This is a genomic window from Enterovibrio makurazakiensis, from assembly GCF_050336585.1.
GTDB lineage: Bacteria > Pseudomonadota > Gammaproteobacteria > Enterobacterales > Vibrionaceae > Enterovibrio > Enterovibrio gelatinilyticus.
Genome location: NZ_JAKJSE010000013.1, coordinates 1 through 178060 on the forward strand (window position 1 = coordinate 1; position 178060 = coordinate 178060).

Consider the following 178060-nt stretch of genomic DNA (forward strand, 5'->3'; position numbering starts at 1 on the left):
GGAGTCGTGATAGGAGTCGTGATAGGAGGAGGAACTGTCAATATTGGTTAATGTAGGCGATAGAATTTAACGCATGGCCGACTAAATATTTCTCTTTATTCTTCATATCACCTTTCGTATTTATAGTGGTGATATCAACCCTAATTATTCAACCTTGTCATTAATGATTGCTTACATCATCCATTTTGATGAAGAAAGTATTAAGCGACCTACCTACCCACCCATAATTTTAAGTCATCATCAGTTAAGTTTTATTAACAACTTTTTAGTTGAATGATTTGTTTTGGAGATTTTAGTCGCATTGCCGAAATAAGCGTCAATGATGTATTTTGGTGTGGATATTAAAGTCAAAAGCATCCGTTTTTTTTGATTCGAAAACTTTTCATTTAAATATGAGGCTTATGCGTTAGTTATCACTTCTTGATCCGAATGACATGAGGTTGTGTCATATGTCTTATATGGTGAAATAATCAATGTGAGTTGCTTGGTCTATTCGGTTTTAAATCTGATTTTGGTTTATTTTTATTTGGATTCATATATATGAGAAAGGCTTAAGTGTCATTTTAGTGAAATAGACCCTAAATTGAGAATTTAGAAAATTGACTAATATTTAGCATTCCTTTGCTTAAGTAGGTAGACAATACTTTCGGAACAAACAAAGAAAATAATCATAGACATTGACGTTGGTAGATTAGGGTGTGAGATATGAATGATTACATAGTGATAAATTGCGCTATAAAATCAGATCTATATAGAAAGATAATTCTTGCGGTCTGTTTAGCTAACCTATCACCAATTGCTCACGCAGTTTCAGTGGAATATGAGATTGATTCCTTAGGGCAGATAAAAAAACAATCAGTCGATGGTTATTTCTCGACCACTTATACATTCGATGCTTTAGGCAATCGAACGACAGAAAAATCAATAATCTTCGCTTCTGACTCTGATCTAGACCTAATTTTGGATCGGTTTGACAACTGTCTAACGCTTTCAAATCCACAGCAAAATGACTTTGATAGAGACGGTGCTGGCGACCTTTGTGATACCGATGACGATAATGATGGCGTTCTTGATACTGAAGACGCATTTCCTTTTGATGCTAGTGAGAGCGTTGATACTGATGGTGATGGTGTGGGTAACAACACTGATACCGATGATGATGGGGATGGTGTGTCGGATAATAGTGACCTATTCCCTCTAGATAGTTCCGAGGCCTCCGATAATGATGGTGATGGTATCGGTGATGCCGCAGACACTGATGATGATAATGATGGTATAAACGACACTATCGATAATTGCCCATCAGTGGCTAATCCAGAACAAATTGATTCAGATGAAAATAACCAAGGCGATATGTGCAGCTCTGATGTAGAAGAGTGCGAGGATTGTAATAATTCCGTAAGCGGATGGCGTTCGTATATACCGTTGATTGGGAAGTAATGTAAATAGGAGCTGGTTTTAAAATGAAGCTTATTTCGAAGATCGTAACCATCATAATACTGTGTGTCTTTAGCATGATTTCTTCTGCCACAGAAGCTGAGTTAGATTCTAAAGTGATCTCGCTGATGACAACTCATAACGATAAGTTTGGGGGTTGTATGGCTCGACTATATGACAATATTCAGACATTACTGCCTGAATGTGGGAGTAACTGGGTGACGTTCAGTTGCAATGGGCAATTTGCCGATGAGCAACGAGGGACTAGGATGTTTGACCAAGCTCAGCTTTCTTTGACTGCAAATAAAAGTATAAAGGTTACCGTTGATGATCAATACAAGATCGAAGGGTACTGTTTTGTGAAAAGAATTGATATCAAAAACTAATTTCATGAGGAGGCATCATGAGGGTTTACACGTATATAGTACTTCCAATTTTTTTGGTTCTAGGTTCTTTCTCTATTGCAAATGCAGCGGTTCATACAATATTCACAACTGTAGAAGCAGTCAGCGTTACAAGCGATAATTCATTTGGTGGCTGTATGGCGAAGTTATCGGAAAGCCCTTCTGAAAACCTACCAAGTTGCGGTGAAGACTGGGTAACGTTTAGTTGCACTGGGGAGTTCACGGATATGGCACGTGGATATAAAATGCTTGATCAAGCTCAACTTGCATTCATATCACAGAAGTCCGTTATCTTAAGGGTTAGAGATGATCTTTCGCATGATGGCTATTGCTTTTCAGAGAGAATAAATGTCTCTAATTAAGTGCTAGATTATAAATTTCCCATATTAATATCGCAATTTATAGAGTTGCGATGAAAGGCCTTCATGTGTTCAATAAGATTCGTAATGGAGTAGAGCATGCATTGTAAAGCTAATGATTTTTGTTGTCACTTGAAGAGAATAATATCCGCAATTATATTAAGTGTTCTTTCATTTTCTGGTTTTGCTTCAGAGCAAACTGCAACATACAAAAAAGGTTATCAGTCTTTTGATCTTACACCCGTAGTTGGGGAGGAAGCTTTACTAGCTACACTGAACAAAAACTTCGAAGAAGTATCAGATTATCAGCCCAATACTCAAATAACGGCGAGATCTTCGAATTCTACAATCACGCCCGTTGCCCCATCTTCCGTGAAGGAGATGGCGAGAGCACTGAAATATGATTTGGACTTGATACGTGAATATGTGTACTTACATGTCGACACGTATCCAGTGTGGGGGATACAAAAAGGTGCGTTGGGAGCGTTAATAGAATCAAAAGGAACACCTGCTGATTTAGCAATGTTAACGAAAGCCCTGTTAGATGAGTCTGATATTGAAGCTTACTATACAATTGGTTTCGTGAAATTATCGGGAGATTTTCTAGCAAGATGGTTCGGATTAGATGCAAACAGTGCTTGTGGTATAACCCAAGTTCTTGTTAATTCTCAGATTCCATATAAAGATGCCGTATTCGAGGAAGAGGTAGACTGTAATGGTCAAGCAAATTTAACCAAGCTCACATCGATTGCGGTAGGTCATGTCTGGATTGAAGCAATCGTCGATGGCCGGTTAATTGCACTTGATACCAGTTTAAAAGACAACGCATATAGTTATGGACTAAACAAAAACAATATTTACCAGATTGTAGGGTATAGCCGCAATGATCTGATGTCTACCGCAGTTGAAGGGGCAACTTTTACCTCAACTAGCGTGACGAATCTTAATCGCGATGGTGTTCGTCAGAAGATGGATGAATACACGACCAAGCTTATTGAGCATTTTAGAAAAGAATACCCGACAGGAAGTTTGACTGATGTTATTGGTGGGTATGAACGACGTGGCCTGTTCCCATTTAATTACAATGCCTACGAGAGACAACTGAATTTAAATCAACTTCCAAACTCTCTGAGGGTATTGCTTACAATTCAATATGAAGGCATAGATTTTTCGCTATATTCAGATGAAATGGCGGGCAAGAGAATTACCATAACCTATAGCGAGGATCATCGACCGATTCTTAATATCGATGGTGTTGAGCAAGCTAGGGGAAACATTCTACCTTCAGGTCATCGATCTGAAATATTACTGAAAGTCGAACATCGGGCTTACAGTATTGATTCTGTAAACCTGACCACACGTCACGCAGCAACTGAAGGGGGTATCTATTTAGTTGCCGCGAACTTCGGGAATGTCGGGCACACCATCATCGACCACCAACAGGCAAAATCATCGCTCGCGCAGTTATCTGGCGTGGATCCTGATAGCGAAGAGACTAAAGGGAATAACTTAGGGCTGTTGGCTGCTAATTGGTTCGTTCAATTGCAACGCTCCTCCGATATTGAATCGAGCCTTTTGGATACCAAAATGCTGTATCACCATTTGGTGGGCATTGCTGGATATAATGGAAGTCCATATATAGATGTGGCGGCCGCCACATCATCGGTGCATGCCGTTGATGATGTAGCGCAAAAGAAACGTTTCATTATGGGCCATGCTGGGCATGGAAGCATTTTGGAATCGACCTCGGTGGAGCAAAATAGTGGGGCTCCAGCAGCGTCGGCTGCCAGTGTTTTAGATTTTAATGCAAAGAATGGCGGAACTTTCTATCAAATGACGGCAGCCAACTTTGATCAAGTCTACCCAAACTTAATTAACTGCAGTGCCTACAGAAATACATTGCAGGGTTTTGTTAATGAGGGATCTGTCATTCAAATCCCTAAAAACTGCGCCATCCAAATCAATGAATGGAGCGGCGTAGGCTACTACACCATCAACAATACAGATTCTAGCCTCGCTGTTGGCGCCTTGGTTCATGCAGGGCAAAGTAATTTTGACGGAGGATATTCAACACTTTATACGCGACCTATTACTTGGTATACACGATCATATAGTATGGCGTCATCTCAAAGACTTCGACAGAACACACGTCGTTTCTTTGGTGATCCTATAGATATGACGAAGGGGAACTATATATTTGAGAAGTCAGATATATCTACTGGTTTTGGCGAGTTTCCAAATAAGCTGACCTATACAAGACAATATAGCTCTGGTCTTAACACAACAGACTCTACAATGGGATATGGCTGGAAAAATAACCTAACTTACTCTGTTAGAAAGGCATCGAATGGACTTCAAGCCTTTGGGCTGGACAGCGCGCTTGATGCAACGGCTGTTATTGTTGAACACGCGATAACACAAGATTTGTTGTTCCCAGACAATCCCAATCTTCCCGCTTCAATGACGGCAGCTATATTGAATGGTTGGTTATCGGAACAACTCATGGACAATACCGTCATTGTAGAAAAAGGCTTGAACGGAGACACATTCGTAGAGTTAGCAGATGGAACGTATAACTCACCTCCGGCAAGTGCTGCATTGCTGAGCAAAAGTGACAACGACCTATACAGCTATACCGCTCAAAATAACGAAAAGCTTGAGTTTTCTGAAGATGGAAAGCTTGATCGGCTGATTCGTCCTGATGGATTCCAAGTGAAATTCTCTTATTTGGATGGACTGATTTCAGAGATAAAAAACAGCGTTGGAAGGCAGTTGAGTTTTCAATACAACGCTGAAGGGAAGTTATCCAAGGTAACTGCTGGAACACGCAGTGTTAACTATACTTACGACACTGATGGAAACCTATCGACATCGACAAATGCGAGAGGAGACGTAACACGGTACACATACGATGATGCGCATAGAATGTATCAATATTTCATGCCTAGCAAACCAAATGTTGCTGTTGTAACCAATCAATATGATACGGAAGGAAGAATACGCACTCAAAATAATCAACACGGTCAACAGTTTGAGTATTTCTTCTCTGGTACGCGGTCTGAAGAAGTCGGCCCTTATGGTAAGAGCAAGATTAGCTATGTTAATTATTGGGGTAAAACGTTAAAAGAGATATCTGCGGAAGGCTATGTTAAGACGAAAGAGTATGACAACTTAAACCGCAAGGTTAAAGAAGTTTTCCCAGAAGGAAACTATGTGAAATATTCTTACGATGATGCGTCTTGTATTAATCAGAAGAGATGCAATCATAAAGTTTCACTTGAAACACATTTCCCTAAACCAGAGTCAGGAAATGGAAGGTTAAGATATAAACGTATTACCTATCATCCGGTATTTAACGAAGTTACCACGATCACTGACTTTAGAGGGAATCGGACATATAACTACTACAATGAAAAAGGGCAACTAACAGCCACCCTGAAGTATATTGACCAAGAAGAGGTAAATACGAAGTATGAGTATTCCGACTTTTCAACAGAATTTGGTCCGATTTCCTTAGTTACAGAGAAAACAGAAGACGTTAATCTGTTTTCACAGCGAAAAACCACATATACCTATAATGTAGCGGGCCATTTGGAACCCTATGAAGAAATCGTCGACAGTCGTTCTGGTGGACTGAATTTAACCACCACAAGGGGATATAACTCATCAGGAGACCTTATTTCTCTTGATGGCCCAAGAACGGATGTTAATGATGTCGTTATCTATAGTTATGATGTTGATAGAAATAAGGTTTCCACATTGCACCCCGATGGGGCTATATCAAAGTCGGCTTATGATGGCGATAACAATCTAATAAGAAGTGCTAATAAATTAGGTAATAAATGGATGGTTACCTGCGTTACCTATACAGACAGCCAAAAAGAAGCGATGAAAGTAGGTCCATATCTGACCTCATCAGAAGCGACCTGTCCTTCGATGACGTCGGTTCATAGCCCAGTAACGGTAAAGAACTATGATGCGTTGGATAGGGTAAGTGATAGCACTGAATTACTGCTAGATGCTGATGGCGGGTCAAGGAAAACAGCATATACATACTATTTGGATGATAAAAAGAAAACCATTTCTCAAGCTGTGGGCTCAGATTCTCAAAGAACCTATCTCTCTCTCACGTACACTCCAAACGGAAAGCTGCAAACAGAGACGGATGCTGGAGGAGCTGTCACTAAATATGATTACGATGGCTTTGATAGAATGGTCAAAAAGACATTCCCTGACAAAAACATTGCAGGCCAGCTTTCCAATTTCTCTGAGGAGTTTGAACATGATAAAAATGGAAATGTGACAGCAGAGAAACGTAGGTCAGGTGCATGGGTTTACAAATTCTATGATGAAGTAAATAAACTACGCCGCATTGACTACCCTGGAACCAATGATGATATCTATTTTGGCTATGACTATGTGGGGAACAAAACAGTTTCTCGATACATAAACAACCGGAATGTCATAATATATGAGTATGATATTGCTGGTAGGTTGGTAGCTAAAACATCTGATAACAAGACTATAAATTATCAGTATGACAATGCGGGTAACCGCATAAGAATGGAGTGGCCAGAGTTTGAGAATGATGAGTTCTTTATTTCTATGGAGTATGACTCCAGAAATCGAATGGAACGGGTTTTAGAAAAAGATAGTTTTGTTCTCGCATCGTATACATACGATGACTTGTCACGCCGAATCTCAGTGATGAATGGAAATAATACATCTGTAAATTATACTTTTAATGATGCAGGCAGAATCTTAAGGCTGTCGAACGATCTTGTAGGTAATGAGCAGGACATTGAATGGAACTATCAAACTAATCGTGTCGGGGAGATAACAAAGGTCGATTTTGACAACGAACGATTTATTTGGAGGTCAGCAGAAAGTAACGACTTATCATTTACGGCAAACTTGCTTAATCAATATACGAATATAAATGGTAGTTCAATTGTTTTCGACGCAAGAGGTAACTTGATTTCAGATAAGGATGGCACTAGGTACCGATATGATCTGGATAATAAGCTGACATCTGTCATTAAAAATGGCCGTTTGACCTCATTATATTATGACGCAGAGGGCGATTTAAGTTATGTAGTATCACCAGGCTCTAAGACCCGACTATATTACAGTGGGAAAAATCTCATCGGTGAATATGAGCCGAATAGAAAACTGAGAAAAAGATACGTGTTTGGCCCGGACGTGGATGAACCTTTAGTGAGCTACACTGGCGATGGTTTTAGTGATGCAGAGTGGTTATACAAAGACCATCTTGGCAGCATAGTCGGTAAGGCCGGGTTGAGTGGAGCCATGTCAGACATATATGCATATGGGCTATTTGGAGAGCAATCAATATATCCAAACAGTCGCGACGAGAGGTTTGGATTTACAGGGCAACAACATTTTGACGATTTGGGTCTTGTATATTTTAAAGCTCGTTTTTACTCACCGAGTATCGGTCGATTTATGCAAGTAGACCCGATTGGATACAAAGATAACCGTAATCTTTATCTGTATGCCAAAAATAACCCAATGATAAATAAGGATCCCACGGGAAAATTTTATGTTCAGGCTATTGGTGCTGGTGTGTCATTCGCTGCGAACTTCCTTTATCAGACTCAAACACGAGGGTTTGGAAACTATGACTACGTACAGTTAGGAACTTCAGCAGCTATTGGAGCGGTAAATGCACATCTTGGGGTTCGATATGGTATTGGCTCGACGGTAGCTGGTACATTTGCTGTAGGGGCTGGGAGTAACGTTGCTCAGATGGGGATTAGTGATTATCGTAGAGGTAGATTATCACCAACAACTAACTACATTTACTCTGGTTTTTCAGGTGGTTTGTCGAACTTAATTGGCGGTCGGGTAAGTTCCTTTAGTTATCGCCCCTCGAGTTACTTCAGTAGAAGTTCAATCGGACGCTCCGCTATATCTAGCTACGTAGGTAATGCTAAATAATAATTTCACCACTCTATTCTCAAGTGCAGAATTAGATGGATAGGGTGGTGAAAATAGTGATTGAGGCTTAAGTGGAGTTACTTTTCTTCGTGCTTTTCTTGTATTTCATTAGAACCCCTACCTACGCAGGGTTGTTTGGGTTCAAAGAGCGGTATGGTATTCTCCAGCACACACCATTTACTAAAACAATAGCGGTTTTGTCTGTAGTCGGTGCAATCGTTATCCTTAGTGTTTATTTTCTAAATATGTTTGATAGGTCTCAATATTATGAATTCTTGATGCTACTGGCGTTTGTTTTGTTATTGGCTGCCATTTTATCTTTAGAGAGTTTTTTTTCAAAAGGAAATTATAACGACAAGTCAATTACCTACTCTACAATTTGGAGTGGAGAGAAGAGGCAGGATTGGAACGATCTATCTGAAGTGAAATTTAAAGGAGACCAAATAAAATTGTTGTTTGCTGATGGGTCATCAATAAGAGTGTTTGTAATTATGGGTGGCTACAATTATATGTTGGATCTACTGGAAGAGAAAGATTTCAAGTAGCATCATGTTGTCCACTTCCCCTATGCCGAGAAAGTTTAAACTTGGGTTTTGCCACAGATAAAGCAGTAGAGCACCATGAGGAAGTCACGGTTCACTGAATCACAGATTGTCACGATCCTCAAAGAAGCCGACGCTGGTATGAAAGTTGACGATATTTAACGTCAACACGGCATCAGTAGCGCAACTTATTACAATTGGAAGGCCAAGTATGGTGGGCTTCGTGCATCTGAACTGAAGCGTATTAAGGAGCTAGAGGCAGAAGATACCAAGCTCAATATAATGTTTGCGACATCAGTTTGGAAAACCATGCCATGAAGGCGCAGTTCGCAAAAAAAGGATTGGTAGTGTGTGAGAAGCGAGGTTGTACACGCACGTTAGCCGCCGGAGGCCTGAGTGTTTTTCGTGCATGCCGGCTGAGGGTACAGGGACGCGCGAGTTACTATCGAGAGCCCAAGGATTGGTGTATTTGCGATGCTGAGGTTATTGGTACCATTAATGCGGTACTTAAAAAGTCCCCAATGATGGATTCTGGAAGAGTTTCTGGCGAATAAATCAAAATATTAACGTTTCAATCTTAAGCGGTTATACCGTGTTTACTGCCGTATGGGATTAAACCTATAACGGCGTCAAAAACGCACACTACCGCCACGAATTGCTATGCCGCTGGATGTGGTGGATACACCTTATCCACCCATTGGCACTCGACTTTGTCCATAACTCCCTGTATTGAGGTAAACGCATTCGGACGCTCAATATTCTCGATGAAGCAACACGCGAATGTTTAGCAATAGAAGTCGATACCAGCTTACCAGCGGGACCTGTAGTACGTGCCCTTGAACAATTGGAACAAGAACGCGGCCTACCAAAACAGCTTCGTATGGATAACGGGCCCGAGCTTATCTCTTAACCGACTGGTGTAAAGCACACGATATTGACCTTGTGTATATTTAGCCTGGAAAGCCTCTGCAGAACGGTTTTGTTGAACGTTTTAATGGTTCATTCGGATGCATATGTGTTTGGTTCACTCGTTCAGGTTCGAGATATGGCATGGGTGTGTGATTATAATCAAGAGCGAACCCACGAAAGTTTAGGAAATATCCCTACAGCGGTATACCTGAGAAAACTGGAAACGTCTTATTATGAGTTGTCTCATTAAATGGGAAGTGGACACTATCATTCTGCCGTCAATCGAGCAATTTGTTGCTTGATGAGCAAGTTTTCATCAGTTYATAGGCAATATATTGCTCGATCATTGCTTGGAGGTTAGCTAACTACTTGAAAATACGTGTGTAGCTGTTGGCKTRTTAATTGCTTYATGGATGAGTATCGAACAACCGCCATTACTGTTGCCCAGTAGAGGCGGTCTCATTGAACAAGGATGATATTTTATGGGAAATGCTGTTGTGCTAGGTAACATTGGAACAGATCATGATGGATTTCATCCTTCTCCGGTTATCTCAGCATCCCCAGATGTCAAAGTCGATGGCATCCCTCTTGCCCGTCAAGGTGATGCATTGGCGCCTCATGACAAACCCAAAAAYCCACCTCATGGAAGAAGCATTGCTGCAGGCTCAGGGACTGTTTTCGCGAACGGAAAAGCGGTGGCGCGGACAGGCGATGCGGTTGGTTGCGGYGGAGTCGTGATAGGAGGAGGAACTGTCAATATTGGCTAAATGATGCAATAGAAAAAATTAAAATGGCCGAGTTTTTATTCAATATATTTTGGTGTTTTAATAAGTATAACCTTATAGCGATAACCATAGTGATGTCAGTTCCAATTAATGCACCTTGTCATTAATGTCTGCTTACATTATCCATTGTGATGATAAAAGTACTAGGTAATTAGCCTGCCCCAATTAAATATCCTTTTTGTCAGTAGTGACTTTCTTATGTCGTCAGATTTTAACTGTGTATCATCTCAATTATGAGATGATTGTTCTACTGATGAATATTATAGATGTAGATCTTATTTCTATATTTTTCTATGCAAAATTTCACTTCTTTTTCTTGTGGTCTGTCGGGGTCATGTTTCATGATGTGCACAGACAAAGAATAAAAAAGTTAGTATTGGTTTTGGCAATAACTAGCTACATAAATATAACTAAAATTAGAATGTGCTTAATTACTGTTGGGATAGAGATTTCCTTACCTGTAGTTAATGGCGCAAATTACAAAATTTAAACGTTGGTTGGCAAAGTTCTACGGTGGCACTCTTAAACATTGATGGCGATCAAAGGCATCAGTTTCCTTGATTTTTTTGAACTTGTTCTGTGGTTCAAGGTTAGCTGTTGTTTTAACTCATCTTTTTCTGTTTTCCCTCCTGTTGTTCTCTGCTTTTATTGATAATTATGTTCGCTAGAAGTTGCTTTCTTGGTGTTGCCATGTAAGTGGGTTCCTGCTTCGCATTTTATCTAACTCAATCGCATAGTTTCTATTTTGAGACGAGTGCTTATGTTTCTAAATTATTTAAATTGACTGATTTATTTGTGTTGAAATTGGTGAATTAAAATSTAGCAACGATTCCGTTGTACGACATCTCTAAAACGTAAAGGAGAGCAAGATAATGGCGAAAGAGGGCAGTGTTGCACCAAAAGAACGTATTAACATTAAGTATGTTCCTGCAACAGGTGACGCGCAGGCAGAAATCGAACTTCCGCTAAAAATGGTGGTTTTGGGCGACTTTAAAGGACACCCAGAAGATACATCAATTGAGGAAAGGGAAGCTGTTTCTGTAGACAAGAATAATTTCACATCAGTGATGAGAGAGAGTGGTCTTGCTATTAAAGCCTCTGTTCCAAATGTTATGACTGAGGAAGATGGACAAGAACTTCCTGTGGAATTGTCTTTTAAATCTTTGGCTGACTTTTCACCAGATGCGATTGCGAAACAAGTACCAGAACTTAATAAACTTGTGGAACTTCGTGAGGCATTGGTCGCATTGAAAGGCCCTCTTGGAAATATTCCTGCTTTTCGTGGACGCCTCCAAGAGTTGCTTGCATCAGAAGATTCCCGAGAGAAATTATTGGCTGAATTAGACCTAGTAGGTGCTGACGATAAACCAGCTCCTGACGCTWAACTCACGCAGAAGAGAAAAGGATTTTGTTAATGTCCGTACAAGAAAAAACGCTTGAGAGCTCTGTTAGCGAAACTGGCAGTCTGCTCGACGAAATCATGGCGCAAACCCGTCTTGCTCCGAGTGAAGAAGGTTATGACATTGCCAAGAAAGGCGTGGCTGCTTTTGTTGAGAACCTAATTGGTTCCGACAAAGAGCAAGAGCCAGTCAATAAGGCGCTGGTCGACCAAATGTTGGTAGAGCTCGACAAAAAAATCAGTGCTCAAATGGATGAAGTACTTCACAGCGAACCTGTGCAAGAAATGGAATCTGCTTGGCGTGGTTTGAAGCTGTTGGTCGACCGTACTGACTTTCGCGAGAACATCAAAATCGAAGTGTTGCATGCAACCAAGCAAGAGCTTCTAGATGATTTTGAATTCGCGCCAGAAACCACGCAGTCTGGTTTGTATAAACACGTTTATTCAGCAGGCTATGGGCAGTTTGGTGGTGAGCCAGTGGCGGCGCTTGTGGGTAACTATGCGTTTACTCCGTCAACGCCTGACATGAAACTTCTACAGTATGTCGGTTCAGTGGGTGCGATGGCACACGCGCCATTCTTATCATCCGTTGCTCCAGAGTTCTTTGGCATTGACTCGTTTGAAGAGTTGCCAAACCTGAAAGACGTGGCGGCAACATTCGAAAGCCCTCGTTACACCAAATGGCGTTCGTTGCGTGAATCTGAAGATGCACGTTATATCGGTTTAACAGCACCGCGCTTCTTGCTTCGTGTGCCGTATGACCCAGTAGAGAACCCAATCACTTCGTTTAATTACCGTGAAAATGTGAGTGAATCTCATGAAAGCTACCTGTGGGGTAACACTGCATTTGCTTTGGCATCACGCTTAACGGAGAGCTTCGCCAAGTACCGCTGGTGCCCGAACATTATCGGTCCGCAAAGTGGTGGTGCAGTGGAAGACTTGCCGGTGCATTTGTTTGAATCTCTGGGTGCATTGCAAGCCAAGATCCCAACCGAAGTGCTCGTTACTGACCGTAAAGAATTTGAACTGGCGGAAGAAGGCTTCATTTCTCTGACCATGCGTAAAGGCAGTGATAACGCAGCATTTTTCTCGGCTAACTCCATCCAGAAGCCGAAAGTCTTCCCTAACACCAAAGAAGGCAAAGAGGCCGAAACCAACTACAAGTTGGGCACTCAACTGCCGTACATGATGATCATCAACCGTTTGGCGCATTACATTAAAGTGCTACAGCGTGAGCAGATCGGTTCATGGAAAGAGCGTCAAGATCTAGAGCGTGAGCTTAATACTTGGGTTCGTCAGTATGTGGCAGATCAGGAAAACCCACCAGCAGAGGTTCGTAGCCGTCGTCCACTTCGTGCAGCGAAAGTCGAAGTATTGGACGTAGAAGGTAATCCAGGTTGGTATCAAGTGTCTTTGTCTGTGCGTCCGCACTTCAAATACATGGGTGCAAACTTTGAATTGTCACTTGTTGGTCGTTTGGATCAGGCGTAATCGATGGCAATCCCTGATGCAGATGACATCGCGTACGGCGTCAGTTTCTTTCAACGGTTAGAAACTGATGCGCCGCAACGCTCTGTGACACAAGGTCCAGATCCGGCCGACGTGCTCGACTCATTGAAAGTCAATGTTTCGAATCTGCTTAACGCGCGCATTGGGGAATCCCTCAGTGCGCCCGATTTAGGACTGATTGATTTTAACGATGCTGCACTGAGTTCACACGATCTGGCATTGCAAATTCGCCGTGCGATTCGCCGATGTATTGAGACGTATGAACCGCGTATCAAGAGCATGGATATAAATGTGCTACCTGATAACGGATCGCCGCTCAATTTACGATTTCAGATTTCAGCGTCGGTCAACCTCGGTGCTATGCACCGCAAAGTACAAATTGACCTTCTTTTAGACAGTAATCGCAAATACAGGGTAGTTTAGGTGTCAAGGAATCGATATTTCAGGGATGAACTTGCTTTCTTAAGAGAGCAGGGACTCGAGTTTACGGAAGTTTATCCGCAGCTTGCCCGTTTTCTAAATAGCCGTCACACCGACCCAGATGTTGAGCGTTTGCTTGAAGGTTTCGCGTTTCTGACAGGGAGACTTCGCCAGAAAGTCGAAGATGAATTTCCTGAGTTAACGCATTCCATTATTAACATGCTTTGGCCGAACTACCTTCGCCCAGTGCCAAGCATTAGCATTGTACAATTCTCACCAGATGAAAAGGCGCTGACTTACGCTCAAACTATTGAAAAGGGCACACAGTTGGATGCCAATCCTGTGTTTAGCACGGTTTGTCATTTTAGAACTTGTCGAGATGTCAGCATCTACCCTTTACGTCGTAATAGTGTCAGCACTGTTCATACCCGTGAAGCCTCTTTAGTTGATGTGGAACTAGGGATCTTGGGCGACCAAAGTGTCGGTCAAATTGGCCTTAAGTCCCTGAGATTCTTCTTAAGTGGCGAAACTTACAGCGCTGAAATGCTGTACCTATGGCTCAGCCACTACCTTGAAAAAGTGGAAGTGGTTGTGGGTGATAAAATCGTCACCTTACCAAAGAATTGCTTCAGAGCGGTTGGCTTTGAAGGGGATGATGCGATTCTCCCGTACCCTAAAAATGTCTACGAAGGATATAGGATTTTACAAGAGTACTTGTCGTTTCCAGAGGCATTCCTCTTCTTCGATGTGGCAGATTTAGGGCGTTATGTCCCTGCGGATGTGACGGGGAAATTCACATTGCGCTTTAGCTTTTCGAAGACCTTGCCGCCAGATGTCAGAGTCAAAGATGAAACGTTTGAGCTCAACTGTACTCCCGTGATTAATCTGTTTGAGCATGACGCCGATCCAATTGATCTCAATGGCAAAAGTGCAGAATACAAAATCACGCCATCGAGCCGCTACGCTGCGCATTATGAAATTTTCAGTGTGGATACTGTTCAGGGATGGCAAGAAAATAACGTTGGGCGTATACGCGGTCAAATTCGAACCTATACCCCGTTTGAAAGCTTCCAACACGAAATTGAACGTGCGCGAGATCGTAAAGCGCTTTACTACCGAGTTCGTGTCAAAGACAGTATTCACAACGATGGTTTTGACCATCATATTTCGTTTGTCCGCAGCGACGAAACGGAATGCACAGGGTTTAGTGAAGCTATTTCACTGTCGTTAACCTGTACTAACAGACAATTGCCCGTTGAGTTGGGTAAGGGTGACATTTGCGTACCGACAGATTCGTCGCCAGCTTATGCCAGTTTTAGCAATTTGACGGAACCCACTGCGCCAATGCGTCCCATGTTGGACGGTACGTTGTTATGGACGCTTATCTCGAACTTATCTCTTAATTATTTATCTTTGCTTTCAAAAGATGCGCTGTCTTCAGTGTTGCGTGCTTACGACTTTCGCGCCTTGGTTGACAGGCAAGCCGAGCGTGTATCACGCCACCGACTAGATGGCATTGTTGAGATCAATTCCTCTCCAATTGAAAAGCTTATTCGTGGCTTACCTGTTAGGGGCTTAAGGTCAGAAATTACGTTGTCTCAAGCCTCTTTTGGCTCAGAAGGTGAACTCTATATTTTCGGCACAGTGCTAAGCCGCTTTTTCTCGCTCTACGCCAGCATTAATTCGTTTCACGAACTTGTCGTGATAAACGCAGACAACCAGGAAAGGTATACATGGGGTCTACAAAACGGACAACAGCCACTGATTTAGAGGCTTCCGTCGCTCCAGGTATATCTGACGATATGGGGAGCGATAATGTCGATAGTTTGCTGCCCAAAAATGTGCGTGGCTACAACTTCTATCAATTGGTGGAATTGCTGCACAACATTGGCGACCTCGATCCAGAAGACGAGGTTTCGACATCGAGCAAAATTTTGTTTGGAGCCAATCCAGGGTTGGGGTTTGCAGCCAGTGATGTTTCTGCTCTGGATGCGGTAGAAGGCGACCGTTTGCGTCTTGAAACCACGTTCTTTGGTATGAGTGGTGCTCAGTCACCACTACCGGGTTTTTTCATTGAAGACATCCTGACAGAAAGCGAAGAAACGGGGCTGAGAAAACCGTTTTTGGATTTTTTCAATCACCGTCTTTTGACCTTGGTTTATCAAGTTTGGCGCAAGTACCGCTACTACATTCGTTTTCGTGAAGGCGCGACTGATGCCTTTTCCGCGCAGCTTTTCGCATTGGTGGGTTTGGCTGATGAAAACCTACGGGGTGAGACCCCCATTAACTGGTGCAAGATGCTTTCTTACGCTGGTGTATTGGCCGGAAGAAGCCGTTCACCACAGGTAGTGGCAGGCATCATCGCTCATTGCTTCGATCTCGACGATGTGTCTATTCGGCAGTGGGAATTGCGTCATGTTGATATTCCAGAAGAACAAAAAATGCGCTTGGGCATGGCCAATGCCGCCATTGGCATGGATTCAGTGATCGGCAGCAAAGTGGGTGACAGGAGTGGAAAGTTTGTCATTTGTATCAATGGTCTTACTCAAGCTCGTTTTCGTGATTTCTTGCCATCAGGCAAGGAATATCTGCCGCTTATCACGCTCGTAGAATTTGTGTTGCGAGAGCAGATGGCATTCGATTTAGAGCTTGGTATTAAGCATGACGAAGCTCCACCCATGCAACTAAGCCAAAGCAAGCCTGCATCATTGGGGTGGTCATCATTCACGGGTGTGACTGATAAGCCTCGTATCGTGCGTATCCAAATCAGGCAATAGAGGGAACTATGTCACAACACTATTCGGGCACGGAAAGTGAACGTCAAGAAGCACGTTTGCAAGCGACGTTTGTTGTTACGAACACTCAGCACCTTGAGGCGGGTTTGTCGGCCTCTCACACGTTTTCACAGAGTGGTGGAACTCTGGGCGCTAGCCCTTCAGATGATTGGCACCTTCGTGACCGTGAAGGTCGCGTGTTTTCTCATCATGCCGAGATTGTTGAAGTGGATGGTCAATTGTGTCTCTTGGATGCCCGTGGTGCGAGCTATATGAATGGGGCAACCATGCCAGTTGGTGCACGAAGAACAGTGCGTCTGAACGATAACGACATGGTCCTTATTGGCCCTTACGAAATCCGGATTCACTTAACTGAAGAAGGTATGGCCGTCGGGCAACATGGCTTGGAAAATGTGTTCTTACATCAGCATCGAGCAGAAGACATTGGTTCTGATATAGAAAACGATGACGATGAGATACAAGAAGATGATGCCATTGACGACCCTCTTGCTGCACTAGACGCCATACAAGCATCTAACACGTCCACGATCGACCCTTTGAGCGATCAAACGGAATCACCAACCCCACACCAAGAACGCGAAGACTATTTGCTCGCTCGTGACAAAGAATGGCATGGAAGTGAAAGGACTGTTCACGCCGACAGCGAATATGAAATGAGTTCTGCCATCACTTTGAAAAAGACTTTAACCAACGAGGATTCCCTTATGGATGACAAAACACTTGAGCGCCTTGAACGAGCAGTCGGGCAAGACTATGCAAAGCAGGACGCCGCGGAACAGGGTCATGGTGAGCAAGCGTTTACTGGTTACTCAGGTAGTGATTACAGTGCAAACGTATCCGCTGATGACACTAACCACTTAGTGGTTGGGCCTATGTTAAGGGGGTTGGGTGCGCAAGCTGGAAACACCAACAACATGGCTGAAATGCAAGCACTATCAGAAGAGTTAGGAGCGTCACTTCAAGCTGCGGTTCGAGGTTTGTTGGAGTTGCATGGTCAAGTGCAAGAAAGCCGCTACGGGGTGATGAATAAAAACCTTCAACCGATTGAAGACAACCCACTTCGTCTTGGTCTGCCATATCAAGAAACGGTTGAGACGATGTTCGACCGTGATCGTAGTGCCGTACATTTGTCTGCCCCCTCGGCGATTAGTGAGAGCCTGACTAACGTGCGTCATCATAACGAGGCCGTTCAAATCGCGACAATCGAAGCACTCGGTCAGATCCTTCGTGCCTTCTCACCCGATGTGTTGATGCGTCGATTCAGTGCATATCGCCGCCCTGGACAAGTGACTCCAGAGTCCGCTGATGCATGGGCGTGGAACATGTATAAAAGCTATTACAACGAATTGACGTCAGATAGGCAGAAAGGGTTCGAGAAACTGTTTTGGGAAGTGTTCGATCAAGCCTATGACCGCAAGCTTCGTGAGAAGCAGTTGGAGGTCTAACGTGATGTTACGTCTGATTGCCTTACTGGTCTTGCTACAGCTCGCGGGTTGTGCGGGGTCAGATCTCCCGCAAGATCAGCCGACTACGGTGACATTTAGCATCGTGGCGACAGGGAACGTAAACCCAAACATTAGTGGTGACGCGACGCCAGTTGAAGTGCAGGTCTTTGAGCTAGAAGACGACTCCATGTTCTTGTCGTCAGATTTTGAGCAATTGGCGGAAGACGCTGAGGGCGCACTGAAAAGCAATTACGTCGACCATCGTGATTATTCAATGGTTCCGGGCCAGTTCAAATTCGTCGATGAATTTGAGATTGAAGATGACACCCGCTACATCGCCACCATGGTGCGGTATTCCGACCCTGATGTGAGTGAATGGAAGAAAGTCGTCAAGATCCTCCCAATCGGCAGGAAGTATCACCTGCTTTTCTTCATCGACACGAACGAAGTCATACTCGATAAAGTGGAATAAAGATGTCAGCGAGAAACCGTGTTGTATGGAACGAGGGGCTGTTCGTTAAGCCACAGCATTTTCAACAGCAACAACGCAATATGGAATATGTGTTAGACGAAAGGATTTCGGCGGTTAGTCGTTACCTCTATGGTATTTCTGAAATGACGTTGAATGCGGAATACCTAAGCTTTGGCCGCATCGCGTTGGACAGTGCGACAGGCATTATGCCCGACGGCACCGTATTTCGAATTCCTCAGGAAGACATTCAACCTGAAGCGTTAGAAGTGGCAGATAGCTCACTCGCAAATCAGATTGTTTATCTGGCAATCCCACTGCGAAGCGATTCGATCACCGAAGTCAGTTGGCCAGAAGGCGCGGGCTCTGGCCGTTATGTGTCGACGAGCCAAGAAGTACGAGACATTCACACCTACCAAGGCGACATGGCTCCAATTGATGTCAGCCCTGTTAGCTTGCGTTTGATGCTGGAAAAAGAAGATCGCAGTGCGTATGCGTCAATTGCGATCGCTCGTATTCTTGAGAAACGTCCTGATGGCAGTGTGCTGCTGGATGAAAGCTTTCTTCCTTGTCACATCAATGTGAGTGCCGTGTCTGCTTTACACCGCTTTATCGGTGAAATGGCAGGGCTAATGCGTGAGCGAGCCAAAAACATCTCACAGCGTATTGGTGCGCCAAGCCAAGGCGGGGTTGCCGATGTATCAGACTTCATGTTGTTGCAATCACTTAACCGTATGCAACCTCAACTTCAGCACCTTTCACGTTTGCGAAGCCTTCACCCAGAGCGTCTCTATGAAGCCTTGTCGTCTATGTGTGGTGAATTAGCGACCTTCACGGATGAAAGCCGAATGGCTCCGGAGTTTGGTAGCTATCAGCATGACTTGCCCGTTGGTTCATTCCGACCTGTGATGACACGTCTTCGTCAATCGTTGAGCATCGTGCTTGAGCCTAGAGCGGTATCGATTCAACTGCATCAACGCAAATACGGCCTCATGGTTGCGCCGCTTCAAGATCCATCAATGGTTCGCGATGCTGACTTTATATTGGCTGTACGTGCACGCATGCCAATGGAAGAATTGCGCAAGTTGTTTGTTCAACAAACCAAAGTCGCTTCGGTTGAGAAAATCCGCGAGCTGATTTCGCTTCAATTACCTGGGATTCCCATCTCGCCATTGCCAGTTGCACCGCGACAATTGCCTTATCACGCGGGGTACACCTATTACCAATTGGACAAAACCAGTGCTGCGTGGGGCATGTTAGCCAACGCCAGTGGTTTCGCCTTCCACGTCGCAGGGAACTTCCCAGACATCGATCTGCAGTTCTGGGCAATAAGGAGTTAAGTCATGGCTGAAATGTATATCGATACCCCCGATCGCGAACGCCATTACGACCATCTTTTATTCGATGAAGCCGCAAACATCGACGCTGATCAGGATTACTGGTTCAAGTTACGTGGCGATAACATCAACCCATTGATTGATGCTGCGACACCGTTACTTGGTATGGCACTGCGAGTGAGAAAGTTATCCGAGTGCCACAACGTGGACGCTATTTACAAACAAGCCGTTGAAGAAGTGAAAGCCATTGAAGTTGAACTGACGGAAAAGAACTACGACCACGCGGTGATACTTGCATACCGCTATGTCCTTTGTTCGTTTGTGGATGAAGCGATCATGAGCACACCTTGGGGCGCAGACAGTGTATGGGCTGAACACTCATTGTTAACGCGTTTTCACAACGAGACGTGGGGCGGTGAGAAAGTGTTCACGATCTTGTCGCGTTTGGAAAGTGAACCAGAACGGTACAAGCCCCTTCTTGAGTTCATTTTCTTGTGCCTAACACTGGGTTTTGAAGGCCGCTACAAAGTGATGGAAAAGGGCAGAGAAGAGTACGAAAAGGTCATCACCAAACTTCATCAATTGTTACGTCAGTTGGAAGACAACGAACCATCGTCACTCACCAGCGCTGCCGACAATGTGGTTTCGACCAAATATCGTCTAAGTAAGCAAATGCCGGTTTGGACGATCTTTGCAGGCTTTGCGACCTTATTAGTGGTGGTGTTCATTGGTTATTCACTGGCACTAAATAGCAAAACATCTGGCGTACTCGCACAACTTAGTCAACTTCTTCAATAACAGGTGAATCCGTGATTCGAATCGAACTTCACACGCTAATTGGCAAACTTAACCCGCAAACCAAGCTGGCATTAGAGCAAGCGGGCGCATTGAGCATTGAACGTCAGAACCCTGAAGTAACGACGGAGCACTTACTGTTTGCTCTACTTGAAAATCCTCTGTGTGATGTGCGCATGTTGCTCAATAGCGCCGAGATCGATCACAGCCATATTCGCCAATTGACCGGCGATTCCATGAGCCGAGAAATTGCCCACGAAAGCACGCCTTCGTTTTCACCGCTTTTGGTGGAATTGCTTCAAGATGCATGGCTTTTGGGTTCAACAGAGATGGGTCATGTCGAGATTCGTTCGGGCATCATTTTTCTGGCGGCACTGATGCGCCCAGATCGTTATTTACCGTTTAACGTGATTCGACAGTTAGAATCGGTGAATCGTGAGACAGTGAAAAAGCACTTTGACCGTATTACTGAAACATCTTCTGAAACCGCGGTTAAATCCTCATCAAAATCCGGTAACACCCCGATTGCAGCCGAAGCTGAGACCGCGATAGCGCGTTTTTGTACCAATTTTTCTGCTATGGCGAGGCAAGGGGAGCTTGATCCTGTGCTTTGCCGAGACGATGAAATAAACCTGATGATCGATATTCTCTGCCGTCGTCGTAAGAACAACCCGATTGTGGTTGGCGATGCGGGCGTGGGTAAAAGTGCGGTCGTGGAAGGTTTAGCTCAGCGCATTGTGGATGGGAATGTCCCGGAATCTCTGCTAGGCATAGACCTTATGTCTCTCGACTTGGGTTTATTACAAGCAGGTGCATCGGTGAAAGGCGAGTTTGAAAAGCGCCTCAAAGCCATTATTGACGAAGTGAAAACGTCCCCAACACCGATCATTCTATTTATTGATGAAGCCCACACTTTGATTGGCGCAGGTGCGCAAGAGGGCGGTGGTGATGCGGCTAATTTACTTAAACCCGCACTTGCCCGCGGCGAACTGAGAACAGTGGCAGCCACAACGTGGAAAGAATACAAAAAGTACTTTGAAAAAGATCCTGCACTGAGTCGTCGCTTTCAATTGGTGAAGTTAGATGAACCGAGCAGTGCGCAAGCTGTAGATATTATGCGTGGTCTTCACGGCGTTTATGAGAAAGCACACAAAGTACTTATCAGCGATGATGCTTTGGTTGCGGCCGCCGAGCTTTCTGAGCGTTATGTGTCAGGACGACAATTGCCGGATAAAGCCATTGATGTGCTAGATACCGCCTGCGCCCGAATCGCGATAAATCTCACTTCTCCGCCGCGTCGTCTAGCGGAGCTTGAAACCAAAACTGTTCAGCGTCAGCGTCAAATAGATATGTTAAGTCGCCAAGCGCAGCTCGGCTATGACGTAGATAACGAACTATTGGCGTCGCTGGAAGCTGACGAAGCAAATGACCTGCAAGAGCAAGCGTCATTACGTGAAGCGTGGCAAGATCAAAAAGCCTTAGTACATGACATCGTCGAGAAACGCCAACAGATCCTTGCCGTGCCAGCCGACGATGAAGAGCCGCTGACCGAAGAGCAACGCGACGATATTCGCTCGTCATTGCAAACCCTTTACCGAGAACTCGATGCGATTCCACACAACCATCGCTTGGTTCATCCTCACGTTGATGCACAGCAAGTTGCCGAGGTGATTGGTGATTGGACCGGTGTTCCTGTTGATCAAATGAATACTGATGAACTAAGCCGAATTACGCATCTACCTGATCTGCTTGGCGCTCAAATTAAAGGGCAAGATGTTGCGCTCAAATGTATTCATCGTCACTTGCTGACAGCTCGCGCTGATCTGCGTCGTCCTGGTCGCCCGAAAGGTGCGTTCTTACTGGTGGGGCCAAGTGGTGTTGGTAAAACTGAAACCGTGGTGCAACTCGCTGAGTTGTTGTACGGAGGAAAGCAGTTTTTGACCACCATCAATATGTCGGAATACCAAGAGAAACACACGGTCTCGCGTTTGATTGGGTCGCCGCCAGGATATGTCGGGTATGGAGAGGGCGGTATTTTAACCGAAGCAATTCGTAAAATGCCTTACTCGATTGTACTGCTAGATGAAGTCGAAAAAGCGCACCCTGAGGTGTTGAACCTGTTCTATCAAGCATTCGATAAGGGCGAATTAGCCGATGGCGAAGGGCGTGTTATTGATTGCCAAAATGTTGTCTTTTTCCTCACGTCTAACCTGGGCTACCAAACTATTGTGGATTTTGCCGAGCAGCCCGATGAACTCGAAGAGCAACTGTATCCAGAGTTGGCAGCGTTCTTTAAGCCTGCACTTCTTGCTCGTATGGAAATCGTTCCTTATCTGCCACTGAATGGCGATACGTTAAACGCCATTATCAAAGGCAAGCTTCAGCGTTTGGTTAAGGTATTCGAGCAACGATACAAAGCGGAAACAGATATTGATGATGCATTGATTGGCGAAATTCAGCGTCGAGCGACCCGCGCAGAAAATGGGGCGCGTATGCTTGAAGCCATTATTGAAGGCCAATTGCTGCCACCTGTGTCTTTGGCATTGCTCAATAAATTGGCGGCGCGTGAACCTGTTCAATGTGTTCGCTTGACAGCGGAAGACGGCGAATTCGTTAGCGAGGTCATTTAAACAATGGTTGATTGGCTTTCCATTGCAGCGTCTATCACCCACTCGCGGGATAAAGGCCAGTTAACGGCCGCATTCTCGCGACAGGTGGAAGCGGCGCTTGGCGTTTCACATGTTTGGGTGATGTTTCCCTGCGAGCAGGGAAGAAAGCTCTGTGCGCAAGGCAATGAAAGCCGCTATCAGTGGGAAGTAGACGATTTCACACATCCATTTGCCCATGTGTTTCAATCGGCTTCTGCCATGCTACTTGACCCCGCGAAGCTAAATTATTGGTTAGAAAACCCCGCGTTTATAGATCTGATGTCTTTGCGTTCGAAAGGGGAGAGTGTGTTGATCATGCCTCTACCCCCTGGTGTGAAGCGCATTAATGCACTCATGGTGATGACAGGGCCTGCATCCGTATTAAGCAGTTTATTGGCTGATCATCAGTGGGCGCGTACCTGTGAAATATTTACAAACCAATGCCAGATGATTACCGATCTTGGTGAGGAGTATCGTCAGATTTCGGTGCTGAGTACCTCAATCGCTGAAATTCGTCGAGATGAAAAGGACAGAGAGAAAGCGTTTGAACTAAAAAGCGTCTTGATTGGTGAAAGTGCACAGATGCAGGAAATGCGGAACAAGGTGGTGACGGCTGCGCAGTCGTCTCTCAATGTGTTGATTTGTGGCGAAACAGGAACTGGAAAAGAGTTGGTTGCGCGTGCTGTTCATGAACTGTCTGACCGTAAGGGCAACGCATTTGTGGCGATCAACTGTGCGGCAATCCCTGAAAACCTTCTGGAAAGTGAACTTTTTGGTCACCAGAAAGGGGCATTTTCTGGTGCCGACCGCAATAAGTCCGGCCTTATCGCTGACGCCGATGGCGGGACCTTATTCCTCGATGAAATTGGAGATATGCCGCTCGCATTGCAATCCAAACTACTGCGTGTTTTAGAGACACGTAGTTATCGTCCTGTGGGTGGGTCTAAAGAAATTCGTGTTGATTTTCGTCTTGTGGCAGCGACCCACGTCGCAATGCAAGAGAAGACGGAGAGCAATGAATTTCGTCGTGACCTTTTCTATAGACTCAATCAGTTTCCGATTTTTGTGCCTGCTTTGGTTGCTCGCAAAGCGGATATACCAGAGCTATGTCGCCACTTCATCAATACCTATAACCAAGCTGCTGGTGTGGGTATCACTGGTATTCGTTATGCCGCTATCGACTTGCTAAATCGTCACGACTTTCCTGGCAATGTTCGTGAACTTCGTAACCTTATTGAATACGCCTGCGCCATGACACCTAACGGAGAAGAAATTTCCGCTGAGAGCTTTGGTGAGCATGTTTTTGAACAACGCACCACGTCGTTACCCAATGTTGATCAAGTGGAAAATGAGAGTTTTATCGGCGTTGATCTCACCAATATCAAGGACCTAAGAGCCGCGGTTCAACACTTCGAAATCAGTGTTATTCGATCGCGCCTAACTAGCTTTGATGGCGACCGTACAAAAGCCGCGGAGAGCTTGGGTTTACCTAAGCGCACATTGGCACATAAGTGTTTGAAAATGGAGATAAGTTAATCATGCGTCTGGCCAAAACGATGGTAGTGGGTTCATTTGTATTCGCGTGCTGGCTTTCCCCCATAACGGTGTCTGCAAAAGAGGATTCTGACGGCAAAATGGCTGCGAGTGAGGTGTTGGTTCAAGCCAAGGTGTGTGCGGATATTTTTGGACGCTTAGAAAGACTCGCTTGCTTTGACAACCTATTCAATACGCCAGTGAAGAAAGCCACGGAAACCACATTTGTGGCACTTAAGCCAGAAGCATGGCAGCGCGCCACTCGCAGTGAGCGTGACAGAGAGGAAGATGGCGGGTTTGTTTTACGTTATGTCGATATGAAAGAACCCAAATCAGGGATGTGGATGACAGCGACAGCTCTGCCTGATCGAAACCAACAACGGTCTGAAATGCCCATTTTGATGTTTAGCTGTATCGATAATATCAGCCGAGTGGAGTTGGTGTTACCGACTGCAACCTCGGCAGGAAAGGCCGCGGTAACCACATCGGCAAGTTCCAGTGTGACGCAACGATGGCTGAGCGATGACACTGGTAACATCATGAGGGCAGGACGTGGCTTGCCCGCGATTGAAGTGATGAGCGCTTTGATGTCAGGACCACGCGCCGTTGTTCGTTCTGATTTGGATGCGATTGGGAATTTGACCTTCGATACATCGACGCTCAAAAAAACGATAGCCCCAATGCGCCAAGTCTGTCGCTGGTAGGAAATGCTTATGGATATGCAAACGTACCGTCAACGTATTACCAAGCCTATAGCCGGTGACAATCCCGTGGGAGAGCGCCTACTTGAGGATGTGCTTTTAGATTTTGTTGAAGGGCAAATGATGAAGGTCGGCTCGTTATCCCACACGGAAGTGCAGTGGGGAGAAGCCGAGCAAAGTGCATTGAAGCTGATGGAAAATAGTACAAAAGACCTCAAACTGCTTACGCACTTGTTGCAATGCCTCCAGTATCAAGCGTCACCTGAGCGATTTACGCTGTCACTGTTTGTACTGGCAGATTTTATCCAGCATTACTGGGAAAACTGCCATCCAGCACCGGGTCCTCGGGGTGTTTTACCTCGTAGGAAATTCTTCTCGCAGATTATCCAGCGAACAGAAAAAGCGGCGGAGAAAATTGATGCATCGATGTTCGATGCAGAACAAAAAGAACAACTCAACACGGCACTGGGTGAGTTGGAAAGCGCTGCCAGTGCGCATGATCTGCCTATCGAAGGGGTAGAGGATGTTGCGGCGCTCATGAAGCGTCGGCTCACGCAAAACGAACGCGTCGTGCAAGCTACGACCAGTGCGGAATCCTCGCCGACATCGAATGCACCTTCACCGGCCGCAAACGTTGGAAAACTTGAAATTGATGGAAGCTCAGATCGCGCCGTGAAGCAAACGCTTCTTAAAGTGTCTGAGTTTGTGTCTGAGCTAGACGGCGGCGGCATTGCGCTGTCGCTGCGATTACGTCGCTTTTCGGTATGGTTTTCTATCACCTCCGTACCCGAAGCGGAAGCCAATGGCGAAACCCAATTAATGCCAGTATCGCTTGATCGTATCTCAGAATATGAAGAGCAGCTAAATCGCGGTGCTGATCATGCTCTTTGGCGCAAAGTCGAACAGAGTCTCACTGTCGCCCCGTATTGGATTGACGGTCATTTTCTCAGTTATCGCATCGCGCTCAAACTGGGTAATGCTGAATGGGCAGACACCATTGCCAGCGAAACCCGTGCTTTTGTAAAACGCCTTCCTTTGGTCGCAGAGCTCAAGTTCAAGGGTGGGGCACCGTTTGTAAATGATGAAACGCGTCGTTGGTTAAATGAGGGAGAGACCTCGAGCACAGGCTCGTCTGGGATTTCTGATTGGGATGTAAAGCGAAAAGAAGCCTTTACCTTGGCGGACGAGGGCGGTCTGTCTGTGGCACTCGCCATGCTTAACGATGGGTTATCAGCATCAACAGAACCACGAGATCAATTTTACTGGCGCATGCTATCTGCTGATGTCATGCGTCGTCATCAACTGTCTGCCATGGCAGAGCAGCAATATCAGATTTTGTTAGAACAGACGACCAGAACGTCGTTGGTTGACTGGGAGCCATTGCTGATTCAGCGGCTCGAAAATATAGCGAAAGCACAATAAAAATCAGGGATCGAAACATTATGTTCAGCAAGTTCAAATCGCTTCTACAGAAAATGCTGCCAGCTATGAAAGCGGGGCTACCAATCTTATTGGTGGCTATTTTTGTGTTGCTCAATGTCGCTATTTGGTGGGCCGGCCCTTGGCTGACCATTAACGACAGTCAACCACTCGCGTCGATCACTGCGCGTGCTATTACCAGTGTTATATTTTCCCTTGCTTGGCTAGCGCTCTGGGGCTTTTTGCAGTGGCGAAAACTCAAAGGCTACCATGCTGACCAAGCGCGAGAGCGTCAGCTTCAAGAAGATCCCATTCAGCGATTTGAAGAACGTCAAGAGTCAGAACTAAACCAAGTGATGACGGCGCTGCATAAGAGCCTAAACAAGCGTAATTATTTGTATGCATTGCCTTGGTACTTAGTGTTGGGTCCAGAAAATGCAGGCAAGACAAGCCTAATTAATCGCTCCGGTCAGAATTTTGTTTTCTCATCGGTCATGCGTGCCTCAGGTAAGAAAAGCGAAAACCCTTTCTCCTTCGATTGGTGGATTGGTGACGATTCTGTTTTGATCGACCCAGATGGTGAACTGCTGACACAACGTGCTACCAGTAACGATGGGGAAGGTGAGCTTGAGCGTCGTTTATGGCTCCACTTTATCAAGTGGCTAGAGAAAACGCGTAGTCGTCGTCCGTTGAATGGTGTGGTGATCGCTCTGGACGTAGCAAACTTGGCGACATCCACAACCAGCGAGCGTCGCGCGTATGCCAATTTGCTGAGGGCACGTTTACGTGAACTCATGGAAACACTTTCGACACGTTTGCCAGTATATGTCTCGCTCACTAAGCTCGATCTTTTGCATGGCTTTGAACCCTTCTTCCGTCATTGCAGCAAAGCAGAACGTGAAGAAGTGCTGGGCTTCACGTTCACCCTAGACTCGGTTGATGATCTCGACAGTTGGCTGAATGAATTTGATAAAGATTTTGGTGGGTTTGTAGAACGCGTTAACGCGATGTTGCCTTCCATTCTGATGCAAACATATGACAGCGAAGATCGTACCGCGATTTATAGCTTCAGTCGTCAAATGGCGGGTCTTCATGATGTCATGAAGCAGTTCCTGCAAGATGCATTTGGCAGTGATCAATTCTCCACGTCTGCGCTCGTGCGGGGCGTGTATTTTACCTCTGTGTATCAGCAGGGCGTGCCGACCAATGCATTTATTGATTCCGCATCGCGTCGTTACGGTATTTCTCATGCCGTAAACAGTGCGCAAAACGCGAATAATTCGACAACCTACTTCACGCAAAAACTGTTCAGCAAAGTGATTTATCCCGAAGCAGGCTTGGCGTCAGATAATTTTCGTGTGGCAAAAACAAAGCGCCGAGTCATGTTGCTTTCTGTGGTTGCGTGCTCGATAGCCTCAGTATTGCTGATTGGTTCATGGCATCAATATTATTTGAAGAACGTCAACCAAGCTGATGCGGTGTTAACCAAGGTGAATGAATACGAAACCAACTACACCTCTGATGTCGTGATTGATGATGGTGCCGATATTCTTGCACCTCTGGATACCATTCGACAGGCAACGCTGGAATTTGGTTTCTTTCGAGATAAGCCAGAGCATCTCTCCGACTTGGGTTTGTATCAAGGTCATGTTATTGGTCCAGAAGTGGAGCGCACATACTTAAGCTTGCTCGAAAATCGCTATTTGCCAGCATTATTGAAAACGGCAGCAGCAGAAATCGCAGACGCGCAGGACGATGAACAGAGGCTGACTGCATTGCGCGTGTTCCGAATGATGACCAATGATGAGGGTCGTTATCAAAACATGGTGCAAAACTTCTTCGCGGCAGAGTGGCAAGAGCAATATCCTGGCGATCGTCAAACTCAAGAGCGCTTGATGCAGCACCTTGATTACGCGATGCAGCACACGGATCTAGAGGGTGATCGCTTAGATGGGCAAGATGACGCTGAAGCTATTCTTGCTCCGTATGATGGATTGATTGCATCGACACAACGCCAACTTAGTCGAATGCCAATAGAACAGCGGGTTTATCGTAACCTCAAACAGGCGTCTACATCAGTGCTTGGTGCGCCAGTCAATTTGGCAACTGCTATTGGCCCAGTGTTTGACGTGGTGTTTACGCAGCGAACAGAAGAGAGTAAAGACCTCGAAATTCCACGCATTTTGACCAAGAAAGGTTTCACCAGTTTTTTCATTCCTGAATCAGATTCCGTTTCAGAGTTAGCGCTGGTGGACAGCTGGGTACTTGGCCAGACTGAATCAATCGATTTTTCAGACGAAGATAAGCGTGTGCTTCGCGAGAAAATTCGCAGCCAGTACATTGCTGATTACTCCGACAGCTGGCGTCGCGCAATGAATGACGTAGACATCAAATACTTCCCAGACATCCACAACGCGGTATTGGTGCTAGAGAGCATTACGGGTAATAACCAACCATTGCACCGTTTACTCGAAGAAGTGACTGACAACACGGATTTATTTCCGCCATTGCCTGACAACGATGCCGCGCGCGATGAGCTTGTTAAATCGCCGCGATACCGTGTTGCCGCATTGGTTGATAATCAATTTTCAGAGCTAAACGGCTTGGCGACGACGGAGCCGGGTAAGCCTATTTATCTTGATGAAGTCGTGGATGCGGTGTCTCAACTTACCGCTTACATGAAGTCAATCAATGATTCTCCTGATGTGGGTAAAGCAGCGCTTGAAGCAACAAAGGCGAGACTGACGTTAAACAGCGCCGACCCTATCTATGTGTTGGAGCGCATCGCGACAGGTATGCCACAACCTTATGATTCGATGCTGAAAAAGCTAGCGGATGAGAGTTGGTATGTGATTCGTCAAGAAGCGATTCGATACCTTGAAGTGCGTTGGACTAATGATGTGTATAACGAATTCCGCACCAAGTTGGCATCTCGTTACCCGTTCAACCCAGCATCATCGAAAGACGTTGCGCTGGAAGACTTTGAGTCCTTCTTTGCGCCGAATGGCATATTGACCAAGTTTTATGAGAACAATTTGAAGATGTTCCTTGAAGATGCGGGCGATTTTGATACAGCCGAAGGTGAGAAAACATTGATCCGTGCTGATGTTCTCAATCAGTTAGATTCAGCCCGTCAGATTCAACAAGCCTTCTTCAATCGAAAAGGTGTACTGGATGTAGAGTTCACTCTGGAACCTGTTGAACTCAGTGCCAATAAACGCCGATCAGTCATAAATATAGATGGTCAGTATGTTGAATATAGCCATGGGCCGCGTAAAAACGTCGGTTTGATTTGGCCAAATACGCTACGTGAATCTGCGGTCAGCAAACTGACCTTGGTGCCTGTAGCGGCTAATTCTTCACCCCGAAGTATCAGTATTCGTGGCCCGTGGGCATTCTTCCGTTTGCTTGAAGAAGCGGAAGTGGTGGGTTCAACATCCACCAGTGTCGATTATCGCTTCAATGTTGACCGAGGTAACGTGATGTACAGATTGCATTCGGAAGCCGATAGCAATCCGTTCACGGCATCCATTTTCAGAGGCTTTAAGCTCTCTCGTACGCTCTACTAACGTCATGACTAAGGAAGTATAAACATGGCGCAATGGATGTTGACTGACATCGACGGCATAAAGTTAGCGGCAGATGACTCTCGTTTGAAGGACTCTGCCGACTATCAAGCCATCCGCAGTGAAATTAATCGTCGTTTTAATCCGCTGGGTGGGTCTGTTGATTGGGACAAAGTACGTACTCTGTGTGAAAAGGTCGCTACCTCTGATGGTGCTGATTTGCTAGTGGCTATCTACTACACGGTTGCATCACTGAAAACTCAAGGTCTTTCAGGCTTTGCCAATGGTCTTGAATTGCAAGTGGCGGTGCTTCGCGACAAACACGTAGACCAAAACATGCCACAGGCAAAACGGGTTGAATTGTACCGTTGGATGTTGGGGCGCATGGGTGAAGAGTTGAGGGCAATGCACCCGCAATTGAGCCAGCTACGAGATTTGTATCGCTCTGAAAGGGCATTACAGGCGATTGACCGTAATCTTTCACTGCGCGGAAGTGAAAAGGTGGCAGACCTCGATGTGCTCGGCTTTACCGTTTTTGAACATATTGATCGCTTGGAGAACAGTTCACGAACGGGCGTAGTCGCGCCGCCACCTGTTGAAGTGAAAGTTAAAAAACAGAATGCCAGCGCATTGGTATTTGTTCTAGGCGTTTTATTAGGTGGTGCGTCTCTTTATGGTTTGCAGTATGTGCAAGGCAGTAGACCGTCCCCCGCGTCAGAGTTAACAGTCGCGCTCACCGAGCCAAAAATTATCTCGGTCGATGAGGCGCAGCAAATTCGCGAGGAATTTGGCGCTCAGGGATTGAAGCACTATCAGTCGCAGTTGTTTACTCGATATAGCGAAAAATTATCTATGCTGTCTGAGGAAGATGTCGCGGATTCTTTTCGTTCTAGTATGGAATTGGCAGATAGTTTCCAGTATCTATTTCCGGACTCTAAAGAAGCATTGGAACTGAGCGAGTCTGTTCAGCGTTGGCAGTCAAGTGTTGTGGCGGACTTCGATGAGTTAAATGAGCGTTTCGTTACGGCAAGAACTCGCGCAGCAAATGTGAGCCTTATGGTAAGAACGGGAAGACTTGAACAATTACAAACGTTGGCTGTTGGGCTTGAGAACTATGCGATAAGTCTTTCACCTGTCATTGCCCGAATTACCTATGCAGAAAGGCTGATTCAAGAAGGAAATGTCCAACAAGCCGAAGAGGAGCTTCATATCGTCGACAAGAACCTCAAATCTATTGTTATGAAGAATATGCTGCTTCAACGAACGCTACGAAAAAGCGATGAACCCGACTAGCACGAACTTTTTTGCATGAATCTATTCGGTATCATTATTTAAACCCTTCAAACATACGACATAACTGGCTAACAATAGCCAGTTATGCTCTTAAAAATACTACCATCAAATATTTATCATCTGTTTTTAATTACGCACCCTGCTACAAATAAAGACAGTTAATTTTTGCAATGGTTGCTCGGTGAGACTATTTAATGGTGAATGGATTTCCACAGTAAATAGGTTCTCTTCATAAAATAATGAATGGGTGATTCTATTGCTCTCTCTGTGAGATGGTATTTATTGGCTATTATGAATGTCACGTTTAAGTCAGAATTCTTGCAATAAAATTACATTCCTTATTGAAAGTTTAGATCTTTATCCAGATAATGCGCGTCAATGCTTGGTTGTCTTGACTCATTAAAATAAATGCCTTTAGAGACTCTCTCTAAATGAGAGCTAATTGTCATGGTTCGAGATTCACCTTGGATTACTAAAGCGACGATGACTGATTTCGTCTATCTATTAACCTCTGAGTGGTTTCTTATAAAAATGATTAAAAAAATCTACGCAGCATTGTTGCCGTTAGTATTGGTTGGCTGCCAATCAACGACACCACCAGATTGGTATAACGTCGAGACGGTGAATGACCCTAACTATATTTATTCGGTTGGAGAAGGCCGTAGCTTGAATTTGGCTAAGAAATCCGCGCTAGGTCAAATCAATGAACAGCTATGGACTCAAGTGGACTCTTCTTTTACAAAAAATGATAGTTTCCGAAAAATTAATGATGGTGCGCTAAGCTACGAAAATGTGAAAAGCACCGTCAATGCGAAGTCCGCACAATTGACACTTATTGGCACTGAATATCTGCGCAGTGAGCAAAATGATGTTGCCTATTATGTCCAAGCTCGAGTGAAGCGAGACAACGTTAAAGCTCAAATTTTGACTGAGATAGATCAAATTGAAAGCAATGCCGAAGTTGAACTTAAGAACTTGTCACATCAAGACAGACTGACGTGGTGGTTGGAAAATAACAACCTCGAAGACGAGTTAGCAGACCTCTATGTTCGCATAGGTATCCTGTCAACGATGAACGAAAAAAGAGCAGTTGATATTACTTATCTTCCTAGGCTAGTTGCAGAGGTAGACCAAGTTAAGTCCAGTATTCTTGTTTATATTAAGCCCGATGTGAACGATAAAAAAAGTGCTGCATTTATAGCGGAAAAGTTCGGCGCTGTAGGTATTAATACAACCACTCGAAAGTCGCGTTCGATTTCACATGTTTTAATAATGAATTCTGACTATCGTAAAAACATGGTTGGTGATGCATTTATCACCACAAAAGTCACTGAGTTGTCTCTTAGAAATATAAAAGGACAAACATTGTCCACGAGCGAGGTTATCTCGACCGGCAATTCAGTATCAAACTTCAAACTTTCCCATGAAGGTGCTGAACGTCATTTCTCTTCACAAATAGAAGAGAAAGGTATTTGGACTGCATTGGGACTACAACTCTAAAAATAATATTACACTGGAGTATCAAAAGTGTTTAAGAAAGCGTTAGTGGCAGTGGCTCTTACTGCAGCAATTTCTGGTTGTCAGTTGACTCAAATTGACACGGTTTGTATGCCAACAGGCCAAGTTGATATTGAAAAGTCTCCAGTTGCAGGGAAAAAAGCAGAAGATATTAAAGTGATCGTATTGCCTGTTGATATGGCATTTGATGACTCGGCAAAAGGCCGTCTTCAAACTGTTTACCGTAACGATCTTGAAGCAACTATTGAAAAAACCGGCAGTAAACTGGTTGATCGTAAACTTGCGAACAAATTGAAAGGTGAGATTAAGCTTGCTGAGCAAAGCGGTCGCTACAATCAATCAGGCGTGCCAATCGCAGATTTAGCAATTATCACTGAAGTGACGGCAAGCGATCTTACTTACAACTTCACTGAACGTCGTGAAAAAACCAACGACGAGGGCGAAACCAAGGTTTACCCTGCTCACTGTGATTTCCGCACTGAAGTGAAAGCGGTCGCTAAAGTGGTGTCTCTACCTGATATGAATCTGGTTCAGCGCATCGAGCTTGGAAGTTATGACACATTCACTTCTGAAACCCGCAATTCTAAGTGTCCTATCTCTAAAGCACAGTACACCTCAATGGCCAGCGAAGCGGCGATGAAATCTGTGAAGTACAACTTTGAACTTCAAAAACTGCTAGCGCCTTCTGCACCTGTTATGGAGATGCGTCAATGTGAAGCTGGCACCATGGTGAAAGTGGCAATGGGTTCTAACAAACGCATTCAACCTGGTGCGGACATCTCGTTCTCTCAAACCTTTAAATCAGACGAAGGCGATCTAGAAACGTACACCGTGGGTGTGGGTTACGTTGTCAATCATGAGAACGATGCGGTTAAACCAACGTTTTCTTGGGTTGCTATCGACGAGGAGATGTCTCTGAAGTTGCGGAAAGGTGATACCGCTAAATTGGTTCCTGAAGAGTGTGCGATTTGGGATGTAGCATGTATGACCAACAGTTGGGGCAACTAATGATTAAAAAATCCCTTGTTGCTGTTTCTCTAGCATTAGTTCTTTCAGCGTGTTCTAACAACGCAACGGTTGAGCAAAGCCAGAACTTTGCTGCTTGTACTTTCCCTGATTCTCCAAAGGATGAAGCGCCAGGTTGGGTATGTGATGTGATGCCATCAGACATTGGTATTGCTGCGACAGGTTATGCGAAGAAAAGCGCAGCGGGCATGAGCGTGATGCGTAAAGTTGCTGCTAACGAAGCACGTGTCGCTTTGGCGTCTCAGTTTCAGATTGACGTGAATAACATGTTCAAGCAGGCAGTAGAAGCATCTGTTACCACAAATACGACTGAAGGCGTGAATGAGTCTGTGATGGAAACGTTTGAAAACGTTACCAAAACAGTCGTGTCTCGCTCACTAACAGACAGTCGCGTGCTGGTTAGCCAAGTAAGTCCAACAGGTGGATTGTATGTGCTTGTTGGTATGGACCAAGAAGCCTACAAAGCCAACCGAAACAGTGTGATTGACGCTGCGGGCGAAGATGCAACGTTGTGGAATCAATTCAACAACGAGCAAGCGGCTGACGATCTGGCGAAGACTCTTGAGTCTCTGAAACAGCTTTAAGCGCAATACGTAATAAATGAACCCTTCTTATGAGGTTATCGCGAGATAACCTCTTTTTTATGGTGCTAGGTACCGGAAATGGCGACGAATAAAATAAAAGCGTTGGCAGTGTGTATCGCTGTCGTATTGAATGTTGTCCCTGCATTGGCGACAGCAGATTCTTTTGCTGAGCTAGATCGTGAAGCAAAACGAGTGAATCAACCTCAAAAAGAAAAATTCGCTGAATTTTACCAATGGCTCGATAACTATCTCTCTGAGTACGAAGCGTGGCGAGATGAGTACACCTCGAATTTGGATAAAGAGCGTGAATTGCTGATTGATCAATGGGGCAGTGGTGAAGTGTCTGATTCTACCAAATCGGTTGAATATTCAGACAGTAACACAGTGAAGAAAGTTGTTGATTACGAGGGTAATACGGCGACTATCTCGGTGTTGGTCGATATGGATTCTGATTCGGCATCCGCGTTAAATGGGTTGTCTGAACTGGAAGTCGACGGTCAGATACTATCTCTGGAAAACGCTAACGAAGCCATCGCTTATGTTGATTACTCTCCAGAACAAGAAAAAACAGAAAAACAATTCATCATTGATCAAATTCAGATGCAAATGCGTGAGCTTGACGTTCAAGCCGAACGTTTAATTCGTTCAAATACAGGGATTCCAGAATCCTTTATTTATGAACGTGCGCACAAGAAAAAAATTGCTCTCCTCCAAACTGCGGCTCCGCGCATAGCGTCAATCAGCGAACAGTTCAAAGCGAAGCGCAAAGAATTGGATATTCCTGAGCCAGTAAAAACGGAACATAAAAAGGCCGACGACGAGAAAGTCGGAGGAACCGCTGTCATTGCAAACAAAGCCGATGTCGAATCTACGGCGAAAGTCGAGCAGGTGGTGAGCGTTGAATCGGATGAAACCAAAACTAATGTGATGGCGGATGCGAGTACGATAACTAAAGCTAACGCGAACGTTGAAGCGAAGTCGCCTGGCGTAGTAGCACCAAAAGAGAGCGCAACCCAAACAGAAGTGACGGATACCCGTAAACCTTCACTCTCCGTGGAAGAAACACCGAAACAGCAAGCGGCAACGGAGTTAGCTGAGCAGTCACCAAAACCACAGTCGAAACCGCAGCTAACAACGCAGCCAACACCCACAGTCGTGAGCGACGTGGAACCCGCCAAAACCGTTACAGTGCAAGCTTCTAAACCAAGTAACAATGCCGCTAAAAAAGTGGTGAGCTACAAAGTGAAGCTACCTGAAAACGCGTTAAAGACACGTGCTTCTACTTATCAGCCGCTTGTAGAAAAAGAAAGTGAGCGTTGGGAAATTGATGCTGCGCTTGTTATGGCAATTATGCATAGCGAATCCTCTTTCCGCCCAGATGCGAAATCACATGTTCCTGCTTTTGGTTTGATGCAAGTTGTACCAAACAGTGCAGGTCATGACGTGAACAAATTGTTCCGTAAGATCGATTCGCCAATGTCACCAACAGACCTATACGTTCCGCCTATTAACGTGGAAACAGGTACGGCTTATCTCAATATCTTGGACAAGCGCTACCTTAAGTTCGTGACCAATGATGAAGCGCGTCTTTACTGTGTGATTGCCGCTTACAACACAGGTGCAGGCAACGTAGCTAAAGCGTTCAATAAAGACAGGTCGACCAATATTCGTAAAGCCGCTGTGGTGATTAACAGCATGACGCCGGATGAGGTGTATAACCACCTGCTTGAAAATCTTCCTTACGATGAGACCAAGAATTACCTACGAAAGGTAAAAGGTCGGATTTCGATGTATCAATAACACTGGAGAATCAGGATGTTTAGGCTTTTTGTCTTTGGCCTTATAGGCTTTGGCGTTTTTATTGGTGTGAGATTTTCCGACGACATTAAGCAGTATGTGAGTCAAGACGAGATCGAGGCGATCAGTGAGCACGTTATTGAAACAGCGATTGAAAAACTAGAAGATTTGAAGGGGTAAGGCATGTCGGTGGTTGAAGTCAATGAGCAAAATGAAGCTCTGGCGCTTGAAACAGCACAACAACGAAATTTGAAAGATCGTGTTCGAGAAAAGTGGGCAAAAACCATTGCGTTTGTCTCTATTATCGCGATTGCTCTTGGTGGATTGAATGACACCATGGATGCGATTGATAAGGTATATAACCTTACGTTGTCGCAGTTTACTGATATTCCGTCACACAATAATCTGGAGCGGATCTATATTCGTGCTTCTGAAGATGTGTTGGAAGAGACATTTGGTGCGCCGGTTTACATCAAAAAATCGATGGCGGGTGACGTCATTAAATATTATGACGACAGACGTTTCGTACTATCAGCGGTAACTCGTGACGGTGCAATATCAGCATTTCTTGTTTTCCCGAAAACAGATTATAAGCCAAACACTATTGAACATGCGGGTGGGGATAGCTTGTTAGAAACTGTCTTTTCAACCAATGAAAGTGTGAGCGATATTCGCGTCAATTTCTCGCGTTCAGTGAGCTACTTCATTGAAGAGAACACGACAGGAACCTTCAGCAATCTCTATAGCTCTGTTGCGGGCTATAGCGAATTTATCGAACCATTGGATGACCAAAAACAGCGCCTGCTGTCGGAGTTATCAGATGGATTGATGCTAGGTGATGACATTACAGACTTGGTAGTGAATTTGAGAGATGCGGTGACGCCGAATTTCTATGGTTATACGACCCAAGGCTTAGATGTTCTTGAAAGTGCAATCCTGACACTGACAGAGTATCGGCTTATTACAAAGCAATAAACATAGCCGTAAGATAGAAATCAAAAGGGAGCCAATTGGCTCCCTTTTCTATTTTTTCACTACTGTTATAGTCGCGAGTGTATATTGTTTCCTCGCGACTGCTTATTCGTGGTTATTGTGCTGGAACACCGACAGTAACCGAATCAATGTTCAGCGGGTTACGGACTGGAAGCGGTAGATTCAGCGCTTTCGCTGCTGCTCGTCCTGCATCGCTAATACCACCGCCATACTGAGGCTGGCTTTGACCCGGTAATATGCTTGCCACGACGCCAGGGTTCCATGCGTCAAAGAACGCCGTCAAGTCTGTTTGTGCAGCGTAAGATGCACAAAGTAGCAAAGCGTCACTCTTACCTAAGTTTGATTGGTAACATTGGTTCTCACCGACTAAACGCATCCCATTTTCAGATTGGTTACGTGTGAGGCGATGCATTAATTTGTAAAGGTTAAAGCCATTCATGCCAAGTTCTTGATTGTAGAAATCTGGCAGTTCGCCTTCGTACCATTGGGTGATGTCCAGCTCTGTGTCAGCCCACTCTTTTAGTTGTGCAAACATCAGCAAACGTTCACCTGCGCCGCCAGCGCCCCATGCGTGACCGTTCTCCGCATTCACGAACTGTGGAGCAATGCGAATATCGCGTTCCACACGAGGCATTTTCCCTAGGTATTTTTGCTGCATGTAAAGGCCAAGCACGTTGTTAGCAACTTCAGTAGCACCTTCAACAGTGAGTGGGGCTTCAGCAGCGTTGTGACCCACTTCGTGCCAAATTAGCCAATCGTTGAGTGGCGTGGTCGGCATGTGTTTGCTGTCTACATCAAAACTGCTGTTCATTACTGGATACCCAGAGTGCGCAGCGCCAATACTGATGGCGACATCATTCACAAACGCATGGCGGTTGTTTGGCGTGTCGGCGTGAGTAACAGCACGGTTGTTTTGACCGTTGATGCCTTCGTCTCTCGCATAGAACTCATTTATATCCTGGGCAAAAGTATCTAAGTCTGATGCAAACTGTGCCATACCGCCGTCGAAGTTTTTCGCTGCCATATTGGTTTTTGGAGCGGTATAGATGAAGCTATTTGACACCACATCCCCAATTGGCGCTGGCGAGTGTTGCGGGTTCACCCATTCATCGGTAGACGCATTGTAGAGCGGAGCTGCTAAGCTGCCACTGAACGTGATATTGACGGATTCGCTGTTGCCACCTTGCACGTAAATCAAACCACCGTACGGCACGGTAAATTCACCGCTGCTTTGAATAGAGTAACTTTTTTGCATGCGCGGTGGGCGTTTTAGACCAAGTTCGTGCTTCTCACGACCAGTGAGATCGTCATGCAAGCCAATTGTGAAGGTAACAGGGGTACTGTTTCCTGACACATTAATTGTCACGGGTTGATGAGCAACCGCCCATTGACCGGTCGCCTGACGGTTGCCCGCATAGTACGCAACTGGATTATTGCTCATGTCGAATGTCAGTTCTTTGCCCGTAGCAAATCCATCTGGCTCTCCGGGGAATTGGCGAATATCGACAATGACATCATAATCCCAGAACGAGCGGCCTAACATTAAACGTGTCAGCGGTTTTTCCATGTAATTGAGCGGATAGCTCGGGTTCATCTGGCCCGCATATTGACCATCGCTTGCGCCATAAACCATCTTCATTTCGGTGAGTTGGTTGCCGAGTTCTTGCGGACACTTTGTGCCTTCTGCGCCAGTGTTACTGGTGTAACAGTTCAAGAATTCGGTGAACTTTTCGAAACCAAGCTCATCGTCTTTTCCTGATTCATAGCGATAATCTAAATCGTTCCAAAGCCACACAGACATGTTGGAGTAGAGTCGGTTCAGATCGATGCTGCTTAAGCGTTCACCCTGTTTACCGTTAGTACGGAAATAGCGCTCATGCTGATACAGGCGCTCAATGTTGGTGCCGAGATCCGCTGCCTTGATCATGGCGCGAGCTTCTTTCTCTCCCAAATCGAGTTTGGTGTAGATAGGGCGAGACATACCGCCAGTTAGCGGAATACCATTGCCCGGACGATACTCGAGGCAGTTGATTTCATAGTGGTAGTTGTAATCAGTACACTGTTCATAGGTGCGCTGACCATTGACCTCGAACTTTTCGAGCAAATCGTCAATGGCTTTGCGCAGTGATTTAGTATCAACGACGGGCTCGCCATTAGATACATCGATATGACCCTTGTCGTTGCGTACAAAATGGTCTTCCTCGCGAATGAATGCCTTGCGAGTGATTTCCTCTCCGTTTTCCAATTTATCGAAGTAGTACGCGGTTTCTAGCTTCGGCGCTTTGTCTGGCTTACCTGCAATGATGTGATCCCACGTCACCTCACCTGTGATTTTATCAATGTTATACGGCGGTTTTGGCTGTTCGCCATTCTCACCGTCGATAGGTGCATAACGTTCGATAATGTAGAGACCATACTCGCGGTTTGAACGTACGCGATCGGCGTAGCCATCATTGGGACCATTCCCTGTCGGTACGACAGACTCGCCCATGCCAAATGCGATGCCCGCTGCATCCAACAAACGACCTAGCTCACCAGCATTGTTTGTTGCACGCAAGGTTTCCATCACCAAGATACTGCCACCGTCAGAAACGTACTGAATGAGTGCAGTGACATCGTCTTGGGTGAGTTTAGGGCTGTCAGTATTGGCGGTATGAGGTGGCAAATAAACGTCACCCGTTGGGCCGTTATAGTCAAATCCATTAAGGATCAGCAGGGGCATGTCTGCAGGGGAGATATTTGAAAACGATGAGATTTGCTCTGTTGTGACATTGAAGTCATCAGCAATCACATACGCTTCTTTGTGGCCCAGCGTGATGCCGGCACGAGTAAAGTAGACGTGAGGTATATTGGTGCCAACATTGATGGATGCATTCTCGGCGCGGTTGGTGAGATAGCGAATAACATTGTTGAAGAAATTCTTCATGTCATCGCCGTCTGTCCCATTTTCACACTGACTATTGCCACCCCAAGAATATCCGGTCGGGCATACCAAGACAGAGTTATAACGGGCGTTGCCCATCACCATGATCTTGCCGCTACCCAACTCGCCAATGCTGACAAAAGGCAAACCATAGGTGGCCGTGTTTCCGCCTGCTAAATCGGGTGTGATGACTGGGGATTCAGTAATGTATGCCAAGCCACGTTCGTCATAGGCTTTGGGTTTATCGAACTCAATCCAGTAGTTATTGTCGTTACGTGCCATCATCACAGGGAATGCGCGGTTCGAAATGTTAACGGCCGCTTGTCCACGAGCCGTTCCTACGCTTCCATAAAACCACGTTGCATCCGCAAAGACATGGAATTTATCGACGGGTTTCCAGCCTTGAGATTCGGCGTCATTGATGCCCCATAGCTTATTGATGTCGGCCTGAATGTTGCTCATCTCATCGGTTGCGACACGCACGTCCGGTTGGATATCAAATTGAGAAGCTGATTGATTGCAGTTTTCACCACAAATGGCTTTATCGATTTGTTGCGCGATGCCTGATGTAAATTGAGTCTCGAATTCTGCTTTAACGGTTTGTATTTGACCCGCTCCAACGTCGAGAGGAATGTCCTTGTCGTTGAGCGATAACGAAATGGCTTCGTTGATGACGTTAGGGTACTGAGAAAATACCTTTTCAACGTCAGTATTGATGGAGAGATTGCCAGCGTTTTTCGTGGCGTAGCGTTTCACCAACGCCTCCGCATTTCTACCGCGTTGTTCTACGCCCAAGTCGCGAAGCGTAAATTGGGTTTGGTTTCCGCGTAGTCCACCAAGTTCAAATGTCTCGATACCAAATGAAATGGTTTCGCCCCAAACAAATTCAAACTCGCCGAGCTCGTTGGTTTTTCCACGAGACGATCGGCTGAAGTAAGACAAGCCTTGCACAGCTTTACCGTTCGAATCAGTGATAACGGCTTTCGAAAGAATGCTTGTTTCTGGCTTGTACTGATAAGCCTCTTCAGCGTTGGCGGAAACAAACGGCGCGTTTAAGTCAGCGACTGCGCCTTCTGTGACTTCCGGCTCAATATCAGGAACGTGTGTACTCGGCAGTTTATCGACAAGGCTTTCTTCTGTGGGTGCTTCTTCTTCCAATAGCTTATCGAAGTCTGCTTGTGGCAAGTCTAAGTCGTTATTGTACATGGCAGAGAAGGCCAACGTGTCACTCGTGGACAGAGTTGGGAAATCGATTTGGTTGTCGTGACTTGGCGCAACAGCAGTGATCAAGGTGCGAGCATTTCGCAGTTTCTCTGGGGAGTCGACAAACTCGGATGCGTTTTCAAGTGTTAATCTCAGCCGAGTAGGTGTGTCAACTGAGCGCTGTTCTTTCTCTGCAAAGATGTCGCTGAATGTCGCTAATACCGTGCCGTCGAACTCACAGACAACGGCATCATTTTGCGAGAATTCAAACGCATTGGCTGCTTCACCATTACAGGTTACTGAAGGGCCAAACACCAATGAACCATCGAGGGAAAATTCTCCCGCGATAATAGGGTCTGGCACACCTATATCTGGAGAGCCATCCGTTCCTTCTTCTGGAAGAACGGGCGCAGGTGTTTCTGTGTCTATATCTGGTTGAATAATGGACGTGTCTTCGTCGTTGCAGCCAGCAAGTGCCGCAAGAACTAGAATGGAGAGGATTGTTTTCTTATACATTATTATTCTCAATAGCCGATACTCGGCAAAACGTTAATTGCTTCTTATACCCAAACAACCTGAAGGCCTCTGAAATCGAGCATCTTCAGGTTGATTGGGTATAACTTGTAACTAAAAGAAAAAGCGGCACGTTTTACTGAAAAATTAAGGGCGAAATGAGAATAAAATGCGGAAATCTGAACGAATGCATCATTTACGTGCAGTTTGTACAGATAATGGCCGTATCTCTCTGTCTGGATTATGTTTTTTCTAAAAATTTTTCAGGTTATATCTCGAAATTCAGTGGTGAAGCGAAAGAAGACTATTGACGATAGAAAGGCGTGAGAGAGAGGCGCGAGAGAGAGGGGAAACTGTAAGTTGTCGGCTTCCATTGACCATCCTCTAAACGAAAAAAGCCAGACACTGTCTGGCTTTTACAAATCACTTTATCTTAGTTGGCGCTAGGGGTCGCTTTCGCTGTGTTGCCCGAAGGGCGACGGCGTTGTTGGCCACCTGGTTTTCTGTTTTGGCTTCCTGCTGGCTTCTGAGCGCCATTGCCTTGTGGCTTATTGCGTGATGGCGCTTGACCTGATGCATTCGCACCACGATTACCCGTATTGCTGTTGCCATTGCGGTTACCGTTACGACTATTAGCGTTGCCGTTGCGAGCAGAACCTTCACGACGTGCTTGGCCTTCACCGTTGCCTTCAGCTTTCTGAGCTTGCTGACCACCACCTTGACGAGATTGACGATTTTCGAAGACCGCTTTGTCACCGTTGCCTCTGTAGCTAGAAGAACGACGACCACCTGTTGGAGCGCTTGGTCTTTTTGGTTTCTTCGCTTTCATGGGACGAGTGTCTAGTGCACGTTCAGGGACAGCGATGCTTGGCTTGAAACCTTTTAGTTCTATGCGTGGCAGTACTTGCTCAATTAAACGTTCGATACCGAATAGATCATCCGCTTCGTCAGCACAAACCAACGAGATCGCTTTACCTGTTTCACCAGCGCGGCCAGTACGGCCAATACGGTGAACATAATCTTCAGCAACGTTTGGCAAATCAAAGTTAACCACTTGTGGAAGCTGAGGGATATCAATACCACGAGCAGCAATATCGGTTGCTACCAGTACACGTACTTCACCTGATTTGAAATCAGCCAGTGCTTTGGTGCGAGCACCTTGGCTCTTGTTACCGTGAATCGGTGCCGCAGTAATGCCTTCTTCATTAAGGAAATGAGAAAGCTTGTTTGCGCCGTGCTTAGTGCGACTAAATACCAACACCTGACGCCAGTTACCTTCTTTAATCAAGGTAGAAAGAATGGCTGGTTTCTTTTTCTTGTCAGCAGGGTAAATGCATTGTTCAACGGTACGTGCGGTTGAGTTTGCAGGCGTGACTGAAATCTCAACAGGATTGTTAACCAAGCCTTTCGCTAGTTGACGAATCTCGTCAGAAAACGTTGCAGAGAACAGCAAGTTCTGGCGATTCTTCGGCAAAATATCGAGGATTCGTTTGATGTCACGGAAGAAACCCATGTCTAGCATGCGGTCAGCTTCGTCCAAAACCAACACTTCAAGCTGTGAAAACTTCACTGCATTCTGGCTGTAAAGATCAAGTAAACGACCCGGTGTAGCGACCAAAACGTCGGTACCTTTGCGCAGTGCCATAAGTTGTGGGTTGATTTTAACGCCACCAAAAACAACGGTAGAACGCAGGCGCGTGTGCTTGCTGTAAGCCTCCGCATTTTCGAGGATCTGAGCGGCTAGTTCACGAGTTGGGGTCAAGATCAAAGCGCGAACGTGGTTTGGACGAGCGCGATCGCCATGGCTCAGTTTTTCTAGGATTGGCAGAACAAAGCCAGCGGTTTTACCTGTACCGGTTTGTGCTGCAGCCATGACATCCTTGCCTTCAAGTACAGCAGGGATAGCCTGCGCCTGAATCGGAGAAGGCGTATCGTAACCCTTCTCTTGTACCGCTTTAAGGATTGGTGCAGAAAGACCTAACGAGGTAAAACCCATATGTATAATTCTCAATAAGATTACGCCCTAAAATGGACGGCTGGTGGCAAGTGCGCCAACTCAGTAGGGAAAGGGGCGCTATTCTGAGGCTTTTGGTGTTTATCATCAACGACTATCGTTATTTAATTTGTAATACTTAACCGCCATAATTGAGGGTTAGCATAAATCAGTTAGTTGAAAGGAATGAAGGTATAACAATGACACATCCAACATGGGAACTGCCTGTTGAAGCGGGTGCGTTAATTTTAACACCATGCCCAGGTACCAAAGGCACGTCGTTAAAAGAGAGCTTAGATCAACTTAAAGCACAAGGCGTGACCATGATTGTCACCGCGCTGAGCCAAGAAGAAATGGCTGAAAAAGGCGTTGCTGAACTTGGTGAACTCGCCCAAGCTGCCGGAATCACATGGTTCCAAACCCAGATTGAAGACGATGAAGCGCCAAACGCCGCGTTTATTCAGAGCTGGCAACAATGCCAATCACGCCTGCATGATGCGATTGCAAAAGGCGAGAAGGTCGCTCTTCATTGCATGGGGGGATCAGGCCGCACTGGTTTGATGGCTGCGCATTTGCTATTAGAACGTGGCTGGGAATTGGAAGATATTATTCGTGAAGTCCAAGCTTTGCGTCCGGGGGCATTTACAAAGCAACCCCAAATTGACTACATCCACGAGTTTGTCAGTCAATCATAAAACTGGGTGTATTACCGGTTTTTGCTAGCCGCTGATGAGCTGTCGGCGGCTAGATACGACCGACAACGAATAACTGCCCCGCAGACACTTTCTATTTTTGCTATTCGTCTTCTATTTATTCTGTTTCTACCTATTCAGCTTCTACCTATATATGTCTACTTGATGGGCTGTCTTCACTCTGTCTTGGTTTTTTCGTTTTTCTTTTTTCTTTTTTCTTTTTCATTGTCATTAATGAACAATCAAACATTCACGTCAATCTGCTCTCACTCGTCAGCAAGCAAAAGACCGAAAATTCACTGATATGCATCGGGGGTATTATGGTTGGAATGAGCTGTCTCGCCTGATCAATTAGGCTGTCTGTCTATTTCGTTGGTCTTTTCGGGTTTTCTCAATATTAATTCGTATAAAAATAAGGGTGTTTAGTAAGAACGATTACATTGTGCTTAACATGCTGAAAAATCGTTAATAAAACGAACGTACTTTTTTAAGCATAACACCCTCTTAATGTGTATCGTCTTGTGGTTGCGACAAGCAGATGGTTGAAAGTTGACCATCCTCATTACTGTGTATTGTGACATCAATACTGTACTCACCCTTCGATGTTGTCGAATTTTCCAGTCGACGGCATCGCAATACATTGACGCCAGTTTTAATGGATCCATCGTCTTGCTTGAGGAGGTCACCCATGCCAGTCGCACTGACATATCCCGGCGTTTATATTCAAGAAATTCCTAGTGGTAGTCGCTCATTGAGTGGCGTTGCTACGTCAATCGCCGCCATTGTGGGGCGCTTTTCTCGCGGTCCACTTAATACGCCAGTGCGAATGTTTCACATTGGTGATTTTGATACTCACTTTGGTGGCGTGCACACTGATAGCGAAGCGAGCTACGCAGTGTCTCAGTTTTACCTTAATGGAGGAGGCCAAGCCGTCGGTATTCGCGTAGGCGGAGGAACGAATGGCAGCATGACAGCAGAAAGCTGGAGCGGTGCAACCACATTGAGGTTTGATGCTGGACGTCAATTTCAGAACAATCCAGTCGAAGATCCCGGTAATTGGAATAACCATATACGCGCTGATGTTGACTATCTCACCTCTGATCCCACGTCTTTGTTTAACCTGACGATTACCGAGATCCGTCATGTTGATGGCTTAGAGTTGCCAGTGCGTAACGAAATTTATCGTAACGTGTCGATGGTAGAGACACACCCTCGTTATGTCGTCGATGTTGTTAACGATGATTCAATGCTTGTTCAGTTGTCGTTGGGCGGTGCGGGTACAGCGATGCCTGCAGCGACGGGTTTTTACTCTGATGTGCAAGACACGACGCAGTATGCTGGGGTCGCGGATGATAATTCGTTGCTCGTGGATCTAGGGACGGGGGCTCACGATGTATTTATCGATGCGAGCATCAAACCCACCACAATTGCAGAAGCGGCGCTCATGCTGCAAAACGCAATCCGAGATACTCGAGCGGCAGATCCACTTTGGGCGCAATGCCAAGTGGTTGTTCGTGGCTCACGTATGGCGATTTTCAGTGGAAGAAACAGTGCCGAATATCGTGCAGGACAAGTCATCACCATCGCTGAATCGCTTGTGCCCCAGGGAGACTTTGGCGAATTCATGAGACTGATTAATAGCGCGACGGTGCAGGTACAGGCAAATGTTCAGCAATATGCCATGAATACGGTTGCTCCAGCGGGACATCAAACGCTCGCCACCGCAGGGGCTGATGAGGATATAACGCTGTTAACCGACGCTGAGCGTGCGGCACCATTGAGAGGAAATCGCTCACTTCGAACTGGGCTTTATGCACTGGAGGATGTTGATTTGTTCAACATCTTACTGATCCCAGAAGCAGCAGATCTTGGATCTGCGGATACCTTTAGTGTCATGAGTCCGGCGCTGACATATTGCGAAGAACAACGCGCATTTTTATTAATTGATCCGCCCGCTAACGTGAATAGCGTTGAAGAGGCACATGATTGGCTTGATGAGGTAGCAGGAGCCGGTCTTCGTCACCGTAATACTGCTGCTTACTATCCTCGGGTTCAGGTTCCTGACCCGAACAATGAAAATCGTCTACGAACCATCGCGCCCAGTGGCACCATCGCGGGACTCTATGCGCGCAAAGATACCGAATCAGGTATCTGGACTGCGGCGGCTGGCATCACGGCAAATCTTCGTAATGTCATGGGCTTCAATCAATCCTTAACCAATAACGAAATAGGCCTGCTAAATCCTGTGGGCTTGAATTGCCTTCGCAATGGTGGCATTAGCGGCAATATCGCTTGGGGCGCTCGAACTCTTCGCGGTGCGAATGAGTTGGCGTCGGAATGGACTTACATACCTGTTCGTCGTACCGCATTGTTCATTGAAGAGTCTTTGTTTAGAGGTTTGCAATGGGCAGTGTTCCAACCTAACGATGAACCGCTTTGGTCAGAAATTCGCATTGCAGTTGGTGACTTCATGCAAGGGTTATTTCGCCAAGGTGCCTTTCAAGGCAGTTCGCCTGAGCAGGCTTATCGCGTGAAGTGCGACGCCGAGACAACCACACAAGCTGATATTGATGCGGGGGTGGTGAATTTACTGGTGGGCTTTGCGGGGCTAAAACCTGCGGAATTTGTCGTTGTTAGCTTGCAGTTGATGAATAACAGCAACGGTTAGATGTCCTCTCTGTCAGCTTTTGCTGGCAGAGGCTCTCTGCATTCGTTTTTGTTTTTGCTTATTTTTGATGGTTAGCGAGGGGGACGAGATGTCTCAGCTTAACGTGAATGGTCAACGTATTGTGCCTTATCCCGGCTACAAATTTATTGTCAAAGAAGCGGGTGGTGACGTACTAGCAGCAGTACAAAAGGTGTCGGGACTCAGCCGCACCGTAGAAGTGATGGAATACCGAGAGGGGGCAGACCCTTCACACACCCGCAAATCGCCGGGGCAAGCTAAATTTGAAGCCATTACGCTCGAACGTGGGGTGACTGAAAATCTTCAATTTGAGCAGTGGGCCAACAAAGTGTGGCGTATTGGCACGGGTTTAGGCGGTGAAGTCTCGCTGGCAGATTTTCGCAAGACATTGATTCTTGAAGTTCTCAATGAAGCTGGGCAAAAAGTATTGAGCTACACCCTCTATAACTGTTGGGTCTCGGAATACAAAGCGATACCTGCGCTCGATGCGTCTAGCTCCGCATTCATGATCCAGTCAATCAAACTAGAGAACGAGGGGTGGGAACGCAACGACATCACGGTGCCAAAAGAACCTAGTTTTGTGCATCCAGAACAGTGAGTGAATGCCAATGCGTGTTGCGATATCGGCATTGACCAACAATGAACGTGTTGAGCTTTGGGAAAGAGCCGCTGACATGTTGCCACCTCAACGTGCGGTTGCCTTGGTGTCTGCATACCTTTTAAGTCAATACGAAGGAGACGTTGTTGATTGGACGTTAGCTGGGCGAGATCATTTCTTGCTACTGGCTTACCGTGCTGAGTTTGGTGAGTCTATTGCAGTGGTTTGCGCTTGCTCTGAATGTACAGCCAAAACCCAATTGTCGTTTACTGTTTCACAGGTGTTAGCGAGTGGCTCGGAGCGCTTGAAGAGCAACACAGAAGCTACCGAGATCAACACAGAAGCGTACTTACATTATTACGAAACACTAGACACGGAACTGGGCATGGCGGCGTTTAGTGGTCGTTTCCGGTTGCCGATTGTCCGTGATCTGTTTGTGCTCGCATCGTCAAACTCTCCGCTGTCAAAGCCTCATACGCAGTCTGAATTTGCGCAATGCGTACTTGACCCCGCGAGCTATCGGGACGTGTTGAGTTGCATTGATAAAAGTGAAGATGCGGCTTCTGCATGGCGAGCCTTCTATCTGGCGCTTGAAGCGAGAATGCTTGAAATCGAACCGTTGACCATCGTTTCTTTGAATTCTGCATGCACGGAATGTGGGGCTGAAACAGCGCACCAATTCGATATTGCCAATCAGTTTTGGTCTTTGCTGACATCAGATGTTGAGCGTCAACTGTGGGATGTTCACCTTCTTGCGTCAGCTTACGGCTGGTCAAGCCACGACATTCTCGCCATGAGTCCCGCACGCCGTCGCCAGCACATCGCCATGGTGATCGACTCATGAATATTTGCCAGAGTGTCATAAGGGAGCATTTATGAATCGTTTGTTAGGGGATTACATTCGCCGGAACATTGATGGAATGCAGACGCTAAAACCTGTTGCGTCGTCATATTATGCAGGGGCGACCCGAGTGACGCAGGAGCCAGGCTATTCCAGTGGGATAAATAGAGTTAATCAGTTTGACGCTGATACATTGACTATCGATGCATGGCATAACGTTCCTTCGAATGCCCCTTCATTCGAAAACAGCAGCCATACAAGTGACAGTGTCACTTATGATGAGGGTGATCGTACTGGGTCTGAGTCGTCAGGAAAAGAATCAAAAGATGCGTTCTCAAACAAAATGGGCAGCACTGAAAGAAATGTGAGTGATTCAGGGGCTGATTTACTGTCCAGCGATCACGCCCAATCTGTATCTCCGATTGATGGTCGAATGGGGGAGTCATCGGCAAACACACATTCCCAGCAACTCAACGCACAAAAGCGCTCGGCGGAGATAGTTAACGAAGCCAATCGAGAACGTGATAATCCACGAAGTGCGAGTTGGCAAAACGCTGATCCAAATATCGAACGGGTGCACAATGAGCATGTTGCAGCGAGTCAGCATCAAGCTCATTCTGACTCACAGTTGCACGAAGTGACTGAGGATGCCGCAAATAAAGCCGCCAAAATCGAGCCCAAAGTGGGGAGCCGGAGGCAAGACTTCACCCAGCAAGTGGCGGCGTCCATATTGGGTCAATCTCAAAATCAATCTCAAACTCACACTCAAACGTCAACACACACCTCATCGTTTGCCAGTTCTCTATTGAGAAGCAAGGATAATGAGCCATCGAGTGCGCCTAGCTCGTTTCGTCGTCAAAAGGCGCGGTCAGAAGGTTCAGTGTCAGTGAATGTGACAATAGATTCAGTCACGATTGTGTCCAAGCAAGCCCCCATTCAGAATCCACCTCAGGCAGAGCGCATGGTGAAGTCGACATGGAAACCAGATCTTTCCTTGGCTGACTATCTACTCCAACGTCAGGAGGGAGAGCGATGAGTTCCGCACTGGCACTGGCTGGCGTCACGCAACTGTTGCGCGACCTGCTCAACGATGGATTTGTCGACCATGATGTCGCGGCAATCGTTAATACAAATGTGCCTGTTCACGCGTTACCTCCTGATCAAATGCTGGCACAAGAGGACAATACCGCCCCTGCACTGAACGTGTTCCTTTATCACACAGAAATCAATGGATCGTGGGCCAATCAATGCGTGCCGACTCGTAACACCGATGGAGACAGAATCAACAATACGCCGCTGCCATTGGATTTGTACTACTTGGTGTGTGCCCATGGTACGGCGGATTTACATAGTGACGTTCTATTAGGTTATGCCATGCAAATCCTGCATGAGCATCCAGGTTTTACGCGCACGGAAATTCAAACGGCGTTGACACCTTCTCCTGCTATTGCAGCGGGCTTACCGCCATTGCTGCAAGCACTGTCCGATACAGGGCTTGCAGATCAAGCGGAAGCGCTGCGAATTGCCCCTCACACCATGCCAATTTCGGAGAAGACGGGGCTGTGGAGTGCATTGCAAACTCAGTATCGCCCGTCGATGGCCTACCGCGTTTCAACGGTATTAATGGAAGCAGAATATGGCACATTGAACGCGTTGCCAGTGTTAACCATTGGCACTGACAACAGTGGGCCAGATGTTTTCCCTCAGCTCATTCCTTCATTGCCTCAGTTGTTGCGAGTGATCCCTCCTGCGCGACAGGCGAGCGCAAGGTTGGGGGATGCCTTAGATGTAGAAGGGCGTTTTTTAGAAGGGGGAAATCCGCGGTTCTCCTTCTCGCATATTTCACAGGATCTTGAACAAACGGTCAGTGTTGATGCGGGCGGTTCCGCACTTGGTCATGCGGTGACCTTGCCAAATGCCCCTGCCAATTGGGCTGCGGGCCATTATGCATTGCGGTATTCTGCGGAAATTGATGGCGACACACGACAATCTAACCAAGTCATGGTGCAAGTGTCGCCTGTGATGACATTGCCGCCTGCTAGCGTGGTACGAAATGGGCAAACAGTCACTGTGACGTTGAACGTGACACCCAATGTGCATGCAGGGCAGCAAGCCAGCCTTTGGCTTGGTAGCGATGGAGCGCAAGCAGAGTCAGTGACCGTGACAACCAACACGCTTGTATTTGTTTTCGGTCCTTTACCTGCTGGTGTTTATCCTGCGCGATTACGCATTGATGGTGCAGACAGTTGGTTTATCGAAAAAGACCGACCGCCGATTGCACCTGACTTTACGCCGCGCGCGCCAATTTACGATCCAACACAAATAGTGGTGGTGCCCGTATGACAGAAATCGTAGGTGTGAACAATTCAGCACAGCTTTCGTCAGACCCAGCGTTGGATGATGATCATGATGCGATGATATCAAAGCAGCGCGAGTCGACGGCAATACATCAAGCCACGGTAGGGATGAAGGGAAGTCAGCAATCCCTTGATGCGTTTGCGCATTGGCAAGCAACCAATCAAGCGCATATTTCACGATTGATTGATTGGGTTCTTCAGTCGTTGGATGCAGTGCGGAACGATCAAACGGGTCAAGCTCTATTGGCTGACATTAATCGCGGATTTGTCAGCGATCCGCCAACTGCATTTAACGTGATGTGCAATCAGTTTGAATTGACCGAAGGCGATCAAGCGGTATTGGCTTTATTGATGGCGGTGTCATTAGATGAACGCGTTGCTAGAAAGTGTGCCGATGTGATGGGTAGCGAAACATTTACGCACCCCACAGCTTCATTGGCGATGTCTGTCTCTCACTCCTGTGGTTGGGGATGTTTTTCGCCTCATAGTCCACTTCGATATTGGTTGTTGCTGGATTGGCATCCTCTTGGTGGAGGGGATGCGACGCTGACGCTTGATGAGCGGATTTTGAGCTTCTTGCGGGGCGTCAATTACCTTGATGAGCGCTTGAGCGTCATGTTTGAACCGTCGCCGAGTTTAATCAAGCGTGACGAACCATCGCTTTCAGCGTCTCAGGTGGCTCGGTTGAAAGCGACGTTGAACTATGTGCATCAAGCAAGAGAGCGACAAATCGTCATCGAGCTTCACGGTGAAGATAAGACGAGCAAAACGCTGATGGCAACAGCGTTGGCCAATGAAATGTGTGCGAACTTACATGTGTTGCATGGGACGAGTTTACCCTCATACCCCAATGATTTAGATGCATTGGCAAGGTTGTGGCAGCGTGAAGCGGGACTGATGCCGATCATGCTGCTCATTGAAAATGGGGATGATCCGGCAAACTTCAGAGTACTACAGCAATTCACCGGACGCATTGGGGGCTTGGTACTGGTGGATGCAGGGGCGATGCCCATCGGGCTTACTGCCAACAGTTTTCCGTTGCTGGTGGAGCGTCCTACTGTTCATGAACAGGCGAGCTATTGGCATAGCATCTTGAATGGCGTTGATGACGGCCTCCCTGCGCGGTTGTCTGAACAGTTTTCATTGAGTTTGCCTGACATCGTACAAACCACGCTTGTCGCGCAATCAAGTGATAGCGATTGGCTGGAATATGCAGACCCTAGATTCGAAAAAGCGCTGTGGCGAGCTTGTCAGCGTCGCGCATCCAGTGAATTAAGTAAATTAACGCAACACATCGAGTGCAAAGCCAGTTGGGATACATTGGTGTTGCCGCCGGCACAAACCAACATGCTAGAACAGTTGACGGCGCAAGTTAAGTTGAGAAGCCGCGTGTATCAACAGTGGGGGTTCCGTGATCGTATGAGCCGTGGAATGGGGATCAGTGCCCTGTTTTGTGGTGATAGCGGAACAGGAAAAACCATGGCCGCTGAGGCTATCGCTAATGAGTTAGGGCTGGATCTTCATCGCATCGATCTTTCGGCAATCATCAGCAAATACATTGGTGAAACCGAAAAGCACATGCGTCAGCTTTTCCTTGCGGCTGAACGCTGCGGAGCCATCCTGTTTTTTGACGAAGCGGATGCATTGTTCGGTAAGCGGGGCGATGTCAAAAGCAGCAATGACCGGTTCTCCAACATCGGGATTGATGATCTATTACAACGCATCGAAGCCTATCGTGGCTTGGCGATACTCTCCACCAATCTCAAAACATCCATTGATAAAGCGTTTTTCCGTCGTTTTCGTTTTGTCGTCGATTTTCCGTTTCCAGGCCCGCTTGAGCGAGAACGCATTTGGCGCAGCGCATTTCCGTCTAAAACACCGCTGGCGGCAAATATCGATCCGGTACGACTAGCAAAGCTCAATCTTACGGGCGGCAGTATTCACAATGTCGCTTTAAATGGCACATTTCTCGCTGCACAGCACGATGAAGAGGTCTCCATGCGCTGGCTGATGGAGGCCGCAGCGGCGGAATTGCAAAAGCTCGATCGTCCGATTAAGGCGGGAGATTTAGATTATGGCTAAAGACACCACGACAGAAGTTGCTCTTCATATTCGCCAGATAGAAATCGACAGCGACGCGAGATATGTGGATGTGTATCGCGCCATGTCGGCGGCGGTCTCTCAGAACTGGCCTGTTTTGCATTCAGTGAGTGAAAGGCAGCAAGGTATCGCGAAAGAAAAGGCCATTGTGGATGCGACTAACGCATTGATGAAGCAACTTGGTGGCAATGGACAGTATCGTCGCCAAATCCAAAGCCAAAGCCAAACGCACAGGTACATGGAGAGGAGGCGCTAAATGTTATCGAGCCAACCGAATTACCTCAAAGCGGGCATTGTGTTGTTAGACCAACAAAGTGGTGAGCCGATTAGCGCTATTCCTTTGCTTATCAACCCGTCGACGCTCAACACCCAATTTGAAGTGAAATCGCAAGAGGGCTCTCAAACGCGTACCGAAACGATGAGGCTAAACGGCCCACCGACAGAATCCATCAGTTTTGAAGCAACTCTCGATGCGACCGATGCGTTAGAGCGAGGGGACGAAGATGCCGTCAAGTATGGGATTGGTCATTACATCGCAGCGTTACGCAGCCTGATTTCGCCCACGAAACGCCAGTTGTTGGATAACGATGCTCGCGCCAGACAAGGCAAATTGACCATTATTCCAATGACACAGCCATTACCGGTTTTCAGTTGGGGAATGAATCGCCGTGTCCCTGTAAAAATGAAGAGTTTGTCTCTAGCCGAAGAGTTGTTTGGGGCGCATTTGAATCCATTGCACGCCAAAGCGAGCATTACGTTACAGGTATTAACCGTTGATGATCTTGGCTTTGACCACCCTGCATCGTCGCTGTTTTTGCATTATTTATCTGGACTCGAGCGGCAGGCAGACAAAGTGATTAAGCCTGCAACGGGTTTTTAATACCTCATTTTCTTTGTACGGGTAAAACGCGAAAGCGAATACGTGAAGCGAGTACATAAAAGCGATAAGGAATGTTCGATGACTGATCTCACGCAATATCTTCTCAGCAATACAGAAGAAACAGCAGATTTCACATCAAATAGCCGCTATGCGGGGGCGCCTTTGCAGGTGATGGCAGATGCTAACGGCACGGAGCGCGTGTTCGTGAGTCGCCGATTCCTTCCTCAGCCAGCCAATATCGACAATGTACAAAGTCTGACGGTGAGAGATGGTGACCGATTGGATCTCCTTGCGGCGGCGTATTTTGCTGACCCCGCATTATGGTGGTACATCGCAGACGCCAACCTCGTTCAGCATCCTAGCGCGTTGCTGGAAGGCAACGAGCGAAAAATCGCCTTACATGGCGAGGAAGGAGACCGTTGATGTCAGATGTGGTGATGAGTCTCTATATTGGCCCTGTTGCGCCTGTGCCCGTATCGAAAGTCGTGATCAATGCGTTTATCTCTTGTGAGGTCAGCGCTAAGACACGGGATAAATCTGGCTTTCAGTTAGTCTTTGAAATCGACAATAGCTCGCCACTGCACACGGTATTTCTGCTGTCAGCGAACAATCCCATTCCTATGGTTCGCACCGTGATTGCAGTAGAAATGTTTGGTCGGAAATCTGTGCTCATGGATGGGGTAGTCACGGATCATCGTGTCAGTCCCGGCAGCGCCCCCGGAGTGTCTCGCCTAACTCTAACGGGTGAAGACTTGAGTCGTGTGCTTGATTACATCGATTTTAGTTTTATGCGTTATCCCGCCATGCCTGATTTTGCGCGTATTAACTTGGTACTGGCAAAGTACGCATTTCTCGGTTTGATTCCCAAAGTGATCCCATCGGTGCTGATTGATGTACCAGTGCCTACTGTTCGTATCCCTTCTCATCAAGGAACCGATCTTAAATATATCATGTCGCTCGCGGAGCGCGTCGGTTATGTCTTTTATATCGAGCCGACGGATAAAGTGGGGGTGTCGACGGCGTATTGGGGGCCTGAGGTAAAAGTGGGTGTTCCACAGCGACCACTCAATGATGATTTGGATGCGAATAGAAATGTACTTACGTTATCCGGCAGTGTGGATACACAGAGTGCGATTGTTCCAATGGTTACAATTCAAAACCCTCAGACAAAATTGCCTATCACTATTCCAATCCCCGACGTTAACCCGCTCAATCCGCCGTTGGGCGTGTTACGCCCCATTCCGCTTAAGCCCGGCGTGCCCATTACGGGTGCGGCCAAATACTCCCCTGTGCAAGGTGTACTGATCGGGTTGGCGAAAGCCGCTAAGTCAGCGGCGAGAGCGGTGAAAATGAATGGAACGCTTGATGTCTTGGCCTATGGCGCATTGTTGGAAGCGAGAAAAACGGTGACGGTCAGAGGTGCGGGAGCTGCGTTCAATGGATTGCACTATGTAGAAGCGGTGACCACCACCATGAGTGAAGGCGAGCTAAAGCAAGAGTTTCAGTTAAGCCGTGATGGGTTGCTTTCAACACTTAGCAGGGTGCCAGTATGAGTGACAAGTTCTACGGCAAGTATCGAGGGACGGTAGTTAACAATGTTGACCTCACGCAACAGGGACGCATTTTGGCGACGGTGACCGATGTGGGTGGGATCCCTCCCGGAACGTGGTGTATGCCATGTTTGCCGGTGTTGGGGCTTAACTCTGGTGTATTTGCAGTACCGCCAGTTGGCGCAGGTGTGTGGATTGAGTTTGAACAGGGCGAAGTGGATCACCCCATTTGGACAGGGTGCTATGCAGGATCAGCGGCAGATATACCGCTGATGGCGAAGACTGCACCCGCGCCAATTTCAGCTATTACGCTACAAACTATGGCAAAGCACGGCATTGTGATCAGCGATGCGGGCGGACCAATGGCGCTAGGTGGGATCACGCTGCAAACCGCGACCGGCGTGACGTTGTCCGTGACTGATGCGGGTATTTTCATCAACAACGGAAAAGGTGCACAAATTTCCTTAGTTGGCCCAACAGTGGACATTAATACAGGCGCACTCACTATTACCTAGCCGCGATTACCTAGCCGTGATCATTGAGTCGTTTTGATGAGGCAGTTGGTGATAACCATTCACACACAGTAGGAGGCACACATGCCCGGACCCTTACTCCATGTCGGTGCGATCGTCATGTGTTCACACGGTGGTCAGGCAACGCCAAGTTTGCCGAACCCTCGCGTGTTGGTGTCTGGTTCTGCAACTGTGCTGCAGACCTCGCCGTACTTAGTGGCTGGGTGTGCCATGCCGCCACCAACCGCTGGAAATGGGCCTTGCATTAGCGGTCAATTTCTCTCCGGGAGTATGCGGGTTTTGTCGATGGGACAACCCTTTGTGTTGTTTACCAGTCAGTCTGTTTGTGCCCCGACAGGAACACCGTTGGTTCCCGCTGTGGCTCAACTTCGTGTTATCGCAACGTAAGCGAGTGGAGGAAAGATGAACTATCCAGATTTTCCTTATCGCATTGATACTCAAGGGCGAAGCGCCACTACGCATCGTATTGACGTGATCCGTGATCGTATCGAACAAGTGCTGTTCACTGAACCCGGAGAGCGGGTAATGATGCCGACGTTTGGTTGTGGTTTGAATCGACTCCTATTTTTAGGGATCAGCGATGCGGTGATAGAAGACACGAGAACATTGATCGCAACCTCACTACAAAACTGGATGCAAGATGACATTGAATTGAACGATGTCACTGTGCAGTTCGATCAAGGCGCGTTGTTCATTGATGTCTCATATTCCCTGCTGCCATCCGGTGATCTCCAGCAAGCGAGCTTTGTGCGTGAGGGGGCAGCATGATCTATTTCTGCTGTGATCAGCGCCGACGAGAAGCAGTACGTAATAGCGCACTTAATGGCATTGATTTCGTTGAGGTGGTTGACTTAGAGGCTGCCAATCCTGCCGACCGTCAACGCTTTTTGCACCTCTATCTTGTTAACGACCGCGGCGGAATGGTTTACACAGAGGACAACCTTCGATTTGAAGGAGGGGCGCCAGTGGACGTGGTTGCTGTCACCATGGGGCTCGACGGACAACAAAACGTGATGGTGATTGAACTGTCGCAAGCGGGGGATTTCGGCCCGTATCGGCTTAACCTCGTCACCAGCCATCTGAATCCCGCTCCGCCTCCAGAGATAGACCCAGCGCTGGCGTCCGTGACCTTCTCATTTAAAGTGGAATGCCCATCTCCGTTTGATTGTTTAACCGATTGTGAATGCGAAACACCACAACGTCCAGAAACTGATATTGATTACACCGCGAGAGACTTTCACTCCTTTCGCCGCATGATGTTGGATCGCATGTCAGTGTCAGCGCCCGAATTTGCCACAGGGCATCCCGCCGACCTTTCAACCGTGTTGGTTGATATTCTGGCTTACACGGCTGACCAACTCGCTTATCAACAAGACGCAGCCCAAACTGAGGCATACCTTAATCGCGCTCGTTCACGTATATCCCTCAAACGCCTGACGCGATTGCTCGACTACGCTGTTGACGAAGGTTGCAATGCTCGCTGTTTTTGCCACTTTACCGTCTCATCCGATATTTTACCCATGGCGCCGCAAACGGTTGTGATTCCCCAAGGAAGCGCAGTGTGTACTCGGTTAAATGAGATGCCCGTAACCTTCACGCGAAATAATGCTTTGCTGGCACAAAGTGGCGCCGTTTACGAAACCTGCCACCCGATAACGTCATTGCATGTCGCTCACAATGAAATGCGGTTCTATACGTGGAGCAATGGGCGATGTCATCTCCCGAAAGGGGCGACAAGCGCCACCTTGGCGGGGCATTTTCCTGATTTACATGCATTCACCTATTTAGCATTTGAAGAAATTATGGGGGCGACGACGGGGAACCAAGCAGACCGTGTGCTTGATCATCGTCAGATCGTGTTGCTGGTGAACGTACAGGTATTAAACCGTGACAATGAGCCGCTGACCGACCCCATTACAGGTGAGGAAATTACGCTCATAGAGTGGCACGAGAGAGATGCATTGCGTTTTCCAGTGTGCATTTCCTCTGAAACCGCCATTGAAGAAGGCCGACGCTTCATCGAGCCTATCAGCGTGGCGCGAGGCAATATGGTATTGGTCGACCACGGACAGACCCTCGATGATGACGAGTTAGGTCAGGTGCCAGCCTCCCATTTACGTTGGGCTCCCGGTAAAGGCTTGGTGGAATCTCAGCGCAAAAGTGCCGCCTGTGAGGATAAGCAATGCGAGCAAGAACAAGCCGAGACGATTCCGGCAGTGTTTCGCCCCACATTAACGCGTGCACCGCTAACCTTTGCACCACGCTATTTGGCGGGTGAGCCTGCAGTTGATGCTCTGCAAATCCCTTTGCCCAGTGAAACGTTCCCCGCGATAACGCTTGAGGGTGATGATGGGGTGGAGGTCTTACCTTATTTACCCGTTCCAGACTTATTGGCGAGTGACGGTACGGCGAGGGTGTTTGCTGTTGAAATCGAACGTGATGATCGTGCCTACTTGCGCTTTGGTGACAATGAGTTTGGTCGTCGACCTTTATCTGGAACGACATTCACGGCGCGTTATCGAGTGGGAGTCGGTACTGCCGGACACATCGGCGTTGATAAACTGCACCACCTTGCGCTCAACATGCCGGAAGTAATCGGAGTACGAAACATCACCGCAGGTAAAGGGGGACGCAATCGAGAAACCCATGCGGCGATTCGTAAGCGTGCCCCATTCTTGTTCAAAACTCAGGAGCGGGCAGTAACGCGAGAAGATTATCAAACGTTGGGCAGACGGGTGGAGTGGGTGCAAGACGTGAGCTGTGCTTATGTCCATACGGGAAGTTGGATAACCACGTTTGCTCTGCCTGATCCCAAAGGACGTGTCGGAGTGGGAGATGACCAGCGTGTGGCACTGCGAGAGCACTACGAAAAATTCCGTTTAGCCGCGCATGATGTGGATGTATCGACGCCTGTATATGTGCCACTCGAAATTACTCTGCACGTGTGTGTTGCGCCGAATGCGTCAAAGTCACACGTTCGGCAACGTTTACTTTCTTTGTTTTCACCGAAAAGACAAGCCAATGGGGCATTGGGGATCCTACATCCTGATCAATTCCGCGCTGGGCAAATCTTGCATCTTTCCCCGCTGTTAGCGGCTGCACAAAATGTCGATGGTGTGATCGCGGCCAAAGCCACGCGTTTTCGTCGCTTTGGCGATCCGCGTACCAGTGGGTTGGAAGAACGGAAACTGCTGTTTGGGCGTACAGAAATTGCCCGCGTTGATAATGACGCCAGCCATCCAGGAAATGGTGTGTTCTTATTCGATTTAGAAGGAGGGCGCTAATATGACCGACTTCAATGATCAATCTCACTGCGGTGCATGCAAGGGCACGAGTGTGTTAACTCCCCAAGCGCCAAATAATGCCACGGGTTTGGCTCGTGTCAGCTTTCGGGCTGGCTTGCACGAAGACTTCTACCAAAGCATGGCAGCAAGGTTATCGTCGTCAGAATACGGCTCGCTAGGGATACTGACAACGCGTTCGCACGACGATTTCACCATGGCGTTATTGGATGCGTGGGCGGCGAGTTGTGATGTGCTGACGTTTTACAACGAAATGTGGCTGAATGAAGCCTATGTGAGAACGGCGCAAATCCCGCAGTCACTGCATGAGATGGCGACCTTGATTGATTATGTGCCGCACCCTGGTGCAGCGGCGAGTGCCGATTTATCATTTAGTATCGCCGCTGGACCTGGGATCCCTGAGCAAGTGACGGTTGCTGCGGGAACCAAAGTACAAAGTACACCAGGACAAGATGAAACCCCGGTCATTTTTGAAACCTTAGACGATCTCGACGCACGGGCAGAATGGAATGCGATTCGTCCTAAGTTAACAGCGCCACATCCACTCACCGCATCAACCACCCAATTGCCGTTTGAAGGCATCAATACTCGATTAAAAGCGGGGGATGGCATTGCCTTTACAGCGGATGATGGGACCTCCGTGTTTGCGGTGGTGAATGCAGTCACTCCTGTACTTGCGGATGTATCAAAAGATCCCGAATCGAAAGATCTGACGTGGGTCACCGTGTCACCTATTGGCACCCCTCCTTTGTCTGAGCCTTCATCCCCAAGCGGTTTTTCTGCGGCGGACAGTTTCACGTCCTTGGTGGAGGAAAAACTCGGTGAGACGTTAAGTGAAAGTCAAATGTTCACCTTGTTGACTGACGCCAAAACGGATGAAAAAACCTTCATTGCACCGCTGAAAACCGCTACTAGCGAGATTAAGCGGGCACAAGTGTTTCGTGCTTCTGCCGCCATTTTTGGTCATGCTGCACCACCACTGTCAAGCCTTCATCATTCACTTACAGGTATGGTGCCTGTGTATAGCGTTGATGATAGCGACGTGGTGGTAGAGAGCCTAGAACAAGGCCCCTATTTCGGAAAAACCGATGCAACATGGGCAGACCAAGGCACGCTGGCATTAATGAATGGTGGTGGCAACCAGCTCTTTCTAGAGCGTCCGGTCGCTGAGATTGGGGTTGATAGTGATGTGATCGTACGAGATGGCGACAATTGGGCGCAGTACAGCGTCTCAGAGACGGCGGATGTGTCGGTTTCCTTCTTTGCAGTGACGGGAAAGAGTAGCCGTTTGTCATTAGATCGCAGCGACCACTTTAATCAGTTTACGATTCGCCAAACCACGGTGTTCGGCGCAAGTGAATGGCTCTCATTAGCCGATCCGCCAATCACCCAGCCCTTGAATGCTGAGCATGTAACCGTCGTTTTAAACGACTGGTTTGTCGGGCTAGAAGAAGGGCGGAAAGTGATACTGAATGGCTTGGCTGAAGGCAGCGGTGACACGCCAGTGATTGCAACGAGAACTGTCCAATCTATCAGCCATGATATTTCGCCATCAGGAGGAACATCACTCACGCTTACCGAACCGCTGGGGGCAGACTATTTTCCACAAAGTTTGAGGATTGCCGCCAATGTGGCAGGGGCGACGCAGGGTGAATCCGCGGTGGAAGTGCTCGGAGACGGAGGCGCAAAGCCACATGTCACATTATCCACTCGTCAAGCTCCTCAAACCTTTGTGCCTGCGGCAACCCCGTCTGGCGTGAAACCGACGCTTGAGGTCAGGGTAAACAAAATCCTTTGGCATCAAGTACCGAATTTCCTCAACTCTCAGCCTGCTGATCGTGTTTACACATTGCGTGTGGATGAACAAGGTTACAGTCATGTCACCTTTGGTGATGGCGTACAAGGCGCGATGCCGGGGAAAGGGCAGCAAAATATTCGAGCCAGTTACCGCAAAACCCATGGCTTAATGGGAAGAGTCAAACCCGGACAGCTCAAAATGCTGATGTCACAGCCGCTCGGTGTGCAGGGTGTGGACAATTTACTGGGTGCCAGTGGTGGCGCAGATCCCGAAGGGCGTGATGCGATTCGACTGAGTGCGCCCTTATCGTGCCGCACCCTTGGGCGAGTGGTCTCCATCACTGATTATGCAGATTTTGCTCAAGGCTACGGCGGTATCGCGAAAGCAAGTGCGCAGTGGCTGCATGTCTCCGGTGGCCCACAAGTGGTTGTGACGGTTGCTGCCGAAGCGGGAGCTCAAGTTGATGAAGACAGTGATTTGTATACCTACTTAACGGATGCACTCATTGCCGCGGGTGACCCATTTGCACGATTTATTCTTCGCAGTTTTCGTCACACCTTTTTCAAGCTAGGAGTGCGGCTTGAAATTCACTCTGATTATTTAAGCGATGACGTGCTTTCCAAGGTTGAGCAAACGCTGAGAACGGCATTGTCATTTGAAGCGAGACGCTTTGGTCAGCCTGTTTTTGCCAGTGAGATCCTCGCCCTGATTCATGATGTGGCAGGGGTTGAAGCGGCAGTGATTGATAGGCTTTACGTGGGTAATACACCCAAACGACATGACGGTATTGCTGCCGCCATGGCGGAGGTGGGGAGCAGTGGGGCAATTGCTGATGTATTGGGAGCGTCAATGTTGAGCTTGCACCCCGGCCCGTTGGATTATCTGGAGGTTAGCGAATGAATAGCTTGTCACCGGAAGCCTTGTATCAGCTACTTCCAGAGGTTTATCGCAAGCGCGATGAAACACAGGGATTTCCATTAAAGGCATTGATGGCGATCCTCGCCGAACAAGCGGCGATAGTGAAAAATGATACAGACAGACTGTATGACAACCAGTTTATTGAAACCTGTGATGAGTGGGCTGCGCCTTATATTGGTGAGCTGGTGGGTTATCGATATGGGCCGCCAATTCCCAATGTCAGTCAACGTGCTGCTGCGGCAAACCATATTCGTTTAACAAGACGCCGTGGTGTGGCACTCGCGTTAGAACAATTGGCAATCGACACCACGCGTTGGCCTGCAAGAGTTGTCGAGTTCTTTCAACGCTTAGCGCGTCCTGAGCACTTAGCATCACTTCGCCCAGAGAATCACTACACCTTGAATGTGCGTGATACCGTGAAATGTGAGGCCATTGGTACTGCATTTGATAACGCCAGTTACACCGTGGCGACGGGGCGAATTAGCCAAAGTGAAGGCCTGCATCATTTTCGCCACGTCGGTTTGTTTTTGTGGCGATTGGGCCATTATCGCCAATCGTTAACGCCCGCCTATCGCCATGCCGAGCGGCGATATCTGTTCCATCCGATGGGGATCAACAGCCCGCTGTTTAATGCGCCTCAAAGTGAACCGGACATCAATCACCTCGCGCAAGAAGTCAATCTGCCTATTCCTTTACAACGGCGCAGTAACCTTGGTCATCGGCTCGAAGATTACTACCCTCATGCCTTTACTGTGGTGCTTGATGGCATCATGCAAACAGTTGATCAAGTGCAGATCTGCAACCTCAGCGATGACGGTGCAGATTGGGCGCATTCCCCTGTAGACAGAGTGTCGATCGACCCTGAATTGGGGCGAATGTCCTTGCCCGCCAGCATGGACGAGCCCGAGGATGTAGAGGTTACGTTTCATTACGGTGCTTGTGCCGACATTGGTGGTGGCGCGTATTCGCGTAGTGAAGGGTTTATCCAGTCTTCTGGCAATATTGAACACATACACGCGGGGGATGACATTCAAGCCGCGCTTGATTTGACCGTCTCAGGTGGTGTGGTAGAGATTGCGGTCTCGCATGGGTTTACCATTGCACCTGCTATCTCAGTGAATACCGACCAAACCTTATCGTTACGTGCTGCTGACGGGCATCGTACGTTTATCGATCTCGATGGTGATGATTTCACCGTGGTGGGCGGCGCTGAAGCTGAAGTGGTGATTGATGGTTTGGTTGTGCATGGCGGCAGGTTGGTTGTGCCAGATACTGGCGACAATCAATTGCGACGCTTGGTGCTTAGAAACGTCACTCTCGTGCCCGGTCAATCATTGCTAATAGACCGAACTCCTGTATCGCCAAACGCCCCCTCGTTGGTGGTGGAAATTCCAAATGTCACGGTGGAAATTGAGAAGAGTATCGTCGGTGCGGTGCGTACTGTTGAGGGAGCCGCGGTGTCGATAACCAACAGCATCGTCGATGCGACATCCCGTGATGGTATAGCGTTTTCTGCTGAAGATGAAATGAGTCATGGTGGGGTGCTCACCTTGTGTGAAGCGACCGTGATAGGCAAGGTTGCGGCGCGGTCATTCCCTTTGATTTCTAATTCATTGATAGATGCAGCGTTGCTACAAGCCGACTCGTGGGACTCCCCCGTGTGGGCATTGCAGCGTCAAACGGGCTGCGCGCGATTTTCCTATATTCCTCCACAATCTCGCGTCCCTCGTCAGCATCGTTGCCAGCCTCAGTTTGCTTCTTCGCAAGCCGTCGATGCCGCGGAAACCCACAACCCATTTATTACCGATACCGAGAAAGAACACATTGTTCGCGGTGTTGTTGCTCGTCTTGTACCCGCGTTTACGGCTCGACGCTACGGCGATCCTGCTTACGCACAATTATTGCTTTCATCTCCCCAAGAAGTTCTCCGCGGCGCAGACAGTGGCAGCGAAATGGGGGTGTATCACCATCTTTATCAGCCGCAGCGACACGACGCGTTGCTGTTTCGTCTCAGTGAATTCTTACCCATCGGCCTCGATGCGGGTTTGATATACGTGACTTGAAGGAGAACGTCATGGCTGTCGATATTTCAGGAAAAACGTTTGACCCTCGCCATAACTATACGGAAATGGTCACCATGCAGGGCAGAGTGGTCTCTGACACGCCACTCAACGAAGGCGCAGCGATCGTCGATCGCCGTTTTCGAGCAGAGACTATTGATTTAGCGGGTTTTTGTGGCTATCCCGCCCATTTGCCCGACAGCTTCCGTATTGATGTATCCGCGGGTGAGCTGATCATTCACCCCGGTCGCTATTACATTGATGGCTTGCTGGCCGAATCATTCGGCGGTGGCGAACACCGTTTCTCGTTACCCCTTGAAGAACTACATAGCCTCGAACCTACCTCTTATCTCGATCAGCCATATCGCCCGATGTTAGGCAGTCTGGAGGATGATGCCGATGCGGGCATTGAGCCTGCCGATGGGCGCTATTTGGCTTATCTCGATGTATGGAAGCGCTCAGTCACCTTTTTAGAAGCCCCAGACTTGATTGACCCCGCCATTGGCATTGATACCAGTGCCAGAATTCAAACCGTGTGGCAGGTTCGTCTATTTGGTCCTGTGGGGGAGGATGTCACCTGTAATACTGATGATCAGGATATTGAGGGCTGGCAGTCGTTCATTGAACCGTCAACGGCACGTTTAACAACTCGTGCCAACCCAACGTCTGCGGTGAGCAATCCCTGTAAATTGCCACCAGAAGGTGGATACCGTGGGCTGGAAAATCGAACTTATATGGTATCGATACACGATATCAATGACGATGGTGTCCCTTTGGCGAAATGGTCGAGGGTGAACGGTGCATTTGCAGGGCGAATATTGGCGCAAACCGCCAATAACATCCTGACACTGGAACAGGTGGCAAAGGATGACTATCTAAGATTTAACGCGGGGGATTGGGCTGAAATTACCGATGACGTTCGCGTTTTAGAAGGCGTGGCAGGCACCATGGTGCGAGTGTTAACGGTGGATGATGCTACCAATACCGTGGTGCTGGAACACCCTATAGCGGCAGGTGCTCTAACGCTTATTCCCGCATCGACGGTTGCCGACGCTTCTATTCACCCTGTGTTGCGTCGCTGGGATCAATTCGGCGTTGTGTTGGACACGAATGGCACAGAAATCATCAACCTTGATGCCCCAGGCAGTGATGGCGTAATTCCCGTTCCTGAAAACACGTTTATTGCACTGGAAGACGGGGTAGAAGTCGCCTTGTCTCGTCAAGATGGTGCGGGTAATTATCATGTTGGTGATAATTGGAGTTTCATTACTCGCTATGCCGACAGTTCAGTTGAAACGCTGACTCAGGCGCCGCCGCAATCAGTGCATCATCATCGCTGTCGTTTGGCTGTGGTCGATGCGTTGAACGGCGAATTTGTCGGGCCAATCTTTCAAGATTGTCGAGATCCCATAGGCATGGCGGGGTGTTGTACCGTTGTGGTGCGTCCCGGCGAAGACATTCAAAACGCTCTTGATAGCTTGTCACCCCAATTCGGTGGTTGTGTCTGTTTGAAAACGGGCATGCACATTATTCGTCGTCCACTTCGCATCCGATTTCCTAACGTGACGTTACACGGCGAATCTCATGGCGCTCAAATTCGCAATTTGGGCGCGGAAGCTGCGCTTATTGTGCGCTCCGATCAAGGTGAAATCTTATCTGGTATTCATGTCTGCACCCTCGCGATTCAAACAGAACTTCGCACCGAAAAGCCTGAAGGTGTTATCGCATTTCGTAACGTTCAAGACAGCCTTCTCGAAGATTGCCGAGTCACGTCGCTGCAACAGAACTTGCAGTTTACGGATAACCCCGCCATAGGTTTGTTTGATTGCGAAAGAGTGCGCGTGAGCCGCTGTTCGTTGTCAGGCACGCAGATTGGCGTTTGGATGGACGATGGTGGGCAAGATTTGGAGATTGAGAACAACCGAATTAATGCCAACGTCGAACAAGAGAGCGGGATCGCAGGTGTCGTCGTCGCTCGACTAACGGGGCGAGTCAGGGTATCTGGCAATGATATTCAGGGATACCTGCGTGGGATTATCGTGAACGACCAACCGCTCGGTAGACCTTATTCAACGGCCTCTTTTAGCGAAATTACCCGCAACCGAATTGCACTGCGTCGTCTGCAAAGTCATCAAGATGCAGTTGCAATAGAAGTGGCGTGCCCGTTTGCTGTGGTGTCAGAAAATCAGATCATGCTTGCCGCCGAAGACAGCAGAGGCATTGTCGTGCATGGGTTAGGGACATTGGTGGAACGAAACCGTATTCAAACCCAAGAGCAGATTGAAACGCAGATAGCCATTGTGATTGGTAGTGAAGAGGATGTATTCACGGGTGGTATCACCGTGGCGCAAAACTGGGTTCAAGGGTGCTCTGGCGCGATTGTGGCACAACAGGTTAATGGTCTGCGGATTAAAAACAACGATGTAGCCGGGGATACGGGCATTGAATTGTCAATATCTGTCACGGAGTGCAGTTTGGTCAACGTGGACGACAACACCTTGGCTCGCTGTACATTGGCGGTGTTTGCAAGCCAATGTGAAGACATTCAAATTCAAAATAATCACATTGTCGACGGCAGCGCCGCAATGATGTGTGAGCGCTGCGTTCGACTGGACATCATCAACAACCAAATCAGCAAGTGTACACATGGTGGTATTTTCGTTGGTTTGTGTCTCGCTCGCGCTGCGGTGATTGGAAATCGTCTCAATTATGTTGGCGTGGCGGGAGACGGGATCTTTGCGACGTCCATAGCTTGTTTGTTCCAACTGGGTGAATGCCATGTGGAATCTAATGAGGTGCTCAACACGGGCGTTGATGACGACGACCAAGTGAACCCAGCCAGAACCGTCGGAATTGCTGCGCTGTATGTGTTGGAAGCGCGTATAGAGAGCAATCTGGTGTCATATTCAGATTTGCTGACACGAGAGAGGGTATTGGAAGACAGGGCTTTATTGTTGCAAGGGCTCATTGAAATTGCCTTTCCCTTGGGTGATACGGCGTTACGCATCGGTTATGCCGCACAGATTAGCAATAACAAGTTTCTTGGTCGCGGCGCCGATACTGTTGTGGAAATTCTCTCTACCTCAGTCATTGATAACCTCAGCATTCGGTTCGAGCGAGTGTTCTTTAATAACAATTATGTCGAGCACGTAGGCTTTGTGCCTGATGAGGTGGGGCAAGATGCCACTGTGATTTTACGTGGCTATCGCGCGGTGGTAATGGGGAACCAAGTGAAAGCCAACACGCGATTTTTACCGTCATTCGATTTTAACAATATGCAGGGACCTTTTGTTGGCAACATCACCAGCGGCTCAGTGATTAATCACACTGAATTTCCTGCGCCACAAAGTGCGTTTAATCAGCAGGCTTGATAGAGGATTTCATCATGGCAAAAGCAAATGAGATATTGAAAAAGCACCTTTCTCTGGTCGCTGAATTGCAAAAGGTGGCAAAACCCAATAACAACCCCGATCCGATTGGAACAACGCAAAAAAACGCGGCTGCACAAAAGTCACGTATTGAAGGTCGCATTGCATCATTGGAGCAGCAGCGGGCCGTGTTCAATAAACAAATTGATGAGTCGATTGAGCGTGAGAAATCACAGTTAAAAGAGATGGATAAGTTACAAGATTCTGTCGCGCAGCAACAAAAGCCAGAACCCAAACCAAAGCCTAAACCTAAACAAGAGACAAAACCTAGAATGGCGCCCAAGCCGACGGTGGACGTAAAGCCGCAGACGGAAGAAAAGCCTAAGCCTCGCCCTAGAAAAACAACGCGGGTGGATGCAACCTTAAAAGCGACGCCTGTTCGCCGACGAGCAACGGCTACGCAAACTACCAAAAGAAAAACGCCCAAGAAGTAGTGGTTGGGAATTACGATGAAGATACGCACGAAAAAATAACTTGAAGTGTTGTATCTGTTTTTTGTTGAGCACTTGAGAGTATTGCTATGAACTTCGGTTTTAAATGTGAATTTTAATAAAGAGGATAAGTTAATGACTAAACATTCGAGTGATGAAGGTAGTGATAATGATTCGTTAGTAAAGGACATCATACCCAATGAGATGTTAATGAAAACATTCGTTTCCAACGTGGTAGATGAAGTTGACCGTAAAATTAAAGAGAGAGAAGATAAAAGGCATCGGATATGGAATTTTGCCCTGTTTTTCTTAGGTTTGTTAGGTGTTGCAGGGGCTACTGCTTTAGTCAAGGTAAGTGTTATTGATGAAATAAAGGCGACTCTCCCAACTTACACAAGTGCTATAAGGTCTAACCTGAAGGATGAAATATCTAAAGATTTGAAGGGAGACGCTGAAATGATAAAAAAGGACATCGAGATTCAGGGGCTCTATACGCAACTTATATATGCATCATCACGTATTGATGGTGATACTCAATTTTCCAAGCAGCAGTTAGATGAAATCATTTTTCTGTTAGAGAAGATACCGCCAGAGACGTTTAAGAATAGCCCAGGTTTTGCAGGTGTACTTGAAAGAGTAATAGATTCATTTTACGCATCTGGTTTGTCTGTCCATATTCAAACTATTGTAGATAGGTTTCCAAGTGCTGTAGAAAGAAATACGGGTATTGCAATAACTTTAGCCCAGCATTATGGTCGTAAAGTCATTTTTCATTATATCACTGATAGGAATTACATTGATGCAATGCAAGAATTTATTAGATTTGAGGTTGCTGTAAACTCATTAAACTATGCTGAGGTTGCTTTGCCATACCGATTATTAATGGATCACCTAAAGGCGAATGGAGAGCGTTCCAGTGATGTGCTTAGATTGATAGGTTCAATGGAATATCTTGAAGATAGTGAGAGGGAGGTTGTTATTGGGGAGTTGCTTGGTTTGTCTGCCCCCAATACTTATATGCTTAATGTGGACTTCGAGGCTGAGGTTATTAGTCAAGTTGCTCTGGATTTCATAAGTGAATATGAATTGGCTGAGGACTTATAATCATGCCCTATTTGCTATAGGGCCAGTTAAAATATTTCTTTTCGGTGACGGTTTATGTCTTTGTCCGCGTTCCGGTCAGAAGACGAGCAACGGCTACGCAAACGACCAAAAGAAAAACGCCCAAGAAGTGATAACGAGAATCACGATGAAAATCTGAGACTTAGGACGTTGCACCTAAGAACAAAAACAAAGCAGCAACTTGGCATAACGATGTGACGTTGTTCAGGTAGAGAAGGACTGACGATGCCCAGCTTGGCACCCACTCAGAAACACGCTGATACGGCGAAAAATGAGCGCGGCACTCAGCGGAGTGGTAAGCGCAATAGCAAACCTCTTGCGCCCCAAAAGGCTCAGTCACCCAAGGTGATTCAGAACCTCGGGGCGATGCAAACGGCGGAACCTTTTTCGTTCATGTCAGTGGAAAGTGATGTATTGAGCAGAGCCGAGTCCTCGATACTGGATCGGAAGCCTGAGGGGGCGGCTACCTCGGCACTGCCACCTCGTATTCTTCCCGGTGGCAGTGATACTCGCCCTTTAGACATGGCACGTGTCATTCGTCGTTTTACATCAGCGTCAGAAAATATAAGCCAGTCCACGGCGCCAACTTCTATGGTTGCTGCACCGCCCGTGCCACGTTCAGTTTCTTCAGCCTTGGGGACGTGGGGGAATGCGTTGCTGGGTGCGGCGACGGAAACAAAACAGCATGACACGTCGAGTCCAGTAGCAAAAACTTCTGCGTCTGTTCCTCAAGCTACACGTCTGCTCGGTCAAGAAAGCGGCGTTCCCATCCCGTTAGATATCCGAGCACCGTTCGAACAATCTTATGGATACGATCTGTCGCCGATTCGTTTGCATCAAAGTCATGCTGCGCGGCAATCGCTGAAAGCGTTAAATACGGTCGCCTTTGCCCTCAACGACCATATTGTGATGGACAGCAGTGTCGATTTACGAAGTCGAGCCGGGCAGCACGTGTTGGGGCATGAGTTAGCACACACGGTGCAGGGCCGGCTAGGATCTGGCATGCCGAGTGCTGGCAACGTGCGAATTAGCCAGCCATCGTGGTATTCAGAGCATGAGGCTGAGTTTGCAGTGAGTGCCGCGTTACGTGGTCGGCGCTATGAGATTCGACGCGGTGTTGACCAAGATATCCATCAAATTGCCCCTTGGTTGATTTTGGCAGGGATTGGCCTTGCTGCTGGGCTGGTTACATGGGCGGCATCCGATAGCCCTGAAGAGAACCGAGCCCGTCATGCGTCGGGAGAGCCTGATCCATCCCGCAGCCTTTGGACGCTGGTGCCCATTTACGGCTCTATTCAACAAATCAGAGAAGCGGAAACCTATTTCCAGCGCGTGTTAGGTGTCGGGTTCTTGATGTTAGACATGGCGACGCTTGGCTCGGCAGGGGTAGCAGCGAGAGCCTTGATTCGCGCACCAGCGGCGTTAGTTCGAACAGCGGTGCAGCGGCAAGGTTCTCGATTAGTAGTACGCGAAGGTGGTGAAATTGCCACGGAAGCCGTGTTAAGAGAAACAGGCGAAGCGTTTGTTCGAGAAGGCGGTGCTGTGTTTGCCACTCGCACTGCAGCGACGGCTGAAATGATGCAAGCCCTTCAGCGTGGCGCCATGATTCTCGTGACAGAAGGCGGGATCAATCATGCAGTGATGTATGTACGGAATGCGGCCGGTCAGTTGCTCAAATTGCATGGCGGTCCGCTTCGGGTCTTGTTTGAAGTGGCACCGAGAGAGCTCACTGAGCGTGCAGTAGCAGGAATAGGCTCGCGTGCAAATGCCTACGTTGTCATTGAAGGGGCAGAAGCGACAGTAGATATTGCTACAGCAGTAGCAAAGGTGCAGGACAGCTTGCCCGCTGTTGTGCGTTGGTTAGGCGGTTCGCCTACCAGTTGTGGGATCTTGCAAGGCGCGTTGTTAGAGGCAACCGGATTGTCAGCAGAAGCGCTGGCGAGACTGATGCCTGTTGGAGCGGCAGCCAATCGACTAGTGCCGATTACCATTTTGGATCATGTTGCCCAGTCAGGTGCGGGCTTGCGCCTTGTTGAAGGGGGAATGGCAAACATTATTGGTGGCACTGTGATTCAAGAATCTATGCTTGCTGCGGGCGCGGTGATTCCTACCATTAGCTCAACGCTCTTGCGTCTTATGGTGACGCCATCGAATGGCGGCCCTTCAGGTCGCATGACTGACTTTGCGCCAGGAGCAGGAACGACGGTGGCAGGTGGTGAGCCTCAGGTGATTACCGTTGAGCCAGTGCCTCAGTCGCAAATTGATACCACGGTTGGCGTGTATGTTGACGTGCTTTCCGATGCCGACAGGCAAGGTTACCGACGCGTGGTGTTTACCCTTCGACGCACCGCCAGTGAGATTTCACCGGGATTTGAAAAGCTCGATCGCGCTTCGCCAATGACGGAGCAAGGCGAAAGCATGCGCAGTATTTTACGCATTCTTGTCGGTCAAGCTGCACGTGACGAAATGGGCGAGCACCAAATTGTTGCTACCCGCTCTGCGGGTGGTTGGAGTGTCGCCTATCAATAGTGTGTTGATGATGGGTTACTTGGGTATATACACTCTGCCATGAGCGACGAAATCGCCTTCGTTAAACATGGTTTTTGATATACGAATAATGGATTTAGCGAATGCAGATTCTGCGTCGCGATAATAGAGACGAACCTCAAATGGCACATGCCATCGCTCATCCCCAGCAATGCACAAGTCACCTCGCAATAATTCATCACTCACAAAAGAACGGGGCAGCCACGCTAAGCCATATCCAGCCAGCACCATGGATTTGAGCGTGTGAGCAAAGGGGTTTTCGTAACGTCGATTTAAGAAGCCTTGCTCTTTTTCAAGCAACTGGTCTATCGCCTTTCCAAACAAGGATTGATGGGTATATGCCACCAAAGGAATCGGGTTATTTTCCGACCCCGGAAGTTGATGTTGAGGATGCCCATTCATGTTAAGCGACACGGGCACGAGCGTTTCCATGCCGATCACGCTGCTTTGAAAGCGTTCAGAGTCAATCGCTATGCCGAGCGTGTCGTGGGTATAACACAAAAGATAATCAACGGACCCGTTTTGAAACATTTCGATGCAATCTGACAGCCTATCTGAAGAAAGACGCACATAAACCGGCCCAACTGCTTTTTCAATGTGTTGCATCCATTGCATGAAGAGTGTTTGCACAATGGAGTTTTGCGCCGCGACAGATATTTCATTCTTGGCTTGTTGATTCAGTGAACGGGCAGAATCTCGCGCCATGTACAATCGATTCAGAATCTCTTCTGCTTCAATAACAAAGGCTTGCCCCTGCGGCGTTAACTCAAGCAACTGCGATTCTCTGTTTACTAGCTCCGTTCCCACCCACTGTTCAAGGGCTTTGATACGTCGACTAAACGCGGGTTGGGTAACAAATCGTTCTCTCGCCGCTGAGGTAAAGCTGGTGGAATGGGCGAGACACACCAAATCTTCCAATAGTTTAAAGTCCAAACATCCTCTCCAAACCTGTAATGCATCCAAGTTGCTCGTAGCGATGAGGTTGTTTTTGAGACCCCCACATTGCAGACTACAAAGCCTTTCATCACATTCCTTTGTGTGAACTGCGTTCCGCATATCGCTTCTTTAAACTTAACAAAGCGCATTCGTTGTTCAGGCATTAAAGATAAGAAAATGCCAAATCAGCAAAAAATCTTTATGTGAAAACCCTTTTCTTTTTCAGGGGTATAGGGGGTGTTATTGCCCCAACTCTCTGATTATTCGCAATACATCTTGTGCCCTTAAAAATCGGCATGCCGACCAATCGAATTGGCATAACGCATAAAGACGGTATGTGGTCATGCTTATTACTAGCACCTGTTATAGACCTCGCCGCAAATCACCAACGGGCGGCCTCATGTTTTAAACGTTCCAATCTGTGTCGAAAGAGACAAGGAGAAGTCACATGAATATTGCAAAAACTGCCAACGCCTTCCGCCTCACCGCAATCACCTGCGCCCTCATTGGCGCGATGCCAATTGCCGCCCAAGCTGCGGAGACTATTCGCTTGTCGACCTATGTGAATGAATCTGATGTTCGCTACCAAGGCTTCAAGAAGTTTGCTGAGCTGGCCGCTGCGAAAAGTAACGGTGATTTGAAAGTTCAGATCTTCCCATCATCGACCCTGCATGGTTGGAGTGAAGGGGTGGATGCGATGCAAGGCGGCGTGTCAGATATCAGCTGGGTGCCAGCAGATACACGTCTTCCATGTTATCGCGTGACCTCTTTATACCCCGTCGCCATTGATTTGGAGAAACAAATTGAGCTTGATGCCGCTTATGCCAGCTTGATTGAAGCGGAAGCGGCGAAGTCTGATCTGATCCCTTTGATTAACTCTAACTATTCGTACGATCAGGAATGGTGGTTTGAAGATCCAGTATCAGACATCGGTAAATTGAATGGAAAATTAGTACGCTCAATTGGCCCATTGGTGAGTTTGATGATTGAAACGTGGGGCGGCAAACCCGTATTCGTTGCACCGAAAGAAGTCTTCCAATCCGCAGAGCGTGGCGTGGTAGATGGCATCAACATGGGGGTGGCGACATACAGTTCTTGGAAGTTGTGGTCAGTGATGCCGTACATGGTCAACGCCAATATGTTCTACGGCAACATCATCTACATGATGAACAAAGATAAGTTTGATGATCTCAGCCCTGCCAATCAGAAAGCATTAAAAGAAGCCGCAGTAGAAGCCGAAACCTGGTTGAAGCCTCGTTATGAAACCTGGGTAAACGAGCGTGTGGGTGACGCGGTCATGGCGAACGGTGGTTCGGCAGTTTCTATGTCGGAAGAACGCACAGAAGCTTTGCTAGAGGGCATTGTTGAGAAATGGAGCCCAGAAGTGAACAAAGCCTGTGGTGTGCCACTCGCCGATGAGATCCGGGGCCTGTTCGCGGCGCACGCTAAGTAGTTGATGAGGTGCGCTTGATGAAAACAACAATATTTCAACTCTTGCGCACTGTGTCTCTGGCGTTGTTGTATGTTGGCGCTGCCATCGTAGTGGTCCAGGCTGCCTGGATCACTTACGGGGTGGGAGTGCGTTACATACTTAACAGTCCAGACGGCATGGTGACAGAGGCCACCGCTCTTTTGCTGGTGCCTGTGGCTTTCCTTGGCGTCTCTTATGCGCTGCTCAACCATTCTTACCCGAAAGTGAGCCTGATCAGAGACAGGCTGCCAAAGGGCATCCAGTTCTGGGTCGATAAATTCAATATGTTGATGATGCTGCTTGTCGGCAGCTTCTTTTTGGCTGCGTCTGGCAAAGCCATGTTCAAGTCTATTGATTCTGGCTCTGCGTCTGAAATTCTCCTCTGGCCGCGTTTCTATTTTTGGATTCCCGTGGTTATTGCGCTGCTGAGTTTTTGCATTACCGCGCTGTGCATGCTCATTTTCGGTGACCCGCCAGAAGAGGAAAAAAGCACATCTCCTCTTGACGATGACATTCGCTCGCAGGATGCGGCGTGAACAAATCGTCATTGCGTGAACATGCTGTCGTTCCGTGAACACAGTCATCTCGTGGCAACAAACGTTTAACTGAAGACTAAACAAAGAAAACAAGGATCAGTGATGGAATGGTATGTCGTTGGGTTGGGGATGTTGGGTTTGCTGATGGGGTTTATCCTCATTGGTTTGCCGATCCCTTTTGCGCTAGCCGCTGCTTCAATCCCTTTTTTGCTCGATATTCTAAGTCTCAAGTCGTCTCTCGTGACGGTCGAGCTAAAACTATGGGGCGTGTGGTTTAATTATATTTTGCTGGCAGTACCATTGTTTGTGTTTCTGGGAGAGCTGATAGGGCGATCCTCCATTGGGCCAAATCTCTATTGGTTCATGCACAGTAAACTTCCAATTCGCGGGGCTGCCGCCTACGGCAGTATCGGCGCGTGTGCTGGTTTTGGAGCGGTATGTGGTTCCAGCATGGTGGGTGCGCTGACCATTGGTGGTGTTGCTTTGCCACAAATGCTCAAACTTGGGTATGGCAAGCGTCTATCAAGTGGTGTGCTCGCCGCAGGGGGGACACTCAGTGTCTTGCTGCCACCAAGCTTAATTTTATTGTTCTACGGCATTGTGACCGACCAGTCGATCGGCGCATTGTTTATCGCAGGTGTGGTGCCCGGCTTGATACTGGTAACCATGTTCTTCATCATCGTGTTTATTTGGGGCAAGGTGAATCCTGAGGATATTCCAGGGCATGAAAATGCACCGCCTATTCCTTGGTTAATCGCGCTCTCTGCATTGCTTCCTATTGTCCTTGTTGGTTTGGTGATCACCATTTCAATCTATGCAGGTATTGCAACGCCCACAGAGGCGGCAGGTGTCTCGGCGATATTTATGCTGGGTCTTGCCTTCTCTTTCGGCGGGTTGCGACTGAAAGGCTTGCTAGAGGCACTGAAAGCCACCATGCAAACCATGGGCTACTTGGGTTTATTGCTGTCGTCCGGTGTGTTGTTTGGTTTCGTGATGACCTACCACCAGATCCCGCAACAATTCACAGAATTGTTTGTCGACATGCAGTTATCACCTTATGCCGTGCTCGCGATGATCATTGTGTTTTATGTCATTCTCGGCATGTTCTTGGAACCTGTTTCCATGACATTTATCACCTTACCGACCTTGTTCCCTTTGATACATGCCGCTGGGTTCGATCTTATTTGGTTTGGCGTGGTGTACACCATCACCATGGAGATTGCTGTGCTAACACCTCCCGTGGGGTTAAATCTGTTTGTCATTCAAAGTCTCGCCCGAGACAAAGTGACCATAGGCGACGTGATCATTGGATGTATTCCGTTTATCGCCGCTTTGGTTGTTTTGTTGTTCGTGCTGATTGGCATGCCTGATACTGCGCTTTGGCTCCCTGAATTAATGGAATAAATACGATGAATTGTTTACGTGTCGGTACAGGGCCCACGTTGGTACTTGTACATGGTTTTCTAAGTGGTCTCGCTTATTGGGAAAAACAGATCGCGTTGTTTTCTTCGCGCTTTGATGTCGTCGCATTCGACTTGCCGGGCTATGGTGGCAAGGCCGATGAGGTTGGCCTTGATAGCGTGAATGGGTTTGCGGATTACGTGTTGAGTCGACTTGATGAAATGGGCATTGATCAGTTCCATTTAATGGGTCACTCCATGGGAGGGATGATCGTGCAAGAAGTTGCGATCAAAGCGCCCGAACGTGTCATTGGACTTGTGTTGTATGCCACTGGGCCTATGGGCGATTTACCGGGCCGTTTTGAATCGATTGAAGACAGTATTGTTCGTGCTGAAACCGAAGGGACAGCGCAAGTGGCTTTCGATACGGTGAAAACGTGGTTTTCTGATGGCGTGGAAGATCCGGATTTCGAAGGGGGAATGGAGCTGGCCAATCGTGTTCAAACGCAGACGTATATCAATGGACTGCGTGCAATGGCAGGGTGGCGCTCGCTAGAGCGGTTAAACGAGATTCAGGCAAAAACCTTGGTGCTTTGGCCGGATAGTGATCGGTCCTACATGTGGACACAAACCGAGTCGTTATGGCGCGGAATCATAGGGGCAAACCTTGCGGTTGTTCCTCAAGCCGCCCATAACATTCACCTTGAGAAAACGCAGGTGTTTAACCTCTTGGTGCTCGATTTCCTTCAAAGCGATGTGGTGAAGCAGCGGCGATTGGCGTTGAACGAATGTTTGTGAGGATGAACAGCTAGCACTGTACCAGTGACGCCGTGATACTTGCCTGTCGCTAACAACATAAGCTCAATAAAATAACAATGCCCCGACACGGTCATCCGAGTGCGGGGCATTGTTATGCCTAAGCAACCTTAATTGTGCATCTTCCGGTTGCTCGGGTACATAGGCGGTTGCTCGGGTATATAGGGCAAAATCGGTGTTATTTCTTTCTTAGCGAATCGAGATAGGCGATGTGCTCTGGGAAAATCGCGCAGCACCCCCCCACCATGTTAGACCCTGCATCCAACCATGCTTTTACATACGCCGCGTATTGATCGGCAGACAGCTCACGCACTGTTGTCAGCGCATCGTTGGCTTGGTGTTCCTGTTGGATCACGGAAAACCCGTTTGCATAAGCGCCCAAGGAAATGGTGTTGGAGTGCGTATCGATAATCACACGCGCAACGGCGATCGCATCCAGCATGACTTCAGGTTGAGAGCAGTTAAACAAGATACCATTCACATCGCGCTCACACGCCGCTTTTACTGCATCTACAACCGCTTCGCCAGAACGAAGTCGCGGCTGATCCATCACGGAATCCATGAGAGAGAAAGCAAAGTAAGCAGGCTTATTGGATGTGGCGGCCGTTAAGGCATCACAAATGGTGTGAAACTCTTCAATAGACCCGATGGTTTCAGCCAACCAAAAGTCGACGTAAGAGCCTTGCGCTTCAATCAAGGTTTGAATAATGGGCGTCGCCGTTTCAGCATTGAACAGATCAGGACGATAAGAGCCCAATACGGGCGGAATACAGCCCGCGACATGCACATCTCGCTCGCTGTCTTCCGCGGCGCGTTGGGCAATTTGAGCAGCAAGTTCGGCGAGTTCAAAGCCTTGTTCTTGATAGCGAGTATCACCAAGGTGAAAGGGGACGCAGGCGTAGCTGTTGACGGTAATGACATCACAGCCTGCATCAATAAAATTCTGGTGCGCTTGATACACCGCATCTGGCGCTTCGATTAATGCTTGGGCGCTCCAAAGTGGCTGAGAGAAAGGAGCGCCAATGCGCTGAAGTTCTCTTCCCATGCCACCATCCAATAGTACAAACATCCGTTTCGCTTCCTTGTCACGTTGATGAGCGAGAAAATCGCACATGTTGACAGTATTGTCGATAGAATTTCGGAAGCGAATGTTTTGATGCAAAAGTTTATGTGCATCAGGTTACAAGTTAACGGCTTTGCGATTGTGCTTTTTCCCTTGCAGCATGAGCAAACCAAAGATCGTGAGGGCATAGAGCATTGACCAGCCCAAACAGATAAATACAAAAGTACATAGCACCAGAGATAAAGCGGCGAGCCACTTAGATGCGCCTTGGAGCAGTTTGAAAGCGGCTAACATTGCCATCAAATACACCAGTACAAAAATGCTGTTGGCGAGCTTAAGGAAAAATTCCAAATTCAGCCCAGACAGTTCACCAAAGACACATGAAATAGCCAGAACGGCACCTACTCCCAGAGTGGCGTTTATCGGTACACCTCGTGCGGATACTTTAGCCATTTTCCCCGCGGGTTTGTATTCACGTGCTTGCGCCCACACCATACGTGAAAGGCTCTGTGTATAGAGATTCACGCTGGCGAAGCAGGCAGAAAATCCCACCACGCTGACCAGCAACTTAAAACTAGGACCAAAGAGCTGTTCGCTCAAAAAAGGAATGGAGGCACTGTCAAATTCCACACTGCCATAAGCATGGAACTTGAGGATCACGACTGACGCTGCCCAATAGGTAGCGCCYGCGACAAAGCAACCCACGATAATCGCGATGGGAAAATCGCGCTGTGGATTTTTAAATTCCTCACCCATGTGAGCAAAAGCCTCAATGCCAACAAAGCACCAAAACATCACGCCCAACGCCGCGCCGATTGGCCAGATGGAATCGCTGGTGAGTACAGGCATCGTTAGGTCAGCGGTACCCACTTCACCGCGCCATAAAAATGCACCCACAAGCGCGAAGATGCTGATTGCGATAACAGTTTGGAGTTGGCCTGAAGACTTAGCGCCCATCAGGTTCACGCCAATCAGCAACACAACGGTGATCAACTGTGCAAGTAGAAAGTTATTTAACCCATCGGGCAGCAGTTGTTGTAAAAAACCTGCAGCTAACGCAATGGCGGCAGGGACACCAACAGGAATAACGCTAACAAAAAGCCAAGCGACGCTGCGCTCCAAGCGAGGGTTGAATGCCTGACGAACAAGATAGGCGGTTCCGCCAGCATTGGGGTAACGTTTTCCAAGTTGTGCAAAGGTCAGCGCGATCGGACAAATGGCGACAAACAGTAATAGCCACGCCCACAATGACAGCTCACCCGCGATGCCAGCCGCAATGGCAGGGATCATAAAGAGGCCTGTGCCTAACAGAGTGGTGGAGAGTTGCCCGATACCAGATAACAGGGTGATTTCTTTTCTAAGCTGATTCATCGTCACTTCTATGTGCAGCGGAATGGATTACACGCCAAGATTAAAGCGGACAGGCTGAAAAAGCATCGCTCAAACTGTCTTTGTTAAGCGTCAAATTAACGGTTTTCTGCATTAAAGGTGACAATGTGACGGTTTTTCGCGAACTCTCAGTGTTATCTGAACAATTTTGCGAGCAGCAGAGCGTGTCTAGCGATAAAGTGTTAGGCGTGATAACTATCCAGATAGACATGCCAATGGGATTGGCAGTTAGCAACGAAGAAATGGAAGTATAGAGATAAGCAATGGACAAATTTGATAAGCAGATCTTAAACATATTGCGCGTTGACGCCCGTCGAACCGTCAGTGAGATAGCGCGAGATGTTAGCCTCTCGCGATCTGCCGTCACCGCCAGAATTCGGAAAATGGAGCAGGATAAAATCATCCTTGGCTATCATGCGGACATTGCCGAAGAAGAGACGGTTCAAGGTGTCACCGCCTATTTGGCCTTGAAGTTTGATACGTCATCCAATGGGCATCATTGTGAGTCTTACGCTGCTGATATCTATACGTTAGATGGCGTCAAATGGTGTCATGCTATTAGTGGTGAAACCGACATGATGTTGTACGTCGAAGTCCCAAACATGGCACGGTTAAATGAAATCCGTGAGCACATTCAAGCGTACCCTGAACTGACACATTTGATCACCCATACAGTGCTCACCGAGTTCTTCAATACTAAGTAGCGACGGCGAATGGTGAGAGTGAAGAATAGTGACGAGAGCGATCGCCACTATTCCTTGCCATAAAGCTCATTGAGATAGATCCAAAACCTTTCCACTTCAGCTTTTACGCTATGCCGATTGCGATAGAGTAAAATGCGTAAGTCTATTCTTGGCAACGCTGCATCCAATTCGACGAGTCGTTTTTCTTCCAACTCTTGTTTGACCAAACTTGATGGTAACCATGTTGCGCCAAACCCTTGTGTTGCCATTGCTTTTAATCCTTCCGCCATTTCGTTTTCACACACCACATCATACTGATAATGCGAGGGAATCGAGCTTATGGCCGACTTCTTGATTAGCCCACCGAGATACGTTTCCTCGGGAAAAGCGAGCAAACGGCAGGGCACTCCATTGTTGAATCGATGCAAGGGATCGCCATGTTCATCCGGTGCAGATACAGGAATAAGACGATCGCGTCCCACCTGAATGGATTGGCTTTTTTTCTTCATTTGCGGGCTATCTAATGCCTGCGAAGCGAACGTTAAAAGAAAATCGCCAGACCCTGCTAAGAAGGCTTCGTTGAGATTATGTATATTTCCAGGCACTAGCTTTACCACGGCATCCGCAACTAACGGGCTTAAGGTTTGAATCCATGCGGGAAAAAAGGAAACAGCCGTTGAATGTTGAGCCAGAAAAATCAGTGAGTGAGGGTTCTTTCGTTGCTGAAGTCGATTTCTCACTTCCGTGATGTCATTGATCAGCCGTTGAGCTTCTTCGACAAATTCAGTGCCAGCGTCGGTCAAGCTGGTGGGGAGTGCATCACGATTCACTAAGACAATGCCAAGCCAATTTTCCAGTGAACGTATACGCCGACTAAATGCAGGTTGAGTCACATATCTTGCGTTAGCTGCTTTGGAGAAACTTCCGTTCTCACTCAGCGCAATAAAATCCTCAAGCCATTTCAATTCCATGAATTCAATCCTTTAGCGTCCTGCTAGAACAGTTATGCCGAAAAGTAACCGGCGTTTGTTCAATATAGGTATTGGCGAAAAAGATTGTCGTCTCACAGGCTGTAATCATTGCAAAAGCTTCTAAGTTGATGCTTAGACAGCCCATTAAAAGACCACTTGATAAGGATATAACTCATGCATCTTGCCCGTTTCCCGCGTCTTCATTTCGCTCATCTTGCTACGCCGTTAGAACCAATGCCGAACCTGTCAAAAGCGTTGGGTGGCCCCACGTTGTGGATTAAACGTGATGACTGCACTGGCTTGGCTGGCGGGGGAAATAAAACACGTAAGCTGGAGTTTTTGATGGCGGATGCCGTGGCACAAGGTGCTGACACCATCATCACTCAAGGTGCAACACAATCAAACCATGCTCGTCAAACCGCTGCTATTGCTGCGAAATGCGGCATGGCTTGCCACATCTTGCTTGAAGATCGCACGGGATCTGACGATCCAGATTACGTGTTCAACGGAAACGTCATGTTGAACCAATTGTTTGGTTCTTCACTGCAAAAATACCCGGCAGCGACCGACATGAATGCCGCCATGGAAGATGTGGCAGCGACGATGCGTGCGGAAGGCAAAAAGCCGTACATCATTCCTGGCGGGGGTTCTAACCCGATTGGTGCACTGGGCTATGTGAACTGCGCGTTGGAATTGCTCACTCAAGCGAATGACCGCAGCTTGAAAATTGACCACCTCGTTCACGCCACAGGTTCTGCCGGTACGCAAGCGGGGCTGGTGACAGGCCTATGTGCATCAAACAGCCTCATTCCGCTGCTAGGCATTGGTGTGCGTGTGCCGAAAGAGCAACAAGAAAATAACGTGTTTGCGCTGGCCGAGCGTACTTGCGATCTACTAGGCATACCAGGTGCTGTGCCGCGTGAAAGTGTGGTCGCTAACTGTGATTACGTCGGCGAAGGCTACGGTATTCCTGCAGAAAGCACGATTGAAGCCATTTCATTATTCGCGAAGCACGAAGGCATTTTATTGGATCCCGTTTACTCAGGAAAAGGCGGTGCAGGCTTGATAGACCTGATCCGTAAAGGCCAATTCAAAGAAGGCGAGAACGTTGTGTTCCTTCACACTGGTGGTGCGCAAGCTCTGCCGGGCTACCGCGACGCATTTGGTTTTGACGCGTACTGCTAAGCCACTCAGCTAGCCCTGTGGCTAGCTGACCCTTCTCGGAGCGAGCTTACCTGCTCGCCAAGGCTAACTTTGGATTTCGGTGAGTAAAAACAATGGAATATCTAAAACGGGGTGAGCGTGAGGCTGACGTGCAAACGGATGATGAGTGCATCCAGCAGGTGGTGAAAGACATGCTGGCGAAGATCCGACGCGAAGGCACCAGTGCCGTAGAAGAGTACGCCAAACACTTTGATAACTGGCAGGGTGATTTTGTCTTATCAGATGAAAAGAGGGCGGCGCTTATTGCATCTGTGCCACAGCGAGTAAAAGACGATATCGACTTTGCATACCGACAAGTTCGACGCTTTGCTGAAGCGCAGCGAGCAAGCTTACAAGCATTTGAAATTGAAACCGAAGAAGGCGTGAAACTGAGCCAACGCGTGATCCCCGTAGATTGCGCAGGCTGTTATGTACCCGGTGGACGCTACGCCCATGCAGCCTCTGCACTAATGAGTGTCGCAACGGCGAAAGCGGCGGGTGTGCCGACGGTGGTTGCGTGTTCTCCACCTCGCGGTGATTCAATTAACCCCGCAGTGGTATACGCCATGGATCTTGCTGGTGCAGACATCATTCTCGAAATGGGCGGCGTGCATGCTATTGCCACCATGGCATTTGGCTTATACACCGGAAAGTCAGCCGATATCCTTGTTGGCCCAGGAAATGCTTACGTTGCTGAAGCCAAGCGCTTGCTGTTTGGCGAAGTGGGTATCGATGTGTTTGCAGGGCCGACAGAATCTGCGGTGATCGCGGATGAGACTGCAGACCCAATGACCATTGCCGTGGATTTGGTTTCGCAAGCTGAACATGGTCCGAATTCCCCTGTCTGGTTGTTTACCACCAGCAAATCGCTAGGCGAGAAGGTCATTGCGTTGATGCCACAGGTGATTGCAGATATGCCAAATGCAGAAGTGTGTGAAGCCGCGTGGCGAGACTATGGCGTTGTCATGGTGTTTGAAGATAGAGAAGAGGCCGCCAAAGTCAGCGATGAATGGGCGTGTGAGCACGTTCAAGTTCAAGCTGCTGACCTCGATTGGTGGAAAGAAAATCTCACTAACTATGGATCGTTGTTCTTGGGTGAAGGTAGCACCGTGACTCATGGCGATAAGTGCTCAGGAACCAACCATATCTTACCGACCAAAAAAGCCGCGCGTTACAGCGGCGGATTGAACGTTCAGAAGTTTCTGAAAATCCTGACCACCCAAGAATTGAGCGTTGAAGCGAACCTTATGTTTAGCACTGCAGGTTCTCGTATTTCGCGTACAGAGGGTATGGAAGGTCATGCACGAGCCTGTGACTGGCGCTTAACCAAATATTTCCCTGATACCGAATGGGATTTCGAGGTCTATCAACAAAAACGCTATGACTGATTCTTCCGTCATGCATAGGTTCGACTTAGATCGCGTTGATGACACGCGAGCCGCGAGGAAAACGAAAATGCACACGTTCAAAAAATCGTTTACTCAGCAAATGCCTATCTCTGAAAGTGCGATCGCCAGTGCAGTAGAAGTGATGCGTACAGGGCGGCTTCACCGCTACAACACGGTAAATGGAGAGCTGAGTGAGGCTGACTTGCTCGACAAACAGTTCGCTCAATATCTTGGTGTGAAGTACTGCTTAAGTTGCGCGTCTGGTGGCTATTCCCTTTATATCGCCTTGTTGTGTGCGGGAGTGAAACAGGGTGATGGCGTGCTGTGCAATGCCTTCACATTGGCTCCTGTTCCGGGCGCAATCAACAATGCTGGTGGCGTCCCCGTGTTGGTTGAAACAACAGACGATCTGACTATCGATCTTGAAGACTTAGCTGACAAGATTACGTTGTCTGGTGCTCGGTTTCTGTTGCTTTCCCACATGCGCGGCCACATTGCTGACATGGATGCCATCATGGCAATTTGCGAACAAGGTGGTGTGGTATTGATTGAAGACTGTGCCCATACCATGGGTGCAGATTGGAATGGTAAGAAGAGCGGCACGTTTGGGCTAGTGTCGTGCTTTAGCACACAGACTTACAAACATATCAACTCTGGCGAAGGTGGGTTTCTGGTCACCAACAATGATGAAGTGATGGCGAAAGCCATTATCTATTCAGGTTCATATATGTTGTTTGACCAACACTCCACATTGCCGCCCATTGAAACCTTTAAAGACATTGCTAAAGGGACGCCCAACTTCAGCGGAAGAATGGATAACCTTCGTGCCGCGATACTGCGCCCACAGTTAGCCGCGTTAGATGCACAGTGTGAGCGTTGGAATGAACTTTATCGTGCCATGGAAAAAGCACTTTCATCGATTGAAGGGTTGCGTTTAACCGACCGTTCCCCGAGCGAGCATTTTGTCGGGAGCTCAATTCAATTCTCTCTCCCGAATGTCCCCAAAAACCAATTAACCAAGGTTGTGGTTGGCTGTGCGGCTCGTGGAGTAAGTGTGAAATGGATGGGAGACAGTCAGCCCTCAGGTTACAGCAGTAAATATAACCATTGGGAGTACTTGGAACAGCTTACGCCGCTTCCTAGCACCGAGCGTGTTCTCGCGTCTCTGTTCGATATGCGAATCCCGCTCACCTTTGACCAATCTGATGCAGACAGTATCGCTCAGGTGATCTCAGAGGTGCTCGATACGCTGTAGATATCTAATTCCAATCGGATACAGCAGCGACATAGCAATCAGCAACGCCAGGAAATTTTACTACCAGAAAACCAGCAACACAGAAGTGTGGCAACACCGAGCAACGAAAATCTCGTATAGGCAAATGCTTAAGTACACAAGTTTTTAAGCATTCACGGATGTTATCGATTAAGAGGTAAAGGGTATGAAATTAAAGCAGTTGGCAAAGTTTGCAGCCATTTCCATCTTGGCTCTCCCCGTTCTTGCTAGCGCCAAAACCATGAAAGTAGGAATGGGCGACCCGATTGAATCTGATCAGGGGGCGTATGCAATTCGATTTCAGGAGTTGGTTGAGTTCTATTCGGGCGGTGATATCAAAATCAAACTGTATCCAGGTGGAGCATTGGGCAGTGAAACCGAAATGGTGCAAAACACCCGTTTAGGTTCATTGGACATGGCATTGGTTGGAATTGGCAACGTGACCCCGTTTTCTAAAAAGCTGGGTGCATTGACCATGCCTTATTTGATCACTAACTCTTCTGACGCTGTGCTTATTACCACGGGAGAGCTGGGAGAGTATTGGAACGAACTCGCGATAAATGAAGCAGGGGTTAACATTTTAGGCTGGACGTATTCTAACTTCCGCCATCTGACCAATTCAAAACGCCCTGTTAAAAACCTTGAAGACGTGAAAGGCCTAAAAGTGAGGGTTCCGCAAAACAGCATTATGTTGAAATCGTGGGAAGTATTTGGTGCGAATCCAATCGCGATGGCATGGACAGAAACCTTCACGGCATTGCAACAGAAGGTTGTAGACGGACAGGACAATCCGTACATCGTGAACAACACCATGAAGTTCTATGAAGTGCAGCCGTACTTAACGGAAGTGCATCATCAGTATTCTTTGCAACCGCTTCTGATAGGCAATCGAACCATGGGTAAACTGAGCGACGAGCAACGTGCGATTTTGAATCGAGCGGGCTTAGAAGCGCAGCAATACGCGTTGGTTTTCCAAATGACAGAAGCTGAGAATGCCAAGCAAAACATGATCGCGAATGGTGTTGAAGTTTCCACCTTGGAAGATGAAGACAAATGGATTGCGTTGGCGAAGGAGAAAGTTTGGCCTGAGTTTTATGACGATATAGGCGGTAAAGAAAGCTTTGACGACGTGCTGGAGAAATTGCAGCAGTAGCGGCTGACGCTGTGTTTGTGATGAGCTGACTCAAAGGCAGCAGAAGCAATCTCTCGGGGAGTCAAAAAACTCCCCCTAAAAAGGGCGATCAAACAATGGTCGCGCTTTTTAACCTTGTACAAAAGGGCGCTGTCATGCAAAGCGTATTACGAAAATTGGACCAATTTGAAAGCTATGCGTGTCAAGCGCTGCTGTGTCTATTTGTCACCTTACTGTTTATCCAAGTCATTATGCGGGTGGCTTTCAATTACGGCATTCCTTGGAGCGAAGAGCTATCTCGCTTTGCTTTTGTATGGTTCGTGTTTTTGGGCGCTTCCTATGCGGCCCGTCTTTCCGCCCATAATCGTGTGACCTTTCACCTTAAACTGTTGCCAGTGAAAGTTCGGCAAGGCATTGAACTTATAGCGGACATGCTTTGGATTGCTTTCAACACCATGATGACCATCAAAAGCATCGAAGTGATTGAAAGTTTGATGGAATACCCTTTTCTGTCTCCCGCTCTCGACTGGTCAATGGCGTTCCTTTATTGGATCTTCCCGATTTCGTTCACCCTGACGTCCATTCGAATTATTCAGGTCAATTACCTCAAATTGGTGAAAGGTTATGAATTCAAAGATATGGATGATCCACAAGCAGACTGATGCGTTAATGGGCTGCTTCACTACGCCCAATCGCTATTAGCTATTAATGCGAGTCAATCACCGCTTGGGTTGTGATGTTCGTGGCCACAGGGCAGGCAGCACGGAGTGTTGTCACCAATTAGAAAAGGAGCCGTCATGTCGGCATCGTTAGTTCTTTTCGGCTCATTCTTTGGGCTTCTCTTTATCGGCGCTCCCATCGTGATTGCGCTAGGTGGCTCCGCCATGTTGGTGTACTTGTTATCCGGTGATGACTATGTCTCTCTGGTACAAACCGCATGGAACGCCGTCGATTCGTTTCCTATTATGGCGCTTCCCGCGTTTATTCTTTCTGGCGCACTCATGCAGGCGTCGGGTATATCCAAGCGTCTTGTTCATATTGCTGAATTGATGGCAGGACCAATGGCAGGTGGGCTTGGTTTTTCCGCCATTCTCGCCAGTATGTTCTTTGGCGCGATTTCAGGCTCTGGCCCCGCAACTACCGCAGCGGTGGGCATGTTGATGATCCCAGCACTGGTTGATAAAGGCTACAACCGAGGGTATGCCGCCGCGCTAACGGCGTCTTCCGGTGGTCTTGGCGTGGTGATACCGCCGAGTATTCCCATGGTGATCTATGGCGTTACCGCGAGTGAGTCGATCGGGAAATTGTTCATTGCAGGCGTGATTCCGGGAATCATGCTAGCCGGTGGTTTGATGATGACAAACTATGTCATCAGTAAAAAGAAAGGGTACGTTGGCGCACCCAATCAAGAACCCGGTGAACTGCGTAAAGCCTGCAAAGACGGTATTTGGTCTATTCTTGCGCCTTTTGTGATTCTCGGTGGCATATATTCAGGTCTCTTTACCCCAACAGAAGCGGCTGTGGTTTCAGTGTTCTACACCTTGTTTGTCGGCAAGTTCATTCACAAAGAACTGACACTAGACGGATTGAAAGGATCCCTGAGTTCTACCACATGGTTAACAGGCCGTGTTCTCATCATTATGTTCGCGGCCACCGCATTTGGTCGCATTCTTGTCGAAAATGATACGCCTACTGAGATAGCAAATGCGTTACTGTCGATGACAGACAGCCTCGCGCTGATCTGGTTGGTGGTTATTCTGTTTTTGATATTAATCGGCATGTTCATGGAGACGCTTGCCACCATCATGATTGTCACGCCAGTGCTATTACCTGTAATGGTTCAGTTTGGCGTTGACCCAATCCACTTTGGTGTGGTCTTGGTGTGTTGTTGTGAAATTGGATTTTCAACACCGCCTCTTGGCGAAAATATGTTTATCAGTTCTAGTATCGCCAAAGTCACCATCGAAGAGATATCGGTTAAGGCATTGCCATTCGTACTGGTTGAAATTTTGGTGGTATTCATCATGAGTTACTTCCCAGACACAGTGCTCTGGTTACCGAATATGATGGGATATTAGAGGGGGAAGGTAGTGAGCAGTAAGGAAATGACCGTAGGGATCCTAGGCGGTATGGGTCCAGAAGCCACGGTTGATTTGATGCGTCGTATAATCAAAGCGACGCCCGCGAATGATGATGCAGACCACATACGTCTGCTGGTTGATAACGACCCCAAAACACCTTCTCGCATTCAATATCTCATTGAAAATAAGGGGAAATCCCCCGCACCTCATATGGTGAAGATGGCGCTTGGATTGGAGGGCGGTGGCGCCGACATTTTGGTGATCCCCTGTAATACCGCTCATATGTTTTATGGTGAGGTGTCGAAAGCGGTGTCAGTGCCAGTGCTTAATATTTTGGAACTGTCTGCTGAAAAGATTCATCGACTTTACCCAGATTTCAAGAGGGTGGGGATATTGGGTTCAAGTGCCTTACAAATCACCCAACTCTATGCACCAGCATTTGCCGCGTGGGGTGTTGATACTGTGTTTCCTGACAATGATCGACAAGAGGCGCTCATGGCGCTTATTCGCGCCGTGAAAGCGAATACGCATACCAAGGAAATGACAGATGCGTTCAACTTAGCGGCAGAAGATTTAGAAGATCAGGGCGCGGCCTGTTTACTTATTGCCTGCACGGAATTATCCGTGATTGCGGGAAAATTGAAAACCGGACTGCCTAAGCTCGATGCTTCCCAGATACTGGCGGAACACATTGTAGAAAGAGTGAAAGGTTAAGTGTGCAATTGAAATCAGCACGAGGGTTATCCTCGCGCTGTTGTTTTAGGACTAGATAACACTTCTTCCAAACGCACTCAGCATCAAAGAGACCGCACGTTCTGCAGAGATGTTTCCTTTATCTAGGAAGGGATTGAGCTCGACAAGATCCACGGAAGTAATTAGGTTGGTTTCGGCACATTTCTCCAACAGCAAATGCGCTTCACGATAGGTGACGCCGCCGGGAACGAGCGTGCCAGATCCTGGGATGAACTCAGGGTCACACCCATCCACATCAAAGCTCACGTGGAAACCGACCGTGTCTTTGGTGACAATCTCGATGATTTCATCACTGACTCGACTCATGCCTAATTCGTCGATATCACGCATGCTATAAACCTTCACGCCGGATTGTTTGATGAGCTCTCTTTCTTTCTCATCAATGTCTCTGACCCCTACAAGTGCCACGTTTTCAGGCTTTATCTTAGGGTTTTCGCTCATGATGCTAGTGAAGTTTTTGTCTCCATAGCCCAGTAAGTGTGAAAGCGGCATACCGTGAACATTGCCAGAAGGAGAAATACCGGGAATGTTCATGTCGGCGTGTGCATCAAACCAAACCAAGCCGATGTTTTGGTTTTTCTTTTGGTAAAAGTCCGCGATGCCAGAGATGGATCCCATCGCGATAGAGTGGTCGCCACCCACCACCAAAGGAATGTCGCCGTTGGTGAGCGCATTATTGGTTGCGATGGCAAGATCGCGACAAACTTGCAGGATTTCATTTCGAAACCGCATGTTGCCGCCCGTTTCTGCAGGACGAGATTCTTGGGAAGGTACATTTATATCGACTTCTTGCGAGATGTGAAAACCCATCTTCTTGAGCTGCTCACCTAGTCCCGCGATACGAACGGCTGAAACACCCCCATCAGTGCCTCTGCGTGAAGCACCCAAATCCACTGGCACGCCGATGATTTGGATAGATTTAGATACGCATTTTTCTTCCATGACTTAGACCTCTAAAATTAGCCTCAGAGTGAGGATTCTTTCACATACCGTTTGTCAAAAACGTGCTTTAGCTACATTTAAATAACATAGCAGGGTTCATAAAAGAGAGCCTGAATAGAAAAAGAAGTCTTTTGCTAAAACTTATACGCCGCGCCAATGCTGAATTGCCAGCCGAGATCTTGCTGTACCAGCGGGCTTTCACTGTCGTGGTGTTCGAGCTCTAATTTGGACAAGCCGATAAATTCATCAGAGAAGTCGTAGATACCGATCAATCCAGACTTGTAGACCCAAGTGCTGTCTGCTTCGAAGTCAGCAAGACCGGATGTTCGGCTTTCATTGGCTGACACACTGTATAAATGATTCGATAATTTGGCGTCGCGATAATCCACCTCGACATACGGAGAAAGGGTGAAATTGTCAAAAGGGGTATCGAACGCTCGTCCTAAATGCAGTTGCACTTCGAAGCCACTATGCTCGTCGGTAACATCATGCAGGTAGGTTAGCCGAGCGCCGACGGTGCCAATGGTAATACCTAATTCGCCATTGCCATCGCGATCATCTATGCCATTTGGAATATCATCGAAATCATCAGAGACTTCGGCAAATCGCCACTGACCTGAAATACCAACCCAAGGCAACACGGAATAATTCAACAAACTGCCATCAATAAATCCATATTCACCGTTGTAGAAAATATTGGGTTCTACACCGCCTTTTGACCCGTCATTGGAAAAAACTGACTCTCCCACCGTAACACTGCCACCGACAAAGCCGTAGTCGTCGTATTTGTCGTTGGCGACGACATTCATTGATAGAACCAACAAGGTAAGTCCGGACATTGGCGCTAAACCGAGTTTCATCATGGATTGCTTCTCATCATCTTCTATGCATTGAACATAAAAAGAACGGATGGGATTCGAAAAGATGACGCGAATTTTGAATTGTTCAGATATTGAGAGATTTTATGAGGTATTGAGAGTGCATTGAGAGTTGATTGATAGAGATTTGTGAGGATTAAGAGGCCGATGTATTTCGCCGCGATGTTCAACCTACGTGGGCAAATATCTATCAGGTGCGTTATATGCTGGCATGTTGATGATGAGCAGTGTGTCATTTGCTGACAACCAGGAACAATAATCCGCGCAGGTTGAAGATGATGTAACCTATCTGGTGAAGCAGATGCTAGAGTCTGACTGCATTTTTAGCGCAAAGAAAACCGATATAGTCGCCAAGAAGCGATGGGGCATCTCCAGAGCAAGTGGGATTTAGCATTAAAACGGTCTAACGAATAAGAGGATTCGCTATGAGAGATGAACAAGAACTGAGTGAAGCTGAGCTTGGCAAGATTTCAGAGATCCTCGAATTGCAGCAAGAGCAGATGCTCAACGACGTGAATGCGATTATCCATCAGCGAGTCAGTGCCGCGAAAGCTGAGCTAGAGAGCTCGGATTTAACCTTATCCGACATTGAGCCAGCGAACGAAGAGTACTTTACCGCTGTATTGTTGAGTGAACTGTTTTCACGCCTGCACAGCGGCGATGATGACGTCGCGGAAACCATCCTCTATAACCTTCGAGGCCAAGCAGGGCTGATTCTTTGAGTTGATGATGACACCTAGCACCTGCTCCTAACGGCAACAGCTAACACCAGTTCTATCGTGCGGTCAGGTTAGGCTCATCAAAGCGCAATGGAAAAGAAACGACGCCAGTAGCGTCGTTTTTTTTGTGGCTTTTTTTACATCATTGATAAATAAAGTCAGGATAGATGAATTACTCCTCTAGAGTAATTAACCCAACCCCAGTTGTTTGGTTCTCGTTATCCATTACTCCCCAGAGTTCCCCATTTTTCCTGACAAATATGGACTTGAATCTGCTCGGAGCTAGTTCATGGTTGAGGCTGTATTTATCATATTTGTTGTTCGAACGGTTGTATACTCTGATGTACTTACCCCTATTGTCATTTCCATAATCATGGGTTAAGGCGAAGTAAATTTTAGACTGTTCAGTGTTTTGTGCGCTTGAAATGAGTTCGACGTTTCGTTGGTAATCATTGGAGTCAGCCCATTCTGGTAAAGGAATTCCTGTTTGTTCAATCAATGAATTTGATTGGCTGATAAATTCAAAAACCTCACCGCACTTTGAAAACAATTTATTGTCGATTGAATTCAAAATTTCACAGCTCTCTTTGTCATCAGCGAGTGTCACTGAGTTAAGATTTTTCATATGATGGAGACTGCTTGAATAATCAGGTAATGAATAAGAATAGACAGTGAATTCATCATCGATGTTAGTGGTGTTTTTGGCAATTACTTTACCTTGTACCGCTGCAATGGTGTGATAACTATCAAGACCAAAGAAGGTTTTGTCTTCACTTTCTGCCAAGTTAATTGAATGTATTTCGTTATGACTATGATAACGACTTCCGGTTGAAACATATAACATAGAACCTGACGTAGCAAACGAGGTGATATTGCTCCCCCGGCTTAACGAATCACTTTTAAGTTCAATTAGTTGAAATGTACTGCTTTCTGGGTTTTCTAGATCAGGCTTAACGACGAAAACCCCGCGCTCAATGATGACCAAAATTCTCTCTTCGCTTGTAGGGTCTAACGCGAAGCCCGCGATAGAAGAAATACCCAAACCAAAATTTGACATTGCTCGGCTAAGAAAACGTGTGAAGTCAATGTATTGCCCTGAATCTATGTTTCCGTAGTAAAAGCTAAATCCACTTTCATTGGTGCCAAATATCGCATCATAGTGAGGTGAATAGATGGCGCCATAATTAAAGTAACGTTGCGGAAATGTATGTGTTTCCGAGTATGTGGCGATGAGATCACTAGAGAAAACATACCCAACATTAATTGTGATTGTGTCTTCTGGTAGTTGGCATTGGTAATCAGTAAATCCACACAGGTTAATTTCTAATGTGGTGTTTTTGGTTTTTTGATCGGCAGTTAAGTTGCTCGTTGATCCATAGTAACTACAAACGACATTCTCTTTGTTATCATCAATACGACACGATAGGCTAGAATTGTTACTGCTCTCTAACTCAGTTTCAATAAAAACATATTCATCTTTGTGAAAATTCGACAGAGGGATCTCGATTTTTTCTTCAACACCGAAAGGATTGTCTTCGTTGACATCGAACGTGATATTTTTTACGTTCCCATCGATAAATGTTGGGCTAATGACCGAATAGGAAATATCTATAACAAAATCAGATCCATTGACTTTATTATTGCAATTTTGATCGTAGCAAATTTCGAAGGCTACTTTTTCGTTGTATACACCATCGCTTAGGTCTTCATATGGTTTAATGTTAAATGAAATATAAGGTTCATCTTCGAATGGATTGAATGAAATTTGATTGATGCGAGAGTTTCGTGAGTCAGTTGTTGCAGCCCAGTATAATGTATTGACACTGTTGTCCAAGTTTACATTCAACGGGGAGTTTTCATTGATATATGTGTGTCTTTGAGGTGTAAATGAAAGACTGGTTTGAGTTGGGGTGATGGAACTCTGATTTTGACTAGAATCAGATACGTCGCTCCCGCCTCCACCGCCACAACTAATTAAACCGAAAGAGAAACTGACGACGAAAGTTATATTTATAATGCTACTTCTCATCTACTACTCCATGAAATGAGATTTTTCTTTTATATTAATGTGAAAATATACCAATTAATGTGAGTGTCAGATGTTCCGTATTTGATATTTATATTGTCATGTTACGTGATTCTGGATGAGTGAGCATTCAGGCAGAATCAGGAAAGCCTGTGTCCGCAGTCATTAAACGAATTATATAACCTCAAAACGGATACAAATCCCCATTCGGTGACAGCGAAAGATAGCTGCTGCGAAAGCCGTTATTCCATTCGTGGAGCATGTAGCCACCAGGTTTTTGAGTAAAACCGACCGGTGCGTTAGGACGATGATCGGTCATGAAACTACTGGCGACAGCGGGGGATGACAACACCGTTGCATTACCCATGCTACAGACAATACTGTTATGCAAATGTCCACATATCACACGTACTTCTCGTGTTGTTAGCTTCAACAGCGTTTCCATTTCATCCGCGCCGTTCAAGCCAATGTTATCCATGAAGCAAATACCTGATTCAAACGGGGGATGATGCATCGCGATCAACGCGGGTTTGTCGGGGTTCTCCGCTAACGCCTGCGCGAGAAATTGCAGTGTTGAGGGAGACAAGGCTCCTGCACCTTGATGTGGGATGACGGTATCTAATCCAATCACATCAAATGCAGAAAAACTTCTTACCCAATTGATTTCACCGTTCGTTGAACTTGCCGACAGTTCAGGAAAACTCGTTAACATGGCCTCTCGGGAATCGTGATTTCCGGGGATCACCAAATAAGGGATATTTAAACGAGAAATCTGAGTTTTAAACAACTCATAGCTTTCTACGTCGCCATGATCCGTGATGTCTCCTGTCGCGATAATGGCGTCAATATCACCGAAAAGCGGCAAATCTTGCTCAATTTTGTCGATAGCTTTCTCGAACAGCGCGTGAGTATTCAACTGACCGGACACCTTGTGCGGCGGTACGGTCAGGTGAATGTCTGTGATCTGAATAATTCGAGTCACCTTGGCTTGCTCCTATTTCTCTGTTCGCCTATTTAATGCCTGCACGCAAGAATGCTTGCACAAATTGACGTTGGAAAATCAAAAACGCGATGAGCAATGGTGCAACGGACATCATGGTCGCAGCCGATATGACCGAAATATCAACGCCATTCTCTGGAGCGCCGAAAATCGACAAACCCACAGTTAATGGGCGAGTGTCGTCTGAATTGGTGACGATCAACGGCCAGAGGAAGTTATTCCAGTGCGTGGAGACAGAGACCAGTGCGTAAGCCAAATATGTCGGTTTTGCTAATGGCACATACACCTTCATCAAAATCCCGAACAGTGAGCAACCCTCTACACTGGCGGCTTCATGCAATTCATACGGCACAGATTTGAAGGATTGTCGCATCAGGAATATCCCGAATGCGCTCGCCATATAAGGCATGCCCACACCCAGTATGGTGTCGAACAAACCGAGCTTGGATGTGACGGCGTAGTTTTCGACAATCAACACTTCCGGCAAAATGAACAACTGAAGTAACACCAGAATGAACACAAAATCTTTGCCGGGAAACGAGACCTGCGCAAACGCAAATCCTGCTAGCGTGGTAATCACAAACTGCCCAATCAACACAATGGTGACCAAAAAGAAGGTGTTGATGAAGTATTTAATCCAAGGCGCACCATCCCATGCCACCCTGAAGTTATCTAATGTCCATGCAGACAGTAGATTAAAGTTCACCGCATCAGATGTGGTGTGAAAAGCAGCCCAAAACGCGAAGAACAAAGGCGAAATCCAGATAACCGCAAGTAGCGTTGCACCAAACGAATCAAGGTATTTCTCAATACTCTTGATTGAAAATACAGGTTTCATTGGTAATGCGTCCTTTTATCTAGGTACATGAACTGGACGGCGGCAGCGATACCCAGCACTAACAGCACTAACACTGTCATGGCGGCGGCATGTGGCGCATCAAAGAAGGCGAACGCCATTTCCCAGATGTAGTAAAGAATGAGTTTGGATGCGTCCGACGGCCCGCCTTTGGTCAGTATGAATAAGTGGTCAATCAATTTAACTGAGTTGATCATCGCATTCACGGTAATGAACAAAGTGGTTGGCATCAGCAGTGGCAGCACGATGCGGCGCGTATATGTCCAACGGCCAGTGCCTTCAATATCGGCGGCTTCTTTATAGTCCGCCGGTATGGTCTGCAACGCCGCCAGATAGAAAATCATGAAGAAACCAGCTTCTTTCCAGATGGTCACAATGATCACCGCCCACAAGGCAGTTTCAGGGCGTCCTAGCCAGTTGACCGATTCAAAGCCAAACAGCGCACCAATTTGATCGAGTACCCCAAGATCGGGCGTGTAGAAAAACAGCCATAGGTTAGCGGCGGCAATCATAGGCAAGACGGTTGGCGTGAAATACGCCGTTCGCACAAAGCCTTTGCCAGAGATCTTCGAGTTGGCCCACAGCGCCATGATCAGCGCAATGGCGATGGAGATTGGAATCGTCATGGCGGCGTAAAATAGATTGTTCTTCACCACAATCCAGAACGTAGGATCGTTAAACAGATCCGTATAGTTCTCTAAGCCGACGAACTCCGTGGGTCTGCGTCGTGTACCTTTAGAAAACAAACTTTCCCAGAAGGTCGCCAACGAGGGATAAAACGCAAACAGTGTTAATAGAATCGCCGCAGGCGTGAGGAGAAACCACCCGTATAGGTGTTGCCGACGACGTTCCATTTCCGCGTAATGATTCATAATACTGCTCGGTATGGGAAACGAACCCCCACCACTCATGCGGTGGGGGGAGTACATATTGCTTGTGTTGAATGAAGGCTTACTGCTTTTGATTACTGCGTGTTAACTAACAACTATTGACTAACAACTATTGATAGTTACGCAGTAAACGTACCGCTGAATTTTGCGCTTCGCCCAATGCATCTTCCGGTGTTTTGGTTCCGGTCAGTGCGGACTGAATGGCATTGTTCAAGCCTTCACGAACACGTGCTGTTTCATACGTCGAAAACTCAGCGACAGCATGTTCCAATTGGTTACGAGCCACTAATGCTGGTGGGAATTCAACGGTGTAGTTTTGCAGTGCTTCTGTTTCATACGCGTCTTTAGACACGCCCATGTAACCTGTCGCAATAGACCATTTCGCCGCTTGCTCTGGGGCTGTCATGTATTTGATGAGTTTGAGTGACGCGGCTTTTTCTTCGTCAGACGTGTCTTTGAAAATGTAGAAGTTACCGCCGCCCGTTGGTGAGCCAAGACGCACATTACCTGGCAACATCGCGACACCAAAATCAAACTTCGCAGCATTCTTCACTGCGGTCAGGTTGCCTGTTGAGTGCCACATCATTGCGGTATTGCCTTCAAGGAATGCCTGACGTAACGTGCCCCATTCTACGGTGCCAGTTGGCATCACGCCGTGCTCTTGAGATAGGGACTGCCAGAATTTCAGCGTATCAACGACGTCTTTGTCATCAAAATACGTGGTCAAGCCATCATCAGACATCAGCTTTTTGCCGTTCTGAATCGCCAAGGCTTGGAACATCCAGTATGGGTAGCCTGTGGATGGGATCATGATGCCGTAGGTATCATCGTTGGTGAGTTTTTTGCCCATCTCGACCAATTCAGCCCATGTTGTTGGCGGCTTTTCTGGGTCAAGACCTGCGGCTCTAAACATGTCTTTGTTGTAGTAGGCAACAATGGTAGAACGTTGGAACGGAATGCCCCACGTTTGGCCTTCGGCTTGACCGTTTTCCATCAAAGCAGGGTAGAAGCCTTCCAGCCATGCTTTGTCAGCGTCGCCGTCAATCACCTCATCAAACGGTGAAATGATTTCTTGGTCAATCAAGTCATACACATCAATGGAGAACATCACTGCCAATTGTGCAGGTTCGCCAGAGTTAAGTGCAGATAGCGCACGAACGCGGGTGTCATCATAGTTACCCGAGTAAATCGCATTCACTTTGATGTCAGGGTTTTGAGCTTCAAAGTCATCCACTAACTGATCGACCACTTTAGTGAGCGAGCCGCCTACCGCAATGGGGTAGTACATATTGAGCTCGGTGACCGCTGCGGCAGAGTGTGTGGCTAAAGCAAAAGTACCCGCAAAGGCACAACTGAATAACGTAGAGAACTTCATAGTTTCACCATTGATTTTGTTGAACATTAATCTCAAGTTAGATTCCCAAATCGCGATCGACTCTTGGTGAACAGCGAAGCGGGAACAGCGGCTCAGCATGCTTTGCTAAGACATTCGGTTACCTTTGTCATCAAAGTAGTGCAGTACGGAATCGTCAAATGTAATGTCGACGACGCTGCCTTCGGTTAATGACGTGTAACCTTGCATTTTCACCACCAGACCTTTCGCATCTGGGTGTTCCAACAGCACGTGGGTTTCTTCGCCAAGGTATTCACTTTCTGCCACTTTGCAGGTTAAGCGGCCTTGGCCAGCTTCTACGACACGCACGTTTTCTGTTCTCAGGCCAACCTTGGTGGCATGGTCACTGCCAGAAATCACGCCGCCTTTGATCAGCGCCATAGGTGGGGCACCGATAAATTCTGCAGCGAAGGTGTTTTGTGGTTGGTTATAGAGTTCTCGCGGCGAACCGGTTTGCATGATATGACCGTCTTTCATCAAAATGATGATGTCTGCCATGCTCATGGCTTCTGTTTGATCGTGGGTGACATACACCACTGTCATGCCGAGGTCGCGTTGCAGTTTCTTGATGTCTTTACGCACCGAATGGCGCAGCTTGGCATCAAGATTCGAAAGGGGTTCATCCATCAAACACAGAGGCTGACGCGCCACGATGGCACGCGCCAATGCCACGCGCTGACGTTGACCCCCAGAGAGTTCACCGGGCTTTCTGTCTTCGTAGCCCAGCAAGCCCGTGATTTCGAGAGCGTCTTTTAGCTTCTCTAAACGCTCTTGCGTCGGGACTTTGCGTACCTTCATGCCGAACATCACGTTCTCTGCCACCGAGAGGTGAGGGAACAGCGCATAAGATTGAAACACCATTGACAGGTTTCTTGCTGACGGCGCTAGCTCTGTCACATCAAGACCATCAATATGAATCTCACCTTCATCGGGAATTTCAAGCCCTGCCAGTAAGCGCAAGGTGGTTGATTTTCCGCAACCTGACGGCCCGAGTAATGCTACAAATGACCCTTCAGGGATTTCCATCGAAATGTTTTCGACGCCCAACTGGCCGTTCCAGCGCTTACCAATATTGTCGAAAATCACAAATGGCGCTGCGTTCATTAAATCTCGCCTCCAACTAACTTCAGACGATCTCCAACACGCTCGCTGAGCGCAGAGAAATCATCACCGGGATGCTGATCCATGATGATCTGGTCAACATCGAAAATACTGCCACCCACGGCGGGGGCGGTGCGTGTGAGTTTGGTGCTGTCCATCACCAACACTGAGGTTTTGCAATGGGTGCGAATGGCTTCGCGAACGCGCACTTCAGACGCGTGAAAATCCAGCATGCCGCCATCTTCCGAAACGCCAGCTACCCCAAAAATGCCAAACTCTGCCCGGTAGCTATTGAAGAACTCCAACACGCCATCACCTAAAATATCGCGGTCAGGCATTCGCACTTCGCCGCCGGGAATAATGATGCGGTTAGACGGTTCGTTGCTTAGTGTCATAGCGGCATTCAGGTTGTTGGTCATCACCGTGAGTTCGGTCTTTTTGGAGAGCGCTTCAGCCACAATCGCAGGTGTAGAACCAATCGAAATAAATACCGTGGAACCGTCAGGGATAAGATCAGCAACGGCCCGCGCAATAGCATGTTTCGCTTCAGAGTTGGTCACCGCTCGCTGTTGATAAGGGTCATTGAGTTGACGCTCAAAACTTTCTACACCGCCATGGCGTCGGCGAAGGAGGTTATCACCGCAAAGCTGGTTAATGTCTCGACGCACTGTTTGCGCAGACACACCCAGAAATTCGGTGAGCATTTCCACCGACACATTTCCCTTGGCTTGGGTCATTTCGATGATGAGTTCACGGCGAATCTCGGTTTTAGATTTGAGTTTTGAATCTAGAGTCATACGACGTGTTTCTCCCTATTTCACTCAACGCCACTTCAATCACCGTAGTGATAGATTTAACATTACGCCAACATTTTTTGAGCATTTGAATATAAAAAAGATCAATTATTGACCAATCGCTCATTAATGAGCATATTTATGGTCAAATGCTCATTTAGGTGAGGGAATCCTGCAATAATGAGCAAATGGTCATTTCGGTGTTGCTGGTGCGTATTGTTAGCAAGCGAATGTGAAACTCTGGTTTCAGTCAGATGAAGAATTGGTGCGCTGGGAGTCTCAGCAATAGCGATAGATAAGTTGGCTCGACTGATTTAGCCTTGTGCTGCCTTTTGCAAAGGGCAGCATGAGCACAATAAAAAAGGAATCGTGATGACGGTATTCAACAATACCTATTTGGTAATGCGACACGGACAAAGCCAAGCGAATGTGGCAGACATTGTGGTGAGTGACCCCGCCATTGGTTGTGAGCAATATGGGCTGTCGCCATTGGGTGAGCAGCAAGCCAAAACCGCCGCAGCGCAATACCAAGGTGCGCCCATCACTCATATATTCGCATCGGATTTCAAGCGCACTAAGGAAACTGCCGCCATTGTTGCTGATGCGCTAAACATGTCTGAACCGAAATATGACATTCGGTTACGTGAGCGCTACTTTGGTGAATGGGAGGGGAAGACCTCCGCTGCCTATGAACAAGTGTGGGCGAAAGATGCACTCACGGCGGACAACAATGAAAACGGCGTAGAAAGCACCGCACAAGTTAGAGCACGCACACTGAACTTGATCAATGCGCTCGAAGTGAAATATCACGGTGAAGTGATCCTGCTGGTGGCACATGGCGACATATTGCAAATACTCGCCACGGTGTTTAACGACCTACCACCTAATCAACACCGCACCTTGCCGCACCATGAAACCGGCGAACTCAAACTGCTGGTTAAACAAGGTGACGACGTGCCGTTCTAACGCCCGAACCACAATTAACCTGTTTTGGCTACTAAATGACCGCCATGCTAACTTCAATCGAATGGAGCAATCCATGATCACAACAAAAAACCTAATCCTTAAGCCTATCTGTGAAGACGACATTGATATCTATTCACAAATATTGAGCTGTGACGATCTCACTAAGTACCTTCCAAAAGGGGCGGCATACACGCATGATGAAATCAGGCTTCATGTCCAAAACCGCATAAAGCATTGGGAGCATGGCTTCGGGTCGTACGTGATTTGTTTGAAGTCCAACCCAGCGGTCAAAATGGGTTACGTTGGTGTAGAGCACTGTGAAAACCCAATACATAGTGACATTCGCTATGCGCTGCTCCCTGAGTATCAAGGTAGTGGTTTTGTTCTTGAGTCGGCGAAGGCTGTTTTAACCGAAACGTTTAAAAGCCGCGATCTCTCAAAGATTTATGGTGTCGCGCTAAGAGAAAACATTCCGTCGCTAGTTATTATTAAAAAGCTGGGTATGCAGTTGGAGACTGAAACAAGGTTGTATGGCGACGTTGAGGGGCTTGAAACGTACTCAATCGAAAAGTTCGTATGACACTTGTTGCCACTCGCAAATCCACTCACCAAAACCTCCGCCAAATGACCTGTGTCGTAGTTCAACTGATTGTTTAAAGACAACTTATTTCGGTAATCCGATACTGGAGAAACCACTCTTCACATAAGGTTTCTGACAAAATGACACTGACTTCTCGTAAACTCTTTCTATTTGGTGCGCTTATTTTCGGCAGTTTAGCGATGCCTATCGCTCAAGCGGCTGACGACATTAAGGGCGTTAACTTACTGCATACGGCGAATTGGAAAGCAGCGACAGATAACTTTGGTTCTAGCTTTAAAGCGAACAGCCCATTGGTTCAAAATGATGAAATCAATGTTGAGTTCACCTTATACAAAAAGCAGGAAGGTAAGAACTGGCCGTTTGTCGAGCTGGTTTGCGCGACGGATACTGCGCTAACTGGCGTGTCTTTTGTTGAGATCACTTACCGTTCTGGTGCAGACGTTTCGGTTAAGTTTAACCAGTCTGATTTCGGTTCAAGCGGTGATGGTTCCTACGCGCACTACCAAACTGTGATCCCTGCGTCTGATGAGTGGATAACCGTTAAACTGGATACCAGCGATTTTGSACAACCAAGCTGGGCACCTGAAAGCACGAAGAAAATCGCACTCAATCTCAGCAATGTAAAAGACATTTACCTCTCGCCAAAACTTAACTTTGAAACGGGCGAAACAAGCACCTTGCGCGTGAAAAGTCTAAGAGTGTTGTAGTTTCGCGTTCGACCGCGCTGATAAAGCTGGTCGTTCGGTGATAACAAAAAACCACGTTTTCGGACGTGGTTTTTTGTGTTTTGGGTTTTTATTGATATTTTTTACAAAAATATCAATAGTGAGAACATGTACTATCATTAGGGTTATTAATTGATTTCTAGCTCATAAAGGGTCAGTCATGCGGTTAAACAGCCCCGTTACCAATAAGGAAGCGTTATTTCCTGAAAAGTCCATTTTGCTGTCAATTACAGACACAAAAGGCATTATTAAATACGCCAATAAAGACTTTTGCGATATTGCGGGCTACTCCAATGAGGAGTTGGTGGGAAATCCGCACAATATTGTAAGGCATCCTGATATGCCGGCAGCGGCATTTGAAAACCTCTGGGCTTACATTAAAGAGGGCAAATCGTGGATGGGGTTGGTGAAAAACCGCTGCCGCAACGGTGACCATTACTGGGTTAATGCATTTGCTTCTCCGATTTTATCTGACGGCAAGACCAATGAATATCAGTCAGTTCGTACCGTCCCTGATCGCGTCTGTGTTGATCGTGCAGAAAAACTCTACAAGCAACTTAATGCGGGGCACGCTCCTCTCGCTCTTAAGCTGCCCCGTTCACGTTTGTGGCAACGGTTAAGCCTGACGTTTCTGCTTCTTTCCGTGCTTCTTTCTGTACCCATTGCCTTATTTGTTGGGACACTTCCCGCGCTAGCGTCACAGCTTATTTTGTCGTCAGTGGTTGCGTTTGCGTTTACACGTCGCCTCGAATCAGTGACGTTGCAAGCTAAGGAAGTCTTTGACAATCCTTTGATGGAGTTTTTGTACAATGGGAAAATTGATGATATTTCCGAAATTGAATTGGCTTTAAAAATGCGAGCAGCAGAGATCAATGCGGTAGTAGGTCGGATCACTGATGACAGCGGTAAGGTACTTCATGCGGCGGAGGTTGCGAAAAAAAACGGTACCCGAACTAAGGAAAACCTTGATGAGCAATCTGCTCAAACCGATCAAATTGCGGCGGCTGTTGAACAAATGTCTGCAACAGCCAATGATATGGCTAACAACACGCAAAGTGCTTCTGATACCGCCACGAAGGCGTCTAAATCTACGCAAACTGGGATGGCTAGTGTTGATAAAACCGTGAACGCGATACGTAATCTGTCGTCGCAATTGGACAACGCATCTACTGTGATTGAAGAGCTAGAATCACATAGTGAACGTATCGGGGCAGTGTTGGACGTGATTCAAGGGATCGCTGAACAGACCAATCTTTTGGCATTAAACGCGGCTATTGAAGCAGCTAGAGCAGGGGATCAAGGACGAGGATTTGCTGTTGTGGCAGACGAAGTGAGAGCACTTGCACAACGTACGCAAGAATCCACTTCTGAAATTCAAGAGGTGATTACCGAGATTCAAAGCCGTACATCTCAAGCGGTTGATGCCATGAACGAAGGGAATTCGTTATCCGGTGTCTGTTTAGAAACGGCGACGGAGACCGTTGATATTCTCAACGCATCAATGTCGTTGGTTAACGAAATCAACGACAAAAATCATCAAATTGCTACGGCAGTTCAAGAAATGGCTGTGGTATCAAATGAAATGAACGGCAATGTTCAAGCGGTGGCTGAGTTATCGCAAAATACCATTAATATTGCCATTGAGTCGGTGCAAGAAGTTGATAGCTTATACAGGCAGCTTGAACAACAAACAAAATTGGTTGAGCAATTTAGGCAAAAATAGAGCGAATGCTGGTTCGCCTAGCGTTGTTATCCTCAAGTGCAAAAGTGCAAAAGTGCAAAAGTGCAAAAAACGCGGTAAACGTAAATTGAACTGATAGGAATGAAAAAGGCTCCGTCGTACGTCGACAGAGCCTTTTTTTAATCTCATTTTTTTCTAACGAATAGCCAGTATGGTTAGGCTATTTTACTTTCTAGCGAGTCACTTTACTGTCCAGGTGATGTTTTCACCGGCGCGAATTGGCACAACAACATCAGAACCAAATGGCATGGTTGCTGGTACTGCCCACTCTTCTTTGGTGAGGGTAACGGTATCGCTGTTGCGTGGCATGCCGTAGAAATCTGGGCCATTGAAACTTGCGAACGCTTCGAGGTTTTCCAGTTTGCCTTCTTGCTCGAACACTTCTGCGTAAAGCTCAAGCGCGGCGTGTGCCGTGTATGAACCCGCACAACCACAAGCTGATTCTTTTGCGCCTTTGGCATGCGGAGCCGAATCAGTGCCTAGGAAGAATTTTTTGCTGCCGCTTGTTGCTGCTTCAACCAACGCTTTTTGATGCGTGTTGCGCTTCAAAATTGGCAGGCAGTAGAAGTGTGGCTTAATGCCACCAACCAGCATGTGGTTGCGGTTGTACATGAGGTGGTGAGCAGTAATGGTGGCTGCTACGTTCTCGTTGGCATTTTTCACAAAGGTGGCTGCGTCAGCGGTTGTGATGTGCTCAAGAACAATTTTCAGCTCTGGAAAATCGTTAACGATTGGCGCTAACACGGTATCTAGGAATTCTTTCTCACGGTCGAAGATATCAACATCATGGGAAGTGACTTCACCGTGAACCAGTAGCAACATGCCCACTTCCTGCATGGCTTCAAGGACTGGATAGATATTGCGTGCAGACGTTACACCCGAATCAGAGTTGGTGGTTGCGCCAGCAGGGTAGAGCTTAGCTGCAACAACGGCACCAGATTGTTTGGCTTTTTTGATTTCTTCTGGTGTGGTGTTGTCGGTGAGGTATAGCGCCATCAACGGTTCGAATTGTGCAGATGGTTTCTCTGCCATGATGCGCTCACGGTAGGCAATGGCCATTTCGGTGTTGGTCACGGGTGGAACCGTGTTTGGCATGATAAGTGCGCGACCGTTGTAACGGCTGATGTCTTGAACAGTATGGGTAAGGACTTCACCATCACGAAGATGAACGTGCCAGTCGTCTGGGCGAGTAATAGTTAGTGTGGTCATTTAAGGCGTCCCTCCATAGAAAAAATATCGGATTGGCGCCTGTCAGCAAGGATTGTAAGAAAGAAGCAAACGCTTGCGCTCAGGCGGCAGGATGATAGTAGAAAAGCCGATATATTTCATCTTCTTTCTGTCTAAAGTGTCTGATCGATGTGTGACTGACCTGTTCCGTTGCTTTGTGAGAGTAGGGAGGGCTACTTCACTCTGAATAAGCAATGCTCGGCTGTGCCCACTTTGAAATGAACAGATTGAGAAAGCTTGAGTTGGTCGAGTTCATCAATCATGTAGTCATCGTAGTTCTGGCGTTTCATCCATTGCATAGGCTCTGAGAAACTATCTTCGCTGATCACAAAGGTGTCGTTGTTGAGCGTGTTTTCTCGCACGTTCACAATCCACATTCTTTGTTGAAATTCGCTGGTTCGGTGAAGCTTGCCAATCAGGTTATTGTTCAACTGCTTAAAAAATTGCATCACCTTCACTGATCTTGTCTCCTTACCTAATCTGTTTTCAATGGCATGCCGCGCCATGAGAACATCGCGGCTATATGTCTTTGAAACAGAGTAATATGAGTCGATGATGTTTTAAACAAAAAAGCCTCTTCTCATGCAACCTTAATCCTGCATCTTTAGGTTTCATGGGGATTTCTTTGGGCGACACAACGCCTGTCGGGCGCTCCAGTTAGCGATGTAGTGACGTCTCTTTGTATGACGCCTTTCCTTCATATATATCGAACTTTCTAGTTGAGGTTTATACATAGAACAAGAATTAAGACATCTTGAGCTTTATGTTTTTCCTATATTTTAACTCTCGAGCTAACTGGTGAAAAATTTATTTCACAATCTTCCGCTTTGATTTCTTGGTGTTTTCGTCTTTTTCTCTCTGTAGAGGAGTTCTTAATTTATGTTATTTATCACTAATCGACAACCGCAAGGTGCGGTAAGCAAAAAGTTCAAGAAGAATTTTAAGTTTGATCTTAAAAACAATGCGCCTTCCAATTCAGTATTTTGCTGTGAAAGACGTGGGGAAGATCAATATAAAGAGATCGGCTCTCAGGCTTTACTATCAAAATTAAGTGATGACAGTGCTCAACAGATACTTTTCTATATTCATGGTTTTTCTAACATGCCGGAGCCGAATATTTTCCCGCGGGCGCTCCAACTGCAAGCGTTGTTTGATAGAAAAGAACGTGGCTTGGTAAAAGTGGTCCCTTTAATTTGGCCTTGTGACAATGACCCCGGCATAGTCAAAGATTACTGGGATGACCAAAAATCCGCAGACATGAGCGGAGTTTCATTTGCTCGAGCATTGCAGTTTTTCATGAAATGGAGAGATTCGGTTCCAGAGTCGGATCCCTGTATCAAGCGTATCAACGTGCTCGCGCATTCCATGGGTAATCGCGTATTCAGAGAAACGCTTTCTGCTTGGGAGCACTATGATTTGGCAAGTGGTATTCCGCTGCTGTTTAGAAACACGTTTTTGGTGGCGGCGGATGTCGTTAATGAGTCTTTAGAGCCGGGACAAAAAGGGCGTTTGATTTGCCAAGCTTCACGAAATGTATCCGTTTATTATGCGTCTGATGATCTTGCATTACGGTCGAGTAAAGTGTCGAACTTGAAGAATAAAGTGGCTTCAAGGCGTCTTGGCCATTCTGGTCCTGAAGATATGAGTAAGACTTTATCAAATGTTTATGCTATTGACTGCGATGACATTAATACCAAGTACGATTGGCCCAAAGGTCATTCCTATTTTCTAGAAGATGATAACGATAATCCTGGCGCCGTGTTTGAACACATTTTTAGTTCCATCAAAACAGGCCGAGTACAGGTTGATGATAAGAAATATCGTCATCATATTTTGGAAGAATAAATTTAAAGTTTTGTAAGAAGTTGAAGTTACGGCTGTGTGTTGGTAAAGGCTAGGTTCATTAGTTTTAACAACAATACATTCATGTGTTTGTGCCATATCGTCAGGTGGCACAAACAAGGTGAAATGTGGAGAAAATATGATGAGTGGATTTGTACTCGGAAAACGTTCTCTTCAAGAACTCAAAGGCGTGCATCCTGATTTAGTTGGGGTTGTTGAGCGAGCCATTCAAATCACGGTGCAAGATTTCTCTGTGCATGATGGAATGCGGACATTTGCTGAACAACAAGCGCTGGTTGCACGCGGAGCCAGTAAAACATTGAACTCTCGTCACCTTACTGGCCATGCTGTAGATCTCGTGCCGTATATCAACGGCAAATTGCGCTGGGAGTGGGACCCCATATATAACATTGCGGAAGCAGTTCGCATCGCAGCGCATGAGAAAGGCGTCGAGATTCGCTGGGGCGGTTCGTGGTCGATGTTAACGGACAGTGAAGATTCGCCGGAGGATATGATGGCAGATTATGCAGCGCGTTGTCGAAGGGCCAACAAAAAGCCATTTTTTGATGGTGCCCACTTCGAACTGCCCAAAGCGCTGTATCCGTCTGGGGGTTAGAGCCTCAGTGCTGAGGGGCGTCAAGCGCCCCTCGATTTTTATGACTGCTTGGGTTTTTCAGCCACCGATTTATTCAACGTTTGGAACAACCACCCTAACGCAATCAATGCGGCACCTAGGCCAAGGAAGCTGATGGCTCGCCAAAAACCTTCCAAAAAGCTGATATCCAGCAAGAACACTTTTAAGGTAACGCCACCCAAAACCATTAATCCTATTCGTTGAACCTGTAGCGCAGCGCGTGTGACGCCAATCCATGTCAGCACCGCGCCAACTATGAGTCCGGTGATGGAATAGGTAAACATTTCTGCCATGCTGGTGGTGTTGAAAATAGTCATGGAGGACGTTTGCCAGAATTGGCGTATGGACATGATTAACCATACTCCGAAGAGTGTGATACCACTGAAAGCAAAGGTGCGTGGTGGAATGTCATGGCATGGAAGGCGATAGTAATACTGCCCCAATAATATCGAGCCAGGAAGCAACCAACCCAATGCCATCATGTTGAATACGGGTAATGCGGTTGCGGAAACCGTGTTCACAAAAAGCGGAGAAAACATCGTGTTAAGTTGTGCGATAAACGCCGCGAACGCGATGAGCAACAGGATACTGTACCCGCGATAAATGAAAGAGAGTTTGTCGGCAAATCGACTGCGATAGGCATATACCAATGCCATAACGAGCGCTTGATTGGCGTAGACAATGGTGGAAGTGAAATCCATGTGTGTGGTTATTCCATATTGGCCTGTTAACCAGTAGTTGGTTTGGGTAAATAGGGCGATAAGGAAAACGTGTAGGAATGCGCCCTCAAACCAGTTGGAAATGTCTGTGTTTACTCTGCGCAACACGAAACGGGCATAGGCTAGCAAAACCAATGAGGGCAAGTAACTGATGATTGTCCATGTCCAACTGCTATCTGCAGTGGGTTGCCAATCTGGGACGAACGGGAGAAGTGTTAATCGGACGACCAACACCCCCATCGCGACCTTGATCGCCCAATAAGCGGGTTGGAAGCGTTGATACTGTGCCTGTAACGCCATCAGCGCCACTTGTGCGGAGATTGCCGTCGTCAGCATGCTGTCGTTGAGCCAAACAAAAGAGAGGCTGAGCACCATGCCGTGAATGCACGCGGAAATGTTTTGACTGAGCTCGGGAATGCGAACAGCGAGTTGCACATATAGCCCCGCCAATAGCACAGTGAAAATTGACCAGAACTCGAGCTCCGGTGCGATAAATCCCCTAACAAAACCCAGTGTCAGTATGGTGAGAGCGGGCGCTAGTGTGATTAGCATGACACGGGCAAAGATTGAACGGTCGCCATTGGCAAACTGACTCAGTGTGCGGAATGCAATAAGCATGATACTTACACCAAGGCAAAGTAAAAGCTGGTGTTTAGGTAGCCATAGATCGAGTAACAGTAGTCCGAATGACAGCAAGAGGGTTGCGAACGAAATGACGAGGGTCGACGGATAGAAAATCCGTAATGACACACCACGTCGTAGCGCCGGCAGCCATAACAAGGTCGCAAGGAAAACATAGATAGAGATCAGTGAGGTTCCTGATAGCGGTGTCATTTTGTCTACTGACCAAAGCAAGAGCACAACCATTGCAAGTGACATGAGAACAGGGTGATTGGTCTGAGGGGTTTGGCAATGACGGTATCGAAGGTTTAGTGACCAACCCAAGCGAGGGACGGCAAACAACAGATATGCTGTGATTGAGAGAAAAATAGCGACCCAACTGAAGACTTGCTGCTGGGGAATCGACTCAATGAGTAACAACATCCACAATGTATGAGGCACAGATACACTTGGTGCTAGCCATGACCGCTTAACCCTCTGCATTAGCACGGTCCCTGCTGTTGTCACCGAGGTGATGTATCCAGCCAGTAGAAAGTAATTTGGGTCTGAACCGCCAATCCAAAATGGTGCGGTATAGCCACCCACTAAGCCGAGTACTGCCATTAGCGGCCCTTGGCGTAACGACAATGCCAAACTGGCAAAAGCGGCGATAGCAAGAATAAAGAGTGAGGTGCTCGGTGCAAGTAGCTGGTAGAACACAAAGGCGAAAATGACCGTGCAGTAAATACCCGTTATCCCAGTGCCAGTAATTGCGGCGGGCACATAGGTAAAGCTGGAAGATCGCGCAGCGCGTTCACTGTTTTTTTGTTCTTTTCGGTGGAAAAACTCCCCAGCGATAATCGTGACGGCTGACAGCGAGAAGGCGATAGCGACGCGCATTAAAGGCGAAAACTCGATACGGCTGCCAATAACTTGTATTAGATATCCGCCCCCGATCAACATTGCTAGCGCACCCATCCAGACTAACCAGTTCTCACGAAAGCTCGTTTCGAGTTTTCTTATCCCGCGATCAAAGGTATTGGAAAGGGGTTCTTTGTCATGCTGTTCTTTGGGAGCATTCTCGGCCTGTATGGCATTTTCAGCAAGAGGTTGAAGGGGAGCGGAATCGTCGTGAGACACCGTACTTTGTGCATCCGCTACTTGATTTGAACTTAGCTCAGATTGATGATCTGAATTGGTCTCAGCGGTTTGCTCTATTGAATGAGAAGTTACCCGGATAGCATCTGTTATTTGCGCGTTATGTTTCGCGCTGATGGCGTGTTCTTCGTTGTCAGAGGCTTCATGCAATGGAGTGTTATGCTCAGGAATGTCGTTTAGTGGTTTAGTTTCGGCGCTTTTTGTTTCACCAAAGGCTTTGACGAAACTGGCGCGAAGCGCTGTAAGTTCGGCGCGTAAATCGGAGAGATCCTGCTCCAATTTGTATGTGCGTTTTGACGCTTTCACTGCAGTGATCATAGCGACCACGGCGAAAACGACGGCTATCAATATAAACAAGTCCATGTCTTAACTCTGCCTAACTTACTTTGAATACTCAATGCTATCCCAAAAGGTCACCATACATCGGCGTTCCTGGGGGATTTTCCTTATTAGTATCAATAAGTTTACAGACTTTGAAGTTCCATCGAAGTTTTTTGAGTCTTCGAATTGCCGTTTTACATCGACCTAAATGACAAAAGGGGCGAAAGCCCCTTTTTTGTGTTTGTTGTCATTCAGAGGTTCGACTTAGTCGTCTTCTCTTTCAATCTCTCGCGCAACGTATTCACCACTGATGATCACGCCTTCTACTTCTAGAAACTCGCCATCAAGAGATTCTAAAGTTAGGTTATCTTCGAAGCGTGTTAGCGCATCAATATGAATGGTTTTTTCTGCGCCTTTCAGTTCTATCATGAAGGTCTCTTTGTCAGTATTCACGTTCGACACAGTGCCTTCGGTTTCAAACTCAAAGGCGTCCCAATCGAAATCACCATCACCATCACCATCACCATCACCATCTTCAAATTCAATTTCTTTGGCGATCAGTGTGTCACCTTTGCTGATGTAGTCGACTTCGACTTCCGCACCAATGCGCAGAGATGAGAGGTTGCCATCGTCGTACTTAGTTGATGGGTGAATATCAAACGTTCCGCGATAGTTAAGTTCAAACTTACTCTTATCACGAGCAACCCAAGTGATAACGCCTTCAATTTCGCCACGACCATTTATGTCGTTGTAATTTTTCAGCTTCATCTCGGTAGCGGTCAACTCAGCTTCATATTCGTTGTAAGTGCCAATGACTTCGACCCATGTGCCGTTGCGTAGCTTTTTCGGGTTGTTAACGAGGCTTTTATCAAAAAGTACAGTGAGGGATTTCCCGATCTTGAAGGTACCGTTGTTGAAATCAATGGATGAAATACGCCCTTCAGCTTCCACCATGCCTTCGTCATCAAAGTCGAAACTAATGACAGAAAGCACTTTGTAACCGGCGTTTGCGGTTGGAAGTGACGACACCATGACCCAATCGCCATTGTGGATGCGTGGCGAAAGAGCAGCAAAGCTTAATTCAATGCCGTTAATGGTAAATGTGTCTTTAGGCTCACCGATTTTTTCGATGCGCCCTGTAAACGTTGGCTCTAGTTCAATATGCGCACCTGTTTGAGCGCGAGAGGTTGTGTTTGCATTGACCATTAAGTTGGTTTCAAGTTTTTCAGGAGCAATGTCCGTACCAAGGTATTGGACGCTTTCAACTTGATACTGATGCCCGTTAACGGTCACGGTATTTCCAGAAATCTGCTCGATTTTACCTTCTACAGATGCTGGTAGAGTTGGTGAGGTAGTTGTGTTGTCGCCACCTTCGCTGCCGCCACCACAAGCTGCCAGAGTCAGAGTTAACAGGGGAATCATTGCGTATCGTTTCATTCAAAAGTCCCTAAAAGACAAAGTGCTTAATTTTCGGCGCGGAATCTATCACAGGGTTTTTGCTTGAATATCAGCAACAATGTCAGGTTTTTGTCAGATGTGATTTTGCTTCAATTTCTCAGGTGCTATAAGTGGTTGATTGTCTATAAAAACAGCGGGAATCGGTCAGTAAAGGCAGCGAAAACATGTTAAACAGCAGGCTATCGTCTCAATATTGGAGTGACGCTCCACTAGCGAGAATCATCTTTATTCTTCGAATGAACCTGCTGGAGTCATCTTGCCTACGGTGTAACACTATGAACCACAATGCGCATTGACGGTGAATAGGCATACCAATAACTCGATTGAATGTGAGTGCATCCAACAGCGTTGTGTGGTGTTGCATCATTGGTTGAGAGCATTTGGGCGAAAGAGGGCGGAAGATGAAAGTTAAAAATTACCTTGATTCTTATGATGGTTTGTACGATGCGATTGACACGCAGTTGGTTGACGGCTTGTATGTGATTGAGCGTCGGCGTCCGCGTGAACGCAGAGAAAATCGTTTGAAGTTCCAAGGGTATGATCGCCGAAATAATGCGGAGCGCCGAGATAGCATCATTATTGATGAGTATATTTGAGTGCTGAATAGATCTGCAGAAAGCGGCTCACGATGAATGTGTGTGATGAACAAAGAAAAACGGTGCCTGACGGCACCGTTTTTCGTTTGGATAAGCCGCTGCATATTGGCGAAAACTAAACTTTATGCTGCTGGTGTGCGTAAACCCCAATAGCGGTGGTAAGTACATAAAATGACACATAGAGGGCAGCGATGAAAAAGACACTAAGCACATTAGCAAAGGTTAGGGACATTGATACCTTGGTTATCCATTCACTTGATCTCTGTTTGTATCAGGCTTCGGTGGTAATTGGAGATAAAGAGTTCATGGTGACTGACGACATTGGTAATTTGGTTCGTGCTCACTCTTTGTTAGAAATCCAAAAGCAGTGCCAGAATATCAATGCTAATACTCAAATCATGCGTCAAGAGAGTGCGTATGACGAAATGGTTGGCGGCCCGAGTAAAGGAAAAGGGAACCGATTAGAAGTTCAAATCAGTGATAACAAATTGTATTAGCTTGACGAAAGCATCCTTGTATCAAAACTGCCTCACCCTAGTTGAAATGCGCCTGTTAGGCTTAAGCTCGAGTAACTATAAGACGCTCATCCTGCCTCTTAATGTCGCTCAGACAGTCATTAGTAGCAGGGAGAGTGCACATGTTAGATCACGGGGTTCGCAGTTATGTCAGTGACAAATTGACTTCCATGGGGCTTGATTCCGACCCCTATGGCACAGAGCCTACCGTTATCTTTATCCTCGCCGCGATAGGCGTATCGCTCATCAGCTACCTAATCGTTCATCGGGTAATCGTTCGCACGGTTAATTTTGCTATCAGCAAAAACAAAAAATCGTGGGGAAATAGCCTGACCAAACACGAAGTATTGGAAAAAATGGCGCTGCTTGTGCCTACCTTGCTTCTCGATCTGTTGGTTCCTCCCATTCTTACGCATCACGCGCTACTCGCTACACTGTCTGACCGATTGCTCGGAGTAACCGTGTTAGTGATGTTCATCTGGATGATATTTTCACTGCTCGATGCATTGCATGACATCGCAGAGAAAAAGGGCGTAACACGCCGTATGCCAGTGAAAAGCTTTGTTCAACTGATAAAGCTTTTCACTTTCTTTGTCGGCATTGTTGTTTCAGTCTCGATCCTCGCCAACGAATCTCCCATTATTTTTCTCAGTGGTTTAGGGGTTGCGACGGGTCTGGTGATGCTGGTGTTCAAAGACACCATTTTAGGGTTTGTCGCAGGGATCCAGCTTGCTGCTAACCGCATGGTGAGTTTGAATGATTGGATTGAGATGAACGATTATGGCGCAAACGGCTCGGTGGAAGAGGTGTCGCTCACCACGGTAAAAGTGCGTAACTTCGATAACACGGTCACGATGTTGCCCGCTTATGCGCTGGTACAAAATGCATTTATTAACTGGCAGGGCATGTCGGATTCAGGCGGTCGTAGGATCATTCGATCGGTGAATATTGATGTTAACTCGATTCGCTTTATGGCAGACGATGAAATTGAAGCGCTAAAAGAGATACGCATATTGCGTGAGTTTTTGTTTGAAAAATCCCGCGAGATAAAGGAATTTAATGACAGTTTCGACGATGTTCCCCATGTGGCCAACCTTCGGAAAATGACCAACATTGGTGTTTTTCGAGCCTACCTAACCACCTATCTTCGTTCTCATAAAGATATTCACCCTTATATGTTGTTTATGGTGCGTCAACTTGCGCCAACGTCTGAAGGGTTGCCGCTACAAATCTACGCGTTTACCAATAATACTGACTGGGTATTTTATGAAGGTGTGCAGGCTGATATTTTCGATCATATCTACGCCGTCATGCCCCTTTTTGGCTTACGACCTTTTCAGAAGTTTGGGGGGTATGATGCGGGAAGTATTGGTACACAGAATATCGATTGATTCATGTGACTACGCAAGAGAGCTGCTGTCGGGCGAAGACGAAATCGTCCAGTCGTAGGGTGTGCCCGACAGCATATTCAATGGAGTAAATATATAGACTAACTCCATGAATTAATGCGACATTCCTCAATATTTCTCGTCTCAATAAGTTCCTTTGTTTATCTTTATGCACTGCGTAGACTATTCAATATTTTTCTATTGACCGTTTGATTAATATCGGCGAGAGGAACCAAACCAGAAGTTAGATCTGCTCATTTTGCTGGTTCCCATTTTCTGTACCATCTCCCATATGATGTTGTGCTCGGTCTCAGGCGATATTGGGATCTTACTATCTCAAAATTGATATCTTTGAAGTGATCGGTTTTACAAATCTTGCGACAACTCGCGTTGCTTGAGTGTGTGATTATTGACGTGTTGGCATCATGCATATGCATGAAAAACAGAAGCAAAGGGTGCAGTTGCATAATACGTCGTAGTCGTCAGAGTAGTTATTTGGTCTTGGCGAGATTTATTAGCAGAAGCATTGTGAAGTCAAATTGCTCAGAAAGGGACATTCATGGTTTTTTCTAATAACAAATTAGCATTGTCAGTCATTCTATCATTGCAGCTTTCTGCTTGCGGAGGTGGCGGTGGCGGAGATTCATCTGCGGGCGGAGGCTCTGGTGGAAGCGGTGGTTCCGATAGTGGAACCCAAGCGTCAAACTACACGAAAATTGCTTTTAATCTAAGCAACGCATCCACACTAGTAACTACAGAGAAAGCGCTTTCTCAAAGTCAGTTACGTGCAGGATTGTCTAGCGTTAGTAATCAGCAGGACGTTTTACCATCGATTGCATTTCGTGACTTCAATACGCCTTCCGGGAAAAAGTCTCTAAGTACAGGCTCAGGTAATACCAACTTATTTGCTTTGGGAGACGATGGTGAGCTAGTACCTGTGGTCACTGCCGATTTTGATGCTAACTTCTCGTTCACAGTGAAGAGTCCCGATGGCAAGTATATTTATGCTGCGTTGGATTGGTTGAACCGTATCGACAATTATTCTCTGGTTCTAGAAGAAAACTGCGCCATTTTTAGAATTGCCCTTGCGGACAACGGTGTGAGCTGTCTGCTACCTGGTCACTTTGCAGAAGCCCCTTGGGGGACTTGGCTGAAAGAAGTCAACGATGGTCGATACAAGCCGATTCAGTTTGATAGCCAAGGTAACATTTACTTTTTAAGCGAAGCATTCACCGTGACGACTAGCAATGAAGGCACTGATTATGAATACAAATCGCTAGATTACTCGTATTTTGCGAATGCAAAATTGACCAAGATTGATGCTGTGAGTGGTAACGCAGTCACCATGACTTCTGATGCTGACGAAGTGAATAGCTTCATTGTGACGCAAGATGATGCTTTGGTGTATCGCACCGATACGTTGAACATGATCCCTAATGTATTAGCGAAATCACTGAGCACGGTCACGTTAACGGATGGCTTGTACTGGAGTGACGGTTTCTACTCTTTGGATGATAACGGTACTGTTATCTACCGTGACAATTTAACTGCAAATGATGATATCAGTATCGCCCGTGCGAGCGAAGAGTTTGAAGGAGGGGTCAAGAAACGTACCATCAAAAGTTATCGACCAGACAGATTGAGTTGGTCTAACCGTGTGATTATTGGTGATGATGGCTATGTTTACAGCATGTATGTAACGTATGAAGATGACTCTGAAGGCGATTTTAGCAGATATGAAAAAATGCAGCGTATTTTGCCTTACGCTGCGGGTGAAATTCTCTCGGTAAAAGTACCTGACTATTACTATTGGAAAACACCTATTCATGTCTCCAAGGGGAATGCGTTTTACGTCGAAGAGCAGACGCACTCTGCTTATGGTCAATATGATGTAGTGGGCGTTCAGCCGCTCACAGGAGAGTCGGCAACCATTTTGTTTGGTGATGCGCTGACTGATCTTAGGTTGAGTATTGAAGCGTGGAAGCTAAGTGGTAACACACTCCACTTTACCGGCATAAATAATGCTAAATCCACCATGGTGACAGGCCAAATCGATATTGAAGCATTGTCTGAAGGGCGACCGGAATCGGAATACTTAACGCTAAATAATACAGCATCAGTGTATGACGATTCTCTTGAAATTCGAGACCTCCAACTATTACGTGATGAAGAAGAACGGGTAAATGTGGGTACGCCAGAAGTGGTTAACTACGTTCAGCCTCAAGAAGAGCTTTACGCAAGTACCATTGAATTCAATCATTGGATGGATATAGATAGCGTTTCAAGCAATTTTAGCGTGACTGAACGTGACGAGTTTGGTGGTTATGTAGATGACGTTGATGTGATGCCGATCTGGCTTGGTAAGGTTGTTCACTTTATCTATGACACATCGACCGGTTCAGGAAGCGGTGCTAAACAACCCTTGAAATTCAACACAGATTATCAAATCGCATTGGGTGGTGAGGGGCGAAATCTTGAAGGTGTGCCATTATCATTGGCGCAAAGTAATGCCGACAGGACATTCAATTGGTCTACGCGAATCGGAGAAGGCTTAACTGTTGTCGATGCTGAGCACGACAATTACAGCTTCACGACAGGTAAGGCCATCAATGTGTTTGGCAAAAATGTAAAGATTCCACTGATTGAACGTGAGCGCACTTTCGATCACAAGCTGTCTTTGGTTACGGCGTATAACGAAGATTGGGAGTTGGCATTCCATACCTCTTCTAGCGAGTGGAAGGGCTACATTAAATTCGATTATTTGGCGATCACTGGCTCATTACACATCTTGAAAGAGAGTGATAATTTTAGTGGTGATCGTGACTGGCTATACGAAGATCCGAAAGTCATTGGTTCTGTAGTGAAAATGGATGCTGATCTTGTTGAAAGCAACGGCAAGATTGTCTTTAGCCTGAAAATAACTGATGAACTCGGTAATACGTATGACGTATCACGAGAAATCGACCACTTAAATGAAGATTACTCTCTGACGTATACGTTTGACGACAACGGTTTTGGCGCAGAATATCGCAGTATTCTCGACAACATACTGCTTACTAATTCGGATGGTAGCACCACGTACATTGATGAAAATTTTGATAGCTATGAAATTGGGAGCGGCAACTTTGTCGGCGGTCTCGGTGTTGTAGAGTTGGTGGACGACTAGACGTTCATTGACGCTTATTTTGTTAGAAAGTCCTCGATTCGTCGGGGATTTTTTTTGTATGTCTATCATGTTAGCGTTGGTTGGACGGTGCATTGAATTGGAGAACAGGCATATCGACATTAAAAAAATCACTTGGCAAGAAACGATTGATATTCGCCATCGTGTTTTGTGGCCAGAGAAACCCGCTTCTTTTTGCGAGTTAAACGGAGATGTTGATGCATTGCACCTAGGAGCGTTCATTGAAGGGCAACTTGTTTGTGTCGCGTCGGTGTTCATTGATGGCAATCGCGCTAGACTGAGAAAATTTGCCACGCTGCCTGAGTACCAAGGACAAGGCGTTGGGGGCGCTGTGCTTTCAACCATACTTAATGGCAACATTTTGTCTGACCAAGGTGTTGAAAATTTTTGGTGTGATGCCAGAGAATCGGCAATGAGTCTTTATAAGCGCTTTGGCATGTTGCCTGAAGGCCAGCGTTTTTATAAAGGTGATATTCCGTATTTCAGAATGAATATTCAGTTAGAACAATGAGGTATTCGCCAAAATAAAAGCGGGCGCAGCAGGGCGGTGCAAGCTTTGCACTACAATCGAGCTTATGAAGTACCTAATATCATGTCGTTCTATTTAATTTCTTTAAAATCAATGAAATAAAAAACTGGCAAGGGGTTTGCAATAAGATAAGTGTGCGTAAGGCACATGTCCTACAGACAATAAACGTTTACTCCTTGCTGTAAGTTTTTCTCTGCTCAATCGGTTTCGGTCGATTGACAGAGAATTTTTTATTTATTCTCGATGAGTCTCAATTCTTTTCATGCTCTTACGTTTCTTCATCTATTCATGCGTTGTGTATCGAAGAAAATTCATTGTCTGTTGTAGCTATATATAGACACCTTGAATGGCTGTGCCAATCTACGCTTTTCTTATATTCCACACTGCGTATGCAGAATATAAAGAGAAGGTGAAACACATGGCAAAGGTAATCGTATTGATTCATGGACGCTCAAATAAGCCTGCGCCTGTGACATTAAAAGACAATTGGATTGAAGCGATTCAAGAGGGGTTGAGAGCCAATACATCGTTGACATCATTGGGGGATACAAAAGTTGAGATGGCGTATTACGCTGATCTTCATTATACCAGCGGCCCCGTGAACGATATTGATAACAGTGAGCCATATATAGAAGCCAAGCCGGGCAGTATCAAGCGTTACAAAAAGGGTTTTTTCGACCGGATACGAAACCTGTCAAGCGGTTGGATTGAAGGCGTCGTTGACAGAGTTGAAGAGTACAGCGGCGTGTTTTCAAAGCTTGCGCGAAGTGTTGCCAAGAAATTATTGAGAGATTTGGGTAAATATTATAGCCAACCAGCTTTTCGTCTCAGTGTGAACAATCGATTGGAAGATATCTTAAAGAAACATCGAGACGACGAAGTCATTTTGGTCTCCCATTCTATGGGCACTATTATTGCCTACGAAGTGCTGCGTGATATGGGCAAAACAGGCTATCAAATTGACCACTTGATCACGATGGGCTCGCCACTTGGTATGGCTGCAGTACAGGGGAACATGCTGAATCATCGCAACCAACTGCGTACCCCATCATGCGTAAAACGTTCTTGGGTAAATTTCTCTGATCCTGGTGACTATGTGTGTATCGATACTCATCTAGCGGACGACTATACCCAAAATAGCACTAATATTGGGGTGAAGGATTATTTGGTCTGCAATGATTATCCGAAAAACGAGCATAAATCGTATGGCTACCTACGTACCCCAGAGTTTTCGGAACACTTAGCGTCGCTGTTGTAGCTTCTTTGCCGTCGTCAGTGTTGTTGTACATCCATATCAGCATATTAAACAGAGCTTACGTAAGTGTTGGCTCTGTTTGATTGATTGTCACAGAACGGAGTGACAATTGAACTTCAAACCTGAAGCAAAATGGTATTACTTTGGCGCTAATCCCATATCATCAAGCTGATATAATATTTCCTCTTTACGCGTTTTTGCCACTTCTTGCCAATGAATGCCTTCCCGCGCGCCTATAATTGCGTAAATAGAATTTAATCCTGTACCTTTCACATTTAGTTTCAGCTGCTTATATAACTCAAAAGGGTCAATGGCCATAAAATCTTCAACAGTATTAATATCCACTTTCGCTAAAATTTCTTCGCTCTTAGGTCCGAAACCTTTTAAATCCCTTAAACGCATTTGAACCTCAATGATCACTGTAGCGCCCACTTTAGGCTGCTGATTGTTTGTTGGCCTGTCTTTAGTCCTGCTTGGTTTGCTCGTTCTATCTGGTGAATGCGACTTACGTAGGCTTTTCTTCATTAACAAGCATGCTCATGAATTTTTCAAATCGTTTTAGTCGAGTTTCGGGCTTCTTTGCACTTATTAAACCATTAGCAATGACATAACGATTTGACTTGGTGAGTGTTTTAAAAAAAGCGTTAGCTCTCGGCTGGGTTTCAAGTGCTGCGATAAAATCAGTGGGTACTTCGATCTGACTGACCACATAGGCATTCTCCCAACGGCCATCGGCTTTCGCTGCACGAACATGTACAAGCCCAGACTCCATCATCCTACCTTCGTTTATTAAACGTTCAACATGCTCAGTGTTTCTCTTTGACCAGTTACTTCTGGTTGTTCTGGGCGTAATGCGTTGAAGATAAGTTTGGTCATCTCTTGATTTCTTAATGCCGTCAATCCAACCCCAGCATAAAACCTCTATTACAACATCATTCCAGGTGACACTTTGAATCCCTGAGTTTTTCTTGAATATCTTTACCCAAAGCTCACTTTCAGTTGCGTGGTTCACTTTAAGCCACTCACGGAGATCTTCCGGCGTTTCAAATGTCATGCTTTTCAATTGGTTTGGATCAGGCATCTCGATAGATTCTCTTAGACACAACGTTGTTTGAACTTTCTATAGTGACTATCCCAGCTCGTTCTGTTGATTGCTAGATGTGCTTGGTTGTGCCGTCATTATTTCCAACCTGAGCCCAATTCGCACTGTTTTTTAGGTCTTTCCAATCAATGAGATACGCATTTTTCAAAATCACCGCTTCGAGTTGACACGAAATCACAGAACCGTCTTCTTCAAACTCAATGTCTGAGACCAGAAAATGTTTCTCTCGTTTGAACGATTTCGGTCGGTGGATAGAGAATCATTTCTTGTTGTCTTCGTTGTTTCATTGCGTTGCTGTTGATAGTCGTCGTAACTCACCGTTGGTGAAAGCATCACTAAGCCTTCTTTCTAGCTCACTCACTTAACGATCGTGGTATTTATACCAACTTGTGCGGTTCTTCCAGTCGAAGTTGGGAATGTTGATTCGTTGATTTGTTGTTCCATTCCAATTCAGGGTAAATCCGCCTTTTTCTAATTCTGTTTTAATTTCTTGGCCTACTTTAATCTTATCTGGAACATCACCATTGACATGATCATAGGCGATCATTAACCCTCCCCCGAAAACAGCCCGCTCCAAATCTTGCCCATGATAAAAACAATAGCCATAGAATTGTGACTTAGGGAATCTACTTAATGCATCATATGAATCTTCATGTCCATCTGACATCGTATAACCTGTATTGTGCAAACACAGAATCCCTTTGTTTTTTAGCTCAGCAAATACACTGTTCAGACGATCGTTGTCTGTTATTTGTGGCCAGGCTCTCTCTGCAATGAGTTTTTGTTCAAATACACCATTAACAGACCCGCGCAGCATTGCCTCATCGGCACCGTCTTCGAGTAGGTATGAAATTGTTTTTTGGACCTCACGAGGAGAGTAAAAACCGCTCCAAACATGAACATTGATGGCATTTAAAATGTGACGATTAACATCATATATCTGTGGTTCCTTGGAGAAAACAACACAAGGAGTGATAAGTAATAACCCGAGTAAGATACTTTTCATGGAAGATAATACAGCGCTTTATTATTTGGAATTTTTCTATTATACACGAGCGTCCCCAATCTCTAAGTTGGTCATTTTCTGTGGTGTGAGTTTGTTCAAGAGTTGACGAGATGGTATTCTATTTCAAGGTTCACATCGCAAGAATTAATGTAATTGTGGTTGATAATGATATTTGGGGTAATCGAAAAAGTATTTCTCAAAGACGTGTGTCTTGATGAATTTTTAGATTTTCTGTTAAATGTTGGATGACAAAGTGAGGCAGTATGATATTAAGACCTGAACTACAGCCCCCACAGATGGATCTGGTTCTTTTTGAACGTTTGGTGGCGCTTGCAAGTGATATTGATGGTGGAAGTGAAGAAGAATGCCAGAGTAAAGTACATGAATTTAACCTCCTTTCCGAAACAAATCATGAATATGTGGATTTTCAGGGTATCTATGGTGGTGCTGGCCATGAGGATTATGTATGTCGTCTATTGAGATTGAAGTCAATATCCCCACAGTTCAATGTGACAGAATGTGAGTTGATTGAAATAACGAGACTTGCAGTTCTTGGCGACGAGGCTTATCTAGATATACTAGAAAAAAATGTCACGTATCCTTCTGTTTCCGATTTGATTTATTATCCAGAAAATGTTAGTGGTTTAAATTCTGATGATCCAACCATTGAAGAAATTGTCACTTTTCTCCTTGAATATAAAGTGACAGAGCTTGCTAGCATGGAAAAAGTTAAATTGCTGACAAAACATATAGATCACCATCTTTGTGATGAAGAATTTCGGGTGTTATCGGAAAATTTAGCTGGTTTCGAGTTGAATTATCTCTCGGGTTGGATAAGGAGAAATAATATAACTGTTAGAAAAACGATAGAGTTAATTGAATCTGGAAAGATAACATCAGATTACGCTGGAACTGTTTGGTTGAAGCTATGATTTAATGTTTTGTGAGAAATCAAGTTTGTCTTGTAGGGTATGACGCTATTTTGGTTTTAAATAATCTGACTAGCTTGGCTAGTATTAGATAAATGCTAGCGTATTGGTTGGTTTTTGTGGTGGTCAGCATTGCTTATTGTCATGGTTACTGTTTGAAGTGGGTATTATCCGGCGCTTCAATGATGTTGGATTTTAAACAACCTAAAGACCACTCAACAATGAACTGGACTAAGGGTGTTGGGTGGATTTCAACATTTCCTCTGCGGCTATCAAAAACATAAAGTTCATAGGAATCAATGCTTGATCCGGGTTTAAAGTAGATTGTATCACTATTTTCAGTGGAAGCTAAAGGGAATAGCTCCTTGCTAAAATGACGATGCGATTTGAAATCCGTATCAGCATCAATGATTTGATTAATATCATTTAGATAATCATAGTCTGCATGAGTTTCAAAAGGGTTCAAAAGAAAAAGGAATGAGCCAAAACAACCAGAACCATAGTCTTCAATGATTTTTTTGAAGTCACTTGGAAAGGAAACGCCGATCTGTTTTTCGACCCGAAACCAGTCGTTTTTTAGTGGCGCTCCTGTCTTATTTGGTGGTGGCTGATATATCTTATTCAGAGTTTTAGTGCTATTTCTCATTTTAATCTCGATTCAAGTATTCAATTCACAGTGTATGAATGGGAAAGTTCTTCTGAAGTAATCTGATACATCAGGATTGTTTTCCAAAGCTTTGAGAGCGGCTTCGCGAGACAATTCATAGTCATGGATTTTGACGATGCCGCGAATATAGGCAATGCCATAAAGTGCTTCTTTTTGACTCTCGTGTAGTGGCCATTCTGGAATGAAACCCAATACATCAAAAATACGCGCGAGGCAGCCTGAAAATTGACTCACCTTGAAGATATAGCTAGGAATGTCATCGACACCTATATGTGAAACAACATAGTCCGCCCACTGTTTAAACTCATTCATGCTTAAACATTGTGAAAACAGGCACTCTACAACAAAGCCAATGTCTGCACCGTTTTCTTCGTAAATTGAAAAATTTTTCATATGCTGATGATCACGTAGTGAGTGAAATAGACGCAAAACACCAATGAACTCATTGAAGCCTTCTATAAACGTAGTCTTTAAAGAATTCTTCAAAAGATTCAGCTAGTTGACAGTCAATCTTTTGTTGAAATACGTTGTAACTGACAATAGTTCCCGTGAGGGATTTAGTATCAATACACCAACAAGTATCATCGTCTTTGAAAAAGATCACGATCAAATGTGAGGGTAAGTTGTAGTCAGTACGAGCAGCGAGGGTATCGCCGTAAACAGTTCCTCCATAACTAAGAGTTGCGTCATTGCTCTCTATGCCGGATATTTCCGAGTCAGCGACGCCACCACCCCCTAATGTACTTAGGAATAATTTGAAAGTTTGGGGGAGGTCTAGTTTGAGTAGCTTTTCTAATCTATAAAGCTGAATATCGTCTGCGCCACCTTGCCAAAATATCTCATGTTGGCTTTTTGAGAGCTGTTCCGCGAGTTCCTCGAAGTTTATGTTCATCTACCATTGTCCAACCGGTGTTGTGTCTCTAGTTTGTGTATTTAGCAAGGGAACTGAGCGTTAGAATCGATTTAGTCGAGTTGCTTCCGACTCTGGACGCTTTCGACAACGTACTGAAATTCCTCTCTAAGGCTTCCAGATATAATTTCTCCGTCAAGTGAAAGTTCGAGGCCATCAGATATGGATCCAATATCGAAGGTGCCATCGATACCAGCAAGTAGCATTGATATGGTATCTACTACACATTGCTCAATGTATTCGTCGATGACGACATTGTCTCCAGTTGCGACAAGGTCTTGGTATATTTCGACGAATTTCTTATGGTTTTCATTTGCCACAATACTGTTTGGATGCGTCAATACTAACTGTTTTATAGATCGATGCAGTTCATTATCAATCAAGTCTCGTTTTAGTTCCTGCACAAAGTGCTCTGTCTTATCCATCTATCATATCTGCTATTCTTCATCCTTGGCGGTCTAGGGTGGTTATACATCGTTTGGGTGAATGAAAGTACTAAGCATTTTCTTTGACAAATTGTTCCACTTTTTTATGCCACTCGTGGTTGTTCAACGTTTTTGATGATTCTAAAAGTACACTGGCATTAGAGCTCCCAGCAAACTGGATACTGTAGAAAACATTTCCCACAAAAGCCGATGAAAGGAATACCCCTTTATTTACCAACGATGAGACGGCATCAATGAACAATCTTAGTATCTCAAACTGTATGGCCTTCGGTTCAATTCCAGCGTTATAAAGTTTGTCTATTTCTGATTCTATAGTATTGTTTGTATGGATAAATGTATCAAATTCGTTAATATGCTCCCATTCATCGGCGCATATCTGAAAATATAAGTCATTGTTCTGTTCGGATTGACGAGTGAACGTAGTTTCTATATCACTGTGATCCTCCACAAGTGATAGAAACTCAGTGTCTAAAGTCATATTCTGATGAGTGTTTTTATCGCCTTCTCTGCGAACCGCGTAACCTATGCCCCGAAACCCTCCTGCACTGTATATGCAGAATGCCTCGATCTTATTAGAATTTGAACCTTGGTTGAAAACATTAATCAAATCTAGAAGATCGTTATGAACTGCTTCTCTTAATGTCTCTGTGAATTCTGGCAATAATTTTATTGTTATTTGGATTTTGAAACCTCGTGTTGTTCCAAGGCTTTGATAATGTTGAATTTTAATATTCTACCCAAGGTGTAATTTCCTCCATCTAATATCTACCCTCAAAGGCGAGTTTCGTTGAATACAGTACCATTATTTCCAACCTTGAGCCCAATTCGCACTATTTTTTAGGTCTTTCCAATCAATGAGATACGCATTTTTAGAAATTACCGCTTCGAGTTGACACGAAATCACAGAACCGTCTTCTTCAAACTCAATGTCTGAGACCAGAAAGTGCTTTTCTCGGTTAATCGGTTTCACTGCTGTCCATTTGCTGTTTTGTAACTTGGCTGGATTGATTTGATTCACATGTACTCCATCGGTGTCAGTGTCAGTGTCAGTGTAGGTTTGGGTATATGAAACCGTTCAATGATTACGGTTCTTCAGCCATTTAAGTTCATTCAGCGATAACTAAGAAATTGAGGATGCAGGATTCAGCGAGCATTGAGTAAATCGTCCTAGCAAAGAAGAAATGGGTAAAGCAGGTGGTCTAGATATCTCCTATTTGGTCGTTGGCTCAGCTTTCTACCTTCAACATGTTTGTACAAATAAGCAGATGACCAAGGTGATCTTATTTCGCTTGCTTTTACATCAACTCAGGATAAAATTCGCGCCCTTGACACTCAGAGACTTGCCTTAAATGAACAAACTATCGCTATGTGCAGCATTGGCTTCAGCAGCACTACTATCGGGGTGCGTGACATTCCCGACTCAGGAATCAGAACAAGTTAAAGTGATTTGGGATGATGTAAATGCGATTCAAGGATGTGAGCATAAAGGGACAGTAATCGGCTCAGAAGGGCATTTCTATGATTACTGGCTTCACGCAGACAAAGACATGGTATGGGGAACGTTGAACCAAATGCGTGCGAAAGCCGCAGATAAAGGTGGCAACGTGTTGTACTTGTATCAACCATTTGGTTTCTCCAGTTCTGTGACCATGTTTGGCAACGCGTATGCGTGTACAGATGAAACAATGGCAGAGCTAAAAACTGCGACCTCGTTGGAAATGGAAGCCGTGGCTGACATCATTGAAGGCGAGCAGGCGACAGTTGCCAATGAAGCCAATCCTGCAAATAAAGCTGAGAGCGCTGAAACAGCGAGTGATGCTATCAGTCACAAGAAATAACTGACTAACTCGCATCTAGATTTTACAAAGGGCATCACCGTGAATCGGTGATGCCCTTTTTGTATGATGTGATCGCCGTATTGAAAAGGGCTACTGCAACAATCAGTGAATGTTAAGCCAATACACTTTCTTGTTTGTCGATGGCGCTAAGTTGTTCGCTCAACCCTGCAGCTAAGCGCGTCACGGCTTCCGCCAGCTCTTCATTGGTGGCGTTTGTGAAATTCAAACGAAGCGCTGCTTTGGCGCTTTTTGGGTTTGGATAGAACACTGGGCTAGGGACAACCGCGACACCGTTACTGAGTAGCGATTTTGCTAACGCAAAGGTGTCACACTCAGGCAGTGTTACCCAAACAAACATGCCACCATCAACGGCGTTTAATTCACACCCTTCAGGCAGTTTTTGCTGCAGTTCGCTAAACAAGGTTTCATAGCGAGATTTGTAGAGCGAGCGAATGGTATCAATGTGCTGATCGAAGTCTTTGTGTTCTAACAGGCCAAGCAGCAGGGCTTGCATTGGCACACTGGAGTGCAGATCTGCGCCTTGTTTTACTTTTACCATTGGCTCGATGTAGCTACGTTTTCCGGTTACCACGCCAATGCGTAAGCCGGGAGAAGCAATTTTCGAGAAAGAACGCAGAACAATCGAGTTTTGCGGGCAGAAATCTGAAACCAATGGCAGGGCTTCACCAGCAAAACGCAGCTCGCGGTAAGGTGCATCTTCAATCAGTGCAACATTATATTTCACGCACAACGCTGCAACCTGTTGACGTGTTTCGAGTGACCAACAAACCCCTGTTGGATTGTGAAAATCGGGCACGGCATAAAACATTTTTGGTGATTGCTCGGCAAAACAGGTTTCTAGCGCAGTTAAATCTGGCCCGAATTCTGTTTGCGGCACGGTCACCATGTCAGCTTGTACTAAGCCAAATACTTGCATCGCACCCAAATAGCTTGGTGCTTCCATCACGACTTTGTCACCAGGGTTCACGTAGGCGCGGGCAATCAAATCCAAGCCTTGTTGTGAGCCGGTACAAACCATGGCCATGTGGTTTTCTGGCAGTTCAAAATAGGTGTTGAGAAACTTGAGTAGTGGGCCATAACCCGCTGTCGCGCCATATTGAAAAACTTCGGGCATGTCAGACAGGCCTTCGAGGGTGGCTTTCATCAGGTCGATAGGGAAGGTTTTTTCATCCGGCAATCCACCAGCAAGAGAGATGACATTTTTGTCTGACGCCGCGGCGAGAATTTCTCGAATATATGAAGATGGGATTTGCTGAAGCGCTGTTGCGATTTCCATATCTGTACCTGAACGACGAAATGAGTGAGCTATCAGCGAATATTACATCGCATTGTGTTTTTTGGCATGTCCATTTATGCTGTTCGATATGTCCATTTATGCTATTTCATCGAATGAGCCAGCAACATATTTCGCGCATCAATGATGTGCTCTACTACATTCACCAAGATATTGGTCGAGACCTACCTGTGAAATCGCTTGCCGATGTGGCTGCGTATTCTGAGCAGCACTTTCACCGTATTTTCAAGCGAGTAGTGGGTGAGTCAATTCATCAGTACATCCGCCGTACTCGCATGGAATATGCGGCAAACCAATTGATGTTTGATACTCATTCCTCTGTGGTTGATATCGCGAATAAATGCGGTTTTAGCTCAGTGTCTTCGTTCAGTCGGGCATTCAAAGCCACCTTTCAAGTCGCACCTGGTGAGTGGCGAAAGCACGATATGGAAAACTCAGACAAGCCTTACTTAAAAGATCCTGACGTGTCGGCGGGGTATGAGCGTGTGTCAGCAATGACCTTACCTGAACCCAAAATTGTGGAAGTTCCAGAGCGATTTGCTGCTTATGTTCGCCATGTGGGGTACAACCGTTCAATTAAGAATGCGTGGCGAATTTTAATGGCTTGGGCGGACAGTGAAGGGCGTGACCCGTCAATACAGTTCGGTTTACACCATTCAAATCCTGCTTGGGTGGAGTTAGATAAATGTCGTTATGTCGCCTGCATTGCGATTGATAAACCATTGAAGGTCAGAGGCGTTGTGAATCAGTTGGTGGTGCCCGGTGGATTACATGCGGTGTTTCCGCTGCAAGGCGTATACGGAGAATTACTGCCACAGATAAGCAAAGTGCTCGAGCACTGGCTGCCTGCCTCGGGTTTTAAACTTGGCTCAACGCCCGCGTATGTGCATTACCATGCGAATCATTTTATGGAGGAAGATGAGAGGTTTGAGCTCGATTTCTATTTGCCGATCAGCTTCTTCTAAAGTCATCGAATTGAGTAAGCCTTCAGAAATATTCACAGGGATAATTGAGGATTTTTGGGGGTTGGAGCGTGCAGCGGGAATCGAACCCGCATCATCAGCTTGGAAGGCTGAGGTAATAGCCATTATACGATGCACGCGCTTGTTTGTAATGTAGAGGCCAAGCGCCACCATCGCAAGGAAATGCTTTTTTATCAATGTATTATTGTGACATTGAGGGGGTGATGGTGGCTATTTGACCGCTGTTTGTCATTTGCTTCTTGTCATGAGAAGTTCAAATTCAAGTTTATGCGGTCTCCGGCTTAGGCTGATAACGACCAGGCTTGTGATTCATGGCTAAAATGAGGTTGGTTGTGATGGCGCCAAGCACTGATAGCAAAATCAATGTGATATCGACGATGAACAATGACATCACCACAATGGCGCAGTCCAGGGCCATTTGCACTTTTCCAGCCCGGATACTAAAACGCTCTTGCAAATAGAGCGCGAGAATATTGAACCCGCCAAAGCTCATTTTGTGACGGAAAATCACTAACATCCCCATGCCTATTAAACCGCCGCCAATCAATGCTGCGTATAGCGGCTCAATATGTGTGATTTGAATGACGTGATGTAAATGGTCAACGGCGATAGAAACCAGTGTCACGGCCACAAATGTGTTAAGCGTGAACCGCCAGCCCATGCGCATGACGGAGAGAAGATAAAACGGAAGGTTAAGTGCGAAGAACACTTGCCCAAACGTAAAATCGCTCACTTTGGTCACAAAGATGGCCAAACCAGCAGTGCCACCGGTTAGCAAGCCAACTTGGTTGAAAAAAATAACGCCGAGTGAAACGAGTGCACTGCCGAGCAATAAAGCCAGTAAGTTTTCTCGTAGATTATGGTCTTTATCCATGATTGTTGATTCCTTTCATTACGCCTGCTCTTCCATTAATTCATGCAGGTAATCGACTGAGTAAGATGCTTTTCTTGGTTGTACTTGTCGAGAAAATGATGGAATTAAGGCAAAAATGGGTGTGAATGAAAATTTACAGTACGTAATTTTACTCTTTGGATTTTGGGATAAATGAGAACTTACACACTGCCGCAAATCGTGAAATTGTTTGTGAGCCCTCGATGCATTGTTGTGAGCGGTTGTGACTTTTCATGGCTCAATATGGAAAGAGTGCGGATCCTAAATTACGTTTTTATTATAGAGCGTGGCGTTTAGAGCCAATGAATAGCAGATTAGGAAAAGAGAATGGATAAGAAAGATAAAGCATTCTTGCGATGGGCGAAGACTCGCCAAAAAGGGGCATTTCGATATATTGCCGTCAATGCGCTGATGATCACATTGGGCGTTGTTCTAGGGAGAGCTGTCGGGTTTTATTATATCAAAGACAACCCTTGGCCGACTGATCTCGGGTGGCAACTTATTGTTCCTTCGGCCGTGGTGGTGGCCTGTATGTCACTGATATACCTCGTTGTATGGCATCTTCGTGAATCGAGCTTTGAAAAAGAGATATATGACAGAGAACGCCAATAAGTCGTCATCTTTTCTGTGTTCGTGCGATTCATAAAAGTGCGATTTATAAAAATAGCCGCTCATTGCGGCTATTTTTATATTGGATAAACCTTCGGGGTTACAGTGTCACACTTTTCACCATGCCTGCTTCTGCATGGCCTGGAATGTTGCAAGCAAACTCAACGTTCGTATCACCGTGGAAGTGCCATAACAACTGCTTTGCTTTGCCTGGCTTAACCGTCACTGTGCCGCCTGAATCGTGGTCATGACCACTAGTCATCTTCTTCATCATTTCGCGGTGCTTTAATTGTTCGTCCATTGAGCCAATTGAAAACTCATGGTCGATTTTGCCAACGTTCATCACAACAAATTGCACGACGTCATTAGGTTCAATCGTTACATCTTTCTTGAAGTTAATGCGCATGTCGTCGCTTAGAATAACGTGAACCACTTTGTCAGGCTTTGCGCCATTGGCAGGCATGCCAACCGCAGACATTCCTTCTATGTTCATCATGCTTGAGTGGTCCATTTTGGCATTGTCCATGTCACCGTGACCCATTGCGGCATGGTCCATTTTTCCGTGGTCCATCTTGCCATGGTCCATTTTGGAATGGTCCATAGCATCTGCCGTTACGCCAGTAGTGAAAATAGCCAGTGATAGTGCCAGTAGTGTTTTTTTCATCATGTTTTCCTTTTTAAATCAGTGTATACGCCGCGTCTTTTCAACGCGGCAAGTCAATTAATCGTGTTGTGTGATTTCGCGATTTTTCCAAAGTTTGTAGACAGCAGGGAGAACTAACAGCGTGAGCATCAACGCCGATGCCATGCCGCCAATCATAGGTGCGGCAATGCGCTGCATGACTTCGGAGCCAGTGCCTTCGCCATACATGATGGGAATGAGGCCAATGATGACGGTTAACACTGTCATCATCACCGGGCGTACACGCAGTCCTGCACCTTCACGAATGGCTCCCGTGAGGTCTTCTGGGTATAGCGGCTGGTTGTTTTCTTGTGCTTCCAGTTTTTTGGCGTGCCACGCTTGGTTGAGGTACACCAACATAATGACGCCGATTTCTACGGCGACACCAGCAAGCGCAATAAACCCAACACCCACGGCAATGGAAAAGTTGTAGCCGAGGTAATGCATCAACCAAAGGCCACCTACCATGGCTAGCGGTAATGTCGCCATAATGATCATGACTTCACCAACACGACGGAAGCTGAGATACAAGAGCAACATGATGATGGCGATGGTAATTGGAACAACGACACTTAAGCGCTCTTTGGCGCGTTCCATGTATTCATATTGTCCCGACCACACGAGTGAATAACCCGCAGGTAGCTGTAGTTGCTCTGCGACAACAGATTGTGCTTCAGTCACGTAGGAACCGAGATCGCGACCGTCAATATCCACGAATACCCAGCCATTAGGGCGTGCGTTTTCGGTTTTGATCATCGGTGGGCCATCTTCGTAGCGAATGTCTGCCACATCTGCCAGAGCGATACGAGCGCCGTTAGGGGTCACCAATGGCAAGTTTTGTAGTTTAACTACAGAGTCGCGGTAGTCTTGCGGATAACGCACATTGATCGGATAGCGTTCTAGCCCTTCAATGGTTTCGCCCACGTTCATGCCACCGACGGCGGTTGAAACAACCTGTTGAACGTCTTTGATGCTTAACCCATACCGAGCAGCAGCAAGGCGTTTGATATCGATAGTGACATAACGTCCGCCCGCCACACGTTCTGCATACACAGAGGCGGTTCCAGATACTTGATTCAGTATGGGTTCTAGATCTGCACCTATCCCTTCAATCACCTTAAGATCTGGCCCCGCAATCTTAATGCCGATAGGGGTTTTTATCCCTGTTGCCAGCATGTCGATACGCGTCTTGATTGGCATGACCCAAGCGTTTGTTAGACCGGGGAATTGCACGAGATCGTCGAATTCTTTGCGAAGCGATTCTGTTGTGACGCCTTCACGCCATTCTTCAGAAGGTTTCAACTGGATCACGGTTTCAATCATGGTCAAAGGCGCTGGATCAGTCGCCGTTTCTGCACGACCAATTTTCCCCCACACTGTGTCCACTTCAGGCACTGTTTTGATGAGCTTATTGGTTTGTTGCAGTAGTTCACGCGCTTTACCAATCGATATTCCCGGATAGGTGGTGGGCATGTACATAAGATCGCCTTCATCCAAAGGCGGAATAAACTCACTACCCAACTTGCTAGTGGGGTAATAGGCGGAGGCCATCAGTGCAATAGCAAGGGCAATCATGGTCTTCGGGTAAGTGAGGCTCAGGTTTAGAACAGGGCGGTATAAGGCAATCAAACCTCGGTTGACCGGGTTCTTTTTCTCAGGCAATACGTTACCGCGAATGAAGTAACCCATAAGCACAGGTACTAAGGTAATTGCGAGACCTGCAGCGGCAGCCATGGCATAGGTTTTTGTAAACGCCAGGGGCGAGAACATCTTGCCTTCTTGACCTTCGAGTGCAAACACGGGTACGAAACTCAAGGTGATGATGAGCAATGAGAAGAAAAGTGGTGCGCCAACTTCTTCTGCCGCTTTGCTTATCACCTGCCAGCGATTCTTGTCAGTCAGGGGAGTGCGCTCGATATGTTTATGCACGTTTTCAATCATGACAATGGCGCCGTCGACCATTGCACCAATGGCAATCGCAATACCGCCTAGAGACATGATGTTGGCGTTAATTCCTTGCCAATGCATCACAATAAACGCAGACAGAATACCAATAGGTAAGCTGATGGCGATGACCAGTGACGAGCGGATATGGAACAGGAATAGCGCACATACCACGGCAACAACGATGAACTCTTCTGCCAGTTTCTTCCAAAGGTTTTCAACGGCGTTATCTATCAAGGTTGAACGATCGTAAGTGGCGACAATTTCGACGCCTTCAGGCAAGCTGCGCTGAAGTTCGTTGAGTTTGGTTTTGACGTTGTCGATCACTTCGCTCGCGTTTTCACCAAATCGCATCACGATCACGCCACCGACGGCTTCACCTTCTCCGTTGAACTCTGAAATACCTCGGCGCATTTGAGGGCCGATGTTGATGTCAGCAATGTCGCCGAGCAACAAAGGTGTGCCTTWCTCGGTCACTTTCAACGGCAGTGATTGAATATCTTCCACACTAGAAAGATAACCTGTGGTTCTCACCATGTGCTCAGCTTCCGCCACTTCAATCACGGATGCGCCAGCTTCCTGATTGCCGTTTTGAATTGCCATGTTGATTTGTTGCAGCGTCAGGTTATAGGCACGCAATTTTGCAGGATCAATTTGCACCTGATATTGCTTCACCATGCCGCCGACAGTGGCAACTTCAGAAACACCTTCCACGGTTTGGAGTTCGTATTTCAAGAACCAGTCTTGCAAGCTACGCAATTCCGCCAGGTCGTGTTGTCCAGTTTTGTCTTGTAGAACATAACTGTAAATCCAACCCACACCGGTTGCATCAGGGCCTAATGTTGGCTTGGCGCTGGGTGGCAGTTTTGGCGCGACTTGACTTAAGTACTCCAACACGCGTGAACGCGCCCAATACATGTCGGTATTGTCGTTGAAAATGATGTAAACGTACGAGTCACCGAAAAACGAGTAGCCGCGAACGGTTTCAGCGCCGGGTACTGCCAGCATGGCGGTCGTGAGTGGATAGGTGACTTGGTCTTCCACCACTTGTGGGGCCTGACCCGGATAACTGGTTTTAATGATCACCTGAACATCAGACAGATCGGGCAGGGCATCAACAGGCGTGTTTTTTACGCTGTATAACCCACCCAGAGTGAGAAATGTGGTGGCGACTAACACCAAGAAGCGATTGGCGATCGACCAACGAATAACAGCACCAATCATTGCTCGCCTCCTTGCTGTTCAAGTGCTTTCAATACGAAATCAGCGCCATTTTTTGTTACGAGAAAACGCACACTTTGGCCTTCAGTAAATCCACTGAGATTGACACTGTCATCGGCGGAGAAATTCATTTCTCCCGCTTGCCACTTCCATTCTTCGACAGGCTGATGGGTGAGGGTGATCATGCCAAAATTGGCCATTAACATGGAGATCTCACCAGAAACCCAGACCTCATTGGGTGAAGCATCTCCGCTGACTTTGAAATCGACAATTTCGTATTGGCCTGACTCGGCTTTTTGCATTTCGAAGTCGATAGACTGTCCGACTTCAAAATCATCAAGATCAACGCCATTAGCGAAAGTGAAATTCATTACCATGCCCGGCCAGTTCCATGCAGGCACGGGTTCATGATTGATGGTGAGCATGCGGTGACCCATCATGACATCGGTGATTTCACCTTTTGCCCATTGAGTTTGCACAGGTGCTTCGATGCCATTGATTCGGGCAAGATCTGCAGATTGGCTAGATTCTGAATCCAACATAAAGTGTGCAGACGTGACGATGCGATCTTGATCCGTCAGCCCTTGAAGCACTTCAATGGTTTCGCCTGCTTCTCTTCCCACTTCAATGCGCGCCGAGCGGTATTTACCTTCACCTTCAGCTAAAACAACGCGCGTCATGCCACCAGAGCGAATGACGGATGATTTAGGGATCGTTAGGACAGCATCGTCGGTGACGGGTTGTAGCGCGATATTAGCGAACATGTTGGGCTTAAGTTCGCCATTGGCGTTGTCAAACTTCAAACGCATCCGCAAGGTGCGGGTTTTCGGATCTAAAATAGGATAGACATAGTCGACTTCACCCAGCCACTCTTTGCCCGGTAGGCCATCGAGCGTCATTGCGGCTTTGCTGCCCGCTTTCATCCAATGTGCTTGGCGTTCAAATACTTCTGCATCAACCCAGACTTTATCTAAAGGACCTGCACTGATCACGGCTTGTGCTGGGGAAATATACCCACCTTCACGGATATTGAGGCTCGCAATAACACCATCACCCAAGGCTTTGATATCGATGGTTTGTTGTGCTTTTCCGCGTTTAACGATTTGCTGGATTTGGTCGCGATCAACCCCTTGTGTGACGAGGCGTTCGGTTGCACCTTTCACTAGCCCTTTGCGACCCGTTCGATAGGCGTTTAAAAGCTCTTCTTGTGCTTTGACTAAGTCTGGCGAGTAGAGAGTAAAGAGTACGTCGCCTTCGCTGACTTTTTCACCAACGGCATTGATGTATAGCTTCTCAACCCAGCCCGCGACGCGAACGTTGGTTTGCCATAATTGGCTTTCATCAAATGCGATATAACCGACGGTTTCAATGCGCGGCGATAGTGGTGCCCATTCTACTCCGGCGGTTTTAACGCCCAGGTTATTTTCGACGGAAGCATTGATTTTCACCGTGCCGGGTTTGTCATCCTTGCCTGACATGTCATCGGCATACACGGGGATGAGATCCATACCCATTGGAGACTTCCCTGGCTTATCTCTTTGGTAATTAGGGTCCATTGGCGCTACCCAATAGAGCGGTTCATCGTTTCCGCTGGCGGGTGAAGTTGCCGCCATTGCGGACATATCATGCCCCGAAAGAAAGTGGTTAGCTCCAAAACCGATGGCTCCGCCAACCAGTAACGCGAGAGTAGCGACTTGTATGTTTTTCATTGTTATCTCCTACCTTGCGGTGTCTTACTGTTTGGTGGTTGTTAGGCCTGTGGAAGCTCTGCTGTGCGCTGGTAATGCGATATCTGGTGTATTGGTGTTGTAATTGAATCCACCCAATAAGGCAGCCAAGTTGCTGTTGACCAAGTTCAAATCGGTCACCAGTCGTTGTTGTTCTAGCGACAAGGTCAGTTCGTCGTTGGCTGCTGCTATCACATCGCTAAACTGCGCCGTGTTGTTTTGATATCCACGTTCTACAGCTTTTGTACGCGCATTGGCTTGTCCTAATAGCGTGTTTTCGTAACGCGATAGGCGTTGCTCAATGTTGCTCTTGTCTACGAGAAGGGCGTTAACCTTGGCGTTCATTTGTGCAAGGAGGAGGTCTTTTTGCGATTTTGACGCGCCCACTTGGTACTGTGCAGCAGCGAGGTTTCTGTCCTGACGATTGTCAGTAAACAGAGGAATATCTAGCGTGAGGTAGGCGCTGACCAAATCAGAAGCTGGCTGGCCATTCATCCCATTAGCTTGTCGGTAGCCATACATCACTTCAACACCAAACTGGGGTGCATAGGCTTGCTCGGCTATTTCAACTTGGGTTTGTTGCACGGTAATCGCTGTATTGGCCATTTTGACCATTGGGTGCTGAAGAAGTAGCGAAAAATGTTCAGTGCTTTCTGTTTGATCCAAAGTGTTTGAGAGCGCCTGCCAGTTCAATTCATTACTGGCATTTAACGCCTGCGAATTTGCTAACCATTCGGCACCCAACCACTCTGAAAGTTGAGAAACGATACGACGCTGAACTTGCGCGTTGGCATTGAGCTTGTCATCCAATTTGCTGACCTGAAGCTGAGCGTTGAGTAAGTCCTGTGCTTCATTTTGACCCATCGAATAGTTGGTTTGGATAAAACGGGTTAGCTCTCTTAGTAGGCGCTGATTTTCTTGAAGAATACGCTCAGCCTCTTGTTGATAACCGAGTTCTAACCAAAGTTGAGTAATGGTATTGGCAACGTCGCGCTCGCGTACTTCCACTTGAAACTGAACGCCATCAGCCTGTTGATTTGCTTTTTTTCCTTGTAATAACAAAGTATCTCCGCGCTCAAACTGTTGCATGAGACCGACGGAAATATTGGTCATTGGGTCTTTGTCGAATTGAAAACTGTCGATGGGAAAACCACCAACACCGACTTTTAGTTTCGGGTCCATGAGGGTGGTGCTCGCTACTCCCGTTTCGCGCATGGCTTGGGATTGCGCATGGAATTGTTTGCGACTGGCATCGTTATCCAGCGCTTTTTCAATGAGTTGCGTTAGCGTGTTGGAAGCATTTGTGGCACGCGCAACGTCTTCTTTTGTAGCGGAAAATGCAGGTGCAGACATGCCAACCACAGCACTGATCACCAGTGCCAATAAGCTCGGTTTGATATTCACGATATAAATCCATTCTGTTCGCGTCGAAATTGGACGCGGAATTACCCTCCACGGCGCGAATCAAGCGCAGTGGTACGACATTTCAGAGTGAGATTTAGGCTATCGGGGGGCGATAAAGAGACTGGGTACGTTCAATGACACTGATATCTCGTTCTGAGGAAATCAGGGCAAGTTGTGTCAGCAATTGTTGAGATTGATAGGCTGGCGACAGCAAAGCAACGGACGTAAAGCAGGTTGCAGAGCAGCAGTTATGAACCATGTTTGTGTCGTCACCGCAATGTGTTGGGCTCGCACTTGATTGGTCAATGGGTTCATCAATGAGTTTGTGGTTTGCATGTTGAGCGTGAAGATTGACGGGTTGCTTACCCATGTCACAATCGACGACATTGGCAGACATTTTGTGTCCGCTCATCATGTCCATTTGCATAGACAGGGAAGATGCGCTTGATGCAAAACTGGAGAGCAGCATGACAAGCAAGCTGATCACTGAAATCCAGAATGTGCGAAAAGAAGAAAAGCGCATCACATAACTATTCAAATGAAGTATTGCTGATGAGTATAAAGGTTACAGCTAGGGGAAAGTCAATGAGTTTTGACTTTTCAACCAAAGAACCTTCAAAACTGCTGTTAACTTATTCAATTTGCGATGAAGTTAGCCGGCAGTTTAAGACGCTGGCTCTACGTGGCAGGGGATATCCAGTAAGAGATCCGCCAAATTTGTTGGGTGAATCATATCCTCTTTTGCAATACCCATCTGCATCGCCACTTGTTTGTTGTATAGCTCCCAATGTCTGAGTAACAGCGCATCTTCATTACCATCTAATTCTGGCCATGTTTCATTCAGCATAGGCTTGAGGCTGACCGCTGCATGGGCGTGCTGAAGCATTTGCCACTTCATTTCCCACAACTCGATTGGCGTATCTGGGTGCTGCTGGTTGTAGTCCTCGAACAAGGATTTGAATACTGCGGAAAATTGGTCTTTTGAACGCAAAAAGTAGGCGAGAAGAGCATCGTTTTTTTGGCGAACTGCATCTGCGATAAATTGAATCGGTTTAGGTTCACATAAGATGACTGCATTCAACCTGACCAAGAAAAGATAGATACGGTGGGCGCTGTCTTGGGTGTCGGGAATTTCCAATAGCAACTCAGCGATATAGCGTTGTAGATAGCTATCCATTCCGTCACTCACGGCCTGCCAAATCTGTTCTTTGCTGCCGAAATGGTAGCGGATCAAACTGTGAGACACGCCCGCGCTTTCACTGATGTTTCTCAGTGATACTCGCTCAAAACCGAGTTCAGCAAACATGTCTGCAGCCACGTGCATGATAAGGCACTTTGTTTGCTCGGCGGTTTCGGCGCTTCGGCGCCCTTGTTTTCTCTCTTGCGAGGCTTTCGACTGCATGGCTTCAACAACACTCCGTAAGGTGACTAACGCTTTGTAACAGATATGAGTTTACGACACCAATTTTTTTACTGCACAAGTGGAAAATATATTGATCCAATTCAAAATGCAAATATACTGCACGGGTGTGTAATAAAAATAATTGGAGAGAGTGAAGTGCGATATCAACGATTGAAACGCACCCTCGGGAACTTACTGGTTATGTTGACAACAGTTGGTTTACTAGCGGGTTGTAACGAAGCCATATCGGAAACACCGGAAGCGATGCCAATCAAACCTGTGAAACTGTTGGCAGTACAGGACTATGTAGTTTCCGAGACTGATAACTTTTTAGCAGAAATCGATGCCACCAAGCGGGCGCAGTTGTCGTTTCAGGTTGGCGGCGAAATTCAAGATTTTGCCGTCCGAATGGGACAACACGTTGAGAAGGGGGAGTTGCTCGCTGTTTTAGACGCTAGTGATTTAACGCTTGCACTTGATTCAGCTAAGGCGCGTTATTCTTTGGCGAAAACGCAATGGAAACGTGCGCAACAGTTGTACAAAAAGCAATTGGTAAGTACCGATGTGTACGATCAGGCGGAAACGCGTTACAAAGCAGAACTGGCTCACTATGAGCAAGCGAAAACCGAGCTAGAGTATACCCAAGTTGTAGCGCCATTTGACGGTGTAGTGGCATATACCTTTGCCAAGCAACATCAAGTTGTTGCTGCGAAACAGCCCATTCTCAATCTTATCGATAACACCCAACTTGATGTGTCGTTTGCCTTGCCCGTTCACTATGTTGAGCAACTAGGAATAGATGCGCTGACCGAACAACCACTATGGGTGATGATGGATAGCGATCCTACATCGAGAATCCCCGGCAAGTTCAAAGAGCTTTCAACTCAACCAAATACCGAAACCAATACATACCAAGCGACATTGACTATCGTTCGCCCTGAAGCACGTAATTTGCTTAGTGGCATGACGGGACATGTTCTTATCGCGAAATCTCAAACCGGGCTTCAGCTTTCTCTGCCGGAATCTGCTTGGGTTAGCCGCGATGCTCAAGCTGGCACGGTATGGGTAATGGATGAAACTACGCAGCGCGTTGCTAAAACCGCAGTGCGTCTTGATGGTGAAGGGCGAATTAAACAAGGCTTGGATGTGACTGACTTAGTCGTTGTCGCTGGTGTTGAAAGCTTGAGTGAAGGACAAGAAGTGAAAGCATGGATTCGCGAGGATGGCATTTAATGAAATTAAGAACACTTACCGCCGTCATTGTCAGCGTACTCATGTTGTCGGCGTGCTCCCAAGATGAAAAAGACGCGTTGGTGGCACAGCCTTTGTACGTGTCGACCACGGCAATCGAAGCACCAGTAAAAAACCAGTTTCGTGTGTTCAAAGGGCAGGTTGTCCCAGCAGAACAAACGCCGATTGCGTTCCGAACAACTGGAGAAATTCGTGAAGTCTTCGTGAAATCAGGAGACAAAGTTGTCCGAGGACAACCCATTGCGCAGCTAGATGACAGCAGCGTGCAGCAAGCATTCAACGATGCTAAAGCACAATATTCGCTGGCGTCTAAGCAATTGAGCCGAAGTAAAGACTTGTTCGAACGCGCCATGATTTCTGAAGCCGAGTTGGACGAGTTAACAGCAAACCGCCAATTGGCGAAAGCTCAATATGAATTGGCAAAAAACCAACTCAAATATACCCAACTTATTGCGCCGTTTAGCGGCACGATATCTGATGTCTTTAAAGAGCGTTTCGAGCGTGTTCAAGCAGGCGAATCGGTGGTTGATATGTATCAGGACGACAAGGTCTATGTGCAGATCGAATTGTCAGATAACGTTCTCGCGATGATCACACCAGACGGACGCAGCGTCCAATATCGCCCAACGGTCACTTTCTCTGGCGTTGAAGGGCAGCATCAAATGAATTATCTCGAACACACCAATGAACCTAGCCAGCAAACGGGAAGCTATTCCATGTGGCTAGAGCGTGACCAAATGGACCCACTTATCTTACCGGGCACGACCGCAACGGTAGCCGTTGACATGGTAGAAGCGGGTATCACAGCGGTTGATGGCTACCAAGTACCGATGACGGCATTGCAGGCTGGCGATAACAAAGGGCGATTCTTTGTATGGAAGCTAAATGGCAACCAAGTGAATCGTGTTGAAGTGGCTGTGTCGCAAGTGAACGGTGACGGAGCCATCATCGCGTCAGGCGTTGTTGAGGGAGACATATTGATTAACTCCAGTTTGCGTAAGCTACGCGAAGGAAAAGCCGTAGAAACAGCGGAGATAAATAACGGATGAACATCGCTGAATATTCCATCAAGAACAAAGTCATTAGCTGGCTATTTATTGTCATCTTAGCCATTGGCGGCGTGACTTCGTTTCTTGAATTGGGCCGACTAGAAGACCCCGCATTTACGATCAAAGATGCCATGGTGGTGGCGACTTACCCGGGAGCAACACCGCAGGAAGTGGAAGAGGAGCTTACCTATCCACTGGAAAAAGAAATTCGTCGTTTGCCTTACATCGACAAAATTACGTCAACGTCATCAGGCGGCATGTCGCAGATTATGGTGAGCATGAAGATGGACTACGGTCCTGATGAATTGCCACAAATCTGGGATGAGATGCGTCGTAAGATCAACGACCTTAAACCGACGTTGCCTGCAGGCGTTAACTCGCTCTCCATCATTGATGATTTCGGTGATGTGTTTGGTGTGATGATCATGCTAAGCGGTGAAGGGTATGACTACGTCGAACTCAAGCGTTATGCCGATGTGATGTCGCGTGACCTTGAAATGGTCGATGGAGTTGGAAAAGTGTCGATTGCCGGTGACCAGCAAGAGATGTTGTTCGTCGAGGTTTCCCTCGATCGCCTTGCGTCACTCAACCTCGATATGTCGATGGTTGCGGGTCTGTTGAATCAACAGAACAATGTGGTCTCTTCAGGCGAAGTCATGGTGAATGGCGAGAGCTTGGTGATCCGCCCTAGCGGCACATTGAATTCCGTTGAATCGCTCGAAAACCTGATTATTCATGGTCGAGACACGGGCAATCTTATTCGATTAAGAGATGTGGCAACCGTGGTGCGTGGCATTCAAGAAAAGCCCACCAATGTTGTTACTTTTAACGGGAAGCCAGCCATTAACCTTGGGGTTTCTTTTGCTAGTGGCGTGAACGTGGTTGAGGTTGGACAACGTCTAACTGACGAAATCGCCCATCTAGACACCATGAAACCGGCAGGCATAGAACTTAACTACTTCTATAACCAAGCGGCGGAAGTGGATGCGTCGGTACAAGATTTCATTGTGAGCCTTGGGCAAGCTGTCGCCATCGTCATTCTGGTCTTGTTGTTCGCAATGGGAATTCGTAGCGGCATCATCATTGGTGTGGTGCTTTTGCTTACTGTGTTCGGTACCTTCATTTTGATGGAGTACAACGACATTGAACTTCACCGTATTTCGCTAGGCGCTTTGATCATTGCGCTGGGTATGCTGGTGGATAACGCAATCGTGGTCGTTGAAGGGATTTTGGTCGGGCTGAAAAAAGGCCGAACCAAGATGCAGGCTGCGTCAGACATTGTTAAGCAAACACAGTGGCCGCTATTGGGCGCGACGATTATCGCGATTACTGCCTTTGCTCCGATTGGCTTATCTGAAGATGCCACCGGTGAATTTATGGGTTCACTGTTTTGGGTGCTGTGTTATTCGTTGTTCTTGAGCTGGATTACGGCAATCACCATCACACCATTCCTTGCTGACTTACTGCTTAAAGAAGAAAAGATCTCGTCTCAAGCTGAAGGTGATAGTCAACAAGAAACAGATGACCCCTACAAAGGGTGGTTGTTTGTGTTGTTCGGCTGGACACTTAAACTGGCGATGCGTTTCCGCTGGGTGACGGTGGTAGGCATGGTGGCTCTCTTGTTTACCGCAGTCTTTGCGTTTGGCATGGTGAAGCAACAGTTCTTCCCACCCTCGAATACGCCAATGTTTTACGTGGACATGTGGATGCCCGAAGGCACCGACATTCGTGAAACTATCAAGCAGACTGAACGTGTAGAAAAATACGTGCGCGAACAAGAACACGTCGAATTTGTTTCGACGTCAGTGGGGCAGGGTTTGCAGCGATTTGCGCTGACTTATCAGCCAGAACAGAGCTACGAAGCCTATGCGCAGCTCCAAGTTCGTACCACTGATAGAGAAAACATGTTCGTGGTGTTGAATAGCCTGACAGGTGAACTCTCTCGTCAGTTCGAAACGCCAACCTTCCAATTCAAGCTGATGGAGTTCGGGCCGTCTCCTGCGTCAAAAATAGAAGCGCGAATCACAGGTTCTGACCCACAGGTATTGCGTGAGATCGCACTACAAGTTGAAGATATTCTGCACACGGATCCTGGTTCACGAAACATTCGTCATGATTGGCGAGAGCGCACCAAAGAACTAGTGCCGGTGTTTAATGAATCCAAAGCACGTCGGTTGGGGATTTCGAAAGAAGATTTGTCGAATACACTGCAAATGACGTTTGGTGGCTCAGCCATGGGTTTGTTGCGAGATGGTGCTGATATTCTGCCGATTGTCGGTCGTTTACCAGAATCTGAGCGTGTGGATTTCGAATCGCTTCAAAACGCTAAGATTTGGAGCCCATCGTTACAGGCATATGTACCAATCGACCAAGTGATTGATGGTGTTTCGTTGTCATGGGATGAGCCACTGATTAAGCGTCGTGATCGCAAACGCACACTGACGGTGTTGGCTGACCATGATGTGCTGAGCGAAGACACCGCAGCCGCTTTGTTTACGCGTATTCAGCCAAAAGTGATGGCGCTGGATCTTCCTGATGGTTACAGCATTAGCTGGGGCGGCGAATATGAGTCGTCGAAAGACGCACAAGACTCGTTGTTTGGCTCGCTGCCAATGGGTTACTTGCTGATGTTCGTGATTACCATGCTGCTGTTTAATTCGCTTAAGAAGCCGTTGGTGATTTGGTTTACAGTGCCATTGTCGATTATCGGTGTGTCATTTGGACTGCTGCTGTGGAACATGCCATTTAGTTTCACGGCATTCCTGGGTCTACTGAGTCTCAGCGGTATGATTTTGAAAAACGGCATTGTATTGATGGATCAGATCAATATCGAGATGGATTCTGGCAAAGACCCGTATCTAGCCATTGTGGATAGTGCAGTGAGCCGCGTGCGCCCTGTGAGTATGGCGGCTCTGACAACGATTCTTGGTTTGGTGCCACTGATGTTTGATGCGTTCTTTGGTTCAATGGCAATCACCATCATGGCGGGCCTTGGTTTCGCCACCATCCTGACCTTGATTGTTGTGCCAGTGATGTATTCGTTACTGTTTGGGATTAAGCCACCTAAGACGGTGAAGTCTGGTAGTGATGAACACTCAAATGATCAATTGGCAGAGAATCAGCAAAATAAGCCTAAAGCTCTGGAAGTGGTAGAAGCTGTTTAATCGTTATACCATTTTGAGATAGCCAAAAAGCCCCGATTTCGGGGCTTTTTATTATCAAGAAGTTTCGCCTTCAATGAAGTTAAGCGGCTTTCCAGCTTCCGCTGTGAACCAGTTTGTCTGTAACTTTGTCGATGGCTTTCTTGGCGCGAGACACAATGGCATCAATGTCTGCATGATCGACAATGAGCGGTGGGGCAAAGCCCAAAATGTCGCCGTGAGGCATGGCGCGTGCGATTAACCCTTCTTCCATACATGCAGCCGCAATTTGAGGACCGACTTTGAGGTTCGGATCAAAATGCTCGCGTTTGTGTTTGTTGCTGGAAAACTCGAGTGCATGCAGCAAGCCAACACCTCGGCTATCGCCAATTAACGGGTGGTTAGCAAATGCAGTTTGCATTTGTTGTTGAAAATACGCGCCCGTGTCACGAGCATTGGCGGTGAGGTTTTCGCGCTCGATAATATCGAGATTACACAAAGCAGACGCAGCACCAAGTGGATGACCAGAATAGGTATAACCGTGACCAATCGCGCCCCACTGATCTGTGCCGTTTTCAAGCACTTGCCAAACTTTCTGACCTACCATAACGCCAGATAGTGGTTGATAGGCGGAGGTCAGCCCTTTTGCAACGGTGATCAGATCTGGCTTCATGTCATACATGATGGAACCAAAGTCAGCACCCAGGCGACCAAAGCCACATACCACTTCATCTGAAATCAATAGCACGTCGTATTTGTCCAACACCTTACGAATTTCCTGCCAGTAACCTTCTGGTGGTGGCACAATGCCGCCTGTGCCTAATACTGGTTCGCCAATCATGGCAGCCACGGTTTCAGGGCCTTCTGCGAGGATCATTTTCTCTAGTTCATCGGCACAGTGTTTGGAAAACTCACGTTCTGTCATGCCGTCGTCTTCGCGTCGATAATAGTACGGAGCAAGAGTGTGTTTGATGCGCTCCAAAGGCAGATCAAAATGTGCATGAAACAGTGGCAAACCTGTCATTGAACCAGACGCGATACTTGAACCGTGGTAACCACGATCACGTGAAATCACTTTCTTCTTCTCAGGTAGACCACGGGCATTGTTGTAGTACCACACCAACTTGAGCTGGGTTTCGTTGGCATCGCTTCCCGACATACCGTAGTACACCTTGCTCATGCCTTGGCCTGCCATTTTTAGAATGCGTTCTGACAGGGAAATCAGGGCTTCATTGGTGTGCCCGACATAGGTGTGGTAGTAGGCAAGTTTCTTGGCTTGTTCGTAAATGGCCTCTGCCATTTCTTCACGTCCGTACCCGATGTTGACGCAATACAGCCCTGCAAAGCCGTCAATCAGTTCAATGCCTTCAGAGTCCTGAATGCGAATCCCTTTTGCACTGGTAATGATCCGGCCAGGAAGGTCACCATCGGCGTATTGCTTTAAATGTGTCGATGCATGGAATACATTCTGGCGATCGACTTCAAGCAGTGCTTTGGTATCAATTTTCTGTGTCATAACAAACTCCTTTTCTGCCATGTGCGTTAAGCGCAGGCTTGATATTCTTAGTCTTCAGATACTTAGTCTTCAGATTCTTCGTCTTCAAATTCTTAGGCTAAGGCTTAACAGCCGCTGGCTGTCGGTAGCCCGCCGAGGCAGTAGTATTTGATTTCGCTGTATTCATCAAACCCATGACGGCTACCTTCTCGCCCAAGTCCGGATTGTTTCATCCCACCAAAGGGGATGGGGTGACCTGTCATCTTCACGCTATTTACACTCACCATGCCAAACTCTAATCCGCGCATGAGCTTCCAAATGTCGCGAATGTCGTTGCCATAGATATAAGCGGCCAGGCCATATTCGGTGTCATTGGCGGCGATGATTAGCTCATCCAGGTCGTCATAGGCGATCACGCCTGCGACGGGGCAGAAGTTCTCTTCGCGATACACAGACATTTCTGGAGTGACGTCTGCCAATAACACCGGATTGAAGAAGTTGCCCTTCAGGGCATTGTGTGGAGAACCCATCACCAAGGTTGCGCCTTTCTCTAAGGCGTCATCAACGAGTGATTGTGCTTTTTCAACGGCTTGATGATTGATAAGCGGGCCAAGGTCGATACCCTTTCGCATACCATCGCCGACGCGCAATTTCTTCATGCCAGCGGCAAAGGCTGCGATGAATTCATCATGCTTGTCTCGTGGCACAAAGATGCGGTTGGCGGCAAGACAGTCTTGCCCTGAGGTTTGAAACTTGGCATCAATGGCTGCGCTAGCCGCCTCTTGAATGTCCATGTCTGGTAGCACGATGAACGGCGCGTTTCCGCCTAACTCCATGCTGCATTTCTTAACGGTGTCGGCACATTGCGACAGCAATAGCTTTCCGACTCGTGTCGAACCGGTAAACGAAAGGGCTTTGACTTTGTCTGATGCACACAAAGTCGCTGAGATCATCGGCGCATCACCCGTGACGACATTGAAAACGCCTGCTGGGATACCTGCTCGTTCCGCAAGCTCTGCCAAAGCCAATGCTGAAAACGGCGTTTCATTTGCTGGCTTAACAACCACGGTGCAACCGATCGCCAGTGCGGCGGCTGCCTTTCGCGTGATCATTGCATTGGGGAAATTCCAAGGTGTGATTAACGCGGCGACACCAATAGGTTCTCTGAGAGTTGCCAGTTGTGCATTGGGGATATGACTAGGAATGGTATCTCCGTATGCACGACGTGCTTCTTCGGCAAACCAGCGAACAAATGACGCGCCGTAATCAATTTCGCCCTGCGCTTCATTGAGTGTTTTGCCTTGTTCTAGCACCATGAGGCGTGCCAAATCTTCTTTGTTGGCAAGCAGTAAGTCATGCCAAGCCATGAGCAGCGTGGCGCGTTGTTCTGCCGATAAAGCACGCCACTTTGTAAAAGCCTTGTCAGCAGCATTTATTGCATTATCGATTTGAGATTTCTTTAACGAGGTTACATAGCCAATCACGCGATCGTCTGCGGGATTGATAACGGGAATATCTTCGGTGCCTGTCACCCACTTCCCATTGATGTAGGCGAGTTGACGTAGCAGTCGGGCATCTTCAAGGTGCTCAAGTACTGTATCGCTCGCTTTTCCTTCGTAAGGTAGATTTAGTGCGGCCATTTATGACCTCCCATTCAGGTTTTTGTTGTCCTAGTGATAAATGTAAGTCACTTACTGCGAGGGAGTTTTCTGTTAAAGGAGGTGTTGGGTGGTGTTTTTTTCAATTAAACAGCTTAAGACTTGGTGTTTTTTCTGTATCGAGTAAATGGGGTGCGTTCGAAAGAGCAAAACGGAGGAAGGGCATAAAACGTGGCACTGTGAAAGAGTGATTTACCGCAATAGATTTTCATCGATTTCTAACTCATCACCCTGATGCTTAATGGTTTTAGTCACGATGTAGGTGTAATAGCGTTCTATGCAGAGATCTGAAATCAACCAACTGTCGATCAGACGCTGATATTGGTCAATGTCTTGCACCATGACTCGCAAGATGTAATCGATGCCCCCACCAGTGGCAAAACAGTCTGCGACATCTGGACATGCTTGCATGGCTTCTTCAAAGCGTTGAAAACTGGCTGCGTCATGCTTACCCAGCGTGACCTCAACCAAAACAGGGGTTTTCTTGTTCAGAAAGTGGGGGTTAATTTTTGCGCCATATCCTTCGATAATGCCCGCTTCTTCGAGACGCTTTACCCGTTCCCAGCAGGGGCTGATTGATAAGTTGATCGCTTCGGCGAGGTGTGACTTTGTGATACGACCTTGCGTGCTGAGGATTTGAAGAATTTTCGTGTCATATCGGTCAAGTCGCATTCATGACTCCATCAAAGAATTGATTCACCCATTAAGCGTGGCACAGAGTTGTCGTGATAGCCTTTTGCGTTTCATTTTTTGTGTAATGGACTTTCAGAGCATCAGGGCTATGTGAGAAGCAGGCTTATGCGATCGCCTTTGCCAACACAGCAAAAGTGTCTCCAAGGGAGATTTTTGATGAGTGACGACGAGCAGCAATGATGCCACTGGTTTCTGCGTGATATTGAGCAGGTTGCTGTCCAGTGCGCTCGGTGGAATATATTCGGGCGATGAGGTCACCTTTCTCAATGGTGTCGCCTAATGCAACGCAGAGTTCTAAAATGCCATTGTGCTCGCTTTGCAGATAACACTCGGCGTGAGGAATCTCCAATTCGATTGGAGAAGAAGATGGGGGGAGGTAATGACTTTTCAATATGCCGCTGTAAACCAGAAAGTTGTGTATCCCACGATCGGCCATTTGTATTGTCTCTGGTGTCGTTGTTCCGCCTCCACGAAGCTCTGTGGTAACAAACACTTTACCTTGGCTTTCTACTGCCGTGTCATAAAGCTGCGTTGGGTCCATTTCTTCCATATAGAAACAAAAGGGCGCACCAAATAACTTCGCGCCTTCGATACAGCGAGATTCTTGGGCTTTGTCGCTCAAGCGATGAGCCGCAGCAAAGGGTAAAATGTCGAGTGTTTTGCCACCGGAGTGGATATCGAGTGCAGTATCACAAAGGGGGATCAAATGGCGAGTAAAGTAATCTGCCATTCGCTCAGTCATGCTGCCGTAAGGATGCCCGGGGAAGGCGCGGTTCATGTTTCCATTATCGATGGGAGAAACGCGACTTCCTGCGTCCACGGCGGGTTGGTTCATCATGGGAATAACGATCACTCTGCCTTGTATGTCTTTTGTTGAAAGCGTGTGGGTGAGTTTCAGTAGCGAAGTTATGCCTTCGTATTCGTCACCATGGTTGCCGCCGGTTAATAATGCCGTTGGACCGTCACCATTTTTTATCACCGTGATAGGGGTCATGACCGCCCCCCATGCGGAAGCATCATGTGAAAACGGCAGTTTTAAGAAACCGTGTTGTATTCCGTCTGCATCAAAATCAACAGTGGCTGATACTGAGCTTGGCGGGAGTTTTTCCATGTGATGCTTTTCCTCGGCTTTGTTGTTATATGTGTAGCTGTGAATGATATGCAAGGCTTAGGCTTAGGCTTAGGCTTAACGATTAGCAGTTCAATGTTTAACAAACAATTGTCGTGGAAAATTACACAAGGTTTCTGCGCCATATTGTGTGATGACAATACTTTCTGTTGTCTCCATACCCCAATTATCCATCCAAAGACCTGGCATGAAATGAAATGTCATGCCTTCTTTCAAGATCGTTGAGTCGGTTTCTCGTAAGCTCATTGTGCGCTCGCCCCAATCGGGAGGGTAACTCATCCCTATCGGGTATCCGCAGCGCGAGCCTCCACGGTCAAAGCCGTACTTTTCCATGATGGCGTTTAACGCACTGGCAATATCGCCGCAGGTGTTACCAGGGCGAGCAACGGCTAAACCCGCTTCTAAGCCTTCGTTGAGCGCTTCATTGGCACGTTTAAAATGATCCGCAGGCTCGCCAAGGTAAATGGTACGAGATAGAGGGCAGTGATAACGTCGATGTACCCCCGCCATCTCGATAAATGTTCCTTCTCCTTTTTTAAAGGGACGATCGTCGTAGGTAAGATGGGGCGCAGAGGCATCGATTCCTGAGGGAAGAAGGGGAACGATCGCGGCGTAGTCGCCAAAGTGTCCATCATGACCAATCACAGAGTGCTTGTTTATTTCTGCAACCAGTATGTGTTTTGGCAGGCCGGGTTCAATCAAATCAAAGGCGACGCGGTGCATGTTTTCGACGATACGAGCGGCAGCCCGCATGTAATACAATTCTTGCTCGGATTTCTCTGCTCGACACCAGTTGACCAGCCCTGTTGCATCGACAAAAGACGCAAAGGGAAGATTGTCGCGAAGTGCCTCATAGGCCGTGGCGCTGAAATAGTAATTGTCTTTTTCGACACCGATACGTCCACGATCCCACAGCTTTTCAGTGAGTACTGAAGTGGCAAGAAACTCCATCGGATGAAGTGGCGGATTCATGACATAGTGGTCAGGATAACCCACTACATGGTCATGATGCATGTGGACGGTTCGTCGTGCGCCATTAGCGTCTTGATTACGACCGAACCACAATGGTTCGTCTTCGTGACCAATAACGACACATTGCGGAACATAAAACGACCAGCCGTCATAACCTGTTAGCCACGCCATATTGGAAGGGTCGTGAACGATAAGCAGATCAATCTCGTTTATTTCCATGGCTGCACGGACTTTCGCCAGCCGGACGCCGAACTCTTCGAGCGTAAAATTTAGCACAACGTCACTCATGCCCCTTTCTCCTAAACATACCGCCCAATTGGACGAACGTTGACATCACAAGAGTCATCGCCAGTCATCAGCAAGAGGAATTCGGGGTCGATATTCCGTCTTTATTGCAAGATGGCTGTTTTGCCTCCCAGCTTTGCTTCATGTTTAGCTCCGAATTAAGGAACGTACATGTCGCGCGTTTTGTTCAGTGGTCTGTCTCCTTTGCATTTCAATTTCGAAGGACTACAGTTTTTATATGACAAGGCAGTTCAATGCAGATCAATGTAAAGCCAATGTCATGAAACCTTTCATTAACATATATTACACATACACCATCGGTTAAATTTTGGTCAATAAAAACTTTGAACTATGACAATTAACTTACACCTCGAATTAGCCTCAGGGCTCCCGAAATATCTAGCGATCTCAAAAGCGATAATCGAACAAATTTCTGCTGGCATATTGGTGTCAGGCACGAAGCTACCGCCTCATCGCGAACTCGCTGATCAACTGTCTGTGAGCGTACAGACGGTGAGCAATGCCTATGCACATGCTGAAAAGCAGGGGGCGGTTGAAGCGTGGGTGGGAAGTGGTACGTTTGTACGCAGTTTTGCGCAGGGTAGGGAGAGCGAATTTTTACTGACACAAGATGTAAAAAGCGAACATTCTGTTGACGATGTGATAGACATGTCGATAGCGCATCCGGTTTACACCAATCAGATAACGCAGTTATTCAACGAAACGCTAATGACCATTGCGCAAAGCGGTGAGACCGCGCATCTTCTGAATTCACCACGACCCGTACCCGGCCAACGACGTCATATCGAGGCGGCATTGCACTATTTGTCTCAGCAAAAACTCAATGCGGAAGCTGAATGTGTATTGCTCACGAACGGTGCATGTCATGGCTTGGTACTTGCACTGGGTACAGCGATCTCCTCCGGTGATACTGTTGCTTGCGAAAGATTGGTTGATCATGGGTTGATTGCCCGCTCTAAAATTTTCAATTTTAAGTTGTGCGGCATTGATATGGATGAGCAAGGCATCATCCCTGAAGCACTGGAAAAAGCCTGTCAGCAAAGAGATATCAAAGCGCTAGCCTGTACGCCAAGCATGAGTAACCCGACCAATGCACACATGGGTCTTGAGCGTCGCATAGCAATTGCTGACGTTGTGCGACGATACAATCTGACTCTCATTGAAGATGATGTGTATGGAGCACTTGAGCCTCATCGCGTACCACCAATTTCGAGCATCATTCCTGATCAAAGCTTCTATGTGACGAGCCTGACAAAGACTGTTGCTCCTGGTTTACGTGTAGGTTATTTGGTGGTGCCTCGTCACCTTAAGCACCATGCAGTAGGCCGCTTAGCGGCAACGAGTTGGATGGCAACGCCTTTGCCATTTGAAATCGCGAGCCATTGGATTGTGAATGGTTCTGTTGAGCGCATTGAAGCGTTTCAAAGGCAGGAATTTGCTGCAAGACAGCGCTTAACTGCAAAGTGCCTTTCGGGTCTGTCGTTTTCGGCGCACCCATACGGTCAGCATGTATGGCTAACATTACCGAGTGAGTGGCAAGCCGACAATTTCTTGGAAGCAGCACGGCAAGCTGGAGTGCAATTGACTGGGTACCAACCCTTTAGTTTGGATGCAGACAGTAAGATAAATCATGTGCGAATTAGTCTGGGCGTGGAAGCAAGTCGGTATAGCATAAAACGCGGTCTGCAGATTGTGTCCGACTTGGTGAAAAGCGAACCACCTCCACCTCATTTCCTCCTGTAATTGACCTAATGTGACACTCACGTCGACGTATTTTTCGATAAAATTGAGATGACGACCCATGTCAATTGAATTGATTGCACTGATTGACGGGTTAGCGATTCATATGCAATTGGATTAGCTGGTTGAAATTAGCGCAGGTTTGTTGATGGTTTTACGTTGTTTTGTAGTCTTTTGGTGACTTTTCGTATTGGTGTGATTCTGCTTACAATAAAAAGATATATTTCAATTGAGTGGCGATATTCTCACATATATACTGCGCGAAAAATTTATCAATCATACCGAAACAACGTTTGGAAACAGCCTTTCGTAAGCCGTTGGCTTAGTGATACTGAGTTAGCAACGAAAGCCACTAATCTTCCGTTATCATTACTCATAAAGATACGCTTTTCTGGAAACGGAAAATGGCGTTTTCCTTGGGTCTGTCAAAAAAACGGAGTTCGATTAGCTTTCTGATTTCGACGATTGAATCGTATATAACGAGATCCGTCATTATATATGCGAGTATTTCCGTCACTCCGATCTTATTACGACACGTATGTACGTGACATATCGATCGTATTTTTATTGATTCTGCCCTTAACGATTTGTAACGCGATGTCGATATTCGTTGGGCATGCTCTGAATTTTTCAAATTTCCCTTCGGTGGCAAAACAGTTTTTTGATTTCTCCAACATGTTGATAGGGGTATATCCGACTGTCCTGTGCTTGATTTCTACGTATTATTTGTCGTCCAAACATAGTGTTAACCCCATGGTGGTCACGCCCTATGCGCTCGCGATGTTCGTTACTATCTCATTAGCGAATGGCTTGGTCTCTGGACAAAATGGGTTACCAAATAATCCGTTAGTGGCAATATTAACTTCGGGTGTCGCTGCTGCTTCTTGCGTGTCTTTCCGTTTGTATCCGCTGAATCCGTTACGAGTGGATTTCGTTAGTTCTCTTTATAAACAAGTTGCACATTTTTTCGGTTTTTTGCTACTCACAATGGCGTTTTCCGAGCTGACTAGAGCTGTCATCTCGTATTTTGATAAATACCGCGATTTACTGATGATTGACCCGCTCACGTTTGATGGCGGTGTTGTTTATCTCTTTATACTTGGTGCGCTTGGTTCTGTGGGCATAAATGGCCATAATTTCCTATTTAGAGTCAAGCAACAACTGTTTGAAGATACTCAACTCAACCTTTCCGCGTGGGAAGCGGGTGAGGCGAGTCTAAACATTCTAGGGCAAGGATTCTATGATGCGTTTTTGTCTATTGGTGGGTCGGGAAATACCCTGAGCTTACTTTGCTGCATTTTGTTGTTTTCAAAAGATCGACGTCATACTGCGTTGGCGCTATCCGCTTTACCGTTGGTGATTTTTAACATAAACGAGCTACTGCTATTCGGTTTGCCGATTGTGTTTAACCCAATCCTCATTGTGCCTTTTATTCTCGTTCCTATTCTGAGTTTTGTGACTGTTTATGGCGTTATGTCATTAGGGTGGGTAAACCCAGTTAGCACAATAGTAGATTGGATGACGCCCCCATTTTTGAGCGGATATATCGCAACGCAAGACAGCGTGGGTGGGGTGTTACTTCAAGTTGTGGTGGTGGCTCTTGGCGTTATAGTGTATCGCCCTTTTTACTTGCTCTATGCTGGCAATAGTGGCATTGACGATAAGGCGCTTATCCGCAAAAGCGAAATTGAAAATAGCACCATGAAGTCATTTCTCGGCGATGTGAACAATTCGATGGGTAGCTACATCAACATGCATGAGGTTAGTCAGCGTGTTAGTCGCATGCTGAGTAACGGCGAATTTGTGATGTTCTATCAGCCTCAAGTACATCTTAACGACCCTGAGCATCTCTCTTTCGAATCGCTTGTTCGTTATAAAGATGAACATGGTAAGTTGCATCCGCCTACATTTGTTGCTGACTTTCAGCAACTGAGGGCTATGTGGCACCTCGACACCATGGTGATCGACTTAGTGTTGTCCGATATGAAGACCTTCCCGCTGGAAAAGGGATGCAAAATCGGTGTGAATGTATCGGCAGATACGATTTCAAATCCATCAGTGGTTGACTATATCACTGACCGGTTGGCTCATTATCAATTGCCCGCTACGGCGTTAGAAATTGAGGTTACCGAAGAAGCAATCTTGGATGACCATACTCACATTGCTCGCAACATTGCGGCACTTCAAGAGATGGGTGTGACAGTGGCGATTGATGATTTTGGTTCTGGTTACGCGTCATTTCCGCACTTGCTTAAGTTTAACTTCGACAAAGTGAAGCTCGATCGTTCATTGTTGCTGAATGTTCAAGAAGAACGCGGGCAAAATCTATATCAATTGTTGGCGAAAATCAGTGAAGTGACAGGGTGTGAAATTGTGGCTGAAGGTGTTGAAACACTAGCTGAAAAACAATTCGTGAAAGGCTGTGATATTGAAATTTGTCAGGGGTACTATTTTGCGAAGCCTTTACCGCTTGAAGAGGCGGTTTGTTGGACCCTTAGTGCAGATGAAATGGCGTCAGAGATGAAATAGGACCTGAACTGGTTGACTAGCGCTTTGGTTAACTAGGAACGTTAAAACGGGTAACAAAAAGCCGCATCTAAGGATGCGGCTTTTTTGGCTCTAACACGAGTTATATTTGGTGTTAGCTGAAATCCAATAATTCGACTTCGAAAATCAAGGTTGAACCCGGCCCAATAGAACCTGCAGCTGCATTACCATAAGCCAAGTTTGATGGAATGAAGAATCGTGTTTTTCCACCCTTTTTCATCAACTGGACGCCCTCTGTCCAACCTTTTATCACTTGGTTAAGTCCAAATTCAATAGACTCACCACGTTGTACTGAGCTATCAAACACTGAACCATCTAACAAAGTACCATGGTAGTGAACGCGAACGCGTGATGTGGCTGTTGGATGCATTTCACCTTCGCCTTCTTCTAATACTTTGTATTGAAGCCCAGATTCAGTAGTGATAACCCCTTCTTCTTGCGCATTTTTTTCTAAGAATTCAGCGCCCAATTGCTTGTTCTTTTCTGCCACTTTTTTTGCTTTCTGGCGGATAAGAATGATGAAAACGAATATCACGATGATGATGAGAGGTAACGCAAAATCCATGGTAGCTATCTCACTGTTTGTTATTGGCTGAGCCTAAAATTATACCCATCTAACTCGGAGTGTCTCGGCGTCAACCGATTGAACTGCAAAGGGGTAGGTACTTTCATTATCCTTAAGCATTGCACAGATTGGAATCGTTAAATTCAAACAAGATTACTGGGGTATCAGTATCAGGCTATGGATGCTCTATTTTGGTGCAATCTTTGCGCCATAACGTCTCGTAATCTATTGAATCTAACTGGTTAGAACCATTAAAGAATACGGTTTGACGGGGTTTGATAGCCAATGGAGCTGAATCCGGCCTCTTCAGGATTTATTGGTATGCCATTTGCTTTACCAATATCGTGCTTATACGCACAGCTATACTCACTCTCCCCTGAAACGGGGATAGCTAGTTAGCGCGTACTCCTTTGTAGTTTGTCCCCGCTTGTTTTATACAGGCGGGGATTTTTTTTTTCCCGTTTCATGAAACAAAACACCCTGTGATCCTCGTTCAATCTAATTGATATGTAACAGTTTTTATGAATTTGCGTATCGGCGTGATCTACTTCTATTTTGGTGTGAAATCGATGCTTTGCTGCAAAGAAATGGCGAAAAAAATGTAACTGACTAACTACATTCCGAATCGTAGTGCCAAACTTGAGAATTTATATTCGCGTCGAAAATTAAGTGGTGAAACAGTAAGGGGAGCACACCAACCAACATCCAATACGTGGAGAAAAATAACAATGTATAAAGGACTTAAGTTTACAGCGGTTGCCGCATGTGTTGCAGGAGCTCTCGGTATGAGTGCGTCTGTATACGCTGCACCAACGCATGATAAAGCCGTGATTGGTTACCTAACGCAATGGGAAGCGTGGAAAGGGACTGATGCAGGTTTTAGCGTTAAAGGCGAAGCAACGCATTTGAACGTAGATATGGATATCTACTCCATTCTAAATTTTAGTTTTTTTGGCGTGGCGAAAGATGGCTCCTTGCACAGTGGTGACCTTCGCAATAAAAACATCTATCAAGATGGTTCGGTTCAAGAGCCAGGCCCACTTTTGCACCCAGATGTATATTCAAGCTGGGATTTCCACATTCTTTGGGGTGAACTTGAGTATATTCACGAGTTCCCAGGGAATGAACCGTGGCAAGCTGATCAGCTAGCTAAAGTGCAAGCTCAAGGCTTTGTAAAAGATGGTCGCGGTTGGAAACATGCACCTTCTGGCGTGACGGGTCAAATGCCGATCCCGTTGAAGAAAGCCGGTGGCGCACCAGGTTTGATTGACTTGGCTAACCAAAAAGACGTGAAAGTCATGGCGTCTATTGGTGGTTGGAGTATGTCAAAACACTTCCCCGAAATGGCCGCAAACCCAGCTATGAAAGAGCGCTTCCTTGCTGATATTGATCGACTGATGGCGCTGGGCTTTCACGGTATCGATATCGACTGGGAATTCCCAGGCTCTGGTGGCATGAACTTTACGGGTACAGACGTTGATTACGCTAACTTTGAGCAATTGATGGATGATATTCGTGCGCGTATTGGTAACGACAAACTTCTAACCGCCGCATTTAAAGCGGTACCTGCTGCACTTGAAGGTTATGACTGGAACCGTCTATCGAACTCGATGGATTACTTCAACATGATGACTTACGACCTTAACGGTGGTTGGTCAAACGTGACAGGTCACAACTCCCCGTTATATCCATACCCAGAAGAAGAGTTTGATGGGTTAACACTGGACGATTTGCGTGTTTGGATGCAAGCACGTGGCATTCCATCTAACAAGATTAATTTCGGCGCTGCTTTCTATGGCCGTGGCGTTCAAACCAAAGAAGCGACAGCTTACTTGGGCGCACCAACCGACAAACGTACGGTGAACTTCTCTGTTGATGGCCCTACGTCTTCATCGGTTGATCTAGATAACTGGAAGGTGTTTGAAGGGCAACCAAATTACAACTACATCATTAAGCAAAATGGTTGGGAGCATTTCTGGGATGCCAACGCTGAAGTCCCTTATGCCGTAAAAGGGAAGTATTTCCTAAGCTACGACGATGAGGAAGCCATTCGCAAGAAAGCCGAGTATGTGGTTAACCATGATCTTGGCGGCATCATTGTTTGGCAGGTACACGGTGACATTCAGTGTGAAGGCACCTTTATCAATCATGGTTCGAAGCTGAAGGAATGTACCAACCTGAAATCGCCATTGGCGCAGCAGATTGACAACGTGTTTAGTGCAAATGTGTTGCCAAATGAAGCGCCAGTCATTTCGGTACCGGGCGCACAAGCGGCGGATTCTGGTCAGGTGATTAGCTTTGTTGTTTCAGCGGTAGACGCAGATGGTGATGCACTTTCATTCACGGCTGCAGGTGCAGATGTCGTTGATAATGGCGATGGCACAGCGACTGTGACTTACAAAGCGCCTAACACCGCAACTGATCTGACAGATACGGTCACTGTCGTTGTTAGTGATGGTCGACGTTCAGATTCTGCTTCGGTTACGGTGAATGTAACTGGTAGCGGCGTAGTTGAAAATACAGCACCTGTGTTAAATGCACCGGCTTCTGTCGATGTAACTGCTGGCGATGCGACTGTAATTACAGTTTCTGCGACTGATGCTGATGGCGATGCGCTAACGTTTGCCGCTTCTGCAGGTGTTGTTGCTCAGAATGGCAACAGCGCGACCATCACGGTTTCAACGGTTGATTCGGATAAAGACAGCGTGATCAGCGTTGTTGTTAGCGTGAACGATGGTGCCGCTAGTGCCGACGCGACGGTTGTCGTCAACGTGAAAGGCAATGCAGGCCCAGTTAACGGCTCATGGGATAAAGACACCATTTATAACACTGGCGACAAGGTGACATATAACGGTGTTGAGTACACAGCGAAATGGTGGACGAAGGGTGAAACTCCTGGGTCATCTTCTGTTTGGGAAGCGTTTGATGACGGTTCTGCACAAACGTGGAGTGCTGGTAAAGTCTATGTGGGTGGTGATTTAACTATCCATAAAGGCAATACTTACAAAGCGAAGTGGTGGACGAAAGGCGATATGCCTGGGTCAGCTTGGGGACCATGGGAGCAGCAATAATCCCATTGTTTCGGAGTGACACTACACTGATATAGATTCTATCAAATCAAGCCTCGCAGTCGCGGGGCTTTTTTTCGTCACTATCGTCTCATACATAAACCCCTCAAAATACTTAAGGTGGATGTAGAGCTCAAATTGCACGAGTGCGTTAATCACGAGACATGTGTTTTCATTTTGGTTGGCGAAATTTAATTTATCTCGTTGATTTTAAAGTAAATAGTAATTCTTCTTTTGTAAGATAGGAAAAACCGATTGGAACCGTAGTAACAACCTATTGGCTGTCGACCTCATATCCATCTATACCTGTTAACGAGCACTGAACAAGCAAAGTAAGACAGGTTTTCATTTGGAGAGATTAATATGTCTGACGTAGGTAAATGCCCTTTTCATAACAGCCCAAGTCGCGGAACCACGAATCGAGACTGGTGGCCAAATCAACTTCGGATCGATATTTTGCACCAGCACACCCCTGAATCGAATCCATTAGGCGGTGAGTTCAATTATAAAGACGCCTTCAATCAATTAGATCTAGATGCAGTCAAACAAGATATTCATGCTCTGATGACGGATTCTCAAGAATGGTGGCCTGCTGATTTCGGTCACTACGGACCTTTGTTTGTGCGAATGGCATGGCACAGCGCAGGTACTTACCGTACATCTGATGGACGCGGTGGTGCGGGAACAGGCAACCAACGTTTTGCCCCCATCAATAGCTGGCCTGACAACGGTAACCTCGATAAAGCCCGTCGCTTACTTTGGCCTGTTAAACAGAAGTACGGCCAACATATTTCATGGGCGGATTTATTGATTCTTACCGGTAACGTGGCGTTGGAATCCATGGGCTTCAAAACATTTGGTTTTGCAGGTGGTCGCGAAGACATCTGGGCGCCAGAGGAAGATGTGTACTGGGGAACAGAAAAAGAGTGGCTTGATGACTCTCGCTACAGCGGCGAGCGAGATCTTGAAAATCCACTCGCGGCAGTACAAATGGGCCTGATTTATGTTAACCCAGAAGGTCCTAATGGCGACCCTGATCCGCTTCTTGCAGCCACCGATATTCGTGAAACATTTGCGCGGATGGCAATGGATGACGAGGAAACTGTGGCCTTGATAGCTGGCGGGCACACCTTCGGTAAAACACACGGAGCAGGCGATGCCGGTTTGGTTGGGCCTGCACCCGAAGAAGCGCCAATTGAAGCGCAGGGTTTTGGTTGGAAAAGTGCGCATGGCTCTGGAATGGCTGGGGATGCAATCACTAGTGGTCTTGAAGTGACATGGACACAAGCTCCAACACAATGGAGCAACTATTTCTTTGAAAACCTTTTTGGCTACGAATGGGAGCTTTCAAAAAGCCCTGCTGGTGCTCACCAGTGGGTGGCGAAAGATGCTGATGGTGTGATTCCAGACCCATTTGATAGTTCGAAGAAGCGCTTGCCGACAATGTTAACGACGGATTTATCACTGCGTTTTGATCCTGCTTACGAAAAAATCTCGCGTAACTTCTTAAATAACCCTGATCAATTTGCTGATGCTTTTGCTCGCGCATGGTTCAAGTTAACGCACCGTGACCTTGGGCCTCGCTCACGTTACCTTGGTACAGAGATTCCGAGTGAAGTGATGCTTTGGCAAGACCACGTTCCAGAGCGTGATCATGCATTGGTAGATGCAACTGATATTGCGCATTTGAAGTCTAGGATTGATGGAACGGGCTTAACGGTCTCACAACTCGTGTCGACAGCTTGGGCTTCAGCATCAACCTTCCGAGGTTCAGATAAGCGCGGTGGTGCAAATGGGGCGCGTATTGCGTTAGCACCACAAAAAGACTGGGTAGTGAATCATCCTGCTGAACTCGCCAATGTATTGGCAAAATTAGAAGGTGTGCAGCTCGATTTCAACAGTGCTGAGACTGGCGGTAAACGTGTTTCACTTGCGGATATCATTGTTCTTGCAGGTGGTGTTGGTATCGAAAAAGCAGCGAAGCATGCAGGCAAACATGTTGATGTTCCGTTTACGCCAGGAAGAACCGATGCCTCTCAAGATGAAACTGATATTCATGCCTTCGCTGTACTAGAGCCTGAAGCGGATGGGTTCAGGAACTATCAAAAAACCAAGTATGCGGTCTCTGCGGAAGAAATGTTGATCGACAAAGCGCAGCTTCTAACGCTAACCGCACCTGAAATGACCGTGCTAGTGGGTGGACTTCGTGTTCTCAATACCAACGCAGGTGGTCATTGCCACGGAGTATTTACCGATCGCCCTGAAGCGTTAACGAATGACTTCTTTGTGAATCTATTGGACATGGGCGTGGAGTGGCACCCCGTTGATGGCAATGATGTCTTCGAAGGAAAAGATAGGCGAACGGGTGAACTGAAATGGACCGGGTCTCGTGTTGATTTGGTGTTCGGTTCAAACTCTCAATTACGTGCATTGGCAGAGGTATATGCCACGCAAGATGCGACACAAAAGTTCCTTGATGATTTCGTATCAGCTTGGACAAAAGTGATGAATCTAGACCGTTTCGATCTCCTCGCTTAACTGAGCCTAATGGTGCGAAATCGTGCATATGTTTTGTGCGAATTGAAATGTTAACCAAAACCGTCTTAGGGCGGTTTTTTCGTTAATGAACGACACTATCCCGAACAAGTGATTGCACGTATTGATAAGCAATGGCTTAGTGGCATCGCTGGCCAATTGTTTAATCGCGCAATAATGATTGAAAGCATCTTAAGATCGGAGGTGTCGGCTGAACAACTACCAACAAAAAACGCGCTGGAAAGCGCGTTTTTTGGATATACACATTAATGACAGAACGATTAATGTGTTGATTGGCCGCCGAAGTATTTTTCTAAGACTTCTGGCGTTAGTTCGCCTTTCTCTTCGAGCGCTTTAAGTTCTGCAGCGATGCGTTTTTGATCTTCTAAAGAAGGCAAAGGAAGGTCGGGTTCGCGCTGAGGCGCATCTTTCATCAAGTTTTCTAAGTCGATCATTGTTTGATACCCATAGTCTATTTGTCTCGTATTCTAAGGAAAAGACCCCTATGCGAGCAACCTCAATATGTGTATCTACAAAGAAATCGTTGCTTGTCCTACCGAACGTGGAAAGCAATATGGGTATTCGAGCATGAACTACGAGTAACGCGTGATGCAATTGAAGTCAGTAACATAGCGAGGCTACGGTGAAGATAAAGACGTGCTGGTGATGGAGGGAGTGGTATAGGGCATGATTAATAGCGTCTAGCCTATGCAATATAACCAAAGTACTCAATAAGCCGAGAATTATCGTAGCTGTACCGCTTTTAAGCGATTTTGGTTCGGAAAGGGGCTTCATTTCTCGAAAGAGCATCAAATTCTTGTGTTTTTTGTTTTTTTGTAACACTGTAACAAATATACCTAAACGCGCTATGCCAACGTGTCATAAGGCGCATAGCCGACACACAATAATAAAAAACAAGGAAGGTAGCGATGTCAGAATTTCTTGAAGTCTATGTGGTTAATGCCTTTGTTGCTGATAATCAAGGCGGTAACCCTGCGGGTGTTGTTTTAAATAGCGCCCATCTTTCCCCAACACAAATGCAATCCATCGCCAAAGAGCTTGGTCATTCTGAAACAGCATTTGTATCTCCATCTAAGAAAGCAGACTTTCGCGTTCGTTTTTTCACGCCAACCAATGAAGTCGACTTTTGTGGTCACGCTACTGTTGGGACATTTTCAGTTCTCTTTAAGAATGGCAAGTTGGCCGCGGGAGATTACAAACAGGAAACAGGTGCGGGCATTCTCGGGGTCTCTATTTCTGAAGAAGGACGTGTTTCAATGGAGCAAGCGTTACCAAAATTTGGTAAAGAATTCTCTGTTGAAGACATCGCGCCTTTGTTAGGGATTACATCAGAGGATATTTTAGCAACAGGTTTACCCGTCAAAGCGGTGTCGACTGGCTTGGTCGACATTATTGTCCCTGTGACTGATGAAACTGTGCTGAATAAAGTGACTCCGAACTTAGCTGCCATTAAAAAGTTCAACAAAGCCTCTAAAACAGGGGCCGTGCATGTGTTTTCGTTAACCCCTTCAGAGTCAGATATTTCTGCGCGTTGTCGTAACTTCGCTCCGTTGTTGGGTATAGATGAAGAGTCGGCAACGGGAAGTGCTGCGGGTGCGCTGGCATCTTATCTGCATGTATATCAGGGGGGTGGCAAATACCGCTATTTGTTTGAACAAGGTGAGAACCTGAACAAACGCTCATTGATTTGGGCCAGTGTAGAACCTGATGGAGAGAAAATTATCGGCGTTAGTGTCGGTGGTTTTAGCGATAAGCCACAACGTATTCCCTTTCGCATTGAAGAAGTCGCCGAATAGTCGGTAAGCACCTTGAAAGACAAAGAGAAAAGAAGCCGATAGGCTTCTTTTTTTAGTTTCAGGCGATAGAACGTTTATTGTTGTCGTGGATTCATCTATTTCGCGGAAAAAAAAGGAAAAATACGCCATTTGGTCTAAATTTTAATAATGAGTTTCATTAATGGGACAATGACTAAGTGACTGAAGTGTTTTTTTCGTGTCAACCAATCTTCGACAACGAATTGAAGCATTGGGGGAGCGAGCTTTTATTCCGAGAAGGGTTGGAGAACAAGTTCCCGTCGGTTGACGAGGATACGGCAACATCTCGGATACTGAGTGCCAATTTCTTAGCGAGTTCGGATCGAAAGGCCGACATCCGATACATCGTCAGTTTTGGTGAATCATCACTGCTGGATGAGATCCCACTAGCACTGCCGCCACAACATCTTATCATTTCGGTAACCGAAGATTGTTTACCCACTCAAGATCTGGTGAGCAAACTTCGAAGCTATCGTACGGAAGGCTACCGTATCCTAATGGATAGTAAAGCCATGAGAAATGAGTGGCGAAGATATCTAGAGCTAGTGGATATTGTCAGTGTCAGTATGGAACGTAGTGACCCTTCCGACTGGGAAGACACCATCATTCAATATTCACAACAAGTGTTTCTTGCTCGAAAAGTGGAGACACAGGAAGAACTGAATGCCGCTCAAGGGTTCGGGTTTGCATTGTTTCAAGGCTACTTTTTTGAGAAGCCACAAGTCGTTAGGTCGGAAGATGTCGCTCCGTCAGTCATGTCTTTGCTCGATGTTTGTATTGTGATTAATCGAAATCCTGATGACATCGATACGCTGACAAACATCATTTCGAAAGACGTTTCTTTGCTTTACAAAGTGATCGCGAGTTCCAACATTCTCGCCAAGACTAAATCCAATAAGATCTCTAATCCTCGTCAGGCGGTGGTGTATTTGGGCGTACAGGCGTTAAGGCGGTTAGTGTCGTTGTTGATTATGTCGAATTTAAACCATCAGCATGCTGCGCAATTGCAAAGTACGGCATTAACGCGTGCGACACTATTATCCATGCTGACACTTGAATCGAGCAATTTTAATCAAGATGAGGCCTTCATCGTCGGGGCGTTTTCGATGTTGGACATAATGTTAAGTAAACCTATGTCTGAGATCATCAGTCATTTGGATTTATCACCGAATGTAAAAAAAGCGCTCGTGTCGAAAGAAGGGGTGTATGGGAACTTGCTATCCATGTGCAATGATATCGAGCATGCCAATTGGAACGGCTTAGTCCATTGGTGTAATCATCTAAAGCTCAATGACAAAAAGGTATTGGGCGAATTCGAATGTGCACGAACCATGACCGCTGATATCACGGCTAGCATGCAGGTTTGATTTTATGTTGATGATACGAACAAGGCTCGCGGTCATCCTGCTAATTAGCGGGACACTCATTCTCAGTATGTTTGGTGTTTTTAATTATGTGAAAACCCAAGAGCGCTTGCAGAACGAGTTGGAACACGAGATTTCGTCGATTGCAACGCGATTGTCTTATCGCCTACCGAACCAGATGTGGAACTTTGATTTTGAGTCGGTGATTAAAGACCTAGAAAGTGAAGCGCTATCTCGCTTTGTATATCGTGTTGAGGTCATCGCCAATGATGACAGTTTTCGGCACATTACCGCACCCAAAGATGGACGATTTGACAACGAGTTTAGGCTACATCGTTTCCCAATTCTTTATAAAGAGTTGGGGGAGCCTAGGCTAGTTGGAGAGTTGATAGTCTATGAAGATCCCAGACCTATTGAGAGTTCGCTGACATCTGAAATATTGTCAGGTATTGCCCAAGTGTTTTTGCTTGATCTCATGATCATGTTCTTGATTTGGAAATACGCACGAGCGATTCAGGAGATTGAATCTAGCAAAAACTACCTCAACACCATCATTCATAGCTATAAAGATGGTTTATTGGTTCTTGGCGAAGAGCATCAAGTGACCACACTCAATGAAGCCGCGCAGCGGATGTTTGAGCTTGAAGATGTACCACAAGACCAGTTATCTCTGACCAATATTATTTCCAAAATCGTCCCTGATTCACGTGCGTACTTTTCTCAAGCGCTATATGGTCTTAACACTAAAAATCTGAACTATGAGTTAAGTCGAGCAAACGACAAGCTCATCGTTCAAGTCCGATCAACAAAAATCGAAGTAAACGAATCAACACTGCAAGTCGCAATTATTCGCGATATCACAGAACAACACCTCGACAAAATAAAAGTGTCTAAGGGCGCTGAATTGTTCTCCGCGGTCAAAACATTGCAAGACAAGTTTCTTGTGAGCGACGATTATCACAATAGCTTTAAAGAAGTACTCAAAATATTGCTTCGAATTGGTGAGAGTAACCATGGGTTAATTGTTGAAGTCGACTACAGTGAAAAGAAAAACTATCGACCTTTGGCTCAAACACGTTTGGTTGCAAATGGATATGTGTCCGAAGATTTTGTGAACAGTGTTGTTACTAAGGTGATTGAAACACAAAAAGGCGATAGGAGCCTGCAGGTTGCGGGTTTAACCAATAACAACAATAAGCTCATCATCAACGCCTTATGCATGCCGCTATTTCTCTCGAATCAGCTAGTGGGTGTTGTGTGTTTGTTCGATGAATCAACCAGTTATGATGATGACTTGTTGTCATGGATTGAGCCGGTACTTTCGAGTTTGAGTGCCATGGTTAACTTTGTTCGTCAGAAAAAACTCAATGATTTGATCTCTGAAGAAATGCTTCAAGCGAAAGATGATGCTGAACGTGCCAATGAAGCGAAAACAAATTTCCTCGCGATGATGAGCCATGAAATTAGAACACCGATGAATGGTATTGTCGGTATGTCTAATTTGCTAAAAGATACCCCACTCAATCAACAGCAATCCTACTTTGTCGATACTTTAGTACATTCATCGAATGCCTTGCTAAACATCATCAACGATGTGTTGGATTTGACCAAAATTGAAGCGGGTAAAATGCAGCTGCTTGAACAAGATAGTGAACTCGTTGATCTTGTTCATGATGCTTTGGTGGTGTTTCACGCACGAGCCGTTGAGAAAAACCTCCGTCTCCATTGTTTGATTGACCCCGAGCTACCGCGTTGGGTCAGCATAGACCCTGTGAGATACACTCAGATAATTCTTAATCTTGTTGGTAATGCGGTTAAATTCACTAAGCAAGGTTCTGTGATGGTTCATATTAGCCAAGCAATAGTTGATGGCAACGTATTGCTGCGCTTGAAAGTCAAAGACACAGGGATTGGGATTAGAGAAGAAAATCAAAGAGCCATTTTCGATAACTTTACGCAAGTTGATAGCTCATATTCACGGTCGTACCAGGGAACGGGACTTGGGTTACCAGTATGCCTACGTCTGACTGAATTAATGGGCGGGGAATTGAAAGTGGTGAGTAAAGAAGGGGCAGGCACGACCTTCACCGTCGATATCCCCTTAAAAGCGTCTATCGATCACCAAGAAACATTATTTGCGGGAATGACGCTGAAAGAGGAAGTTGCAATTCTGAACGTGGTGATTGCGACGTATGATCCCCAACTATACGCTGTGTTTAGTGCTTATCTGAATAATATTGGTCTTTCAGTCTCTCAGTTTATCCCCAGCAAAACATCACCAGATGTCATCACAGAATCAACCCTATTGTTTGTTGATGATAGTGAGATTGGCGAAATGCGTGAATTGATGAATGGGGCTGCGAATAGCATTATGATCAGTCACGACGGAATGATTGATGAGCTGGGTATGCCTTGTCTGATTAACCCAGTGAGTCCAGACACTCTATTTAACGCGCTTACCATAGACGATCCTTTGCCGACTAATATTGCCGATAAACCGTCTGCCGATGTGATGTTTGATGGCCTGAATGTGCTTGTGGCTGAAGACCACTTGGTCAACCAAGATCTTATGATTTTGGTACTTAACAGTTTAGGTTGTACCGCCTCTTTGGCTGAAAATGGGTTGAAAGCCCTTGGAATGCATAGCGAAAAACAGTATGACCTTATTCTCATGGACTGTCAGATGCCAGAAATGGATGGCTTTGAAGCGACCCGTAAAATCCGTGAATTTGACACTTTAACACCTATTATTGCTGTCACTGCCAATGCATTGTCGGGTGATGCTGAACGATGCATTGATTCTGGGATGAATGCTCACTTAGCGAAACCGTTTACCAAAGATCAACTCGTGAAGTTGATGTTGCTCTATGTGGCCAGTGAGCATGTTACATCGAGGGATGAGTCTCTACATGGCGGTGACGATGAAGTCGTAAATCAGGAGGATGTCACTGCTCGCAATGAGTATATGGAAGTAGAGAAAAACCCAGTGTCACCTGCGAAAGAAAACGCTCAAATTTCTTGTTTAGACTTGTCACGAATAAGAGATCAGGTCGGTGACAGTGAAGAACTGATGCAACATATTCTTGGTAAATATGTTTCTTCTCAACAAGCGGATATTGATGCTTTTCAGAAGGCGTTAGAAAGTGAAGATATTGATGCTGTAAAAAAGATTGCTCATCGCATGAAGGGCGCCGCGTCAATGATCGGTGCCGATGACTTAGCCGCATTGTGTTTACGGATTGAAAAAACGAACTGTAAGGTCGCAGAAGATTTACAGGCATTTTTGCCGCAACTCAATGATAGAACAGGGGCTATTGAGCGAGAAGTTGAAGCAATTTGCTCCATATAGAATGGAATTAAGATCACATAAACAAATGACTAATAGCGTGATTTCATTCAAGAAATACGTTTTGTCGTGTGAAACATAAGAATATCAAGATATACGACCAATTTCCTCCTGCCATTGTCTACTCTTTCCTTGAGAGTGTTGTGTTGTCTGCTTTGACAACTTAATCGCTTTCGAATTTCCCTATAAAAGTGAGCTCACAAGGAGAGTTACAATGAAAAGAACGCTTTTTTTTGCGTTTTTGTTCAGTTTAGGTGGTTGTAGTGAAGAGCCTCCTGTTCCAGAGCCTGATGCTCGTCCAGCAAAACTCATGACCATTTCAATCGGAGAAGGTGATGTTATGCGCACGTTTCCGGGTATGGTTGAAGCTGACGACAAAGCGGTGCTTGCTTTCCGTGTCGCAGGGCAGATCCTTTCAATGCCTGCATTTTCAGGAGAAGATGTTGCTGAAGGAAAAGTGCTAGCGGAACTGGATAAAGCTGAATACGCATTGCTCTTAGAGAAAGCAAAATCTATTCATGCACTTGCTACGGTCCAATATCAACGTGCTGTGAAGCTCAAAAAGACAAATTTTATCTCTGCTCAAGATTTTGACAAAGCGGTCTCTTCATTAAACGAAGCCAAAGCCGATCTAGAATTAGCGCAATCCAATTTCAACTACACAACATTGAAAGCGCCTTACGGTGGCACGGTGTCTTTAAGAGTGAAAGAAAAATTTGAGTATGTGAATGCAATGGAAGCTGTCATGCATATTCAGACTAACGAAGTGATCAATGTCAGTTTCCAGCTGCCAGAAAGGCTATTTAAATATTTCGCCTCTGGGGGAGAGGCCATGAGGCACTTTCCTTCAGTATCATTTGACGCCTATCCCGATCAGGTTTTCCCCGCTGAATTTAAAGAAGTGGACACAGAAGCTGATTCCACTACCGCTTCATACCGAATTACTGTGTCTTTGCCTCGTCCTGATGGTGTGAACGTTTTGCCTGGCATGGCGGCTGAAGTGTCAACAAGCTTACCCGTCAGTGCTCAGAATACGCTGCCTTCTAGCGCGATTGATAATAGCGGCGGCATGACGTCGGTGTGGCGAGTAGAAGAAGGCGGCAAAGTTAAAAATGTTCCTATTGTGCTTAATGGTGAAGTACTGGAAAGCGGGCTATCTGACGGTGATGTCATTGTCGTTAACGGTATTCAAAGTCTTGAGGATGGTGTGGTTGTCTATCCATGGGTGAAGGAGAGAGGGCTGTAATGATGGAAAATCTTTATACAGAGAAACATCACCTATCCTTCAGCAGAATCCAGGTGAAATCCAGACCAGTGAAATATGTCGCGCTGTCCTTGACTGCGCTTTTTGTTTTGACCGCTTGTTCAGAGGCTCCAACAACCACACACATACCCGTACAAAACGTAGAGGTGCTTGACGTCGGTGGGAATGATTCTGAGAGCCAATTGCATTTTCCAGCGATTGCAGCAGCGGCCGACAAAGCTGCCTTGTCATTTTTGGTCGCAGGTGAAGTTGACAAGATTTTTGTTAAACCCGGAGAGGTCGTTAAAAAAGATACGGTGCTCGCAACAATCGATCCCATTAACTACAAGTTGGCTGCTGACAATGCGCAAGCCAAATTTGATGTGGCAGATAGTCAGTATCGTCGCTCCAAACCGCTTGTTGAAAAAGGTTCCTTGGCGAAATCACAGTTTGATGAGTTGGCTGCACAGCGTCAGATTGCAAAAGCGGAATTGGACATTGCAAAACTTAAACTCTCCTACACCACGCTGAAAGCACCTGTTGATGGCGTGGTGAGCCGTGTTCCCGTGGAGCAATTTGAGAATGTAGCCATCGGGCAGACCATACTCAATATTCATGATGCCACACAAGTTGATATTCGGATCCAAGTGCCTGATGTCATGTTTACTCGCCACGGTGACCGAACCCGCGAAGAGAACTCTCGAGTGATCAATCCAAGCGTTCAAACCGATGATGGAAAAACATATACCTCAAAGGTGAAGGAGTTTACGGCTGAACCTGACCCCACCACAGGTTCTTTTATGGTGACCTTAACCATGCCAATGCCTGAAGACAAATTCATTTTGGATGGCATGACCGTCGAAGTCGTGGTTAAGGAAACCGGATTAATTCAAGAACGCGCGAACATTCTCGAAGTCCCACTGGAAACGATATTTAACGAAGATGGTGATGGGTTGAATAGCAACAATAAGTTTGTGTGGATAGTTAATGAAGATAATCAAGTAGAAAAACGACACGTTACTGTTGGAGCCCTTACGCCAACAGGTGTTTTAGTCGTTGATGGATTGGAAATGGGTGAAAAAGTGGTGTCTGCAGGTGTGAATAAACTGCGTGCTAACCAGCGCGTCAATGTCTTGATGGAAGAGGACGCCAACAGATGAAACAGACCATTGCGAGCTACTTTATAAAAAATAAAGTCATTAGTTGGATGCTAACACTGATTTTCATTATTGGCGGCACAACGTCTTTCTTTGGATTGGGCCGATTGGAAGATCCCGCCTTCACACTGAAAGATGCCCTTATCGTGACAAGTTACCCGGGCGCAACGCCTCAGCAAGTGGAAGAGGAAGTCACATACCCGATAGAGAAAGCTGTTCAGCAACTGGTGTATGTCGATGAAGTCACATCCATTTCCAGTCGTGGCTTGTCACAAATCACGGTAACCATGAAGAACAATTATGGCCCGGACGATCTACCCCAAATCTGGGATGAAATGCGACGGAAAGTGAATGATCTTCAAGGAAGCCTGCCTCCTGGAGTCAATACGCCGAAAGTCATCGATGATTTTGGCGATGTATATGGCGTTTTGCTTGCGATAACAGGTGAAGGATACTCGTCAAAAGAACTGACGGATTACGTCGACTTTCTTCGGCGAGATCTCGAGCTAGTTGATGGGGTGGCGAAGGTACAAGTGACGGGCTCACAAAAAGAACAAGTGTTTATCGAAATATCGATGCGGCGCCTGTCGAATTTAGGGATTTCCCCGCAGGTTATTTACAACCTTTTGGCGACGCAGAACGTGGTGAGCAATGCAGGTGCATTGCGGGTAGGTGATGAATATATTCGAATTCACCCAACCGGAGAATTCAAAAGCGTAGATGAGCTCGGTAATCTCATCATTAATGAAGCGGGCTCTAGTGGCCTGATTTATTTGAAAGATGTTGCTGATATTACGCGTGGCTACCAAGACGTCCCGAGCAACTTACTCTCTTATAACGGAGAAAGGGCGTTAAATCTTGGCATTTCATTTGCTGAAGGGGTCAATGTTGTAGAGATCGGTCAACGGGTTGAACGCCGCTTGGCTGAACTAAAGGAAAATCAACCTATCGGCATTGATATTGGTGTGGTGTATGCGCAGCCGGTAGAAGTCGACACGTCAGTTAAAGGTTTCGTGGTGAGTCTGGCGCAAGCGGTGGCGATTGTCATCGTGGTGCTGTTGTTGTTTATGGGCCTAAGGTCAGGGCTACTGATCGGCTTGATATTGCTGCTAACCGTGTTGGGTACCTTCATATTCATGAAGTATTTCCAAATCGATTTGCAGCGAATTTCATTGGGCGCTTTGGTTATAGCCTTGGGTATGCTGGTGGACAACGCCATTGTGGTGGTGGAAGGTATACTCATTGGCTTGAAGAAAGGGCGAACGAGAATTGAGGCTGCCTCTGATATCGTCACGCAAACCAAGTGGCCATTATTGGGCGCAACAGTGATTTCAGTCACTGCCTTTGCGCCGATTGGATTGTCAAGTGATTCCACTGGTGAGTATTGCGGAACGTTATTCACTGTATTGCTTATATCATTGATGCTCAGTTGGTTTACTGCAATTACATTGACCCCATTTTTCGCCAACTTGTTTTTTAAAGAGCAAAACGCAGATGAGAGTGGTGACGAAAGCGATCCCTATAACGGTATGTTGTTCGTGGTATATACAAAGTTTTTAGATATTTGTATGCGCCGTGCTTATCTCACCATGTTTGTTTTGTGTGCGGCACTAGCTGCTTCTCTTTATGGTTTTACACTGCTTAAACAGTCATTCTTTCCGTCTTCAACAACCCCAATCTATATGGTGGATGTTTGGATGCCTGAAGGGACAGATATCCGCGCAACCCAAGAAACACTGTCTTCCTTGGAGTCATGGGTGAGTGAACAGTCGTCGGTTGAATATGTTTCAACCAGCACAGGTAAAGGTACGCAGCGATTTATGCTGACCTATGCGCCTGAAAAAAGTTACTCAGCATACGGTGAGTTGATTATCCGGGTGTCAGACTATGATGCGGTATTGCCTTCGATGGCTGATGTAAGATCACACATTGAAAAAGAGTTTCCTGGCATTCAGTACAAGCTAAAGCGCATTGAGTTAGGGCCTTCAAGTGGTTCAAAAATCGAGACTCGCATTGTCGGTTCAGACCCAAGTGTGTTGCGATCGATTGCCGCTCAGGTTGTCGACATACTCAAAAGCGATCCAGACGTAGTGAATGTTCGTCACGACTGGAGAGAGAGAACAAAAATCCTTCAGCCAGAGTTTAATGAGAGTCAGGCAAGGCGTTATGGCATTACTAAGTCAGATGTTGATGACCTTCTGATGATGTCTTTCTCTGGATTAAATGTGGGTGTCTATCGCGACGGAACAACGCTAATGCCGATTGTGGCAAGACTGCCAGAACTTGAACGCGTTGATGTTAAAACCATCGAAGGCATCAAGATTTGGAGCCCTGTACTTAATGACTTCATTCCCCTTCAGCAGGTGATTTTAGGCTACGAACTGATTTGGGAAGATCCACTAATTGTACGAGAAAACCGTAAGCGTACATTGACGGTATTCGCTGACCCTGATCCCCTAAAAGACGTGACAGCGACCACCTTGCTTAAAAAAGTAAAACCTGAAATCGAAGCCATTCCCTTGCCTAAAGGTTATAGCATTGAATGGGGGGGAGAATATGAATCATCGGGTGATGCGCAAGAAAGCCTGTTCACCACGATGCCACTTGGTTATCTGTTCATGTTCTTGATTACAGTTTTCTTGTTTAACTCGGTAAAAGACTCTTTGATTGTTTGGTTAACCGTGCCTTTGGCTGTCATTGGTGTGACAACTGGCCTATTAGTACTTGATACACCATTTGGTTTTATGGCGTTACTTGGTTTCTTGAGTTTGTCGGGGATGTTGATCAAAAACGGCATTGTGTTAATTGACCAAATCAACATTGAAATGCAGAGCGGAAAAGAACCTTACAATGCCATCGTCGATGCGGCAGTGAGTCGCGTTCGTCCAGTTTGTATGGCTGCAATTACGACTGTCCTTGGTATGCTGCCGCTATTGCCTGATGTATTTTTCAAACCGATGGCGGTAACAATCATGTTTGGGCTCGGCTTCGCTACAGTGCTGACATTGATCGTGGTGCCGGTACTGTATCGCATCTTCTATCGAGTGAAATATTCCTCAGCCCACTAAGGGTAATTTCACCGTCAAAAGGCCTGTATATTTTGCAGGCCTTTTTAATTTCTATTTTTTGCCGAAAATCACATACTAAATTTTCCAGAAAAAAAGCACAGATAACTGTGACTAATTATATGCAATCATAACAATGATTTACGTTTAATTTCCGGGTGTGGATAAATTTATTTTTATCCACAGAAACGGTTGATAACTCGGTAGACTACGTTGCCGAGCATAGATGGAATGCGGGTTCTATAAATGTCAATAGGCGGGGTTTTTGCCAAAAAACTTGGGCCAGGGGACTTGCATAATTTGTGACTTTTCGATGACAAAATGCCTTTTGCTGATGCTTGCTAGGTTTACGTGTTGGTGACTTAAGATTCAGGAAATGTAAAGGAAACCACCGAGTGAAAAAAATCCAAAGTTCTTTCGCGTGTATAGGTGGAAGAATCCGCTAAACAAGAATATGCCAATGATATGACAATCCTTGTATAGCGGAGGTTTCTTTTAAAGCAAAGGAGAAGGGCGGTAAGTTAGTCTGGCTGACTTTCGTCGATTAATGGACGTGACGCTGTCTTAAAGGAGTATTTTAATGCGAGGTAACCACATACCGCGGCGAGTATTGAACCTATGAAGATGGATATACGTGATAAATCAACCAATGCGTGGTTATCTGTGCCCGGGAAAGCGAGGGTCGTGATAAATATCGACATGGTAAAGCCAATACCACACAAAATGGAGGCTGACATAACATGTATAAATTGAATTCCTTTCGGCATGCTGCCAATACCTAATTTGATCGACATATAGCAAGCGAGAGAAATACCAATGGGTTTGCCGAAAAGCAGACCTAAGGTGATTCCTAGTGGTAGTGGTTCAGCTAGCATGGATAGACTGAAATTATCGAGCGGCACGCCGCTGTTTGCAAAAGCAAAGAGCGGGAGAATGGCAAAACTACTCCATGGGTGAATACCGTGTTCCAAATAGCGTAATGGACTTCGAATGCGATGATGCTTGATTCGTAGTGGAATAGCGAAGCCAAGAATGACCCCCGCGACAGTTGCATGCACACCTGATTTCAGCACGGCAACCCAAAGGATGCCGCCAACAAGCAAATAGCCGGTTAAACGAGCAACGCCTTTCGCGTTCATGTAAAACAGCGTCATGCTGGCTAACACGGCAATTGAAAGTGCAATCACGGACAAGTCGCTACTGAAAAACAGCGCAATAATAATGACCGCACCGAGATCATCTATTACGGCTAACGCGAGTAGAAACACTTTCAAGCTGACAGGAACTTGCTTTCCAAACAGTGCTAACACACCCAAGGTAAAGGCAATATCGGTCGCTGCAGGAATTGCCCAGCCTCCTAGCGCTTGAGGGTCATTCACGTTGAGTACGACAAAAATCAGGACAGGCACAACCATCCCACCGACAGCAGCCATTAGCGGGAACATGGCTCTAGATCGCGTGCGAAGTGCGCCTTGCATTAACTCGCGCTTTACTTCTAAACCAATGAGGAGAAAGAAAATAGCCATCAAACCATCATTGATCCAGAGTAATAAATTCTTCTCTATATCTAGCGAACCTACTTTGAAGTGAATAGGCGTATCGAGAAGCGCGAGGTAATAGGGAGCAAGGGGGGAATTAGCAATGATGAGTGCTAAAAAAGCGGAGGCAATAAGAATGATGCCGGGCGCTGTATCGAGTTGAAAAAAGTCGCTTATTTTTTTGCCCAAAACAGACTCCGCTGAATTCGCTTTAATACTTAAGTCTAATAACGAAAACAATAAAAGGGCAAAGAAATAGTTATTTCATTTTAGAGACTTATTGGATTTTTTTGGCCTATCCAGCAAAGTTGTGTGAAAAAATCAGTTTATTGCTTTTACCGATAACGTTAAATCAAAGATCGCCATCGGTTCATCACCATGTAAAGTAGGGCATGTGGCTGTGATTCTGACGGGTTGATTGACACGCTCGCCGCTTGCTATTGTCTGATCTAGCATCTCATCGATGAGTTTTCCGTCGTCACATGTGAAGATTACATCTGCCTCTGGACGCTTTAGGAACTCCGCGGTCACTGATTTGAATGCGAGCGATATTTTCTTTCCTCGAGACTCTGATTTACTCATTGCCATAAAACCGCCTGCCACATCAGCGCCAACAGCCAAAACGCCGAAATACATGCTATTCAGGTGGTTTTTGTTTCTACGTTTAAGCGGAATTCGAATTTGAACGCGCTCTTCGTTGAGTACAAGAATCTTAGGGCGGCAATACCAAATCAAAGGGACTTTGAAGAATCCGAATAGCTTTAGCATTCGGTTAGCATGGGCAAGAGTCTTTTTCATTGGTCTTCCTTGAGTTGAAATTGCTCCACTTACGTTAATGGCTCAACTGGTCGGATGTCAATGTTAACACTTTGTTTAAAAGGCACGTTGTGATCGACGTGCCGATTACCTAAGCCATGTAAGTTGGCTTAGGTCGCAGGGAAAGCCAGTTGGCCAGGATACAAAGGAGGAATGAGAGACTGGCTAGGCGTTACTCAGCCTATGAGCCCTAAGAGTTGAGCACGACAAAATGCGACAATGGTTTTGCTATCTTGAATTTCGTTGCTGGCGATCATATGCGCCACTTCATCTACAGAAAAATGCACAACTTCAATAATCTCGTCTTCATCTAGCTCACCATCAGTGGCACTGACCTGTTTGGCGACATAGAGGTACTGCGTTTCATCACAAAACCCGGGAGCGGGAAGCGATTCTCCAACACTGTGCCATTCCGAAGCCGCTAACTGTACTTCTTCAGACAGTTCGCGTTTTGCACAAGTTTCAGGATGTTCCCCTGATTCCATGGTGCCCGCCGGAAACTCATAGATCCAGCGGTCAATGGAAGGACGATATTGATGAACCATAACCAATTTACCATCGTTTGCGACAGGCAGAATGAGCACTGCGCCGGGGTGTGTCAGCGTAATGTGTTCCGTAATTATTCCGTTTGGCAGGGTTTGTTCGCGAGCTTCAAGCGTGAAACGTTTCCATGCGTAAATAGGGGTAGTAGCTGTCATTAATCGTGTTCTCGCCTTAGTCTGTGAGTCGTTACGCTACATTTCGAAACGCAAATCACCGAAGATTAGATCGTGAATGGCTATGAAAGTGTGATCAAACACAATAAAAATGTGTGGTGCTCAAGAAATATGGTAAGATTTGCCGCTATTTTTTGTGGGTGTATCAGCGCGCGAAGTATCATGAGTAGTGCGCAGTAACGACCTGTATATAAAGAAACATACTATAAAGAAACATTGGAGTATCACCTTGCAATTTGAAGACCTGGGTTTAGACAAACGCCTACTAAAAACCATTGAACATTGGGGTTTTGATTCGGCTACCGATGTTCAGGCATCAGCCATTCCTGTAGTAAATGCAGGAAAAGATCTGTTGGCGTCGTCTAAAACGGGCTCAGGTAAAACACTGGCCTTTTTGCTCCCAGCGATGCAACGCGTTATGCGCGCCAAAGCGTTAACCCGTCGCGACCCTCGCGTTGTCATTCTTGCGCCAACTCGTGAACTGGCAAAGCAAGTATATGGTGAATTGCGCAAACTGATTGCGGGTACACAATACAAAGCCGTGTTGATCCTTGGTGGTGAGAACTTCAATGATCAAGCAAAAGAATTCCGCAAAGATCCAGTATTTGTTGTTGCAACGCCTGGTCGTTTAGCTGATCACCTAGAGCATCGTCACTTGAGTCTCGAAGGGCTAGAAATGCTGATTCTTGATGAAGCTGACCGCATGCTAGATTTGGGCTTTGCACCACAACTAAAAGCAATCAACGCAGCAGCAGGACATCGTCGTCGTCAAACGCTGATGTTCTCTGCAACACTTGACCACCATCAAGTGAACGACATCGCAGCGGATATGCTGAACGATCCAAAGCGTGTTGCGATTGGCTTCGTCAACGAAGAACACAAAGACATCGAGCAGCGCTTCTACTTGTGTGATCACCTCGATCATAAGCAAGCATTGCTTGACCGCGTATTGGCGGATGAAGAATACCAACAGTTGATGGTGTTCACAGCAACACGGGCTGACACTGACCGTCTAGCAAATATCTTCATTGAACGCGGTATTAAAGCCGTTGCGCTGAGTGGCGAATTGAGCCAAAGCGCACGTAATCGCATCATGAATGAGTTTGAGCGTGGTCTGCACAAAGTATTAGTGACGACTGATCTCGCATCGCGTGGGTTGGATATCTCAAACGTTTCACATGTGGTGAATTTCGATATGCCAAAACACTCGGAAGAGTATGTTCACCGTATTGGCCGTACTGGTCGTGCAGGTAACAAAGGCATTGCGATTTCGTTTGTTGGCCCGAAAGACTGGAATAGCTTCAAAAGCATTGAAGGCTTCCTTGATAAGAAAATGACTTTTGCTACCTTCGAAGGGTTGGCTGGTAAGTTTAAAGGTCTGGTACCAAAACGTAAGAAAACGTTTAGTAAGAAACCGACTCAAGCGAAGAAAACTAACAAGCTTGCTGCTAAGAAAGACGCGCCGAAGAAGCGTAACAAAAGCTTCTATCAAGGTGTCTCTGTGGGCGAGCAAGTCTTTATGGTTAAGAAGAAAAAGCCTGTAGAAGAGTAATCTTCAACTGATTGAGAAAGCGCCTTTAAAGGCGCTTTTTTTGTATCCGATTTTGCCTAATATCGTTGTTCATTCATTGGAACTATAGAGTCATTCCCAAGCAAACGACTCCCTTTATCTTCAACACGATCTTTATCGTGGCGCATGATTAATGTCTTATTTATTGGAAGTGAAGAGTAATAATTTCAGAGGTTTCATTAAGTGTGAGCGTCCATAAATTTTTTGTTACAAGGGGACTTATACTCGGAAAAGAAAGCGCTTTCTTTTCAGGGAGGGCCGAATAGAAATTCCGAATAGTTGTGTAAATAGGACGTATCCCCTTGAATACCATTAAGTTACTTACTCTTTTATGTTTTGTCTCAATATTGTCCGCCTGTGGCGGAGGAGGAGGCGGTGATGAAGCAAGTGCTGGTAACGTGGTCACTCACGAACTTAACGTCACACTGATGAACAAAGACACAAATCAGGGAGTGTTAAATGCCACCGTGAGTGTGGGGGATAAGACCAAAGAAACTGATACGTCGGGCAATGCGTTGTTCTTTCTTCCCAGTGGTAATCATACGCTTTCGATTTCCCACGATGACTACTTGAATGTTAGACGAAACATCAGTGTTAGTGGTTTGCAAGGTGACGTTGAAATTCTATTGACCAAAAAAAGTGTGTCAGACGGTGGCTCTGAAGGCGGAGTTGGCTCAGACGGCGGTGATGGCACAGACGGCGGCGATGGCACAGACAGTGGCGATGGCGACGGTGGCGATGGCACAGACGGCGGTGATGGTACAGACAGTGGCGATGGCACAGACGGTGGCGATGGCACAGACAGTGGCGATGGCACAGACGGCGGTGATGGCACAGACAGTGGCGATGGCACAGACGGCGGCGATGGCACAGACAGTGGCGATGGCGACGGTGGCGATGGCACAGACGGCGG

At 46.5% G+C, this 178060-nt stretch carries 139 protein-coding genes, 1 tRNA gene and 2 pseudogenes; 94 read left to right on the forward strand and 48 right to left on the reverse strand.

Annotated features, from left to right (window positions below):
- The first annotated feature begins 705 nt into the window (after nucleotides 1–705).
- The 28 genes and pseudogenes from L4D06_RS10725 (at nucleotide 706) to L4D06_RS10860 (ending at nucleotide 37626) form a co-directional block, all read left to right on the forward strand.
- A complete protein-coding gene (locus L4D06_RS10725; protein WP_429739322.1) occupies nucleotides 706–1440 on the forward strand; it encodes a thrombospondin type 3 repeat-containing protein in 735 nt (244 codons plus the stop codon).
- 23 nt (nucleotides 1441–1463) lie between these two features.
- Entirely contained in the window at nucleotides 1464–1823 is a 360-nt protein-coding gene (locus L4D06_RS10730) for a hypothetical protein (RefSeq protein WP_429739324.1), read from the forward strand.
- A gap of 17 nt (nucleotides 1824–1840) precedes the next feature.
- Nucleotides 1841–2203: a hypothetical protein gene (locus tag L4D06_RS10735; RefSeq protein WP_429739326.1), complete on the forward strand. Its 363-nt coding sequence runs from the start codon at nucleotides 1841–1843 to the stop codon at nucleotides 2201–2203.
- A 96-nt stretch (nucleotides 2204–2299) separates the two neighbouring features.
- Nucleotides 2300–8161 carry an RHS repeat-associated core domain-containing protein gene (locus L4D06_RS10740; protein ID WP_429739327.1) on the forward strand — a complete coding sequence of 1954 codons (5862 nt, stop codon included), beginning with the start codon at nucleotides 2300–2302 and terminating at the stop codon, nucleotides 8159–8161.
- A gap of 71 nt (nucleotides 8162–8232) precedes the next feature.
- The gene (locus tag L4D06_RS10745) at nucleotides 8233–8706 is read left to right on the forward strand and encodes a hypothetical protein (protein ID WP_429739329.1); all 474 of its coding nucleotides are present in this window, start codon (nucleotides 8233–8235) and stop codon (nucleotides 8704–8706) included.
- A 75-nt stretch (nucleotides 8707–8781) separates the two neighbouring features.
- A pseudogene (locus tag L4D06_RS10750) lies at nucleotides 8782–9862 on the forward strand (transposase).
- A gap of 232 nt (nucleotides 9863–10094) precedes the next feature.
- Nucleotides 10095–10379, forward strand: coding sequence for a type VI secretion system PAAR protein (locus L4D06_RS10755; RefSeq protein ID WP_274164265.1), 285 nt, complete (start codon nucleotides 10095–10097; stop codon nucleotides 10377–10379).
- Between the two features lie 890 nt (nucleotides 10380–11269).
- Nucleotides 11270–11812: a type VI secretion system contractile sheath small subunit gene (gene tssB / locus L4D06_RS10760; RefSeq protein ID WP_429739331.1), complete on the forward strand. Its 543-nt coding sequence runs from the start codon at nucleotides 11270–11272 to the stop codon at nucleotides 11810–11812.
- A complete protein-coding gene (gene tssC / locus L4D06_RS10765) occupies nucleotides 11812–13287 on the forward strand; it encodes a type VI secretion system contractile sheath large subunit (protein WP_274164263.1) in 1476 nt (491 codons plus the stop codon). The genes tssB and tssC overlap by 1 nt, the downstream gene beginning before the upstream one ends.
- A gap of 3 nt (nucleotides 13288–13290) precedes the next feature.
- On the forward strand, nucleotides 13291–13728 hold the full coding sequence (tssE, locus tag L4D06_RS10770; RefSeq protein ID WP_274164262.1) for a type VI secretion system baseplate subunit TssE: 438 nt from the start codon (nucleotides 13291–13293) through the stop codon (nucleotides 13726–13728).
- The gene (tssF, locus tag L4D06_RS10775) at nucleotides 13729–15495 is read left to right on the forward strand and encodes a type VI secretion system baseplate subunit TssF (protein ID WP_274164261.1); all 1767 of its coding nucleotides are present in this window, start codon (nucleotides 13729–13731) and stop codon (nucleotides 15493–15495) included. It begins immediately after the preceding gene.
- Nucleotides 15459–16502, forward strand: coding sequence for a type VI secretion system baseplate subunit TssG (gene tssG, locus L4D06_RS10780; RefSeq protein WP_274164260.1), 1044 nt, complete (start codon nucleotides 15459–15461; stop codon nucleotides 16500–16502). Before tssF ends, tssG begins: the two co-directional genes overlap by 37 nt.
- 8 nt (nucleotides 16503–16510) lie before the next feature.
- Complete coding sequence (tagH, locus tag L4D06_RS10785; RefSeq protein WP_274164259.1) at nucleotides 16511–17965, forward strand: type VI secretion system-associated FHA domain protein TagH; 1455 nt, start codon at nucleotides 16511–16513, stop codon at nucleotides 17963–17965.
- A gap of 4 nt (nucleotides 17966–17969) precedes the next feature.
- Nucleotides 17970–18437, forward strand: a complete 468-nt coding sequence (gene tssJ, locus L4D06_RS10790; protein WP_274164328.1) for a type VI secretion system lipoprotein TssJ — start codon at nucleotides 17970–17972, stop codon at nucleotides 18435–18437.
- Between the two features lie 2 nt (nucleotides 18438–18439).
- On the forward strand, nucleotides 18440–19774 hold the full coding sequence (gene tssK / locus L4D06_RS10795; protein ID WP_274164258.1) for a type VI secretion system baseplate subunit TssK: 1335 nt from the start codon (nucleotides 18440–18442) through the stop codon (nucleotides 19772–19774).
- Between the two features lie 3 nt (nucleotides 19775–19777).
- Nucleotides 19778–20569: a type IVB secretion system protein IcmH/DotU gene (gene icmH / locus L4D06_RS10800; RefSeq protein WP_274164257.1), complete on the forward strand. Its 792-nt coding sequence runs from the start codon at nucleotides 19778–19780 to the stop codon at nucleotides 20567–20569.
- 11 nt (nucleotides 20570–20580) lie between these two features.
- Nucleotides 20581–23196 (forward strand): type VI secretion system ATPase TssH, encoded by a 2616-nt coding sequence (gene tssH, locus L4D06_RS10805; RefSeq protein WP_274164256.1) that lies wholly within the window; start codon nucleotides 20581–20583, stop codon nucleotides 23194–23196.
- A 3-nt stretch (nucleotides 23197–23199) separates the two neighbouring features.
- Nucleotides 23200–24750 carry a sigma-54 interaction domain-containing protein gene (locus L4D06_RS10810; RefSeq protein ID WP_429739334.1) on the forward strand — a complete coding sequence of 517 codons (1551 nt, stop codon included), beginning with the start codon at nucleotides 23200–23202 and terminating at the stop codon, nucleotides 24748–24750.
- 2 nt (nucleotides 24751–24752) lie between these two features.
- Nucleotides 24753–25451 carry a type VI secretion system-associated protein VasI gene (gene vasI, locus L4D06_RS10815; protein ID WP_274164254.1) on the forward strand — a complete coding sequence of 233 codons (699 nt, stop codon included), beginning with the start codon at nucleotides 24753–24755 and terminating at the stop codon, nucleotides 25449–25451.
- Nucleotides 25452–25460: 9 nt separating this feature from the next.
- A complete protein-coding gene (gene tssA / locus L4D06_RS10820) occupies nucleotides 25461–26870 on the forward strand; it encodes a type VI secretion system protein TssA (RefSeq protein ID WP_429739336.1) in 1410 nt (469 codons plus the stop codon).
- A 20-nt stretch (nucleotides 26871–26890) separates the two neighbouring features.
- Nucleotides 26891–30436 (forward strand): type VI secretion system membrane subunit TssM, encoded by a 3546-nt coding sequence (gene tssM / locus L4D06_RS10825; RefSeq protein WP_420791214.1) that lies wholly within the window; start codon nucleotides 26891–26893, stop codon nucleotides 30434–30436.
- 24 nt (nucleotides 30437–30460) lie between these two features.
- Complete coding sequence (locus L4D06_RS10830) at nucleotides 30461–31726, forward strand: type VI secretion system ImpA family N-terminal domain-containing protein (protein WP_429739338.1); 1266 nt, start codon at nucleotides 30461–30463, stop codon at nucleotides 31724–31726.
- A gap of 447 nt (nucleotides 31727–32173) precedes the next feature.
- A complete protein-coding gene (locus tag L4D06_RS10835; RefSeq protein WP_429739340.1) occupies nucleotides 32174–33226 on the forward strand; it encodes an LPP20 family lipoprotein in 1053 nt (350 codons plus the stop codon).
- 27 nt (nucleotides 33227–33253) lie between these two features.
- A complete protein-coding gene (locus tag L4D06_RS10840) occupies nucleotides 33254–34252 on the forward strand; it encodes a hypothetical protein (RefSeq protein WP_429739341.1) in 999 nt (332 codons plus the stop codon).
- 2 nt (nucleotides 34253–34254) lie between these two features.
- Complete coding sequence (locus L4D06_RS10845) at nucleotides 34255–34854, forward strand: LPP20 family lipoprotein (protein WP_274164326.1); 600 nt, start codon at nucleotides 34255–34257, stop codon at nucleotides 34852–34854.
- Nucleotides 34855–34962: 108 nt separating this feature from the next.
- Complete coding sequence (locus L4D06_RS10850) at nucleotides 34963–36654, forward strand: transglycosylase SLT domain-containing protein (RefSeq protein ID WP_429739489.1); 1692 nt, start codon at nucleotides 34963–34965, stop codon at nucleotides 36652–36654.
- Between the two features lie 15 nt (nucleotides 36655–36669).
- Nucleotides 36670–36831 (forward strand): hypothetical protein, encoded by a 162-nt coding sequence (locus L4D06_RS10855; RefSeq protein ID WP_274164248.1) that lies wholly within the window; start codon nucleotides 36670–36672, stop codon nucleotides 36829–36831.
- Between the two features lie 3 nt (nucleotides 36832–36834).
- A complete protein-coding gene (locus L4D06_RS10860) occupies nucleotides 36835–37626 on the forward strand; it encodes an ETEC_3214 domain-containing protein (RefSeq protein ID WP_429739343.1) in 792 nt (263 codons plus the stop codon).
- A 112-nt stretch (nucleotides 37627–37738) separates the two neighbouring features.
- On the opposite strand, the gene L4D06_RS10865 is transcribed toward L4D06_RS10860, so the two are convergent.
- A complete protein-coding gene (locus L4D06_RS10865; protein ID WP_429739345.1) occupies nucleotides 37739–42286 on the reverse strand; it encodes an SslE/AcfD family lipoprotein zinc metalloprotease in 4548 nt (1515 codons plus the stop codon).
- Between the two features lie 430 nt (nucleotides 42287–42716).
- Complete coding sequence (locus L4D06_RS10870) at nucleotides 42717–44279, reverse strand: DEAD/DEAH box helicase (protein ID WP_429739490.1); 1563 nt, start codon at nucleotides 44277–44279, stop codon at nucleotides 42717–42719.
- A 197-nt stretch (nucleotides 44280–44476) separates the two neighbouring features.
- Here L4D06_RS10870 and L4D06_RS10875 point away from each other — a divergent pair, with 197 nt between their 5' ends.
- The 21 genes from L4D06_RS10875 (at nucleotide 44477) to L4D06_RS10975 (ending at nucleotide 72101) form a co-directional block, all read left to right on the forward strand.
- The gene (locus L4D06_RS10875; RefSeq protein WP_274164245.1) at nucleotides 44477–44971 is read left to right on the forward strand and encodes a cyclin-dependent kinase inhibitor 3 family protein; all 495 of its coding nucleotides are present in this window, start codon (nucleotides 44477–44479) and stop codon (nucleotides 44969–44971) included.
- Nucleotides 44972–45656: 685 nt separating this feature from the next.
- Nucleotides 45657–47636, forward strand: a complete 1980-nt coding sequence (locus L4D06_RS10880) for a phage tail sheath family protein (RefSeq protein ID WP_429739347.1) — start codon at nucleotides 45657–45659, stop codon at nucleotides 47634–47636.
- 88 nt (nucleotides 47637–47724) lie between these two features.
- A complete protein-coding gene (locus L4D06_RS10885; RefSeq protein ID WP_274164243.1) occupies nucleotides 47725–48252 on the forward strand; it encodes a phage tail protein in 528 nt (175 codons plus the stop codon).
- Between the two features lie 4 nt (nucleotides 48253–48256).
- Complete coding sequence (locus L4D06_RS10890) at nucleotides 48257–49096, forward strand: hypothetical protein (protein ID WP_429739349.1); 840 nt, start codon at nucleotides 48257–48259, stop codon at nucleotides 49094–49096.
- A gap of 31 nt (nucleotides 49097–49127) precedes the next feature.
- Entirely contained in the window at nucleotides 49128–50129 is a 1002-nt protein-coding gene (locus L4D06_RS10895; RefSeq protein WP_429739351.1) for a hypothetical protein, read from the forward strand.
- The gene (locus tag L4D06_RS10900) at nucleotides 50126–51436 is read left to right on the forward strand and encodes a Pvc16 family protein (RefSeq protein WP_429739353.1); all 1311 of its coding nucleotides are present in this window, start codon (nucleotides 50126–50128) and stop codon (nucleotides 51434–51436) included. The genes L4D06_RS10895 and L4D06_RS10900 overlap by 4 nt, the downstream gene beginning before the upstream one ends.
- Nucleotides 51433–53532 carry an ATP-binding protein gene (locus tag L4D06_RS10905; protein ID WP_429739355.1) on the forward strand — a complete coding sequence of 700 codons (2100 nt, stop codon included), beginning with the start codon at nucleotides 51433–51435 and terminating at the stop codon, nucleotides 53530–53532. The genes L4D06_RS10900 and L4D06_RS10905 overlap by 4 nt, the downstream gene beginning before the upstream one ends.
- Nucleotides 53525–53806, forward strand: a complete 282-nt coding sequence (locus L4D06_RS10910; RefSeq protein WP_429739357.1) for a hypothetical protein — start codon at nucleotides 53525–53527, stop codon at nucleotides 53804–53806. The genes L4D06_RS10905 and L4D06_RS10910 overlap by 8 nt, the downstream gene beginning before the upstream one ends.
- Nucleotides 53807–54430: a hypothetical protein gene (locus tag L4D06_RS10915; RefSeq protein ID WP_429739359.1), complete on the forward strand. Its 624-nt coding sequence runs from the start codon at nucleotides 53807–53809 to the stop codon at nucleotides 54428–54430.
- A 78-nt stretch (nucleotides 54431–54508) separates the two neighbouring features.
- Nucleotides 54509–54853 carry a LysM domain-containing protein gene (locus L4D06_RS10920; protein ID WP_429739361.1) on the forward strand — a complete coding sequence of 115 codons (345 nt, stop codon included), beginning with the start codon at nucleotides 54509–54511 and terminating at the stop codon, nucleotides 54851–54853.
- The gene (locus L4D06_RS10925; protein ID WP_429739363.1) at nucleotides 54853–55983 is read left to right on the forward strand and encodes a hypothetical protein; all 1131 of its coding nucleotides are present in this window, start codon (nucleotides 54853–54855) and stop codon (nucleotides 55981–55983) included. The genes L4D06_RS10920 and L4D06_RS10925 overlap by 1 nt, the downstream gene beginning before the upstream one ends.
- Nucleotides 55980–56495: a phage baseplate assembly protein V gene (locus tag L4D06_RS10930; RefSeq protein WP_274164234.1), complete on the forward strand. Its 516-nt coding sequence runs from the start codon at nucleotides 55980–55982 to the stop codon at nucleotides 56493–56495. Before L4D06_RS10925 ends, L4D06_RS10930 begins: the two co-directional genes overlap by 4 nt.
- 81 nt (nucleotides 56496–56576) lie before the next feature.
- Entirely contained in the window at nucleotides 56577–56900 is a 324-nt protein-coding gene (locus L4D06_RS10935; protein ID WP_429739365.1) for a hypothetical protein, read from the forward strand.
- 15 nt (nucleotides 56901–56915) lie between these two features.
- Nucleotides 56916–57281: a GPW/gp25 family protein gene (locus tag L4D06_RS10940; RefSeq protein ID WP_274164232.1), complete on the forward strand. Its 366-nt coding sequence runs from the start codon at nucleotides 56916–56918 to the stop codon at nucleotides 57279–57281.
- Nucleotides 57278–59797 (forward strand): baseplate J/gp47 family protein, encoded by a 2520-nt coding sequence (locus tag L4D06_RS10945; RefSeq protein WP_429739367.1) that lies wholly within the window; start codon nucleotides 57278–57280, stop codon nucleotides 59795–59797. The genes L4D06_RS10940 and L4D06_RS10945 overlap by 4 nt, the downstream gene beginning before the upstream one ends.
- Nucleotide 59798: 1 nt before the next feature.
- Nucleotides 59799–62513 (forward strand): baseplate J/gp47 family protein, encoded by a 2715-nt coding sequence (locus L4D06_RS10950; RefSeq protein WP_429739368.1) that lies wholly within the window; start codon nucleotides 59799–59801, stop codon nucleotides 62511–62513.
- Complete coding sequence (locus L4D06_RS10955; RefSeq protein WP_429739370.1) at nucleotides 62510–64594, forward strand: hypothetical protein; 2085 nt, start codon at nucleotides 62510–62512, stop codon at nucleotides 64592–64594. Before L4D06_RS10950 ends, L4D06_RS10955 begins: the two co-directional genes overlap by 4 nt.
- An 11-nt stretch (nucleotides 64595–64605) precedes the next feature.
- Nucleotides 64606–67962, forward strand: coding sequence for a DUF6519 domain-containing protein (locus L4D06_RS10960; RefSeq protein ID WP_429739371.1), 3357 nt, complete (start codon nucleotides 64606–64608; stop codon nucleotides 67960–67962).
- Nucleotides 67963–67976: 14 nt separating this feature from the next.
- A complete protein-coding gene (locus tag L4D06_RS10965) occupies nucleotides 67977–68453 on the forward strand; it encodes a hypothetical protein (RefSeq protein WP_429739373.1) in 477 nt (158 codons plus the stop codon).
- 132 nt (nucleotides 68454–68585) lie between these two features.
- Nucleotides 68586–69554 carry a hypothetical protein gene (locus tag L4D06_RS10970; protein ID WP_429739374.1) on the forward strand — a complete coding sequence of 323 codons (969 nt, stop codon included), beginning with the start codon at nucleotides 68586–68588 and terminating at the stop codon, nucleotides 69552–69554.
- Between the two features lie 243 nt (nucleotides 69555–69797).
- Entirely contained in the window at nucleotides 69798–72101 is a 2304-nt protein-coding gene (locus tag L4D06_RS10975) for an eCIS core domain-containing protein (protein WP_429739376.1), read from the forward strand.
- Between the two features lie 15 nt (nucleotides 72102–72116).
- On the opposite strand, the gene L4D06_RS10980 is transcribed toward L4D06_RS10975, so the two are convergent.
- A complete protein-coding gene (locus L4D06_RS10980) occupies nucleotides 72117–73052 on the reverse strand; it encodes a LysR family transcriptional regulator (protein WP_429739378.1) in 936 nt (311 codons plus the stop codon).
- Nucleotides 73053–73503: 451 nt separating this feature from the next.
- On the opposite strand from L4D06_RS10980, the gene dctP reads away from it, so the two are divergent.
- The 4 genes from dctP (at nucleotide 73504) to L4D06_RS11000 (ending at nucleotide 77260) form a co-directional block, all read left to right on the forward strand.
- Nucleotides 73504–74508, forward strand: a complete 1005-nt coding sequence (gene dctP / locus L4D06_RS10985; RefSeq protein ID WP_429739380.1) for a TRAP transporter substrate-binding protein DctP — start codon at nucleotides 73504–73506, stop codon at nucleotides 74506–74508.
- Between the two features lie 17 nt (nucleotides 74509–74525).
- Nucleotides 74526–75062: a TRAP transporter small permease gene (locus L4D06_RS10990; protein ID WP_429739382.1), complete on the forward strand. Its 537-nt coding sequence runs from the start codon at nucleotides 74526–74528 to the stop codon at nucleotides 75060–75062.
- Between the two features lie 102 nt (nucleotides 75063–75164).
- On the forward strand, nucleotides 75165–76466 hold the full coding sequence (locus L4D06_RS10995; protein WP_429739384.1) for a TRAP transporter large permease: 1302 nt from the start codon (nucleotides 75165–75167) through the stop codon (nucleotides 76464–76466).
- A 5-nt stretch (nucleotides 76467–76471) separates the two neighbouring features.
- Nucleotides 76472–77260, forward strand: a complete 789-nt coding sequence (locus L4D06_RS11000; protein WP_274164222.1) for an alpha/beta fold hydrolase — start codon at nucleotides 76472–76474, stop codon at nucleotides 77258–77260.
- Between the two features lie 196 nt (nucleotides 77261–77456).
- On the opposite strand, the gene L4D06_RS11005 is transcribed toward L4D06_RS11000, so the two are convergent.
- Both L4D06_RS11005 and yjeH read right to left on the reverse strand, forming a co-directional pair.
- Nucleotides 77457–78347 carry a homocysteine S-methyltransferase family protein gene (locus tag L4D06_RS11005; protein ID WP_429739386.1) on the reverse strand — a complete coding sequence of 297 codons (891 nt, stop codon included), beginning with the start codon at nucleotides 78345–78347 and terminating at the stop codon, nucleotides 77457–77459.
- 111 nt (nucleotides 78348–78458) lie between these two features.
- Complete coding sequence (gene yjeH, locus L4D06_RS11010; protein ID WP_429739388.1) at nucleotides 78459–79712, reverse strand: L-methionine/branched-chain amino acid transporter; 1254 nt, start codon at nucleotides 79710–79712, stop codon at nucleotides 78459–78461.
- Between the two features lie 125 nt (nucleotides 79713–79837).
- Between yjeH and L4D06_RS11015 the strand changes: the two genes are divergently transcribed.
- Complete coding sequence (locus L4D06_RS11015) at nucleotides 79838–79984, forward strand: hypothetical protein (protein ID WP_274164219.1); 147 nt, start codon at nucleotides 79838–79840, stop codon at nucleotides 79982–79984.
- A 9-nt stretch (nucleotides 79985–79993) separates the two neighbouring features.
- A complete protein-coding gene (locus L4D06_RS11020) occupies nucleotides 79994–80434 on the forward strand; it encodes an Lrp/AsnC family transcriptional regulator (protein WP_274164218.1) in 441 nt (146 codons plus the stop codon).
- Nucleotides 80435–80481: 47 nt separating this feature from the next.
- Here L4D06_RS11020 and L4D06_RS11025 read toward each other — a convergent pair whose 3' ends face one another.
- The gene (locus L4D06_RS11025; protein ID WP_274164217.1) at nucleotides 80482–81384 is read right to left on the reverse strand and encodes a LysR family transcriptional regulator; all 903 of its coding nucleotides are present in this window, start codon (nucleotides 81382–81384) and stop codon (nucleotides 80482–80484) included.
- Between the two features lie 174 nt (nucleotides 81385–81558).
- Between L4D06_RS11025 and cuyA the strand changes: the two genes are divergently transcribed.
- From cuyA to cuyB, 7 genes are all read left to right on the forward strand, one after another.
- Entirely contained in the window at nucleotides 81559–82569 is a 1011-nt protein-coding gene (gene cuyA / locus L4D06_RS11030) for a D-cysteate sulfo-lyase (protein WP_274164216.1), read from the forward strand.
- A gap of 92 nt (nucleotides 82570–82661) precedes the next feature.
- Nucleotides 82662–83975 carry a histidinol dehydrogenase gene (gene hisD, locus L4D06_RS11035; RefSeq protein ID WP_429739391.1) on the forward strand — a complete coding sequence of 438 codons (1314 nt, stop codon included), beginning with the start codon at nucleotides 82662–82664 and terminating at the stop codon, nucleotides 83973–83975.
- Between the two features lie 67 nt (nucleotides 83976–84042).
- Nucleotides 84043–85230, forward strand: a complete 1188-nt coding sequence (locus L4D06_RS11040) for a DegT/DnrJ/EryC1/StrS family aminotransferase (protein WP_429739393.1) — start codon at nucleotides 84043–84045, stop codon at nucleotides 85228–85230.
- A gap of 184 nt (nucleotides 85231–85414) precedes the next feature.
- Nucleotides 85415–86401, forward strand: a complete 987-nt coding sequence (locus L4D06_RS11045; RefSeq protein ID WP_274164213.1) for a TRAP transporter substrate-binding protein — start codon at nucleotides 85415–85417, stop codon at nucleotides 86399–86401.
- Nucleotides 86402–86535: 134 nt separating this feature from the next.
- Nucleotides 86536–87042, forward strand: a complete 507-nt coding sequence (locus tag L4D06_RS11050) for a TRAP transporter small permease (protein ID WP_429739395.1) — start codon at nucleotides 86536–86538, stop codon at nucleotides 87040–87042.
- Between the two features lie 135 nt (nucleotides 87043–87177).
- Nucleotides 87178–88458 (forward strand): TRAP transporter large permease, encoded by a 1281-nt coding sequence (locus L4D06_RS11055; RefSeq protein ID WP_274164211.1) that lies wholly within the window; start codon nucleotides 87178–87180, stop codon nucleotides 88456–88458.
- Between the two features lie 12 nt (nucleotides 88459–88470).
- On the forward strand, nucleotides 88471–89175 hold the full coding sequence (cuyB, locus tag L4D06_RS11060; RefSeq protein ID WP_429739398.1) for a cysteate racemase: 705 nt from the start codon (nucleotides 88471–88473) through the stop codon (nucleotides 89173–89175).
- A gap of 51 nt (nucleotides 89176–89226) precedes the next feature.
- On the opposite strand, the gene rocF is transcribed toward cuyB, so the two are convergent.
- Both rocF and L4D06_RS11070 read right to left on the reverse strand, forming a co-directional pair.
- A complete protein-coding gene (gene rocF, locus L4D06_RS11065) occupies nucleotides 89227–90156 on the reverse strand; it encodes an arginase (protein ID WP_429739400.1) in 930 nt (309 codons plus the stop codon).
- A gap of 134 nt (nucleotides 90157–90290) precedes the next feature.
- Nucleotides 90291–91019 (reverse strand): MipA/OmpV family protein, encoded by a 729-nt coding sequence (locus L4D06_RS11070; RefSeq protein WP_429739402.1) that lies wholly within the window; start codon nucleotides 91017–91019, stop codon nucleotides 90291–90293.
- A gap of 440 nt (nucleotides 91020–91459) precedes the next feature.
- Between L4D06_RS11070 and L4D06_RS11075 the strand changes: the two genes are divergently transcribed.
- A complete protein-coding gene (locus tag L4D06_RS11075; protein ID WP_429739404.1) occupies nucleotides 91460–91756 on the forward strand; it encodes a hypothetical protein in 297 nt (98 codons plus the stop codon).
- A gap of 169 nt (nucleotides 91757–91925) precedes the next feature.
- On the opposite strand, the gene L4D06_RS11080 is transcribed toward L4D06_RS11075, so the two are convergent.
- From L4D06_RS11080 to L4D06_RS11110, 7 genes are all read right to left on the reverse strand, one after another.
- Nucleotides 91926–93782 (reverse strand): hypothetical protein, encoded by a 1857-nt coding sequence (locus L4D06_RS11080; protein ID WP_429739405.1) that lies wholly within the window; start codon nucleotides 93780–93782, stop codon nucleotides 91926–91928.
- A 181-nt stretch (nucleotides 93783–93963) separates the two neighbouring features.
- Nucleotides 93964–94761, reverse strand: coding sequence for a phosphodiesterase (locus L4D06_RS11085; RefSeq protein ID WP_274164206.1), 798 nt, complete (start codon nucleotides 94759–94761; stop codon nucleotides 93964–93966).
- Between the two features lie 28 nt (nucleotides 94762–94789).
- Nucleotides 94790–95617: a carbohydrate ABC transporter permease gene (locus L4D06_RS11090; protein ID WP_429739407.1), complete on the reverse strand. Its 828-nt coding sequence runs from the start codon at nucleotides 95615–95617 to the stop codon at nucleotides 94790–94792.
- Nucleotides 95614–96507: a carbohydrate ABC transporter permease gene (locus L4D06_RS11095; RefSeq protein ID WP_274164204.1), complete on the reverse strand. Its 894-nt coding sequence runs from the start codon at nucleotides 96505–96507 to the stop codon at nucleotides 95614–95616. Before L4D06_RS11095 ends, L4D06_RS11090 begins: the two co-directional genes overlap by 4 nt.
- A gap of 127 nt (nucleotides 96508–96634) precedes the next feature.
- Nucleotides 96635–97900 carry an ABC transporter substrate-binding protein gene (locus L4D06_RS11100; RefSeq protein WP_429739409.1) on the reverse strand — a complete coding sequence of 422 codons (1266 nt, stop codon included), beginning with the start codon at nucleotides 97898–97900 and terminating at the stop codon, nucleotides 96635–96637.
- A gap of 105 nt (nucleotides 97901–98005) precedes the next feature.
- Nucleotides 98006–99022, reverse strand: coding sequence for an ABC transporter ATP-binding protein (locus L4D06_RS11105; protein ID WP_274164202.1), 1017 nt, complete (start codon nucleotides 99020–99022; stop codon nucleotides 98006–98008).
- Nucleotides 99022–99816 carry a DeoR/GlpR family DNA-binding transcription regulator gene (locus tag L4D06_RS11110; RefSeq protein WP_274164201.1) on the reverse strand — a complete coding sequence of 265 codons (795 nt, stop codon included), beginning with the start codon at nucleotides 99814–99816 and terminating at the stop codon, nucleotides 99022–99024. Before L4D06_RS11110 ends, L4D06_RS11105 begins: the two co-directional genes overlap by 1 nt.
- 369 nt (nucleotides 99817–100185) lie before the next feature.
- On the opposite strand from L4D06_RS11110, the gene L4D06_RS11115 reads away from it, so the two are divergent.
- The 4 genes from L4D06_RS11115 (at nucleotide 100186) to L4D06_RS11130 (ending at nucleotide 103828) form a co-directional block, all read left to right on the forward strand.
- On the forward strand, nucleotides 100186–100779 hold the full coding sequence (locus tag L4D06_RS11115; protein WP_429739411.1) for a histidine phosphatase family protein: 594 nt from the start codon (nucleotides 100186–100188) through the stop codon (nucleotides 100777–100779).
- Nucleotides 100780–100852: 73 nt separating this feature from the next.
- Complete coding sequence (locus tag L4D06_RS11120) at nucleotides 100853–101359, forward strand: GNAT family N-acetyltransferase (RefSeq protein ID WP_429739413.1); 507 nt, start codon at nucleotides 100853–100855, stop codon at nucleotides 101357–101359.
- Between the two features lie 140 nt (nucleotides 101360–101499).
- Entirely contained in the window at nucleotides 101500–102087 is a 588-nt protein-coding gene (locus tag L4D06_RS11125; protein WP_429739415.1) for a hypothetical protein, read from the forward strand.
- Nucleotides 102088–102265: 178 nt separating this feature from the next.
- A complete protein-coding gene (locus tag L4D06_RS11130; protein ID WP_429739417.1) occupies nucleotides 102266–103828 on the forward strand; it encodes a methyl-accepting chemotaxis protein in 1563 nt (520 codons plus the stop codon).
- A 198-nt stretch (nucleotides 103829–104026) separates the two neighbouring features.
- Here L4D06_RS11130 and pyrC read toward each other — a convergent pair whose 3' ends face one another.
- Nucleotides 104027–105055 (reverse strand): dihydroorotase, encoded by a 1029-nt coding sequence (gene pyrC / locus L4D06_RS11135; protein ID WP_429739419.1) that lies wholly within the window; start codon nucleotides 105053–105055, stop codon nucleotides 104027–104029.
- A gap of 191 nt (nucleotides 105056–105246) precedes the next feature.
- A complete protein-coding gene (locus L4D06_RS11140) occupies nucleotides 105247–105522 on the reverse strand; it encodes a hypothetical protein (protein WP_429739491.1) in 276 nt (91 codons plus the stop codon).
- Nucleotides 105523–105952: 430 nt separating this feature from the next.
- Here L4D06_RS11140 and L4D06_RS11145 point away from each other — a divergent pair, with 430 nt between their 5' ends.
- Complete coding sequence (locus tag L4D06_RS11145) at nucleotides 105953–106918, forward strand: alpha/beta hydrolase (protein WP_429739420.1); 966 nt, start codon at nucleotides 105953–105955, stop codon at nucleotides 106916–106918.
- A 136-nt stretch (nucleotides 106919–107054) separates the two neighbouring features.
- Nucleotides 107055–107531, forward strand: a complete 477-nt coding sequence (locus tag L4D06_RS11150; RefSeq protein ID WP_429739422.1) for a M15 family metallopeptidase — start codon at nucleotides 107055–107057, stop codon at nucleotides 107529–107531.
- 38 nt (nucleotides 107532–107569) lie between these two features.
- Here the strand turns inward: L4D06_RS11150 and L4D06_RS11155 are convergent, their stop codons facing one another.
- Nucleotides 107570–110389 (reverse strand): DUF2339 domain-containing protein, encoded by a 2820-nt coding sequence (locus tag L4D06_RS11155; protein ID WP_429739423.1) that lies wholly within the window; start codon nucleotides 110387–110389, stop codon nucleotides 107570–107572.
- A gap of 222 nt (nucleotides 110390–110611) precedes the next feature.
- Nucleotides 110612–111784, reverse strand: coding sequence for a DUF5666 domain-containing protein (locus L4D06_RS11160; protein ID WP_429739425.1), 1173 nt, complete (start codon nucleotides 111782–111784; stop codon nucleotides 110612–110614).
- 422 nt (nucleotides 111785–112206) lie between these two features.
- On the opposite strand from L4D06_RS11160, the gene L4D06_RS11165 reads away from it, so the two are divergent.
- The 6 genes from L4D06_RS11165 (at nucleotide 112207) to L4D06_RS11190 (ending at nucleotide 119275) form a co-directional block, all read left to right on the forward strand.
- On the forward strand, nucleotides 112207–112401 hold the full coding sequence (locus L4D06_RS11165; protein WP_274166910.1) for a hypothetical protein: 195 nt from the start codon (nucleotides 112207–112209) through the stop codon (nucleotides 112399–112401).
- A gap of 191 nt (nucleotides 112402–112592) precedes the next feature.
- Nucleotides 112593–112898 carry a DUF6482 family protein gene (locus tag L4D06_RS11170; RefSeq protein WP_429739427.1) on the forward strand — a complete coding sequence of 102 codons (306 nt, stop codon included), beginning with the start codon at nucleotides 112593–112595 and terminating at the stop codon, nucleotides 112896–112898.
- 140 nt (nucleotides 112899–113038) lie between these two features.
- On the forward strand, nucleotides 113039–114307 hold the full coding sequence (locus L4D06_RS11175) for a mechanosensitive ion channel family protein (RefSeq protein ID WP_429739429.1): 1269 nt from the start codon (nucleotides 113039–113041) through the stop codon (nucleotides 114305–114307).
- 556 nt (nucleotides 114308–114863) lie between these two features.
- Nucleotides 114864–117470 (forward strand): hypothetical protein, encoded by a 2607-nt coding sequence (locus L4D06_RS11180; RefSeq protein ID WP_429739431.1) that lies wholly within the window; start codon nucleotides 114864–114866, stop codon nucleotides 117468–117470.
- Between the two features lie 67 nt (nucleotides 117471–117537).
- Nucleotides 117538–117999 carry a GNAT family N-acetyltransferase gene (locus L4D06_RS11185; protein ID WP_429739492.1) on the forward strand — a complete coding sequence of 154 codons (462 nt, stop codon included), beginning with the start codon at nucleotides 117538–117540 and terminating at the stop codon, nucleotides 117997–117999.
- 436 nt (nucleotides 118000–118435) lie between these two features.
- A complete protein-coding gene (locus L4D06_RS11190) occupies nucleotides 118436–119275 on the forward strand; it encodes an esterase/lipase family protein (protein WP_429739433.1) in 840 nt (279 codons plus the stop codon).
- 135 nt (nucleotides 119276–119410) lie between these two features.
- Here the strand turns inward: L4D06_RS11190 and L4D06_RS11195 are convergent, their stop codons facing one another.
- The 4 genes from L4D06_RS11195 to L4D06_RS11210 all read right to left on the reverse strand — a co-directional run bounded on the left by L4D06_RS11195 (nucleotide 119411) and on the right by L4D06_RS11210 (nucleotide 121380).
- Nucleotides 119411–119797 carry a TfoX/Sxy family DNA transformation protein gene (locus tag L4D06_RS11195; protein WP_274166906.1) on the reverse strand — a complete coding sequence of 129 codons (387 nt, stop codon included), beginning with the start codon at nucleotides 119795–119797 and terminating at the stop codon, nucleotides 119411–119413.
- Nucleotides 119778–120353, reverse strand: a complete 576-nt coding sequence (locus tag L4D06_RS11200; protein WP_429739435.1) for a YdeI/OmpD-associated family protein — start codon at nucleotides 120351–120353, stop codon at nucleotides 119778–119780. Before L4D06_RS11200 ends, L4D06_RS11195 begins: the two co-directional genes overlap by 20 nt.
- Before the next feature lie 73 nt (nucleotides 120354–120426).
- Nucleotides 120427–120552: a hypothetical protein gene (locus tag L4D06_RS11205; RefSeq protein ID WP_429739437.1), complete on the reverse strand. Its 126-nt coding sequence runs from the start codon at nucleotides 120550–120552 to the stop codon at nucleotides 120427–120429.
- Between the two features lie 183 nt (nucleotides 120553–120735).
- Nucleotides 120736–121380: a DUF6891 domain-containing protein gene (locus L4D06_RS11210; RefSeq protein WP_429739439.1), complete on the reverse strand. Its 645-nt coding sequence runs from the start codon at nucleotides 121378–121380 to the stop codon at nucleotides 120736–120738.
- Between the two features lie 263 nt (nucleotides 121381–121643).
- Here L4D06_RS11210 and L4D06_RS11215 point away from each other — a divergent pair, with 263 nt between their 5' ends.
- Entirely contained in the window at nucleotides 121644–122312 is a 669-nt protein-coding gene (locus L4D06_RS11215) for a bacteriocin immunity protein (RefSeq protein ID WP_429739441.1), read from the forward strand.
- Between the two features lie 145 nt (nucleotides 122313–122457).
- Here the strand turns inward: L4D06_RS11215 and L4D06_RS11220 are convergent, their stop codons facing one another.
- The 6 genes from L4D06_RS11220 to L4D06_RS11245 all read right to left on the reverse strand — a co-directional run bounded on the left by L4D06_RS11220 (nucleotide 122458) and on the right by L4D06_RS11245 (nucleotide 125350).
- Nucleotides 122458–122955 carry an SMI1/KNR4 family protein gene (locus L4D06_RS11220; RefSeq protein WP_429739442.1) on the reverse strand — a complete coding sequence of 166 codons (498 nt, stop codon included), beginning with the start codon at nucleotides 122953–122955 and terminating at the stop codon, nucleotides 122458–122460.
- A 12-nt stretch (nucleotides 122956–122967) separates the two neighbouring features.
- Nucleotides 122968–123369 carry a hypothetical protein gene (locus tag L4D06_RS11225; RefSeq protein ID WP_429739444.1) on the reverse strand — a complete coding sequence of 134 codons (402 nt, stop codon included), beginning with the start codon at nucleotides 123367–123369 and terminating at the stop codon, nucleotides 122968–122970.
- 49 nt (nucleotides 123370–123418) lie between these two features.
- Entirely contained in the window at nucleotides 123419–123868 is a 450-nt protein-coding gene (locus L4D06_RS11230) for an SMI1/KNR4 family protein (RefSeq protein ID WP_429739446.1), read from the reverse strand.
- A 71-nt stretch (nucleotides 123869–123939) separates the two neighbouring features.
- Nucleotides 123940–124311 carry a hypothetical protein gene (locus tag L4D06_RS11235; RefSeq protein ID WP_429739448.1) on the reverse strand — a complete coding sequence of 124 codons (372 nt, stop codon included), beginning with the start codon at nucleotides 124309–124311 and terminating at the stop codon, nucleotides 123940–123942.
- 70 nt (nucleotides 124312–124381) lie between these two features.
- Complete coding sequence (locus tag L4D06_RS11240; RefSeq protein WP_429739450.1) at nucleotides 124382–124993, reverse strand: hypothetical protein; 612 nt, start codon at nucleotides 124991–124993, stop codon at nucleotides 124382–124384.
- Between the two features lie 141 nt (nucleotides 124994–125134).
- On the reverse strand, nucleotides 125135–125350 hold the full coding sequence (locus tag L4D06_RS11245) for a TIGR02450 family Trp-rich protein (RefSeq protein ID WP_429739451.1): 216 nt from the start codon (nucleotides 125348–125350) through the stop codon (nucleotides 125135–125137).
- 331 nt (nucleotides 125351–125681) lie between these two features.
- Here L4D06_RS11245 and L4D06_RS11250 point away from each other — a divergent pair, with 331 nt between their 5' ends.
- On the forward strand, nucleotides 125682–126170 hold the full coding sequence (locus L4D06_RS11250) for a DUF4156 domain-containing protein (protein WP_429739453.1): 489 nt from the start codon (nucleotides 125682–125684) through the stop codon (nucleotides 126168–126170).
- 112 nt (nucleotides 126171–126282) lie between these two features.
- Here L4D06_RS11250 and L4D06_RS11255 read toward each other — a convergent pair whose 3' ends face one another.
- Nucleotides 126283–127467: an aminotransferase-like domain-containing protein gene (locus L4D06_RS11255; RefSeq protein ID WP_274166889.1), complete on the reverse strand. Its 1185-nt coding sequence runs from the start codon at nucleotides 127465–127467 to the stop codon at nucleotides 126283–126285.
- Nucleotides 127468–127580: 113 nt separating this feature from the next.
- On the opposite strand from L4D06_RS11255, the gene L4D06_RS11260 reads away from it, so the two are divergent.
- On the forward strand, nucleotides 127581–128450 hold the full coding sequence (locus L4D06_RS11260) for an AraC family transcriptional regulator (RefSeq protein WP_274166888.1): 870 nt from the start codon (nucleotides 127581–127583) through the stop codon (nucleotides 128448–128450).
- Between the two features lie 62 nt (nucleotides 128451–128512).
- Here the strand turns inward: L4D06_RS11260 and L4D06_RS11265 are convergent.
- Both L4D06_RS11265 and L4D06_RS11270 read right to left on the reverse strand, forming a co-directional pair.
- Nucleotides 128513–128587 (reverse strand) — tRNA-Gly (locus L4D06_RS11265).
- A 146-nt stretch (nucleotides 128588–128733) separates the two neighbouring features.
- The gene (locus tag L4D06_RS11270; RefSeq protein ID WP_429739455.1) at nucleotides 128734–129342 is read right to left on the reverse strand and encodes a DUF6198 family protein; all 609 of its coding nucleotides are present in this window, start codon (nucleotides 129340–129342) and stop codon (nucleotides 128734–128736) included.
- Between the two features lie 345 nt (nucleotides 129343–129687).
- Between L4D06_RS11270 and L4D06_RS11275 the strand changes: the two genes are divergently transcribed.
- On the forward strand, nucleotides 129688–129972 hold the full coding sequence (locus tag L4D06_RS11275) for a hypothetical protein (RefSeq protein ID WP_429739456.1): 285 nt from the start codon (nucleotides 129688–129690) through the stop codon (nucleotides 129970–129972).
- A 97-nt stretch (nucleotides 129973–130069) separates the two neighbouring features.
- On the opposite strand, the gene copI is transcribed toward L4D06_RS11275, so the two are convergent.
- The 6 genes from copI to L4D06_RS11305 form a co-directional block, all read right to left on the reverse strand.
- Entirely contained in the window at nucleotides 130070–130633 is a 564-nt protein-coding gene (gene copI, locus L4D06_RS11280; protein ID WP_429739458.1) for a copper-resistant cuproprotein CopI, read from the reverse strand.
- Between the two features lie 57 nt (nucleotides 130634–130690).
- The gene (locus L4D06_RS11285) at nucleotides 130691–133819 is read right to left on the reverse strand and encodes an efflux RND transporter permease subunit (protein ID WP_429739459.1); all 3129 of its coding nucleotides are present in this window, start codon (nucleotides 133817–133819) and stop codon (nucleotides 130691–130693) included.
- Nucleotides 133816–135525: an efflux RND transporter periplasmic adaptor subunit gene (locus L4D06_RS11290; RefSeq protein WP_429739460.1), complete on the reverse strand. Its 1710-nt coding sequence runs from the start codon at nucleotides 135523–135525 to the stop codon at nucleotides 133816–133818. The genes L4D06_RS11285 and L4D06_RS11290 overlap by 4 nt, the downstream gene beginning before the upstream one ends.
- Before the next feature lie 24 nt (nucleotides 135526–135549).
- Nucleotides 135550–136896 carry a TolC family protein gene (locus tag L4D06_RS11295; protein ID WP_429739494.1) on the reverse strand — a complete coding sequence of 449 codons (1347 nt, stop codon included), beginning with the start codon at nucleotides 136894–136896 and terminating at the stop codon, nucleotides 135550–135552.
- A 145-nt stretch (nucleotides 136897–137041) separates the two neighbouring features.
- Nucleotides 137042–137470, reverse strand: coding sequence for a hypothetical protein (locus L4D06_RS11300; RefSeq protein WP_429739462.1), 429 nt, complete (start codon nucleotides 137468–137470; stop codon nucleotides 137042–137044).
- Between the two features lie 141 nt (nucleotides 137471–137611).
- Nucleotides 137612–138349, reverse strand: coding sequence for a TetR/AcrR family transcriptional regulator (locus L4D06_RS11305; protein ID WP_429739463.1), 738 nt, complete (start codon nucleotides 138347–138349; stop codon nucleotides 137612–137614).
- 156 nt (nucleotides 138350–138505) lie between these two features.
- Here L4D06_RS11305 and L4D06_RS11310 point away from each other — a divergent pair, with 156 nt between their 5' ends.
- From L4D06_RS11310 to L4D06_RS11320, 3 genes and pseudogenes are all read left to right on the forward strand, one after another.
- On the forward strand, nucleotides 138506–139582 hold the full coding sequence (locus L4D06_RS11310) for an efflux RND transporter periplasmic adaptor subunit (protein WP_420791184.1): 1077 nt from the start codon (nucleotides 138506–138508) through the stop codon (nucleotides 139580–139582).
- The gene (locus tag L4D06_RS11315) at nucleotides 139582–140649 is read left to right on the forward strand and encodes an efflux RND transporter periplasmic adaptor subunit (RefSeq protein ID WP_429739465.1); all 1068 of its coding nucleotides are present in this window, start codon (nucleotides 139582–139584) and stop codon (nucleotides 140647–140649) included. The genes L4D06_RS11310 and L4D06_RS11315 overlap by 1 nt, the downstream gene beginning before the upstream one ends.
- A pseudogene (locus L4D06_RS11320) lies at nucleotides 140646–143711 on the forward strand (efflux RND transporter permease subunit); the annotation flags it as partial. The gene L4D06_RS11315 and the pseudogene L4D06_RS11320, both read left to right, overlap by 4 nt.
- Before the next feature lie 181 nt (nucleotides 143712–143892).
- On the opposite strand, the gene L4D06_RS11325 reads toward L4D06_RS11320, so the two are convergent.
- From L4D06_RS11325 to doeA, 5 genes are all read right to left on the reverse strand, one after another.
- The gene (locus tag L4D06_RS11325) at nucleotides 143893–145305 is read right to left on the reverse strand and encodes an aspartate aminotransferase family protein (RefSeq protein ID WP_274163266.1); all 1413 of its coding nucleotides are present in this window, start codon (nucleotides 145303–145305) and stop codon (nucleotides 143893–143895) included.
- Between the two features lie 104 nt (nucleotides 145306–145409).
- Nucleotides 145410–146924 carry an NAD-dependent succinate-semialdehyde dehydrogenase gene (locus L4D06_RS11330; protein ID WP_274163265.1) on the reverse strand — a complete coding sequence of 505 codons (1515 nt, stop codon included), beginning with the start codon at nucleotides 146922–146924 and terminating at the stop codon, nucleotides 145410–145412.
- A 210-nt stretch (nucleotides 146925–147134) separates the two neighbouring features.
- Entirely contained in the window at nucleotides 147135–147614 is a 480-nt protein-coding gene (locus L4D06_RS11335) for an Lrp/AsnC family transcriptional regulator (RefSeq protein ID WP_274163264.1), read from the reverse strand.
- Nucleotides 147615–147738: 124 nt separating this feature from the next.
- Nucleotides 147739–148746 (reverse strand): N(2)-acetyl-L-2,4-diaminobutanoate deacetylase DoeB, encoded by a 1008-nt coding sequence (gene doeB, locus L4D06_RS11340; RefSeq protein WP_429739468.1) that lies wholly within the window; start codon nucleotides 148744–148746, stop codon nucleotides 147739–147741.
- 90 nt (nucleotides 148747–148836) lie between these two features.
- A complete protein-coding gene (gene doeA / locus L4D06_RS11345; protein ID WP_274163262.1) occupies nucleotides 148837–150024 on the reverse strand; it encodes an ectoine hydrolase DoeA in 1188 nt (395 codons plus the stop codon).
- A 348-nt stretch (nucleotides 150025–150372) separates the two neighbouring features.
- On the opposite strand from doeA, the gene ehuR reads away from it, so the two are divergent.
- Together ehuR and L4D06_RS11355 are read left to right on the forward strand one after the other, a co-directional pair.
- Entirely contained in the window at nucleotides 150373–151785 is a 1413-nt protein-coding gene (gene ehuR, locus L4D06_RS11350) for a MocR-like ectoine utilization transcription factor EhuR (RefSeq protein ID WP_429739469.1), read from the forward strand.
- A gap of 495 nt (nucleotides 151786–152280) precedes the next feature.
- Entirely contained in the window at nucleotides 152281–154311 is a 2031-nt protein-coding gene (locus tag L4D06_RS11355) for an EAL domain-containing protein (RefSeq protein WP_429739471.1), read from the forward strand.
- Nucleotides 154312–154423: 112 nt separating this feature from the next.
- Here the strand turns inward: L4D06_RS11355 and bamJ are convergent, their stop codons facing one another.
- A complete protein-coding gene (bamJ, locus tag L4D06_RS11360) occupies nucleotides 154424–154894 on the reverse strand; it encodes a BamJ family beta-barrel-assembly machinery protein (protein ID WP_274163259.1) in 471 nt (156 codons plus the stop codon).
- 728 nt (nucleotides 154895–155622) lie between these two features.
- Here bamJ and L4D06_RS11365 point away from each other — a divergent pair.
- Nucleotides 155623–157965 (forward strand): glycosyl hydrolase family 18 protein, encoded by a 2343-nt coding sequence (locus L4D06_RS11365; protein WP_429739472.1) that lies wholly within the window; start codon nucleotides 155623–155625, stop codon nucleotides 157963–157965.
- 360 nt (nucleotides 157966–158325) lie between these two features.
- A complete protein-coding gene (gene katG / locus L4D06_RS11370) occupies nucleotides 158326–160500 on the forward strand; it encodes a catalase/peroxidase HPI (RefSeq protein ID WP_429739474.1) in 2175 nt (724 codons plus the stop codon).
- Between the two features lie 278 nt (nucleotides 160501–160778).
- On the opposite strand, the gene L4D06_RS11375 is transcribed toward katG, so the two are convergent.
- Nucleotides 160779–160952: an ATPase gene (locus L4D06_RS11375; RefSeq protein ID WP_429739476.1), complete on the reverse strand. Its 174-nt coding sequence runs from the start codon at nucleotides 160950–160952 to the stop codon at nucleotides 160779–160781.
- A 474-nt stretch (nucleotides 160953–161426) separates the two neighbouring features.
- Between L4D06_RS11375 and L4D06_RS11380 the strand changes: the two genes are divergently transcribed.
- The 6 genes from L4D06_RS11380 (at nucleotide 161427) to L4D06_RS11405 (ending at nucleotide 172510) form a co-directional block, all read left to right on the forward strand.
- On the forward strand, nucleotides 161427–162314 hold the full coding sequence (locus L4D06_RS11380) for a PhzF family phenazine biosynthesis protein (RefSeq protein WP_274163255.1): 888 nt from the start codon (nucleotides 161427–161429) through the stop codon (nucleotides 162312–162314).
- A 176-nt stretch (nucleotides 162315–162490) separates the two neighbouring features.
- Entirely contained in the window at nucleotides 162491–163699 is a 1209-nt protein-coding gene (locus L4D06_RS11385; protein ID WP_429739478.1) for an EAL and HDOD domain-containing protein, read from the forward strand.
- 4 nt (nucleotides 163700–163703) lie between these two features.
- Entirely contained in the window at nucleotides 163704–167045 is a 3342-nt protein-coding gene (locus tag L4D06_RS11390; protein WP_429739480.1) for an ATP-binding protein, read from the forward strand.
- A gap of 211 nt (nucleotides 167046–167256) precedes the next feature.
- A complete protein-coding gene (locus L4D06_RS11395) occupies nucleotides 167257–168288 on the forward strand; it encodes an efflux RND transporter periplasmic adaptor subunit (RefSeq protein ID WP_274163252.1) in 1032 nt (343 codons plus the stop codon).
- Between the two features lie 2 nt (nucleotides 168289–168290).
- Complete coding sequence (locus tag L4D06_RS11400; protein WP_429739496.1) at nucleotides 168291–169445, forward strand: efflux RND transporter periplasmic adaptor subunit; 1155 nt, start codon at nucleotides 168291–168293, stop codon at nucleotides 169443–169445.
- Nucleotides 169442–172510 carry an efflux RND transporter permease subunit gene (locus L4D06_RS11405; protein WP_429739482.1) on the forward strand — a complete coding sequence of 1023 codons (3069 nt, stop codon included), beginning with the start codon at nucleotides 169442–169444 and terminating at the stop codon, nucleotides 172508–172510. The genes L4D06_RS11400 and L4D06_RS11405 overlap by 4 nt, the downstream gene beginning before the upstream one ends.
- Before the next feature lie 518 nt (nucleotides 172511–173028).
- Here L4D06_RS11405 and nhaA read toward each other — a convergent pair.
- From nhaA to L4D06_RS11420, 3 genes are all read right to left on the reverse strand, one after another.
- A complete protein-coding gene (gene nhaA / locus L4D06_RS11410; RefSeq protein ID WP_429739484.1) occupies nucleotides 173029–174234 on the reverse strand; it encodes a Na+/H+ antiporter NhaA in 1206 nt (401 codons plus the stop codon).
- Between the two features lie 132 nt (nucleotides 174235–174366).
- Nucleotides 174367–174843: a PaaI family thioesterase gene (locus L4D06_RS11415; RefSeq protein WP_274163249.1), complete on the reverse strand. Its 477-nt coding sequence runs from the start codon at nucleotides 174841–174843 to the stop codon at nucleotides 174367–174369.
- A 194-nt stretch (nucleotides 174844–175037) separates the two neighbouring features.
- The gene (locus L4D06_RS11420; RefSeq protein WP_429739485.1) at nucleotides 175038–175559 is read right to left on the reverse strand and encodes an NUDIX hydrolase; all 522 of its coding nucleotides are present in this window, start codon (nucleotides 175557–175559) and stop codon (nucleotides 175038–175040) included.
- A gap of 247 nt (nucleotides 175560–175806) precedes the next feature.
- Here L4D06_RS11420 and L4D06_RS11425 point away from each other — a divergent pair, with 247 nt between their 5' ends.
- Nucleotides 175807–177129: a DEAD/DEAH box helicase gene (locus tag L4D06_RS11425; RefSeq protein ID WP_429739487.1), complete on the forward strand. Its 1323-nt coding sequence runs from the start codon at nucleotides 175807–175809 to the stop codon at nucleotides 177127–177129.
- A 320-nt stretch (nucleotides 177130–177449) separates the two neighbouring features.
- Nucleotides 177450–178060: peptidase associated/transthyretin-like domain-containing protein (locus tag L4D06_RS11430; protein WP_489685844.1), on the forward strand; the 611-nt coding region annotated here is incomplete at its 3' end.

Bases quoted from the DNA above. Each gene is read 5' to 3' on its own strand.
- L4D06_RS10725 (WP_429739322.1), top strand. From the start codon at position 706: ATGAATGATTACATAGTGATAAATTGCGCTATAAAATCAGATCTATAT.
- L4D06_RS10730 (WP_429739324.1), top strand. From the start codon at position 1,464: ATGAAGCTTATTTCGAAGATCGTAACCATCATAATACTGTGTGTCTTT.
- L4D06_RS10735 (WP_429739326.1), top strand. From the start codon at position 1,841: ATGAGGGTTTACACGTATATAGTACTTCCAATTTTTTTGGTTCTAGGT.
- L4D06_RS10740 (WP_429739327.1), top strand. From the start codon at position 2,300: ATGCATTGTAAAGCTAATGATTTTTGTTGTCACTTGAAGAGAATAATA.
- tssC (WP_274164263.1), top strand. From the start codon at position 11,812: ATGTCCGTACAAGAAAAAACGCTTGAGAGCTCTGTTAGCGAAACTGGC.
- tssE (WP_274164262.1), top strand. From the start codon at position 13,291: ATGGCAATCCCTGATGCAGATGACATCGCGTACGGCGTCAGTTTCTTT.
- tssG (WP_274164260.1), top strand. From the start codon at position 15,459: ATGGGGTCTACAAAACGGACAACAGCCACTGATTTAGAGGCTTCCGTC.
- tagH (WP_274164259.1), top strand. From the start codon at position 16,511: ATGTCACAACACTATTCGGGCACGGAAAGTGAACGTCAAGAAGCACGT.
- tssJ (WP_274164328.1), top strand. From the start codon at position 17,970: ATGTTACGTCTGATTGCCTTACTGGTCTTGCTACAGCTCGCGGGTTGT.
- tssK (WP_274164258.1), top strand. From the start codon at position 18,440: ATGTCAGCGAGAAACCGTGTTGTATGGAACGAGGGGCTGTTCGTTAAG.
- icmH (WP_274164257.1), top strand. From the start codon at position 19,778: ATGGCTGAAATGTATATCGATACCCCCGATCGCGAACGCCATTACGAC.
- L4D06_RS10810 (WP_429739334.1), top strand. From the start codon at position 23,200: ATGGTTGATTGGCTTTCCATTGCAGCGTCTATCACCCACTCGCGGGAT.
- vasI (WP_274164254.1), top strand. From the start codon at position 24,753: ATGCGTCTGGCCAAAACGATGGTAGTGGGTTCATTTGTATTCGCGTGC.
- tssA (WP_429739336.1), top strand. From the start codon at position 25,461: ATGGATATGCAAACGTACCGTCAACGTATTACCAAGCCTATAGCCGGT.
- tssM (WP_420791214.1), top strand. From the start codon at position 26,891: ATGTTCAGCAAGTTCAAATCGCTTCTACAGAAAATGCTGCCAGCTATG.
- L4D06_RS10830 (WP_429739338.1), top strand. From the start codon at position 30,461: ATGGCGCAATGGATGTTGACTGACATCGACGGCATAAAGTTAGCGGCA.
- L4D06_RS10835 (WP_429739340.1), top strand. From the start codon at position 32,174: ATGGTTCGAGATTCACCTTGGATTACTAAAGCGACGATGACTGATTTC.
- L4D06_RS10855 (WP_274164248.1), top strand. From the start codon at position 36,670: ATGTTTAGGCTTTTTGTCTTTGGCCTTATAGGCTTTGGCGTTTTTATT.
- L4D06_RS10860 (WP_429739343.1), top strand. From the start codon at position 36,835: ATGTCGGTGGTTGAAGTCAATGAGCAAAATGAAGCTCTGGCGCTTGAA.
- L4D06_RS10865 (WP_429739345.1), bottom strand. From the start codon at position 42,286: ATGTATAAGAAAACAATCCTCTCCATTCTAGTTCTTGCGGCACTTGCT.
- L4D06_RS10870 (WP_429739490.1), bottom strand. From the start codon at position 44,279: ATGGGTTTTACCTCGTTAGGTCTTTCTGCACCAATCCTTAAAGCGGTA.
- L4D06_RS10875 (WP_274164245.1), top strand. From the start codon at position 44,477: ATGACACATCCAACATGGGAACTGCCTGTTGAAGCGGGTGCGTTAATT.
- L4D06_RS10880 (WP_429739347.1), top strand. From the start codon at position 45,657: ATGCCAGTCGCACTGACATATCCCGGCGTTTATATTCAAGAAATTCCT.
- L4D06_RS10885 (WP_274164243.1), top strand. From the start codon at position 47,725: ATGTCTCAGCTTAACGTGAATGGTCAACGTATTGTGCCTTATCCCGGC.
- L4D06_RS10890 (WP_429739349.1), top strand. From the start codon at position 48,257: ATGCCAATGCGTGTTGCGATATCGGCATTGACCAACAATGAACGTGTT.
- L4D06_RS10895 (WP_429739351.1), top strand. From the start codon at position 49,128: ATGAATCGTTTGTTAGGGGATTACATTCGCCGGAACATTGATGGAATG.
- L4D06_RS10900 (WP_429739353.1), top strand. From the start codon at position 50,126: ATGAGTTCCGCACTGGCACTGGCTGGCGTCACGCAACTGTTGCGCGAC.
- L4D06_RS10905 (WP_429739355.1), top strand. From the start codon at position 51,433: ATGACAGAAATCGTAGGTGTGAACAATTCAGCACAGCTTTCGTCAGAC.
- L4D06_RS10910 (WP_429739357.1), top strand. From the start codon at position 53,525: ATGGCTAAAGACACCACGACAGAAGTTGCTCTTCATATTCGCCAGATA.
- L4D06_RS10915 (WP_429739359.1), top strand. From the start codon at position 53,807: ATGTTATCGAGCCAACCGAATTACCTCAAAGCGGGCATTGTGTTGTTA.
- L4D06_RS10920 (WP_429739361.1), top strand. From the start codon at position 54,509: ATGACTGATCTCACGCAATATCTTCTCAGCAATACAGAAGAAACAGCA.
- L4D06_RS10925 (WP_429739363.1), top strand. From the start codon at position 54,853: ATGTCAGATGTGGTGATGAGTCTCTATATTGGCCCTGTTGCGCCTGTG.
- L4D06_RS10930 (WP_274164234.1), top strand. From the start codon at position 55,980: ATGAGTGACAAGTTCTACGGCAAGTATCGAGGGACGGTAGTTAACAAT.
- L4D06_RS10935 (WP_429739365.1), top strand. From the start codon at position 56,577: ATGCCCGGACCCTTACTCCATGTCGGTGCGATCGTCATGTGTTCACAC.
- L4D06_RS10940 (WP_274164232.1), top strand. From the start codon at position 56,916: ATGAACTATCCAGATTTTCCTTATCGCATTGATACTCAAGGGCGAAGC.
- L4D06_RS10945 (WP_429739367.1), top strand. From the start codon at position 57,278: ATGATCTATTTCTGCTGTGATCAGCGCCGACGAGAAGCAGTACGTAAT.
- L4D06_RS10950 (WP_429739368.1), top strand. From the start codon at position 59,799: ATGACCGACTTCAATGATCAATCTCACTGCGGTGCATGCAAGGGCACG.
- L4D06_RS10955 (WP_429739370.1), top strand. From the start codon at position 62,510: ATGAATAGCTTGTCACCGGAAGCCTTGTATCAGCTACTTCCAGAGGTT.
- L4D06_RS10960 (WP_429739371.1), top strand. From the start codon at position 64,606: ATGGCTGTCGATATTTCAGGAAAAACGTTTGACCCTCGCCATAACTAT.
- L4D06_RS10965 (WP_429739373.1), top strand. From the start codon at position 67,977: ATGGCAAAAGCAAATGAGATATTGAAAAAGCACCTTTCTCTGGTCGCT.
- L4D06_RS10970 (WP_429739374.1), top strand. From the start codon at position 68,586: ATGACTAAACATTCGAGTGATGAAGGTAGTGATAATGATTCGTTAGTA.
- L4D06_RS10975 (WP_429739376.1), top strand. From the start codon at position 69,798: ATGCCCAGCTTGGCACCCACTCAGAAACACGCTGATACGGCGAAAAAT.
- dctP (WP_429739380.1), top strand. From the start codon at position 73,504: ATGAATATTGCAAAAACTGCCAACGCCTTCCGCCTCACCGCAATCACC.
- L4D06_RS10990 (WP_429739382.1), top strand. From the start codon at position 74,526: ATGAAAACAACAATATTTCAACTCTTGCGCACTGTGTCTCTGGCGTTG.
- L4D06_RS10995 (WP_429739384.1), top strand. From the start codon at position 75,165: ATGGAATGGTATGTCGTTGGGTTGGGGATGTTGGGTTTGCTGATGGGG.
- L4D06_RS11000 (WP_274164222.1), top strand. From the start codon at position 76,472: ATGAATTGTTTACGTGTCGGTACAGGGCCCACGTTGGTACTTGTACAT.
- L4D06_RS11005 (WP_429739386.1), bottom strand. From the start codon at position 78,347: ATGTTTGTACTATTGGATGGTGGCATGGGAAGAGAACTTCAGCGCATT.
- L4D06_RS11020 (WP_274164218.1), top strand. From the start codon at position 79,994: ATGGACAAATTTGATAAGCAGATCTTAAACATATTGCGCGTTGACGCC.
- L4D06_RS11025 (WP_274164217.1), bottom strand. From the start codon at position 81,384: ATGGAATTGAAATGGCTTGAGGATTTTATTGCGCTGAGTGAGAACGGA.
- cuyA (WP_274164216.1), top strand. From the start codon at position 81,559: ATGCATCTTGCCCGTTTCCCGCGTCTTCATTTCGCTCATCTTGCTACG.
- hisD (WP_429739391.1), top strand. From the start codon at position 82,662: ATGGAATATCTAAAACGGGGTGAGCGTGAGGCTGACGTGCAAACGGAT.
- L4D06_RS11040 (WP_429739393.1), top strand. From the start codon at position 84,043: ATGCACACGTTCAAAAAATCGTTTACTCAGCAAATGCCTATCTCTGAA.
- L4D06_RS11045 (WP_274164213.1), top strand. From the start codon at position 85,415: ATGAAATTAAAGCAGTTGGCAAAGTTTGCAGCCATTTCCATCTTGGCT.
- L4D06_RS11050 (WP_429739395.1), top strand. From the start codon at position 86,536: ATGCAAAGCGTATTACGAAAATTGGACCAATTTGAAAGCTATGCGTGT.
- L4D06_RS11055 (WP_274164211.1), top strand. From the start codon at position 87,178: ATGTCGGCATCGTTAGTTCTTTTCGGCTCATTCTTTGGGCTTCTCTTT.
- rocF (WP_429739400.1), bottom strand. From the start codon at position 90,156: ATGGAAGAAAAATGCGTATCTAAATCTATCCAAATCATCGGCGTGCCA.
- L4D06_RS11070 (WP_429739402.1), bottom strand. From the start codon at position 91,019: ATGATGAAACTCGGTTTAGCGCCAATGTCCGGACTTACCTTGTTGGTT.
- L4D06_RS11075 (WP_429739404.1), top strand. From the start codon at position 91,460: ATGAGAGATGAACAAGAACTGAGTGAAGCTGAGCTTGGCAAGATTTCA.
- L4D06_RS11080 (WP_429739405.1), bottom strand. From the start codon at position 93,782: ATGAGAAGTAGCATTATAAATATAACTTTCGTCGTCAGTTTCTCTTTC.
- L4D06_RS11090 (WP_429739407.1), bottom strand. From the start codon at position 95,617: ATGAAACCTGTATTTTCAATCAAGAGTATTGAGAAATACCTTGATTCG.
- L4D06_RS11095 (WP_274164204.1), bottom strand. From the start codon at position 96,507: ATGAATCATTACGCGGAAATGGAACGTCGTCGGCAACACCTATACGGG.
- L4D06_RS11100 (WP_429739409.1), bottom strand. From the start codon at position 97,900: ATGAAGTTCTCTACGTTATTCAGTTGTGCCTTTGCGGGTACTTTTGCT.
- L4D06_RS11105 (WP_274164202.1), bottom strand. From the start codon at position 99,022: ATGAACGCAGCGCCATTTGTGATTTTCGACAATATTGGTAAGCGCTGG.
- L4D06_RS11110 (WP_274164201.1), bottom strand. From the start codon at position 99,816: ATGACTCTAGATTCAAAACTCAAATCTAAAACCGAGATTCGCCGTGAA.
- L4D06_RS11115 (WP_429739411.1), top strand. From the start codon at position 100,186: ATGACGGTATTCAACAATACCTATTTGGTAATGCGACACGGACAAAGC.
- L4D06_RS11120 (WP_429739413.1), top strand. From the start codon at position 100,853: ATGATCACAACAAAAAACCTAATCCTTAAGCCTATCTGTGAAGACGAC.
- L4D06_RS11130 (WP_429739417.1), top strand. From the start codon at position 102,266: ATGCGGTTAAACAGCCCCGTTACCAATAAGGAAGCGTTATTTCCTGAA.
- pyrC (WP_429739419.1), bottom strand. From the start codon at position 105,055: ATGACCACACTAACTATTACTCGCCCAGACGACTGGCACGTTCATCTT.
- L4D06_RS11140 (WP_429739491.1), bottom strand. From the start codon at position 105,522: ATGCAATTTTTTAAGCAGTTGAACAATAACCTGATTGGCAAGCTTCAC.
- L4D06_RS11145 (WP_429739420.1), top strand. From the start codon at position 105,953: ATGTTATTTATCACTAATCGACAACCGCAAGGTGCGGTAAGCAAAAAG.
- L4D06_RS11150 (WP_429739422.1), top strand. From the start codon at position 107,055: ATGATGAGTGGATTTGTACTCGGAAAACGTTCTCTTCAAGAACTCAAA.
- L4D06_RS11155 (WP_429739423.1), bottom strand. From the start codon at position 110,389: ATGGACTTGTTTATATTGATAGCCGTCGTTTTCGCCGTGGTCGCTATG.
- L4D06_RS11160 (WP_429739425.1), bottom strand. From the start codon at position 111,784: ATGAAACGATACGCAATGATTCCCCTGTTAACTCTGACTCTGGCAGCT.
- L4D06_RS11165 (WP_274166910.1), top strand. From the start codon at position 112,207: ATGAAAGTTAAAAATTACCTTGATTCTTATGATGGTTTGTACGATGCG.
- L4D06_RS11170 (WP_429739427.1), top strand. From the start codon at position 112,593: ATGAAAAAGACACTAAGCACATTAGCAAAGGTTAGGGACATTGATACC.
- L4D06_RS11175 (WP_429739429.1), top strand. From the start codon at position 113,039: ATGTTAGATCACGGGGTTCGCAGTTATGTCAGTGACAAATTGACTTCC.
- L4D06_RS11180 (WP_429739431.1), top strand. From the start codon at position 114,864: ATGGTTTTTTCTAATAACAAATTAGCATTGTCAGTCATTCTATCATTG.
- L4D06_RS11185 (WP_429739492.1), top strand. From the start codon at position 117,538: ATGTTAGCGTTGGTTGGACGGTGCATTGAATTGGAGAACAGGCATATC.
- L4D06_RS11190 (WP_429739433.1), top strand. From the start codon at position 118,436: ATGGCAAAGGTAATCGTATTGATTCATGGACGCTCAAATAAGCCTGCG.
- L4D06_RS11195 (WP_274166906.1), bottom strand. From the start codon at position 119,797: ATGAAGAAAAGCCTACGTAAGTCGCATTCACCAGATAGAACGAGCAAA.
- L4D06_RS11200 (WP_429739435.1), bottom strand. From the start codon at position 120,353: ATGCCTGATCCAAACCAATTGAAAAGCATGACATTTGAAACGCCGGAA.
- L4D06_RS11210 (WP_429739439.1), bottom strand. From the start codon at position 121,380: ATGAAAAGTATCTTACTCGGGTTATTACTTATCACTCCTTGTGTTGTT.
- L4D06_RS11215 (WP_429739441.1), top strand. From the start codon at position 121,644: ATGATATTAAGACCTGAACTACAGCCCCCACAGATGGATCTGGTTCTT.
- L4D06_RS11220 (WP_429739442.1), bottom strand. From the start codon at position 122,955: ATGAGAAATAGCACTAAAACTCTGAATAAGATATATCAGCCACCACCA.
- L4D06_RS11225 (WP_429739444.1), bottom strand. From the start codon at position 123,369: ATGAAAAATTTTTCAATTTACGAAGAAAACGGTGCAGACATTGGCTTT.
- L4D06_RS11230 (WP_429739446.1), bottom strand. From the start codon at position 123,868: ATGAACATAAACTTCGAGGAACTCGCGGAACAGCTCTCAAAAAGCCAA.
- L4D06_RS11235 (WP_429739448.1), bottom strand. From the start codon at position 124,311: ATGGATAAGACAGAGCACTTTGTGCAGGAACTAAAACGAGACTTGATT.
- L4D06_RS11250 (WP_429739453.1), top strand. From the start codon at position 125,682: ATGAACAAACTATCGCTATGTGCAGCATTGGCTTCAGCAGCACTACTA.
- L4D06_RS11255 (WP_274166889.1), bottom strand. From the start codon at position 127,467: ATGGAAATCGCAACAGCGCTTCAGCAAATCCCATCTTCATATATTCGA.
- L4D06_RS11260 (WP_274166888.1), top strand. From the start codon at position 127,581: ATGAGCCAGCAACATATTTCGCGCATCAATGATGTGCTCTACTACATT.
- L4D06_RS11270 (WP_429739455.1), bottom strand. From the start codon at position 129,342: ATGGATAAAGACCATAATCTACGAGAAAACTTACTGGCTTTATTGCTC.
- L4D06_RS11275 (WP_429739456.1), top strand. From the start codon at position 129,688: ATGGATAAGAAAGATAAAGCATTCTTGCGATGGGCGAAGACTCGCCAA.
- copI (WP_429739458.1), bottom strand. From the start codon at position 130,633: ATGAAAAAAACACTACTGGCACTATCACTGGCTATTTTCACTACTGGC.
- L4D06_RS11290 (WP_429739460.1), bottom strand. From the start codon at position 135,525: ATGAAAAACATACAAGTCGCTACTCTCGCGTTACTGGTTGGCGGAGCC.
- L4D06_RS11295 (WP_429739494.1), bottom strand. From the start codon at position 136,896: ATGTCTGCACCTGCATTTTCCGCTACAAAAGAAGACGTTGCGCGTGCC.
- L4D06_RS11300 (WP_429739462.1), bottom strand. From the start codon at position 137,470: ATGCGCTTTTCTTCTTTTCGCACATTCTGGATTTCAGTGATCAGCTTG.
- L4D06_RS11305 (WP_429739463.1), bottom strand. From the start codon at position 138,349: ATGCAGTCGAAAGCCTCGCAAGAGAGAAAACAAGGGCGCCGAAGCGCC.
- L4D06_RS11315 (WP_429739465.1), top strand. From the start codon at position 139,582: ATGAAATTAAGAACACTTACCGCCGTCATTGTCAGCGTACTCATGTTG.
- L4D06_RS11325 (WP_274163266.1), bottom strand. From the start codon at position 145,305: ATGACACAGAAAATTGATACCAAAGCACTGCTTGAAGTCGATCGCCAG.
- L4D06_RS11330 (WP_274163265.1), bottom strand. From the start codon at position 146,924: ATGGCCGCACTAAATCTACCTTACGAAGGAAAAGCGAGCGATACAGTA.
- L4D06_RS11335 (WP_274163264.1), bottom strand. From the start codon at position 147,614: ATGCGACTTGACCGATATGACACGAAAATTCTTCAAATCCTCAGCACG.
- doeB (WP_429739468.1), bottom strand. From the start codon at position 148,746: ATGGAAAAACTCCCGCCAAGCTCAGTATCAGCCACTGTTGATTTTGAT.
- doeA (WP_274163262.1), bottom strand. From the start codon at position 150,024: ATGAGTGACGTTGTGCTAAATTTTACGCTCGAAGAGTTCGGCGTCCGG.
- ehuR (WP_429739469.1), top strand. From the start codon at position 150,373: ATGACAATTAACTTACACCTCGAATTAGCCTCAGGGCTCCCGAAATAT.
- L4D06_RS11355 (WP_429739471.1), top strand. From the start codon at position 152,281: ATGCGAGTATTTCCGTCACTCCGATCTTATTACGACACGTATGTACGT.
- bamJ (WP_274163259.1), bottom strand. From the start codon at position 154,894: ATGGATTTTGCGTTACCTCTCATCATCATCGTGATATTCGTTTTCATC.
- L4D06_RS11365 (WP_429739472.1), top strand. From the start codon at position 155,623: ATGTATAAAGGACTTAAGTTTACAGCGGTTGCCGCATGTGTTGCAGGA.
- katG (WP_429739474.1), top strand. From the start codon at position 158,326: ATGTCTGACGTAGGTAAATGCCCTTTTCATAACAGCCCAAGTCGCGGA.
- L4D06_RS11375 (WP_429739476.1), bottom strand. From the start codon at position 160,952: ATGATCGACTTAGAAAACTTGATGAAAGATGCGCCTCAGCGCGAACCC.
- L4D06_RS11380 (WP_274163255.1), top strand. From the start codon at position 161,427: ATGTCAGAATTTCTTGAAGTCTATGTGGTTAATGCCTTTGTTGCTGAT.
- L4D06_RS11390 (WP_429739480.1), top strand. From the start codon at position 163,704: ATGTTGATGATACGAACAAGGCTCGCGGTCATCCTGCTAATTAGCGGG.
- L4D06_RS11395 (WP_274163252.1), top strand. From the start codon at position 167,257: ATGAAAAGAACGCTTTTTTTTGCGTTTTTGTTCAGTTTAGGTGGTTGT.
- L4D06_RS11400 (WP_429739496.1), top strand. From the start codon at position 168,291: ATGGAAAATCTTTATACAGAGAAACATCACCTATCCTTCAGCAGAATC.
- L4D06_RS11405 (WP_429739482.1), top strand. From the start codon at position 169,442: ATGAAACAGACCATTGCGAGCTACTTTATAAAAAATAAAGTCATTAGT.
- L4D06_RS11415 (WP_274163249.1), bottom strand. From the start codon at position 174,843: ATGAAAAAGACTCTTGCCCATGCTAACCGAATGCTAAAGCTATTCGGA.
- L4D06_RS11420 (WP_429739485.1), bottom strand. From the start codon at position 175,559: ATGACAGCTACTACCCCTATTTACGCATGGAAACGTTTCACGCTTGAA.